Annotated in this window: 206 protein-coding genes, 1 tRNA gene, 14 pseudogenes and 1 riboswitch (1 of these 222 cut by a window edge); of the genes and pseudogenes, 94 read left to right on the top strand and 127 right to left on the bottom strand. The window is 66.3% G+C overall.

Annotated features, from left to right (window positions below):
• The 6 genes in view from ACNQR1_RS08845 to ACNQR1_RS08820 are tightly spaced (at most 46 nt apart) and all read right to left on the bottom strand, a layout consistent with a single transcriptional unit that may run on beyond the window.
• Positions 1-3, bottom strand: the 5' end (the start) of a protein-coding gene (locus ACNQR1_RS08845) for a glycosyltransferase (RefSeq protein ID WP_418045426.1). 1,146 nt of this gene lie to the left of the window's left edge; only the first 3 of its 1,149 coding nucleotides appear in the window; its start codon is at positions 1-3; its stop codon lies beyond the left edge, outside the window.
• A gap of 11 nt (positions 4-14) precedes the next feature.
• Positions 15-593 carry a YdcF family protein gene (locus ACNQR1_RS08840; protein WP_418045425.1) on the bottom strand — a complete coding sequence of 193 codons (579 nt, stop codon included), beginning with the start codon at positions 591-593 and terminating at the stop codon, positions 15-17.
• Positions 583-1,584 carry a CgeB family protein gene (locus tag ACNQR1_RS08835; protein ID WP_418045424.1) on the bottom strand — a complete coding sequence of 334 codons (1,002 nt, stop codon included), beginning with the start codon at positions 1,582-1,584 and terminating at the stop codon, positions 583-585. Before ACNQR1_RS08835 ends, ACNQR1_RS08840 begins: the two co-directional genes overlap by 11 nt.
• On the bottom strand, positions 1,581-2,828 hold the full coding sequence (locus ACNQR1_RS08830; RefSeq protein ID WP_418050316.1) for a lipopolysaccharide biosynthesis protein: 1,248 nt from the start codon (positions 2,826-2,828) through the stop codon (positions 1,581-1,583). Before ACNQR1_RS08830 ends, ACNQR1_RS08835 begins: the two co-directional genes overlap by 4 nt.
• 46 nt (positions 2,829-2,874) lie before the next feature.
• Positions 2,875-4,086, bottom strand: a complete 1,212-nt coding sequence (locus ACNQR1_RS08825) for a glycosyltransferase family 4 protein (RefSeq protein WP_418045423.1) — start codon at positions 4,084-4,086, stop codon at positions 2,875-2,877.
• Positions 4,083-5,153, bottom strand: coding sequence for a glycosyltransferase family 4 protein (locus ACNQR1_RS08820; RefSeq protein WP_418045422.1), 1,071 nt, complete (start codon positions 5,151-5,153; stop codon positions 4,083-4,085). Before ACNQR1_RS08820 ends, ACNQR1_RS08825 begins: the two co-directional genes overlap by 4 nt.
• Positions 5,154-5,981: 828 nt before the next feature.
• Between ACNQR1_RS08820 and ACNQR1_RS08815 the strand changes: the two genes are divergently transcribed.
• Positions 5,982-7,475 (top strand): exopolysaccharide biosynthesis polyprenyl glycosylphosphotransferase, encoded by a 1,494-nt coding sequence (locus ACNQR1_RS08815; RefSeq protein ID WP_418045421.1) that lies wholly within the window; start codon positions 5,982-5,984, stop codon positions 7,473-7,475.
• A gap of 32 nt (positions 7,476-7,507) precedes the next feature.
• Positions 7,508-8,794 (top strand): hypothetical protein, encoded by a 1,287-nt coding sequence (locus ACNQR1_RS08810; protein ID WP_418045420.1) that lies wholly within the window; start codon positions 7,508-7,510, stop codon positions 8,792-8,794.
• On the opposite strand, the gene ACNQR1_RS08805 is transcribed toward ACNQR1_RS08810, so the two are convergent.
• Together ACNQR1_RS08805 and ACNQR1_RS08800 are read right to left on the bottom strand one after the other, a co-directional pair.
• Positions 8,733-9,461 (bottom strand): LLM class flavin-dependent oxidoreductase, encoded by a 729-nt coding sequence (locus ACNQR1_RS08805; RefSeq protein ID WP_418045419.1) that lies wholly within the window; start codon positions 9,459-9,461, stop codon positions 8,733-8,735. The genes ACNQR1_RS08810 and ACNQR1_RS08805 overlap by 62 nt on opposite strands.
• Positions 9,374-10,090: pseudogene (locus ACNQR1_RS08800) on the bottom strand (NtaA/DmoA family FMN-dependent monooxygenase); the annotation flags it as partial. The pseudogene ACNQR1_RS08800 and the gene ACNQR1_RS08805, both read right to left, overlap by 88 nt.
• A 287-nt stretch (positions 10,091-10,377) precedes the next feature.
• Here ACNQR1_RS08800 and ACNQR1_RS08795 point away from each other — a divergent pair.
• Positions 10,378-11,250 (top strand): phthiotriol/phenolphthiotriol dimycocerosates methyltransferase, encoded by an 873-nt coding sequence (locus ACNQR1_RS08795; RefSeq protein ID WP_418045418.1) that lies wholly within the window; start codon positions 10,378-10,380, stop codon positions 11,248-11,250.
• A gap of 101 nt (positions 11,251-11,351) precedes the next feature.
• Here the strand turns inward: ACNQR1_RS08795 and ACNQR1_RS08790 are convergent, their stop codons facing one another.
• A complete protein-coding gene (locus ACNQR1_RS08790; RefSeq protein WP_418045417.1) occupies positions 11,352-11,999 on the bottom strand; it encodes a MerR family transcriptional regulator in 648 nt (215 codons plus the stop codon).
• Positions 12,000-12,362: 363 nt separating this feature from the next.
• On the opposite strand from ACNQR1_RS08790, the gene ACNQR1_RS08785 reads away from it, so the two are divergent.
• Positions 12,363-12,854, top strand: coding sequence for a class I SAM-dependent methyltransferase (locus ACNQR1_RS08785; RefSeq protein WP_418045416.1), 492 nt, complete (start codon positions 12,363-12,365; stop codon positions 12,852-12,854).
• A gap of 97 nt (positions 12,855-12,951) precedes the next feature.
• On the opposite strand, the pseudogene mraY reads toward ACNQR1_RS08785, so the two are convergent.
• The 4 genes and pseudogenes from mraY to ACNQR1_RS08765 all read right to left on the bottom strand — a co-directional run bounded on the left by mraY (position 12,952) and on the right by ACNQR1_RS08765 (position 16,946).
• A pseudogene (gene mraY / locus ACNQR1_RS08780) lies at positions 12,952-14,030 on the bottom strand (phospho-N-acetylmuramoyl-pentapeptide-transferase).
• A gap of 342 nt (positions 14,031-14,372) precedes the next feature.
• Complete coding sequence (locus ACNQR1_RS08775) at positions 14,373-15,776, bottom strand: IS1380 family transposase (protein WP_065204061.1); 1,404 nt, start codon at positions 15,774-15,776, stop codon at positions 14,373-14,375.
• Between the two features lie 116 nt (positions 15,777-15,892).
• A pseudogene (locus ACNQR1_RS08770) lies at positions 15,893-16,069 on the bottom strand (IS1380 family transposase); the annotation flags it as partial.
• Positions 16,070-16,718: 649 nt separating this feature from the next.
• A complete protein-coding gene (locus ACNQR1_RS08765) occupies positions 16,719-16,946 on the bottom strand; it encodes a hypothetical protein (protein WP_099250709.1) in 228 nt (75 codons plus the stop codon).
• Positions 16,947-17,596: 650 nt separating this feature from the next.
• Here ACNQR1_RS08765 and ACNQR1_RS08760 point away from each other — a divergent pair.
• Positions 17,597-17,859: pseudogene (locus tag ACNQR1_RS08760) on the top strand (phosphoribosyltransferase); the annotation flags it as partial.
• A 150-nt stretch (positions 17,860-18,009) separates the two neighbouring features.
• Here ACNQR1_RS08760 and ACNQR1_RS08755 read toward each other — a convergent pair.
• Positions 18,010-18,162, bottom strand: a complete 153-nt coding sequence (locus ACNQR1_RS08755) for a hypothetical protein (protein WP_232530508.1) — start codon at positions 18,160-18,162, stop codon at positions 18,010-18,012.
• Between the two features lie 63 nt (positions 18,163-18,225).
• Here ACNQR1_RS08755 and ACNQR1_RS08750 point away from each other — a divergent pair.
• A pseudogene (locus ACNQR1_RS08750) lies at positions 18,226-18,549 on the top strand (Hsp20/alpha crystallin family protein); the annotation flags it as partial.
• A 194-nt stretch (positions 18,550-18,743) separates the two neighbouring features.
• Positions 18,744-20,055: pseudogene (locus ACNQR1_RS08745) on the top strand (amylo-alpha-1,6-glucosidase); the annotation flags it as partial.
• A gap of 7 nt (positions 20,056-20,062) precedes the next feature.
• On the opposite strand, the gene ACNQR1_RS08740 reads toward ACNQR1_RS08745, so the two are convergent.
• The 7 genes from ACNQR1_RS08740 to ACNQR1_RS08710 form a co-directional block, all read right to left on the bottom strand.
• Positions 20,063-20,317, bottom strand: a complete 255-nt coding sequence (locus ACNQR1_RS08740) for a hypothetical protein (protein ID WP_179299264.1) — start codon at positions 20,315-20,317, stop codon at positions 20,063-20,065.
• A 251-nt stretch (positions 20,318-20,568) separates the two neighbouring features.
• The gene (locus ACNQR1_RS08735) at positions 20,569-21,675 is read right to left on the bottom strand and encodes a 2Fe-2S iron-sulfur cluster-binding protein (RefSeq protein WP_131811454.1); all 1,107 of its coding nucleotides are present in this window, start codon (positions 21,673-21,675) and stop codon (positions 20,569-20,571) included.
• Positions 21,676-21,691: 16 nt separating this feature from the next.
• A complete protein-coding gene (locus ACNQR1_RS08730) occupies positions 21,692-22,024 on the bottom strand; it encodes an MmoB/DmpM family protein (protein ID WP_064914594.1) in 333 nt (110 codons plus the stop codon).
• On the bottom strand, positions 22,021-23,076 hold the full coding sequence (locus tag ACNQR1_RS08725; RefSeq protein ID WP_064914593.1) for an aromatic/alkene monooxygenase hydroxylase subunit beta: 1,056 nt from the start codon (positions 23,074-23,076) through the stop codon (positions 22,021-22,023). The genes ACNQR1_RS08730 and ACNQR1_RS08725 overlap by 4 nt, the downstream gene beginning before the upstream one ends.
• Complete coding sequence (locus ACNQR1_RS08720; RefSeq protein ID WP_064914592.1) at positions 23,073-24,626, bottom strand: aromatic/alkene/methane monooxygenase hydroxylase/oxygenase subunit alpha; 1,554 nt, start codon at positions 24,624-24,626, stop codon at positions 23,073-23,075. The genes ACNQR1_RS08725 and ACNQR1_RS08720 overlap by 4 nt, the downstream gene beginning before the upstream one ends.
• Before the next feature lie 22 nt (positions 24,627-24,648).
• A complete protein-coding gene (locus tag ACNQR1_RS08715) occupies positions 24,649-25,062 on the bottom strand; it encodes a hypothetical protein (RefSeq protein ID WP_180844024.1) in 414 nt (137 codons plus the stop codon).
• Between the two features lie 60 nt (positions 25,063-25,122).
• Positions 25,123-25,317 carry a hypothetical protein gene (locus ACNQR1_RS08710; protein ID WP_409546042.1) on the bottom strand — a complete coding sequence of 65 codons (195 nt, stop codon included), beginning with the start codon at positions 25,315-25,317 and terminating at the stop codon, positions 25,123-25,125.
• A gap of 6 nt (positions 25,318-25,323) precedes the next feature.
• Between ACNQR1_RS08710 and ACNQR1_RS08705 the strand changes: the two genes are divergently transcribed.
• The 3 genes from ACNQR1_RS08705 (at position 25,324) to ACNQR1_RS08695 (ending at position 28,467) form a co-directional block, all read left to right on the top strand.
• Positions 25,324-26,646: a PucR family transcriptional regulator gene (locus ACNQR1_RS08705; RefSeq protein WP_409546043.1), complete on the top strand. Its 1,323-nt coding sequence runs from the start codon at positions 25,324-25,326 to the stop codon at positions 26,644-26,646.
• Positions 26,647-26,727: 81 nt separating this feature from the next.
• Positions 26,728-27,894, top strand: a complete 1,167-nt coding sequence (locus tag ACNQR1_RS08700; RefSeq protein WP_095785406.1) for an acyl-CoA dehydrogenase family protein — start codon at positions 26,728-26,730, stop codon at positions 27,892-27,894.
• 81 nt (positions 27,895-27,975) lie between these two features.
• Positions 27,976-28,467 carry an SRPBCC family protein gene (locus ACNQR1_RS08695; RefSeq protein ID WP_095785405.1) on the top strand — a complete coding sequence of 164 codons (492 nt, stop codon included), beginning with the start codon at positions 27,976-27,978 and terminating at the stop codon, positions 28,465-28,467.
• 143 nt (positions 28,468-28,610) lie between these two features.
• On the opposite strand, the gene ACNQR1_RS08690 is transcribed toward ACNQR1_RS08695, so the two are convergent.
• The 5 genes from ACNQR1_RS08690 to ACNQR1_RS08670 all read right to left on the bottom strand — a co-directional run bounded on the left by ACNQR1_RS08690 (position 28,611) and on the right by ACNQR1_RS08670 (position 35,740).
• Positions 28,611-30,359, bottom strand: a complete 1,749-nt coding sequence (locus tag ACNQR1_RS08690) for an acetyl/propionyl/methylcrotonyl-CoA carboxylase subunit alpha (RefSeq protein WP_371277653.1) — start codon at positions 30,357-30,359, stop codon at positions 28,611-28,613.
• 79 nt (positions 30,360-30,438) lie between these two features.
• The gene (locus ACNQR1_RS08685; protein WP_198419703.1) at positions 30,439-30,948 is read right to left on the bottom strand and encodes a MaoC family dehydratase; all 510 of its coding nucleotides are present in this window, start codon (positions 30,946-30,948) and stop codon (positions 30,439-30,441) included.
• Positions 30,949-31,068: 120 nt separating this feature from the next.
• Positions 31,069-33,024 carry an AMP-binding protein gene (locus ACNQR1_RS08680; protein ID WP_095785402.1) on the bottom strand — a complete coding sequence of 652 codons (1,956 nt, stop codon included), beginning with the start codon at positions 33,022-33,024 and terminating at the stop codon, positions 31,069-31,071.
• 26 nt (positions 33,025-33,050) lie between these two features.
• Entirely contained in the window at positions 33,051-34,604 is a 1,554-nt protein-coding gene (locus ACNQR1_RS08675) for an acyl-CoA carboxylase subunit beta (RefSeq protein ID WP_198419701.1), read from the bottom strand.
• Complete coding sequence (locus ACNQR1_RS08670; protein WP_095785401.1) at positions 34,601-35,740, bottom strand: acyl-CoA dehydrogenase family protein; 1,140 nt, start codon at positions 35,738-35,740, stop codon at positions 34,601-34,603. Before ACNQR1_RS08670 ends, ACNQR1_RS08675 begins: the two co-directional genes overlap by 4 nt.
• A 123-nt stretch (positions 35,741-35,863) precedes the next feature.
• Here ACNQR1_RS08670 and ACNQR1_RS08665 point away from each other — a divergent pair, with 123 nt between their 5' ends.
• Positions 35,864-36,607 (top strand): TetR/AcrR family transcriptional regulator, encoded by a 744-nt coding sequence (locus ACNQR1_RS08665; protein ID WP_095785400.1) that lies wholly within the window; start codon positions 35,864-35,866, stop codon positions 36,605-36,607.
• Positions 36,608-36,643: 36 nt separating this feature from the next.
• Here ACNQR1_RS08665 and ACNQR1_RS08660 read toward each other — a convergent pair whose 3' ends face one another.
• The 5 genes from ACNQR1_RS08660 to ACNQR1_RS08640 form a co-directional block, all read right to left on the bottom strand.
• Complete coding sequence (locus ACNQR1_RS08660) at positions 36,644-37,756, bottom strand: NDMA-dependent alcohol dehydrogenase (RefSeq protein ID WP_095785420.1); 1,113 nt, start codon at positions 37,754-37,756, stop codon at positions 36,644-36,646.
• Between the two features lie 173 nt (positions 37,757-37,929).
• On the bottom strand, positions 37,930-38,682 hold the full coding sequence (locus ACNQR1_RS08655; RefSeq protein WP_095785399.1) for a glucose 1-dehydrogenase: 753 nt from the start codon (positions 38,680-38,682) through the stop codon (positions 37,930-37,932).
• Positions 38,683-38,752: 70 nt separating this feature from the next.
• Complete coding sequence (locus ACNQR1_RS08650) at positions 38,753-40,228, bottom strand: NAD-dependent succinate-semialdehyde dehydrogenase (RefSeq protein WP_232530506.1); 1,476 nt, start codon at positions 40,226-40,228, stop codon at positions 38,753-38,755.
• Between the two features lie 76 nt (positions 40,229-40,304).
• A complete protein-coding gene (locus ACNQR1_RS08645) occupies positions 40,305-41,894 on the bottom strand; it encodes a flavin-containing monooxygenase (RefSeq protein WP_095785398.1) in 1,590 nt (529 codons plus the stop codon).
• A gap of 64 nt (positions 41,895-41,958) precedes the next feature.
• Positions 41,959-42,858, bottom strand: coding sequence for an alpha/beta hydrolase (locus ACNQR1_RS08640; protein ID WP_095785397.1), 900 nt, complete (start codon positions 42,856-42,858; stop codon positions 41,959-41,961).
• A 326-nt stretch (positions 42,859-43,184) separates the two neighbouring features.
• On the opposite strand from ACNQR1_RS08640, the gene ACNQR1_RS08635 reads away from it, so the two are divergent.
• A complete protein-coding gene (locus tag ACNQR1_RS08635) occupies positions 43,185-44,996 on the top strand; it encodes a sigma-54-dependent Fis family transcriptional regulator (protein WP_095785396.1) in 1,812 nt (603 codons plus the stop codon).
• Positions 44,997-45,072: 76 nt separating this feature from the next.
• Here ACNQR1_RS08635 and ACNQR1_RS08630 read toward each other — a convergent pair whose 3' ends face one another.
• Positions 45,073-45,153: a hypothetical protein gene (locus ACNQR1_RS08630; RefSeq protein ID WP_142305035.1), complete on the bottom strand. Its 81-nt coding sequence runs from the start codon at positions 45,151-45,153 to the stop codon at positions 45,073-45,075.
• Between the two features lie 525 nt (positions 45,154-45,678).
• Between ACNQR1_RS08630 and ACNQR1_RS08625 the strand changes: the two genes are divergently transcribed.
• From ACNQR1_RS08625 to ACNQR1_RS08610, 4 genes are all read left to right on the top strand, one after another.
• Positions 45,679-46,593 carry a LysR family transcriptional regulator gene (locus ACNQR1_RS08625; RefSeq protein ID WP_095785394.1) on the top strand — a complete coding sequence of 305 codons (915 nt, stop codon included), beginning with the start codon at positions 45,679-45,681 and terminating at the stop codon, positions 46,591-46,593.
• A 250-nt stretch (positions 46,594-46,843) separates the two neighbouring features.
• Positions 46,844-47,788 (top strand): CoA transferase subunit A, encoded by a 945-nt coding sequence (locus ACNQR1_RS08620; protein ID WP_095785393.1) that lies wholly within the window; start codon positions 46,844-46,846, stop codon positions 47,786-47,788.
• Positions 47,785-48,573, top strand: coding sequence for a CoA-transferase subunit beta (locus ACNQR1_RS08615; protein WP_095785392.1), 789 nt, complete (start codon positions 47,785-47,787; stop codon positions 48,571-48,573). Before ACNQR1_RS08620 ends, ACNQR1_RS08615 begins: the two co-directional genes overlap by 4 nt.
• Before the next feature lie 71 nt (positions 48,574-48,644).
• Entirely contained in the window at positions 48,645-49,856 is a 1,212-nt protein-coding gene (locus ACNQR1_RS08610; RefSeq protein ID WP_095785391.1) for an acetyl-CoA C-acetyltransferase, read from the top strand.
• A gap of 68 nt (positions 49,857-49,924) precedes the next feature.
• Here ACNQR1_RS08610 and ACNQR1_RS08605 read toward each other — a convergent pair whose 3' ends face one another.
• Complete coding sequence (locus tag ACNQR1_RS08605; protein ID WP_095785390.1) at positions 49,925-50,980, bottom strand: LLM class flavin-dependent oxidoreductase; 1,056 nt, start codon at positions 50,978-50,980, stop codon at positions 49,925-49,927.
• Positions 50,981-51,217: 237 nt separating this feature from the next.
• On the opposite strand from ACNQR1_RS08605, the gene ACNQR1_RS08600 reads away from it, so the two are divergent.
• The 3 genes from ACNQR1_RS08600 to ACNQR1_RS08590 all read left to right on the top strand — a co-directional run bounded on the left by ACNQR1_RS08600 (position 51,218) and on the right by ACNQR1_RS08590 (position 55,696).
• Complete coding sequence (locus tag ACNQR1_RS08600) at positions 51,218-52,906, top strand: class I adenylate-forming enzyme family protein (RefSeq protein ID WP_158230625.1); 1,689 nt, start codon at positions 51,218-51,220, stop codon at positions 52,904-52,906.
• Positions 52,907-52,912: 6 nt separating this feature from the next.
• Complete coding sequence (locus ACNQR1_RS08595) at positions 52,913-54,175, top strand: acetyl-CoA hydrolase/transferase family protein (RefSeq protein WP_142383124.1); 1,263 nt, start codon at positions 52,913-52,915, stop codon at positions 54,173-54,175.
• A gap of 375 nt (positions 54,176-54,550) precedes the next feature.
• On the top strand, positions 54,551-55,696 hold the full coding sequence (locus tag ACNQR1_RS08590; RefSeq protein WP_095785387.1) for an acyl-CoA dehydrogenase family protein: 1,146 nt from the start codon (positions 54,551-54,553) through the stop codon (positions 55,694-55,696).
• Positions 55,697-55,733: 37 nt separating this feature from the next.
• Here ACNQR1_RS08590 and ACNQR1_RS08585 read toward each other — a convergent pair whose 3' ends face one another.
• A complete protein-coding gene (locus ACNQR1_RS08585; protein WP_095785386.1) occupies positions 55,734-56,672 on the bottom strand; it encodes an LLM class flavin-dependent oxidoreductase in 939 nt (312 codons plus the stop codon).
• Between the two features lie 791 nt (positions 56,673-57,463).
• On the opposite strand from ACNQR1_RS08585, the gene ACNQR1_RS08580 reads away from it, so the two are divergent.
• From ACNQR1_RS08580 to ACNQR1_RS08565, 4 genes are all read left to right on the top strand, one after another.
• Positions 57,464-58,636 carry an acyl-CoA dehydrogenase family protein gene (locus ACNQR1_RS08580; RefSeq protein ID WP_232530505.1) on the top strand — a complete coding sequence of 391 codons (1,173 nt, stop codon included), beginning with the start codon at positions 57,464-57,466 and terminating at the stop codon, positions 58,634-58,636.
• Complete coding sequence (locus ACNQR1_RS08575) at positions 58,633-59,688, top strand: acyl-CoA dehydrogenase (protein ID WP_095785384.1); 1,056 nt, start codon at positions 58,633-58,635, stop codon at positions 59,686-59,688. The genes ACNQR1_RS08580 and ACNQR1_RS08575 overlap by 4 nt, the downstream gene beginning before the upstream one ends.
• Before the next feature lie 19 nt (positions 59,689-59,707).
• Positions 59,708-60,436 (top strand): enoyl-CoA hydratase-related protein, encoded by a 729-nt coding sequence (locus ACNQR1_RS08570; RefSeq protein WP_095785383.1) that lies wholly within the window; start codon positions 59,708-59,710, stop codon positions 60,434-60,436.
• A gap of 100 nt (positions 60,437-60,536) precedes the next feature.
• The gene (locus tag ACNQR1_RS08565; protein ID WP_099250707.1) at positions 60,537-61,691 is read left to right on the top strand and encodes a thiolase family protein; all 1,155 of its coding nucleotides are present in this window, start codon (positions 60,537-60,539) and stop codon (positions 61,689-61,691) included.
• 55 nt (positions 61,692-61,746) lie between these two features.
• Here the strand turns inward: ACNQR1_RS08565 and ACNQR1_RS08560 are convergent, their stop codons facing one another.
• From ACNQR1_RS08560 to ACNQR1_RS08540, 5 genes are read right to left on the bottom strand one after another with little or no spacing between them, the layout of a single operon-like run.
• A complete protein-coding gene (locus ACNQR1_RS08560; RefSeq protein ID WP_095785381.1) occupies positions 61,747-63,483 on the bottom strand; it encodes an acyclic terpene utilization AtuA family protein in 1,737 nt (578 codons plus the stop codon).
• Positions 63,480-64,274: a TIGR03084 family metal-binding protein gene (locus tag ACNQR1_RS08555; RefSeq protein ID WP_095785380.1), complete on the bottom strand. Its 795-nt coding sequence runs from the start codon at positions 64,272-64,274 to the stop codon at positions 63,480-63,482. Before ACNQR1_RS08555 ends, ACNQR1_RS08560 begins: the two co-directional genes overlap by 4 nt.
• A 2-nt stretch (positions 64,275-64,276) precedes the next feature.
• Positions 64,277-65,041: an enoyl-CoA hydratase/isomerase family protein gene (locus ACNQR1_RS08550; RefSeq protein WP_095785379.1), complete on the bottom strand. Its 765-nt coding sequence runs from the start codon at positions 65,039-65,041 to the stop codon at positions 64,277-64,279.
• Positions 65,038-67,023 (bottom strand): biotin carboxylase N-terminal domain-containing protein, encoded by a 1,986-nt coding sequence (locus tag ACNQR1_RS08545; protein WP_095785378.1) that lies wholly within the window; start codon positions 67,021-67,023, stop codon positions 65,038-65,040. Before ACNQR1_RS08545 ends, ACNQR1_RS08550 begins: the two co-directional genes overlap by 4 nt.
• A gap of 5 nt (positions 67,024-67,028) precedes the next feature.
• Positions 67,029-68,627, bottom strand: a complete 1,599-nt coding sequence (locus ACNQR1_RS08540) for an acyl-CoA carboxylase subunit beta (protein WP_095785377.1) — start codon at positions 68,625-68,627, stop codon at positions 67,029-67,031.
• 58 nt (positions 68,628-68,685) lie between these two features.
• Between ACNQR1_RS08540 and ACNQR1_RS08535 the strand changes: the two genes are divergently transcribed.
• Both ACNQR1_RS08535 and ACNQR1_RS08530 read left to right on the top strand, forming a co-directional pair.
• The gene (locus ACNQR1_RS08535; protein WP_233211444.1) at positions 68,686-69,321 is read left to right on the top strand and encodes a TetR/AcrR family transcriptional regulator; all 636 of its coding nucleotides are present in this window, start codon (positions 68,686-68,688) and stop codon (positions 69,319-69,321) included.
• 65 nt (positions 69,322-69,386) lie between these two features.
• Positions 69,387-71,063 (top strand): AMP-binding protein, encoded by a 1,677-nt coding sequence (locus tag ACNQR1_RS08530; RefSeq protein ID WP_095785376.1) that lies wholly within the window; start codon positions 69,387-69,389, stop codon positions 71,061-71,063.
• A gap of 293 nt (positions 71,064-71,356) precedes the next feature.
• Here ACNQR1_RS08530 and ACNQR1_RS08525 read toward each other — a convergent pair whose 3' ends face one another.
• Together ACNQR1_RS08525 and ACNQR1_RS08520 are read right to left on the bottom strand one after the other, a co-directional pair.
• Entirely contained in the window at positions 71,357-72,121 is a 765-nt protein-coding gene (locus ACNQR1_RS08525) for an SDR family NAD(P)-dependent oxidoreductase (protein ID WP_158230623.1), read from the bottom strand.
• Between the two features lie 94 nt (positions 72,122-72,215).
• Entirely contained in the window at positions 72,216-73,388 is a 1,173-nt protein-coding gene (locus ACNQR1_RS08520) for an acyl-CoA dehydrogenase family protein (protein ID WP_171055141.1), read from the bottom strand.
• Between the two features lie 168 nt (positions 73,389-73,556).
• On the opposite strand from ACNQR1_RS08520, the gene ACNQR1_RS08515 reads away from it, so the two are divergent.
• The 5 genes from ACNQR1_RS08515 (at position 73,557) to fdxA (ending at position 77,981) form a co-directional block, all read left to right on the top strand.
• Positions 73,557-74,348: an enoyl-CoA hydratase/isomerase family protein gene (locus tag ACNQR1_RS08515; RefSeq protein WP_099250704.1), complete on the top strand. Its 792-nt coding sequence runs from the start codon at positions 73,557-73,559 to the stop codon at positions 74,346-74,348.
• 157 nt (positions 74,349-74,505) lie between these two features.
• Entirely contained in the window at positions 74,506-75,315 is an 810-nt protein-coding gene (locus tag ACNQR1_RS08510; RefSeq protein WP_233211443.1) for an enoyl-CoA hydratase-related protein, read from the top strand.
• A 55-nt stretch (positions 75,316-75,370) separates the two neighbouring features.
• On the top strand, positions 75,371-76,534 hold the full coding sequence (locus tag ACNQR1_RS08505; RefSeq protein WP_099250703.1) for an acyl-CoA dehydrogenase family protein: 1,164 nt from the start codon (positions 75,371-75,373) through the stop codon (positions 76,532-76,534).
• Complete coding sequence (locus ACNQR1_RS08500) at positions 76,531-77,547, top strand: acyl-CoA dehydrogenase family protein (protein WP_158230621.1); 1,017 nt, start codon at positions 76,531-76,533, stop codon at positions 77,545-77,547. Before ACNQR1_RS08505 ends, ACNQR1_RS08500 begins: the two co-directional genes overlap by 4 nt.
• Positions 77,548-77,648: 101 nt before the next feature.
• Positions 77,649-77,981 carry a ferredoxin gene (fdxA, locus tag ACNQR1_RS08495; RefSeq protein WP_047040134.1) on the top strand — a complete coding sequence of 111 codons (333 nt, stop codon included), beginning with the start codon at positions 77,649-77,651 and terminating at the stop codon, positions 77,979-77,981.
• A gap of 48 nt (positions 77,982-78,029) precedes the next feature.
• Here the strand turns inward: fdxA and ACNQR1_RS08490 are convergent, their stop codons facing one another.
• The 8 genes from ACNQR1_RS08490 to ACNQR1_RS08455 form a co-directional block, all read right to left on the bottom strand.
• The gene (locus ACNQR1_RS08490) at positions 78,030-78,785 is read right to left on the bottom strand and encodes an SDR family NAD(P)-dependent oxidoreductase (protein WP_047040173.1); all 756 of its coding nucleotides are present in this window, start codon (positions 78,783-78,785) and stop codon (positions 78,030-78,032) included.
• A 94-nt stretch (positions 78,786-78,879) separates the two neighbouring features.
• Positions 78,880-80,055 (bottom strand): CaiB/BaiF CoA transferase family protein, encoded by a 1,176-nt coding sequence (locus tag ACNQR1_RS08485; RefSeq protein WP_047040135.1) that lies wholly within the window; start codon positions 80,053-80,055, stop codon positions 78,880-78,882.
• A complete protein-coding gene (locus tag ACNQR1_RS08480) occupies positions 80,052-81,785 on the bottom strand; it encodes an AMP-binding protein (protein ID WP_158230620.1) in 1,734 nt (577 codons plus the stop codon). The genes ACNQR1_RS08485 and ACNQR1_RS08480 overlap by 4 nt, the downstream gene beginning before the upstream one ends.
• A 104-nt stretch (positions 81,786-81,889) precedes the next feature.
• Positions 81,890-83,221: an FAD-dependent oxidoreductase gene (locus ACNQR1_RS08475; RefSeq protein WP_418045403.1), complete on the bottom strand. Its 1,332-nt coding sequence runs from the start codon at positions 83,219-83,221 to the stop codon at positions 81,890-81,892.
• An 83-nt stretch (positions 83,222-83,304) separates the two neighbouring features.
• The gene (locus ACNQR1_RS08470) at positions 83,305-84,831 is read right to left on the bottom strand and encodes an aldehyde dehydrogenase family protein (RefSeq protein ID WP_080989703.1); all 1,527 of its coding nucleotides are present in this window, start codon (positions 84,829-84,831) and stop codon (positions 83,305-83,307) included.
• A gap of 55 nt (positions 84,832-84,886) precedes the next feature.
• The gene (locus ACNQR1_RS08465; protein ID WP_064895175.1) at positions 84,887-85,099 is read right to left on the bottom strand and encodes a ferredoxin; all 213 of its coding nucleotides are present in this window, start codon (positions 85,097-85,099) and stop codon (positions 84,887-84,889) included.
• A gap of 57 nt (positions 85,100-85,156) precedes the next feature.
• Positions 85,157-85,396 carry a hypothetical protein gene (locus ACNQR1_RS08460; RefSeq protein ID WP_064895177.1) on the bottom strand — a complete coding sequence of 80 codons (240 nt, stop codon included), beginning with the start codon at positions 85,394-85,396 and terminating at the stop codon, positions 85,157-85,159.
• 105 nt (positions 85,397-85,501) lie between these two features.
• On the bottom strand, positions 85,502-86,623 hold the full coding sequence (locus tag ACNQR1_RS08455) for an NDMA-dependent alcohol dehydrogenase (RefSeq protein ID WP_047040138.1): 1,122 nt from the start codon (positions 86,621-86,623) through the stop codon (positions 85,502-85,504).
• A gap of 328 nt (positions 86,624-86,951) precedes the next feature.
• Here ACNQR1_RS08455 and ACNQR1_RS08450 point away from each other — a divergent pair, with 328 nt between their 5' ends.
• From ACNQR1_RS08450 to ACNQR1_RS08440, 3 genes are all read left to right on the top strand, one after another.
• On the top strand, positions 86,952-87,080 hold the full coding sequence (locus tag ACNQR1_RS08450; RefSeq protein WP_418045401.1) for a hypothetical protein: 129 nt from the start codon (positions 86,952-86,954) through the stop codon (positions 87,078-87,080).
• A 230-nt stretch (positions 87,081-87,310) separates the two neighbouring features.
• Complete coding sequence (locus ACNQR1_RS08445; RefSeq protein ID WP_232530502.1) at positions 87,311-87,937, top strand: TetR/AcrR family transcriptional regulator; 627 nt, start codon at positions 87,311-87,313, stop codon at positions 87,935-87,937.
• A gap of 52 nt (positions 87,938-87,989) precedes the next feature.
• Positions 87,990-89,033: an MBL fold metallo-hydrolase gene (locus tag ACNQR1_RS08440; RefSeq protein WP_047040146.1), complete on the top strand. Its 1,044-nt coding sequence runs from the start codon at positions 87,990-87,992 to the stop codon at positions 89,031-89,033.
• Between the two features lie 154 nt (positions 89,034-89,187).
• Here ACNQR1_RS08440 and ACNQR1_RS08435 read toward each other — a convergent pair.
• The 12 genes and pseudogenes from ACNQR1_RS08435 to ACNQR1_RS08380 form a co-directional block, all read right to left on the bottom strand.
• Positions 89,188-89,595: pseudogene (locus ACNQR1_RS08435) on the bottom strand (CAP domain-containing protein); the annotation flags it as partial.
• Positions 89,596-89,674: 79 nt separating this feature from the next.
• Entirely contained in the window at positions 89,675-90,019 is a 345-nt protein-coding gene (locus tag ACNQR1_RS08430) for a DUF732 domain-containing protein (protein ID WP_047040178.1), read from the bottom strand.
• Positions 90,020-90,071: 52 nt separating this feature from the next.
• Complete coding sequence (locus tag ACNQR1_RS08425) at positions 90,072-90,671, bottom strand: hypothetical protein (RefSeq protein WP_232530501.1); 600 nt, start codon at positions 90,669-90,671, stop codon at positions 90,072-90,074.
• A complete protein-coding gene (locus ACNQR1_RS08420; protein ID WP_047040148.1) occupies positions 90,668-91,351 on the bottom strand; it encodes a hypothetical protein in 684 nt (227 codons plus the stop codon). The genes ACNQR1_RS08425 and ACNQR1_RS08420 overlap by 4 nt, the downstream gene beginning before the upstream one ends.
• On the bottom strand, positions 91,318-92,784 hold the full coding sequence (locus ACNQR1_RS08415; protein WP_047040150.1) for an MCE family protein: 1,467 nt from the start codon (positions 92,782-92,784) through the stop codon (positions 91,318-91,320). The genes ACNQR1_RS08420 and ACNQR1_RS08415 overlap by 34 nt, the downstream gene beginning before the upstream one ends.
• Positions 92,785-93,924, bottom strand: a complete 1,140-nt coding sequence (locus ACNQR1_RS08410) for a virulence factor Mce family protein (RefSeq protein WP_047040152.1) — start codon at positions 93,922-93,924, stop codon at positions 92,785-92,787.
• Positions 93,921-95,252, bottom strand: coding sequence for a virulence factor Mce family protein (locus tag ACNQR1_RS08405; protein WP_047040154.1), 1,332 nt, complete (start codon positions 95,250-95,252; stop codon positions 93,921-93,923). Before ACNQR1_RS08405 ends, ACNQR1_RS08410 begins: the two co-directional genes overlap by 4 nt.
• A complete protein-coding gene (locus ACNQR1_RS08400; RefSeq protein WP_047328217.1) occupies positions 95,249-96,559 on the bottom strand; it encodes an MCE family protein in 1,311 nt (436 codons plus the stop codon). Before ACNQR1_RS08400 ends, ACNQR1_RS08405 begins: the two co-directional genes overlap by 4 nt.
• A complete protein-coding gene (locus ACNQR1_RS08395) occupies positions 96,556-97,584 on the bottom strand; it encodes a virulence factor Mce family protein (RefSeq protein WP_047040659.1) in 1,029 nt (342 codons plus the stop codon). Before ACNQR1_RS08395 ends, ACNQR1_RS08400 begins: the two co-directional genes overlap by 4 nt.
• A 33-nt stretch (positions 97,585-97,617) precedes the next feature.
• Complete coding sequence (locus ACNQR1_RS08390; RefSeq protein ID WP_047040657.1) at positions 97,618-99,015, bottom strand: MCE family protein; 1,398 nt, start codon at positions 99,013-99,015, stop codon at positions 97,618-97,620.
• 6 nt (positions 99,016-99,021) lie between these two features.
• Complete coding sequence (locus tag ACNQR1_RS08385) at positions 99,022-99,876, bottom strand: ABC transporter permease (protein WP_082131860.1); 855 nt, start codon at positions 99,874-99,876, stop codon at positions 99,022-99,024.
• A gap of 9 nt (positions 99,877-99,885) precedes the next feature.
• Positions 99,886-100,653, bottom strand: coding sequence for an MlaE family ABC transporter permease (locus ACNQR1_RS08380; RefSeq protein ID WP_176470772.1), 768 nt, complete (start codon positions 100,651-100,653; stop codon positions 99,886-99,888).
• An 808-nt stretch (positions 100,654-101,461) separates the two neighbouring features.
• On the opposite strand from ACNQR1_RS08380, the gene ACNQR1_RS08375 reads away from it, so the two are divergent.
• On the top strand, positions 101,462-102,649 hold the full coding sequence (locus tag ACNQR1_RS08375) for a lipid-transfer protein (protein ID WP_047040653.1): 1,188 nt from the start codon (positions 101,462-101,464) through the stop codon (positions 102,647-102,649).
• A 356-nt stretch (positions 102,650-103,005) separates the two neighbouring features.
• On the opposite strand, the gene ACNQR1_RS08370 is transcribed toward ACNQR1_RS08375, so the two are convergent.
• The 6 genes from ACNQR1_RS08370 to ACNQR1_RS08345 form a co-directional block, all read right to left on the bottom strand.
• A complete protein-coding gene (locus ACNQR1_RS08370; protein ID WP_047040650.1) occupies positions 103,006-103,827 on the bottom strand; it encodes an enoyl-CoA hydratase/isomerase family protein in 822 nt (273 codons plus the stop codon).
• Positions 103,824-104,837 (bottom strand): FAS1-like dehydratase domain-containing protein, encoded by a 1,014-nt coding sequence (locus ACNQR1_RS08365; RefSeq protein WP_052773273.1) that lies wholly within the window; start codon positions 104,835-104,837, stop codon positions 103,824-103,826. The genes ACNQR1_RS08370 and ACNQR1_RS08365 overlap by 4 nt, the downstream gene beginning before the upstream one ends.
• Positions 104,837-105,241: a Zn-ribbon domain-containing OB-fold protein gene (locus tag ACNQR1_RS08360; RefSeq protein ID WP_047040647.1), complete on the bottom strand. Its 405-nt coding sequence runs from the start codon at positions 105,239-105,241 to the stop codon at positions 104,837-104,839. Before ACNQR1_RS08360 ends, ACNQR1_RS08365 begins: the two co-directional genes overlap by 1 nt.
• A complete protein-coding gene (locus ACNQR1_RS08355) occupies positions 105,238-106,515 on the bottom strand; it encodes a thiolase family protein (protein WP_232530500.1) in 1,278 nt (425 codons plus the stop codon). The genes ACNQR1_RS08360 and ACNQR1_RS08355 overlap by 4 nt, the downstream gene beginning before the upstream one ends.
• Before the next feature lie 18 nt (positions 106,516-106,533).
• Positions 106,534-107,688, bottom strand: coding sequence for an acyl-CoA dehydrogenase family protein (locus ACNQR1_RS08350; RefSeq protein ID WP_047040646.1), 1,155 nt, complete (start codon positions 107,686-107,688; stop codon positions 106,534-106,536).
• Positions 107,689-107,945: 257 nt separating this feature from the next.
• Positions 107,946-109,544 carry a long-chain-fatty-acid--CoA ligase gene (locus ACNQR1_RS08345; protein ID WP_047040644.1) on the bottom strand — a complete coding sequence of 533 codons (1,599 nt, stop codon included), beginning with the start codon at positions 109,542-109,544 and terminating at the stop codon, positions 107,946-107,948.
• A gap of 236 nt (positions 109,545-109,780) precedes the next feature.
• On the opposite strand from ACNQR1_RS08345, the gene ACNQR1_RS08340 reads away from it, so the two are divergent.
• The 5 genes from ACNQR1_RS08340 (at position 109,781) to ACNQR1_RS08320 (ending at position 115,658) form a co-directional block, all read left to right on the top strand.
• Positions 109,781-110,662, top strand: coding sequence for an SDR family NAD(P)-dependent oxidoreductase (locus ACNQR1_RS08340; protein WP_047040641.1), 882 nt, complete (start codon positions 109,781-109,783; stop codon positions 110,660-110,662).
• A gap of 669 nt (positions 110,663-111,331) precedes the next feature.
• Positions 111,332-112,519, top strand: a complete 1,188-nt coding sequence (locus ACNQR1_RS08335; protein WP_047040638.1) for an acyl-CoA dehydrogenase family protein — start codon at positions 111,332-111,334, stop codon at positions 112,517-112,519.
• Positions 112,520-112,522: 3 nt separating this feature from the next.
• On the top strand, positions 112,523-113,668 hold the full coding sequence (locus ACNQR1_RS08330; protein ID WP_052773272.1) for an acyl-CoA dehydrogenase family protein: 1,146 nt from the start codon (positions 112,523-112,525) through the stop codon (positions 113,666-113,668).
• Positions 113,669-113,679: 11 nt separating this feature from the next.
• Entirely contained in the window at positions 113,680-114,849 is a 1,170-nt protein-coding gene (locus ACNQR1_RS08325; RefSeq protein ID WP_052773271.1) for an acyl-CoA dehydrogenase family protein, read from the top strand.
• Positions 114,846-115,658, top strand: a complete 813-nt coding sequence (locus tag ACNQR1_RS08320; protein ID WP_047040635.1) for an enoyl-CoA hydratase/isomerase family protein — start codon at positions 114,846-114,848, stop codon at positions 115,656-115,658. The genes ACNQR1_RS08325 and ACNQR1_RS08320 overlap by 4 nt, the downstream gene beginning before the upstream one ends.
• Before the next feature lie 343 nt (positions 115,659-116,001).
• On the opposite strand, the gene ACNQR1_RS08315 is transcribed toward ACNQR1_RS08320, so the two are convergent.
• Positions 116,002-116,457 (bottom strand): YkvA family protein, encoded by a 456-nt coding sequence (locus tag ACNQR1_RS08315; RefSeq protein WP_047040634.1) that lies wholly within the window; start codon positions 116,455-116,457, stop codon positions 116,002-116,004.
• On the bottom strand, positions 116,454-117,050 hold the full coding sequence (locus ACNQR1_RS08310) for a Chromate resistance protein ChrB (RefSeq protein WP_052773270.1): 597 nt from the start codon (positions 117,048-117,050) through the stop codon (positions 116,454-116,456). The genes ACNQR1_RS08315 and ACNQR1_RS08310 overlap by 4 nt, the downstream gene beginning before the upstream one ends.
• 131 nt (positions 117,051-117,181) lie before the next feature.
• Between ACNQR1_RS08310 and ACNQR1_RS08305 the strand changes: the two genes are divergently transcribed.
• Positions 117,182-117,418 (top strand): three-helix bundle dimerization domain-containing protein, encoded by a 237-nt coding sequence (locus ACNQR1_RS08305; RefSeq protein WP_047040632.1) that lies wholly within the window; start codon positions 117,182-117,184, stop codon positions 117,416-117,418.
• 95 nt (positions 117,419-117,513) lie between these two features.
• On the opposite strand, the gene ACNQR1_RS08300 is transcribed toward ACNQR1_RS08305, so the two are convergent.
• Entirely contained in the window at positions 117,514-117,810 is a 297-nt protein-coding gene (locus ACNQR1_RS08300; RefSeq protein WP_131721944.1) for a hypothetical protein, read from the bottom strand.
• 117 nt (positions 117,811-117,927) lie between these two features.
• Entirely contained in the window at positions 117,928-118,098 is a 171-nt protein-coding gene (locus tag ACNQR1_RS08295; protein WP_327083887.1) for an ANTAR domain-containing protein, read from the bottom strand.
• Positions 118,099-118,686: 588 nt separating this feature from the next.
• Here ACNQR1_RS08295 and ACNQR1_RS08290 point away from each other — a divergent pair.
• On the top strand, positions 118,687-118,869 hold the full coding sequence (locus tag ACNQR1_RS08290; RefSeq protein WP_047040625.1) for a hypothetical protein: 183 nt from the start codon (positions 118,687-118,689) through the stop codon (positions 118,867-118,869).
• A gap of 372 nt (positions 118,870-119,241) precedes the next feature.
• Here ACNQR1_RS08290 and ACNQR1_RS08285 read toward each other — a convergent pair.
• A pseudogene (locus ACNQR1_RS08285) lies at positions 119,242-120,361 on the bottom strand (adenylate/guanylate cyclase domain-containing protein).
• 695 nt (positions 120,362-121,056) lie between these two features.
• Between ACNQR1_RS08285 and ACNQR1_RS08280 the strand changes: the two are divergent.
• On the top strand, positions 121,057-121,830 hold the full coding sequence (locus ACNQR1_RS08280; protein ID WP_075909486.1) for a FadR/GntR family transcriptional regulator: 774 nt from the start codon (positions 121,057-121,059) through the stop codon (positions 121,828-121,830).
• A gap of 186 nt (positions 121,831-122,016) precedes the next feature.
• On the opposite strand, the pseudogene ACNQR1_RS08275 reads toward ACNQR1_RS08280, so the two are convergent.
• Positions 122,017-122,295 (bottom strand): annotated as a pseudogene (locus ACNQR1_RS08275) (serine hydrolase domain-containing protein); the annotation flags it as partial.
• Between the two features lie 40 nt (positions 122,296-122,335).
• Positions 122,336-122,759, bottom strand: a pseudogene (locus ACNQR1_RS08270) (transposase); the annotation flags it as partial.
• A 167-nt stretch (positions 122,760-122,926) separates the two neighbouring features.
• On the opposite strand from ACNQR1_RS08270, the gene ACNQR1_RS08265 reads away from it, so the two are divergent.
• The 3 genes from ACNQR1_RS08265 (at position 122,927) to ACNQR1_RS08255 (ending at position 125,344) form a co-directional block, all read left to right on the top strand.
• Positions 122,927-123,136, top strand: coding sequence for a hypothetical protein (locus ACNQR1_RS08265; RefSeq protein WP_418045393.1), 210 nt, complete (start codon positions 122,927-122,929; stop codon positions 123,134-123,136).
• Between the two features lie 126 nt (positions 123,137-123,262).
• Positions 123,263-124,582: an IS256 family transposase gene (locus tag ACNQR1_RS08260; protein ID WP_016894482.1), complete on the top strand. Its 1,320-nt coding sequence runs from the start codon at positions 123,263-123,265 to the stop codon at positions 124,580-124,582.
• A 135-nt stretch (positions 124,583-124,717) separates the two neighbouring features.
• Positions 124,718-125,344: a tyrosine-type recombinase/integrase gene (locus ACNQR1_RS08255; RefSeq protein ID WP_011331207.1), complete on the top strand. Its 627-nt coding sequence runs from the start codon at positions 124,718-124,720 to the stop codon at positions 125,342-125,344.
• Between the two features lie 335 nt (positions 125,345-125,679).
• Here the strand turns inward: ACNQR1_RS08255 and ACNQR1_RS08250 are convergent.
• From ACNQR1_RS08250 to ACNQR1_RS08220, 7 genes and pseudogenes are all read right to left on the bottom strand, one after another.
• Positions 125,680-125,919 (bottom strand): annotated as a pseudogene (locus tag ACNQR1_RS08250) (MaoC/PaaZ C-terminal domain-containing protein); the annotation flags it as partial.
• Positions 125,916-126,674, bottom strand: a complete 759-nt coding sequence (locus ACNQR1_RS08245) for a 3-hydroxyacyl-CoA dehydrogenase (protein ID WP_011331213.1) — start codon at positions 126,672-126,674, stop codon at positions 125,916-125,918. The pseudogene ACNQR1_RS08250 and the gene ACNQR1_RS08245, both read right to left, overlap by 4 nt.
• A gap of 91 nt (positions 126,675-126,765) precedes the next feature.
• Complete coding sequence (locus ACNQR1_RS08240; protein ID WP_011331214.1) at positions 126,766-127,926, bottom strand: acyl-CoA dehydrogenase family protein; 1,161 nt, start codon at positions 127,924-127,926, stop codon at positions 126,766-126,768.
• 8 nt (positions 127,927-127,934) lie between these two features.
• Positions 127,935-128,723, bottom strand: a complete 789-nt coding sequence (locus tag ACNQR1_RS08235; RefSeq protein WP_011331215.1) for an enoyl-CoA hydratase/isomerase family protein — start codon at positions 128,721-128,723, stop codon at positions 127,935-127,937.
• Positions 128,720-130,387: a long-chain-fatty-acid--CoA ligase gene (locus ACNQR1_RS08230; RefSeq protein ID WP_011331216.1), complete on the bottom strand. Its 1,668-nt coding sequence runs from the start codon at positions 130,385-130,387 to the stop codon at positions 128,720-128,722. The genes ACNQR1_RS08235 and ACNQR1_RS08230 overlap by 4 nt, the downstream gene beginning before the upstream one ends.
• A 7-nt stretch (positions 130,388-130,394) precedes the next feature.
• The gene (locus ACNQR1_RS08225) at positions 130,395-131,570 is read right to left on the bottom strand and encodes a thiolase family protein (RefSeq protein WP_011331217.1); all 1,176 of its coding nucleotides are present in this window, start codon (positions 131,568-131,570) and stop codon (positions 130,395-130,397) included.
• A complete protein-coding gene (locus tag ACNQR1_RS08220) occupies positions 131,567-132,433 on the bottom strand; it encodes a CoA transferase (RefSeq protein WP_011331218.1) in 867 nt (288 codons plus the stop codon). The genes ACNQR1_RS08225 and ACNQR1_RS08220 overlap by 4 nt, the downstream gene beginning before the upstream one ends.
• A gap of 101 nt (positions 132,434-132,534) precedes the next feature.
• On the opposite strand from ACNQR1_RS08220, the gene ACNQR1_RS08215 reads away from it, so the two are divergent.
• The gene (locus tag ACNQR1_RS08215; protein ID WP_011331219.1) at positions 132,535-133,122 is read left to right on the top strand and encodes a TetR/AcrR family transcriptional regulator; all 588 of its coding nucleotides are present in this window, start codon (positions 132,535-132,537) and stop codon (positions 133,120-133,122) included.
• Between the two features lie 126 nt (positions 133,123-133,248).
• Here the strand turns inward: ACNQR1_RS08215 and ACNQR1_RS08210 are convergent, their stop codons facing one another.
• The 12 genes and pseudogenes from ACNQR1_RS08210 to ACNQR1_RS08155 all read right to left on the bottom strand — a co-directional run bounded on the left by ACNQR1_RS08210 (position 133,249) and on the right by ACNQR1_RS08155 (position 144,499).
• The gene (locus ACNQR1_RS08210; protein ID WP_011331220.1) at positions 133,249-136,284 is read right to left on the bottom strand and encodes a Tn3 family transposase; all 3,036 of its coding nucleotides are present in this window, start codon (positions 136,282-136,284) and stop codon (positions 133,249-133,251) included.
• 83 nt (positions 136,285-136,367) lie between these two features.
• Positions 136,368-136,566 (bottom strand): annotated as a pseudogene (locus ACNQR1_RS08205) (transposase); the annotation flags it as partial.
• Positions 136,567-136,615: 49 nt separating this feature from the next.
• A complete protein-coding gene (locus ACNQR1_RS08200) occupies positions 136,616-137,065 on the bottom strand; it encodes a hypothetical protein (protein ID WP_226519338.1) in 450 nt (149 codons plus the stop codon).
• The gene (locus tag ACNQR1_RS08195; RefSeq protein ID WP_226519339.1) at positions 136,999-138,219 is read right to left on the bottom strand and encodes a hypothetical protein; all 1,221 of its coding nucleotides are present in this window, start codon (positions 138,217-138,219) and stop codon (positions 136,999-137,001) included. The genes ACNQR1_RS08200 and ACNQR1_RS08195 overlap by 67 nt, the downstream gene beginning before the upstream one ends.
• A 2-nt stretch (positions 138,220-138,221) precedes the next feature.
• Positions 138,222-138,539, bottom strand: a complete 318-nt coding sequence (locus ACNQR1_RS08190; protein ID WP_095785371.1) for a helix-turn-helix domain-containing protein — start codon at positions 138,537-138,539, stop codon at positions 138,222-138,224.
• 2 nt (positions 138,540-138,541) lie between these two features.
• Entirely contained in the window at positions 138,542-139,594 is a 1,053-nt protein-coding gene (locus tag ACNQR1_RS08185) for a tyrosine-type recombinase/integrase (protein WP_095785370.1), read from the bottom strand.
• Positions 139,595-139,749: 155 nt separating this feature from the next.
• Positions 139,750-140,392: pseudogene (locus ACNQR1_RS08180) on the bottom strand (IS256 family transposase); the annotation flags it as partial.
• Between the two features lie 155 nt (positions 140,393-140,547).
• On the bottom strand, positions 140,548-141,591 hold the full coding sequence (locus tag ACNQR1_RS08175) for an IS110 family transposase (protein ID WP_368569564.1): 1,044 nt from the start codon (positions 141,589-141,591) through the stop codon (positions 140,548-140,550).
• A 246-nt stretch (positions 141,592-141,837) separates the two neighbouring features.
• A complete protein-coding gene (locus ACNQR1_RS08170; RefSeq protein WP_233211414.1) occupies positions 141,838-142,824 on the bottom strand; it encodes a hypothetical protein in 987 nt (328 codons plus the stop codon).
• The gene (locus ACNQR1_RS08165) at positions 142,811-143,359 is read right to left on the bottom strand and encodes a DUF6932 family protein (RefSeq protein WP_095785369.1); all 549 of its coding nucleotides are present in this window, start codon (positions 143,357-143,359) and stop codon (positions 142,811-142,813) included. Before ACNQR1_RS08165 ends, ACNQR1_RS08170 begins: the two co-directional genes overlap by 14 nt.
• Before the next feature lie 34 nt (positions 143,360-143,393).
• Complete coding sequence (locus ACNQR1_RS08160; protein WP_095785368.1) at positions 143,394-143,999, bottom strand: hypothetical protein; 606 nt, start codon at positions 143,997-143,999, stop codon at positions 143,394-143,396.
• Positions 144,000-144,142: 143 nt separating this feature from the next.
• Positions 144,143-144,499 (bottom strand): hypothetical protein, encoded by a 357-nt coding sequence (locus tag ACNQR1_RS08155; protein WP_095785367.1) that lies wholly within the window; start codon positions 144,497-144,499, stop codon positions 144,143-144,145.
• Between the two features lie 131 nt (positions 144,500-144,630).
• On the opposite strand from ACNQR1_RS08155, the gene ACNQR1_RS08150 reads away from it, so the two are divergent.
• The 6 genes and pseudogenes from ACNQR1_RS08150 to ACNQR1_RS08125 all read left to right on the top strand — a co-directional run bounded on the left by ACNQR1_RS08150 (position 144,631) and on the right by ACNQR1_RS08125 (position 149,122).
• On the top strand, positions 144,631-145,581 hold the full coding sequence (locus ACNQR1_RS08150) for an integrase (RefSeq protein ID WP_233211415.1): 951 nt from the start codon (positions 144,631-144,633) through the stop codon (positions 145,579-145,581).
• A complete protein-coding gene (locus tag ACNQR1_RS08145) occupies positions 145,578-147,005 on the top strand; it encodes a hypothetical protein (RefSeq protein ID WP_226519342.1) in 1,428 nt (475 codons plus the stop codon). Before ACNQR1_RS08150 ends, ACNQR1_RS08145 begins: the two co-directional genes overlap by 4 nt.
• Positions 147,006-147,211: 206 nt before the next feature.
• A tRNA-Arg gene (locus ACNQR1_RS08140) sits at positions 147,212-147,284 on the top strand.
• A gap of 115 nt (positions 147,285-147,399) precedes the next feature.
• Positions 147,400-147,567, top strand: a pseudogene (locus tag ACNQR1_RS08135) (helix-turn-helix domain-containing protein); the annotation flags it as partial.
• Positions 147,568-147,669: 102 nt separating this feature from the next.
• On the top strand, positions 147,670-148,611 hold the full coding sequence (locus ACNQR1_RS08130) for an oxidoreductase (RefSeq protein ID WP_418045391.1): 942 nt from the start codon (positions 147,670-147,672) through the stop codon (positions 148,609-148,611).
• A complete protein-coding gene (locus ACNQR1_RS08125; RefSeq protein WP_418045389.1) occupies positions 148,598-149,122 on the top strand; it encodes a hypothetical protein in 525 nt (174 codons plus the stop codon). Before ACNQR1_RS08130 ends, ACNQR1_RS08125 begins: the two co-directional genes overlap by 14 nt.
• Positions 149,123-149,141: 19 nt before the next feature.
• Here ACNQR1_RS08125 and ACNQR1_RS08120 read toward each other — a convergent pair whose 3' ends face one another.
• A complete protein-coding gene (locus ACNQR1_RS08120; protein ID WP_418045388.1) occupies positions 149,142-149,579 on the bottom strand; it encodes a rhodanese-like domain-containing protein in 438 nt (145 codons plus the stop codon).
• Positions 149,580-149,684: 105 nt separating this feature from the next.
• Between ACNQR1_RS08120 and ACNQR1_RS08115 the strand changes: the two genes are divergently transcribed.
• Positions 149,685-150,398, top strand: a complete 714-nt coding sequence (locus ACNQR1_RS08115) for a DUF1326 domain-containing protein (RefSeq protein WP_418045386.1) — start codon at positions 149,685-149,687, stop codon at positions 150,396-150,398.
• A gap of 67 nt (positions 150,399-150,465) precedes the next feature.
• Here ACNQR1_RS08115 and ACNQR1_RS08110 read toward each other — a convergent pair whose 3' ends face one another.
• Positions 150,466-151,284 (bottom strand): mycofactocin-coupled SDR family oxidoreductase, encoded by an 819-nt coding sequence (locus tag ACNQR1_RS08110; protein WP_418045384.1) that lies wholly within the window; start codon positions 151,282-151,284, stop codon positions 150,466-150,468.
• Between the two features lie 312 nt (positions 151,285-151,596).
• On the opposite strand from ACNQR1_RS08110, the gene ACNQR1_RS08105 reads away from it, so the two are divergent.
• From ACNQR1_RS08105 to ACNQR1_RS08090, 4 genes are all read left to right on the top strand, one after another.
• The gene (locus tag ACNQR1_RS08105) at positions 151,597-151,833 is read left to right on the top strand and encodes a hypothetical protein (protein ID WP_418045382.1); all 237 of its coding nucleotides are present in this window, start codon (positions 151,597-151,599) and stop codon (positions 151,831-151,833) included.
• Between the two features lie 113 nt (positions 151,834-151,946).
• Complete coding sequence (locus ACNQR1_RS08100) at positions 151,947-153,161, top strand: acetyl-CoA acetyltransferase (RefSeq protein WP_418045380.1); 1,215 nt, start codon at positions 151,947-151,949, stop codon at positions 153,159-153,161.
• 2 nt (positions 153,162-153,163) lie between these two features.
• The gene (locus ACNQR1_RS08095; RefSeq protein ID WP_418045378.1) at positions 153,164-154,615 is read left to right on the top strand and encodes a carotenoid oxygenase family protein; all 1,452 of its coding nucleotides are present in this window, start codon (positions 153,164-153,166) and stop codon (positions 154,613-154,615) included.
• Between the two features lie 34 nt (positions 154,616-154,649).
• On the top strand, positions 154,650-155,519 hold the full coding sequence (locus ACNQR1_RS08090) for a winged helix-turn-helix transcriptional regulator (protein ID WP_418050315.1): 870 nt from the start codon (positions 154,650-154,652) through the stop codon (positions 155,517-155,519).
• Here ACNQR1_RS08090 and ACNQR1_RS08085 read toward each other — a convergent pair.
• Positions 155,485-156,657: a Cmx/CmrA family chloramphenicol efflux MFS transporter gene (locus ACNQR1_RS08085; RefSeq protein WP_418045376.1), complete on the bottom strand. Its 1,173-nt coding sequence runs from the start codon at positions 156,655-156,657 to the stop codon at positions 155,485-155,487. The genes ACNQR1_RS08090 and ACNQR1_RS08085 overlap by 35 nt on opposite strands.
• Before the next feature lie 517 nt (positions 156,658-157,174).
• Here ACNQR1_RS08085 and ACNQR1_RS08080 point away from each other — a divergent pair.
• Positions 157,175-157,621, top strand: a complete 447-nt coding sequence (locus tag ACNQR1_RS08080; protein WP_211155786.1) for an Hsp20/alpha crystallin family protein — start codon at positions 157,175-157,177, stop codon at positions 157,619-157,621.
• Here the strand turns inward: ACNQR1_RS08080 and ACNQR1_RS08075 are convergent.
• Both ACNQR1_RS08075 and ACNQR1_RS08070 read right to left on the bottom strand, forming a co-directional pair.
• A complete protein-coding gene (locus tag ACNQR1_RS08075; RefSeq protein WP_418045374.1) occupies positions 157,618-158,223 on the bottom strand; it encodes a GNAT family N-acetyltransferase in 606 nt (201 codons plus the stop codon). The genes ACNQR1_RS08080 and ACNQR1_RS08075 overlap by 4 nt on opposite strands.
• Positions 158,223-158,660: a hypothetical protein gene (locus tag ACNQR1_RS08070; RefSeq protein ID WP_418045372.1), complete on the bottom strand. Its 438-nt coding sequence runs from the start codon at positions 158,658-158,660 to the stop codon at positions 158,223-158,225. The genes ACNQR1_RS08075 and ACNQR1_RS08070 overlap by 1 nt, the downstream gene beginning before the upstream one ends.
• Before the next feature lie 19 nt (positions 158,661-158,679).
• Here ACNQR1_RS08070 and ACNQR1_RS08065 point away from each other — a divergent pair, with 19 nt between their 5' ends.
• Positions 158,680-159,126: a cupin domain-containing protein gene (locus ACNQR1_RS08065; RefSeq protein ID WP_418045370.1), complete on the top strand. Its 447-nt coding sequence runs from the start codon at positions 158,680-158,682 to the stop codon at positions 159,124-159,126.
• On the opposite strand, the gene ACNQR1_RS08060 is transcribed toward ACNQR1_RS08065, so the two are convergent.
• From ACNQR1_RS08060 to ACNQR1_RS07995, 14 genes are all read right to left on the bottom strand, one after another.
• Positions 159,116-159,844, bottom strand: coding sequence for a 3-keto-5-aminohexanoate cleavage protein (locus tag ACNQR1_RS08060; protein WP_418045368.1), 729 nt, complete (start codon positions 159,842-159,844; stop codon positions 159,116-159,118). The two genes, ACNQR1_RS08065 and ACNQR1_RS08060, sit on opposite strands and share 11 nt — an antisense overlap.
• 40 nt (positions 159,845-159,884) lie before the next feature.
• Positions 159,885-160,658 (bottom strand): VOC family protein, encoded by a 774-nt coding sequence (locus tag ACNQR1_RS08055; protein ID WP_418045366.1) that lies wholly within the window; start codon positions 160,656-160,658, stop codon positions 159,885-159,887.
• 70 nt (positions 160,659-160,728) lie between these two features.
• Positions 160,729-161,289 (bottom strand): hypothetical protein, encoded by a 561-nt coding sequence (locus ACNQR1_RS08050; protein WP_418045364.1) that lies wholly within the window; start codon positions 161,287-161,289, stop codon positions 160,729-160,731.
• A gap of 18 nt (positions 161,290-161,307) precedes the next feature.
• Positions 161,308-162,342 (bottom strand): acyl-CoA dehydrogenase family protein, encoded by a 1,035-nt coding sequence (locus tag ACNQR1_RS08045; protein WP_418045362.1) that lies wholly within the window; start codon positions 162,340-162,342, stop codon positions 161,308-161,310.
• Positions 162,342-163,505, bottom strand: coding sequence for an acyl-CoA dehydrogenase family protein (locus tag ACNQR1_RS08040; RefSeq protein WP_418045360.1), 1,164 nt, complete (start codon positions 163,503-163,505; stop codon positions 162,342-162,344). The genes ACNQR1_RS08045 and ACNQR1_RS08040 overlap by 1 nt, the downstream gene beginning before the upstream one ends.
• Positions 163,502-164,425 (bottom strand): acyl-CoA dehydrogenase family protein, encoded by a 924-nt coding sequence (locus ACNQR1_RS08035; protein WP_418045358.1) that lies wholly within the window; start codon positions 164,423-164,425, stop codon positions 163,502-163,504. Before ACNQR1_RS08035 ends, ACNQR1_RS08040 begins: the two co-directional genes overlap by 4 nt.
• 5 nt (positions 164,426-164,430) lie before the next feature.
• Positions 164,431-165,585 (bottom strand): acyl-CoA dehydrogenase family protein, encoded by a 1,155-nt coding sequence (locus tag ACNQR1_RS08030; RefSeq protein ID WP_418045356.1) that lies wholly within the window; start codon positions 165,583-165,585, stop codon positions 164,431-164,433.
• Between the two features lie 33 nt (positions 165,586-165,618).
• Positions 165,619-166,770 carry a CaiB/BaiF CoA transferase family protein gene (locus ACNQR1_RS08025; RefSeq protein ID WP_418045354.1) on the bottom strand — a complete coding sequence of 384 codons (1,152 nt, stop codon included), beginning with the start codon at positions 166,768-166,770 and terminating at the stop codon, positions 165,619-165,621.
• Positions 166,767-167,687 carry an SDR family NAD(P)-dependent oxidoreductase gene (locus ACNQR1_RS08020; RefSeq protein WP_418045352.1) on the bottom strand — a complete coding sequence of 307 codons (921 nt, stop codon included), beginning with the start codon at positions 167,685-167,687 and terminating at the stop codon, positions 166,767-166,769. Before ACNQR1_RS08020 ends, ACNQR1_RS08025 begins: the two co-directional genes overlap by 4 nt.
• Positions 167,684-168,514, bottom strand: a complete 831-nt coding sequence (locus tag ACNQR1_RS08015; protein WP_418045350.1) for a TauD/TfdA dioxygenase family protein — start codon at positions 168,512-168,514, stop codon at positions 167,684-167,686. Before ACNQR1_RS08015 ends, ACNQR1_RS08020 begins: the two co-directional genes overlap by 4 nt.
• Positions 168,511-170,367: a flavin-containing monooxygenase gene (locus tag ACNQR1_RS08010; RefSeq protein ID WP_418045348.1), complete on the bottom strand. Its 1,857-nt coding sequence runs from the start codon at positions 170,365-170,367 to the stop codon at positions 168,511-168,513. The genes ACNQR1_RS08015 and ACNQR1_RS08010 overlap by 4 nt, the downstream gene beginning before the upstream one ends.
• The gene (locus ACNQR1_RS08005) at positions 170,364-171,536 is read right to left on the bottom strand and encodes an LLM class flavin-dependent oxidoreductase (RefSeq protein ID WP_276128096.1); all 1,173 of its coding nucleotides are present in this window, start codon (positions 171,534-171,536) and stop codon (positions 170,364-170,366) included. The genes ACNQR1_RS08010 and ACNQR1_RS08005 overlap by 4 nt, the downstream gene beginning before the upstream one ends.
• A 65-nt stretch (positions 171,537-171,601) precedes the next feature.
• Positions 171,602-173,017: an aromatic ring-hydroxylating oxygenase subunit alpha gene (locus ACNQR1_RS08000; RefSeq protein WP_418045346.1), complete on the bottom strand. Its 1,416-nt coding sequence runs from the start codon at positions 173,015-173,017 to the stop codon at positions 171,602-171,604.
• Positions 173,017-173,862, bottom strand: a complete 846-nt coding sequence (locus tag ACNQR1_RS07995) for an SDR family NAD(P)-dependent oxidoreductase (protein ID WP_418045344.1) — start codon at positions 173,860-173,862, stop codon at positions 173,017-173,019. Before ACNQR1_RS07995 ends, ACNQR1_RS08000 begins: the two co-directional genes overlap by 1 nt.
• A 153-nt stretch (positions 173,863-174,015) precedes the next feature.
• On the opposite strand from ACNQR1_RS07995, the gene ACNQR1_RS07990 reads away from it, so the two are divergent.
• The 6 genes from ACNQR1_RS07990 to ACNQR1_RS07965 all read left to right on the top strand — a co-directional run bounded on the left by ACNQR1_RS07990 (position 174,016) and on the right by ACNQR1_RS07965 (position 181,769).
• On the top strand, positions 174,016-175,626 hold the full coding sequence (locus ACNQR1_RS07990; RefSeq protein WP_418045342.1) for an SMP-30/gluconolactonase/LRE family protein: 1,611 nt from the start codon (positions 174,016-174,018) through the stop codon (positions 175,624-175,626).
• Between the two features lie 5 nt (positions 175,627-175,631).
• Positions 175,632-176,369: a GntR family transcriptional regulator gene (locus ACNQR1_RS07985; protein WP_418045340.1), complete on the top strand. Its 738-nt coding sequence runs from the start codon at positions 175,632-175,634 to the stop codon at positions 176,367-176,369.
• Positions 176,370-176,387: 18 nt separating this feature from the next.
• A complete protein-coding gene (locus ACNQR1_RS07980) occupies positions 176,388-177,941 on the top strand; it encodes an AMP-binding protein (protein ID WP_418045338.1) in 1,554 nt (517 codons plus the stop codon).
• Between the two features lies 1 nt (position 177,942).
• A complete protein-coding gene (locus tag ACNQR1_RS07975) occupies positions 177,943-178,716 on the top strand; it encodes an SDR family NAD(P)-dependent oxidoreductase (RefSeq protein ID WP_418045335.1) in 774 nt (257 codons plus the stop codon).
• Positions 178,713-180,194: an acyl-CoA synthetase gene (locus ACNQR1_RS07970; protein WP_418045333.1), complete on the top strand. Its 1,482-nt coding sequence runs from the start codon at positions 178,713-178,715 to the stop codon at positions 180,192-180,194. Before ACNQR1_RS07975 ends, ACNQR1_RS07970 begins: the two co-directional genes overlap by 4 nt.
• Positions 180,195-180,353: 159 nt before the next feature.
• Positions 180,354-181,769, top strand: a complete 1,416-nt coding sequence (locus tag ACNQR1_RS07965) for a hypothetical protein (protein ID WP_418045331.1) — start codon at positions 180,354-180,356, stop codon at positions 181,767-181,769.
• 17 nt (positions 181,770-181,786) lie between these two features.
• Here ACNQR1_RS07965 and ACNQR1_RS07960 read toward each other — a convergent pair whose 3' ends face one another.
• Entirely contained in the window at positions 181,787-182,860 is a 1,074-nt protein-coding gene (locus tag ACNQR1_RS07960) for a dihydrodipicolinate reductase (protein WP_418045329.1), read from the bottom strand.
• A gap of 18 nt (positions 182,861-182,878) precedes the next feature.
• Positions 182,879-183,667 carry an SDR family NAD(P)-dependent oxidoreductase gene (locus ACNQR1_RS07955; protein WP_418045327.1) on the bottom strand — a complete coding sequence of 263 codons (789 nt, stop codon included), beginning with the start codon at positions 183,665-183,667 and terminating at the stop codon, positions 182,879-182,881.
• A gap of 59 nt (positions 183,668-183,726) precedes the next feature.
• On the opposite strand from ACNQR1_RS07955, the gene ACNQR1_RS07950 reads away from it, so the two are divergent.
• From ACNQR1_RS07950 to frdD, 18 genes are all read left to right on the top strand, one after another.
• Positions 183,727-184,458 carry a hypothetical protein gene (locus ACNQR1_RS07950; protein ID WP_418045325.1) on the top strand — a complete coding sequence of 244 codons (732 nt, stop codon included), beginning with the start codon at positions 183,727-183,729 and terminating at the stop codon, positions 184,456-184,458.
• A 56-nt stretch (positions 184,459-184,514) separates the two neighbouring features.
• Positions 184,515-185,117 carry a TetR/AcrR family transcriptional regulator gene (locus ACNQR1_RS07945; protein ID WP_418045323.1) on the top strand — a complete coding sequence of 201 codons (603 nt, stop codon included), beginning with the start codon at positions 184,515-184,517 and terminating at the stop codon, positions 185,115-185,117.
• Positions 185,118-185,268: 151 nt separating this feature from the next.
• Positions 185,269-186,798, top strand: coding sequence for a nitric oxide reductase activation protein NorD (locus ACNQR1_RS07940; RefSeq protein WP_418050314.1), 1,530 nt, complete (start codon positions 185,269-185,271; stop codon positions 186,796-186,798).
• Positions 186,795-187,595: a CbbQ/NirQ/NorQ/GpvN family protein gene (locus ACNQR1_RS07935; protein ID WP_418045321.1), complete on the top strand. Its 801-nt coding sequence runs from the start codon at positions 186,795-186,797 to the stop codon at positions 187,593-187,595. Before ACNQR1_RS07940 ends, ACNQR1_RS07935 begins: the two co-directional genes overlap by 4 nt.
• A gap of 15 nt (positions 187,596-187,610) precedes the next feature.
• A complete protein-coding gene (locus ACNQR1_RS07930; protein WP_418045320.1) occupies positions 187,611-187,742 on the top strand; it encodes a hypothetical protein in 132 nt (43 codons plus the stop codon).
• Positions 187,739-188,473: a hypothetical protein gene (locus ACNQR1_RS07925; RefSeq protein WP_418045318.1), complete on the top strand. Its 735-nt coding sequence runs from the start codon at positions 187,739-187,741 to the stop codon at positions 188,471-188,473. The genes ACNQR1_RS07930 and ACNQR1_RS07925 overlap by 4 nt, the downstream gene beginning before the upstream one ends.
• Before the next feature lie 32 nt (positions 188,474-188,505).
• On the top strand, positions 188,506-188,931 hold the full coding sequence (locus ACNQR1_RS07920; protein ID WP_418045316.1) for a hypothetical protein: 426 nt from the start codon (positions 188,506-188,508) through the stop codon (positions 188,929-188,931).
• Between the two features lie 8 nt (positions 188,932-188,939).
• Complete coding sequence (locus ACNQR1_RS07915; RefSeq protein WP_418045314.1) at positions 188,940-190,160, top strand: cytochrome P450; 1,221 nt, start codon at positions 188,940-188,942, stop codon at positions 190,158-190,160.
• Entirely contained in the window at positions 190,157-191,206 is a 1,050-nt protein-coding gene (locus tag ACNQR1_RS07910) for a dihydrodipicolinate reductase (RefSeq protein ID WP_418045312.1), read from the top strand. Before ACNQR1_RS07915 ends, ACNQR1_RS07910 begins: the two co-directional genes overlap by 4 nt.
• Positions 191,199-192,257 carry a dihydrodipicolinate reductase gene (locus ACNQR1_RS07905; protein ID WP_418045310.1) on the top strand — a complete coding sequence of 353 codons (1,059 nt, stop codon included), beginning with the start codon at positions 191,199-191,201 and terminating at the stop codon, positions 192,255-192,257. The genes ACNQR1_RS07910 and ACNQR1_RS07905 overlap by 8 nt, the downstream gene beginning before the upstream one ends.
• On the top strand, positions 192,254-192,667 hold the full coding sequence (locus tag ACNQR1_RS07900; RefSeq protein ID WP_418045308.1) for a hypothetical protein: 414 nt from the start codon (positions 192,254-192,256) through the stop codon (positions 192,665-192,667). Before ACNQR1_RS07905 ends, ACNQR1_RS07900 begins: the two co-directional genes overlap by 4 nt.
• The gene (locus ACNQR1_RS07895) at positions 192,660-193,877 is read left to right on the top strand and encodes a cytochrome P450 (RefSeq protein WP_418045306.1); all 1,218 of its coding nucleotides are present in this window, start codon (positions 192,660-192,662) and stop codon (positions 193,875-193,877) included. Before ACNQR1_RS07900 ends, ACNQR1_RS07895 begins: the two co-directional genes overlap by 8 nt.
• Positions 193,874-194,443, top strand: coding sequence for an isomerase (locus tag ACNQR1_RS07890; RefSeq protein ID WP_418045304.1), 570 nt, complete (start codon positions 193,874-193,876; stop codon positions 194,441-194,443). Before ACNQR1_RS07895 ends, ACNQR1_RS07890 begins: the two co-directional genes overlap by 4 nt.
• Before the next feature lie 98 nt (positions 194,444-194,541).
• Positions 194,542-194,784: a hypothetical protein gene (locus ACNQR1_RS07885; RefSeq protein ID WP_044521792.1), complete on the top strand. Its 243-nt coding sequence runs from the start codon at positions 194,542-194,544 to the stop codon at positions 194,782-194,784.
• 9 nt (positions 194,785-194,793) lie between these two features.
• Complete coding sequence (frdA, locus tag ACNQR1_RS07880) at positions 194,794-196,536, top strand: fumarate reductase (quinol) flavoprotein subunit (protein WP_418045302.1); 1,743 nt, start codon at positions 194,794-194,796, stop codon at positions 196,534-196,536.
• Between the two features lies 1 nt (position 196,537).
• Positions 196,538-197,281, top strand: a complete 744-nt coding sequence (locus tag ACNQR1_RS07875; protein ID WP_418045300.1) for a succinate dehydrogenase/fumarate reductase iron-sulfur subunit — start codon at positions 196,538-196,540, stop codon at positions 197,279-197,281.
• Positions 197,278-197,652, top strand: coding sequence for a fumarate reductase subunit C (locus ACNQR1_RS07870; RefSeq protein WP_418045298.1), 375 nt, complete (start codon positions 197,278-197,280; stop codon positions 197,650-197,652). Before ACNQR1_RS07875 ends, ACNQR1_RS07870 begins: the two co-directional genes overlap by 4 nt.
• Complete coding sequence (frdD, locus tag ACNQR1_RS07865) at positions 197,649-198,008, top strand: fumarate reductase subunit FrdD (protein WP_418045296.1); 360 nt, start codon at positions 197,649-197,651, stop codon at positions 198,006-198,008. Before ACNQR1_RS07870 ends, frdD begins: the two co-directional genes overlap by 4 nt.
• 43 nt (positions 198,009-198,051) lie before the next feature.
• Here the strand turns inward: frdD and ACNQR1_RS07860 are convergent, their stop codons facing one another.
• The 5 genes from ACNQR1_RS07860 to ACNQR1_RS07840 form a co-directional block, all read right to left on the bottom strand.
• Positions 198,052-198,501, bottom strand: coding sequence for an SRPBCC family protein (locus ACNQR1_RS07860; protein ID WP_418045294.1), 450 nt, complete (start codon positions 198,499-198,501; stop codon positions 198,052-198,054).
• A 3-nt stretch (positions 198,502-198,504) separates the two neighbouring features.
• A complete protein-coding gene (locus ACNQR1_RS07855) occupies positions 198,505-198,684 on the bottom strand; it encodes an antitoxin (RefSeq protein ID WP_418045292.1) in 180 nt (59 codons plus the stop codon).
• A gap of 68 nt (positions 198,685-198,752) precedes the next feature.
• On the bottom strand, positions 198,753-201,137 hold the full coding sequence (locus tag ACNQR1_RS07850) for a cation-translocating P-type ATPase (RefSeq protein ID WP_418045290.1): 2,385 nt from the start codon (positions 201,135-201,137) through the stop codon (positions 198,753-198,755).
• Positions 201,138-201,202: 65 nt separating this feature from the next.
• Complete coding sequence (locus ACNQR1_RS07845) at positions 201,203-202,321, bottom strand: MBL fold metallo-hydrolase (RefSeq protein ID WP_418045288.1); 1,119 nt, start codon at positions 202,319-202,321, stop codon at positions 201,203-201,205.
• Position 202,322: 1 nt separating this feature from the next.
• Positions 202,323-203,057 (bottom strand): enoyl-CoA hydratase, encoded by a 735-nt coding sequence (locus tag ACNQR1_RS07840; RefSeq protein ID WP_418045286.1) that lies wholly within the window; start codon positions 203,055-203,057, stop codon positions 202,323-202,325.
• Positions 203,058-203,083: 26 nt separating this feature from the next.
• Here ACNQR1_RS07840 and ACNQR1_RS07835 point away from each other — a divergent pair, with 26 nt between their 5' ends.
• On the top strand, positions 203,084-204,553 hold the full coding sequence (locus ACNQR1_RS07835; protein ID WP_418045284.1) for a carboxyl transferase domain-containing protein: 1,470 nt from the start codon (positions 203,084-203,086) through the stop codon (positions 204,551-204,553).
• A 69-nt stretch (positions 204,554-204,622) separates the two neighbouring features.
• On the opposite strand, the gene ACNQR1_RS07830 is transcribed toward ACNQR1_RS07835, so the two are convergent.
• Both ACNQR1_RS07830 and ACNQR1_RS07825 read right to left on the bottom strand, forming a co-directional pair.
• A complete protein-coding gene (locus tag ACNQR1_RS07830) occupies positions 204,623-206,617 on the bottom strand; it encodes a YhgE/Pip family protein (protein WP_418050313.1) in 1,995 nt (664 codons plus the stop codon).
• Between the two features lie 14 nt (positions 206,618-206,631).
• Positions 206,632-207,372, bottom strand: a complete 741-nt coding sequence (locus ACNQR1_RS07825) for an ATP-binding cassette domain-containing protein (RefSeq protein WP_418045282.1) — start codon at positions 207,370-207,372, stop codon at positions 206,632-206,634.
• Between the two features lie 221 nt (positions 207,373-207,593).
• Positions 207,594-207,766: riboswitch (M-box (ykoK) riboswitch) on the top strand.
• A 280-nt stretch (positions 207,767-208,046) separates the two neighbouring features.
• On the opposite strand from ACNQR1_RS07825, the gene ACNQR1_RS07820 reads away from it, so the two are divergent.
• The 3 genes from ACNQR1_RS07820 to ACNQR1_RS07810 all read left to right on the top strand — a co-directional run bounded on the left by ACNQR1_RS07820 (position 208,047) and on the right by ACNQR1_RS07810 (position 211,899).
• On the top strand, positions 208,047-208,220 hold the full coding sequence (locus ACNQR1_RS07820) for a hypothetical protein (RefSeq protein ID WP_418045280.1): 174 nt from the start codon (positions 208,047-208,049) through the stop codon (positions 208,218-208,220).
• Positions 208,221-208,352: 132 nt separating this feature from the next.
• The gene (gene mgtA / locus ACNQR1_RS07815) at positions 208,353-211,037 is read left to right on the top strand and encodes a magnesium-translocating P-type ATPase (RefSeq protein ID WP_418045278.1); all 2,685 of its coding nucleotides are present in this window, start codon (positions 208,353-208,355) and stop codon (positions 211,035-211,037) included.
• 25 nt (positions 211,038-211,062) lie between these two features.
• A complete protein-coding gene (locus ACNQR1_RS07810; protein WP_418045276.1) occupies positions 211,063-211,899 on the top strand; it encodes a VOC family protein in 837 nt (278 codons plus the stop codon).
• Here the strand turns inward: ACNQR1_RS07810 and ACNQR1_RS07805 are convergent.
• A complete protein-coding gene (locus tag ACNQR1_RS07805; RefSeq protein WP_418045274.1) occupies positions 211,880-212,278 on the bottom strand; it encodes a hypothetical protein in 399 nt (132 codons plus the stop codon). The genes ACNQR1_RS07810 and ACNQR1_RS07805 overlap by 20 nt on opposite strands.
• A 100-nt stretch (positions 212,279-212,378) precedes the next feature.
• Between ACNQR1_RS07805 and ACNQR1_RS07800 the strand changes: the two genes are divergently transcribed.
• Positions 212,379-213,458, top strand: a complete 1,080-nt coding sequence (locus ACNQR1_RS07800; RefSeq protein ID WP_418045272.1) for an asparaginase — start codon at positions 212,379-212,381, stop codon at positions 213,456-213,458.
• Positions 213,459-213,463: 5 nt separating this feature from the next.
• Here the strand turns inward: ACNQR1_RS07800 and ACNQR1_RS07795 are convergent, their stop codons facing one another.
• Together ACNQR1_RS07795 and ACNQR1_RS07790 are read right to left on the bottom strand one after the other, a co-directional pair.
• Positions 213,464-215,113 (bottom strand): AMP-binding protein, encoded by a 1,650-nt coding sequence (locus ACNQR1_RS07795; RefSeq protein ID WP_418045270.1) that lies wholly within the window; start codon positions 215,111-215,113, stop codon positions 213,464-213,466.
• A complete protein-coding gene (locus ACNQR1_RS07790; RefSeq protein WP_418045268.1) occupies positions 215,110-216,807 on the bottom strand; it encodes an AMP-binding protein in 1,698 nt (565 codons plus the stop codon). Before ACNQR1_RS07790 ends, ACNQR1_RS07795 begins: the two co-directional genes overlap by 4 nt.
• A gap of 59 nt (positions 216,808-216,866) precedes the next feature.
• Here ACNQR1_RS07790 and ACNQR1_RS07785 point away from each other — a divergent pair, with 59 nt between their 5' ends.
• From ACNQR1_RS07785 to ACNQR1_RS07770, 4 genes are all read left to right on the top strand, one after another.
• Complete coding sequence (locus ACNQR1_RS07785) at positions 216,867-217,706, top strand: LuxR C-terminal-related transcriptional regulator (RefSeq protein WP_418045266.1); 840 nt, start codon at positions 216,867-216,869, stop codon at positions 217,704-217,706.
• 113 nt (positions 217,707-217,819) lie between these two features.
• Entirely contained in the window at positions 217,820-218,938 is a 1,119-nt protein-coding gene (locus ACNQR1_RS07780; protein WP_418045264.1) for an epoxide hydrolase family protein, read from the top strand.
• A gap of 18 nt (positions 218,939-218,956) precedes the next feature.
• The gene (locus tag ACNQR1_RS07775; protein ID WP_418045262.1) at positions 218,957-220,267 is read left to right on the top strand and encodes a DUF1214 domain-containing protein; all 1,311 of its coding nucleotides are present in this window, start codon (positions 218,957-218,959) and stop codon (positions 220,265-220,267) included.
• Between the two features lie 8 nt (positions 220,268-220,275).
• Entirely contained in the window at positions 220,276-220,683 is a 408-nt protein-coding gene (locus ACNQR1_RS07770) for a FixH family protein (protein ID WP_418045260.1), read from the top strand.
• 6 nt (positions 220,684-220,689) lie between these two features.
• Here the strand turns inward: ACNQR1_RS07770 and ACNQR1_RS07765 are convergent, their stop codons facing one another.
• Genes ACNQR1_RS07765 through ACNQR1_RS07755 form a run of 3 tightly spaced genes read right to left on the bottom strand, consistent with a single transcriptional unit; the run spans position 220,690 to position 226,364 of the window.
• The gene (locus tag ACNQR1_RS07765; RefSeq protein ID WP_418045258.1) at positions 220,690-222,552 is read right to left on the bottom strand and encodes an ABC transporter ATP-binding protein; all 1,863 of its coding nucleotides are present in this window, start codon (positions 222,550-222,552) and stop codon (positions 220,690-220,692) included.
• The gene (locus ACNQR1_RS07760) at positions 222,549-224,447 is read right to left on the bottom strand and encodes an ABC transporter ATP-binding protein (protein WP_418045256.1); all 1,899 of its coding nucleotides are present in this window, start codon (positions 224,445-224,447) and stop codon (positions 222,549-222,551) included. The genes ACNQR1_RS07765 and ACNQR1_RS07760 overlap by 4 nt, the downstream gene beginning before the upstream one ends.
• A 36-nt stretch (positions 224,448-224,483) precedes the next feature.
• Entirely contained in the window at positions 224,484-226,364 is a 1,881-nt protein-coding gene (locus tag ACNQR1_RS07755) for an ABC transporter ATP-binding protein (RefSeq protein ID WP_418045254.1), read from the bottom strand.
• 106 nt (positions 226,365-226,470) lie between these two features.
• Between ACNQR1_RS07755 and prrA the strand changes: the two genes are divergently transcribed.
• On the top strand, positions 226,471-227,181 hold the full coding sequence (gene prrA, locus ACNQR1_RS07750; protein ID WP_067773586.1) for a two-component system response regulator PrrA: 711 nt from the start codon (positions 226,471-226,473) through the stop codon (positions 227,179-227,181).
• Between the two features lie 3 nt (positions 227,182-227,184).
• The gene (locus tag ACNQR1_RS07745; protein ID WP_418045252.1) at positions 227,185-228,525 is read left to right on the top strand and encodes a sensor histidine kinase; all 1,341 of its coding nucleotides are present in this window, start codon (positions 227,185-227,187) and stop codon (positions 228,523-228,525) included.
• The last annotated feature ends 4 nt before the right edge of the window (positions 228,526-228,529 follow it).

The following is a 228,529-nucleotide window of genomic DNA, read 5'->3' as shown; positions in this document are numbered from 1 at the left end:
CATGGGTATTTCTCCTAGCATCCAGGGGTCAGGAGGGCCTTCACATAGCCGCCCGTCTGGCGGATGTACATCCACGACCAATAGGCGAGCCCGGGCTTCGTCGGGCTGGCGACCATGGTGATGTCGCCGTCGAAGCACTTGCCGACGATGTAGCGAGCGCGCGAAACATGGGGGGTATAGGTGACGACGATGACGTGCCGCCAGCCGTATTTGGCTGCGTCGGCGCGGATCTCCTGCGCCTCGCCCTCGGTCGTCCACGGGTCGGGGATGAAGCACTTCACGGTGAAGTCGAAGTGTCCCTGGCAGTACTTGTCCATCTTGCGGTCGTCGGCACCGGTCGACCGCGAGATCAACAGGTACGGGGCGTATCCCTGCTTGGCCAGGTCCAACCCGACGTCGAAACGCTCATATGGGGTGCCGCCCAGAACCACGATGGCATCGGCGTGCCGCAACGGGTCGGTTTGCGGATGCTGGTACACCTTCCAGCCGAGGCCGATCAGGCCCGCGAGCATCGCGCAGACAACCACCATCGCCACCCAGGCCCGTCTTCGCCCGCGCGGCTTGTCAACTCTCACTTCAGGTTCAGAGATCATCGATGATCTCCCTTGCCCGGTCCACGTACCGATGCGCTTCCCCGGTCACCCGCCGGTGCCCGGCCGCGGCGATCCGCTTGGCCTGTTCTGGGTCGCGGGCACAGCGCTGCACGATGTCGCGAAGTTCCTCTTCGCCGGAGAAGAGCAGGCATTCGGCGCCTTCGGTGAGCAGCTCGGCGTGTTCGTCGGTACGTTCGCCCACGAAAAGGCCACCGGTCGCGGGTATCTCGAAAGTTCGGCAGGTGTGGGTATCGCGGTTGTCCGAGTTGAGCAGGACCAGGTTCGCGGTGATCGACGACACGGCGGCGGCGAAGTGATCACCGTAGACGGCACCGCCGACGCTGGCACCGGTGGCCCGCAATTCGGGTTTCCGCCGCCAGCCCGGTCCGCGAACCAGCAGATTCCCACCGTGTTCCTTTCCGAGCCGGGTGATGAGCCCGGCCCGGTCGGGGCGCTGGGCTCCGACGAACCCCACGAGGTATTGCCGCGCACCGCGTTTGGCACACGGCCGGTGCCACGCCGGGTCATAGGCACTGCGGACGAACTTCACCCGGCGCGCGCCGCGGGCCTGCAACTCGGGCACGTTGTGCCTTTTGGTGGTGACGACGAGGTCCCACGCGGCCTCGTGGGCCAGATAGTCGGGCGTGGTGTTGTACGGGTTGCCCACGTCGTCGGGGCTGTAGTGCACGCGCACCGGCGCCGGGACACTGAGCAGCCGCTGCTGGTCCAGATGAATCCCCTTGAAGACGAACAACATGTCGGGCTTGAATTCTTGTGCCGCAGCTTCGATCTGCCGGTGCGCATCGGCAAGTGGCCACGGGGCGCGGTTTCCTGCCGCCTTCGAGTAGACCCAGGAGGGTGAGAGCCGGGCAGGCAGGGTGACCGGTGTGGTGTCGATCACCACCACGTCGTGCCCGGCCTGCCGGAATCCGTCGGCCAGTGAGCGCGCGTTGCTGCCCACCCAGTCATCGCCGATGTAGAGGATCTTCATCGCCCGGCGCTCCCTTCTGTTGTCAGGACGGGCCGCTGCTCCCGGCGGACCAGGTGTCTCATCCGCGCCAGATACCAGCAGGCGACGCCGATTTCGGCGCCGATCGTGCCGCCGATGAGGGCCCACACCGAGTGGGTCCAGGAGGCGGTGAGCAACCCGGCGGCCGAGGCCGCGGTGCCCACGATCGATGCGATGAGGATGCCGTGGGTGTCCTGCCGGACAGGCAGCAATGCGGTGCTGATGTACGAACTGACGGTGCTGGCCGGCAGGATGATGAGCTCGGCCCGCAGTAAGCTCACTGCCGGTGCGAATTCGCCGCCGAAGATGACGTGGACGATCGGTCCGGCACAGACCCAGAGAACGGTCGCGGCGAAGGCGGCCACCGCGACACTGGCCCACAGTCCCCGCACACCGTGCCGCCAGAACTGTTCGTGGCCACTGCGGCGTGCCATGCGCGGCAACAGAACCAGACCGATCATGTCGAGCAGCGACTGCATCGCCCGCACCAGCCGGTCGCCCGCCGAGTAGAGGCCAAGAGAGACGGCATCGAGCAGGCCCGAATACACAGCAGGCGCGCCCTGTCCGTAGCCGGTGGTCAGCACCCGCGACGTCACGATGGGCCAGCTTGTCCGCAGGATCTGGGCCGGTGCCCGTGGCCGGATCACCGGGCCGAAATGCCTCTGGCTGTCCCACCAGGTACCGGCGACGGTCAGGACGGATGAGACCAGCAGACACCACATCGCCGTCGTCGCATGACGGGAATGCGGCAGCAGCGCGATCAGGAGCACCAGATAGACGATCCGGCCGCTGCCCTGGTACAGCGCCGAGGCGACGAACCGCCCCTGCCCGATGAGCAACCAGTCGTCGGAGGTGGACCAGAGGCCGCCGGCGAACAGTCCGAGCAGGATCATGTGGACATGCGGCGGCACCCCGGCCAGCCAGCCGGCGGTATATGCCAGACCGAGCACGGTGAGGGTGGTCAGACGCAGCGCCAGGTAGTCCGCGCGGAGCTGCTGGAGCTGCTGCGGCGCATCGCGCAGCTCCGGCACCCGAGCTGCCAGAAAGGGCGTCATGCCGAGATCGACGAGGATGGAACCGAAGAAGTAGGCCGCCATTCCGACGGCCAGCAGTCCCATTCCCGCTGGGCCCAGCACCCGGGCCAGCAGCGGCACCGTGATCAAGGTCGTCAGGTACTGCCCGTACTTGCCGAACACAACCGCACCGAAATCCCTGGCCAGCCGCATCAGCCGCGGGGCCAGGGGGTACTGCTCGACACGTTCTCGAATGGCTCTACGCACAGTGCCGGTTCCTCGCGGGGTTCCTCGCGGCCAGGATCTCCGAGAGGAAGCTCGCCACGGTTCGCGCGGAATCTGCGACGTCGAACTGCTGGGCGCGCACCTGGCCGGCGTCGGCCAGCCGGGTTCGCAACTGCGGATCGGCGATGAGGCGATCCAGAGCCGCGGTCAGGCCGGTGGTGTCGCCTGCGTCGACGAGGAGGCCGTTGATGTCGGGTTCGACGGTCTCGGCCGGGCCACCGGGGCGGGTCGCGATCACCGCGCACCCCGCATGCAGCCCCTCCACGACCACCTGCCCGAAGGGTTCGGCGATCACCGAGCAGTGCACCAGAATGTCTGCGTCGAGCAGAATCTCGGTCGGGTCGTCGACATGCCCGGTGAAGATCACGGGAAGGTCCAGGTCCCTTGCCAGGCCCGCAACTTCCTCCTGGAACGGTTCCTCGCCGAAGAACGTGCCGCCCACCAGGTATACCTGGCGCGGCCGAATCGTCGTCCGCGCCAACGCCCGGAGGAAGACGTCCTGCCCCTTCCAGGGGGTCACCCGCCCGACGAGGGCGATGACGGTGTCCGGGCCGGGTCGCTGAGGCTGCCGCTGCCCGTCCGCCCGCCGGTCGAAATCGAGACCCGGATAGGCGACTACGGCCCGCCGGCGCCAGGTGAGCAGAGTGCCGGCCGTCGACCGGCTGTTGGCGATGTACCCCGTCGTCACCAGCCAACCCAGCATTCTGACCACGAAAGCCAGTGCCCGGCCGAAGTATTCGGTCGTGACCCGATCATGCACCTGCCAGACCAGCGGAATCCGAGCCCTGACGGCGGCGACGGCCGACATGATCAGGGCCTTCGTGCTGCCGGCCACCAGGATGTCCGCGCCGTGGTCACGCGCCATTGCCCCGAGTGACCAGCCGACGCGCACCAACGCCGCGGCCCCGGTGAGGCGCCGCAGCCACCCGGAGTCCCGGATCGTCACACTGCGGCTGTCAAAGTCGTTGGCCAGCACGAAGGTCGGAATCCCGTGCGCCCGCATCCTGTCGGCCATGGGCCCGTCTTCGGTGAAGATGGCCGACGGCTGAACCGCAGGATCACCGCCCGCCGCCGACACCTGTGATGTCCGCAATGCCGTGAGCAGTCGCAACGTCGCCAACTCCGCGCCGGAGGGGGCGGCGGTGTGTGCGACGAAGATCGCCCGGATCGGCTGTCGTTCGGTCATGCGACCAACTCGGAATACAACGAGAGATGACGCTGCGCCGCAGCGGTCCAGGAGAAGGATTCGGCGTGTGAGCGACAGCTCGACGGGCTGGGCAGGGCGCCGTCCAGCGCCGAGACCAGGCGTGCCGCAAGCGCTTCGGAGTTGTCCTTGGGCACGATCAGGGACGGGTCCAGTCCTTGGACCGCGTCGGGAAGGCCCCCGCAATCGGTGACCACGGCCGGTCGGCCCGCTGCCAAAGATTCGAGGGCTATCAGGCCGAAGCCCTCCAGGGTGATCGTCGGTACGACCGTCAGCTCGGCCAGGGAGTACCACCGGGTCAAGGCCGAATCATCGATGCAGCCGAGGAATTGGACGCTGTGGTCCAGGCCGGCAGCCGCCGCCTGCCGGCGAAGCTCGCTCTCGGCAGTACCGGTTCCCACGATGACGAGACGAGCGTCGGGGTGGGCGGCCACGACGGCGGGCCAGGCCTCGATGAGGCGATGGATTCCCATGCGGTGTTCGAGGCGGCGAACACACAGCACCACTCGCCGGCCGTCGGGCGGGTTCACCGCAGCCGACGGATTGAAGCGGTCGAGATCGACGCCCGGCGGGATGACCTCGATCCGGTCCGCGGGGATCCGGTAGTCGTCGACGAGGACATCGCGAAAGTGGCTCGACAACACGACAAATCGTTGCGCTCCCGCATAGCGGATCCGTTCGACCAGGTATTTGGCGCGGGCGCGCAGCTCGGTGGCGCCGGCGAACCTGCTCTCCGCGGCCCACGGGCCGTGGAAATGCACGACCAGGCGATGGCGGCCACCGCCACCGATCGCAGCCGGGCCGTACAGGCAGAAGTGGCGATCGAGGATGCCGGGCTTTTCCAGGCCCGACCGCTCGGTGAACGCGGCGGCCACGCGTGACCACGTCGAACCACCCGCGGCCCCCCAGGAGCCTCCACCGGCCGGGGGATCACCGAAGGCGGCCGCCGAGAGATCGATGCCGTCTCGGACGCGCAGCGCGCCGAACAGATCGGTGAAATACCGGTTCAGCCCACCCGGCAGGGCGGTGAACCACTCCGATCCGGTCATGTGCACTCTGACGGAAACCATTATCTGTGCCTTTGCTGTGTGGTGACCCGACGACAACCCGGCTCGGGCGCTCGAAGCCGGATTCGGACGCCCCGGCCGATCCGGCGACCCATGAGCGGGCCCGGCGACGCGTGTCCGGCCTGCGCGATCAACGGTGACGCGGTGCCGCGGCCGGCCACGGCGCCGCGAACGAGGGTGCCTCGATTGCTGCGACCCTCCGCCCGGAGTCTTGCCAAACGAATAAGTTTCTCCTGAGAAATGGATTTCATCACCGAGATACAAACGTTATATGCGGCACCGAGATGCGCTGTCCGGAACCTCCCAGGTTGGGGGTTTATGCTGCGCGACCCCCTGCCGTCGACCCGATCAGAAACTCACGTTACCTGAAACATCCGCCCGAGAGTTATCGCCCGAAACGCATCCCAGCTCCGCATTCCCGTCCCACGATTCGATACATACCCGATATCCCTCCAGGTCACGCCAAGACATCGACCACACCGAGGGGACGGGTGCGCAGGTGCCCGAACAAGCCCTTTTACCTGCATATATATCGGCAACACCGGGAGCGGATCGACCCATTGAGCGCGAATGCAGGGTTTGCGTCAGGGCACAGCAGATGGCATAACTTGAAGAAGTACCTTGTCCGGGGTCGTTACTTATTGCGTCGGGGCGAACGCCATTGAACGCAGTGACCCATATCACTCGATTTGGTTTATGGCTGCAGCGCAGAACATGACCAGAAAGCGAATTGAACCGGGATTTTTGCAGGTCATCGAGGTAAATCATCCGTTATGGCTACGGACGTATCGAACGGGGTCGAATACACCGATGGTAGTGAGAACTGTCACGAGCGAAGACACCAGCAAAAGAATTCGGCAGGACGCCGGTCCACGCGTGAGCACGTTGGTATCGCTATACCGTCGATGGACGGTGGCGGCTGACCTTGTCATCATCTCGCTGAGCTCGATCGTCGCGCTGCTGGTGGTGCGGCGATGGTTGCCAGACGTACTGAGCCTGAGTGACCGGCATGTGCTGACCTTGGCCTTGATAGCGTTGGCGTGGTTTGCTGCGCTGTCGGTGCGGAACGTGGCGCCCGAGAACGTGCTCCGCACCCACGTCCATGAACTACAGATGGTCGTGGGCGTGACGGTGCCGTTGTTCGGTGTCGTGGCGGTCGCCTACATCGTCCAGCGCTTCATCCCGCACATGCGTGGAGTGTTGTACTTCGACGGAATGGATCTGCGGCATCTCGCCGTCGCCATCCCGTTGGGAGTTGTCGGCACCATCGGTGCTCGCTACTTGCTGCTGCAACGGGTGAAGGGCGCCTCCGGCGGCAGAACGCCGGTGTTGTTGGCCGGCGGGCACGAAGCCGTGCAGGCCATGGCCACTGCGATCCGGTACTACCGACGCGACAAGTTCGAGATCGTCGGCGCCTGCACCGCGGACGCTCCCGGCCACGCCGGGCAGGAAATAGGAGTCGGCGATCAGAAGGTTCCGGTGGTCGGCGACGAGCGATACATCCTCGAGGCAGCACAGAAGACCGGTGCCCAGCTCGTCGCGGCGTCGTCGACCGACCGCCTCGGACCCGAAGAGTTGTGCAATCTGGCAACCGACCTCGAACGTGCCCATGTCGACCTCGCCGTGGCCACGGAGACGCCCGACGCCGCCGATCCTTCCGCGCGCATGCTGATCCTCGAGATCTTGGCTCCGGGCTATCGCCGTGCTCGCTCGATGTCGAAAAGAGTCTTCGACATCGCCTTCGCCGCGGTGGCCATCGCCGCCACCGCACCCGCGATGGCCGTGATCGCCGCGGCCATCAAGCTGACCAGCCCGGGCCCGGTCTTCTACATCTCCGAGCGGATCGGCTTGAACGGCGGGCCTTTCCGGATGGTCAAGTTCCGCAGCATGCGCACCGGAGCCGACCGCGACACTGCCGAGATGATCGCGTCAACAGAAAGCACTCCGGTCTTTTTCAAGGTGAAGTCGGACCCGCGGGTCACCCCGGTCGGGGCGTTCATTCGCAAGTACAGCCTCGATGAACTACCGCAGTTCTTCAACGTGCTGGGCGGCACCATGAGCGTTGTCGGCCCCAGACCACAGGTGCAGCGCGAGGTCGATGCGTACGACGAGACCATGCGGCGCCGGCTGCTGGTGAAGCCCGGCGTCACCGGTCAATGGCAGGTGAGTGGCCGATCGAACTTGTCGCCCGCCGAGTCGATCAGGCATGACGTGTCCTATGTGAACAACTGCTCGATACGACTTGACGTGAGCATCGTCGCCAAGACAGTGCGCGCGGTGGTGCGCGGCGAGGGCGCCTACTGACCGCGGTCGCCCGGGCGAAACGGGATACACGGGTGAACACTGTGAAAGTCGATGCCACAAAGGGACTGATCTCCCGCTGCGACAGATCTCTGCGGTCGCCGGAGTGGCTGGCCTCGATATCGGGCCGACTCTATGTGATCGCAGCGATGCTCACCGGGCTGGCGGTACTGGGCAAGGCACCACTGATCGGTGAGATCGTCCCCGCCCCGGTCGCCGTCATCTATCTGCTCTGCGCTGCCAGCTGTCTGATACCGCTGTTGTACCGGCGGTTCCTCACGGTGTCGCGGTTCTTGGCGGTACCGATCGTCCTGGGGGTGTGGCTGGCTGCGCTCGTCGTGCAATCACGTCTGCTGAGTCATCTCCACAGCCAGGGTCGCGGCACAGATCAGGGTGACTGCATCACGGTGGGTGCGGGACAGCTCTTTCACGGATCGTGGCCGTACGACCGGGATCTGATGTGGAGCCACAACCCGATGAGCTGCGGTCCGGGATGGTTGGTGGCTCACGCGCCATCACTCGTCTTCGGCTACCCCGCCACCATGGCCGCCCTGTTCACCTGTGCCGTCGTGGTGGTTCATCTCGTCCAAGGTTCCGAGACCGCTGCCAAATTTATTGTCCTGCTGGCGATCACCCCCGGCTTCTGGTTGTCGTTCGCCAACGGCAATGACTTCGTGACGTTCGGGGTGCTCCTTGTCGCGGTGTCAGCCCTCGCCACCACGAATCGACCGGTGCAGCGCTGGGTCGCCACGGCTGGCGCTGTCGTACTGGCCCAGTTTCGCCTTCCGTTCGTTCTACTGCCCGCGGCGATACCGCTCGACGGTCCAGGCGCCGGTCAACGAAGCCGTTACTCGCGCCCGGTTGCCGCGATCGCGTGCCTGGTGAGTCTCGGAATCTATGGCGCCTTTCAGTGGTGGAAGCCCGATTTGATGTTGAGTGACGGCCCGTTTCACGTGCTGGAGAAGTCGGTGAACCTCGTCGGATTTCCCGGGAATCGAATCGCCGTGATCGTGGCCTTCATGATCCTGACCGCCGTCGTCGCGGCGATCTCGCTGCGTTTCCACGAGCGCTACTCCGCCCTCGCCTACGTCACGTTGACGCTCGTTCCCCTGTCCCTGGCCGGGCTGGTATCCACGATCCAGGCCCAGCACGGCGTGATCGATGTCCTCGGGCACTGGGAAGGCGTGTCCTGGTTGACCGCGGTCGCAGCGGTCGCCGCCGGCCTCGTCGCCCACGACAACCCCGACTTGCCTGCCCGCGTCAGCCGAATCGGTACTGCGCCGCGGGGTGTTCGGCGGGCAGACGATCTCCACGACCGGTGAGCCTGTTGCGATAGGTTCCGAGGGGGTAGCCCTGCTTGCAGACACCACGGCTACGCAACTCGGGGATGACGTGTTCGGTGAAATCCGTATACGTTCCGGGGGTGGTCGCAGCGATGAGGTTGAAACCGTCCAAATCTGTTGCATCAACCCAGGACTGGAGTTCGTCGGCAACCGTGGCCGGTGAACCGATGATGACCTCGGCACCCAATCCGATCGACGCGGTGACCGACAGATCGCGGATGGTCCACTCCGAACCGTCCGGTTTCTGCCGGATGAAGAATTCGATCGGGAGCTCGATCTTGCCGCGCAGTTCCTCCACGGGCATGTCCCAGTCGAACTGGGTGAGGTCCAGCGCCATCACGGTGGATACGAAGAACCGGCCACCCTCCTCGTCGGCGTAACGGGTGTATTCCTGGTACTTCTGCTGGGCGAGTTCGTCGGTGGCGGCGGCGATGACGAGTACCGCGGCGAAGCACTTCACACTCCGGGGGTCGCGCCCGAACTCCGCCGCCTTCTGCCGAATATTGGCTATACGTGCATGGCCACGACTTCGCGCGGGAGACTGCCGATGAGGATCGCTTCGGCGTGCTTGGAGGCGAACTCGCGTCCGTGTTCGGAGACGCCCGCCTGGAACAGCACGGGCGTACGTTGCGGTGACGGGGCGCATTGGTGCAGGCATTGGAGCTGGTAATGCGGGCCGTCGTGACTGATGTCGACAATCCGGTCCGTGCGGGTGTGGACGCCAGAGCCGTGGTCGCGGACCACCGCGTCGTCGGCCCAGGACCCCTCCCACAGCCGGTAACACACTTCGGCGTACTCGTCGGCATGGTGATATCGGTCGGCGCTGCCTGCCTCCCCCGCGACGCCCTTGTCCTCGGTGAAGAAGGCTGAACTGGTGACGATGTTCCAGCCGATCCGACCTTTGGTGAGGTGGTCGAGGGTGGACATGCGCCGGGCGAACAGGAATGGATGCTCGTAACCGACGTTGCCGGTCACCACGAAGCCGAGATTGTCGGTTACCGCAGCCATTGCCGAGACGGCCGCAAACGGGTCGCCCGCCGGGACGCCCACACCACTGCGCAGCCCTGCTTCCCTTCCCTCCAGATTTGGCGCTGCCAGCACGTCGGCAAGGAACAGGCTGTCAATGCCGCCTTGCTCAAGGACTTTGGCGAGCTCAACCCAGTAGGAGATGTCAGTACAGTTGGCGGACTGGTCTTCTGGATGTCGCCACAATCCCGGTGCGTAGTTCGCGACGCCGAAGCTGCTGAATGCATTGAACAGAATTTCCCTGGCCATACGACCATCCCCTATGTGTCGTCTCCGCTGCCTCCTCCGCGGGCAGCGCTCGGTACCACATATCGCAATTTAGGTCAGGAGCAAGAGAATTGGGGTTCCCCCTCGTGGCCATCCAGGGGAAGGGGGCACGCAAGCCGCCAATTCTGGGCAGGTCACAGGCGCTATCGAGGGTCGAAAAACGGTAAGCGTCAACGCTGGATTCAGCCTTTTGTAGCAATACTTTACGTTCAACTCGACGCTGACGTAGACCACTTCGCAAGCGATTCCGTGGCTACACTCCCGTCGGTATGGTGACCCTCAAGAACAAATTGAATTTGGGAGCGTCTCGAGACTGGGGAATTCGGAAGCGGATCGAGCAGATCCCCGTGCGCGTTCAGCGGTTCACGTTCCCGTACATGAGCAAGAAGCTCAAAGACGATGATCTGGTGTTCATCAACTACGGATACGAGGAAGATCCGCCCCTGAATCTGCCACTCTCGGAGGCAGACGAAGCAAATCGGTATTTCATCAACCTCTACCACATCACGGCTGCTCAGAGCGATATCGGCGATCAGCGGGTACTGGAAGTGGGTTGCGGCCACGGCGGCGGAGCGTCGTACCTCACGCGCACCTTCAAACCCGCCTCCTACACCGGGCTCGACCTGAATTCTGTCGGGATCGACTACTGCCGAACCAAACATGATGTGCCGGGCTTGGACTTCACGGCGGGTGATGCCGAGGATCTTCCCTTCGCTGACGGGTCATTTGACGTCTTGATAAACGTCGAGTCTGGTTGCCTTTACCCTCGATTCCCGCGCTTTCTCGCTGAGGTGAATCGGGTTCTGCGTCCTGGTGGACATTTCCTCTATGCCGACCATCGGCCTTCTCACCGGATCGCCACCTGGGAAGAAGATTTGGCGAATGCGCCGCTGCAGCTGGTTTCGCAGCGGGTGATCAGCGCCGAGGTCGCCCGGGGCATCGAGATGAACATGGACTGGGCCCGCTACGCCGCCGAGCGCACCGCACCACGATTCCTGCGACAGATCGTCCTCCGTGGCCACACTGAGGTGGCGACGCGACTTCAGCGGGGCACCTCGGAAATCGGAGTTGAGGGTTCGCCAGATCAGCGCACCGGATCCTGGGATCAATTTCGGGTGTACCACTTCACCACAGCCGAATGAGCGGACTTGCCGCTTGAGCCAATGCAGTTGGCCTGCATTGGAATCGCTCTCGTGATCAGGTTATCGCTGTAGCGGAACAGTGTGCAGATCGACGCCGGCTATCAAATGCCCGTCGATTTCAACTGCGACAGAATCGGCTGCGACACGTGTTCTTGCGCAAGCTGACGAAGCGCCGAGAGCATCGCGTCACCCAATGTGGTTGCGATGATCATCGTTTCGGTCATCGAGGACATCGAGCCCTTGGCGGATACGAGGCTCGTGTCGATCGCGGCAATCACTTCGGTCGCGGCCGCGTAGTCGTCAAGGGCGGAGACGACGTCGTCGTGGCCGAGTTCGCGCAGTCTGGCGCAGGTGTCGACCAGGGCACGGTGCGCGGGGCTGCGATCGTCGACCGCCCAACCACGGCGCGCCAGTACTGCATCAACGACGCCGCGCGCAGCATCGTCCGCAGGCCCGTCAGGGCGCCCCTTGCTTCGATTGGCCAGGGCCTGTTGAACCTCGCCCAACGATTTCCAAGCACTCTGGCCGGGGGTGTCCAGGACTGCCAACAGATCTGCGGTGGCGCTCACCGACATGCCGCCGTTGTCGATGAGCGCTCTGATCAAACGCAGCCGGTTGGCGTGATCGGCGCTGTAGTCGACCTGATTCGGATGAGTGTGGGTGCCCGATGGCAACAGCCCTTCGCGCAGGTAGTACTTGATCGTCGCGATGGGCACCCCGGTGCACTGACTGAGTTCAGCGATGCGCATTCGTCCTCCGATCCATGCGACCACCTTGACGATGGATACCACCACTATCCATAATAGCTATGGATAGTGGCACTATCCGCTACGGCTTCATGAGCGTCGACCACGGGGAGGTTGCCAGTGAGCACCGAACAAATATCGGACGGGACCACAGCTTCGTCCGTCACGAACCGGGTACGTAAGCAGGACGCCGCGCAGCTGGTAGCAATGGCCGGATTCGTTGGCGCCGCAGTATCTTTCGCAAGACGTCGCATCGCAGTAGGCCTACTCCTGGCGGGAGCGTCTGTAGCGGCAGGACTGAGCGCGCGCAGTTGGAGTCGGAGGTCGCCGGCTCCGATACCGGCGTGGCGCCGCTGGGAACTGGCAATGCCACGCCCTGCAGGCCCGCTGCGACGAGCACTGCGCCCTCGTGACGGCGACGTGATCCTTGAGATTGGGCCGGGGCTGGGACAACAGGCGGTACAGATCGCTCGGTGGATAGGCCCCAACGGCCGGATGCACGTACTCGACGTGCAGCAAGAGATGCTGAACGCCACATCAGCCCGGGCGAATCGCCGAGACGTCACGATCGTGCCTCGCCGAGCCGACGGTTCGGAGCGGTTGCCGTACAGCGACTCCCATTTCGACGCGGCCTACTTGTCGAGCGTCCTCGGCGAGACTCCCGAACCCGGGGCAATGATGGCGGAGCTGTATCGGGTGCTGTCCCGCAATGGCCGGTTGGTGATCGCCGAGGTCGCAATCGACCCCGATTTCGTGTCGTTTCGCCAGTTGCACAAGCTGGCCGAAGAGGCCGGATTCGGCACGGCCCACCGATACGGGCCACAATTCGCCTACCACGCCGTGTTTGAGAAGCAGTAGCGAGGAATACTCGCGCCGGCCGGCGCTCAGGAAACAGACGGCGTATCGGCCGGACTGCCTTGAGCGCCGTAGCTGATACATCGCGCACGCGCGGCGCTCAGGCTCCGACAGCCGTCAACCATTCGCTGTAGAAGAGCGCGACTCCGAGGCCGCAGGCAATTGCCCCAACCAGCCAAAATCGTATGGTCAGTGCGCTTTCCGGCCAGTCCATCAGCTCGAAGTGGTGGTGTAGCGGAGTCAATCGAAAGACCCGTCGTCCGGTGGTGCGGAACGCTACGACTTGGATGACGACGGAGGTCACCTCGGCCACAAACAGGGCACCGAGGATGACGGCCAGGAGTTCGGTGCGGCTGACCACCGATAAGCCGGCAATGATGCCGCCCAATGCGAGCGAACCCGTGTCGCCCATGATGATCTTGGCGGGTGCGGCATTCCACCATAGGAATCCGATACAGGCGCCGGCGGTGGCAGCGGCGACGAGGGCCAGATCGAGAGGGTCGCGGACGTGGTAGCAACCGTCCTCCTGCGCGAGGGCGCATGCGTTTCGGAACTGCCAGAAGGTGATGAGGACGTAGGCGGCACTCACCATCGCCATGGTCCCCGCGGCGAGCCCGTCGAGTCCGTCGGTGAGGTTGACGGCATTCGACCACGCCGAGACCACGATGATGCAGAACAGGACGAACACCACGGCCGGTAGCGCAAACGAGGCGATTTCACGGACGTAGGACAGTCGGGTGCTTGCCGGTGTGAGACCGTCGGCGTTACGGAACTGCAGCGCGAGCACAGCAAAAAGGACTGCCGCGACCAATTGCCCAGCAGACTTGGCTCTCTTGTTCAGGCCGAGATTGCGTGCGCGCCGCAACTTGATGAAGTCGTCTGTGAAGCCGACCGCGCCAGTGCGGTGGCCAGTCCGAGAACCAGCAGACCAGATGCTGACGGGCCGCCTCCCCCGAGTGCGAGGCCAATGAGGTTGGTGCTCAAATAGCTTGCCCAGATCGCGGTGAGGATGGCCAGACCGCCCATTGTCGGGGTGCCACGTTTGCGTTGGTGGGTCTGTGGGGCGTCGTCGCGGATTTCCTGACCGAACCCCAACCGGGTGAACATTCGGATCAGCACGGGGGTCAAAAGAAGCGCGACCACCACGGCGATGCCCGCGGCGAACAGTATCTGGCTCAACGGCGACGCCGGCCGCTACCGCGTGATCCGGTCGACAACTGCACCCGATGGAAACCCAATCCCCCCACCGGGCCAGTATGGCCGATCCGCCGTTACGCGAGCGCAGGGCCAATCTCCTCGTGGCTTCGGGCCGCCATCAACACCACCGCGCTACAGCCCCCGATGCCGCTGATCGGCGCTTCGCCAACTACGATGAGTCGTCCCTTAGCCTCGATCCACTGATGAATTGGGGTAGGTGTGCCTCGCTGGGCTGTTGAGGGCTGGTCCTGGTCGCGGGCAGGGGGTATCTGCTGGTCTGTCCAGCTGTTCCTGTGCGCTCCGGTCGGGCCTTTCGGCATATGGTCAGGTGGTGGCGATTTCTGGTGGGCTGTAGCCGATGGTGTTGCGCCACAACGTGAGCCAGTGCTCTGTCCAGGGCCAGTGCGCTGGTAGGTGCAGGATAGGTTGGCGTTGCGGACGGGCCAGGCGGGCCGGGATAGTGATTATCTTGCGGCGCAGTGTCGCCCCGCGGGCGACCGCGTGGGCACCTCCGGCCAGGACGCCGACGGCGCGCAGCAGGTTGTGGGCGATCGCGGCGCACAGGATCCAGGCCGAGTTCGCGCCGAACCGCCCCGAGGGCATGTGCGCCAAAGGTCCGTCGATGAGGTCGGCGAACACGGTTTCGATGATGGCGTGGCGGCGATGAGTGATGTCAGCGGCGTCGACGGGTTCGTCGGAATTGGTGAAGAACGGGTGGTACCGCCACACCGGAAACAGCGCATCGAGGAACCGCGCGTCTTTGACCCGGCGCACGACCAACCGGGCGGTCACCGGAGTCTTGGTGGAACCGAAGGCTGTGTAGGTGGTTTCGGCGACTTCGGCATCGGAGATCCAGGCGCCGGTGTCGGGGTCACGCACAGCACCGGGATAGTTCACCGGGGTCCACGCGGTCTCGGGAATTGCGTCAATGGCGGCGGCAACTGCTGCGGTCTTGGTCAGCACCAGCGAGAACCGGACACCTGCTCGGTGGCAGGCGGTGACCACGGTGCTATTGCCGTAGGCCGAATCGCCACGCACCAGGATCTGCCCGGTGACCCCGGCAGCACGGGCGGTAGCGGCCGCTTGAGCGATCATGCGGGCTGCGCCCTTGCCGGAGTTGGCCTTGCCCGCCCGCAACCTCGCCCCGGCGATCACCGGCGCACCGTGGTCGGTGCTGATCGTGGTGATCAACGGTGAGAGGCCTTTGCGCAGGATCTGCCTGCCGGCGATCTTGGTGTGTCCGTAGCTGGCGCCCTGCTTGGCGTGCCCGTAGACCGGGCGTAGTAGTGAGTCGATGTCGATGAACGCCCGTCCGTCGGCGCCGGGCAACAGATCGACACGCCCGCACAGCGCGGCCAGGTGTTCGCGCAGGACAGATTCGAGCTGGCGGGCATGCCCGAAGGTGAACTCCCGCAATAAGGTTCCGATCGTCGACGGGGCGTACACACCACCGAAGAGGGTCTTCATCCCACCCGAGCGCACAACGTCTAGGTCATCAATGCTGTCCGCGCCGGCGCACATCCCGGCGATCAGCGTGGTCAGCTTCGGTGACGGATGGGCCGCGGCCGAACGGATCCGCTCACAGGTGAACCGGATCTTGTCGGCCAATAGCTGCGACAGACCGGTCTGGTCGGCCAGGGTCATCACCGGCACCAGCCCGGCGCACGACACGAGATGTGCATCATCGAAGACCGCCGACGACACGGCGAACCTATGGGACACTTGCACCGGAAGCGCCTTTCTGAACGTGGGCTGATCGAAGTGTGGTAACTCCAATCATCCCAGCTCAAAGGGCACTTTCCTTACATCAACACCCTCCGAACAGGCGATTCATCGGTGGATCGAGGGTTAGCCGCCCCGGACTTGACCCGAGACGACCTGATGTGAATTGTGTTGTCCAACAACCGTGTCAGGCCAGCTTGCTCGGCCAGGGCCATCACCGGGACCAGCCCGGCGCACGACACGAGGTTGTCCTCGTCGAACACCGCGGAGTCGGGACCGAACGTGTGGGACACTCGCACTGGAAGTGCCTTTCTTGTGCTGGTCGGATTGTTGCGTAGAGAACACCAATCTTTCCAGCTCAGAGGGCACTTTCCTCATTCCGACACCCCAACAACCAGCCCATTCATCGGTGGATCAAGGCTTAGGGTTGTAGAACACCTATTTCGATAGGTCCCGAGCCCCCGGGGACCTGACGAAAACGATTAGGTGCCTGGTCTGCGGTGGTGCGCTAGGACGGTTGAGAACGTGGTCCGGTGGATTTGGGAACGCGTCGACGTGCGGGATCATGGGCCACGCCGTTATGGGAACCGATCTGTGATGACCGCCTCCACGATCTGAAACGTGTGGGCTTCAGGCGCTGGTTTTAGAATTGGCTGCTTGTGCGCCCGCCGCCGTGGCCGCCGAGGTCATCGATGTCGTGTTGCCACGCGGTGGCGCGGATGCTGTCAAGCACAAACCGAGTGAAGGCGAACAGGGTGGGCCGCTGCGGCAGCCACGCTCGACCAGATTCCGACTGCGGCGAGCACCGCGTCGGTTTCGGCATTAGAAATCGGTGTCGGGCTTGTCGACCTGATGGACCGTCGTTGTCCACCCAGAGGTCGATTCGGTCGCCAGTCTTGACCGTCGCGCGGTGACTGCGCGCGTGTATTCGCGGCCGCCGACAAACCATCACGCATCCACGGTGATCGTCTTCCTTGTCGACGGTGGCTGGTCCGCGGCGCGGTCGTTGATCACGGTCGCGGTGACGGTATGCCGAGTCTGGGCATGCTCGGTGTAGCAGTCGCTCATGGACTCGTGCACCGCGGTGCCGATGGCAGCGGCGGCCGGGGCGGCCGGAATCGATACCACCACGGCGAGCACCAATATCACTGACTCGACGCGATCACTGGTGCGCACCAACGGATTACGGCCCAAAACCCGCACAATCCGCCATCGCGGTCGGCGCAGAGTGTGTGTGTGTCCATGACGACTCCTTGAGCCAACCTGCTGGATGTTGACCCGTTGATCATCACCGCGGCGGGCTGGTGCCTCTAGGGTCGGACGGCCTATGCACCAATGGCAGTGGTCATCGGTCACCGCTCACTGTTGGACCGGCGACCCTGGGGTCAAAGGACCACAGGCAGGGGCGAAGGGGCTCAGTCCAATGGTGGCCACCGCTACCTACCGTCTTGATCTGTCTTGACACCGCACGTTGCTTCGGGCCGGGGAGGACACGATGAGTGGGCGCCAACAGGCATCGACGCCGGTTGTTGTCGGCGGCTCACGTGCGGCACTTCGGGCGGCCGCATGGGCGCTCGACGAAGCCCTCGGCCGCAAGGCCATCGGGCCGCCGGGGACCCGCCTTGGCCAGAGGTCGCAAGGCCGGTCCGGCGGTGCGATCGATCACGAACGGCAGCCCGAAGAGACTCTCGGCGCCTGGATGCAGCGCTATCCGGATGTTCACGTGTACTTGGTCGCCGCGAGCAGGGTGCCGCCCAGTTTCTGGCCGACAACGATCAGTCCGTTCGGCCACCCCCGGAGTTCTCCCCATAACCCCCACCTTTTATGTCTACGCCACTGTCGGGCAGGGCTACCGCCGGTTCCGCAGAACCTCTGACGACGAGGCGCTCGCGATGCTCGACCGCGCCCGCGACCGTTTTGTGGAATCCGCTGTGAGCACCGCCGCTGACCCGGTGACGGTGGCCGGACACCTGACCATCCCCAACATCCAACGGGCATCGTGGTGTTCGCGCACGGCTGCGGAAGCAGCCGCCACCGCCCGCGCAACCGATATGTCGCCGACGTTTTGAACCGGGCGGGCCGAGCAACGGAAGATCAGCCTACGCCGGGAGCTCGGTGAATAATTCGGACAGCTCGGGCAAGCGCATCGCGCCTTCTTGCTCGATCCGGAATCGGTACGGGGCTTCCTCGATAATCTTGATGCGCTTGGCCTCACTCACACATCCAGCGTCACCAGGCTTCACCAGCCGTCCCGACCCTGTGACATTCGAATCGCGTTCAGGGACACAGTCTTTGGCACCGCGCCGACCTGGGGCAGCGTGGTCGCGTCGACCATCGCGAACGTGACCTCGACGCCGCCGTCCAGATCGTGCAGGTCGATGTCGACCGGCACTTCACCCTCGGTGAGTCGCCGTGCTCGAGGAGGTTATCTACCTCTTGGACCGACAGCCTGCTGCTGATGCGGCTTGAGGATGAGATGGAAGATGGCCGCTACGTGGCGCGCGCTGAAATCCCTGGCATCGATCCAGGCAAAGACGTCGACATCACGGTGCGTGACGGCCGCCCGACAATCAAGGCTGAACGGACCGAAAACGAGGAAGCCAAGGGCCGGTCGGAGTTCCGTTATGGCTCATTCGTCCGCTCGGTGATGTTGCCGGCAGGCGCCAATGAAGAAGACATCAAAGCCACCTACGACAAGGGCATCCTGACGGTCTCGGTGGCCGTACCTGCACTGGCGGCGCCGGCTGACAAGCACGTCACGGTGCAGGCGGCCAGCTGATCCGACCAACCCGCCGTTCCCTGAGCGATGCCTGGGACCGGCCTCGGCGGTGATGCGCCATCGCATCCGGAGTTGTGGGCCTTTGAAATAGTGAATTTCTGTTGCAGCCCAACGTGATTCGATTCGAGCAGAGATTGCGTCGACTAGCTTGGCTGACATCAGCCGGCACTGAACTTGTGCTCGGCGTCCTAGGGGATCCCGCACGCGGATTGTCCGTGATCGCGTCTGGGGACCCCACCGTGATACCGGGAGTGCTGTCGTGGCAGATCGTGCTGCCACCGCATCAGCGCTGGCAGACCTGAGATCGTCGAAACCGCCGGGTCTACCCGCAGACTCGAAGCGTGGCGTGACACCGCAACAGACGTGACAGCCGGTGATCCGGTGCTCGCCCAGGTGTTGCGCCGAACCGAGAGCGATCTGGGGGCGTTGCTGATCCGCGACGAAAACGCCGGCGCCGGGCCGTTCGTCGCGGCCGGGGCGCCCTGGTTTATGACGTTGTTCGGCCGCGACAGCCTGCTGACCGCGTGGATGGCGCTGCCGCTTGATGTTGGCCTGTCGATCGGCACGCTGCAGCGGCTCGCCCGGCTGCAGGGCCGGCCCATCGATCCCATGACCGAGGAGCAACCCGGTCGGATCTTGCACGAGCTGCGCCGCGGTTCGGGCAGCGGTGACTCCCTCGGTGGCGTCGCCTGCTACGGCTCGGTCGACGCCACCCCGCTCTCTGTGATGCTGTTGGCCGAGTCCTGGCGGTGGGGAGCCGACGGGGGTTCGGCGCGGTCGTTGCTTCCCGCGGCCGACGCCGCACTGGCCTGGGCCGACGAGTACGGCGACCGCGACGGCGATTGCTTCATCGAATACCAGAGGGCCACCACCTGCGGTCCGATCCATCAGGGCTGGAAGGACAGCTTCGACGCGATCAACGACGCCGAGGGGCGCTTGGCCGAGCCGACCATCGCGCTGTGCGACGTGCAGGGCTATCTGTGTGCCGCGCTGCTCGGGCGTGCCGAGCTGGCCGAGGCGTTCGGCGATCCGGCGGCGGCCACCCGCCTGCGGGATCGGGCCGACACCCTGCGCGGGAAGTTTTTAAAAGCGTTTTGGCTTCCCGAAAGGGTTGGTACGCCATCGCTTTGGATGGCAGCAAACGTCGCGTCGACGCGCTGTCCAGCAACGTCGCCCACTGCTTGTGGACCGGGATCGCCACCGACGAGCACGCGGCCGACATCGTTGAGCGGGCTATCGCATGAGGAGATGGATTCCGGGGTCGGGTAGAGCACGCTAGCGACGACGATGGGCGCCTACAACCCGACGAGCTACCACGACGGATCGGCGTGGCCGCACGACACCGCCATCGCGGTGGCCGGCCTGATGCGATGCCGCCACGTGCCGGGCGCCGTGGCACTCGCCGAGCGGCTAGCGAACGGTCTGCTCGATGGGGCAGACGCCTTCGATGGGCGATTGCCCGAGTTGTTCTGCGGCTTCCCCCGATCGCGGTTCAGCCGGCCGGTGTTTCACCTTAGAGGTCCTGAGCGCATTTCTGGAACGCGGCGACCTGGCGGGCCTGATCCGGCGCTCGCTCGCGCACTTCGGCCAGCTGTTCATTGGGCGCGACGGCTACGCGACGGTGGCGCCGGAAAAAGCGGCGTCGTCCACTGCCTACAGCGCCTTCCTGGTCCTTGCCCTGGCGCGTTCGGAGCTTCCCGACGAAGTTGAGCGGCTCACACGGCTCGCCGACGGCATCGTCGGGCAGCAGAGACAGGACGGGTCGCACAAGGTCTTCTTCGACGATGCGCCGGACAGTGGCGAGGAACTCTATCCCGCCGAGGCCATGCTCGCTTCTCGAAGCCCACCGCCTGACCGGCGATACGCGCTACCTCGACAGCGCCGAACGCGGCTTCTCGCACTACAAGCGCGACTACTACGACCGCGGGCGCCTCGACCCCCACCTCCTCGTCTTCTTCGCGAACTGGCAGTCACAAGCGGGCCGGCCGGTCCTTCGGCGTACGTGGTCCGTCTCGACGGCTACCTCGGTCTTGCCGGCCCTGGCGTCGACCCGGACCAACTCGTGGCACACTTGGGTGCGACTTTCGCGCGGCCCGAGGGAGGTGTCGGCGGATCGTCTTCCACTGCGGGAAAGAACTTGTCACTGAAGATTGTCTCTTCCGGAGTGCCTTTTGCTTCGAGCAATGCGATGACGGCGTCGCACATCTCGGGCTTGCCGCAGACGTAGGCGTCATATGGGGCGCCGTCACCGATCCGACGCTGGACTCCGGTGGTTACTCGTGAGGGTTCACCGGGCCAGCCACATTCCGGCGAGGGTTTCGACAGTACCGGGCAATACGTCAGGTCGAGCAACCCGCAAAGCTCACCCATGCGGTCCTCGCATGGAAGCTCGGCGCCTACCCGAGCCCCATAGAAGAAAGTGAACTTGCGTTCGTCCCCGCACAGGGCCGCGTGCTCCAGGATTGACAGGATCGGCGAGATGCCGGAGCCGGTTGCCACCAGCAGAACGGGGCGGTCTCCCTCCCGCAGGTAACCGCCACCGAATGGACCCCGAACCCGCAGTCGAGTGCCCACCTTGAGCACGTCGAGCTGGCCCGAGAACGCGCCACCGTCGATTACCTTGATGACGAACTCGAGCTCCTCCATAGCAACGGGGGCGCACGCCAGGGAGTAGGACCGCCACTGACCCACTGCGCCCGGCACCGCGATCTCCATGAACTGGCCCGCATAAAAGGCGACCGGCTGCTCGGTGTGGATCCGCAGCCGACGCAGCGACGGTGTCAATTTGTCGATCCCGCTCACTTGCCCGTCGAACTCCCCCGGCGTGATCAGCGACCGTTGCCGCTGGTCGAATACACGGTCGTCCTGGATCTCTAGGTCGTCGAGAGCAGTAGCGCAGCACAGCAACACCCAGCCCTCATCTCGCTCCGCGTTGGACAGCGAGTACGGCGAGGCGTTGCCGTAGTCCACCTCACCGTCCGTCACCAGGTATTTACAGCTCGAACAATTCCCGTGCCGACATCCGTACTTCAGCGAGACCCCGCTGCGCAGTGCGGCGTCCAGAACCGGCTCACCGGGCTTTATCGAGAACTCTGTGCCACCGGGTTCGACCCGGGCCGAGTACACCGCCACCACCTCGTGGTCAGCTCGCCGCAGCAGGCACGGGGTCGTTGAGTTCCAGCATCTCGGAGGTGACCCGGAAGCTGTTGTCGTCTGTCTCTGCCCGGCCGACGAAAGTGGTCATCACTACCAGCCATTGGCCGATGGTGATGTCCTTGCCGCCCATCTCCTGCGACACGCGGGCCATGTCGACGCGGATCTCACTAGGGTGTTCCAGGTACCAGTAGGGCCCCCGATCGACGATCTTGACATCGGGCTGGTCAACCTGCAGCACGTCGATGGTGGCGTCGGCCTCCTCGCTCTTCATCAGCACCATCGCCACCTTGCTGTCTGCGGATATGGCCGGTGTGCTCATGCGGCTGTCCCCACTTTCAGATCCAGTCCCGCGACCAGCTCCTCCTGGTTCTGCCGGGCGACCGCGAACACCTCGTCGAACCGTGCGACCTGCAGCGGCGGCACGTCGTAGACGTCGGCCATCGCCTTCGCGGCCTCGAGAACCTTGGGCGTCCAGGAATCCAGCCAGGCGCTCATGGTCGCCGCATTCTTCTGACATTCCGGCACCGTCGGGTCGGTGACCATGCGGACGAACTCCTGAGTCCAGGCGAGGTTGCGGCGCCGGTCCCGGTCGGTGGTGCCCACTAGGTGGGGTGTCACCGGGTCGCCGTGGAAGGGGCCGAACCGGCGCACCAGTTGGCTGACCGCCAGCTCGGTGAGGATCGGGTCGAACACCAGGTTTGTCACCACGGCCAGCTCCGCCCAGTCGTTGCCCGCCAGGAGCTCCTCGACCAGCCGACGAGTCGGTTGATACCGCTGGTCCTCCAGCCACACCGCCTTCGCGCCGTCGTCGGCGAAGCCGTCGACGTGGTCTTCAAGCTCGAGCAGATGCAGCACAATGTCCTGTGCGTGCCGCATCCGGTCGAACGCCTCGAAGCAGAAAACATTGCCGAGCGTGTCCGACAGCGCCTCGCGCTGTGCCACGGCGAACGCCCGGAACAACCCGTACTCCGCGTACGCCCAGGCCCGGTAGTGCCGGCCAAGGATCTCCCGGGTCCACACCGGATCAAACTCGTTGAACACCCCGTTGGCCGCCGCGTCTTCTGCCGAACGCGCGATCGCGCGCTCCTGTTCGGCCTGCATGCGTACGTAGGTGCGCTGCCAGTGCGACGCGGGGTCGCGGAACAGGAACCAGTTCGGGTGGACCAGCGCGGTCGATTCCCGGATCCAGGGCGTTCGCCCGTTGACGTCGCGTAGGAGCCAGCCCTGCTGGTCGAACCCGTCCACGTCGGGCTGGGCGCAGCAGGTGACCGCCTCGTACTCGGACAGCCTACGGCGGCGGGACGGGATGTAGGTGAAGTCACGGGTCGGCTTGCCCGCACACTCGACGGCGCCGGGAAACATCGCGGTCATGCGCCCGCCCCGTTCCCGGAAGCGCCGGCAGCGGCGAGTTGCGCAGTGATCGCCGGCATCGGGTCTCTGATCTCCATACCCCAGGCGCGGACGTCGTCGATGGTCCACATGCGTTCGGTGTCCAGCGAGGGCTGCGCGATCAGGGTCGTGCCGTCGGAGCGCAAGAAGCCGTTTTGCACGATGAAGTCCGCCAGCCCCATCCCGTCGTGGTGCTGCCAGAAGTTTCGGCTCTGCGCGTAGCGGATGGGCTCCTGAAAGAACAGCTTCTCGCACATCGGCCCGCAGAACGGCACCGTGCGGCCACCGTATTCACCGAACCGCACCTCGCTGCAGTCCAGCCGCGGGAAGATGCATGGCATCTGACAGACCTGGCACAGTGGCGGCAGCGCCTCAAACGCCGCCATCGGGTTCACACCGTCCTCGGCCTTGGTGATTTGGCGGAAGTTCTCCCAGAAGGGACCGTAGTGCTCATACCAGCCCGGGTATTTGTTCTCGAACCATTCGAAGTCGGACTCCGTTAGCGGATCCCAGCGCCAGAAATGCAGCGGCCAAGACGCGGCGGCCAGCATCGCGGCGGTGTGGTGCTTCCAGCGCATCTGTTCCTTCGCGACGTGGAAGCATTCGGGCACGGTCAGGCCGTAGGGCTCCATCTTGGAGATGTATGAGCCGACCCAGTCCTCCTCGATCCACTCGGTCCACTTCTCCAGGTAGGAGTGCCCGCGGTCCTTCTGGAAGTAGTCGTACACGGCTCCCAGGAAGGGGTCCAGGAAGGAGTGCTGGCGCCAGAACGCGCGGTCGAAGTCGGTTTGCAGGTGCTTGAGATTGTCCTCGTTGGAAACTACCGCGGCCAGCGTCGAGTAGCCGTTGGCCATGTGCCGTGCCTCGTCGGACTGGACACTTAGGAACACACTTGGAGTGACGTTGTCTCCGTTGGCCGCGGCGACCTCGGTGAGCGTGACGAAGATCGGATTGGTGTACGCGGTTTCGGCAACCACCTGCAGATTGAGCGCGCCCTCGATCGGGTCACCAACAAAGAAGGTCTCCAGGGCCGCCCGCCCGGCCACTCCGAACAGGTTATTCGCACGCGCCTTCATCCCGATGTGGAAGCCCTCCGGGTCGGCCGCGTGCTTCGCGAAGTACCGGTTGAGGTACAGCTCCTGGTTGGTGTGCCGGACTTCGTCGATCATCTGCGCCATGTATCCCTGCCGCAGCTCGGCATTCTCCACGGTATCGACCAGCTGGCCGCAGCACTTCATCGCCGCGTACTCACCGAAGTTCACGACCGGCAGCGCGATCTTCAAGATCTCCATCCAGCGCGGCTGTGCCTTGCCTGCAGAGTTGGACCTGGCCAGGGCGTCTTCCATGGCACCGTACTGGCGGTCGTCTTTCTCCTGCTCCATCGAGACGTAATCGCGGATGAGATGGCGGAAGGGATCCTTGGTCTTGCGGGGAATGACGTATTTGGTCGGATAGCGGTCGGGCTTCTCGGCGTACGAATGCTCCCAGTCGAAGTCCTTGACCCGCTCATGCGCCTTGATCAAGTTACGCATCGATACTCTCCTTCATTGCCCCTCATTGGTGAGGATGATCATCCCAATCTTCCTTGGTGATAGGAATCACACTAAGCACGAGACTTCGCGGGCGCATCGGCGGAACGTACAATGATTCCGTCTGGATTGGTGCATCTGCATGAAAACTGAGTCGCAGCCCGGTCATCGCGCGGTTCTCGAGCGGGCGGATCGGCTTGCCTTTCGGGCCGCCGACCTGATCGAGGCCTCCGTCGGGCGTCCGGTCTTGGTTCTGCACAGCGGAGCGATCGAGCAAGCACAGATCGAGCTCGAACTGCAGGAAAGAGATCGCGCGGACGCACTGGGCGGCGGGTCGGTCGAATTCCTGCATCGAGGAGCTGGCCAGGCCGGACTCAGTGCCGCCGCCGTTCGGATCGCTGACCGCGGGACCGGCCCACCGCACGTGTTGGTGGTTCATTCGCAGGCGTCCGACGGCGTACCCGCCGCAGACCCGGACGACTGTTCGCGGGTCGCTTACCTATTGCCGGACTCCGCCACGTTTACCTGCCTGTTCGCGGACTCCCACGCCGCTGGCGCCGGGCTTCCCGCACTGCTGCGGCACACCGTCCTGTGGGCCGACGGGGATGAGGTCAATGTTCGGTCGCCGGAGGGCCGCCTCCTGCTGCTGGACCACCTGCTCGACCAGCTCGACAGCCCCGCCCAGGTACACCATCTCGCGATGTCCCCCGCGATCTCCACCTTGAGCGGCGGCGCCGTCGAGCGTCTGGTCGCCCGCCGGCTGCGCGCGCTTTCCTCGCAGGCAGCTTCAAGCCCCGGCGTCAAGGCTTCTGGGGCTGCGAATTGCGCCGCGGTGTGTGGGGCGCTCGCCACATCCGACGGCCTTCTCGTCGAGATGCTGGCTGCCGCATCGTCACACGCCGCTGACGAAATCCTGTTAGAGGACGCCGATTTCGTTCCGGTCATCTGGCACCCACCTGACCGGCCCCCCTCCTCGCTTTCCGAGTTGATCACCCCTGGCCGGCTGCGGCGACTGGCCGAGCAACTAAAACCGGGCGTACCCGAACTGGTTCGGCTGGGGACGCCTGCAGCCGGATACCGGATCGTCGCGCGGCTCGGCTCCAAGAAACCGCTCGGCTACCTTTCGACGACGGCACGTGGCAGGAACACGGATTCGGCTGTCGAATGGCTCCGACACATTGCTCCGGTGGCCGCCGCCGAAATCGCGCACCGCGCCTCATGGCCGAGACTGAGCTCGGAGACCCGCCGTCAGATGGTGAGCCTGCTGGCAAAGGGCGCCTTCAGTCGGCATTCGGCCAAATTGGCGGTCGAGCACCTCGTGGGGTCACTCGGCGCGCGAGTGGCCGCTCTGGACGAGATCAGAACAGCCGATACGGTGCCGGCAGCGAACGCACCATCCGACGATCATGGCGATTCGCACGGCGCGCTGCGCCGAATGCTCGATTCGTTGGGCCTCCCGCACGGCGAACACATGGGCCTGGTGATCGCGTTGGTCCAAGCCAACGACAGCTCCGTGGACCGGCTGGTGCGCGCGCTGCGGCCACGCGCGGTGGCTGTGGGGCTTGGATCAACTGTGCGCGACCCCATGGAGCTGGCATCCTCGGCGAGGCAGGCGGTCTATACTTGCCAGCTGGCGGTAAGCACCCGCCAACGGTTCCTGGACTTCGCCGCGATCGGCGTACACCGTTTACTGCTCCCCGGCGCCGAAGCGGGCGACCCCGAGTTCGAGGAGCCGATCCGACGACTAGAGCAGGCAGCGACGACGCTGCGCTTCGACGGCCGGCAGACCCTGGCCAGTTACCTGAACACCGGTGGAAACCTCCGCCGGGCGGCCCACGAGCTGGTCGTGCACGCGAATACGCTTCGCTATCGGTTGGACCGGATTGCCGAGGTCATCGATGTCGACCTGACCGACCCCGAACAGCGCTTCCGCCTCCAGCTTGCGATGCGGCTGCGCGCCGGTCGACGCTCACTCGCGGAGTCAGGCCTCTGGGATGACGCATCGCGCGACGAGTCAGGCTAGTCGCACTCCCCGTCAGGTAAGTTGTATAATCATTGCCCTGAACGGGGCCTGCTGGGCCGGCTATCGGCTGTGGAGGTAGAGATGGACTTCGCCCCGAACCCGGACCATGAAGCCCTGCGCAAGGGCGTGCGCCAGGTGACCGCACGATTCGATGACGATTACTGGGCCGCCTGCGACCGGGACCACCGCTTCCCGGACGAGTTCTACCGGTCGCTGGCCGCGGGCGGCTGGCTCGGCATCGCGATTCCTGAAGAGTACGGCGGCGCCGGGCAGGGCATCACCGAAGCGTCGCTGTTACTTCAGGAGATTGCGCAGTCAGGTGCCGCGATGAACGGGTGCAGCGCCATCCACCTGACGATCTTCGGGATGAACCCCGTGGTCAAGCACGGCTCCCCACAGCTGCGCAAGCAGCTGCTGCCCAAGGTTGTCTCCGGTGAGCTGCACGTGTCTTTCGCGGTCACCGAGCCCGACGCGGGCACAGACACCAGTCGGATCACGACCCGGGCTCGTCGCGACGGCGACCACTACGTCGTCAACGGCCGGAAGGTGTGGATCACCAAGGCCCAGCAGGCTGACTACCTGCTGCTCCTCACCCGCACGACGCCCCGCGAGGAGTGCGCCCGCCCGGTCGACGGGATGACACTGTTTCTGGCACCGCTCGACCGGTCGGCCGTGGAGATCCGAGAGATCCCGAAGATGGGCCGCAACGCCGTGAATTCCAACGCGCTGTTCATCGACAACCTGCGCATCCCCGCCGATCACCGAATCGGCGACGAAGGCACGGGGTTTCATTACCTGCTCGACGGACTGAATCCGGAGCGCATCCTGATTGCGCACGAGGCGATCGGAATCGGCCGAGCGTCGATCCGACGCGCTGTGGACTACGCCAACCAGCGGGTGGTGTTCGATCGTCCGATCGGCAAGAACCAGGGCATCGCATTCCCGTTGGCGGAAGCCACCATGCGACTGGATGCAGCCGAGCAGGTGGCCAACAGGGCGGCCTGGTTGTACGACCACGGCCAGCCGTGTGCCCGCGAGGCCAACAGCGCCAAATTCCTGGCCGCCGACGCCGGGTTCTTCGCCGCCGACCACGCCGTCCAGACCCACGGCGGGTTCGGCTTTGCCAGCGAGTACCACGTGGAGCGGTACTTCCGCGAGGCGCGGCTGATGAAGATCGCGCCGGTTTCCCAGGAGATGGTGCTCAACTACATCGCCGAGCACGTACTTGGGCTGCCGAGGTCATATTGAGCGGCTGACTATCGGCAACCCGCTGGGGGCGGAAGACCACCGCATCGGCCACGCGCCGGCTAAGCGAACGGAGTAACGACATTGACTGCAAACACGAGCCCGCCACCGGATTCGGAGGCCGGCGGAACCGAGGCGGTGTTGGATAAATCGCTGCGCTACGCCGTGCCCGCAGCCAAGCTGTACGAGCTGTTGGTGTCCGAAGACGCGGCGTCACACTGGATGGGTGCTGAAGTGACCATCGACCCGACCGTCGACGGCGAGATCCGGGTGAGGATGTCCGGGTGGCCGGAGGTCGTCGGCGAGTTCCTCAAAGTGCTCGAGCCGGAGCGGCTGGTGGTGCGTTGGCAGGCCGCGGATTGGGGGCGGCCGCTAGTCAGCACCATCGATGTCCATGCCGACGGGCCAAACGACAGTAGGCTCTCCGTGCGCGAATCGGGCTTCGGCTCCGATGATGACCTGCTACGGCGGCGGGACTGGCTATGGTCGCACTGGTTGGTTCGGTTGGCGGCATCGGGTGCCCAGCTGGGTTTTGTGGAGGCGATACCCCAAGCCGCGCCCAAGCCGCTGGGTTGACTTAACTGCCGGACCGCCCGCCATCGGTATCGCCAGCCACGATCAGAAACTTGTCGGTAGGTGAAATCAGCGGGATATCTTGTCGGTAGGTGAAATCAGCGGGATATGTTCTGGCCGCGATCGGGTTCGACCCGGCTGGTGTTCTAATAGGAGTCGTCGATCGTGCAGAGCGTGGTCCCGGCCGCGACAGACATGCCGACCGACACTGCAAGAGACATCACGGTTCCTGCACGGTGCGCCAGCACCGGGTTCTCCATCTTCATCGCCTCGACTATTGCGATCAAATCTCCTTTGTTGATGGATTGTCCGTCGGCGACAGCGACGCGGACCAGGGTTCCATTCATCGGCGCGGTGACGCCGTCACCGGCGACCTCTTCGTCGTCGGCGTGCCGAAGCTGCCCCGATTCCCGGCGAATCGCCACAGCCCTGTCCCCCAGAGTTGCCAGACCGGGAACGTGCACCGACATCAGCCGGCGCCCCACGCGGACGTTGAGGTGGTCACCGGCTGATTCGGGCTCGAGCACGATCTGATCGAGGTCTTCCTCGATCCAGCGATTGTGTACCTCGAACGCATAGTCGCCGGCGAACGCCGGATGGTCGAGGATCTGACGGTAAACCGAGACCGGCGTGTGCACTCCCTCGATTCGTGTTTCCGCAAGGGCCCGCCGAGCTCTGCCGACGGCCTGGGTGCGGTCGCGCCCGGTCACGATGAGTTTGGCGAACATCGAGTCGAATCGGCCGTCGACCGTGTCGCCCTCGACAACGCCGGTGTCGACCCGGACCCCCGGTCCGGTTGGCAGCTGAAAACGAGTGAGTGTGCCCGGCGAAGGCAGGAAACCCATCGCCGGGTCCTCGGCGGTGAGGCGGAACTCGATGCTGTGGGCGCGTGCCGGTGGTGCGTCGGTTGCGAGCGCAGCTCCCCCCGCGATGCGGAATTGCTCGGCCACCAGGTCGAGGCCCGTGCTCTCCTCGGTGACCGCGTGCTCGACCTGCAGTCGGGTGTTGACCTCGAGGAAGGACAGCGTGCCGTCCGCGCCGAGCAAATATTCGACGGTGCCGGCGCTTACGTACCCGGCGGCACGACAGATTCGCTGTGACGAGCGACGCAGAGCCTGCTCCTGGTCTGGGGTGAGAAACGGTGCGGGCGCCTCCTCGATGAGCTTCTGGTTGCGGCGCTGCAGGGAGCAGTCCCGCAACCCGACAACGAGCACGGTTCCGTGAGTGTCGGCGAGCACTTGCGCCTCGACGTGGCGGGCGCGGTCGAGAAATCGCTCGGCGAAGCACTCGCCGCGACCACATGACGCGGCTGCCTCGCGGGTGGCCGCAGCGAAGGCCTCGGGGATTTCGGCCTCGTCGCGCACAACCTTGAGTCCGCGGCCGCCGCCCCCGAAGGCCGCCTTGATCACGAGTGGAAATCCGTGGCGCCGAGCAAAGTCCGCGACTTCCGCGGCATCGCGAACGGGTGCTGTGGTCCCCTCGGCCAGCGGGGCACCAACGTCGCGCGCGATCTTGCGGGCGGCGACTTTGTCGCCCAGCCGGCGAATCGTGTTGGGCGGCGGGCCGATCCAGACCAGCCCTGCGTCGAGCACGGCCTGGGCGAAATCGGCATCCTCGGACAGGAAGCCGTACCCAGGGTGCACGCAGTCGGCATCAGCCGCGAGGGCAGCGCTGACCAGCGCGCTGCGATCGAGGTAGGTCGACGCCAAATCGGTGCCGCCCAAGGCGACAGCCTCATCGGCTTCCCGCACATGCAGGGCGTAACGGTCGGGCTCCCCGTAGACGGCGACGCTGCGCAGTCCGGCGTCGCGGGCCGCGCGGATTACCCGCACGGCGATTTCGCCGCGGTTAGCGACGAGAACGCTTCTCAGCGGTGCGGGCGGTTCGTCGGTCAGCACCGGGAGTCTCCTGTTCGACGGGCGATCACGCGAGCGCGACCACATAGAAGGCGGTCGAGCCCGCGTTCGGAGTAGATCAAGTGGTCTTGGTGCTCTTGGTGCGGCCCCCATTCGGCACGCCATCGTCGCGAGGGCCGCGAGGTCGCCGGTGCATGAGGCCGGTCCGCCGGGCCCGGCAGACCAACTCGTCGCGCTGGTTGTAGGCCCGATGCTCGAACACGACGAGACCGGCGTCGGGCCGTGATCGCGAAGGCCGGGCCGCGACGACCTCGGTTTCGACGCGCACGGTGTCGCCGGGGAACACCGGCTTCGGAAAGCTGACGTTGTCAAGCCCGAGCTGGGCGACGATTGTGCCCAGGGTCAGCTCGGGAACCGACAGCCCGACCACCAGCGCGACGGTGAACATGCTGTTGACCAGGGGACGGCCGAACTCGGTCGAGGCTGCGTAGTCCGCGTCCAGGTGCAGTGGCGCGGGGTTCATCGTCATCGTCGTGAACAGCACGTTGTCGGTTTCGGTGACGGTGCGCCGGTTTGCGTGCCGGACCATGGTCCCGACCTCGAGCTCTTCGAACCAGCGGCCGGACACCGCGCGCTCGTCAGTTCCTGTCATCGGTCCTCCTGCCGGGAAAGGGGTCAGCGGAGAATTCGGGCTGCGTGGTCGCCGCCCCTGCTCGGGAGGTCCTGGAGCGCGTGGTGCGCATGGCGCTCACTCCCGGACCGCGTTCGCGACAACGTCCAATGCGGACAGATCCTCAACCGCACTGGTGTCGCCGGTCGGCTTCCCGTGCACGACGAAATCGCGCAGCAACCGGCGCATCGTCTTGCCGGTCCGTGTCTTCGGCATCGATTCGGTGAGGTAAACGCGATCCAGCTGGGCGTAGCCGCCCAATTCATCGACGACGCGGCGCTTGATGTCTTCCCGTACGTCCTCGAGCGCGACGTCGTGGCCGAGCGTCACGAACGCGACCGGCACCGTCCCCTTGGTCTCGTGCGGCACCCCGACCACCGCCGCCTCGACGACGCCGGGGTGCGCGGTGACGACGGCCTCGATCTCCATCGTCGAGATGCGGTGCGCCGCCACATTGATGACATCGTCCGCGCGGCCCAGCACCCACAGGTGCCCGTCGAAATCGACGACCGCCTCGTCGTGAGTCGCGTAGCGGCCGGGGAAATCGGAAAAGTAGGTGGCGAGGTAACGGTTGTGGTCATCCCACACGGTGCGCGCAAGTGTGGGGAACGGGGCGGTCAGCACCAGGTTCCCCTTGACGCCCGGCGGGACCGGCTCGCCGTCGCGATCGACCACCGCGTACTCATGCCCCGGGGCGGGGGTGCCGACCGAACCGGCCTTCAGTGCCTCCACCCCATACACCGGGTAGGTCCAGGTCGAGCCGGTCTCGGTCTGGCCGTAGGCGTTCACCACCGGGATGCCGAAGGTGTTCGTCGTCCACTCGAAGGTGTCCGCGTCGAGCGGCTCGCCCTGCATCGTGATCAGCTTCAGGCTCAGAGGATGTTCGGCGGCCAGGTCGTCGCCGAACTTGCGCAGCATGCGGGCGAAAGTCGGTGCGGCAAGTACCTTGGTGACTCGATGCCGCTGGCAGATCTGGTAAAACCGGGCGGCGGTCGGGGTGTCGGGGGCGCCCTCGTAGCAGGCGATTGTCATGCCGCAGGCCAGCCCGCCGACGACGGCCTGGATCGGAAAGGTCAGCCAACCGACATCGGCGGCCACCCAGTACACGTCATCCGGCTCGTAGCCGACCTGCCAGTGGGCATTCGCCCACGCGCCGAGGAGGAAACCGGCGACGGTGTGCACCAGGCCTTTGGGTTTGGCCTCCGTGCCGCTGGTGAAGATCAGAAACGACGCCTCGTTCGGGTCGAGCGGCACCGGCGGTGTGCCCGCGGCGCCCGCCTCCAGGATTGCGCCGTAGGCGTGCTCGCCCTCCTGGAGCGCGACGCGGTTGCCGGTTCGGTCCACCACGACCGTGGCGCGCACGGAGGGAGCGCGCGTGCGGGCCAAGCGCAGGGTCTCCAGCAGCGGGATGAGCCGGCCGCGCCGGTAGCTCGCGTCGGCCACCACCACCACGGAGGCGCGCGCCGCCTGCAGCCGCGACGCGACCGCGTCTTCGCCGAACCCGGAGAACAGGACGGTGTAGATCGCGCCGATCCGGTTGCAGGCGTGGATGGTGGTGAACGCCTCGATCAGGTTCTGCATGTAAACGCCCACGACGTCACCCTTGCGGACGCCGAGCGCGAGCAGTCCGGCCGCCAGACGTGAGACTTCGTCGGCCAACTCGGCATAGCTCAGTGTGCGGACGTCACCGGGTTCGCCCTCCCAGATCACCGCCGTCCGTTCTGCGGTGGCCTGCTGCTCGGCCCACCGGTCCACACAGTTGTCGGCGACATTGATCCGTCCGCCCTCGAAGTAGCGGAAGTCGGACATATCGCCGGTACGCACGGTGCGCCAGGGTTGTGACCAGCGTTGCTGGCGCGCCACCCACTCCCAGTAGTCGTCGGCGGTCACGAAGGACCGGGCGTGCTCCAACGCGGCCACCCGCCCCGGCACGACCCACGCCGGCGGAAGGGGGCGCAGTGGGTCGGCGATGAGCTGGGTCAGCGGGTCGGACGAAGTGTTGCGCGGGGTGTCCTGAGTTCTGCGTTGCGACATCGTTGTCCTCCGGGGCGGGTAGCTGGCTACACGGGGCTGATCAGGTGATGGCGGCGTCGCGACGACCGGGTCCAACGGTCGGCGTCGACCATCCTGGCGACCAGCTCGGCGCGTAGCGAACCCGGGCCGACGACGGCATCGACGACGAGATCGCTGGCCATCCGGAACAGGTCGACGTCGGCCTGCTGCTCGACGGTACGGGCAGCGATGTACGCGGCGCGCTCATCCTCGTCCGCGATGGCTGCCATCTTGTTGGCGTACACCGCGTTCACCGACGCCTCGGCGGACATGGCTCCAATGGTGGCCGTCGGTAACGCGAGAGTGGCCCGGGGTTCGAAGCCGGGGGCACACATCGCGTAGTAACCGGCAGCGTAGGCCTTGCGCAGCACGACGGTGTACTTCGGCACCTCTGCAGATGACATCGCGGCCACCATCTTGGCGCCGTGCCGGATGATGCCTTGGCGCTCGACCTCGACGCCGACCATGAAGCCGGGAACGTCCTGAAGGAACACCAACGAGATGCCGAACGCATCGCACATCGAGATGAACCGCGCCGCCTTGTCCGCGGAGTCCACGAAGATGGCCCCGCTTCGGACGCTCGGCTGGTTCGCCACGATGCCGACGACACGGCCGTCCAGCCGGGCGAGGCCCACCACGATCTCCCGCGCCCAGCGGGCTTTGATCTCGAAGAATGACCCACCATCGACGATGCCGTCGATCACGTCACGGACGTCGTAGGCGGTGTTGGGGTCGTCGGGAACCACGTCCCCCAGCGGCCGCTCGGGCTCAGCGGCCCCGCGCCGCGCGGGCGGGGCGCGAAAGTCGTCCGGCAGGTACGACAACAGCAGCCGGGCCGCCGCGATGGCCTCCCAGTCGGTGTCGAACACCTCGTCGCCGCACCCGGAGACGGTCGCGTGCATCATCGCCCCACCCATCTCCTGCAGCGTGGTGCGCTCACCGGTGACCTTCTCCGCGACACGCGGACTGGCCAGATACATCGATGCGTTCCCGTTGACCATGCCGACCCAGTCGCAGAAGGCGGGCATGTAGGCGCCGCCGGCGGCCGACGGTCCGTGCAGACAGCAGATCTGCGGCACCCGCCCGGACAGCCGCACCTGCATGTGAAAGATCGCCGACGCGCCGCGGCGGCCCGGGAAAAAACCCATCTGATCGGTCAGCCGCCCGCCCGCGGAATCGACCAGATATACCACCGGAAGCAGGTCTCGATCAGCCCGTTCGAGAATGCGGATCTGCTTTTCGCAGGTCAACGCCCCCCAGGAGCCGGCCTTCACCGTGAAGTCGTGCGCGATCACGGCGACCGGACGGCCCTCCACGCCGCCGACACCGGTGATCACACCATCGGCCGGCAACCCGGCGTCGGCAGCCGACGCCAACAAGCCGTCCTCAACGAACGTCCCCGGATCGAACAGCACCGCGAGACGGTCCCGGACGGGCAGCTTTTCCGGCCAGCGGGTGCAGTCCCCGCCGCGGCGGGCGTGGTCGATGGCGGCCGCGACATCCCGGGTGGTCGGTCGACCATCGGCGGCCACATTCGGCACGGTGGTGGTAGTCGCCGTCACGACGCCATCGCCTTGGCCAGGATCTCGAGCTGCACCTCGTCGGCGCCGCCGCCAATCCGCAAAATCCGGGCGTCGCGGTAGTGCCGCGCGATCGGCGCCTCTTCGACAAAGCCGGCGCCACCGAACAATTGCACGGCCTCGTCGACGATCCGGTTGGCCGCCACCGCGGCGAAGTACTTCGCCCGGGCCACCGATGAACCCGCCTCGGGATGCCCACAATCGAGCCGCACCGCGCCCCGGTACGTCAGCAACCGGGCCGCCTCCAGCTCGATTTCCATCACCGCGATTCGGTGTCGAACCGTCTGCAGGTGCGCCAACGGAGCGCCAAAGACCTCCCGCTCGCGCACGTAGGCCCTGACCAGGTCCAAGCACTCAGCGGCATGCCCGAGGCCCATCCCGGCGAGGGCGATTCGCTCCAGCTGAAATCCCTGCATGATCTGGTGGAAGCCGCGGTTCTCGGCACCGACGACGGCGGAGGCCGGCACGGCGACCTCGTCGAGAATGACCTCACGAGTGTCCGAGGAGTGCCAGCCCATCTTGCGCAGCGGCCGACCCACCGCCAAGCCCGGGGTGTCACGCTCAACCGCGAACAGAGTGATACCCGAATGCCGCGGCCCTCCGGTACGGGCGGCCACGATTATCACGTCGGCCAGGCCCGCGTTGGTGATGAACATCTTCCGCCCGGCGAGCACCCAGCCGTCGTGGGTACGGCGGGCCCGCGTGGTAATGCCCGCGACATCGGACCCGGTCCCCGGCTCGGTGACCGCGATGGCGGCCACCGCTTCACCCGCGGCGAGCGGCGCAAGCCAGCGCTGCCGCTGCTCGTCGGTGCCATCCCGGACCAGGTGAGGGCCCGCCATGTAGGCGCTGACCAGGGCGGTCACGGCGATACCGCCGCTCGCGCGGGTGAGTTCCTCGGCAAGGATCGCGACGGCAAGCGCGTCGCCGCCCGATCCGCCGTACTCCTCGGGCATCATCAGACCCAGCAGGCCGGCGGCACCCAACGGTTTCCACAGTTCGGCGGGGAAGACGCCACCGGATTCGGCGGTGTCGACCAGCGGACGGACCTCCCGGTCGGTGAAGTCGCGACATACCTCGCGAAAAGTCGCGTGATCGTCGTCGAGTTCCCACGGCATCGCATCGCCCCGTAAAATTAGACCGACCGGACGGTCGAGATTTTTCCCGGAGGCGGCTGCCCGTGTCAACCCCTACGAGAGATACCGTGGACACTCCGGGTCGGTCGGCAGACGGGAGCAGATATGGCGCGGAGCGCGCCGTACAAGGCGTCGCTCAGGAAAGCGGACGCTCAGCGGCAGCGGGTGCTCTCCGAGTCGATGGAAATCTTCAGCAGACGTGGCTTCCGCGCCACCTCGATGAACGAAATCGCGGCGGCCGTCGGCCTGTCGAAACCCACGCTGTACCACTACTTCCGAAGCAAGGAAGAACTGCTGGTGCGGCTCTACTTGAACATGCTCGACGAGAGTCTGGAGATGGGCCGAAAGACAGTCGCCGAAGCGGATTCCCCGCTGGCCGCAATCCGCAGTCTCATCGCCTCGCGGGTGGCCTATACCTGCCGCAATCAGGCACTGCTCACGGTGTGCTTCGAGGAGGAGCAGGAATTGCCCGTCGAGCTCCTCACCGAGGTGCTGCAACGTCGACGCACCTTCGAGGAGCTCTTCCTCGCTGCTCTGCGGGAGCACCTCGCACGGCACCCCGGCAAACTCGTGGGGATGACCCCCACGGTCTACGTGAACATGTGCCTCGGAGCGGCGAACTGGTGCTACAAGTGGTTTCGAGCCGACGGAGCGGCCAGCCCCGAGGAACTCGGCGAGCAGATTGCCCGGTCTCTCACCACACCGCTCGACCCCGACGATGACACCGCGCCGCCAGAGCCCACCGACGCAGCTGACGCGCCGTCGGCATCGGTGCCGTACGTTCGCCCCCGAAACACCCGCCGGCCCTACGGCGTCACGACAACGCGATCATCAGACAACGGCGGTTAGCCAGTACCGTTCGCAACGTCTGAACGCGTACCGGGCTCACTGCGCATGGGTGATGACGCCCCGGATGTTGTGGCCGTCCCGCAAGTCCTGGTAGCCCTCATTCACCTGCTCGAGCGTGTACGTCTTCGTGACCAGCTCGTCGAGTTTCAGCTGACCGGCGTCATAGAGCCGCAACAGCTTGACGATGTCGTACTGCGGATTGGCCGAACCGAACAGCGTGCCCTTGATCGTCTTCTCGAACAGCGTCATCACCCCGCCAGAGACATGCACGGTCAACTTCTCCGGGTTGGCCAACCCGGTGATCACCACCGTGCCGCCCCGCCCGACGACGTTGAAGGCCTCGGTCACCACCTGCTCATCGACGGTGCCGACGGTGATGATGGCCTGATCAGCCATCTGCCCCCAGGTCAACTCGGTCACCTTTTCGGCGGCCTCCTCGGCCGTCGCGACAACGTGCGTTGCGCCGAACTTCGCCGCGGTATTGCGCTTGAACTCGACCGGATCCACCGCGACCACATACTTCGCGCCGGCCTGCTTTGCGCCCTGCACCGCGTTGATGCCGATGCCGCCGATGCCATACACCACCGTGGTATCACCGGCACGGACGGCGCCCGCATAATTGGCACTCCCCCACCCGGTCGGCACACCGCAGCCCACCAAAACGGCTGTCTGCAGCGGCAGCCAATCATCGACCTTCACCACCGAATGCTCGGAGATGGTCGCGCGCTCGGCGAAGGTGCCCAGCATGCACATCGCGCCGAAATCGGTGTCGCCCATGTGGAAGCGGAACGACCCGTCGGGCATATTGCCATCGAGAATCGTCGCACCCATGTCGCACAGGTTGGAGCGCCCCGTCGCGCAATAGCGACACCGTCCACAGTTCGGGATGAAGCTACACACCACGTGATCACCCGGCTTGACCTTCGTCACGCCCGCGCCGACCTCCTCGATGATGCCCGCACCTTCGTGGCCGCCGACGATCGGGAACCGAGGCACCAGATCGCCGTCGGTCAGGTGCAGATCGGAGTGGCACAAACCGGCGGCCACATACCTGATCAGCACTTCGCCTGCCCGGGGGCCGTCAAGATCCAACTCGACGATCTCAAAGGGCTTGCCAGCCTCGAACAACACAGCCGCCCTGGTTTTCATTTTCTCCTCCTTCTGCACGTTGCGGTGGGTTCGCCGTCGCACCGGTTCAACTGAACTCAGAACCCTTCCTCGACCGATCGAAACATGCGACCAACCGTCTGGGCAATGGGTCAGCAGCCTGCACCTCAGCATCGCCAGCAGACGCGAAGTATCCGCCCGGGGCCTCCCATTGGCTATTGGGCGGTGTATCCCCCGTCCAGGACGAGCTCTGAACCGGTCATGAACGACGACTCGTCCGATGCGAGAAACAGCGCGCCACTGGCGATTTCCTCGGGTCTTCCCATCCGCCCCAGCGGTGTGGCGGCGATCAGCGCCGGTCGAGACTCGGCCGGGACCTCTTCATCCACCATTCCCGTGTCGATCACGCCGGGATGAAGCGAGTTCACCCGAATGCCCTCGGGTGCGTACTGAATCGCCGCGGTCTTGGTGAGCAGGCGCACCGCACCCTTGGTCGCCTGGTAGGCCGCGGCCGCACCACTGCCGATCAGGCCGTAGATCGAAGAGACATTGACGATCGAGCCCCCGCCGGCCCTGCGCATGGAAGGAATGGCGGACTTCATGCCCAGCCAAACCCCGGTCTGGTTCACGGCGACAATCCGGTTCCACACCTCCAGCGAGGTCTGCTCAACACCGGCCATGTCCAGGATCCCGGCGTTGTTGACCAATACGTTCAGTTCACCGAACACGGCAGTCGCGTGTTGGACCGCGCGGTCCCAATCCGCCTCGTCGGCAACGTCGAGCCGGGTGGCTGACACCGTAGCCCCCGAGTCCAGAAGTTCCTTTTCGAGGGACACCAGCGCGTCGTCACGAACGTCGGTGATGACGACGGAGGCACCTTCGGCGGCAAACAGCCGGGCCTCCGCTGCACCTTGTCCGCGCGCGGCTCCGGTGATGAGCGCAACCTTGCCTTCGAGGCGGTTCGTCATTTCTGCGTCTCTCTTTCCGATAGTGGTTGTCGGCCAGTTGTTGCGGCGCTGGCCGGGCGTGCCGGCGGTTTCAATCCGTGGTGAGGGCGATGTACTTCGTCTCCATGAAGTCTTCGAGCGCGTGGTGACCGCCCTCGCGACCGAGACCCGAGCTCTTGACCCCCCCGAACGGCGCAGCCGGGTCGGCCATCAGGCCACGGTTCACGCCGACCATGCCGACGTCGAGGCGCTCGCTGATGGACACCGCGCGCGAAATGTCTCGAGTGAACAGATAGCCCGCAAGTCCGTACTGCGTATCGTTTGCGAAGGAGACGGCCTCATCGATCGAGTCGACGACGAACAGGGGCGCCACCGGGGCGAAGAGTTCCTGACCGGAAAACTCGGGAGCCTTGTCCCGCATCGCCAGGACTGTCGGCTCGAAGAAGTAGCCGTCGCCGCCCACCGGCTTACCGCCCACAAGCACATCGGCCTGCGCGCCGACGACACTTTGGACTATGCCGGTGATCGCTTGCCGCTGTGTTTCGGAGATCATCGGCCCGACGTCGACCCCCGGCCGGTACCCCGGTCCGACGACCAGATTGCGCACCTCATCGACGAACAACTCGGTGAACTCCGCGGCGATACCCTGCTGCAGGATGATCCTGTTCGCGGCGACACAGGCCTGCCCCGCGTTGCGGAATTTCGCGGCGACGGCTGCTGCGACGGCATGCTCGACGTCGGCGTCGTCGAGGACGATGAACGGGCCGTTTCCTCCGAGTTCGAGTTGAACACTCACGACATTGCGCGCTGCCTGGCGCATCATCAACGAGCCGACGGCGACCGAGCCGGTGAAGCTGACCTTGCGCAGCCGCCGGTCGTGCATAAGTTCCGTAGACAGCTCCCCCGGACGAGAGGTATGGACCAGATTCAACACGCCTGCGGGAATGCCCGCGTCGATGACGGCCTGCATCAGCAGTGCCGAGCTCAGCGGCGTCTGCTCCGCGGGTTTCATGATTGCCGTGCATCCCGCGGCAAGCGCAGCGACGGCCTTGCGACCCGGGACGAGGACGGGAAAATTCCACGGCGATACGAGCAGGCTGGGACCGACGGGTTGCATCGTGGCGATGATCCGGAAATTGCCGCGCGAACCTCGGGCGAAGGAGCCATGCACGTGAGCCGCCTGCTCCGCCAGCCACTTGACGAAATCGAGCGTCAGCGCCATCTCGCCTGCGGCCTCGGATCGTGGCTTCCCCGCCTCAAGCACCATGAGGTCGATAAAGGCCTCCGCGCGTTCCGAGAGCAGCTGGTGGATGCCATGCATGAGGTCGCCGCGCACCCTCGGTGCCACGTCGGCCCACGCGGCCTGCGCGGCGTGGGCGGCGTCGAGGGCAGCTCGCGTGTGAGCGTTTGTCGCGTCTGAGACGGATGCGAATGGTTCCCCCGTCGCGGGGTCGACCACGTCGAAGGTGTCGCCGAGGTCGATCCATTCACCGTCGACGTGTAGTCCGGTCGGGATGGTGTGTTGGCGTGCGGTGCCGGGAAAGTTGACGGTGACCGTGCGAGACACCAGAACGTTCCTTTCGATGGGAGTCAACGAGCTTCGGCGCGGGTGGCCGGATTACGGCCTGCGCGCTGCGGCCCGCTCAGCTGAACTGAAAGCCCTTGTAGCCGGCGTCCTTGCATTCCGAGAGCACGTTGCGGTAGGCACCCAGACCGGCGAGGTAGAAGTAGACCGTGTTCTTCTTGCCGGGAATGTTGGCGCCGAAGATCCACGACTGTGCCTTCGGGAACAGCGTCGCGTCGGCGATCTCGCGGCAGGTGGCGGTCCAGTCCTGCTCGGCGTCGGCAGTCGGCTCCACGGCGGAGTAACCGGTCTGCTCCACGTGCTCGATCAGGTCGGTGGACCACTCCACCTGTGTCTCGATCGACGGCGGCAGGTTGGTGAAGGGGCCGTTGGGCCCGAGCACCATGAACATGTTCGGGAAGTTCGCGACCGCCGCCCCGAGATAGCTGGACGGTCCGTCCTTCCAGTAGTCCGCCATCGTGAGGCCATTGCGGCCTCGCAGGTCGAAGCGCTTGTAATTGCCGTCGACCGCATCGAACCCGGTGGCGAAGATCAGGATGTCGATCTCGTGCTCCACCCCGTCGGCGGTCCTGACGCCGGCAGGCGTGATCTCCGTGATCGGATTCTCCTTGACGTCCACGAGTTCGACGTTGTCACGGTTGAAGGTTGCGTAGTACCCGCCATCGCACAGCGGCCGCTTGGCATAGAGGTCCTTCGGCATCAGCTTGCGGGCCGTCTCGGGGTCCGTGACGATCTCGGCGATCTTGCCCTTGATGAAGTCCTGTGCGGCCTTGTTCGCGACCTCGCTGGTGGCGATGTCGGCGAAGGTCTCGAACATGAACCGGAAGCCGCCGCCCTTTTCCCACGCTCGCTCGAAGATCGCCAGCGCCTCCGACGACGACACGGACTCGTAGGTGGTGGTGCTCTCCTCGAAGCCGAAGGCGACGACCGAGTTGCGCACCTGCTCCCAGATGGCTTCGTAGTTCTCCTTGACGTCTGCGACGTACTCCCGAGAGACCGGCCCGTTGCCCACGGGGACGGTGAACTGGGCCGAGCGCTGGAACACGGTCAGATGGTCGACCTCGGGAGCGATCGCGGTGATGACCTGGACTCCGGTGGATCCGTTCCCGATCACACCGACCCGTTTGCCGGCCAGCTCGAGGTCGGCCGGCCACTGGCCGGTGTGCACGTGGACGCCTTGGAAGGTGTCGATGCCCTTGAGGTCGGGGAGGTTCGTGGCCGACAGCAGCCCCACCGCGGTGACGAGGTACTTCGCGGTGTGCAGTTCGCCGGTGTCGGTCCTGACGTGCCAGAGGTTGTCATTCTCGTGGAAGTGCGCCGCGACGACCCCGGTGTTGAGCTGAATATCGGGCCGCAGGTTCCAGCGGTCGGCCACGTGCTCGAGGTAGCGCAGGATTTGCGGCTGGGTGACGTAGCGGGTGTCGAAGTCCCACTCTTTCAGCAAGTCCTTGTCGCAGGAGTAGCAGTAAACGAACGACTCGGTGTCCGAGAGTGCGCCCGGGTAACGGTTCCAGTACCAGGTACCGCCTATGCCGCCGGCCTTGTCGAACAGTCGCACGTTCAAGCCGTGCTCGTCCCGCAGCTTCTTCAGGGCATACATCCCGCCGAAGCCCGCGCCGATAACGATCGCATCGTGGTGAGTGCTCATATCAGTCGGTCCTCTGTTCTCTTCGTGCCCGAGTTCGTCTGTCCGAGTTCGTCCGCCGGGAGGGTCAGCGGCGGTACCAGCTGCAGATCCGGGCGATTTCCGCGTCGGCCTCCGGGGCGCGCCCGGCGAGGCAGGGAAACACGTGCTGCATGCAGTCGACGACCGAGAGCGTCACCTCGGCGCCCGCCGCCGAGGCCCGGTCGGCGAGCCGGGTTGCGTCATCCAGCAGCGTTTCCGCCGAGCCGGCGCTGATGTACAGCCGCGGGAAACCGGTGTAGTCGGCGTACAGCGGGTTGGCGTGCGGATCATCGGGCTTGCCGGTCTCGCCGAGGAACATCGCCGACATCCCCTCGAGGATCTGCCGACTGACCAGGCCATCGCTGTCCGCGTTGGTGGTCAAGCTTTCGCCGGCGAGCTCCATGTCAAGCCATGGCGAGAGGGCGATCACCGCTCCGGGCAGCGGCGAGCCGTCGTCGCGGAGCTTCAGTACGGTGGCGACGGCCAGGTTGCCGCCGGCGGAGTCGCCGGCGGTGATGATGCTGCCGGGCGCGAAGCCTCGGTCCAGCAGCGCGCGATACACCGCGGTGACGTCCTCGATCTGCGCGGGGAAGGGATGCTCGGGCGCTCGCCGGTAATCGATGACGAACGCTGTCGTCCCGAGCGCTTTGGCGAGGTGTGCGGCGAGCTTGCGGTGGCTGGCCGCGGATCCGACGGCGAAGCCGCCACCGTGGGTGTACAGGACGACCCTCGACGTGTCCGCGCCGAGCGGGAGTGCCCAGATACCCTCGACACCGGCGACGATGTCCGACCGGTACGTCACGGCCTCGGGCTCCTTAGTCGGCTGGTGCCACTCGTCGAACATGCTGCGCAGCATCCCAATGGACATTTGCGGGTCGGCGGCCATGCGGCTGGTCCAGTCCCGGTAGAGCGCCTCGAGAAAGCCGGCTTCGGCGGAGACGGTCACGAGCGTTGCCTTTCGGATCACAGTTGCCCGGGGATTGTGATGTGGACAACTGAGTTACAGTGTGTGAGCGGCGCAATACCAACGACTGTTCCGATTTGAAACAGGGCGGCAGCGGCCACACGTTTCCGGGCTTCCACAGCTGGCCAACCCCCGGCCAAGACGAAAGGCCGCCCGAAATCACCATCCTCAGCGGTAGGCTTGTTCCCGGCGCTCTTGCGGACGCGCCGGCACGGCTCGCTTGAGAACGGGTTGGCGGGGCGAATTCCTCTCGGCGGACCGGGCGCCTGACAGTGGTTGCGTGAGTCCCGTCAGCCCTCGGAGGAACGATGGAGAGGCCTTCCAGTGGCATCGAGCTGGACCGCTTGCGAGCGGCCCGTGAGCGGCTGCGGGATCAAGGCGTGCTGCACCACGTCGACGTGTCGGGCACAGTCCGGGAATCGATCATGCGTAGCTGGCGCCGGTCGGCGAGCCAGGGCGTGCCCACGGGCCGGATTGCCTTTCAGCATCTCGATGCTCATGGACGTTCCGAGCTGCTGTGCCGGTCGGCCGATCCCGTGCTGGATCGCCTGCAGGCCGACCTGGACGGGCTCGGTGTGGCGGTTTTTCTCAGCGACCACAAGGGTCGGATCCTGTCCCGGCGGGCCGCCGGCAACGTGCAGCTAAGGAAGCTCGACGGCTCGTGTGCTGCAGAGGGGTTCGACTTCTCCGAGTGTGCTGTGGGAACCAATGGCATCGGTACGGTCCTCGAGGAGAAGGCCCCGCTGTTCGTCCGCGGAGGTGAGCACTTCAACGACCTGCTGGAGCCGCTGACCTGCGCCGGTGCACCCATCCGCATGGCTCCGGCCGGTCGCGTCCTCGGCTCGATCGCCCTGACCTGCTCGGTTGAAGCCACCAACCCGATGATGCTGACCCTGGCGGTGAACGCCGCCCGGCAAATCGAACAGGTGATGGCCGACCTGGACGGAGGGCGCAACAGGGCCCTTTTCGCCGCGCTCAACCCCAAGTCGGGCGCAGCGGGCCGGGCGCCGATGGTTGTACTGACCCCGGAAGCGGTCGTTTCCAACACCGCGGGTCTTCAGTTCGTCACCCCCGAGCACCACCCATTGCTGTGGGAGGCCGTGACAAACCAGACCTGGGGCAGCGAGCCGCGAACCATCGAACTCGACCTGCCCAGCGGACGCGTGCTCGCCGTGGCGGAGCGGCTCAGCGACCCCACCGGTCATGCCTACCGGCTGGAGTTCAGTCAAGATTCGAAAAGCAGCCGGGCAGCTCGCCGACGTGCACCGGAAACGGGCCGGTTCCTGCATCCTTTGCCGGCGATCGATGAGCGGCTGCAGTACGCACTTCGGGTTTCAAGGACGATCGCGATCGACGGTCGGGCTGGCACCGGGAAGTACCACCTGGCCCGAACAATCGCCGAGACCACCCCGCAGTGCCCCACGCGGGTGGTCGACGTCGCAGCATTCGCCGCCGAGCGCGACACCGGGTGGCTCGCGGATGCGGCCGATGCGCTGTCGAGCGGCGGCCACGTCATCGTGCGCCACCTGGAACTGCTGGACCCTGGGTCGGTCGACAAGGTCACGGCGCTGACGGCGTTGACCACCGCAGCGGGCGGCGGGAAGGGTCGACTGCTGCTCACCGTCGACCTGCGAGCGGCGAGCGATCACGTCGCCGAATTGGTGAAGGGCGCGGCGACCGTTGTCACGCTGCCCAACCTGTGCGACATGAAGGAGCAGATACCCGCAATCGCCGAGGCCATCCTCTCCGGCCTGGAAGGAATCCGGCCCGGCACCACCTTGGCATCCGCCCCCCGACAGGCGCTCATGGCCTACCCGTGGCCGGGCAACATCAAAGAGCTTCGCCAGGCGATGGTCGACGTTGCGGCCACCAGGCCGGGATGGCTTGTCCAACTCGAGAATCTGCCTCTGAGCCTGAGGGACGCGGCGCACAAACGTCAGCTGACCGGCTATGAAAGAGCCGAACGCGACGCAATCCTTGCTGCCGTCCAGGAAGCCAACGGCAATCGCTCCAAGGCGGCGGCACTGCTTGGGATCGGGCGAACCACCCTGTACCGCAAGATCCGTTCCCTCCACATCGACTGCCCCGACACCATGTTCACCACCACGAGCGGTGGCTGACGATGCATCCGACCCGGTCAAGTACGGTGCGACCGGATCTCGGCGAGCCGGGGCGGCCCGCGCCGGAGCCCGGGCGTCACGATTGGAACCCTCGCACGAGCTGGTTGGCGATGATGCGGCGCTGGATCTCGCTGGTGCCTTCGTAGAGGCGAAACAGCCGGGCGTCTCGCTAAACTGCTCGACCGGTACCCCGTGCATGTATCCCATGCCGCCGTGGATCTGGACGGCCCGGTCGGCCAGGTTTAATTCGGTGAGTGCGAAGGACGCGACGATTAGGCCACCGGCCAGACCGGGTCGGTACCTGTTCCGGTGTTCCTGCGTGGCAGTAGTTGACCAGGACCTGTCCGGCGATGCCGTTGTTGGTGCCGCGCATGGACCGAAAGGCCGGGTTGGTCCAGCCCAGCTCCATCTTCTTCGTACATCGAGAGCCCGCGCCCGCCGTACCCTCCGGGATGGCGAATCCGAACAGACCCATAGCCCATAGCGGCGGCCTTCTCCCGGATCCGGTCGGGAATTCGATCCGTATCTCGTGCTCGGCCGCGACGACGTCTTTTCGGACGAACATTCGGACGGCGTCGAGAACTAATGCAATTCCTCGGATTCCACGGTGCGACACCGTCTCTTGCGCGTCCAAAACGCAATCGGGGATGCACTGTTGCCGCTTGTGCAAGAGTTGCGGGCTGTGGAGCTGCACCACCTCGAGGCGTTCCTCGCGGTCGCCGAGGAACTGCACTTCGGCCGGGCGGCCGAACGGCTGCATGTCGCCCAGCCCCCATTGAGCCGCACGATCAAACAGTTGGAGCGCGACCTGGGGGCCCACCTCTTTGAGCGCACGACCCGCAGCGTGCGGCTCACCAGCGCCGGCGAGGCTCTGCTCGATCCGGCGCGGCAGGCACTCGAGAGCTGCCGCGCCGCGCGTCGCGCCGTGCAGTCGGCGGGCCGCGGTGAGACCGGGTGCGTCCGAATGGGCTTCGCCGGCCCGTCGTCGCACCTCTTGGTCGGTCAGCTTGGTCGGCTCGTTCGCGAGCGCCATCCCGGCATCGAGTTGAGCCTGCAGAGCACGACGTATGCCGCCGAGGGGCTGCGTTCGGTGATGGACGGGAGTCTCGATCTCGCGATCGTGCGCTGGTCGGTGGAACCGCCCGCGATCTCGCACCGGATCGTCACCGTGGAGCACTACGTGCTCGTGGTCCCGAAGGGGCATCGGCTCGCCGGGCGAAATCTGGTGAGCATGGCGGAGTGCCGCGACGAGGCATTCGTCGCGCTGCCGGCCGACCCCGGATCCAGCCTGCGCGACGCGTTTACCCGCGCGGCCCACGACGCCGGCTACCCGCCGAACATCGTGCAGACCGCTCCGGACTCGTGGACCGTGATGGCGCTGGTGGCGGCGGGTGTCGGAATCACCTTCACCGTCGACGTCGCGGTCGCCAACGTTATCCAGGACGGCATTTCCGTGGTTCCGCTGCAGGAGGGCCGGACGCCGACGTACTCCAGGCTCGCCTGGCGAAAGGGCGACACGAACCCGGCGTTGCGGGAGGTCTTGCGTGCCTCGGAAGAGGCGCTGCCCACGCCCGACCTGCTAAACCGAGCGCACTGACTGGTTACCGGCTGCGGCGGCCCTGACCAGCGCCACTTAGCTGGCTGTCGCCAGAAACCCCGACGTCGTCGAACGTGAGGGTCGAGGCTGGAATTCTGCGGCGTTTTGCCGTCGGGCGGTATATCTGTTGCGAACGATTGATACCAGTGAGTGCATGAATCGACCAGCCAAGAAGTATTGGAGTTTTGACCTTCCCATCAGGGACGCTGAAAGTCGCTTCGCCTCCACCAGAGTTCTTCAGGGAGCCCGCATGGCCGAAACCAGCAAGGTCACCGACCTCGCGTCGGCGGTCGCGGCGCATGTGGCCGACGGCATGGTGATCGCCATGGAGGGCTTCGGCCACCTGATTCCATTCGCGGCGGCCCATGAGATCATCCGCCAAGGTCGCCGCGAGCTCACGCTCTGCCGGATGACGCCCGATCTGTTGGCCGACCAGTTGATCGCGGCCGGCTGCGCGCGTCGGCTGGTCGCCTCGTTTTTCGCAAGCGGTTCCGCCGGATCCCTGCACGAAGTGCGCCGGCGCATCGAACGGGCCGACCCGAGACCCCTTGAGGTGGAGGAGTACAGCCACTACGGAATGGTCTGCCGCTACCAAGCGGGCGCCGCGCGCCTGCCGTTCTTTCCCTTGCGGTCCTATGCCGGCAGTGACCTGCCGAAGCTCAACGCTCAGATCCGCAAGGTCGGCGATCCCTATGGCGGACCTGACGTCTACGTCGTGCCCCCGCTCCGGCCGGATGTCACGGTCGTGCATGCCCAGCGTGCCGACCGCTGCGGCAATGTTCAGATGTGGGGCATCCTAGGCGCCCAGCAGGAGGCCGCCTACGCCGCGCGCACCGTCATCGTCACCGTCGAGGAGATCGTCGACGCCGAGGTGATCAGGTCGGATCCGAACCGCACTGTCATCCCCGGGCACGCCGTCACCGCGGTCGCCCACTGCCCGGGTGGCGCGCACCCGTCGTATAGCCAGGGCTACTACGACCGCGACAACGCCTTCTACCGCGAGTGGACGCCGATCAGCCGTGACCGCGCGGCAGTCCTCGCGTGGCTCTCCCAGTGGGTCTACGAAGTGCCCGACCGGGAGGCATACCTCGAGCGGCTCGGAGAGGAACGCTGGACGGGCCTCCGCGTCGCCGACCGGCCATCACAGCCTGTCAACTACGGTGGTCGGGCCAGCCCAGTCTTGGAGCACTCATGACGACTCCGCCGCCCTCCGCCGTTGCCCCGTCGAGCACCGAGTTCCTCGCCGCCGTCGCTGCCCGCCAATTGGCCGGGAAAACCCGGGTCTTCGCCGGTGTAGGGCTGCCGACCCTCGCCGTCGACCTGGCGCGGCGCACGATCAACCCCGGCCTCGAGCTCGTGTACGAGTCCGGCGTCTGCGGCGCCCACCCCGAGGCACTGGCCGAGGGCATCGCAGACTCCGTTCTGGTGTCGGGCGCCGAGGCGGTGATCAGCATGCACGCGCTCTTCGGCTACGTGCTGCAGGGCGGCCACATCGACGTGGGCTTCCTCGGCGCCGCGCAGGTAGACCGCTGGGGCAGCCTCAACACCAGCATCATCGGCGACTGGGACAAGCCGAGCGTGCGGCTGCCCGGAGCCGGTGGCGCCACCGAGATCATGCCCAACGCCGGAGAGTGCATCGTCGTGCTGCGCCGACACGACCCCGGTGCACTTCCGCAACGGCTGGACTTCTGCACCTCGCCCAGCCCGGTGCGCGTGCGCGACGAGGATGTGCGGATGGTGCCCCCTGGTCATGGAGTGTCGACCGTCATCACTCCTATGGCGGTCCTTCGCCGGCCAGAGAAGTTCGGCGAGTTGCTCATCAGCGAGGTACATCCGGGGCTCACGGTCCAGGAAGTCAAGGCCGCAACCGGCTGGGACATCCGTGTCGCACCCGACGTCTGTGAGACGGCCCGCCCCACCCAGGAGGATGTCCGCCTGCTACGCGAGGAGATCGACACAGTGCGGCTGTACCTGCGATGACCTCTCCTGAACGCGCTCGCACCGAGGTTCATGTGACCGCGAGGCAACCGACACCCCGAAAGGCGCGAGCGATGCGTGACGTCGTCATCTGCGAGCCCGTTCGCACCCCCATCGGCCGCTACGGCGGCATGTTCAAGGACCTCACCGCCGTCGACCTGGGAGTCACCGCCCTGCGCGGCCTGCTGGACCGCACCGGCATCGACCCGGACCGGATCGGCGACGTGATCCTCGGGCACTGCAACGCCAACAGCGAAGCACCGGCGATAGGCCGGGTGATCGCCCTTGACGCCGGGCTGCCGGTCACCGTCCCGGGACAGCACCTGGACCGGCGGTGCGGGTCGGGCCTGCAGGCCGTGATCAACGCGGTGATGCAGGTGCTGACCGGCGCCCAGAACCTGGTCGTCGCCGGCGGCACGGAGAGTATGAGCAACGCGGCGTTCTACTCCACCGACATCCGATGGGGCGGCGCGCGCACCGGTGTTCGGATGCACGACGGGTTGGTCAGAGCGCGGTCCACAGCCGGCGGCCGGTTCCACCCGGTGCCCGGCGGAATGCTGGAGACCGCCGAGAACCTCCGACGCGAATACCGCATCCCACGCGAGGAGCAAGACCGGCTCGCGGTCAGCTCCCATCAGCGCGCAGTCGCGGCCCAGCAGGCCGGCGTCCTCGCCGAAGAGATTGTCGCGGTCACAGTGTCCGGCCGCAAAGGTGACACCGTCATCGACACCGACGAGCATCCGCGCCCGGGCGCCACGCTCGAAACACTGGCGAAACTCCGGCCGATCCTGGTCTCCTCGGACCCCGAGGCCACCGTGACCGCGGGCAACTCAAGCGGCCAGAACGACGCCGCTGCGATGTGCCTCGTAACCACCGCCGAGCTGGCCGACGAACTCGGCCTTCGTCCACTCGTCCGGATGGTCAGCTGGGCGGTCGCCGGGGTTCCCCCCAAGATCATGGGCATCGGCCCGGTGCCGGCCACCGAGGCGGCTCTCGCCCGCGCCGGACTGACGCTCGCGGACATGGAAGTGATCGAACTCAACGAGGCGTTCGCCGCCCAGGCGCTCGCCGTGATGCGTGAGTGGAAGTTCACCGAGGAGGATCTCACCCGCACCAACGTGCATGGTTCCGGCATCTCGCTCGGCCACCCGGTCGGCGCCACCGGCGTCAGGATGCTCGCCACGCTCTCGCGTGAACTGCACCGCCGGCAGGCACGCTACGGCCTCGAAACGATGTGCATCGGGGGTGGCCAAGGCCTGGCCGCGGTCTTCGAGCGGGTCAACTGACGGCTACCTCACCCTGTGCCAGCCCGCGCAGGCCGGGCGCTGCTGTGAGTCAGGCGTGCAGCGGCTGCTCACTGGGCAAAGCTGTCGATCAACAAGCGAAGGTCGGGCTCACCGCCAAAGGTCGGCGGGTAGAGCAGGGTTCGGTCGTACACCCCCGCCCAGCGTTGCTCGACCTGCCGGCGCACCTGTTCGGGTGTACCGGCGACGGCCATCGCGTCGATCATCGGGTCGCTGACCGCGGCCAGCATGGCGTCCTTCGATCCCTCTTTCCACGCGGCTCGGATCGCCTCCGCTTCGCGCATGAACCCGCCGAGTTCGAGGATCGGGTTGTAGGTCTTGACGGTCGAGTAGAACGCGATCTGCGCCGCGGCGCGGGCGCGGGCGCGCTCTTCGTCGAGGTCCACCGAGCAAATGAGGTATCCCGCGATGGGCACATCCGGCCGCCGGCCGGTGCGCGCGGCACCTTCGGCCAGCATCGGCCGAACCACCTGCTCGACGTAATCACGGGTGTACAAGGGGTGGCCGACCAGACCGTCGGCCACCGCGCCCGCGGCCTGCACCATGCGCCGGTTCACGCCTGCGAGATAGATCGGGATGTCAGTGCGCAGCGGCGCCGACACCGCGGCGGTCGGCTGGACATGCAGGCGGTAGAAGCGCCCGTCGTGGGCGATCGGGCCCTCGTGCAGCCGCCACAGGTTGCGCAACAGGCCGACAAGTTCCTCGATGCGCGCTGCCGGGTGCAGGCCATCAAGTCCGTGCCAGTCCTGCTGCATGCGCGTGGTGCCGGTGCCCAGGCCCAGCAGCAGCCGACCGCGGGAGAGCGCGTCGAGATCGCGCGCCTCAGCGGCGAGCACCAACGGCGTTCGCCCGAACCCGTAGGCGATGCCGCTGCCGAGTTCGATCGTCGATGTCGCGGTGGCCATCGCGGCCAGGGCGATCGTGGCGGATCGATCGTAGAACTCCGCGGCCCACACCGATTCGAAGCCGGCCTTTTCCGCTGCGACGGCCGCGTCGCGCAACTGATCGATGTCGGCGCCGAAACAAACAAGGGAAGGCCTGCCCGTGCTGGAAGCAGAGTCTGAAGAACCCATCGCCCCGCCTTCGTCAGCCGTCGATACCGTCATGCACGCACCCGCCAATCGTCTGATATGCACGCCCGCAGGGTGAGGTGACAGGGATCACAAAGCCTGTACTATACCTCCGTATGCTTATAACAAATCGGCCGGTGGTATGCGGTGACGCTACAGCGCCGGGAACGGGTCTTCTCGACCGAAGAGCAAGTTCGCAATGCCTTCGGTGCCCCCGCCGCGCAGGACATGCGCCGCACCGTGCGGAGCAGCACGAGACACAGGAGTGAGAACGTGGGCGATCGACTGAATGCGCGGCTAGATGCGCTCGCCGCGCGCGAGGACACCTGGGTCACACGCGAGGATCTGCAACGCTATGTCGACGAGGAAGCCTGGACCGAGCAGAGTTTTGTGCACGACCTCGAGCGGCATGCCGCCGAGCGCCCAGAAGCGCTGGCCATCGTCGACGAGGACGGGCGTCGGACCACCTACGGTGAGTATGAGCAACGCACGTGTCGGCTGGCGCGGTCGCTGCTGGAGTTGGGTCTGCGCCCGGGCGACCGGGTGGCCATGCAGCTGCCCAACACCAGCGAGTTTTGCCTGACGTTGTTGGCCTGCGCGCGCGCCGGACTCCTGGCCGTGTTCTGCCACATGGCTTACGACGAGCATGAGCTCGACTATGTGCTCGGTCTCACGGGGGCGCGGGCGCTTGTCGTGCCGGAGCGCCTCAGAAGCCGCGAGTACGTCCCACTGGCTCTGGCGATGCGCGAGCGGATCGACACACTGGAGCACGTGATCGCCGTCGGCGGTGCCAGCGCGGCCGGGACGATCCGCTTCGAGGACCTCGTCAGCGCCGAAGGCCCCGAACATGACCTTGCAGCACTGCGCCCGACGGGGGCCGACCCGTTTTTCGTCATGTTCACCTCCGGCACCACCGGACGGCCCAAGGCCGAGCTGCACACGCACGCCAACAACCTCTTCTGGATCCAGAACTTCGAGGCCGAACAGCGGTTTCCCGCCGACGCGCGGTGGATCATCGTCACCCCGATCGCCCATCTGACGGGCCTGGGAATCGGTGTGCTCTCGGCGCTGCACCGGGGGGCGGCGTTCACCCTGCTGGCGGCGTGGGACGCGGGCCGCTGTGTTGAACTGCTCGAACGGGACCGCCCCAGCTACCTGCTCGGGGCCCCCCCGATGCTGATCGACCTCGCCCGGTTTCCGCAGCTGCGCGAGCGTGATGTGCGCTCGGTGCGCGGGATCTGCTATGCCGGCGCCCCGTGCCCGGCCGACATCCTCAACCGGCTCAACGCCGACCTCGGCGCCGATGTAAATGCGTTCTACGGCTACACCGAGGCGGGCGTGACCCACATGACGCGGCCCGGCGACCCGATCTCGATCACCAGCCGAAGTTTCGGCAAGGCCATCCGCGGCGTGGAGCAGCGGCTGATGGAGCTGGTGGAGGCGGGCGAGGCCGAGCGCGAGGTGCCGTTGCCGGGAGAGGGTGAGCTGTGGGCGCGTGGGCCCAGCTTCATCGTCGGCTACTACGGCCAGCCGGAGACGACGGCCAAGATGTTCACCGTCGACGGCTGGTTCCGGTCGGCCGATGTGGCCCGCTTCGACGCCGACGGCTACGGATATTTCGTGTCACGCCGCGACGACCTCATCAACCGGGGTGGGTACAAGATCGATCCACGGGAGGTCGAGGAGGTGCTTTACGAGCACCCGGGGGTGAGTCAGGCGGCGGTGGTGGCCATGCCCGATGCACGGCTCGGTCAGCGGCCCGCGGCGTTTATCGTCCCGAGCTCACCGGGCGACCACCTCGACCTCGCCGAACTTACCGCGTTCCTGGAGAAGAAGGGGGTTAGCCGGACGAAGTGGCCGGAGGCGGTCGAGATGGTCGAGTCGTTCCCGCTGACCAGCACGGGGAAGTTCATGCGCTACGCGCTGCGATCGCGGGCCGAGCAACTAAGGCCGCAGCGCTGAACCCGCGTGGGCGATCAGGGTAAGCGCGTCCACTGGCCGGTTCCAACGGTGCCCGCGGCCGACATCGACCTGAGCCGCTTCGTGCGGCCGGGCGACACGATTCTGTGGGGCCAGGGTGCCGGAGAGCCGCTGACGCTCACGGCGGCGCTGGCCGAGCAGGCCGAGCGGCTGGGTGGGGTCGTCGGATTCGTAGGCCTGACCTACAACCCGCGTCTGGCGGCCCCGGGGCTTCGATTGCGCTCCTATGGCGCGCTCGGCGCTGCGGCCGACATGCCGCTCGAGGTGATCACTTGTCATATGTCTGCGCTGCCCAAGTTGCTCCGGTCGGGCCGTCTGCGTGCCGACGTCGTGCTGTGTCAGCTGTCCCCGGCGGATGCTGACGGCAACCACAGCCTGGGCGTCACGGTCGACTACCTCGCCTGTGCGCTTGATGTCGCCCGCGTCGTGCTGGGCGAGGTCAACCCGGCCGTACCCCGCACGCGCGGCTCGCCGCCGGTCCCGCACTCGCGTCTGGCCGCCACCGTGACCGCAGACCATTGTCTGATCCAGATTCCAGACCCGGAGCCCGATCCGGTGACCGCGCAAATCGGCGCGCAGGTCGCCGAATTGGTGCCCGACAGCGCCACCGTACAACTGGGGATCGGCGGCCTGGCCTCGGCGGTCGCGACCGCCCTGCGTGGGCACCGGAACCTGCGCGTGCACAGTGGCCTGGTCGGGGACTGGGTCGTGGGTCTCGCCGAGTCGGGTGCGCTCGCTTGGGAGCCGGGCGGGCCAGCCGTGGTTACCGGCACCGCCGTGGGCACCGACCGGCTGTATGAGTTTCTGCGTGACAACCCGGCCGTCGAGGTGCGGCCGGTCGAGCGCGTGCACGACCCGGCGGTCGCGGGCGGGATCGCTCGCTTCGTCGCCGTCAACTCGGCCCTGCAAGTCGACCTTTCCGGCCAGGTCAACGCGGAGGTGATCGGCGGCCGACGGCGCGGCGCGATCGGCGGTCAGGTCGATTTCCTACGCGCCGCGGCGATGTCTGCGGGAGGGGTAGGCGTGGTGGCGCTGCCGTCGACCGCCAACCGCGGATCGGTCTCCCGCATTGTGGACCGCGTGGACGGTCCAGTCACCACCGGGCGCGCGGATGTGCATTGGGTGGTGACCGAGTACGGTGCCGCCGACCTGCGGGGACTCGACACGGTCGCACGCACCGCGGCGATATGCGAGCTGGCTCACCCGGATCATCGATATCGGCTGAGGGCTGCGGTCGCAGGTGCCGGGTGATCGATCGACGGGTTAGATCTCAATGATTACTATCCAAACGGCACTCTTGGGCTCGTGGCAAGCGTACCCAGGGTCGGTTCCCCTGCCCGCCCGGCTTTAGCCCGGAAGGGAGGGATCGTGGCGGCCATCCACGCTTGATCAGTGCGGGACTGTTCGGCGTCTCGGCCTCAGCTACCTGGCAGCGGTTTCGGGAAGTACCGGTCGAGGCCGCGCCTGTTCGCCGCTGGCAGACTGACGGTGGCCACGGTCAGGCGAAGCGCCGCGACGCCGGGCGAACCGGGGTTCACCAGGATCCAACTACAAGGGACAATGTCAGCGCAATTGGCGTGACGGACACTACTTCCGTCGCCCGAGCAACCTATCGGGGAGCCGCACGTGCACTACGCTTTCGACGAAGACCAGGAGGCCTTCCGGCGTGAACTCGCCACTTTCGCTGAGCGGGTGCTCGCTCCGCACTATCAGGCCGATGACCGGGCCGCGCGGATGCGCCCGGAGTTACCTCGCCAGATGGCGGCGATGGGCCTGACCGGCCTGCGCATTCCGGGGCGTTTCGGCGGCCAGGGGGCCGACGCCGTCACGACCGGCATAGCAGCCGAGGAGATCTCGCGGGCCGACATCAACGCCTGTTACATCCTGCTGATCGCCGGTCTCAACGCCGACATCTTGGTCGGCAACGCCGACGAGGAGCAGCTGGCGCGGTGGCTACCTCCGATCGCAGATGGCTCCACCCTGTCGGCGCTGGTGCTCACCGAGCCGGAGCACGGGTCCGACGCGGCCAACCTGTCGCTGCGTGCGCAGCGCGACGGGGCAGGGTGGCGGCTGCTGGGAGAGAAGACTTCGATCTCACTGGGGATGTTGGCCGACACCGGTGTGGTGTTCGCGCGCACGGGAGGGCCCGGGGCCCGTGGAGTCAGCGCGTTCTACGTCGACCTGAACGACGAGCGGATCGCGCGAACCGCGCTCGATGACCACGGCGGCCGAGCCATAGGGCGAGCGTCGCTGCATTTCGATGGGGTGCCAGTGGGTTGCGACGAGCTGATCGGACAACAGGGCGCTGGATTCGTCTCGGTGATGCGAGGCTTCGACTACTCGCGGGCGGTGATCGGCCTGATGTGCGTCGGCATCGCCCAGGCGGCGCTCGACGACGCACTGGAGTATGCGCGAACGCGGCAGGCTTTCGGTGGTCCGATCGGTCGCAACCAGGGCGTGGCGTTCCCGCTGGTCGAGCACGCCACCAGGCTGGCCGGGGCGCGTCACATCTGCTACGAGGCGCTGTGGCGAAAGGACCAGGGCTTGGATCACACGGTGGCCGCGAACATGGCGAAGTGGTTCGCGCCCAAGACCGCGGGTGAGGTCGTGCACCAGGCGCTGCTGACCTTCGGCCACGCTGGATGGGGAACCGACAGTCTGCAGGGACAGCGGCTGCGCGACGTGTTGGCGTTCGAGATCGCCGATGGAACGGCGCAGGTTGCCAAGCTGGTTGTTGCCCGCCATCTACTGGGGCGAGAGTTCGCTCCGTAGGCAGCTGCGAGTTCGGTCTGGGGACGCGGTCGACTCGTCAGACGGACGTCGCAAGCCGCTCCCGAACCGCGGCGAGGCGATCGTACTGTGCCAGCACGTTGGCGGCGGTCGGCATGATCACGAACGACTCGGCGCCGGCGTCGCGGTACTCCGCGAGCGCGTCGGCCACCCGCGCCTCGCTTCCGATGACACACCATTTCTCGATTGCTTCGACGGGCATGCCGTACTGGCCCGCGACGAATCGTTGGAGTTCGGCGCGACCGGTTTCCGCGTCTTCGGTGATGTGCGCGAACATCAACATCACCGTTGTGCACACCGGCCTGCGGAACTCCTCTGCGTGAGCCCGCAGATCTTCGACTGCCGCACGCACACGACGGGGACTCAGCCACACCGCAAACCAGCCTTCGGCGAGCCGGGCCGCGCGCCGCACCGCGTGAGCGGATCGGCCACCGACAACCAGCGGCGGGCGAGACGATGGCACCGGCTCCAGCTTCGGCGAACGCACCGGAAGTAATGGGCCTGGATGGTCCACGGCCTCGCCGCGCATCAGCGCGTCGACGACAACCATCGCCTCGTCGAGCCTGCGGCCACGCTGTGCAACGGGGTACCCGGCGGCCTTGAACTCCGCCGGGTTCTCCCCGCCCACACCGACTCCGACGATCAGGCGGTCCGGCGCGAGCGCGGCGACCGTCCCGAGCTGCTTGGCGGTCCATACCGGATTGCGCATCGGCAGGAGCAACACGCCGGTGCCCAGCACCAGCCGCTGAGTGACAGCAGCGACGGCCGCGAGCGCCCCGCACGGCTCCAATATTGGCGGATGAAAGCTCAGATGATCGCCAACCCACCCTGAGTCAAACCCCAGGTCTTCAGCGAGGCGGGCGGCGGCCAGGAGCGGCGGCGCGCCAAGCCGTAGGGGATCGAAATTGGGCAGCATCACGCCGAACCCAGCTTCCTTCACCGTCACCGGTGAATTCATCGGGCGCCGACCAGACTGAGCGGCATCTCGTTGGCGGGAATCGGTTCCTCACCCGGGAGCCTGTCCTCGGACGAGGAAAGCAATCGCGGCGGGTTCGTCGCCATGTCGGTCCTCCTGCGATCTGGCACGGCACAGCCGTGCAGTGAACGTCTGACCGCCCATCCTGCGGGTCGTGAATTTCTAATCCGTTCGAATGATTATGGCATTTCGGTTCGGCCGTGAGGGTAGACCAGCCAACGGCTCCGACTCATCCGGGGCGAGTCGAGTCACCTTCCGGTCCTGCCGAGAATGCGCCGAATGCCGGCGCGGCGCGATCGGTGGTCAGTGGTCAGGTCGACTTCCTGCACGGCGGGGCCATGTCACCAGGAGGGTGGGCGTGGTGGCACTGCCATCGGCGGCAAACACACGGGTCCGTCTCGCGCATCGTGGACCGCTTGGACGGTCCGGCCAGCACAGCGTGCGCCGACGGTGGTGACCGAGCACGGCGCCGCCGACCTGTTGGGGACTCCACACCATCGGGCATGCGCGAGCTGGCCCACCCGGACCACCGACATCGGCTGGGCACCGCGGTGACGAATCCCCGGTAATCAATCCGGGGCATCAGATCATAATGATTACGATCTATAGGGTAGTCTTGAGACCATGGCCGCCGGACATCGGAGTACCTCCCCTGCTCGCCCAGCTCTAGCCCGGAAGAACGGGATCGTGCCTGCCATTCCGCATGATCAGTGCACGCACAGCCCGCGCGGCGACGGATCGGGACCGAGCCTCGCTTGGCAGGTGGTCGGCTGATGGCGACGTCAACGATGGCCTCGCCGCTGCTAAGGCTGCCGGACGTCGAACTTCCCGCCGAGGCCGAACAATTGCGCGATGAGGTCCGGGCATTCCTCAACGAAGAACTGCGCCGAGGCGCGTTCGAGCCGCAGACCGACGCCTGGCTGGCCGGTTTCGACCCGGCCTTCTCGGCGCGCCTCGGGGATCGCGGTTGGCTTGGGATGACCTGGCCGCGCCGCTACGGCGGTCATGAGCGACCAGCGCTGCATCGGTTCGTCGTGGTGGAGGAGTTGCTCGCCGCCGGAGCGCCGGTAGTGGCGCACTGGGTCAGCGACCGGCAGAGCGGGCCGGCATTGCTGCGCTACGGCACCGAGTCGCAGCGCGAGAAGCTCCTGCCCGCGATGGCGGCAGGCCGGTGCTTCTTCGCCATCGGGATGAGTGAGCCCGATAGCGGTTCGGATCTGGCCTCCATCCGGACTGGCGCGCGACGCGACGGAGACGGTTGGGTGCTCAACGGGACGAAGGTCTGGACCAGCCAGGCCCACCGCTGCCACTACATGATCGCGTTGTGCCGGACGGCCCCGCTGCAGCACGAAGACCGGCACGCGGGCCTGAGCCAGTTCATCGTCGATCTGACCGCGCCGGGAGTGACAATCACACCGATCAGGTTGCTGGACGGCGAGCATCACTTCAATCAGGTCGTCCTCGACGACGTCCGGGTCGGCGACGACATGGTCCTGGGCGAGGTCGGCGCGGGCTGGCGGCAGGTCACCTCCGAACTTGCCTATGAGCGCTCCGGGCCGGAGCGGTTCCTGTCGACGCTGCCGCTGCTGCGCGAACTGGTGCGCGGCGCCGACCCCGACGATGAGCGTCAGGCGACCGAAGTCGGCGCGCTCGTGGCGCAGCTGTGGGCGTTGCGCCGGCTCTCGCTGCAAATAGCCGGATCGCTTGATCGGGGGGAGGCCCCCGATGTCGCCGCCGCCTTGGTGAAGGACGCGGGCACCACGGTGGAAAACGACATCATCGATGTCGTGCGGGCGCTGGCGCAGGTCGAGCCGAGCCGAAACTCACCTCATCCCCTGGAACGGGAGTTAGCCCGGGCGGTACTGCACGCGCCTGGGTTCACCTTGCGCGGAGGCACGAACGAGGTGCTCCGCGGCATCGTGGCGCGCGGGCTGGGGTTGCGGTGAGCGACATCGATCTGGTCGAACGCACCGTAGCGGATCTGCTGGACCGGCACTGCACGCCGGAGCTGATCTCCGCGGCTGAAGGCTCGTGGAGCCCACAGCTTTGGCAGCGGCTCGAGGAAATCGGGCTGACCCGGATCGGCGTCGACGAACGGCTGGGGGGCGCCGGCGGTGGAATTGCCGACGCGGCCACGGTGCTGCGTGTCGCTGCCGGCCACGCCGCGCCCGTCCCGCTGGCGGAGACGCTGTTCCCGGTGGCCGCCGGGTGCACCGTGTCGGGGCTTGCCCTGCCCGATGGGCCGGTGACGGTCGCCTACGGGGCCGGTCTGACCCTCACGCCGGACGGCGCCGGAGCCGTCGTCCGCGGCGTGGCCAACCGGGTGCCGTATGCACGGGTGTCTCAACGCGTGCTGGTGGTGACCGACGATCCGCAGCCCGCGCTGGCGGCGCTTGTCGACCCTGCCGACTGCCGATTGGTGAGCATCGACAATCTGGCCGGTGAGCCGCGCGACGACCTGGCTGCCGATGAAGTCCGGATACCCCGCTCAGCGCTTGCCGAAGTTCCGCCAGGCACCGCGGGCCACCTGCGCCGACTTGGTGCGCTCGCCCGCGCGGTCCAACTCTCCGGTGCCCTGGATGCAGTGCTGGACGCGACGGTGCGCTACGCCGGGGAGCGGGTCCAATTTGGTCGGCCCATCGGGCAGTTTCAGGCCGTGGCCCATCAGATCGCGGAGTTGGCCTGCCTGGCTGCGGGTGCCGGCGCTGCCGCCCAGGCAGCGGTCGCCGCAGTGGCTGCCGATCCGCACAGCGCGACCTTGGCCATAGCCGCGGCCAAAGCGCGTACCAGCGCCGCGGCCGGACCAGCGGCCCGGATTGCCCATCAGGTACACGGGGCGATCGGGTTTACCCAGGAACACCGCCTACATCACCTGACCCGCCGGCTGTGGGCCTGGCGCGAAGAGTGCGGCTCCGCCGAACACTGGGCCCGAGAGCTGGGCCGCGCTGTCATCGCGGGCGGCGGCGACGGGCTGTGGCCGACGATCACCGGCATGTAACCCGCCTGAACGGAGGAACATGGAGATCGAGCTCACCGTCGAAAGCGGCGTGGCCACCCTCACCCTGGCCGCGCCCCAGCGGCGCAACGCGCTGACACCGGAGATGTCCCGGGAACTGGTCGCCGCCGCCGATCGAATCGACGCCGACGACTCCATCGGCGCGCTGGTGATCCGCGGCTCCGGCGGATCGTTCTGCGCGGGAGCGCACACCACGACGCTCGGCGACGCTGGATCAGACCCCGCCGAAGAGAGCACCTATGCCAGCCTGTCCGCCATCTATGCCGCGTTCACCCGGATCGGGTCGATCCGGGCGGTGACGATTGCCGCCGTGCGCGGCCCGGCCGTCGGCGCGGGCCTGAACCTCGCGTTGGCCACCGACCTGCGGATCGTCGCTCGCACCGCGCGGCTGATGTCGGGCTTCCAGCGCATCGGTCTGCACCCGGGCGGGGGACACTTCGTGCTGCTCTCCCGCCTCGCCGGCCGCGAAGCGGCCGCCGCGATGGCGCTGTGTGGCGCGGAGATCGATGGAGACCGCGCGGCGCAATTGGGCCTTGCGTGGGAATCGGTTGCCGACGAGGCCGTCGAGGAACAGGCGTTCGAACTTGCCCGCGAAGCGGCGAAAGACCCTTCGCTTGCCCGCGCCATGGCGCGCACCTTCCGGCTGGAGACAGGGCCGCCGGCACTGGGCTGGGACGTGGCTGTACAGACCGAGCGCGCCCCGCAAATGTGGTCAATGCGCCGACGGTAGACGTAAAGCGAGCACGAAACCGGAGTTGGATCCATCACGTCAGAGGTGATCATCACAATGCTTATTAGAGATTATTCGGTAATGGGTATGGGAGGTTGGCATGCCTGAGGCGGTGATCGTCGAAGCGATACGGACGCCCATCGGCAAGCGGGGCGGTGCGCTGGCAGATGTGCACCCAGTAGATCTGTCCGCACGGGTGCTGGAGGCGCTGGTCGAGCGCACCGGGGTGGACCCTGCCCTGATCGACGACGTCATCTGGGGTTGCGTGAACCAGGTCGGTGACCAGTCGGCGAACGTGGGCCGTTCCGCGGCGCTGGCCGCCGGCTGGCCCGACACCGTGCCCGGCACCACCGTCAACCGGGCCTGCGGCTCCAGCCAGCAGGCGCTGGATTTCGCGGCCGCCATGGTGATGTCGGGCCAGTACGATCTCGTCGTCGCCGGCGGCGTGGAGTGCATGAGCAGGGTTCCGTTAGGCGCCGGTCGCGACGTCGGGCTGCCCTACGGGCCACGGCTGCTACGCCGCTACGAGACGGCCCTCGAGGGAGGGACCTTCCATCAGGGCCGTGGAGCCGAGATGATCGCGGCGAAATGGGGCTTTTCTCGGCGCACACTCGACGAATTTGCCTGCGCGAGCCACGCCAAGACCGCGGCGGCTATCGACGCCGGCGCCTTCGACGGCCAGCTCGTCGCGGTCCCGGAAGCCCCCGGCCTGGCGGCCGACGAAGGGGTGCGCCGCGGCAGCACCGTCGAGAAGCTGGCGAAACTGACACCGTCCTTCCTCGAAAACGGGGTCATCCATGCCGGTAACGCCTCCCAGATCTCGGACGGGGCCGCCGCCGTGCTGGTCAGCTCGCCGGAGCGGGCCAAAGAACTCGGCCTGTCCCCCGTCGTCCGCTACCATGCCGGCGCGGTGGCGGGAAATGATCCGGTCGTGATGCTGACGGGACCGATCCCGGCGACGGCGAAGGTGCTCCGCCGTGGCGGGTTGTCCATCGGTGATATCGGGGCGTTTGAGGTGAATGAGGCGTTCGCGGCGGTGCCGCTGGCCTGGCTGGCGGAGACGGGTGCCGATCCGGCGCGGGTGAATCCGCTGGGCGGCGCGATCGCGGTCGGGCATCCCCTGGGCGCGTCGGGGGCGATCCTGATGACCCGGCTCGTGCACCACCTGCGTGATCAGGGCATTCGTTTTGGGCTGCAAACCATGTGTGAAGGCGGCGGCATGGCCAACGCGACCATTGTCGAGCTCATCGACTGATCAACCGCGCGCGGATGGGGCGTCGGTCTCGGCCGGCGGGTGGTCTGTGGTCGGGTTAGCTGTCGAGCAGCGCCTCGGGGATGTCGACTATGCGGCTTCGTAGGTACTCCCCCAGCCCCTTGGCCTGCGGGTCGGGCCTGGTGCAGGAGGCCACCCCGTCGCCGAGCAGGCCGTGCACAACGATGTTGATCGCGCGCAGGTTGGGCAGGTCGAACCGGTCGATCTTCAGGTCGGCGACCTCGGGGCCGAGCAGCTCGCGTATCCGCTGCACGGTGAGGTACTCGCGCAGCCACGCGTACCCGTTGTCGTGGCGTGCCCAAAGCCCGATGTTGGCGTCGCCGCCCTTGTCACCCGAGCGGGCGCCGCAGACCCGGCCGAGCGGGGCGCGCCGGGTCGGCCCGGCCGGCTGGCACGCCGGCGGGGCAGCAACGGGGTCCACCACGAGCGCGGCGGCTGCGGGTGGATCGGGCACTACACGGCGCTCGCCGTCGGGCAGCACCACGACATGCTCGACCATCGCGCGGGGCACCGCCGCGGGCCGGTAGACCCCGTAGGCCGACTCCGAGGTGGGCGGGCTGGTGGTGTGGAAACCTGCGTAGCCGGCCAGCGCCAGTTCCATCACCGCGTTGGAGAAGCGGCGGCCCACCTTCGCGGGGTCGTGGTCTTTGACGGTGACCCGCAGGTGAGCGGTGGCCTGCTCATTGGTCGGCGCGTCGGCGGTGTCGAAGCGCAGCAGCCGCACGTCGACCTCGGCAAAGCGGTCGCGTCCACCCAGTACGTCGAACAGCATCGCTTCCGCGCGGGCGGCCTTGTCCTCGATGTCCAGCCCGGTGAGCACCATCGTCATGGTGTTGCGGAACCCGCCGGCGTCGTTGAGCGCAACTTTGAGGGTGGGCGGTGGGGGGCTGCCCCGGGTGCCGCGGATCGCGACCCGGTCCGGGCCGGCCTGGGTGAGGGTGATGGTGTCGAAGTGCGTGATGACGTCGGGCCCGAGGTAGGCGGGCGGGCCGATCTCGTAGAGCAGCTGCGCGGTGACCGTGCCGACCGACACGAGGCCGCCGGTACCCGGGTGTTTGGTGATCACCGACGACCCGTCCGCGGCGACCTCGGCGATTGGAAAACCCGGATAGCGTGAGTCGGGCAGGTCCTCGGCGAACGCGTAGTTGCCACCGGTCGCCTGCGGCCCGCACTCGATGACGTGCCCGGCGACGACCGCGCCGGCCAGCGCATCCCAGTCGTCGCTTCGCCAGCCATGCCACCACGCCGCCGGCCCGAGGACCAGCGACGCGTCGGTGACCCGGCCGGTCACCACCACATCGACACCCGCGTCGAGGGCGGCCGCGATACCCCACCCCCCGAGGTAGGCGTTGGCCGAGACGGGCTCCCCGCCCACCGGCGGGGTGATGGCCGTCAGTTTGCCGCGCAGGTCGTCACCTTGCACGTGGGCCACCCGCGCGTCGAGCCCGAGCTCAGCCGCCACGTCGCGGACAGCGCCGGCAAGGCCCGCCGGGTTCAGCCCGCCGGCATTGGCCACGATCCTGATGCCGCGATCCAGGCAGGTGCCGAGCACCTGCTCGATCTGGGTGAGAAACGTCTTCGCGTACCCGGCGCCCGGATCCTTCCGCTGCGCCTTGGCGAGAATGAGCATGGTCAGCTCGGCCAGATAGTCCCCGGTCAGCACGTCGATGGGGCCGCCCTCGACCATGTCGCGCGCGGCAGCGATGCGGTCGCCGTAGAACCCGGAACAGTTGGCGATCCGCACCACCGAGGCACGATCGGTTGTCGCCGTCATCGGAACTGTCCCCTCTTCCGGCCCGCTCCCGCGGGTCCGGCGAACGCCTGGGCGATGGCCATCCACTCCCCCGCCGCACACCCGCTGATCACCAACGCGGTGTCGTCGCGGTGCCGCCGCTGGGTCACCACCAGACAGAAGTCCAGCGCAGGCCCGCTCACCCGATCCACGGCGTCCTGGGGGCCCCAACTCCACATCGCGCCACTTGGTGCGGTGAGCTCGACCCGCACCGGCAAATCCGGCGCCTGACGCCCGTTGGCCGTATAGCTGAACGCCCGCGCGCGCACGCCCAGGTGGGCGACGTGGCGCAGCCGGTGGGTGGGTTCGCGGCCGATGCCGAGCGCATCGGCGATGTCCTGGCCGTGCGCCCAGGTCTCCATCAGCCGAGCGGTCAGAGACGACGCGGCGCTCATCGGTGGGCCGAACCACGGCACTCGTGTGGACGGGTCGAGCGAGCTGTACACGGCCAGCAGGCGGCTTCGCGCCTGGTCCAGCCAGGCCAGCAGCTCCTCGCCGGACATCTCGTGATAGCGCGTGGCGATCGAATCCGGGTTGACCCCGCCGTCGGCGTTCAGCCGGGCCAACTCGGCGAGGAAGCCGTCTGCGTCGGTCGCCGCTTGCACGGCGACGTCATCGAAGTAGGCCAGGTGCGATACCTGGTCGCCGATACACCACCCTTCCGCTGGCGTAGACCGGCGCCAATCGGCGTCGCTCAGCGGCAGTAGCAGGTCGCGCAGGTCGGCGGTCTCGGCGGCCAGGTCATCGGCCAGCGCATTCATCGATACCGCCACGCTCAGCGTCCCTTCCACACCGGTGCCCGCTTCTCCCGAAACGCCCGCGGCCCCTCCTGCGCGTCTTCGGAGTGATACACCGGCGCCCAGATCTGCTCGGCGCGCGCGTAGGCCTCATCGAGCCGGTGGTGCGCCGACAAATAGGCCGTGCGCTTTGCGGCCAGCACCGACAGCGGCGCGTTGGCGGCGATCCGCTCCGCGAGCTCCTGGGCGCGCTCGCGCAGCCGGGCTGCCGGCACCACCTCGTTGACCAGCCCCACCTCGTGTGCCCGGTGCGCGCTGAGCGAATCCCCGGTGAGCAGGACCTGCAGGGCGATCCTCGGCGGCACCAACCATGACAGCGGGGCGGCCCAGGGCGCTCCCCTGCCGACCTTGACCTCGGTGATCGCGAACGTCGCGTGCTCGGCGGCCAGCACCAGGTCGCACTGCTGGGCGAGCAGGAACCCACCGGCGAACGCGACCCCGTTGACAGCGGCGATGGTCGGCTTGGCGACATCGATGTTGCGGCCGAACTGCGGGGCGAAATCCGGCGGCGGCACGGTCAGGCCGCCCTGGGCCATCTCCTTGAGGTCCCCGCCCGCGCAGAACGCCTTGTCCCCCGCCCCGGTCAGGACCAGAACCTGGGCGTTCGCGTCGTCGTTGAACCGACGGATCCCATCCCACAGGCCCTCGCGCACGGCGGCGTTGAGCGCGTTGCGCGCCTCGGGCCGGTTGATGGTCAACCAGGCCACGCCGTCGACGACCTGGTAGGTCACCGGATCGCTCACTGCTGCCCTCCGTCACTGGCCGCGCTGCTGTCCTCGACAATGGCGAGTGTCTGGCCGGCGTCGACCTGATCACCGGCCGCCACACAGACGTCGACGACGGTCCCGTCGGCGGGCGCGGTGACGGTGTGCTCCATCTTCATCGCCTCCAACACGATCAACCCCTGCCCGGTGGCGACATCCGCGCCGGGGGTAGCCAGTACCCGCACAACCGTTCCCGGCATCGGGGCCACCAGCGAGCCGGCGTGCCGCGCCGACGACGGATCGGGGAACCGCGGCACCTCGACCAGAACCGTCGAACCCAAAGCGCTATCCACATACGACACACCGCAAGCGCGATGCACACTGATCGAGCGACGCACGCCATCGATCTCCAGGACGACCCGCTGCGGCGCCGCCGCCTGCACCCGTACCCCAGACAGCGGCTCACCGTCCACCTCGATCAGCACCCGATCACCGACTTGGCGGTGGGCGACCCCGATAGCACGCTCACCGCAACGGTAGCTGGCGCGTTGGGACGTCCTCACAATGTTGCGCCACGCCGCAGGAAGGGTCCGCAACACCGGGCTCGACAACCTGTCTAGCACCTGGGCGGCCAGCGCCGCCGCGGCCGCATGCACGGCCAGCGCGCCAGGCACGCGCGCCGCCAGCACCGACGGGTCATGGCGAGTGAGATAGCCCGTGTCGGTGCTGCCAGCCAGGAACTCCTCCTCGCGCAGGATCCCGACGAGCAGGTCGCGGTTGGTGGTCACGCCGTGCAGCTGAGCGCGCGCCAGCGTCCGCGCCAGCCTTCGTGCGGCGTCGGCCCGGGTGGGTCCGTGCGCGATCACCTTGGCCAGCATCGGGTCGTAATGCGGGCTGACCACCGAGCCGTCGGCCACGCCTGTGTCCACCCGCACGCCCGGGTCATCCGGTACGGCGAAGCGGTGCAGCACGCCGGTGGCGGGCAGGAAGCCGGCGCAGACGTCCTCGGCATACAGCCGCGCCTCGATCGCATGCCCGCGAATGCGGGCATCGAACGCCTCCGGTGGCAGCGGCTCGCCGTCGGCGATCCGCAGCTGCAATTCCACCAGGTCCAGGCCGGTGATCAGCTCGGTGACCGGATGTTCCACCTGCAGCCGGGTATTGACCTCCAGGAAGGCGAACCCGCCCGCCCACAACACGAACTCGACGGTGCCCGCGCCGACATAACCGATTGCCTTGGCCGCGGCCACCGCGGCCGCACCGAGTTCGGCGCGCAGTGTGTCGTCGACGGCCGGCGACGGGGACTCCTCGACGATCTTCTGGTGGCGGCGCTGAATCGAGCAGTCGCGCTCGAACAGATGCACCACCGCCCCGTGTGTGTCGGCAAGGATCTGCACTTCCACGTGCCGCGGATTCACGACGTAGCGCTCGAGGAACACCGTCGCATCGCCGAAGGCCGAGGCCGCTTCCCGGCGGGCAGCCGCCACCGCGTCGGCCAGCGCGTCGGCGGATTCCACGATCCGCATGCCGCGCCCGCCACCGCCGAACGCCGCCTTCACCAGCAGCGGGTAGCCCACCCGCTGACCCTCGGCGGCCAGATCGGAGTCCTCGTCCAGGGTTGCGCCGGGCAGCACGGGCACGCCGGCCTTCTCCATGAGCGCTTTCGCCTCGACCTTTGAGCCCATCGCGGCGATGACCGCCGGCGGTGGCCCCACGAACGTCAGCCCGGCCTCGGCGCAGGCGGCCGCGAACCCGGCGTTCTCCGAGAGGAACCCATAGCCCGGATGCACCGCATCGGCCCCCGTCAACCGGGCCGCATCGATGATCGCCTCGGCGTTGAGGTAGGTATCCGACGGCGCGGCGCCCGCCAGCCGCACAGCCTCATCGGCCAGGCCGACAAACGGCGCGTCGGCGTCAGGGTCGGAATAGACCGCGACGGTCCCCAGACCCATGGCGTGCGCGGTGCGCATCACCCGGGCGGCGATCTCGCCGCGATTGGCCACCAACAGTTTCTGGATCATCTGCCTCACATCCGAAAGACGCCGAAGCCGCGGCGGCCGGCCACGGTGTTGGAGTGCACCGCCGACAGCGACATGCCCAGCACGGTGCGGGTGTCGCGCGGATCGATGATCCCGTCGTCATACAGCCGGGCGGTGACAAAGAAACTGTGCGACTCCGTGTCGATCTGGGCCTCGATCGCCGCTGTGCGCTCGCGGTTGGCCTCCTCGTCGAACGGCCGCCCCATCGACGCCGCCGACTCCCGCCCGACGATCGACATCACCCCGGCCAACTGCGCCGCGCCCATCACCGCCAGCTTCGCCCCGGGCCAGGCGAACAGCAGCCGCGGATCATACGCGCGCCCGGACATGCCGTAGTTGCCGGCACCGAACGAACTGGCCATGGTGATCGTCAGGTGCGGCACCGTGCTGTTGGTCACCGCGTTGATCATCTTGGCGCCGTCCTTGATGATGCCGCCCTGCTCGTAGCTCGCACCGACCATGTAGCCCGTGGTGTTCTGCAGAAACACCAACGGCGTATCGGTCTGGTTGGCCAGCAGGATGAACTCGCTGGCCTTCTTGGCCTCCTCGGAGAACAACACGCCTCGATGGTTGGCCAGGATCCCCACCGGATAGCCGTGCACCTGCGCCCACCCGGTGACCAGCGATGTCCCGTACAGCGGCTTGTACTCGTCGAACTCCGAGCCATCCACCACCCGCGCCAGCGCCTCACGCGGGTCGAACGGCACCTTCACATCGGCCGAGACGATCCCGAGAATCTCCTCCGGGTCATACAGCGGCGCCGCCGCGCACCCCACAGGAGCGGGGCCGAGTTTGCGCCAGTTGATCCGCGACATGATCTGGCGGCCAATCCGTATCGCATCGCGCTCGTCCGCGGCGAAATAGTCCGACAACCCCGACACCCGACTATGCATCTCGGCACCGCCCAGCGCCTCATCGTCGGCCACCTCACCTGTCGCCATTTTGACCAACGGCGGACCACCCAGAAAAACCTTGGCCTGCCGGTCCACCAGGACCGCGTAGTCACACATCCCCGGCACATACGCCCCGCCCGCCGTCGAATTCCCGAACACCAAGGCGACCGTGGGGATCGCCAGCGCCGACAACTCCGTAAGCTCGTGAAAGATACGGCCGGCCGGCACAAACAGGTCGGCCTGCTGGGGCAGGTCCGCCCCGCCGGACTCCACCAGGTTGATCACCGGCAGCCGGTTCACCCGCGCGATCTCCAGCGCGCGCAGCGTCTTTCGCAGCGAATACGGGTTCATCGCCCCACCCCGCACCGTCGGGTCGTGCGCAATCACCATGCACTCCACGCCCGACACCACCCCGATGCCCGTCACCACGCTGGCGCCGACGGTGAACCCGGTCCCCCAGGCAGCCAACGTCGACAACTCCAAAAACGGGCTGGCCGGGTCCAGCAACAACTCGATACGCTCCCGGACCAGAAGCCGCCCCCGCTCACGATGCCGCCGCCGATACCGCTCACCACCCCCGGCGACCGCAAGTGCAACCTGCTCGTCGAGCTGTGCAAGCAGCGCCAACTGCGCCTCCCGGTTGGCCTGATAAGCCTCGCTCGACGTATCGAGCTGCGATGTCAGCACCGGCACAGTGTTCCCTCGAGAAGCACGGTATGTGATTCACTGTTCACGTAGGAGACTGTACGACATGCACGGCGAGGAGGGCCAGATGGGGGACGGTGCGACGCACGCACGGCAGCGCGACCCGCAACGAAAGGAGCGGATCCTGACCGCTTCGGCCGAACTGGTCGCCGAGCGCGGGTACCACGGCGTGGCCCTCGTCGACATCGGAGCCCGGGCGGGCATCGTGGGCTCGGGGATCTATCGCCACTTCCCCAGCAAGGACGCGATCCTGGTAGCACTTCTCGACAGGGTGATGCGACGGCTCAGTCACGGTGCCGGGGCGATCATTTCGACAGCGCCGAGCGATGCCGAAGCCCTGTCGGCGCTGGTCGACGACCATGTCCGGATAGCCGTCGAAGACCGCGCGGTGCTGGCCGTCTACCACCGCGAGGGGCACAACGTTGCGCCGGAACAGCAGCGAAGACTGCGCCGAGACCAACGACACTACGTGGAGGAGTGGGTCCACGTGCTCGGCCACCTGCGTCCCGACCTGGCCGACGCCGAGTTGCGGGTCGCGGTGCATGCCGCCATCGGCGCCATCCAGTCGACCCTGTTCTTCCGCAGCGGACTACCGCCAGTTCGGCTCGCCGAGCTGCTCAGGACGGCCGCGCACGGCTGTCTCGGGGTGGCGCCAGCACCAGACATTGTGAACCAGGAGTAACTAGAGCATTGATCGCGCGGCATCGGCGTGACATTCTGAACGTGACTCGCGCACAAGGAGCTGCAATGGACCCGGATGTGACCACCCTGCGAGGCAGGCGAGCAACGCGCCGCTGGGAACGGACATCGGTAGGTGATGTGCTCGAACGGCTCACCTGGAGCTATCCCGACCAGATCGCGATCGCCGGATGGCCCGGTGCCTATGGGGACCGGCGGTTTGCCCGGCTGACCTATCGTGAGGCAGACCAAACCGCAAACCAATTCGCGCACGCGCTCGCCAGCGCGGGGCTCCAACCTGGCGCGCGGGTGCTGCTGTTCTGCGAGAACTCCGTCGAAGCCTGTCTCGCCAAGATCGGCATCGCGAAGGCGGGAATGGTGGCCGTCCCCCTCAACCCCAACCTGGCTCCCGATGTGGTTGAACACCTCATCGGACAAACCGAACCGGCCTTCGCGGTGGTGGACGCCGAGCTATGGCCCCGCGCCGAACGCGGATTCAGCGCGGCCGGCCTGCGCCCAGGTGTGACGATCACCATCGGCGGCGCCCCTGTGGTTGGCTCGCCAAGTTTCGCCGAGCTGATCGACAGCAAACCCGACACCGAGCCCGACGTGGAGATCCACGGCGACGACATCTGGGAGCTGTTGTTCACCTCCGGCACCACATCGATGCCCAAAGGCGCAATGATGTCCCACCACTGCACCTACCTGGCGGCGATGAACTTCGCACTCTCGCTGACTCGCGGTCTCACCGTGGAATCCGACCTGCGCCTTGCCACGTTCCTGCCGGTCACCTATCACGTCGGCGACCAGATCTTCATGTTCTCGGCGTTTCTCAGCGGAGGCCGCCTGCTCATCGGCCGAAAGCCTGTACCCGAGGTGGTAGCCAAGGCTGTCGACGCCCGGCGGATCACGGCGCTGTGGGCCGGCTCACCGCAGTTCGTTGCGTCCCTAGCCGACGAGTTCGAGGCCCACCCGGAGTTCGACCCAACCAGCCTGCGCGTGCTGGTGTACGGGTGGGGAGCACTGGCCCCGGAGCTGCTCGACCGGCTGGTGCAGCGCTGCGGCCCAGAACTGGTGGCGATGGGCATCTTCGGTCAGACCGAGGCGATCGCATGTCACCGGTTCTGGCCCGCAAAATGGCCCGAGGCGCACCGCGCCACCGCGCCGCAGGCCAACTACGTCGGTGTGCCCAGCCCGCTGCTGGCCTCCGACGTCGTCGACGAATCTGGCCAACCTGTGCGCGGGCAGCCCGGTGAGGCGGTCTACCGATCGCCCATCATGACCGCCGGCTACTACCGCAACCCAGCCGCCACCCGCGAGGCATTCCGCGGCGGTTGGTTTCACTCCGGCGACAGCGCATCGATTGACCGCGACGGGCTGCGGATCATGGTCGATCGCTACAAAGACATCGTCAAGACCGGTGGAGAGAACGTCTCGAGCATGCGCGTAGAGGCTGTGCTGCACACCCACCCCGACGTAGCGCGTGCGGCGGTCATCGGACTGCCCCACCCCCACTGGGGTGAAGCCGTCACAGCAATCGTCACGTCCCACGCCGGGCGCGCGCCCACCGAGTCGGACATTGTCGCCTTCTGCCGCCAGCGGCTCGCCGGTTTCGAGACCCCTAAGCGCGTCGTGTTCGCCGAAAAGCTACCCGAGACCGTCGGCGGCAAAATACTCAAATACCAGCTCCGCGAGCAGTTCGCTGCGCTCTACCAAGCTACCAAGCCGGTTAGCGCCAGCCGCTGATTCTGCGGTCTACAACCGCTGCCAAGCGAGCAGTAGAAGTGCCGGCCCGACCGCCGACGGTCGCCGTCTGACCACGGCAGCGGGGTAGCATCCGCGACGGTCATGCTCGTATGCCTCGTTTATGTGTGCCTCGGTTCGCTGTAGGTCCGGCCAGGCGGACCACCGCGGTTCTGTTCCGCTGCTTCGCGCCCGGTGAAGTTACGGGACGGCATGCGGTGATTCCCCTACCTGACCACTTCGCTGACATGACAAAAAACGCAATCCTATACGCGGAGGGCTGTAGAGGGTGACGATCAGTCCACCATGCTGTAGCCACCGCTGACGCTGAGGATCTGACCGGTGATCCACGAGCTGAGATCCGAGCAGAAGAACAGGATCGCGTTGGCCTGGTCGATAGGTTCGCCGAGTCGGCCCAGCGGGTAGGCCTTGACCAAAGTCTCCTCACCACCCCACTTTTCGATCAGTGCGCTGGCGCCTGGGGTCTTCGTGGTGCCCGGCGACACCGCGTTGCATCGGATGCCGTAGCGGCCGGCTTCTTTGGCGAATGCCTTCGTAAAGCCGACGACCCCACCTTTAGCGGCGCTGTAGGAAACGAGGAATGGTTCGCCGATCCGGCCGGCGTCTGAGATCAGATTCACCACCGTTCCCGATTTCTGCTCACGCATGTGGTCGTAGGCCGCCTTGGTCATCACCATCGTGCCGATCAGGGTGACGCCGACGTCGAGTTGGTACTGCTCGTAGGTGAGGTTCTTGAAGAGATCCACACTCCAGGCCGCGGCGTTGTTGACGAGGATATCCAGACCACCGAACTGCTCTACCGTGGCGCTCACCGCATCGCGCGCGCGCTGGGGGTCGCGCACATCCACCGTGACGGCGATCGCAGTGCCGCCCGCCTGTTCGACGATCGCAGCCGTTTCCTTGGCGGCAGCCTCGTTGACATCCGCCGCCGCAACTTTCGCGCCGGCGCGCGCGAGAAGAGTTGCTACCTCGCGCCCGATTCCGCTGCCCGCGCCGGTGACGATCGCGGAGCGCCCGGTCAAGTCGATCTCGACTGCCATGATTGTTCCCTTCATCCCTGTTCGATGTGCCTCTTGATGTGACCATCCCGCGCCCGGAAAAGCGCGAACGTTGCTGTGCCGCAGTACTCTCGGATCAGTCGGCAAGTCCGAGTTGGGCGGCGATGATGTTCTTCTGAATCTGCGACGTGCCGCCGAAAATTGTCATGACCAGAGCGTCCCTGACATAGGACTGCATCTCGCTTTCCATGCTGTACCCCATACCGCCCATGAACTGCATACCTTGCAGTGCTACGTCCTTTGCGGTCTCCGTCGCCTGCAGCTTCGTGATGGAAGCCTCACCCGGCGCTGGGTCTCCGGCTGCGAGTAACGCGGCGGTGTGCTCCACCAGCAACCGGGTGGACAGCAACTTCGTCGCGCTCTCGGCAAGGCCGTGTTGGAGTGCTTGGAAGCGACCGATAGGTTGGCCGAACTGGCGCCGCTCCTTTACATAACGGAGCGTGTCGTCGAACGCGCGCTGCCCGATGCCGAGGGCCTCGGCCGCGATGATGAGCCGCTCGCTGTTGAGGCCGCGTACCAGCACCCGCCACCCTTGGTCGATTCCTCCGACGATCTCGTCATCGCCGGCATCGACATCCTCATAGCGAGTGATGTTGGTGTCGATATGGCCGAGCATGTCGAGCCGTTCGAAGCTGATGCCGTGCCGGTCCATCGGCAGCAGAAACAGGCTCAGCCCTTGATGCTTGGGCGCTTCGGTGTTGGTGCGGGTCACCACGAGTACCCAGCGGGCATGGTTGGCGTTGCTCGTGAAGGTCTTTTCACCGCTGAGCGTCCACCGCGAGCCCTCCTTGCGGGCACGCGTCTTGACCGCAGCTGCGTCAGAGCCGGTGTCGGGCTCGGTGATCGCGATGGACAGGATGTCGCCGGCAGCGACGCCGGGCAAGACGGCACGTTTCTGCTCTTCTGACCCGTACTTGATCAGCGCCTGCAGTGTGATCACCGTGGTCAGGTACCCGCCGACCGGGACGCGATGGTAGGCCAGGCGCTCGGTCAGCAGCGCGACCTCTGACAGTGTTCCCCCGACCCCGCCGTACTCCTCGGGGATCGTCAGTCCGAGCCAGCCGGTGCTGGCGAGCTTGCCGTACAGCTCGTCATTGTGGGCGACGGTCCCGCCCTTGGTCAGCTCGCGGAGCTTGTGCGGTGGGCATTCGCGCTGGCAGAAGCCATCGACGGCTTCGACAAATGCCGACTGCTCCGGTGTCGGCTTTCCGCGGAACGTGAGCATTCGGAACTCCCTTGTTTCGGTCATGACGACCACCCGGCGACTACACGCCCCCTGGTGTGGTGCAGCTGGCATGCGTGCAGTCCTGCGCCTCCCGGTTCAGTAGGCGGCGCGGATAGCCACATTGCCTTATAATCAGTACTACGATAAGGTCTGGCGTGCAAGGGTGCAAGCGTCAGCGCTACTGGAGGTTCGATGGTTATCGCCGTAGGCGACACGAAGTTCGTCCGCGTCGAGGTGGATAGAGGTGTCGCGCTGTTGACGGTGGACCGCCCGCCGGCTAACGCGCTGGATCTGCAGGTGGTACACGAAATCAGCAGGGCAGCCTCGGAGACAGCGTTGCAGCCTGAGGTCGGCGCCATCGTCGTTACCGGACACGGAAAACAGTTTGTCGCCGGCGCCGACATCAAGGTGATGCGCGACATCGATCTTGCCGGATTTGCGTATTTCGTCAACGCGATTCAACGGGCCCTCAACGATCTGGAAGCACTGCCGTTGCCGGTGATCGCAGCGATCAACGGTAACGCCATGGGCGGTGGCCTCGAACTCGCCCTCGCGTGCGACCTGCGGTTCGCAGGCGAACACGTGCGGCTCGGCGTTCCCGAGGTTCGTCTGGGCCTGCTTCCCGGCGCCGGAGGAACGCAGCGGCTGTGCGAGACGATCGGCAAGGGCCGCGCCCTGGAACTGCTCTACACCGGCCGGCAGGTGAGCGCTGCCGAAGCGCATGCGCTCGGCCTGGTCAACCGAGTCGTGGAGGGCGACCGAGTCGTTGGCGAAGCCGTCGAGTTCGCTCGACAACTCGCGTCGGGCGCGCGCCAGGCCATGCGCCGCATCAAATCGTGTGTGCTCGCACGACTGGACGGGGGGCGTTGCGCGGGCTTTCGGGCCGAGTCCGCTGGGGTTGTCGACCTCTTCGCCGGGGAAGAGGCCCGGGTGGGCTTCGACGCCTTCATCAATAAGCGGCCACCCGACTTCGGCTATGGCTAGGCGACAGTCGCGTTTGCTGCGGGGCGTGCCGAGAACGTGCAACGTCTCGGTGTGACGGCAGGGCCGCTGTCCCCCGCGTGGCAACCCAAGTCCTCTGCATATCGGTAACCGAGGCCAAGTCCGAGGCCCGGAAACGTTGGGAAGGAGCAGTTGTTCAATGAGCAGTTCAATGGTGGAGTTCTCCGACATCCGCTACGAAGTCAAGGATGCCGTCGCCCGGATAACGATCAATCGTCCCGACAAATTGAATGCATTCACGCCGCACACCCTCAGGGAGTTGACATCGGCCGTGCGACGTGCCGGCGAGGACGGCGACGTCGGGGTGATCGTGCTGACCGGTGCCGGCGAACGGGCATTCTGCGCGGGTGGTGACGTCAGCGTGGAGGACGAGAGCACGTTCAACGCCGGCGATGACTCCTTCGACGAGTTGGTCAAGCAGCTCTACCGCGCGTTTCGTGAATGTCTCAAGCCGGTGATCGCCCGGGTGGACGGCTACGCGATCGGCGGGGGACACCACATGGCCTACGCCTGCGATTTCACCATCGCGTCTGATCGCTCGGTGCTCGGACAGAACGGTCCGCGCGTCGCCAGTCCAGCCGAGGGGTGGCTGGTGAGCTACCTGTGGACGGTGGTCGGTATGAAGCGGGCCAAGGAGATGTGGATGTTGTGCCGGCGCTACTCGGCCAAGCAGGCGCTGGACTGGGGGCTCATCAACGCGTGTGTGCCGCCGGAGGATCTCGATGCCGAAGTCGCGCGTTGGTGTGACGAGTTGCTGGCGCTTAGCCCGACCGTGCTGAAACTGGTCAAAAAGTCCTTTGACGACGCGGTCGCGCCCATGCGGGAAGCACAGGACCGGTTCAGCATTCTCAACCAGGTGAACCCCGGCTTCTTCGTGTCCGGAGAGCAATCCGAAGGCGCCGATGCCTTCATGAACAAACGCAAGCCCGACTTCTCCCCTTGGCGTTGACGATGCGCTCAACTCGCAACGGCGGTGTGGGCGAGAATCCGGGGGGACGTTGACGATGGAATTGTCGTACTCCGATTCAGAGCTGGCGTTCCGCGATGAAGTACGCGCCTGGCTGACGACCAACGCGCCCACTCACCCCTTACCGCCGCCCTACACGGCCGAGGGTGTGGCCGCACATCGGGAATGGGAGAAAGCGCTGTACACCGCGGGCTACTCGGCGCTGCATTGGCCGCGAGAGTACCGCGGCGGAGGTGCCGACTTCATGCGCCAGATGCTGTTCGACGAGGAGTACCACCGAGCCGCAGCTCCGCAGCGGTTGAACCGTCTCGCCCTCGGACTAGCGGGCCCCACCATCATCGAATTCGGCACCACCGAGCAGAAGCAGCGCTGGCTGCCGGGGATGCTCAGCTGCGACGAGTTATGGTGCCAGGGATTCTCCGAACCGGGCGCGGGCAGCGACCTGTCCGCCGTGCGAACTCGGGCGGTCCTTGACGGAGACGATTTCGTCATCAATGGCCAGAAGATCTGGACATCACTGTCCGCGTTCGCCGAATGGATGTTCGCCCTGGTCCGCACGGACCCCGGCCAGACTCGGCATCGGGGCCTGACATACATCGTGCTGCCGATGGACACTGCTGGCATCGAGTTGCGGCCGATCCGCCAGTTGCACGGCGAGCCGGGTTTCTCCGAGGTGTTTTTCACCGACGTGCGCGTTCCCGCGAAGAACGTCATCGGTGCGGTCGGTGACGGGTGGCGCGTTGCCATGGCGACGCTGGGCTACGAGCGCGGCACCGGCTTGGGCAACCACGTGCGTCTGTCCAACGACGTGCGGCAATTGGTCGACCTCGCCACACGTATGGGCATCGCCGACGATCCCGCCCTCCGGGACGAGATCGCCTCGCGCTTCGCCGAGGCCGAGCTTTTCCGCCGGTACATGCAGCACATCGCCAGCCAACTCGCCGCGGGCACCGGCGTCGGTTCCAGGTCCAGCCTCGTCAAGTTGTATTGGTCGGAGCTCGACAGCAGAATCCAGGAAACCGCTCTGCAGATCCTGGGTCCCTTCGCAGAACTGGCGGATTCATCCGGCTGTGCCGCTGGAGCCGGGTTTCATCGCCGATACTGGCACGCTCGGGCGTCGCGAATCTTCGCCGGCACCAACGAGATACAACGCAACATCATCGGCGAGCGCCTGCTCGGACTTCCACGGGAGCCGCGGTGAACATCGACCTCACGCCCGACCAGAAAGAGCTGGCAGCCGCGGCACGGGAATTCTTGCGTGCCGAGTACCCTGCGTCGCGGGTTCGTTCGGCCTGGGATGCCGACTGCGCCGTCGATCGCGCGGCGTGGGCTCGACTGGCCGAGATTGGGTTCCTCGGTGTCGTAGTGCCAGAACGGTTCGGCGGCCTGGGGCGCTCTGATGTGGAGCTCGCATTGCTGCTCGAGGAAGCCGGCCGGGTCGCGCTTCCCGACCCGCTGCTGGAGACCGCGGTGGCGGCGCTGACGATCGCAGACATGGGCAGCGACCGCCAGATCGAGCGGTGGTTGCCCGCCATCGCAGCCGGCGAACTAATCGCCACCATTCAGCCGCCGGGTGCACCGTTCGCTGTCATCGACAGCTCGTTCGACCTCATCGTGGTGGCGAGCGAGGACTGTCTGCATGTCGTACCCGTGAGCAACTGCGACATCGAGTCCCACGAAGTCGAGGACGGCGCCCGCCGCCTGGCGACTATCCGCGCCGAAGCCACCTCCGATACCTTGTTGCCCGGCAGCACCGGACGGGCGGACCTTTTAGCCGTACGCGCCGCCGTGGCCGCCGCTGCCACGCTCGTGGGCATCGGGGCGTACTTAGTAGAAACCACGGTCGATTATGTGCGGCAGCGGGAGCAGTTCGGCAGACCGGTCGGATCGTTTCAGGCCGTCAAGCATCAACTCTCCAATGCCTATCTCGCGGTCGAATTCGCCCGGCCGGCGACGTGGGTCGCCGCGCACTTGGTCGCCATTGGTTCGGATGAAGCGCCGACGGCCGCGGCGGTTGCCAAGAGTTGCGCGTCGGAAGCGGAAAAGACCGCCAACGACAGCGCTTTGCAATGCCACGGTGGGATCGGTTTCACCTGGGAGCATGACCTGCACCTGTGGCTCAAACGGGGGAAGGCCATGGAACAGGCGTACGGGACCCCGCGCCAACACCGTGCCCGGATAGCCGAGACCATCTTCGGCTCCTCGGCCGTGTGAAGCGCACGGCCCCGTTCTGGCAGGTACCAGCCTACGGTCATCCGCCACGTCCAGCGTGACGTCGCAACGGGGTTACATAAAGAGTAGAGAAAGGTGAATCCGTGACTTATGTGATTACCGAGGCATGTGTCGACGTTCTCGACAAGACGTGCATCAAAGAATGCCCGGTCGACTGCATATACGAAGGCGAACGGATGATGTACATCCACCCCGCCGAGTGCATCGATTGCGGGGCGTGCGAACCGGTCTGCCCCGTGGAGGCGATCCACTACGAGACCGACCTCCCCGACGGTGTACGGCACTATCAGCAGATCAATGCCGACTTCTTCTCCGAAATCGGCTCTCCCGGTGGCGCCCGCCGCGTCGGGAAGCTCAGCGCCGATCCCCCTATCGTCAAGAACCTGGAGCTAAGGAGCGGCACCGGGGGGCGGTAGCGTTCCCGGCGCTGCGGCCGTCGGTCAGAGCTACGCCATGGTTCAGAGCTACGCCATGGTAAGGCCGCCGCTCACCGACAGCGTCTGTCCGGTGATGAACCCCGCGTCGTCGGAAGCGAGGAACGCGACCGCGGCGGCGACCTCCTCCGGCCGGCCCAGACGCTTCATCGGCACCGCCCGGGTCATCGCACCGATCACCTTGTCTGCATCGGCTTGGCCGCGGACGATCTCTTGTAGCAAAGGGGTGTCGGTCGGGCCGGGGCACACGGTGTTGGCGGTTACCCCCGCGCGGGCGACCTCGCGAGCGATCGTCTTCGTGAATGCGATCACAGCGCCCTTGGCCCCCGAGTACACCGACTCCAGCGACGAACCGACACGACCGGCGTCCGAGCCGATGTTGACAATCCGCCCCCACCCCGCCTCGATCATCGCCGGAAGCACGTCGTGCGTGGTCCGAAGCACGCCCTTGTAGTTGATCTCGATGACGCGCTGCCAGAACTCCTCGTCGGTATCGACAAAGGGCTTGAGCTCGTCCCACCCAGCGTTGTTGACCAGGATGGAGATCGATCCCAGCTTCTGGCGAACCTCGTTGAGGCCCTCCTTCACCGACGCCGGGTCGGTGACATCCACGGCGACGGGCACGGCGGTGCCGCCGGCTGCGGTGATCGTCGCCGCGGTCTCCTTAGCCTCGTGGTCGCGCAGATCGACCACCGCGACGTGGCGGCCTTGCCGGCCTAGCGCTAACGCGATCTCGCGTCCGATTCCTCTAGCGGCGCCGGTGACGACGGCGACACGTGCCTGCATGCTCATTCTCCGATCGTTTCTCCGTTACGACGTCCAGAGTCCATATACTTTACAATGACGATGATCATCCCGATTTGGATCGTCCTCGCCGATTTCACTCCGTGACCGCGCCGGTCGCCCGCAGCGTTTCGATCTCGTCCGGGGAAAGGCCGATCTCGTCGAGAATTTCGCGAGTGTGCTGCCCGGGCCGGGTAACGACCGATCCCGCGGTTGGCTTCCACGCGCTCATGCGCGGCAGCGGGCCAACCACACCCGGCGCGTCCAGCAACCCTCTGCGCTGCGCTGCGTCGAACGCGTCGGGCAGCGACCTCACGGGAGCCACCGCGGTGTCGACCTCTTCCAGCCGGGCCAGCCATTCCGCGAGCGAGGCAGCGGAGAAGGTCTTCTCGAATGCGGCCCGCAGCTCGCCCCATCGAGACTGGTCGGCATAAGCCGAGATCAGGTCGGGGCGGCCGAGTGCTGTGCAGAGGTTCGCGAAGAACTTCGGCTCCAGAGCAGCCACCGACAGCCATTGCCCGTCGGCCGTGCGATAGCAGTCATAGAAGGGGACCGCCCCCGACAGCAGGCCCCGGCCCCACGACGGATCCGGCGCCGACGCCAGCGTCCACGACTGGACCACCTGCAGCAGGCCGAGCAGCCCCTCATACATCGACACGTCGATGTGAGTTCCCCGGCCGCTGGCCTGGCGGCCCAGGAGGCCGGCCAGGATGCCGAACGCGGCCAGCAAACCTCCTGCGGCGAAGTCGGCCACCACGTTGACGGGTATGCCCGGACGCTGGCCATCGCGTGTCGTCGCCGACAGCAGGCCCGACTCGGCGATGTAGTTGAGATCGTGACCGGCGCGCATCGCCAGCTCCCCGGATTGCCCATAGCCGGTCAGCGAGCAATAGACGATCGCCGGGTTCCGCGCGGCGACCGTGTCGTAGCCCAATCCGAGCCGCTCGCAGGTTCCCGGCCGGAATCCCTCGACGAAGACGTCACTGCGCTGCGCCAGTTGCAGGGCGATCTCCAGGGCTTGCGGTTGCTTGAGGTCCAGCACGAGTGATCGTCGGGAGCGATACAGCGGATTGATGCCCTGTCGGCGCGCGCGCTCACCACCGTAACCGGGTAGCGCGCCAAGACCGCTGCCGCTTCGCGCGGCGGCCGGGGCTTCCACCGTGATCACCTCCGCGCCGAGGTCGCCGAGCAGCATGGTGGCAAACGGCCCTGGGGCCAGCGCGGACAGGTCGAGGATGCGTACCCCGGACAGCGGGCCGGTCGGATCGCTCATGCCGTTCCCTCAGCTGCGCGTTCTGCGGTTGACGGTGCGGTGTCAGCCGGCGTACCTGGCGCCGGCGGCCGATGGCGAGCTGAGGTCCCGTCTTCGTTACGCGCGTGACCTGCCAGGTCCTTGATGGCGATGTCTCGAAGGAGCGCTTTGTCGACCTTTCCGCCGGCATTGGTCGGCAGCTCATCGAGCACGATGAATCTTTCGGGCAGCTTGGCCTTGGCGAGCTGGCGGTCGAGCAGAAACGAGCACAGATCGTCGAGCCGGGGGTGAGAGCCTAAAGCGGGCACCACTGCGGCGCAGGCCCGCTCGCCCAGCCGCTCATCGGGGATTCCCACGATCGCTACGCCAGCCACGTCAGGGTGCTCGAGCAGCAGCTCCTCGACTTCCCGCGGGAAGATGTTGGTGCCTCCCCGCAAGATCATGTCCTTGATGCGCCCCACGATGCGTAGGTATCCGCGGTCATCGAACTCACCGACGTCACCGGAGTGGAAGAAACCCTGATCATCCCAAGCCTGCCGGTCGTAGTCGGGCTCGTTGAGATAGCCGTATGACTTGTTGGGCCCACGCCAGCACAGTTCACCAGCGTCGCCCGGCGGCACGGGGTTGCCGTCCGCGCCGAGCAACACCACCTCGACACCGGGGCAGACCGAGCCGACGGTCGTGTGGCGTAGCTCGTCTGGATCGTCGATCGACGTGATGGCGGGCACTCCCCCATCGGTGGCGCCGTAAATGGTTTGCACGCGGCAGCCCATCCGTGATTCGAGGTCGCGCGCGGTGGACTGTGGCAGCGGGGCGCCCGCGTTGTTGAATCGGGTGAAGTGGGACAGGTCATACTGCTCGAGCGGGAACTCCAGCATCATGATCATCTGGGTGGGCACGGCGGTCGCGTAGGTGCACTGCTCCCGGATGATCAGGTCCAGTGCGGCCTGCGGCTTCCAGGTTTCCAGCAGCGCGGTCGTCGCACCCACCAACAGTGGTGCCAGCACGGGAAAGACGTAGCCGGTCGAGCCCGTGCTGGCCGGTGCGATGGCGGCGGCGACGTCGTCGGCACCGAGGTGGAGGCGGCGGCCCATATGGTGGACGAGCAGGGCGACCAGGTCATTCGAACTCCACACCGACGCCTTGGGGATACCGGTCGTTCCCGACGAGGACATCACGTGTGCGGGCGCATCGGCGCTCGGCCGATGCTCGTCGAGCTCGCCGGCGGTCAGAGGCGCCGAGTTGGCTGCCAGCGATTCCAGCGAACCGCTTCGGGCGGTCAACACGTGTTTGAGGTCGGGCAGCCCGTCACGCAGCGTTTCCGCCAGGCCGACGTAGTCGAAGCCGCCGTTATCGTTGAGGACGATCAGCATCGAAGCCCGTACCGTGCCCAGCAGAGACCGCAGCTCGGCGCCGCGCCAGCCGGTGCTCACCGGCAGGAACAGCGCGCCGATCCTGTTGCACGCCAGGTGCAGTGCCGGCAGCAAAACGCAGCCGGGCAGGTGGATGGCGACCGGGTCGCCGGGCTCGACACCGTGATCGAGCAGGACCCGCGCAAGGCGCAGCGACAGGTCCCTGAGTTGGGCGTATGTCAGCTTTTCGCGGGAATCGATGACCGCAGTCTTTTCGGGATGCCGTTGTGCGTGGTCGTCGACGACGTCCGCGATCGTCTGGTCGCCCCACACGCCGATCTCACGGAAGCGGCCCGGGGCCGAGGCGGGCTGCATCCAAGGAATGTGGCGGTCGATCATATCGTGGCTCCTTCGCAGAGACTGTGTTGTGGACCTGAGTTGGGATGTCGACTGTGCGTGCCGGTGTCGGCGGGCTCCCGGGCGCACCACTCGATACGTGCGGGTCATCCTGGTGTTCGCCCGGCCGGGCTCGGGGTGCCGGCCGCGGCGTCCGTCGGGGCGTCGTGTGCCAGGGGGTGGGCGTGATCGAGCATGGCGGCCAGATCCGGGGTTTTGACCCGGGGGCTTCCTCGGCGCCGACCTGCTTGGATTTCGTGGGAGTCCAGCCGTAGCCATCCCGCCCAGTCCACGACGTTGACTGCGCGGTGCTCGAGCAGTTCGATGACCGTCCGGCGGTGGTCGTGTCTCGGCGGTGCGAGGCCGGGCAGGTCGGCCAGCAGGTTCTTGACGGTCTCGGCGGCGTCGGCTCGATTGGTGCCGATCACGCCACTGGGGCCGCGCTTGGCCCAACCGGTCACGTACTCGCCCGGCAGGAAATGGCCCTGTCCGTCCACTAGGCGGCCCCCTTGGTTGCGGATGGTTTGCGTACCGCTGTCGTAGGGCAAGTCGGCTACCGGACGCACCTGGTAGCCGACGGAATGCAGCACCAGGTTCACGTCGAGCACCTCGTACTGGCCTGAACCGCGCGCCTGGCCGTCGTCGGTCAGTTCGTTGCGTTCGACAACCAGGGCATTGACGTGGTCGTCGCCGAGGATAGCGACAGGGCTCCGGAGGAATCTCAGGTGCAGTCTCCTCGGTTTGCCCTGCAGCGGCCGATCCGCCCACTGCCGCAGCGTTGAGACCATGCGTTCGAGCTGGGGCCTTCCCAACAGCTCGGCTCGCTCGCTTTCGCTCAACGCCAATTCGGTCGGATCGATGATGAGATCGGCGTTGGACAGCTCGCCGAGTTCGCGAAGTTCGACCGGTGTGAATTTCATCTGCGCGGGGCCGCGTCGGCACAGCAGATAGATGTCGGTGATGGCGCTGGAGCCAAGTGCGGTGACGACCCGGTCGGGCACGTCGGTGGCGGCGATCTCCTCGGCGCTGCGCGCGAGCACTCGCGCGACATCGAGGGCGACGTTGCCGGCCCCCACCACGGCCACGCCCCGACCGTGCAGTGGGAAGTTGCGGTCGGCGGCGTCGGGATGTCCGGAATACCAGCCGACGAATTCTTTGGCCGCAAAGCTGCCCGGCAGGCGGCTACCGGGTACGTCCAGCACTCGGGCGTCTTCCGCGCCAAAAGCGTAGATGACGGCGTCGTAAAATCCTCGCAACTCGTGTCGGCTGATATCACGGCCGACAGAGACGTTCCCCAGAAAACGGACCGTGGCTGAATGGGCGGTGAAGGGTGCGCCCAGAACGCGGGCGACCGACTTGATCTTCTGGTTATCCGGCGCGACTCCGTACCGGACGAGCCCGAACGGCGAGGGCAGCCGTTCGAACACGTCTATCTTCACCGGGTGACCCGACTCCACAAGTTCGGGTCACCGCGTACAGGCCGGCCGGCCCCGCACCCACCACAGCGATGCGTCCCCCGCTCCTATTCCTCAGCGGGCAGGATTAGGGACCAGAAGCGCGACTGGCGATCATTCGTCAGGCTCATGTAGATGTGTTTGGCTTCGGTGAAATCGAGGAATCCGTCGTCTCCGAGTTCGCGGCCGATGCCGCTTTGCCGGTATCCGCCGAACGGTGCGTCGGGGCGCAACTGGTGGTGGTCATTGATCCAGACCGTGCCGGCGCGTAACCGGCGGCTGATTTCGTAGGCGTTGACCATGTTGGTGGACCACACCGTCGCTGCCAAGCCGTATATCGTGTCGTTGGCCAGGCGCACCGCGTCGTCGACGGAGTCGTACCCGATGACCGACAGCACGGGGCCGAAAAGCTCCTGACGGGCGATCGGCATGTCGTTGTTGACGTTGTGGATCACTGTCGGCTGGAAGAAGTAGCCGTCGCCGATGTCGGCACGACGACCACCACACGCCACTGTGGCGCCGGCGGCCGCGGCGTCATTGACGACGCGCTCCAGCTCGGCGGCTTTCTCGGCCGAGATCACCGGGCCGAGGTCGGTCTGCGGGTTGCGCGTGTCTCCGAGTCTGATCGTGGCGGCCCGCCGCACCAGCCGGTCGATGAGTTCCTCTTCGCGCCCGCGTGGCACGAAGACCCGGCTGCCCGCTTCACAGCACTGCCCGGCGTAGAAGTTGACGCCGAACAGCACGCCGTCGACGACGAGATCGAAGTCAGCGTCGGGCAGGATGACTGACGGCGACTTTCCGCCGAGCTCTAGGGTGACGTTCTTCAACGTTTGCGCAGCCCCGGCGGCGACGCTCCGCCCGACCCCGGTGCTGCCGGTGAACGTGACATGGTCCACCAGAGCGCTTTCGACGAGGTATTGGCCCACTTCGACGTCCCCGGTGACGACGTTGAATTGCCCGGGGGGAAGATCTGTGCGCGACAATGCTTCAGCCAGTAGCATCGCCGACAGCGGCGTGCGTGGGTTGGGCTTGAGCACGACGCTGTTGCCCATCAGCAGTGCGGGAATGACTTTCCACACGGCCAACAAGAGCGGGAAGTTGAACGGGGTGATGGCCGCGACGACGCCCTCGGGTTCCCGTACGACGTGACTGACGCTAAACGGCGGCGAATGGAACCCCAATGGCTGCTCCAGACGCACGCTTGGGGCCATATCGAGGAAGTACTGGCTGTGGGCCAAGGCGAATCCGACGTGCAGAGCGCTCGCCGTCTTGATCGGAGATCCGCATTCGGCGATTTCCGCTTCCAGGAGGGCGTCCTGGTTTTCGACCAGGTAGTCGATGGCTGGCTGCAGCGCTCGGACCCTGCTTCGCACGTCCAGGCCGGCCCAGGGGCCCTCGTCGAAGGCCGTGCGGGCACACGCGACCGCCGCCTCGACGTCGGCGATCCCTCCGTCGGCGACATCGCCGACGACGGTCGCGGTGGCCGGGTCGATGACCTGCCTGCGTTTGCCACTGACGGAGGGACGCCATGTCCCGCCGATGTATTGCTCGAAGCGCCATCGCACATCGGATTTCAGCGGTGCCGTCATTGTCATCTTGGGTCTCGCTTTGCTGGTTGTAAGACGGTTTTGGTCAGCTGGTGACGAGCTGTCAATCGTGGTAGCGAACTGTGATCGCGTGTTCGGGGCACGCCTGCGCGCCTTCCTCTGCTTCGTTGACCAACTCTGGCGGAACGGGATTGACGATCACGACGGACTTTCCTTCGTCGTCCAGGCCATAAACCGCAGGTGCCAGTGAGTGGCAGCGGGCATGGCCCATGCACCGGTTGAGATCGACGGTGACCTCTGCGGATTTGCTGGTCACGGGACTCGTCACGACCTGGCCTCGAAGATCACCGGCAAAGACTTCACACCCCAGGTGTCACCGGTGTGCCACACCGGTGGCTTGTCGGGATCCAGCCGGTATTCGGGTGTGGCCGCCGTGTTCGACGGAGTGCCCGACCGGGCATGCTTCACGCATCCGGTCGTAGATCGCCAGTCGGTGGCGTTGAACCTCCCGGTCGTGCATGCTCAGATGCTCGATGAACTTGTCGGCCGCTTCGGCGTTGAGCCGCGTGGGTCGTTCGTCATCGATATCGGTGTTGCGCTGTTGTGTCGTCATTGTTGAATTCGCTCCAATCTTCACGAACGGCTATCGGTTTTGCGTCGCGGCCGTGGCCGAGACAACTTTGCACTGCAGGGCGGAATCAGCTCTCCACTTGGGCTGCTAGTCGTCCGACAGAATGACCAACCCGCGGATGTTGCGACCCGCGAGCATGGCCTCGTACCCCTCGTTGATTTGATCAAGCGAGTAGGTGTTGGTCACCAGCTCATCGAGTTTCAATTTGCCGGATTGATAGAGGTCGATCAGCTGGGGAATGTCGGAGAACGGGTTGCTGCTGCCATACACGGTGCCCAGGATCTGGCGTTCGAACATCACAACGTCGAAGGGAGCGATGGGTAGGTGGTCGGCGCCGGCGGGCGGCACGGCGACCAGGACGGCCCGCCCGCCTTTCCCCAGCGCCTGCAGCGCTTGTGCGAGGATCGCCTGGGTCAGAACGCCGGGCGTGGCGATGGACACGTCGGCCCCCCTGTTCCAGGTGGCCTCCAACACCGCGTCGACCGGGTCGACGGCGGTCGGATCGACGACGTGTGTCGCGCCGAACACTTCGTAGGCGAGTTTGCGCTTGGCCTCGTCCGGTTCGACGGCCACGACGACGCGGGCGCCCGACGTAGCGGCCCCCTGGATCGCGTTCATGCCGATTCCCCCGGCGCCCCAGACGACCACGGATTCACCGGGCCGCACCTTGGCCTTGTTGACTGCCGCCCCGTAGCCGGTGGGCACGCCGCACCCGATCAGGGCTGCGGTGCGCAGCGGAACGCTCCGATCGATCTTGACGACGGAAACATCAGGCACCACGGTGTGCTCGGCAAACGTTCCCAGCAAGCACATCTGGCCAGCGCCTTGCGCTCCCACGTGGAATCGGTAGGTCCCGTCGAGCTGCGGACCGGCCAGGATGTTGGCACCCAGGTCGCAAAGGTTGGAGTGTCCGACCGCACACGAGCGGCAGTGCCCACACGCGGGGATGAACGACAACACCACATGATCGCCCGGTTCGACCGCCGTGACCTCGGCGCCGACCTCTTCGATGACCCCGGCCCCTTCGTGGCCGCCGATCACCGGATACGGCATCGGAAGATCGCCTGTCACCAGGTGGTAGTCGCTGTGGCAGAGGCCGGTCGCCGCCAGGCGCACCCGCACCTCGTGCGGGCCCGGCGGGTCGAGATCCACCTCCTGCACCTTGAACTGCTCGTTCTGCCCATGGAGCACGGCTGCCCGAGTCTTCACGAAACTCCCTTCGTCGACCTAATCACATCGATCTTGATCCGCGCGTCGACGCCGGCTGCCCAGACTGTTGTGTCGATCGAAGGGCCCCGTCGCCGTTGTCGGTGTTGACACAAGTCATCGTTGATGTGACTCATGTCATTAAGCACTATGATCATAGGTCATACCCACACCGCTGGCAAGGAAAACGATTCCTGGATTCTGTCGCACCGCCGATCATCGGCAAGCAGTCTTGCCAGTTCACTGGCCACGGACCAGGAGTTTTGTACGCCGGACGGGAAGAAGAGAACGGGAAGAGGTACCTCAATAACGTGATGACAATTAGCCTCCGATGCGGTTCCCCACATCGATGTACGGCTCTGACGCGCAGCCAGACCGGTCAGCACGCTCCGAGGTCGGCGTGACGCACACCGTCGCCCCCGGCGGCGAGGCCCGCGGACCGGCCCCGCCCACCGCCTAGCGTCGCCGACCGCGGTGCAGGTGTCGCTTCCCGCTGGCCCGGTCGACCAACACCTCGTCGGCCAATCATCGTCAGCAACCGCTTCGCCTCGTCCGCGCCAATTCGCTACCCGGCCCTGCAGCGTGTTAACCGCTGTTAGCATTGCTGTTGGCCGCGGTGGGACCACGCGAGTTCAGGGCACAAGCAGGCGACGCCGGCCCATGTGGTTTCACCCAAGAGGAAGGGGCACGGTGAGCGGAGCGATCGTTACTCAACGGACTCGGGGAAGCGAACGTCGTGAGCGGATTCTGGCCGCGGCCGCCGAGCTCATCGCCGAGCGGGGATATCACGCCGTGTCGATGACGGATCTCGGTGTGGCGGCTGGAATCGTGGGACCGGGAATCTACCGGCATTTCGACAGCAAGGCCGCCGTGCTCGCGTCGCTGTTCGAGCGGGTGATCGACGCGCTGCTGGAGCGGGCCTCGACCATCGTGGACCAGGCTCGTGATGAGCGTGAGGCGTTGACTGGGCTGGTCGCCGACCATGTCTCGCTGGTGATCAACGATCGGGAGCTGGCGATTGTCTATTACCGCGAGTTGCATAACTTGTCCGATGAGCAGCGGCGCCGCCTGCGACGTAAGCAGCGACTGTATCTCGAGGAATGGGTGCACGTGGTCGCGGAGTTGCGGCCGGAGCTTGATGAGGCCGACGTCCGCGCGGTCGTACATGGTGCGATCGGCGCGATCCAGTCGATCCTTCACTACCGCGACACCGGCCTGCCCCCCGAGCGGGTCGCTGCCCGTCTGGCCGCCATGGGTTACGCGGTGCTCGGCATAGCAGCCAGCGACGACCTGCCCAGGATTGTGAACGATGACTAACATTTGTGCGTGTGACGGTGTGCGTCGGGACCGCGACAGGAGGAACACAGCCATGGCCGAGGCGCCGGGGGCCGTTCAGCGGCAGGCCTGGGTCGACGGCGTGTTGCCGCCGGTCGAGCAGGTGCGACCGGGATTGTGGTCGATCCCGGTGCCAATCCCGGACAATCCGTTGCGATACGTGCTGGTGTATGCGTTCGAGCTGCCTGACGGGGTCGCCATCGTCGACGCCGGCTGGGACACCGAGGAAGCGTGGACGGCCCTCGTCGAGGGACTGTCCAAGGCCGGATGCGACATCACCGACGTCTCTGCGGTGCTGATCACGCACGTCCACCCCGACCACTACGGATTGGCTGGGCGGGTGCGCGAGCATTCCGGAGCATGGGTCGGGGTGCACCCGGCCGATGCCGCGGTGTTGCCCACCCGCTACGGCGAGGTAGAACCTCTCGTGGCGAGTATGCGGGACCTCTTGGTGGACTGCGGGGTGCCCGAGGTCGAGTTGGACGAACTGAGCTCGGCGTCGCTTGGAATCCGGCAGTTCGTCCGGCAGGCCGAACCGGACCGGTTCATCGACGATGGCGATCGTCTCCCGTTGCCGGGCTGGAACCTGCGCGCGATCTGGACGCCCGGCCATTCGCCCGGGCATCTCTGCTTCGCCGAGCCCGACCGCAGGCTGATGCTGACCGGCGATTGTGTGTTGCCGCGGATCACCCCGAACATCTCCGTGCATCCCCAGCAAGCCGCCAATCCCCTCGCCGACTTCCTCGCCTCGCTGGCCAAACTGCGTGGATATCAACCCGACGAGGTGCTTCCCGCCCACGAATACCGCTTCGACGCGTTCACAACCAGGCTGGACGAACTTTTCGCCCATCACCGCACGCGCCTTGGTGAGATCGAACGCGCGGTGGCCGACTGCCCTGGGGCAACCTGCTGGCAGATCACCACCCGCCTGGGGTGGTCGCGGCCCTGGGCTCAGGTACCCAACTTCATGCGCCGGGCCGCCAACGGTGAAACACTGGCCCATCTGGCGCTCTTGGCGGCAGAGCACCGCGTAGAACCGATGCGTGACACCGTCACCACATGGTGGCCGAAGCAGTGACCCGCGATCCTGTATCCGACGGCCTCGACATTGCGCCTTCAGGCACCGCCCATGTCCGTGGCTGTGCCGTCAGCTCCGACAACACCACAGGCGTGAGGCCGACGGCCGATGTACCGTGTCGCTTCGATGTGCGGGATCTGGCCCGCTCTGGCTACCCGTAGTCGGCGACCACGACGGTGCGGTCGAAACTGTTCTCCGACCACACGCCGATGTGAGTGTGGGCGCAATCGGACATGATGGCGAGATATGCCGCGTTGTCATACCACCGGCTAATCAACTCCACACCGCTGATCGCTAGGGCCGGATTGATCGCCACCGTTTCGGCCACCCGACCCTGGAAACCGGCTGCGTCGGCGCGGTCTTGCGGCGTCGAACCGTCAGACCCGATATCACCGTTGAGGTCGCGATTGTTCAGCACATCCCGGGCGTGCCATTCGGCGGCACGTTGCAGTTGCGGGATGATCGTGACGTCGTTGGTGCAGCCTGCCTGGTGCTGAATGGTGTACACGTTGGCGACCACCGCGTCGTTGAGTCGTTTGTTGTCGCCGTGTGCGATCGGCATGCCAACCACAGCACCGACGGCGACGACCACCACGGCCGGCACGGTCAACAGCAAATGCCGCATGTTCATCTCCTCGACGTCAGCCGTCATCTCTAGGCGGCGGCCAGTCGTGTGCAGCCGAGTTCCTCAGGCGCCAGATCAACGCCGGGCAGAGTTCGTTGACCGACTGGGTGATCAGATAGGAGGCCTGATAGTCGTCGGCGGTGTGGAAATCAGCCTGCAGATCGCCGATAAGCTGCCCGTAGCCTTCGCCGCCGGACAGCTTGTCGCAAATGCCGTAACCGTAGCCTAAGGCCGCGTCGGCGTTCGGAAAGCCGTAGCCGGGCCGCACGGTCACGTTGACCAGATAGGCCACCGGGTCGGCATGAGCGTGAGGTGCCTGCGCAGTTGCCACACCGAGCCCTGCCGCCCAGCACATCGCCATGCATACGGTCTGAATGTTGCGCGGCGCTGTGAATCGAACCCCGATCATGTTGTCAAATCGGCTCGAATTGGGAAATGAGCCATCGGCCATCGTGTTTGTCCAGCGTCACTCGCACGCATGAGGTGGTGCTGGTGGGTGCGTCCGTGCCGACGATGACGGTCTGGTTGACAAAAACAAGGACGACCGCGTGGTTCGCGGTGGCCGACACCGACGCCGCGGCCGGAACGTTGGCGACCGCGGAGATCTGTTTTTGCTTCGCCCCGGGGATCACCACGTCATGTGTTAGCGAGGCATAGGAATCCTTGAATTGTCCTGTCAGTCGGTTTTGGGCGGCGGTCAGATCCTTCTCGGCGGTGTCGGGCTTGTAGGACAGCATCGTGATTGTTCCGTCGGTGGCGGCCCGCACGGACTCGACGCTGGCAAGCTGGGCCTCACGCAGGGAACCGACCTGCCATTTCAGCCCGCCGGCGGCCGCGGCCAGCAGCAGCGCGAGGCCGGGCAGCATCCCGTAGGCGAGCACACGTGACCAGCGGATGCTTCGTTTCATCGTAGCCGGCGTGTGCTCGCAGTCGTCCTCGGTCGCGGTGGGTGTTTCCTGGGCCGAGTCGGTGTCGGTGGGATCGCCGGTACGACGCGATTTCGGCCACCTCACGGCACGAACTCCACGTTAGACACCTTGGGCTGATCGCCGACTTGCTGCACGAAGATGCGCATCCGCCAGGCCCGTGGCCGTTGGTCGGGCACAGCGGCATTCGTCGTCTTGACGGTCACGGCGACGAGCACCTGGGCGGTGCCCGCGGTCTTCGACTCCAGCGCGGCCTCGGTGACCGTGCCGATGGTGGTCGATTTGGTCTGTTTGACCACGGCGATGAACGGCTGTGATCGCTTCGTGAAGTCGTCGTAGAACTGCCCGGTTGCCCCGTCGATGATGCGGCGCACATCGGCGTCGGCGTTCTGCCAATCGATCGTCGTCAGGTTCAGCGCCGCCTGCCTGCCCACCTGCACATACGCATTTCGCTCGGTCTGCGCCTCGTGCAGGTGGTGGAGACGAAATCCCAGCCATCCCGCCAGCGTCGCCAGCGCGATGACGACGGCCACCCCTACCAGCATCGCGGCCCGCAGCGGCGAGCGGGTCGTCCTCGGCTCGCCCGGGGGTGCGGTGTGTGTGTCCTTGCCGTCGGGTCCGCTGCTGGCGTCTTCGGCGGTGCCGGCATCGCCGCCATGCGTCGGTTCAGCACCGATCGGCGCGGACGCGGCGCGTTCATCCGGCATGAGCGTCGAGGTGCGGCCGGCGGTTCTCAGCTGCCCGGTGGTGTCAGCATCGTCTGCCACGTCTTCTCCTTCGGGCCGGTCTGCGCGAGGTCGGATTGGGTGTATTGCTGGCCATCGGGTCCGATGTAGGTGCCCGTGGCGGGGTCGTACTGGGCGGCCGCTACCGGTGGTGGGGGTGGGCTCACGGCAGCGGGAGGCGGCGCTCCGGTCGGCGGTGATCCGGGAGCTCCCTGGGGGATGTCCTGCCCGGACAGGGTGGCGTTGGGGTCGCCCTTCCAGTTGAAGCCGTCGTTGAGCGGCACATACTGCTCGTCGCTTTCGCACATTCGCACCGTGGGTGCGCGTTTGCCGGGGACGGTCTCGCAGGGGATGTTGCGCGCTCCGCGGACGTTGAACGGTGAATCTTGGGGCACCCGGCAGTACACGTCGCCGGCGGGACGCTCCGGGCTGTCCTCGAAGGACGGTGGACGCCGTTGCTGGGTGGGTAGGAATCCGGTGGTGCAGGCCGGTGGGAGGTTGATGTTGAGGTTGAAGCTGATCCACTCGCCACGGTAGTCCTGCTTGGTGTTGGCGTTGGCGACGACACTTCCGCCGCGGATCGCTGCGGCTTGCGGCAGCAGCACGAGGAGTTGTTCGAGGTCGTTTCGGTAGGTGAGGGCGACCTGGCCGACGCTGACCAGGTTGGCCAGCAGGATCGGCAAGGTCGGCTGGAACCGCTCGAAGAGTTGTCGCACCTCGCCGGCGGCGGGGCCGCCGTGGTCGATGATTCCGGCCACCGCGTTGTCATGGGTTTGCAGTTCGGCGGTGACCGTGGCCAGGTTGGCCGCCCATGCCTGGATCGCATCGGAGGTATCGGTCTGCGAGTCGAGCACCGGCTGGGACTGGTCGATCAGCGACGTCAGTGAGTCGAGGTTGGCGCGGGCGTCGATCGACAGCCGGGTGGAGGCCCTGACCAGCCGGGCCAGTTCTGGGCCCAGCCCGCCGACGGCGGTGTATGCCTCGTCTACGGCGGTGTTGAGGTTATCCCGCGGTATCGCCCGCAAGCCGGTGTTGACGGCGGTGAGCAGCTTGTTGATGTCAGGTGGCACGGAGGCGTCCCGCAGCGGGATGACGTCGCCGTTCTTTAGCGGCGGTGCGGTGTCACTGCGGGGCAGCAGGTCGACATATTGTTCACCGATCGCCGACTGGCTGTGTACCTCAGCTTTGACGTCGGAGGGGATGTCGATGCCGGATTTGAGCGACAGCACCGCGGCCACACCGGTGTCGGTGAGGTGCACCGACTGCACCCGCCCCACTTCGGTGCCGCGGTAGGTGACGTTGCCGGTCGCATACAGCCCGCCGGTCTGCGGCAATTCCATCGTCACCGTGTACCGGCCGACACCGAAGAGCTTGGCCGGCAGCTTCATGACGTGCAGCGTCATCAACGAGATCACGACGACGGCAAGCACCGTCAAGATGGCCAGCTGAACCTTCACGCGTTTGTGCAAATACATTTAGCGTCCCTGGTCCCAGCGGTACGGAATGATCAGCGGGTTGGATTGGGTGTAGGGGCTCGGGAGTTGCCCGATGGTGCGGCCCCATTGCAGCTCCAGCTCGGTGAGGTTGCCCTCCCAGCGCGTACCGGTGAAGAGCGCAGAGTCGATGCGGCTGAGCGTGAGGTCAACGATCAGGCTGAGGTTGCCGTAGTCGCCGCGCATCCACTTCTCGACGGTTTCGTTGGGGAACGGATAGGTCGTGTAGAGGCTGAGCGCACGTGTCAGGCTGGGGCCGGCGTTGGCCAGCGCTTCCAACACCGGCCCGATGTCCTTGAGTTCCTTGACCAGATTTTCTTTGGTCTGGTTGACCGTGTCGACGGTCAGTGCGCTGAACTTGCCGAGCTGATCGGCGGCCTCGATGAGGTTGTCCCGCTCGCTGTTGAGCTCGGCCAGCGCATCGGGGATTTTGCGCAGCGCGGTGTCGAGAACGGGTTTGTTGTCGGCGAACTTGCCGACCAGGGTGTTGAGGCTGTCCGTGGCCGCGATGATGTCACCGGTCTGGTCATTGGTGAGGGTGGCGAATTTGTCGAGTTGCTCGATCATGCTGCGCAGGTCGTGTTCACGCCCCCGGAACGCGGTGGAAAACGCCCGGGTGATGTCCTGGACTTGGCCCAGTCCGCCGCCGTTGAGCAGCATGGAGATCGCGGCCAGGGTCTGTTCGGTGGTCGGGTAGGCTCCCCCGCGCGCCAACGGGATCAGCGATCCGTCACGCAGTTTGCCGTCCGGTGGCGCGTCCGCTGGCGGGGCGAGCTCGACGTGCAGCGAACCCAGCAGGCTGGTTTGGCCGAGCTTGGCGGTCGCGTTGGCGGGCAGGTCGACGTCGCCGTTGAGCCGCATGCTCACCAGGGCATGCCAGCCTTGACGCTCGATTCTCGTCACGGTGCCGACGGTCACGTCACCGACCTGCACGCGGGAGTTCGGTTGGATATTGCTGACCTCGGGCATCTGCGCCTGCACGACGAAGGAACCCGGCCCGGCGCCCTCGGTGCCGGGCAGTGCAAGCGAGTTCAGCCCGCGCCAGCCGCAGCCGGGCAGCCCGGCCAGCGTGAGGATGATGAGCAGTTTCACCGCGACGCGGGAGGATTGTCGCGCTGTCATGAGCCGCCTCCGGGGGGGACCATGAGGCCGGGGAGGCCATCGGATGGGTTGGTGGTGACCGGCGTGGGCGGCGCGGCGGCATCCGGCGCAGCAGCCTCGGCGGCCAGCGGCGCAGGCTCGGGCGGGTGGGGCGCGGCCGCCTCGACGGGGGGCGGCACGTAGTCGGGTCGCATCCAGTCCTCGCTGTAGGTGACCTCGTTGGGCCGTGCCGATGCCCCGACGATGAGGTTTTCGCCCAGTGGCGGGAAGTTGTACTGGCGGTTCTTCACGATCGGTGCGAGGTACTGCACGCACAGTTTCGCCGCCTGTTCGGCGCCGAGACGGGAGGCCGCTTGGATCGCGCCGCACAGGAAACTGATCGGGTCGGCGAAGTTGTTGACCGCGATGGCGCCGGTCATCGTACCGCCGGCCGGTTCGTAGATGAAGATGAAGTTCTGCAGCGTCGAGGGCAGGATGTGCAGGGTTTGTTTGATGTCGTCGAGGCTGTCGACCATCGCCGTGGTGACCGAGGCCAACTTGTCCGAGGTGGTGCCCAGCGCATCGCGATTCTCCGCAACGAAACTCTGCACATCGGCGACCACGTCGTTGAGCATCCCGGCCGCCCGACCGACCTTGTCCGGATCGTCGGCCAACAACCCTGTGACGGCGGCCAGGTTCTCATTGAGCTGTCCGAGCAGGCCACTGCTGTCGTGCAACGCCGACACCAGCGTCGCCAGGTTTTTCAGGGTGGAGAAGATGTCGTCGCTGTGGTCGCCGAGGGCCGACAACGCCTGCGACAGTTTGACGACGGTGTCGCGGATGTTCGCACCTTGGCCGCGCAGGTTGGCGGCCGCGGTGTTGATGAACGCGCCCAGCGTGCTGACGCCTCCGGGCTGGGTGGGCCGCAGCAGTTCGGTCAGCCGCTCAACCTGCGCCCGGAAGTCGTCCCACTCGACCGGGACCGCGGTGCGGTCCTGCGGGATCACCGCGCCGTCGCGCATCACGGGTCCGCCGGTGTAGGCGGGGGTCAGCTGGATGGCGCGCCCGGTCACCAGTTGAGGCGACAGGATGACCGCCTTGGCGTCGGCGGGAACCGAATATTTGCGGTCGATCCAGAAGGTGACCTTGACCCGCTGCGGCTGCGGTTCGATCGTGGCGACGCGCCCGACGGGCACACCCAGGATCCGCACATCGTCGCCGGCGAACAGGCCGTTGCTGTTCTGGAAGAAGGCGACCACCGTGGTCTTGGCCGCCGCGCCGGTGCGGCCGAGGGCGACGAATAGCCCGCTGACGAGCACCGCCACGAGGACGGTCGCGGCGGCTGCGCGGATGAGACGCGCCCTGGTCATGGCTGTCCTCCGGGTTGTGCGGGCACCTCACCCGGTGCTGGCACGTAGACCGGGGAGGGTGTCGGCTCGGGTGTGTTTTGCACGCCGGGCGGCGGCGGTGCGGGCGGTCCGGGCGGGGGTCCACCTGGCGGCGGGGCCGGCGGGGGCTCCCGGTACGGATAGCGCGGATCACCCGGCTTGCCCGTGATCGCGTCGGGCAGCGTCAATCTGGGTTCGCCGCCCTGCCCGGTCCGCGGGTAGGGCACCGGCAGCGCCGGGGTTGCGGGCTGGCCGGTGGGGGGGTCGATACGCTCGGAGGGCAGCACGGTGGCCGGGTCGAGCCCGAGATCGGAGAACGCAGCGTCGACGAAGGGCTGCACGAACTGGCCCGGGAGCAGGTTCGCCAGGTATGCCTTGAAGAACGGCCCCGATGAGACGGCTTCGCCCAGCGAAAGCGCGTAGGCGTTGAGCCGCTTGATCGCATCCTGGATGCGCTCTTTGCGGTTATCCACGATGGCCAGCACCCCGTTGAGCTTCTCCAGCGCCGGCCGCAGTTGCTGCCGGTTCTCGGCGATGAACCCCTTCAGTTGCTGGGCGACCGCCGAGATGTTGTTCCAGATCTGATCGATTGCGCTGCTTTGGGTTCGGAGCTCAACCAACAGGGCATTGGTGCTCTTGACCAGGGTGACGATCTGATCGGTGCGCTGGGCCAGTACCGTTGTGGCTTTTCTGGCGTTGGCGAGCAGGTTGCGCAGTTGCGCGTCGCGTTCGTTGAGTGTCTGGGAGAACCGGGCAACCCCTTGCACCGCGTTCCTCAGCTCTGGTGCGGTGCCGGAAAAAGTCTGCGCCAGGGTGGCCAGCGAGTCCGACAGCTGGTCGGTGTTCAGCCCGCTGATCGTGGTGGCCAGGTCGCCGAGGGCGTCGGGCAGCTGGTAGGGCGACACCGTCCGCTCGATCGGGATGGTGGTGGTGAGCTCGCCGTCCCCGCGGGATATGACGTCGAGCACCTTGCTGCCCAGCAGGCTCTTGGTCTTTATCGCCGCCTCGGTGCGATCGCCCAGAAAGATCTTCCTGTCGACGCTGAACGTGACGAGCACGCGTGCCCCGTCGAGTTCCATGCTGGACACTTTTCCCGCGGGAAAACCGGAGACATCGACCGAGGCACCGGTGTGCAGCCCGCCGGCGTCGGCGAAATAGGCCGAATACTCGTTGGCCTGGTTCAGGAAGGGGAGTTTCTGGAAGTTGAGCGCGGCAAGGACGATGGCCGCGACGGCTGCGACGCCGATGGCCCCGATCAGCGGGGTATTGCGTTCGGAGAAGGATTTCATTTCGGCGCACACCGCCCCGTGCTTTGTCCGGCCACCTTGACATACACCGGCTGCCCGCCCTTTCCGTTGAGCTTCAGGATCAAGTCGCACAGGTAGAAGCTGAAGAAGTCGCCGTAAATCCCTTGCCGCGCCAGCGCCTTGTACTTGTCTGGCAGCGTATTTAGGAGGTTGTCGAAGTAGTCGTGATCGGCGACCACGATCCCAGCGGCGCGGTCGGTCTCGTGCACAACTTTCTGGAACGGCTCCCTGACCTGCGTGAGCAGATCGGCCACCGAACCGGCGGCCGCGTTGGTGTGGGCCACTGCGTTAGCGATGTCCTTCTTGCGGCCGGCCAGCCCGTCGATCAGGCCCGACAGCGAGGTGACCGCCTTGTCGAGCTGGTCTGACTGGTCACCCAGTGACCCCAGCACCACGTTGAGGTTGGTGATGACCTGCCCGAACAGCTGATCGCGGTCCGCCAGTGTGTTGGTCAATACCGCGGCCTGGTTCAGAAATGATCCGATCGCGGAGCCTTCGCCCTGAAACGCTTGGATCAGCTGGCCGGTGAGGGCGTTGACCTGATCTGGGTCCAGCGCGCGAAACAGCGGCCGGAAGCCGCCGATCACCGCATCGAGGTCCAGCGCGGGTTCGGTGCGGGCCAGCGGAATCATGTCACCGGGCTGCAATGTCTTGACCCCCCCGGCGCCTTCCTCAAGTGCTAGGTAGCGGTCGCCGAACAGGTTGTCGTACCTGATCACCGCGCGGCTTCCCTCGGTCAGGACGACCGAGTTCTCGGCGGAGAATTCGACTCGTACGGTGGAGTCCCGGTTCACCGAGATGCTGCGCACCTTGCCGACCTCCACCCCGGCGATGCGGACGAGGCTGCCCTTTCTCATATTGGACACGTTGCTGAACTGGGCGAAGTAGGTCTTGCCCACGTCGAACCGGAATTCCGCGAAGACCGCCAGCAGGGCGAACGTGCCGAGGGCACAAACCGACAGGAAGACGGCCAGGCGCCAAATGGTGCCCTTCAGCTGTTTGCTCACACTCTCTCCTGTTCCCTGTCGTTCACGGTCGGGTCACCCGGGCGGCGGCACGGGAGCCGGTATGGCCGCGGTCGGGGCCGTGCCTGGTGTCGGTGGTGGCGGCGGCGGGGGTGGCACCCCGGGCCACAGGGGTGTTCCGCCCGGTCCGTACAGCGGCGCCCCGTAGGGCGGCGCCCCCGGGTAGGGAACCGGGCCGGGCGCCGGCCCGGGCAGGCAGGGCCGGATGCTCGGGGGTTCCGGGACGGCGCGGGTGACCGGGAAGAAGTCGACCCAGCAGGGGTGTCCGATGCCGGGGTTGGGCCGCCAGTCCAGGCCTGTCCCCCAGCCGACGTTGGTGATCAACTGTCGCACCGGCCAGTTCTTGGTCGGGTCGGGCATCGAGCCGCATCCCGGCTTTCCGCCGGGGCCGCCCTTGGCGGCGACGATGGGCAGATTGTCCGGATAGAGAAACGGGTCGTTACCGAACATGAGCGCCGCATCGAACTGGGCCGACCGCCCGTCGGCACCCGCCCACGCCGTGTAGCCGCCGTTGTTGAGGTACCACGTCGCGCCCTGCAGCGCACAGGCGTAACTGGGACTGTACTGCAGCAGCAGGTCCGTCGTCGGCTGGAGAACCTCCACCGACCGGACGAGATTGTCTTTGCTCGCACCGAGCAGGTTGATCCCGGCGGTGGACATGCCGGTGACGTTGAGCAGCAACGCGTCCAGCGCTTCTGCGTGATCCACGATGGTCGTGCTGGTGGTGCTGGCCGCATTCAGAACCGCCACGATGTCCTCTGCGGCACTGCTGTAGGTGTCGTTGAAGCTCTTGAACGAGCGCCAGTCTTGGCGGAGGGTGTCGCTGCGGGCGTTGAGCGCCAGCAACACCTGGTTGAGGTCGGTGGTGGCCTCACCGATGCGTTCGCCTTGTCCGCGCACGGCCTCTGCCACCGCGGTCAGCACGGCGTTCAACTTGGCCGGGTCGATAACCCCGATCAAATCGACGATGTTCTCGAACACGGTGTTGATCTCCGTGGCGACGTTGATCGAGCGCAGCACCGCGCCGGCGGCAAGCCGCTGGACACTCGGGTGCTCCGGCGGGATCAGCTCGACGAACTTGGCGCCGAACGCCGTGGTGGCGTTGATCTGCGCCTCGACGTTGGCGGGGATGTACCGGATTTGATCCGGCTCAATCTCCAACGTGAGGCTCACGGAGTTCTTGCCAGCGGTGATCTGGGCGACGCGGCCGACCTGAACACCGCGCATCTTCACTTTCGCGCCGGTCTCCATCACCACACCCGCGCGATCAGACGTCAGCGTCACCGGCACAAAGGACCTGAAGGTGCCGGCAAAGGTGCTCGAAGTCACGAAGACAAACGCGGCGATCGCCACAAACAGAATCAGCGTCCACCACGCGGAGTGGAACCGGTTCTCACCCGGCCTGGGATTCATCCCCGGTCACCCCGCCAGGTTGAAATTGCCGGACTGGCCGTAGATAGCCAGCGAGACGAATACGATTTCCACCGCCGCGACCACCATGGAGGTGCGCACCGCACGCCCCACGGCCTCCCCGACACCGGCGGGACCGCCGGTTGCGGTGTACCCGTAGTAGGTGTGCACCAGAAGGATCACCACCGTCATCGCGACCGCTTGAAAGAACGACCAGATCAGGTCGGTGGGATTGAGGAATGTGTTGAAGTAGTGGTCGTACACGCCCGAGCCCTGCCCATAAATCGCCGTGGTGCCGGTGCGCGCGGCGAGAAACGCCATCATCACCGCCACGCAGTACAGCGGAATCACCACGATGACACCGGCCAATACCCGGGTGGAGGCCAGATAGGCGACGGTGCGAACACCGAGCACCTCGAGCGCGTCGATCTCCTCGTTGATGCGCATCGCTCCGATCTGAGCGGTGGCGCCGGCGCCAATGGTGGCCGAAAGCGCCACCGCGGTGGTGCCCGGCACGATGAGCCGGACGTTGAAGAAGGCCGAGGCAAACCCCGTCAACGCCTCCACCCCGACGGACGCAAACTGGTTGTAGCCCTGCACCGCGACCAACGCGCCAGTGGTCATCGTCAAGAAGCCAACGATCGCGACCGTGCCCCCCACCACGGCCAATGCCCCAGAGCCCAAACCCATCTGGGCGATGAGCCGCAGCAGTTCGGTCCTGCAGTGGACAACGGCGTCCGGGATGGAACTCAGGGTCGTGACGTAGAACCGTGTCTGTGCGCCGATGCTGTTCCACCCGGCGATCAGCGACTCGAGGGCGCGCCGAAGCCCCGGGTGCAAACTCGAGACGACACTGCTGCTCATGGATCGCCCTTACTGCACCGTGAACTGGATGCCGACGGCAGTGACGATGACGTTGATGGCGAACAGCACCATAAAGGTGAACACCACGGTTTCGTTCACCGCATTGCCCACACCGGCCGGGCCGCCGCCCACCGAAATGCCCTTGTAGCACGCGATAAGCCCGGCCGCCAGCCCGAACAGCATCGCCTTGGTCAACGAGACGACAACATCGGCGGCGCCGGTGAGCACCGTTAGCCCCGCGACGAACGCACCCGGTGAGACGTGCTGGATGCTGACGACGAAGAAAAACGCCCCAGTCAGGCCCACCAAGATCACCGTGGAGGCCAGGGCCAACGACACCGTGGTGGCGGCGAGCACCCGAGGAACCACCAGCGCTTGGATCGGGTTGATGCCCATCACCCGCAGCGCGTCGACCTCCTCGCGAATCGTCCGCGCACCCAGATCCGCACACATCGCGGTGGCGCCCGCGCCGGACACCACCAGAACCGTCACGATCGGGCCGATCTGGTTCACTGTCCCGATCGCGGCGCCGGTGCCGGAGAAATCCGCCGCTCCGAACTCGGTCAGCAGAATGCTGAAGATGAACACCAACAGCACCGAGTACGGCAGCGTCAACATCAGTGCCGGCAGCATCGACACCCGCGCCACAAACCAGGTTTGACTCAGGTACTCACGCCACGCGAACGGCGGGCGGAACATCTGCACAAACGTGTCTAGCGACATCGCAAAGAAGTCGCCGACACCGCGCATCGGGGTCAATAGAACGCGCGACGCCATCACGACGGGTTCCCGCTGACCACGCCCTCCGACCGCCGCTGACGGCCGGCTGGGCCGCTGAGCGTTGCGTGAATGACCAGTAGCTCAGGTGTGCGCGTCACAGCCAGCACCGTCATCAGACCACCTCCGTTCTTTCGCACGTCCCCGGCACACCGATTTCTGGTAAGCATTGGCGATACTATAGAGGACGTTGTGATTGCCGTCACCCCCCTTTGCATCGTTGCCAGAGATTGCCCGCCCATGCTGTGTTGCATGAGATACCGCTGGCCAGCCTTTCGGCTTGCGCGCACCTGCCCGCCACCGGCGCCTTCCACCGGTTCGGTCCCGGCGAACTAGACCGGAGCCGAGTTGCGCAGCCCGCGCCAACCGGACTCAGGAGAAGCAACAGCGTGTCCGTGGTGCAGAGACGGATTAGGAGGAGGGCAGCACATACGACGTGACGACATCCGCAATTCCGCTCGGTGGGCGAGCCGAAAACCATGAAGCCGCCGATACCACTGCATCGCCTATGGGTCGCTTCTAGGTGGCGCGCCTGAGCGGCGAGCGCCGCGGTCTTCCCAGGAAACTGGCGGCCAGGGATCCTGTTGAGTTTGCTGCGAGTAAGCTGCGGGAGAATGGGGGCCGAGCTATACATATGGATCATCATGAGGATAGAATGGGGAGGGCGGCCTGGCTGCGATCCTGTCGCAACGCCACTTCCCGGTCCGTACGGTTGGTGTACGCGTGCGAGCCGGCGAGACCGGACAGTCGCCACCGGATAGTGAAAGGTTAGTAACATCATCGGGTCGATTTGCGACTGGAGGAGCGGATGACAGGGCGGAGCTTTGTGGTCGGGGTGGGAATGGTGCCGTTCGCCACCCCGAGCAACAGTGATCCCTACGACGTGATGGCAGAAGGCGCTGTCAAAGCCGCGCTGGCCGATGCCGGTGTGGATCTCGCCGACGTGCAGCAGGCCTATGCCGGTTATGTCTACGGCGATTCGACGTGTGGACAGAATGCGCTGTATCGAGTCGGGATGACGGGCGTGCCGGTGGTCAACGTGAACAACAACTGCGCCACGGGCTCCTCGGCGTTGTGGCTAGCTCGCCAGGCGGTGGCCGGTGGTGCTGCAGACTGCGTCCTCGCGTTCGGGTTCGAGCAGATGCAACGTGGCGCGCTGAAGTCGCACTGGGATGATCGGCCGACACCCTTCGCGCGGTTCGCCGAGGCCGCCAGCGGAGCGCAAGACTGCCCCGACGGGGTACCCATGCCGGCACTGTGGTTCGGCGGCGCGGGCGCCCAGTACGCCGACCGGTTCGGAATCCGTCCGGAGACCTTCGCCAAGATCGCGGTGAAGGCGCGCCGACACGCGGCCAATAACCCCTACGCGGTGTTCCGTGATCCCCTGACAGTGGAAGAGGTGCTGGCCTCCCCGCATATCTATGGCCCATTGACCCGGTTGCAGTGTTGCCCGCCCACCTGCGGAGCGGCGGCCGCGGTGCTGTGCAGCGAGGAGTTCGCCCGCCGCCGCGGCCTCGACACCACGGTCGCTATCGCCGCGCAGGCGTTGACCACCGACACCGACACCAGCTTCGCCGACGCCGACATGGCCAAGCTGGTGGGCTATGACATGGCGCAGTCGGCGGCACGGCAGGTCTACGAACAAGCCGGGGTCGACCCCATCGACATCCGGGTCGTCGAATTGCACGACTGCTTCACCACCAATGAACTGCTGACCTATGAGGCGCTCGGGCTCACCCCAGAGGGCACCGCGGAAAGATTCATCACCGACGACGACAACACCTACGGCGGCCAGGTCGTGACCAACCCCTCCGGCGGGCTGCTCTCCAAAGGGCATCCTCTGGGGGCAACGGGCCTCGCCCAGTGTGCCGAGCTGGTGTGGCAGCTCCGAGGCCAGGCCGCAGAGCGGCAGGTGGAGGACGTCAACCTCGCGCTGCAACACAACATCGGTCTCGGCGGGGCCGCGGTCGTCACGCTCTACGAGAAAACACGTTGACATGCCCCGGTAGTGAGGCGGTATTACGAAAGAAGCGTTGCCCGAGATGACCATGACGATCGACGCCGGCAGGCTCCGCTTTCTGCGCCAAAGTTACCGGACAGGCCGATCCCGTCTACTTCGACCACGGCGCCGCCCGCGCCCTCCGACTGAGGGTTCAGCCGCCTTTTCTGGTGGCAATCAATCTCGAACAGCCGGTTAGTGATCATCGCAGGCGACATGCCCCATATCAGCATGCGTTGACCTGGGACCGCATTGAAGTCACACATCGATTGCTGTTCGCGCACCGTTCAGGGACCGCAGTTCATGCCCGAGCGCAGCAGACATTTCGCTACCGTTTTTTTCAGCGCTCGGCCCTAGCCCTCGTCACGTTCGTGGTTAGCTGCGGAAGGAAACCGCGGAGGGCGGCGATCTTTGATGGCGGACGCGCCCTCAATCACATCTACGTCGAAGAAATTCAGCATCTCAAGCGCCAGTGAAGCCTCGAAAATCGGACCCGCGTTTCGCACCCAGTGGTTCAACGCCCGTTTGGTCCACCTAACGGCGTGCTGCGGGCCACCAGCCAGCTTTTGAGCCACTTCAAGGGCGGTGGGCAGGACTTCCTCGGGCGGACGGCACAGGCTGACCAAGCCGATTCGCTCGGCCTCTTTCCCGTCAATGAAATCTGCGGTCAGCAAATAATACTTGGCCTTGGCAAGGCCACACAGAATGGGCCAGACGATTGCGGCATGGTCGCCGGCGCCAACCCCGAGTCGTAGATGGCCGTCAGTCAGCTGCGCGTCCTCGGCTATCACCGAAACGTCAGCCATCAAAGCTACCGCCAGTCCCGCACCGACGGCCACCCCATTGATCGCCGAGATGATTGGTTTGTCGCAATTCGCGATGTTGTAGACGATGTCGCGTGCCTCGGCCATTGTCTCGACGATCTGCGAGAAGTCGTTTGCCTGATCGAGCACCATGTCGAGGTCACCCCCCGCGCAAAAAGCCTTGCCAGCGCCCGTGACAACGGCGACCCGAGTTTGCGAGTCAGTGCCGACGTCGAGCCACACCTTGCCCAACTCCCAGTGCAACCGCTTGTTGGCGGCATTGAGCCGGTCGGGCCGATTGATGGTGACTTGCAGAACGCCCTCGCTGGGGCGGTCGAACGTGAGGTGCTGGTACTGGTCATAGCTGCTCATCGAGTCTCTCCTTGATCAGACAGTAGGCGCCGCGCACGGAGACCGTCGAGGTTGAAAGTGAGTAGGGACCGCGCGGAAAGTCCGTGTTCGGTGTGACAGTCGACGGCGACGGTGGCTGTCCGCGCGGTGTCGCGTTGGTTCACTGCCAGCACCCGCCCGTCGGTCCGCAGCGTATCGCCAGCGCACACCGGGGCCATCATCTGCAACTGCCGACGAGCAAGCCATGCCTGCGGGCCGGCCCACGCCTTGCCGATCCGGTCCACCAACCCGTGGAAGAACATCGTGTTCAGGTAGACATCGCGGGCACCCTGCTCTTTGGCGTAGGCCTGGTCGTGGTGACCACGGAAGAAGTCGCGGGTGGCGGCCGCGTTTAGTACGCACCGCGTGACGGTGACCGGCATCGTCACCTCAGGCAACACCTCGACGGGCTCAGCGCGGGGTTGTTCGGCCGGGCCCGGTCGTCGTTGAGGGGTTCCGCCCGCCCCAACAACGTAGCGGAACAGCACGTTGTCGTTGGTCGCCACCAGGGTGCCATTCTGGTTGCGGCATTCACTGCGCGTGGTCACGAAGTGCCCGACACCCAGTGCGGTTCGTTTCTCTGCCGAGATCGATTCCACCCGCTCGGTGGAGATGAGCCGGTCCCCGACCCGCATCGGGGCGAAAAACCGGCTGTCTGTCGAGACGTTGATCAGCGTGGTACCCGGCAGCGGCACCTCCAGCGCGAGCACCGGCGCGTGTTCGGGCTTGCGCCGCGGGTTCCACGGCAGCGGGAACGCCCACACCATGAGCATGCCCGGCGGCGAGATCCGAGCCCCGTATCTCGTCGTCGCGGCCTCAGTATCCCAGTAATTCTCGTCAGCATCCTCTATCAGGGCACAGAAGTAGGCGATTTGGGCTTCGTTGACCGCGAACGGCGACCGACTGGTTACTTCGCGGCCCACCCAGACGGCCGCTTCTTCGGCCGGCCCGGTGACCACGTAGCTGAGCGCGTCGGCGTAATTAACGCCCATCAGCGTGCGGACCCGATCGGGCGGAACTGCGGAATCGCGAGTTCGCCCCGCGGTTCGAACGTGACCTCGACCGGTGTGCCGACCTCAACGTCCTCCGGCGAACAGTCGACCACGTTGGCCATCATTCGCGGGCCTTCCGACAATTCGATGACGGCCAGCACGTAGGGCACCGCGAAGGCCGGCGACGGGGGCTGGTAGACCACGGTGTAGGTGAGCACCGTCCCTCGCCCCGAGGGTTGTTCCCACGTCAGATCGGTTCCCCAGCAATACGGACACCATCGGCGAGGATGGTGGTGAAACCGGCCGCAGGCGCGGCATCGTGGCAGCACGAACCGGCCCGCGGCCGCTTCCTGCCAGTAGACCGCCGTGCTCGCGGTCAGCGCGGGAACCGGTGGGGTTGTCATGGTGTCCTTCCCAGCAGGACCGTCGAGTGGTCGGCCATCACGCCGCCGTAGGTGTGAACCAGCGCGATCTCGGCGTCCACTTGGCGGCCTTCGGCTTGGCCCATCACTTGACGTGCCCCCTCGACGAGCATCGACATGCCCGAAGCGTCGCCGGTGTGCCCGAACGACAGCAACCCACCGTAGGTGTTGATCGGCAGATCGCCGCCCGGGGCGCCGCGACCGTCCAGGAAGAAGTGGCCTCCTTTGCCCGGCTCGACCAGGCCGGTCTCCTCCACCAGCAAGATCGGGTTGATGGTGAACGCGTCGTAGAGTTCGGCGAGGTCCACATCGGACGGAGACACGCCCGCCATGTCGAATGCGGCGCGCGCCGAAACGCCGGCGCCCATCGTGGCGAAGTCGCTTGCGTGGCTGATGTTGCCGTGGTCGTGGAACTCCCCAAAGCCGAGCAGATATGCGGGCTGTTCGGTGAGTTCGCGAGCCCGCTCACCGCTCGTGACCAGGAACGCCGCGCCTCCCTCGCAGGGCACCGAGCAGTCCAGCAGGTTGAACGGCCACGCGATCGGGCGTGAATCCAGCACCATCTCGATGGTGAGCGGGCCGGCGTCACGCATCAGGGCGTCGGGGTGTCGCAGCGCCCAGTCGCGGCTGCAAACCGCAACCGCCGCCAGGGCGTCCCGCGATGTACCACGTTCGGCCATGTGCCGGGTGGCCGCCAGCGCGTAAAGCGCCGGAATGAAGCTGCCATAGGGATACTCGAAGTCGGGGTGGCTGATCATGCGTGCCATGGCGTCTGCGCCGCCCGCGCCCACCTTGGGAAACTTGCCCGCCCCGACGCACAGCACCGAGTCCGCAAGGCCCGCGCCGATCGCCAGCGCTGCACGCGAGAGCATGATCGTGTAGGTCGCGCCGCCCGCGTTGATCGTCTCGCAGAACCGTGGACGAATCCCCAGGGCGTCGTTGAGCCGCTCATGGACGAAGATATCAGCGCCATGCCCCGCGGCCATGCCCGCCGGGCACACCAGCAGACCATCGACGTCGTCGGGCCCAACCTGAGCGCCTTCCAAGAACCGGCGCAGCACCAATTCCGGCATGCCCGCCCCGTCCTCGTCGGGATATCGCCCTGGGCGCAGTTCCTCGACCGCCGCGATGGCGGGACGGCCGGCAAGGGCACGCGAACTCATGACAACCTCGCAATCGTTCAGATACCAATACGTCGCCAGCCCGTACAAGAACCCGTCGAACGTCATCAAAGCGGCCGTCGCCGATGCGCTCACCAGGAATCGCCCCCGACGTCAGTAGGACTTGGGTAGGCCCAGGCTGTGCTGGGCGACGAAATTGAGGATCATCTCCCGGCTGATCGGCGCGGTGCGCATCAGCCGCGCCGGCCCCCACAGCGTTGCCAACCCGTATTCGGTGGCCATCCCATTGCCCCCGTGTGTCTGGATCGCCTGATCCAACGCCAGGATCCCCGCCTCCGCCGCGGCGTACTTCGCCATGTTGGCGGCCTCTCCCGCACCAGAATTCCCGGCGTCATGCAACTCGGCCGCCCGCTGGGTCATCAGCCGCGCCAGTTCGACCTGAATCTTGGCATGCGCCAGCGGATGCGCCACGCCCTGATGCGCGCCGATCGGGGTATTCCAGACCTGGCGTTCCCTGGCGTAAGCGCACGCCTTGTCCAGCGCGTAGCGGCCGATCCCGGTGCTCAACGCCGCGCCCATGATCCGCTCCGGGTTCAGCCCCATAAACACCTGTCGCAGCCCCTCGTCCTGCTCCCCGACCAGGTTTTCGGCGGGCACCCGCACGTCGTCGAAAAACAGCGTGAATTGCTTCTCGGGGGTGACTGCCTGCACCGGGATGAGTGTCTTCTGGAGCCCGGCAGCGTCGGTGGGCACCACCACCAGCGACAGCTGCCCCCGACCCCGCTCGTCGGTGCCGGTCCGGGTCACCACCAGGACCGCCTGGGCCTCATCGACCCCGGAAATGTAGTACTTGGTGCCGCGCAGCACCCACTCGTCGCCGTCACGCGTCGCGGTCGTGGCGATGTTGTGCGAATTAGAACCCGCATCCGGTTCGGTGATCGCAAACGCCATGATCATGTCACCACTGGCGATCCCGGGCAGCCACCGCTGCTTTTGTTCCTCGCTGCCAAACGCCTGAATTATCGTGCCGCAGATCGCCGGTGATACCACCGTCATCAACAGCGGACAACCCGCCGCGGCCAACTCCTCACCCACCGCGTGCAGCTCGTAGATACCCCCACCCCCACCGCCGTACTCCTCGGCAATGTTCACTCCCAAAAACCCCTGCTTGCCGATCTCCCGCCACAGCTCTGTGGACTTCTCCCCCGCCAACGACTTGCTCAGGTAGTACTCATGGCCATACGAACGCGCAATCGCCGCCACCGCCGCCCGCAAATCCCGTCGCTCGTCACTTTCGCAAAGCTCCATCCCAACACACCTTTCCTGTCAACTGAGCATTACCGGCGGTCCAACGACCCGGTGAACGACGTTGCAGCCGCAACCCGTCGGCGTCGACTGCACAGTCTGCCGACCGACCGACCGACCGATCGGCCCGGCGATGCGGCGCGGAGCATTCAGCCCACGATCACACGTTATCGGCCATTAACATCCGGGCGCAAGCCACCATATGGGAGCGTCCGCCGCCAGCGTTGTCTCCGACGCGTCCCAAGGCAAGCGATTGACGGTTAGGTCTGGAAATATCCTTGGTGCTGGTCGCGTAGCACATTCTTTTGCACTTTGCCCGTCGCGGTGCGGGGCATCTTGTCGGTGAAGATCACCGCCTTCGGGACCTTGAACCCCGACAACCGGCGGCGCGCCGCAGCCAGCACGTCATCCTCGGTGAGCTCGGCACCCGGTTTGGGGGTGACGATCGCCACGATCGCCTCGGTCCATCGCTGGTGCGGCAATCCGACCACGACCACCTCCTGGATTCGGGGCTCCCCGTCGTAGAGCGCCTTTTCGACCTCGATGGAGGCCACGTTCTCACCGCCGGTCTTGATCACGTCCTTCTTGCGGTCGGCGAACCACAGCAGTCCGTCGGCATCGAAGCGTCCGATGTCGCCGGAATGAAACCAACCGTGCGCGAACGCCTCGGCGGTGGCCTCTGGGTTGCGCAGGTAACCCTCCATTGCGTGCGGGCCGCGATAGACGATCTCGCCAGCCTCACCAGGAGGGAGCAGATTGCCGGCGTCGTCCATGATCCCCACCTGAACATTGGGAACCGGCAGGCCGACGGAGCCCGCATGCGAGAGCTGATACTCAGGCGGAAAGACGGTCGTCAGCGGGTTCATCTCGGTCTGGCCAAAACCGAGCGCGAACTGACAGCCGAATACCTCCATGGCGATGCGTAGGTCGGTGTCGGGCATCGGCGCCATCGCATACAACGCCAGACGCAGGCTCGACAAGTCACGCTTGGCGATGTCGGGGTGGTCCATCATCGCCCGGTACATCATCGGCAGCCCGAAGATCTGGGTAACCCGTTCCGCCTCGATGGTCGCCATCAGCGCGCCAGGGTCGAACGCACGCATCAACACCGCGGTGCCGCCGACGTACATCAGCCCCGTGGTGAACCCGTTGAGCTGGGCGGTATGAAACAGCGGCATCATCACCGCTGACCGGTCCTGCTCGCTGAACCGCAACACCAGGGGGGCCGTGAGTGACTCGATGTAGACCGCGAGATGACTGCTCACCACCCCCTTTGGCGCCGACGTCGTTCCGCTGGTGTAGAGGTAGCTGATCGCGTCGCGGTCATCGACGAAGCATTCCGGTTCGGCGTCGGAGGCGTCGCCGACGAACTCGCTCATCGCCCGCCACCAATGCGAACCGGCGGATTCCCATTGTGTGCCGGTGCCAGGTGCGACGATCACATCGGTCACCTTGCGTTGTTCGAGGCGGTCTAACGCCGCCCCGACGAGTTCGGCCAGTTGGCTCTCCACAACCACCCCTTTGGTGTGGGAATGCTCAAGCACGTAGGCCGTCTCAGACGCGCCCCAAGCGAGGTTGATCGGGACACACACCACTCCGGTCTTGGCGCACGCGTAATAGGTGAGAAGGAACTCGATGCTGTTGCCGCAGGCCAGAGCGAGCGCGTCACCCCGCTGGTAGCCCGCGGTCGCCAGCGCGTTGGCCAGCCGATTCACCGCGGCGTTCAACGCACGATAGGTGAGCCGGCGCTCGCCGTCGACCACGGCTTCGTGCTCGGGGCGCCGCCACGCGGTGCGGGTGAGCATGTCCCCGACGTTGACGCGTGTCACAAGATTCTTCTGCAGATCCACCGCGGTCATCGGCGCTCTCCTTCCGCCATGGAAAGCAGCTAACGGGCGGTGCAGTCCCGATGAACTGGCGTCCGGCAGCTTGCGTGCAATCCGTGTACATAGTGTAATGATTATCCATAGTTATTTCGTTGAGTCTTGCGAATCCGGCCCGCGACGTAGCAATCGCTGGGTAGTGGCTGGGGGTCGAGTGGGCCGCGAAGCGGAACGCACCTCAAGACACGGATCAAGGGCGAAGGGCGGGGCTCATGCCAGGAGTAGACGGACGGGTGGCGATCGTCACTGGGGCGGGCCGCGGCCTCGGTCGCAGCCATGCTCTACGCCTGGCGGCGGGGGGCGCGCTGGTCGTCGCGAATGACCTTGGGGTGAGAAAAGAGGGGGGTGGCGCGAACGCTGCGGCGGCGCAGGACGTCGTGGCGGAGATCCGGGCCGCCGGCGGTGTCGCCGTGCCCGATGACCACGACATCGCTTCCGAGACCGGCGCGAAGGAGGCGGTCAAATCCGCGCTCGAGGCCTTCGGCCGGCTAGACATCGTAGTCAACAACGCGGGCATCCTGCGAGACGCGACGTTTCACAAGATGACTGTGCAGCAGTGGGAGGCCGTCCGCCAGGTGCACCTGGATGGAACCGCGTTTGTGACCCGCGCGGCTTGGCCCCATTTGCGCGAGCAACGCTACGGCAGGGTCGTCGTAACCTCTTCCGGCGCCGGCCTGTTCGGCAACTTCGGACAAGCCAACTACGCGGCCGCAAAGCTTGGTGTGGTCGGACTGATGCATACACTCGCACTGGAGGGTGCCCGCCATGGCATTCGGGTCAATGCCGTCGCCCCGGTCGCGCTGACCCGGATGACCGTCGGCCTGCTCGACGATGCCAGCGACCTCGACCCAGCCTGGGTATCGGCCGCCGTCGGTTGGTTATGCGCCGAGGAATGCGATCTGACGGCCGAGATCGTGCGGGTTCACGGTCGCCATTTCAGCCGCGTACGGATCGTCGAATCGCGCGGCGTGGACTTCCCGTCCCCACCGTCCGATGATCACCTCGCAGCCAGATGGGCGGAGATCGCCGACCTGTCTGGCGCACAGGAGGGTCAGGCGGCGGTCGCCACCGCACGCCATGCGGGCTCGGGATGAGTCGGCCAACGGCAATTGATACGCCGACACCGATTGTCAGCTGACAGGTTGTCAGCTGGCAGGTGAAACCCTGCGCGGCTGTCGCTTGATCGGCCTCGCCGTGTGAGGCAGTCGCTGCCCGGACGACGGTGACGGAGTTATCGCCGCAGCGCAAGGATTTCGGCGCGAACGATGCTTGTTCCAGGGCGAACAGACACCGGCATCGCCGAATCCGGTGCGGTTCACAGCCCTACTGCAGATCCGGTTCGACTGTCTTGCCGCCGACCGGGCTGGATGCCATTCGGCGATCGTGTCGTAGTCAGTTCACGACAGCAACTGACCCGGGACCAGCGGCCAGCTCGCGGGCGATGGCAACACCAGCAGTCAACAGGTGCTGCTTATGGCCGAAACCTTGGCACCGCCCGATCTCGCCCCTCAGCGCCGGCTGGGTCAACGCGGTCACGCAGACAGCTCGGTCGACCGCGTCGGCGACTCCGCGTCACGTTGGGTAGAGCCGCGCCAGCCGTAGCGTTCGCGGGCTCCGCGGCACGGGCGCTACTTCAAAATGTTGTGTTTATCTGATAATAGTTATACTTTATGATGGTCGATGGCGGTTCGTAGCTGGGAAATCGCGCTCATCTGGCGCCCCAACGCTGACGCCGCGGCTCCCGCGAACGAAAGGACGTGCCAATGACCACCCCGGCGCTCGACCAGCTCACCGACGCGCAACAGGAACTCGTCGAACGCGCCCACCTCATCGCCGGCACTGAGCTTCGCCCGCACGCCGCTGAGTGGGACCGCCGCCAGGAATTCCCGGAGCGCTCCTACCAGATCCTGCGCGAGAACGGCTTCACCGGGCTCACCGTGCCGACCGAGTACGGCGGTCGCGGCCTCGGGGTGTTCGAGGCCTGTCTAGTCCTCGAGGAGCTGGCGGTGGGCTGCATGGCCAGCGCGCTGACCATCCAGATGCAGCTCAACGGACCCCCGCGGGTGATCGCCCGGATGGGTAGCGAACAGCAGCGCCAGCAGTACCTGCCCGAGGTGGTCGACGGCACTCGGCGGTTCGCCGTCGCGATGACCGAGCCGCAGGCCGGATCGGACGGCACCGCGCTGGCCACGACACTAGCCCCCGATGGCGACGACTTTCGGCTCACCGGCGCCAAGTGCCACATCACCGGCGCGCTGCAGGCGCACACCTTTCTGGTGTTCTGTCGCGCGCCCGAGACCAACGGTCCCGACGGGATAGGCGCGGTGCTGGTGGACGCCGACGTCGAAGGCCTGGCGCCGATCGAAACCGAGGAGAAGATGGGCGGTCGCGGCGTGGCCGAGGGGGTGCTGCGGTTCACCGACGCCCCCGTGCGCCGCGATCAGGTGATCCTCGAACCGCGTCCCGGTTCCAAAGAGGGCGCCTCGTTTTTGATTCGCCAGTTCAATCCCGAGCGGTGCGGCAACGCCGCGATGTCGATCGGGGTCGCGCGCGCCGCCCTGGAGGACGCCGTCGAATACGCCAAGGAGCGTGAGCAGTTCGGCCGCCCGATCCTGGAGTTCCAGGGCATCCAGTGGAAGATCGCCGACATGGCAACCGAGCTGGATGCCGCGCGGTTGCTGCTATGGCGCGCCGCGCGCACCGATGTCGCCGGTTTCCCGGGTATCCGCGAGACCGCGATGGCCAAGCTGTACGCCAACGAGGCCGCGGTGCGGGTGTGCAACGAGGCGATCCAGCTGCTGGGGCACAAGGGATATCTCACCCGCTACCCGATGGAACGGTACTTCCGCGACGTGCGCGGAATGGGCATCGGCGGGGGCACCACCGAGATCCTGCGCAACATGATCGCCGCAGAGGTCACCGGCGTGCGCACCAGCCAGCGGCGGTGCTGAGTCGTGAATTTGGGGCTGAGCGCAAGCGCCGAGCACTACCGAGCCGGGCTCAAAGACTGGGTTGAAGCGAACCTGCCGCCACGGTGGCGTGACATCCCGGTCGGAACGGGCGACGACGAGTCCTACGTCGCGATGCGCCGGGAGTGGGGCCGGCGCCTGTTCGAGGCGGGATGGCTTGCCCCACATTGGCCCACGGAGTACGGCGGCCAAGGACTAGGGGTAGACGCACAGCTCGCGTTCGTCGAAACGCTGGTCGAAACCGGCGCGCCGGAGCCGATGAACACCAACGGCATGGGCATCTTCGCCCCCGCGCTGATGCGATTCGGCACCGACGAGCAGCGAAGACGGTATCTGCGCCCGATGCTGTGCCACGACGACATCTGGTGTCAGGGGTTCTCCGAACCCCAGGCCGGCAGCGACCTGGCGGCGGTGTCCACCCGGGCGGTTGCCAAGGCAGACCACTTGCTCGTATCAGGCCAGAAGGTGTGGACATCCTACGCACTGTTCGCGCAGCGGTGCTACCTACTGGTCAAGGTTGCCGACTCGCCCGGCCCGACGTTGGTCGTGGTGCACATGGACCGCCCCGGCATCACCGTCAGGCCGCTGCGCAATCTAACGGGCACCAGCGAGTTCTGCGAGGTGTTCTTCGATGACGTGGTCGTCGATGCGGCCGACGTGGTCGGCGGGATCGGCGACGGGTGGCCGGTCGCCACCTACGCCTTGGCTCGGGAACGCTCCAGCGCCTTGGCCCAGCGGTCACTGCAACTGTCGCGTGAACTGACGCGGATGCTGAGCGCGCTGGACGATGTCCATCGCGACGCGTGCGCCGAGAACGCCCTGGTCGACGCGTTCGTGCGCACCCGCGTGGTGGACAGCACAGTACGCCGGGTATTCGCGCTCGATGCTGATGCAGCCGAGCCAGGGATGCTCGCACCGATCGCGAAGGTTCTGTGGAGCGAAAGCCACCAGAAGCAACTGGCCACCCTGCTGGAGGCGGCCGGACCAGAAGTGGCTGCGGCCGGTGCCGGGTGGTCGGAATGGACCCGCTCGTTGTTGTTTGCCCGCGCCGAAACGATCTATGGCGGCACAAGCGAGATCCAGCGCAACCTGATCGCGAAGGCGCTCGGCCTGCCGAGCGACCGCCGGTGAAAGAGGGTGGAATGGACTACCGGATCGATGACGAACTGGCAATGCTGCGGGCCGCGCTGCGGGAGTTTCTCGAGGCGCGGATGCCCGACTTGATCCGGGAGCCCGCCCGGGACAACCGGGCAACGGCGTGGCGGGAGCTGGTGTCGGCCGGATGGTTGGAGCACTTCGGCGCGGCAACCGGAGAAACCGGGGCGCCGGCGGACTGGGTCGGCGGCGTGCACGTGGCCGAAGCGTTCGGCGCGGTCCCCGTGCCCGGACCGGTGGACGTGGTTGCCGGCTACCTGATGCCGCTGGCGAAGGCCGCCGGCATGAGCGGGCTGCTCGAACGACTGCACACCGGCAGCGTCATCACCGCGGCGCCCCCGGTTCCGGACATATCCGGGCGCGACGGGGTGCCGCAGTGGCGGCACCGGCGTCTGTGCGCCGTGCGTGAAGCGAACCGGATTCGGGTCAGCGGAGTGCTGGCGCGGGTTCCCGCCGCCGGCGACGCTCAGGCGGTGGTGGTGCCGGTCGACCTGGACGGCGTACCAGGGCTCGCGCTCGTGGGCTGTGACCAGGCGGGAGTCGAAGTCGGCGTGTCAGCCGGCGTGGACTTGCGTCGGCCCGTCGCAGATGTCCGCCTGCGCCGGACCCGCCTGGAGGCCGAAGCGCTGTACACCGACCCTGGCCTGTCGGCGCTTGAGGAGCGCTGCGCGACGCTGTACAGCCTGTTTCTCGATGCGGAGGCGGTCGGTGGCGGCGCCGAGGTGATCGCGCGCAGTGTGGACTACTGCACTACGAGAACGCAGTTCGGGCGGCCGATCGGGGCGTTCCAGGCGATCCGGCATCGGCTCGCCGACGCCGCCAGCGGCGTGGAGGGAGCCCGTTCACTCGTCTACCAGGCGGCCTGGAACGTCGCCGCGGGCGCGCCCGGCGCGATGTGCGACGTTCGGGCCAGCCGCCTGTGGGCCTCGGCGGCCTACCTCGCGGCCGCCGAGGCCGCCATCCAGTGTCATGGGGGTATGGGGTTCACCTGGGATCAGCGGCTGCACCTCTGGTATCGCGCCGCGGTTGCCGGTCGGGGCGCCGATACTGTGGTCGGGGCACGTTCAGCGCTCGCCGCACTGCTACGCGGCGACGAACGTCTTGTGCCATCCGCACCACACGGCAGGCTGGCCGCGGCGGGGAGGACGAGCAAGTGAGTGAACCCGAGGTGCTGTTCGACCGGCCGCGACCCGGTGTCGCGGTTCTCACCCTCAACCGGCCGGGTGCGCGCAACTCCCTCGGTTGGCAAACCTGGCACCAGCTGGGTGAGGCAATCGATGAGGTGGCCGCCGACGACAACTGTCGCGCGGTGGTACTCACCGGCGCCGGCGGGACATTCTCCGCCGGCGGCGACGTCAAGACCTCCCCGGCCCGCGGAGCGGGGCTCGGCGCGCCCGCGGCGCGGTTGCTGGTCGGACAGCGCGTGCTCGACACGCTGCTCAAGTTGCCCAAACCAGTGCTTGCCGCTGTCGAGGGGCCCGCGGTGGGTGCTGGCTGGAGCCTCGCATTAGCCTGCGACCTGGTTGTAGCGGCCCGCGACGCCGTGTTCGCGGCCCCGTTCGTGGCGCGCGGCCTAGTGCCCGACTGCGGAGCCGCCTGGTTCTTAACCCGTGCGCTGGGCCGGCACCGGGCCGCGGCGCTGCTGTTGAGCGGCGAACGGCTCACCGCGCCGCAGGCCGCGGGCGCGGGTCTGGTCAGTCAACTCGCCGAGCCTGGCGCAGCGCTGACCGTCGCCACCGACCTCGCCGCAACCCTCGCCCGCGGCCCTGCAGAGGCACTGCGCTTGACCAAAGGCATGATCCGCGGCGCGCTCGATGTACCGCTGGAAAGATTCCTCGAACTCGAATGGCTGTCGGCCACCCTCGATCTGACCGGGCCCGACGCTGCCGAAGGCCGCGCAGCCTTTGTCGAGAAGCGCGATCCTGATTTCTCCAAGATCCGCCGATCCGCCGATGAAGCTAGCTGAGCGGTGACCCTGAGCCGCTAAGGCCAGCAGGCCGTTGTCGCGGGCAGTGCTCAACTACGTCAGCCGCGCGGCCGGGCTGCCAGAGTCCCACTGACGACGTTGCCGACGCTACGATATCTCCGCGCTCGCGGCCGTCAGCTGTAGAAGCACGTTCCGTGCTTGGACAACGTCACTCGCAGCACGGCGACCGAGACGGCGCTCTAGCGGCCTCTACCCCGGCGCCAACCTTCGTGATGAAGGGCAAGAGTCTTATCTGTAACGGTTGAGGGGTGTGTAGGACTGTTCCCCACGTGGTTCTCAGCGCGGTTTGACGTCGTAGGTGACAGTGTTATCTGTAACGGTGTCACCCACGTTGGGGTGGTACGTCTCTGTGTTGTCGGCTGGAGGGCTTGGCCAGCCCGGTGAGTCGGGTCAGTGCGGTGAATCCGTCGTCGGTTCCGGGCCAGTGTGCGCGAACGGTGTCGAGGCCGGCGCGGCGGACGACGCTGCGCAGGACGGCGGCGACGATGATGGCGTCGTCGGCGTATCCGAGCACCGGGATGAAGTCGGGGATCAGGTCGATCGGGATCGCGAGGTAGGCCAGCAGCAACCCGAGGCGGACGCGGATCCCGCGCGGCAGGGTGCTGTCGCCGGCGAGGCGACGCACCAGCCGCAGCACGTCGGGCAGGATGCGCACCGCCTCGCGCAGTAGCCCTCCCCGCGGCCGGAGAATTGCCAGTGCGACCAGCAATGCCAGCCAGGCGAATAGGAGTGCGCCGCCAACGCCGATGAGGAGATCCCACCCGAATGAGCCCGTCACGATTCGTGCGCCACGTGCAGCCGCTGCGAGGTGCGCGCATCGGTTTGCGCGGATGTTTCGGCCTGCAGGGCAGCGTCCTCAAACGCTGCCAGCTCAGCAGCCGCGGCGTCGACGGCTGCGCGGGCAGCGTGCCCACCGGGGGCCGTGAAGTAGTCACGGGCGGCGATCTTGGCCAGCCAGCTGCGGAACCGGTCCAGGTCGGCTTCGGACTCCTCGACCTCGGCGTAGGTGAGCCGTCCGCGAGCGCGTTCATCGGCCAGCTCCTGGCGCAGCGCCGGGAGCCGCTCCAGGACTTCGGCGTACTCGCCGTCGCGGGCGGCGTTAAGCTCGTCGATCACGGCCTGTTCGTCGGCGGGATCGACGAAGCTCATCGGTAGGACGCGGGCGGTGCCGCCGTGGTGATGGATCCGATCGGCCAGCCGCCGCACTTCGCGGACCACATGTGCGTGGGCGGGCAGCAGACACACCGATTGCTGCAGATATAAGGCACCGAGCGAGCGCAGTTTGCGCCACACCTGCACCCGCAGCGTGCCCGCCGCGCCAGCAGTCGACACGCTGATCACCAGCCAATCGAGTTCGTCGCCCCTAGCCACAATGAGATGTTACACCCGTAACATCATGCTGATACAGCAGCTACGCGGGCTGAGGTATCTGGTGGCCAGCAGCTGCACCCAACCTCGCTGCGGCAGCCGTGAGATTGATCCCGTTGACGCGGTCAGCGTGTATGCCCCAAGCTGTCGACGTGGCCCAGATCAGCGAAACGCTGTTGATCGACCAGGTCGTGGCGCGGCTCACCGCCAGCTACGCCGACCTGCCGCCGGACCATGTGGCCGGCGCCGTGCGCAGCGCGCACGCCCGGTTCGAGCAGAGCCCGATACGGGAGTTCGTGCCGCTGCTCGTCGAGCGGCATGCCCGCGCCGAGTTGTCCCGCAGCGCCGGTCTGCTTACCTGGTCGTCCTAGGCGTCAGCGCAGGCCCGCCCCGCTTTGCACCGCTCAGCGGCACCAGATCGAGATCGCGACCACCCAAACCGATCAGCTCCGTGGTTGGGTAGCGGTCAGAGGTGTGCCGGCCCGGGCCCTGCCGCAGCGGGGAATCGCTCCTCGATCGCATCAAGCAGGCGTTGCAGCGCGTACTGTTCCTGCTCGCGATGCCGGATCTCCCGTCTGATGCGGTGGACCTGGTTCATCTCGCCGCGCAGTTGATACTTGGCCAGCGCGGCCTCGTGGGCCGCCATCCGGTCAATGAGCAGCTCACGCTGGCGCGAAAGCTCACCCCGGTAGTAGTCGGCCTGGCGAACATCCGCGGCTCGCGCGGCTGCGATGTCGTGGTCTGAGACGGTGGACGTGCTCATCTGGCACACCGTAACCGAGCACCAGACCATGCGCGCGGGCAACAACGAGCCAAAAAGCTCCACCGCCACCCGTTGCACCGCGGGCCAGGAACTGCGGCGTTCAGCTCGTCGACGCGTTCACCAACGCCAACCGCGCCGGCATGACATCGCCCCACAGACGCAGCGCCACCGCGCGATGCTCCCGATTCCCACCCCGGATTCTCGGACCGCACAGGCGATCTCGTCGAACGCGTCCCGCTCAGAACACCCACGCCATCCGATCAAAACGCCGATCGCTACATCGATCACTCGGCGTGACGACGGGTCCGCACCCCGGCCCAACTGGCTCACCTCGTCCACCCTTTCCGCGCCGGAATCATCTCGATCAACCCTGTGTACCCCCGGGCTATGAACAACAGCCACCTCGCAGAAGAACAAACTCGCGACGCCGAACCCGGCGATCGCGGTGCTCAGTCATCTCTTCCTCCGACGCCCCCGGGAGGTCCAGGCAGGTACGACGCCGACCACTTATGCCAACCGTTGGCCTGGTCGACGCCATCACCGATTCTGATCCGACAGACGAACTCGCCTGCTTCGTGGGCGATCACATTGATCTGCTCCCGGAGGTAATTTAGAACCTCGCTTGCTGTCCGATCCGAAGGGACGAACAGGTGGACCGTTTTCCACATTTCCTCCACCAGGCTCCCTTCGCCCCCTCCACCGCACCGATCGCCGCGGTCGGCCCAGCGCAACGCCCGTCGTCACAGTGCACACCATGCACGCTGACTGCACCCGCAACCGTGAAAAGGCGACCTGATCATCGGTGACATAGACGACGGCCGGGCCAGCGTCCAATGCCCACGTTGCGGCGCCCCAAGTCGCCGACCCTGTGAAACGGTGCGCCCGGGCGCCAGTCTCGTCGGCTACCACCGCGAGCGCGGCTACCGCCACGATGAGCTCCTCGACCTGGGCTACATCAAGTACACGCTCGTCAACGAATCCACCCAGCACCCACTTTTCCTGTGGCGCCGCCGGACACAACGCCCGATCATCCGCGACGGCTACCGCCAGTCCGACTAAGGCCGGGCACTACGGCTCAACTAGTTCGAGAAGTCGTCGGCAACATGTGTCGCACGTGTCGCTGAAAGAGCAGACGTTCTACACATGTAATCTACGTTGCTACCAGCAAGAACACGCCAATTGTTCATCTCATTACAGATAAGCGGTCGCGGTGAGGCGGTCAACAATCGCGGCTAGCACGGTTTTCGATGTCCCCTCGCGCGACACCATCTAATCATGCCGAATCAACCAGCGGCGTTGGTGAATGCTACAGCCAGATCGGCGTGCCACGGCACCGACACCTCGTCGCTATCCGGAGCCTGGACCGTTTGTCTTCCCGAACCAGGAGTCTGCGACCGCAACGCAAGGCCATACGCAAGTCGGTGAAGGCGATTACTCAGCCTGCCGGGCGCGCTGGACCCTGAAGAGCTTTACTTTGCCGCTCACGCCTTTGAGCCGGCGTGCGCCCATCGACGACCAGGTGAAGTCCGCAGCGTTGCCGACGGCCTCGCGCGTGGAGTCGGCGACCGCCACCGTCCCCGGCCGCGCCGCTGCCGTTACTCGACTGGCCACGTTGACAGGACTGCCGAACCAGTCGCCCCCGCGTGTGATCGCCAGTCCGGAAGCCACGCCGATCCGCAAGCGCGGCAAGCCATTTGCTGCCGCGTCGTCAGCCAAGTCGAGGATTGCCCGCAGCAATGGCGCCGGATCGAAGCACATGAGCATCACGGCGTCACCCACCGACTTCACCAGCCGCACCGGGGTGACCGCTACGTGCTGGGCCGATTCGGCGAGCCGACTGGCAACGCGTTCAAGCTCCAGAGGTGGCAGCACCTCCCCCAATTTGGTGAAGCCGGCAACATCAGCGAACGCCACCGTTACCTGGTGGGCCCCGGGTAATCTTCCGGCAGCCCGCTCAGCGGCGCTCACGGCCTCAACCTGGAACGAAGTGCGAAGTTGCATAAACAATAGGTCTTCGATCAGCGGTCCGAGGTGAGGCGCGGATCGACGCGCCAGCTGCTCGACCGCCTGCGCCAGCTCGATTTCACTTGTCCCCGGCCGCAGGAGGGTGTTGAGGGCCGCATCGCGCATCGTCGCGGCGGCACCCCAGTCCCGCGATCAGCATGCGCATCACGGCAACCGTTTCGTCCGGCTCGACGCCCATGTCGAGGAAGAATTTCGCGTGCGCGATCGCTTTTCCGTCGGCGCGCAGCAGTACGGCTGCGTCGGGGTCGTCGATCCTCGGCCTTCCGACCGCGCCGTAGAGGCGCTGCAGGAGGTCCAATTCGATCCCTGTGGATTCGCTGATCTCACGCGCGGACACATAGGTCCCGTCGTCGCCGAAGATCGTGTTCGCGGGCAGCAGTAGAGGCGTAGCGAGCGATCTACGTATCTCGTCGAGGGGGTAGCCTTTTCCGATCAGCCATGTGACGAGGTCGGCACGCTCTTCGCGGGCTTGGCCCTCAAGGCCGTCGAGCATACCAAACTCCTCGATGTCGTGGTTAGCTGCCATACCGCAAACGTACTGCTCGATGCATCGCCTACCGCATCGATTCGCAGCGCCACAAGTCGACGGGTGCGTTCGGACAACTTCGCGAAACTTCGCGCTCGGTCCATGCGGAACCGGGCTTCCGAATCAGTGAGGTATTTGCACGCCAAATATCGCCACGGCCCCACGAGCAACTTGGGCATAGCCCGATATCCAACGGTGACTCGCAAGAATTCCCGGGCGTCGGCCACGACCGGCCACCCCGTCTGGCGCTTGGGATGATCTCCACACTTTTCGGGCGTCGCGATCACATCGCCTCCACGGCCGACCCGGGTTGCCGCTACACGGGATCCTGAACCGTGACTCGGTCCCGTTGCTTGTCGACATCGCTAACAGGTGCAGAGGTTGACCGCGGGCCCGCCATGCCAAGATCCCGCCGAGCGGGATACCCATTGACCTGCTATAGAGTTGGCTTACGTCCCTCGTCCGCCGGTGACTGACCATAGCCGATCGCGCGAATGACCACAGAACCGACAACGCCGGGCTATCCGTGACGCCGCCCCACACTCCCTTGAGTTGACCACGAGACTACGCGAGGCAATGACTTGCGAGTCACGTCAGCGAATTCTCGTGCAATTCAGTATGATTTATATCAGAGGGCTGCAGGCTGGAGCTGAAGCTCCGCCCCACGTCACGCCAAGCAGGGCATAGGAGCGGGAGTGGACAGCGATATCGACCAGGCGGCAAACACATCTGAGATACCGCATGCAGCGCGCCGCTATACAAGAGTACCCAAGGCGTCAGATATTCTGGCCGACCGGCTCCGCGCAAAAATCCTCGGCCGCGCGATGCGGCCCGGCGACCAACTGGCTTCGGAAGCGGAGTTGATCTCCGGAGAGGGCTTTAGCAGAGGCACCGTGCGAGAGGCGCTGCGCCTGCTCGAATCCGATGGTTTGATCGAAATCCGCCGAGGCCCACGCGGTGGCATTCGGGTAACTCGTCCCGACCTGCGGCAGATCAGCAGATCCGTTGCGCTCCTACTGACCCTCGCTGAAACCTCAACCAGAAAGTTCTACGAGTTCCGCAAACTCCTCGAACCCGCTATTGCCGCTATGGCAGCCCGGTCGGCCACCGACGAGCAGCGCGGCTGGCTACTCGCGATCGCTGACGCCACATCTCGAAACGGCTCATGGGAACCATCGGTGGAGTTCCACGAGGCTCTCGCGGTTTGCAGCAACAACGAGGTCTTGCGGCTCGTCATATCGATGTTCGAGCAAGAGTTGTCGTGGCACGTCCCAGGTGAGTCGCTCACCGAGCTAGACATGGAGGATACCCGCCGGGCGCACCAGAGCATCGCGCGTGCGGTGGCTGCCGGCGACGCCGACCGCGCGTCGAGCGCAATGCAACGTCACCTGAACCAGTTCGAGCGAATGCTCGACACAAACGGCCGCCTCGACGAGCCGCTGCTCCCCCGAGAGCGTTGGCTCCAGTGACGCCGACCCCCTCGCTCGTCACCGTTTTCACAACGCGCTTACGGGGCATCAGGCAGCGAAGCCATCCACCGATGCATGCCCAACACGCAGCCCGCGTCGCGTCCCTGGCTTGGCAGGGTTGATGCAGACAACAATGATCTTTATTGACTGGGCTCGTCATCGAGGAGATGGACGGCTTGGGCGGTGTAGGTTAGACAGCCCGGCGCGGTGGCGCATCATGTCGCGAATTGTGATGGCTGACTTGCCGTTCGCGCCGAACTCGGGCCAGTATTCGGCGACCGGCACGTCGTAGGAAGCAATCCCCGGTCGACAAGCCGACGGATGACCGTGGAAGCCAATCCCTCTGTCGCTGAAAACGCCATCGCGCCGGTGTTGGCCGCCGACGGTACGCTGCCATGACGATCGGCCCCACCCGATCCACACATCAACAACCGGTCTGCCATCGAGGTATACCGGCAGCGCGCCCGAGACTGTCAAGTTAACGGTGTAACTCGTTGTTGTAGTGTTACTTTCGTTCTGGGGTTAAACGTCCGGGGAAGGCGATCTCGAACGCGTTGAGGGGTGCCTTCCAGCGGTTGATCCAGCGTTGTCGGCCTTTGCCGGTCGGGTCGAGGCTCATGATCGCCAGGTAGACGCACTTCAGGGCGGGCCTGCTCGGTCGGGAAGTGCCCTCGGGCGTTGACGGCCCTGCGGATGCGCGAGTTCAGGCTTTCGATGCTGTTGGTCGTGCAGATCACGCCGCGGATTTCCTTGTCGAAGGCCAGGAATGGCACGAACTCGGCCCACGCGTTGTCCCACAGCTTGACGATCGCCGGGTAGCGCTGGCCCCAGGTCTCGCTGAACGCGACGAATGCATCCAACGCCGCCGACTCGCTTGCCGCGGTGTAGACCAATTTGAGATCCTTGGCGATCGCCGCCCAGTCCTTCTTGGGGGTCGGGGAGCAGATTCTCGAAATCCGGCGCTAAGGATTTACGGCAGATAGTAGCGTACTATCTGCCGTAACTCGTGAGTCGTCCTGCCGCGATGGTCGTTCCGGAGATGGGCGACTCCGGAAACTATCTGCCGTAGTGCTGAAGGGCGGTCGGGGTGGGATCGGTGAGCTCGCTACCGGCGCGGGCCGCCGGGATCCGGCTGGCGGACGCGACGCGGACCTTTCTGGGCACGATCGCGGCGGTGAACACCCGCCGCGCCTACGCCTCGGCGTTGGATCGGATGGTGCGCGACTTCGGCGCGGACGGCGATGTCGGGTTGTTGAACCCGGATCGGGTGTCGGGGTGGTTCGACTACGTGTGGGGCGAGCAATGATCAGAACCTGTGGATGAGCCTTGGTAGGGCGGCGTGAATGTGGGCGCGCCTTCCCGGGGATGATCACAAGTCCAGTTCGTTTCTGATCAAGACCGGCGTTGGCGCGCTGGTTGGGAAGGCACGCCCGTGCTCACCGTAGTTCACGATGTCGCGCAGGCCAACGACACCCGCAGCGGTGCCGGTCGGTCGTTGTTGGATGAGATTGTCCGCGACGGTGCCCGGCAGATGCTGGCCGCCGCTTTGCAGGCCGAGGTCGCCGCCTATGTCGACCAGTTCGTCGATCAGGTCGACGAGAATGGGCACCGGCTGGTGGTCCGCAACGGCCACCACAACGTCCGGGAGGTGCTCACCGGCGCTGGGGCGATCGAGGTGAAGGCGCCGCGGGTCAACGACAAACGGGTCGATCCGGAAACCGGTGAGCGGCAACGATTCTCGTCGAAGATACTGCCGGCGTGGGCGCGTAAGTCCCCGCAGATGGCCGAGGTGCTGCCGTTGCTGTACCTGCATGGCCTGTCCAGCAGCGACTTCGGTCCGGCGTTGGAGCAGTTCCTCGGCTCGGGGGCGGGGCTCTCGGCTCCGGCGATCACCCGACTGACCGCGCAGTGGCAGGACGAGGCCGCCGCGTTCGGCCGCCGGGACCTGTCGGGCACCGATTATGTGTACCTGTGGGTGGACGGCATCCATCTCAAGGTCCGCCTGGAGCAGGACAAACTGTGCCTGCTGGTGATGCTGGGGGTGCGCGCCGACGGCCGCAAGGAACTGGTCGCGCTGACCGACGGGTACCGCGAATCAGCGGACTCGTGGGCGGATCTGCTGCGGGACTGCCGGCGCCGTGGCATGCGCGCCCCGGTGCTCGCGGTCGGGGACGGTGCTCTGGGGTTCTGGAAAGCGGTCCGTGAGGTGTTCCCCGATACCCGTGAGCAGCGGTGCTGGTTTCACAAGCAGGCCAATGTCCTTGCCGCACTACCGAAGTCGGCGCATCCGGGGGCGATCGCGGCGATGCGGGAAATCGCGGGCGCCGAGGACATCGACCACGCGCAGGTCGCGGTCAAAGCCTTCGAACTGGACTACGGCGCCAAGTTCCCCAAGGCCGTGGCCAAGATCGTTGACGACCTCGATGTGCTGCTGGAGTTCTACCACTATCCCGCCGAGCACTGGGTACATCTGCGCACCACCAATCCGATCGAGTCGACCTTCGCCACGGTCCGGTTGCGCACCAAGGTCACCAAGGGGCCGGGTTCCCGCGCGGCGGGTATCGCCATGGCCTACAAGCTCATTGACGCCGCACAAGCCCGCTGGCGGGCGGTGAACGCCCCGCACCTGGTCGCCCTGGTCCGGGCCGGAGCGGTGTTCCACAAAGGCAAACTGCTCGAACGACCCGTCGACATCACCCCACCCGAACCGGCCGACAACCCGGCCACCCCGACCGGAACGGAGGTCGCCTGAAAAACACCAATCCACAGGTATTGACAATTACTCGTGTGGGGCGACAAGGCCCCCAAGACCTACAACCTCCGGCTGACCGCGGTGTCGGCGGCGTGCGCCTACTGACGCGATCAACAGTGGCTGACCGGCGATCCGGTGTCGCGCCTGCGGGCGCGGCCGAGTGCGCCGGACAACAGCAAGGCGATGACCGCCGCCGAGGTTGCGGAGCTGCTGGGCATGGACGCGGCCCTGCGCGAGCGGGTGTTCTGGTCGATGCTGTATGAGTCCGCCGCGCGGGCGGAGGAGATCCTGAATCTCGACATCGAGGACCTGGACACCGTGAACCGATGCGCCACGGTCACCCGCAAGGGCGGCGCCCGCGAGGTGATCTATTGGCAGACCGGCACCGCACGGCCGCTGCCCCGGCTGATCGCCGGACGGAAGTCCGGGCCGCTGTTCCTGACCGACCGCAAAGCCAAGCCGTCGGTCGCCAAGACCGACACCGACAACTCGACCGGCCGCGCCCGACTTTCCTACCGCCGCGCCGCGACGCTCCTCGAGGAGCACACCGAAGGGATGCGACGCGGACCGTTCACGCTGCACCAGCTGCGGCACTCGCGACTGACCCACGCCGCAGAGAAGGGCGCTTCCACGCCGATGCTGATGGCGTTGAGCGGACACACCTCGGTGCGCAGCCTGGTCAAATACGCGAAGGTCTCCGCCGAGGCGCTGGGGCGCTGGCAGGCCGAGACCGATCCCGCTGCGCGGCGGCGCTCCCGCTGAATCTCTCAGTAGCTGACGGTGACGAGTTCCGGCGCGTGTCTGCGTATCTTGTTCAGCACCTTGACTGTTCGGCCCGAGCGCATCTGCTCGAGGGGGGCCGAAAGAGACCAATCAAGTGCGGCACCGTCGATGGGTGTGGTCTTCCGCGTCCGGGAACTCATAGCCGCTGCCGGGCGTGCGTGGTCGTGGTGTTTGTCGGATCCGGCGGGGGCACGGCCGAGAGTAGGGCCGTGAGGTCGCGCGAGACCTCGCCGGGGTTGGAACAGCCGTGGGAGATGAGCGCGCGGGAGCGCGGCTTCGGTCAGGCCGTATCGGATATGGACGGCGTCGTGGTGTTGCAGGATCGCCAACGTGTGGATTCCACTGGCGATCAGGCCACCGAACTGGCCGTCCTGCGCCGCCGCCCGGTCGATGTGAAACCACTGGGGATCCCAGTGGGTGGCGAAGTCGACGAGTTCGGCCTCGGTCACCGTGTGTGAGCCCAAGTCGAAACGCTGGCCGATGCCCAGGTCCTCGGCGTATACAAGGCGTGTGTGCTCATGGTGCGATCCCACCTGCACGCCGACGGGTTTCACCGCGGCGCCATGCGGATCGCGCCGTCGAGGCGGATGGTTTCGCCGTTGAGCATCGGGTTGGTCACGATCGCCTCGACCAGCTGCGCGTACTCGGCGGGGTCGCCGAGCCGGTTCGGGTGCGGCACCTGCTGTCCCAGCGAAATCTGAGCCGCCTCGGGCAGCGTGCCCAGCAGCGGGGTCTTGAACAGGCCGGGCGCGATGGTGTTCACCCGGATCAGCAGCGACGCCAGGTCGCGGGCGATCGGCAGGGTGGCGCCGACGATCCCGCCCTTCGATGCCGAGTACGCGGCCTGTCCGATCTGCCCGTCGAAGGCCGCGACCGAGGCGGTGTTGACGATCACGCCGCGCTCGCCGTCGACGGGCTCGTTCTGCGACATCGCGTGCGCGGCGAGGCGGATGACGTTGAAGGTTCCGGTCAGGTTGACCTTGACGATCTTCTCGAATTCGGCCAGCGGGAACGGTCCGTTCTTACCGACGGTCTTGACGGCGTTGCCGATGCCGGCGCAGTTCACGGTGATTCGCAGTGAGGACTCCGCGTTGGCGCGCTCGACCGCCTCGGTGACCGCGGCCTCGTCGGTGACATCCGCCGGAGCGAATTCCACGGTGTCGCCGAGAGCAGCCAGCGCATCCGTGTTCGCGGTGGGCAGGTCGACGGCGATTACCCGGGCGCCCGACTTGGCGAGGGCGGTGACGGTGGCCAGTCCGAGGCCCGAGGCTCCGCCGGTGACGAGTGCGTTGGTTCCGGTGATATGCATGAATACTCCTGACGAAATAGGTTGAGAACATCGGGTTTTTGACAAAGTGAGGTGTGACTGACGCAGTGGTGTCACTGCGCGAAGGTCAACCTCATAAGGCGCGGCCGATGAGTTCCTTCATGATCTCGTTGGTGCCGCCGTAGATCTTCTGCACGCGGGAAGCGGCGTACATCTGCGCGATCGGGTACTCCATCATGTAGCCGTAGCCACCGAAGACCTGCAGGCAGCGGTCGACGATCTCGCACTGCTTGTCGCTGCCCCACAGCTTGGCCATCGACGCGGTCGCCGCGTCGAGGGTGCCGTCGAGGTGACGCTGGATGCAGTGGTCCATCAGGGTCTTGCCGGCCAGCACGTCGGTCTTGCACTCGGCGAGTACGAACTTCGTGTTCTGGAAGTTCAGGATCGGCTTGCCGAAGGCGTGACGTTCCTTGGCGTACCTGATGCTCTCCGCCACCGCGGCCTCGGCCACCGCGACACCGCCGACACCGAGGATCAGCCGCTCACGCTGCAGCTGACCCATCAGCTGGTAGAAGCCCTGCCCCTCGACGCCGCCGAGCAGATTCGCTGCCGGCACCCGCATGTCGGTGAACGACAACTCGCGGGTGTCCTGGCCGTGCTGGCCGATCTTGTCCAGCACCCGCCCACGCTCGAACCCCGGAAGATTCTCCGTCTCCGCGACGAGCAGCGAGATACCCTTGGAACCTTGGCTCGGGTCCGTTTTGGCGACGATGACGAGCAGGTCGCAGTGCGACGCGTTCGAGATGAACGTCTTCGAGCCGTTGATCACGTAGTGGCCGCCGTCGCGAACCGCGGTGGTCCGTACGGCCTGCAGGTCCGAGCCGGTGCCGGGTTCGGTCATCGCAATGGCGAGGACGCTCTCACCGCTCGCACATTTCGATAGCCAGCGCTTCTTCTGGTCCTCGGTGGCATAGGCGGCGATGTAGTGCGCGACGATCGTCGAGTGCACGGCGAAGCCGAACGCGGTGTCGTGGGCGTAGGCGATCTCCTGCTGCACGATCGCCTCGTGGCCGAAGTTGCCGCCCCCGCCGCCGTATTCTTCGGCGATGTCGAGGCACAGCAGTCCCGCGGCGCCGGCCTTGGTCCAGAACTCGCGGTCGACCTGGTGCTGCGCGGCCCAACGGTCCTGGTTCGGGGTGGCTTCCTTGCGGAAGAACTCGGCGGCGTGCTTACGCAGCAGCGCCTGATCGTCGGTCTCCCACGGGGAGCGGTAATCGGGGAACAGCTCGCTCATGATCGGTCCTACTTTCCGGTGAATTCGGGGGCGCGCTTGGCGAGGAACGCGGCCTGGCCCTCGCGGCTGTCGGCGGAATGGATGGCAACGTGAAAGTTGCGCTTCTCGTGCTCGAGTCCTTGCGCCAGAGAGGTTTCCAGGGCCTGGAGGGCGGCATCCTTGGCCAGCGCCACCGCGAGCGGTGAGTTGGCGGCGATCCGCTGCGCCATGGCGACCGCCGCTTCGAGGGCGGTGCCGTCCGGGACGGTCTCGGCGACGATGCCGGCCGCGCACGCCCGCTGTGCGGACAGGAAGTCGCCGGTGAGCAGTAGGGCCATCGCCTTGGACTTGCCGACGGCCTGAATCAGGCGCTGGGTTCCGCCGCCGCCCGGGATCACGCCGAGCTTCACCTCCGGGACACCGAACTTGGCGGATTCGCCGGCGATGACGATGTCGCAGGCAAGCGCCAACTCGCAGCCGCCGCCGAGTGCGAGGCCCTCGACCGCAGCGAGGACCGGCTTCGGGAATCGGCCCAGGTCGGCCCAGATGGTGCCGCCCAGCGCGGCTCGATCGCCGAGCAGCGACTGGTCGCGAATGGCGTCGAAATTGGTGATGTCGGCTCCGGCGCAGAAGATCCCGCCGGCGCCGGTGAGCACGATGGCACGGATCTCGTCGTCGTGCCGAGCCGCGACGAGCTCGGTGTTCAAGGCGGTGAGCACCGCCTCGTTCAGACTGTTGCGAGCCTTGGGCCGGTTGATCTCCAGGATCAGGAGGTGGCTGTCGCGGGCCGTGCGTAGCGGGGCGTTGTCGGGGTTCATCGGACGTCCTCGTAGACGTTGGTGTGCGCGGCGCGCATGGCCTTCTTGTCGAGCTTGCCGACGCTGGTGCGGGGCAGCTGGTCCAGATACAGGACGGTCTCGGGCAATTGCCATTTGGCGAATGCATCGGCGAGCAATTCGTGGATCTCCGACAGTGGAAGTTCCTGCCCGTCGGTCGTCACGACGAGTGCTACTGGACGCTCCTGCCACTTCGGGTGCGGGACGCCGATGACGGCCGCCTCGGCGATCTTCGGATGGGCAACGAGTGCGTTCTCCATGTCGATGGAGGAAATCCATTCGCCACCCGACTTGACCACGTCCTTGATCCGGTCGGTGATCTTCAAGTAACCATTCGGGTCGATGGTCCCGACATCGCCGCTACGCCAATACCCGTCGAGGAACTTGTCGGCGTCGTCGTCGAGCTTGTGATAGCGCTCGATGATCCACGGTCCGCGCAGCAGCACTTCACCCTGACTCGTGCCGTCGTGCGGGAGATCGTTGCCTTCCGCGTCGACGATCCGGATGTCGATGCCGTTGACCGGCAAACCCTGCTTACGCTTGAGATCCCACTTCTCCTCGTCCGAGATCACACCGCGCAGCGAGGGCTTCAGTCCCCGGTTCACCGCGACCAGAGGGGTGGTCTCGGTGGCGCCGTAGGCGTGGATGACGTCGGCTCCAGTGATGTCGTGGAAGTCGCGCATCAGCGACAGCGGCGGCTCGGTGGCACCGGACAGCAGCCGCGCGCGGGAGAAGTCCGGTGCGACCGCAAGCGTCTTGATGTAGTTCATCATGGGCTGGAAGATCGCCGGCGCACCGTTTGCGACGGTGACTTGCTCCGCGATCATCGCGTCCACGAGGACGGATGTGTCCTCGGCGATGTAGCGACCGGGCAGCACGATTTTTGCGGCACTGTAGGCGGCCGCCTGGGGTAGGCCCCAGCCCTGGCCGTGGAACATCGGCGTGATGAGCATGACGGCATCGTCGCTGCTCATCCCGAGTCCGGCGACCTCGGCGAGGGTGTGCAGGTAGATGCCGCGATGCGAGTAGTAGATGCCCTTGGGCCTGCCGGTGGTGCCGGTGGTGTAACACGCGCTGTAGGAGGAGGTTTCGTCGATGACCGGCCAGTCGATCTCCGGGCCGGCGTCCGCGAGCAGGTCCTCCCAGTGCACCGCGTGCGGGAGCGTGGTGGTGATGTCGGCCAGCGGCTTATCGGTCATCACCACCCACGTCTTCACGTTCGGCGTATGCGGTGCCAGCGCCTCGGCAACCGGAAGCAGCGACTCGTCGATGAGGACCACCGATGCATCACTGTGTCCGGTGACGTAAGCGAGATCCTCTGGCGCCAAACGCAGGTTCATCTGCAACATCACGGCAGCGAGGCCGGGAATCGCCCAGTACAGCTCGTAGTGCCGCTTGCTGTTCCAGTCGAGGATCCCGACCACATCGCCCGGCCCGACGCCGATCGAGCGAAGTGCATTGGCACTTCGTTGGATTCGCGCGTAGGCATCGGCGTAGGTGTACCGGTCCCAGCCGCCGTCCGCGGTGCGGTACACGATCTCCTGCTCGGGATAGGTGCGCGCGGCGTGCCGGATGATGGTGGTGGTGTTGAGTTGATAGTGGTCGCCGTGGGTGGAGGGCAGGCCCCTCACGATCTCGTGGCTCATGACGTCCTCAGATGCGTTCGATGATGGTGGCGTTCGCGGTGCCGGTGGCCTCGCAGACGGTCTGCAAGCCGAACCTCTTGCCGGAGCGTTCGAGTTCGCAGAGCAGGTCGGTGAGCATCCGGGCTCCGGTCGAGCCCAGCGGGTGGCCGAGGGCGACGGAGCCGCCGTTGACGTTCAGCTTGTCGTCCGGGACGCCGAATTCCCGTTGGAAGATCAGCGGCACACCGGCGAAGGCCTCGTTGACCTCGAACAGGTCGATCTCCTCGACGGCCAACCCGCTTCGGCCGAGCGCCTTGTGGGCGGCGTCGAGGATCGCGGTGAACTGGATGATCGGGTCGGCGGCGGCGACCGACAGCGCGCGGAACCGGGCGCGTGGGATGAGGCCGTTGCGCTCGGCGTACTCGCGGTCGGCGATCAGCAGCGCGGCCGCGCCGTCGCTGATCTGCGAGGAGTTGGCCGCCGTGGTCCGCCCGTCGGCGCCGAACACGGCTTTCAGGCTCGCCATCTTGGCGGGGTCGATGTGCTCGCGGATGCCCTCGTCCGAGTCGATGACCGGACCGGTCGGGTCGTCGGGGTCGGCGGTGATCGGCACCATCTGGTCGCGGAACTTCCCGGCCCGCGTCGCGGCGTGCGCCCGCTCGTGGCTGCGAGCGCTGAACGCGTCCAACGCCGCTCGGCTCAGGTCGAACCTCTCGTTCATCAGCTCCGACGACGGGCCCTGCGCCATCAGCCCACCGTCGTAGCGGTCGAGTTCGCGCGGGCTGTACTGCGGGCCGAGCGGCGCGCCGGGCAGGAACGCCGGAGGCATCGGCACCCGTGACATCGACTCGACGCCGCAGGCGATCACCAGGTCGTGGGAACCCGCCATCACCGCCTGGGCGGCGAAGCTGACCGCCTGCTGCCCTGAACCGCACTGGCGGTCGATCGTCACCGCGGGGACCGACTCGGGCAGCCCGGCGGCGAGCACCGCGTGGCGGCCGAGATTGCCCGACTGGACATCGTGCTGGATGACGCAGCCGGTGATGACGTCCTCGATCGCGGCGGGGTCGACGCCGGCGCGGGCCACAAGCTCCCGCAGCGTCTGCCCGAGCAGGTCCACCGGATGCCATGCGCTGAGGATCCCTCCGCGACGGCCGACCGGGGTCCGGACCGCGCCGACGATAACGGCCTCGCGAACACTCATGACAAAGCTCCTTGTGCTGAATTACGGGGTGCCGAATCGCGGATTCCGATCAGGGGAATGTCGAGGCGCTTCGCGACCTCCTCCCATTCGCGCGTCGGCTTGGAAAGAAACGTCTGCTCGAGCTCCTCCTGGGTGCCCTCGACACCGAGACCGGCGCGGGCGCGCTCCCAGAAGTGCGGCTCGAGCGCGGCCAGCGCGACGTGGCCGTCGGAGCTGGAGTAGATCCGGTAACCGGGATGCGCCCCGCCGAGCGGCGCGCCCGCTCCCATCAGACCGTGCCGAACTGCGGCGCCGGCGTCGGCGGCCGCCTGTTCGAGGACGACCCGCTCGCGGTGTCCCACGCCGGACTCCGCGGCCACGCGCAGGGCGAGCAGGGCCGCGGACACGGCGCGCTCGGCGCCGAGCAGGTCGGCCACCGGGACGGTCGGCATCGTCGGCGGCTGGAGAGTGCCGTGCAGGGCCTGGTACGTCAGGTCATGGCCGGGCTGCTCCGCCGCGATCCCGTCGTGCCCGACGATCTCGATATGCGACAGGTGCGGATTCGCCGCGGTCAACTCGTCCAGGCCGAGCTTGACCAGCGCCGAGGGGCGCATGGCGGTGAGCATCAGGTCGGCACGCGACAGCTCGCGCGCCGCCACCGCCCGATCAGCGGGGTCCTTGAGGTCGAGGGTCACGACCCGCTGGCCCACAGTGAGCTCGTCGTACCACGTCGGCGCCACGGCCCGCAGCGGGTCGCCGGCCGGCGGTTCGATCTTGGTGACGGTGGCGCCCAGCGCCCGTAGCCGCGCGGCGGCGAGCGGGCCCGGCAGATTGATCGCGAGCGACACCACCTGCACGCCCTGCAGCGAACTCGACTGCGACATCATCAACCCCTTTTTGACTATACTGATGTATAGCCATTAATGCGCATGTACTGTCTAATGTCAAGGGTGTATGCTTTTTTCCCTGATAGGAGGCAATTTCTGTGACCGACCCCCGCGCCAGTGACGAGGACCTCACCGCGAAGGCCCGCATTCGCAACGCCGCGCTCGACCTCTACGCCGAGCGCGGCGAGGATCGCGTCTCGATGCGCGCCGTCGCCGCCGCCGCCGGGGTCGCCGTGGGATTGGTGCAGCACCACTTCAAGACCAAGGACGGGCTACGCGTCGCCGTCGAGCAACTGGTCGTCGACTATTACGCTCTGGCGATCGCCTCTGTGCCGGACGAGGGCGCCCCAGCGCAGGTCGCCGCCGCTCGAGACGAGGCGGTGCGGCACATGCTCGCGACGCATCCGACGGTGGTGAACTACATCCGGCGCGCTGTGCTCGATCCGCAGGGAAAGAGCGAGTTACTCGAGCGGCTGACCGACCTGAGTCGCAGAGAGATCTCCAAACTCCGCTATTCGGGCAAGACCTCGACACGGCGATCCGAGTCCTCACAGGTCATCGGGCTGATGGTTCGTCAGCTGGGGCAGCTGCTCATGCAGCCGATGATCGATGACATGTGTGACTTCCTCGACCGGACGGGCGTGCCGCACAGCGACAAACTGACGCTCTCCGTGACCGTAATCTAGCGGTAGTTTGTTGGGTCAGGTCGGAGGTAGAGGTGCAGGCCGTGGCCTGTTTCGCGGCTCAGGAGAGACTTCCGCCGACATGCGTCGTCAGGTCCTGAGCGGTCATCCGCCACCCTTCGACTCGCGCTACTCGTCGTCGTCGGCGTCCGGGTCGCGCAGCGGTCGGTGAACTCCGCTGGGGTCGGGCAGGTGGAAGCTGTAGTGCCCGTCGATGCCGATGTGGGCGCGCACGAACGCCGACAATCGCTCGACATCGGTGTCGAGCACCGGGTATCCGCCGGCTCGCAGCGCGGCGAGGGCGCGGTTCTCGTAGACGGTGTTCCACACGACGACGCAATTGAGCACCAATCCCAGCGCCGAGAGCTGGTCTTCCATGCCCTCGTAGTAGGCGCGGGTCATCTCGCCCTTGCGGCCGTGATAGATCGTGCGCGCCAGGTCGTGACGACCCTCGACGAGATTGGACTGGGCCTTGCCCTCGCGCCGGTAAGGTTCGTCGTCGGCCAGGCGCAGGATGTGCAGGGTCTTGAAGATCCGCCCGAAATGGGCGATGGCCTGGCCCAACGCGGTCGGCTGCCCGTCGCGGGAGATCATCCTGGTGACCTCGTGCGCCGACACCTCACCGGAGTGGATCGACACCGCGATCCGGCACATGTCCTCCCAGTGCGCGGCGATCTTGGCGGTGTCGATCACCCCGCGCGCCGCCTTGTCCAGCGGCCCGTAGTCGGCTCGGGCGTCGATGCGCCACAACCGCTGATCGGGCAGGTTCGCCAGCTGCGGCCGGTACTGGCGGCCGATCAGATGCAGCAGTCCGAACACGATGTCGGAATACGACCCGGTGTCGGTGATGATGACCTCCGGAATCCGCCCGCCGTGCTGGGACACGATCACGTCGATGGTGTGCAGCGAATCGCGAGGTGTTCCGCGCAGCACCTTGCCTGCCAGCCCGGCGGACTGGTCGTTGAGCATGTTCAACCAGGTGATGCCCAGTTTCCGGCCGAAGTACTTCGGGTTCGGGCGGGCGTTATGGGTGCGCACGGGCACCACGAACCGCATCCCGTCCACCGAGGCGACCAGCCCGCCGCCCCACGCTTGGGCCAGGGGGATGTCGGCCTGGGCGTCGACCAGCACGGCGTTGGCCGCCTCGATGGTCTCGGCCCGCACGTAGCACTGGTCGACGTGCAGCAGCCGATCCCTGGTCAGGGCGTCGACACCAGGCGTTGTCACCGGTTTGAACCCGACGTTCATCGCATAGGAACAGAGCACGGCCGCCACCGACAAGCCGAGGTCGGCGACGCGGGCCTCGTTGCCCGAGGTGTGGGTGAACGCCTCGGTGAAACCGGGATGCCAGCTCATCACCTCCGTGACCAGTTCCGGCAGGTCCACACGCGGGATCATCGCCTCCACCCGGCGGCGCAGGTCGACCAGCGACGCGGGCTCGGCCTTGGCGTCCAGCGCGGCGACGTGCAGTTTGCCGTCGGCGTCGATGCTGGCTGGGGTGTCCTCGCCCAGCCGTGCGGCCAACTCCCGATAAGCGGTCTCCAACGCCGTCGCGTGATCGGTCAGCAGCTGCGTCGGCGCGGCGGGCAGGCCCAGCGCGTTCATGCCGGCGTCACGCGCAGCCTCCCAGGCTTCGCCTGCCAGCAGGTGCGCCCGCGGGTCGCGCCACCGCGACGAACGCACCGCGAAGATGCTGCGGTGCTTGAGGTGTCGGTGGAACTGTTCCAACACGCAGATCGTGTAGGAGTTCCGGTCGACGGTGCCCTCCGGTCGGCCCGGCGTGTAGATCAAGCGCTTCCACGCGCCGACGATCAAGTCGTGGTCGACCTTGCGGGCGTCCAGCAGGTTTGCCGGGATCTTGCCCGACGACCTGGATGTCAGCAGCTCGGCGAGGGTCTTCATTGCCGCCAGGACGGCGGCGCCGTCACTGGTCGCGCCGAACTCGATCGTGTCCATCAGCATCGACAGGAACGGGCGGACCGTGGCGAACTTGCCGGCCAACTCGATCAACCGCTGCCCATCCAGCTCCGCGTCGTCGGCGGGCACCAGCTCGTCGACCGCCTGGACCGCGTGCCGCAACTCGGCCCGGGTGACGGTCTTCTCGATCATGTCCAACACCACGCCCAGCCCGACGTCCTGGTTGACCTCGACCATCTCCAGCAGCACCTTCACCGCTGCCGCGAGCTTGCCTGCGTTGCGTGACACCCTCGGATAGCGACGCAGCTTCTCCTCGCGAGACTCCCGCTCGGCCTTGGACAGAAGCTTCGTCGTCATCAACATGTCGAAGGTCTCCAACACGTCGTCGACCGCCCGCGCGCTCAACACAACGACCGTCGCGGCCAGCACCGCCAAGCGCTGCTCACGCGTGGGCAGCCGCCGCAGCGCGGCGGCCTTGCTCGCCAACCCGTAGGTCGCCAACCCCGTCAACCGACGCGGCGGGATCGCCCTCACGTCGATGCTGTCCACCCCGACCGCTTGCAGGTCGACAACCCTGCGCAGCGCCGCGAGCATCCCCTTCGACGACGCCTTGAACACGCCCTTGCGCAGCCGCTCCAGCTCGCTGACCTTCTGCCCGCCCTCCGCAGGAACCTCCAGCAGCCGCAACAAGGCAGACGCGGACTCCGAGGTCAGCTGCTCGCCGAGCTGGCGCCACAACCGGGCGTCCGCCGCGTTGCGGCCGTCGCCGATCAGCCGCTCCAACGTGGTGATCCCCGGCAGCAGCGCCTGACGCTTCCGCAGCCATGTCACTGCGTCGCCGAAGATCGCCTTCGGTCCGTCGCCGGTCATCCACGCCTGGTCGACGATCCACGACGTGAGCTCCGACTCCATCTCGCCGAACGGCTTGAGTCCGTACACCTGCTGGATTTCCCAGGCGTGTTCGAGCTTGGTCTTCTCCCGATCGGTGTACCGCTTCACCATCGACGGATCGGAGATCTCCAACTGCTCGGCCAGATACTCGATCAACGCGGGCGGGACATCCAGCGGATCAGCCAGGAACATTCCCAGGTGACGCACCGTCACCACCTGCACCGCGAACCCCAGACGGTTGTAGTCGCGCCGCCGCGCAGCGATCAGCCGCCGGTCCTCGTCATCCAAGTAGCAGTAACGCTCCAGCTCCTGCCGAGACAACGCACCGAACCGGCCATAGCCGCCCTCATCAGTCACGACGACATGAAATCACCTACAGCGCAAGGTCGCTCGGCGATTGCCCCTTAGCGCCGGATTTCGTCAATCTGCTCCCCGACCCCCTTCTTCGACGCGTAGCGAAAGCTGTTGCGCAACAGGTGCACCGTGCAGGCCTGCACAATAGTGGCCGGCCACACCTCACCCACCACGTCGGGTAGGCCCTTGAGCCCGTCGCAGACCAGGAAGAACACGTCGGTGTGTCACGGACACGGTGATGCCCCGGTCGCGCAGGTCGGTCAACACCGCGAACCAAATCTTCGCCAAAGCGCACGGGTTCGCGCGAACCTGTGCGAGGTGGCGCCTGAATTTGTCACGGGTTCGGCAGCCGGGCGGTGTCGACGTGGTCGGCGAGGTAGGCGATGACGCCCTCGTTGGTCATGCCGTAGATGTCGGCGACAAGTTTGGGGTCGACGGTGCCGACGAGGTCGACCAGGCGAGTGGAGCGCAGGATGCGCGGTTGGATGCCGACGGCGCGCAGGGTGTTCTTGACGTAGCTGTCGGAGGCCGCTGCACGGGTGGCCTTGGTCTGCATCGTGATCAGCACGTGGGAGTTGTTGCTGCCCAGTTTCTTACGATGGTCAAGGCAGCGTTGCAGTGCGGTCCAGGTCCACGGGTCCAGCGGTGTCGGTTGTGGGCGCCGCCCGAGCCGGATGCGGCGTGACTCGTGGTCGATGTCGTCGTCGGTGAGGTGCTTCAGTTCCTGGGTGGTGGTGCCGTGCAGCAGGGCGGCCAGTCCGACGAGCGCCTCGTGCGGGTGCACGTCGGGGTCGGTGCTCCATCGCCGGAACAGCTCGCGCTGGCGGTCGGCGGGCAGGGTTGGGCCGTGGAATGCCACGGTGCTTTCACTGCTGCGGTGGGGTCGATAAGGATGAGCCGGCGTCGCCGGGCGTAGCGACAGAACTGGCGTAGCCCGGCCAGGTAGGAGGCGCGTCGGCCGGGATGAGCGTGCAGGAACGCCTCGATATCGCCGACATCGACAGTGGCCCAGTCGGTTTTGCGGCGGCGGGCGGTCAGGAACTGCGTGAAGTCACGCATCGCGGTGAGCCGGGCCTCGAGCGTGGCATGCCCGCGGGGGTGGGTGCCGGCGCGGCGGGCACGGTCACGACTCCTGACGAGGTGCTCGGCGAATCCGGCCACCGCGTCGCGCAGCGGTTCGGGCACCGCGGCGATGCGGGACCGGCGTCGGGCGGCGGCGCGGCGTTCGTCGCGATCGGGCGGCAGCGCCAGCTTGTTCGCGGTGAGGAAGTCTTCCAGAGCCCGCGCCAGCGGCACGTCGGCGGCGACGACCTCCAGCAGCGCCTGCGCGTGCGCTGGATGATCGTCGACCAGGTGCTTGCCGAGTCGGGTGAGCATGGCGCAGGCCCGGCTGGGATGGTGGCGGCCGACCAGGTAGGCGGCGAAGTCGCCGAGCCAGTCGGGTGGATCATCCAGTGTTGCAGCGAGATTGGCGGCACAGACCGTGATCCGGTGCGGCGAGCGCGCCCAGCAGGACCGGCACCGCCCGGCACCGGCGAGCCGGGTGACCTGCCCGCAGTCGACGCAGGCCGCGTCCGGATTCGGGGGCCGGCCCGGGCGTGAACACGGCCCGCACCAACCAGTCGCCGATCGCAGGATCCTGCGTTGCCCGCACCGCGGGCACTCGACCCGGTTGGCGTCCAAACGTTGTCGTCGGACACATTCCTTGCAGAGGTCGCGGTCGACGAACAGCACCGGCGCACCGCAGAGCCGGCAGGTGCGGGAGCAGCGCACGCAGCGGCCGGCGTCGGCCTGCAGGACCCGGTCGATACCGCACCGCGGGCAGCGATGCTTGACCGGCGCGTGTGTGCGCGCCCAGTGGCACCGTGCGCACAGGTCGCGGTCGGGTTTGCCGACCGCTCGCCCGCACCGCCGACAGTCCCGGATCCGTCGGGTCATCCTCAGATCGGCGGCATCGACCGGCCCCGCCGCGACCCGTGCGCGTCGTTGACCGCGACCGTCGCCTGCTTCAGCGAAATCGGTTGTGCGACAGGGGCGGTATCGACGTCGAACAGGTCATCGGGCGTGCATTCCAGGGCGGTGCACAACGCGATCAGGGTGGACAGCTTGATCTGGCTGGGCTGTTTGGTGAACAACGCCGACACCGACGCCGAGGACAGCTCCAATCCGGCCTTCGCCGCGAGCAGCCGTTGCAGCTGCGCGCCGGTCCACACCTCCCGCTGGGCGGCCGCCATCCGCAGTTTCCACCTGATCTGCATGCTCACTCCCCTCCGGTCAACTCACTCAGCGTCGCCGAGATCGCACGCTGGTAGGCGTCTTCGATGAACGTTTCCGACGGACGCACGTACCGCATGGTCGAAGCGACCGTCCAATGACCTAAAAGCTGTTGGATGGCAACAAGATCCACGCCCCGCTCATAGTTGTGAGTCGCGCAGGCCCGGCGCATCCCATGCGGGCTGAACCACTCGGATTCAGGCCGTCCTTCCACGCCCATCAAATGCCGCAACCGGTTGCGGATCGTGGCCGCAGCCATCCGGCCGCCGGACTCATCACACAGCAGCACCGGACTATCTGGGAACCGGCCGCGCACGTCGGCGAGATACCAGCGCACCACCAGATCCAGCCCGTCCAGCATCGGCACCCAGCGCGGTCGGGGCCCGGATCCCTTGGCGCCCTTGCCGAACCGCACGTGCAGCTTGCCAAACGGGCCGCGCCCCAAGTGCATATCGGAGCCGTCGAGCATCACGACCTCTTCCGACCTCAACCCGGCGTGATACAACGTGCGGAACAGCGCGTAGTCCCGCGCGGCCGGCGCGTACTTGCGGGCGGTCGCGATCCGACCCTTGAGGAACTCGAAGAACGCAGCCACCCGCTCCGGCGTCGGCGGCACCTGCGCGGTCGGCGAGTCATCGCTGACGTGGCGAGCGGCGTTGAACTCGTCGAGCGGACACGCCAGCCGCACCCCGAACGCCGCCTCGATCTCGGCCGCCTTGCGGACCTCAAGGAACCGGTGAAAGCCCTTGAACACCTGCAGGTAGTTCCGCCGCGTCGATACCGCGCGACCCAAGCTGGCCAGCTCGCCCACCACCCGGTCGACGTCCTCGGCGCTCACCTCCCATGCCGGTCGTCCCAGCGCCGCCAGCATCCGCTCCAGCACCCCGACGTCGTTGGCGATCGTCGATTCGGCGAACCCCCGCGCGGTCCACGACGCCACGAACGCCTCCACGCATTCGGCCTGGAACCGCCGCGGATCCCGGGTCTCAACGACCGGCGCGACCTCGCCCGTGATCACCCGCAGCCGCCGGTCGCCCACCGCACACCTTCCTCGCACCGGAAGTTTCTAGGCGGCACCTTAACTCGCTGGCCTACACCTTGGAGATCAGCGACACGCGAATAGACCGGAAACCCTCAGGCAGCAGCACGAATCCGGGGAAACGAACATGTGCTCGTTCCATATGATTCCCCGGCGCCGTCGCCGGCCCACAACCCCAGCACATCCTTGTGCCCGGCCAGATCCACCCCTATCGCGGCATAGAACGGCCGATTGGCCACCTGCCCGTCGCGGACCTTCACACTCAAGGCATCGATGAAGACCGCGGCATAGATCGGCTCCAACGGGCGTGACACCCAATCGGCCATGTCGGCGATGATCTTGTCGGTGATCCGACTGATCGTGTCCGGAGATCTTGGCCTCATAGAGCTCGTCGAAGTGAGCAGCGATTTCCCCGGTGGTTAATCCCTTGGCATACAACGACAACACAATCTCATCGACACGAGTCAACCGCCGCTGATGCTTGCGCACGATCTGCGGATCGAAGCTGCCGGCGCGATCACGGGGCACCTGGATTTCGATTTCACCCACGGTATCGGTGAGCACGGTTTTCGTGCGGGTGCCGTTGCGGGAGTTGCCCCCGTTGCGTCCGACCGGATCGTGCTTGTCATAGCCCAGGTGATCAGAGAGCTCTTCTTCGAGCGCGGTCTCCACCACGGTCTTGGTCAACGCCTTGAGCACCCCATCGGCGGTGTCGGCGAACGAGACCCCGCGGGCCTGGGCAGCGCGCACCAGTTCCCGGGCGGTCGCCAACTCCTCCGGTGTCGGAGAGCTGGCCATCAACACATCATCGTTGGTATCGGCTGCTGCTGTCACAGCCCAATGGTTTCGGTCATCATGGACCCTTCCCGCCAAGCTCACGCCCGGCGTGTCGGACCACTTACACCGAAATTCTGAAAGTCCCGCGCCCCGAGGTTCTGTCACTAGCTCCTCTGTCAAGCGGCAGCGGTTTTGGCCGCCGTAGCGAGGTCGGCTTGTAGCGCCGCGTAGACGACGTCGGAGAGTCGCCGTTTGAGGACACGCAGTGCTTCCATCCCGCTGTCTCCGCTGGCTTTACGCCGAGTCATCATCTGTTTGGCCGGTTCGTGCCAGTGCGCCTGGGTGAGCGCGATCCGGTGCAGGGCTGCGTTGAGTTGACGATTCCCGGTGCGGCTCAGCCGGTGGCGGGCCTTGTTGGAGGACCAGACCGGCATCGGTGCGGTGCCGTTATGACGGGCGTAGGCGTCCTTGGACCGGAACCGATCGACCCCGGCGGTCTCACCGAGAATCTTGGCTGCGGTGATAGCTCCGCAGCCGGGGATCGCGATCAACGACGGCGCCATATCGGTCACCAGTGTGGTGATCTCTGTGGTGAGCTCGTTAATCTGCTGGGTCAGTGTGCGGCACCGTTCGAGCAAATCACGCGCGAGCCGGGCGACGGTTCCCCTGAGCGGTTCCAGGTGAGTCCAAACCTGGTCCAGAGTGCTGAGCCGGTCCAGCGATCGGGCCTTGGGTTCCCAAGATGGGTCGAGCTCGTGCAGAAACCAGCGCAGCCTGTTGACTACTCGGGTTCGTTCTGCGACAAGGGATTCACGATGGTCTCCCAGCAGTCGCACGTCACGGTCGGGCCCATCCAACCGGGCCACGGGAAGATCGGGTTCGCGCTGCGCGGCACGGGCGACGGCGAGCGCATCGATGGGATCGGATTTGCCGTAGGTGCGGGCCGAGTCGCGGACGTGGGCCATCAACTTCGGTGGCACCCGCACGATTGCGTGACCCGCGGCAAGCAGATCCCGTTCCAGCCGCCGCGACAGGTGTCGGCAGTCTTCGATCGCCCACACCAGGCCGTTGCCTCTGGCCAACTGCTCGGCCCAGCTCAGCAGTCCCAGATGATCTTTCGTGGTCGTGGTGATCGTCTTCGATGCCAGCTGGCGGCCGTTAGAATCGACCGCGACGATGGTGTGGGTGCGCTTGTGCGCATCGACTCCCAGAGTGATCATTGAACCGTCTCCTTCTCCATGAGGGGATCAGGGATCGGTCGGTGGGCACATCCCAGTCAGGGGCGATGCCACGCTCCTCTCAAGCCACGCCGGCCGGTCCTTGGCATCCGGCGGGTCGCACTACAGACAATGGCCACCAACGGCAAGTAACAGGTGGAGCGAACCCGCCGGACCACCTCAGTCAAACACTGGGTTAACGGTGTAACGGGTTGCCGTAGTGTTACTTTCGACCTTGGGGTTAGTAGTTCAGTGTTGGTCGTCGAGGCTGCGTACGGCTTGGGCGGTGTAGGTGGTTTTGACGGCGCCGCCGGGGGTGGTTTCGACTTTCATGAGCGCCTCGATGCGAACGCGGTCGCCGACGGCCAGGCCATGTGCTTCGTCCTTGCCGATGCGGCCAAGTTTGACCGTAACGGTGTCCCCGTCGTCTTGCTGGATGAGCCAGGAGGAGACGGCGCTGACGGTGAGGTATTCGCCGATGATGTGCACGGGTTGTTCGTCGAGGTTGGCGTTTTCGACGGTGGCGGCGATGTAGGCGGCGGCCGTTGAGGATACGGTGACGCGGCGGGTGGCGTGGGATGGTTGCTGCCAGTCGATTTCGATGTCGAATCCGGCGCGGTCCAGTGTTTTGGACAGGTCGCGTAGGGCCGAGGCGGTACGCGGCCCCATCTCGGCGAGCTGTTGGACGAACCGCGATTGCGCGGGGCTGGGCCCGATGTCGTTGCCGGCGCTGAACACATCGATGGCCGCACCGATTGCGGTGTCGAGCAACTGATCGTCGGTTTCCAGTTCGGCGAACATGCCGACTTTGCCGCCGGCGTGGCCGGTTTCGGTGATCGGTGAGGTCGCCGGGGTGACGGTCAGGATGATCGATCCGGGCCCGGGTGATGCTCTGAGCAGGAGGTCGGTGCGGCGGCGTACATCGGCGTTGGGTTGGCGTCCTAGCGCCTTGTCGCCCTGTTGGGCAGCCCCGACCGCGGTGGCCAGGCGTTGAAATCCGGCCATCACGCGGGCGACCTCGGAGACCCGTGCCGAGGCCCCGGTTACGCCGTCGCCGCTGAGGCGGATGTTGCCACGCGAAGGCAGTGTTCGCCCGAGGCTATCGTCGGCTATTAGGGCCTCGACGCTGATGCGGGATAAGTCATCGGGAGTACTCCAGGCTGGCGTGTCGTCGTCGGTCATCGCCGCCAGGATCGCCGTTTCCATCCGGTCGATGTCATCCTCACTGGTAGTCATCGACGATCACCTCCACATATCCGCAGCGCGGCAGCGCGTCCTCGCGTGCGGCTGGTGAACCCATTGGGCCAGAACGCATTCGCTGCAGGTAATCATCGACCCGGCCTCGTCGCTCCAAGTATTGGGGCAGGTAGCGGTCCTCGATCTCGTTGTCGGGTTGGCAGTGCCAGGCGACGACAGAAGTATCCACCCGTACTCCGACAACGCGACGCAGCGTACCGCGCTGCGCGAACGCCCGCAGGATGTTGGCGCTGGCCGGGTCGAGGTGGGCTTTGGACAACTCCAGGTCCTCGGCCCAATACACACACGACACGACCTCGGGTTCGGGCACCTCGGAGAGGAACCGTCCGTAGAGCCAGCAGGCGTTGACGTGCACGTGGCGACCCAGCAGGCTCGTCGCCGACTCCCAGTCCCGCCATAGGTGCTGCCGGTGCTCGCCGCGTCCGTTGACGAATCGCTGGTAGACCTCGGCCCGGCTCGCCCGGTAGCGACCGGGCGGCAGTAGCCCGCCGGATGGGTCCAACTCCGGAATCACACCATTGCCCCTCCTGCCGCACGGTCTGTTAGCTCTACCCGGCCGCGCGGGCGGGGTGATCGGTGGTGAATCCCGTGAAATCCGACACCGATTCGTGATCGGCTGGGTCCTCGGCGCTGGCCGCGGCGAACAACGCGTCGATCACCTCGTCGATACCGGCCACCGCCTCCCGCGCCGCCTCGACCAGCCGCCCGGCGGAGGCGTGCTCACCACCGGCGGTCAACGCGGTATGGAGGCGCTCCCGCGCGGCCAGCAGCCGGCCAAAGTCGAGCCCCGCGGCGGGTGTCGGTTTGTCGTCGGCGGCGAACGCGCGGATGAGCTCGTCGAGCGCCTTGCGCTGCCGGGTGCTCATCCGCTGCGCTTCCGCCGGAGGCTGATACACCACAGCAGCCGGGGCGCTCACCCCCGCTGCCGCGAACGCGACGTTCTCCGACACGTCGGCCAGGTAGGCGATCGCCCGGATCGATGCATCCGACGGGCGGGTGGCGTAGGTGCCCTGCCGAAGTCGGTTCAGCGTGGCGTGCGAGATATCGTGGCCGGCGCGCTGCGCCAGCTCCGCCAGGCGGCGTCCGGACGCCCCGTCGTGCCGTGTGGCGGCGATCTCGATCAGGTCGATCAGCGACTTGCTGGTCTTTGCCATGGCTTCACACCCACTCCCTCGCTACGCTGGCGCGCGCGTGCGCGCGAGACCCATTGTTGCGACGCGTGGAACACGAGTCAAGCGCAACACGCGGTCTCGGTTACGCCCCACTCGAATAGCAGCTCTGTAATCTGCCTCATGTGTCAGACGGCATTGCGATTGTGAGCGGTTGGCTTCCCGACGGAGCGCCGGTGGGTGACGGCGTCTGCATGCTCGGGCCACAGCCGCTGGCCCAAGGCGTGTTCCAGGCGAGCCAGCGAGCCGATGTCGCACAGCACTGTGCCGGCCAGGATGCGCCCGATAGTGGTGTGCGCAACCCCGCTGGTTACGGCGAGGGCCCGCTGACCGGTAGCGGTCTCGGCCATCGCCGCCCCCAGCGCACGAGCCAGGTGTTGAGCGGCGGACGCCGACGGCGGGGCATCAGCTTTGATGTCGGCATTGGGCCAGACACCACTGGCCACGTAGGCCACCGGCGGTTTGTCGCCGTTGCTGCGCGCCACAGGCCCACCTTATCCCGCAACCCCGCCGCATTCGGGCAAACTGTCGTACCCCTCTGCTCAAATGGTGCATACATGCACCACTGTGGATGGGGGCGGCATGGTCAACGTTTCACCAACGGCGCGGACCCGTGGTGAGCATCGGGGAGCAGTTGCTGTTGCCGCTGGGTTGGGGGCCGGCCATGGCTGACGGCAGCTTGAGCGCCGCGGTGGCGGCCGTGACCGGCGCGTGGATCGCCGACGGAGTGCTGGCAACACAGACCCTCGACAAGTTCGGCTTGCTCGCCCGCCGGTTCGCCCGCTTCGCCGCCGCGCACGACGTCACCACGCTGGCCGGCGTCGATCAAGTGTTGGTCGCGAAATTTGTTGCCGCCAAAGGCCGCACCCGACACGGGACCGTGTCGGAGGCGGCGGTGGCGACCATGCACAACCGTCGCGCCGCGCTGCGCGCGTTCTACCGCACCGCCCGCCGGCTGCGGCTCACGCTCGATGACCCGACCACCGACATCGACATTCCGGGCCGCGCGTCGTCGGCTCAGCGACCCCTCAGCGATGACGAAGCCGCGCTCGTGCGGCTGTTCTCCGAACGCGCCACCCCAACCAGACACGCCGCCACCGCCGCACTGCTGCTCGCCGGCGCGCACACCGGCGAGCTAGGCCACATCAGCGCAGCTGACCTCGATCACCACGCCGCGACGGTGTGGGCGCACGGTTCGAGCAAGCATCGCCCTCGGACCCTGCCCCTGGACACCTGGTCGGTGCGGGTGCTGGGCGAACGCGCGACCCGCCTCGCCGATCCACTTCCTGTCGGTGGCCTCCCACCGGTGTTGTGCACCGGCGCCCACGGCAGCAACGCTCACAAACAAGCCCGCGTGTGCCTGACCGTGCGCGACATCCTCACTCGCGCCGGCCTATCCGACGACAGCGGGGTACGACCCGCATCGCTGACCGCCTACGCCGCGCGCCGCGAGTTCGACCGCACCGGCCGCATCGAGGACGCCGCCCGTCTCATCGGCTCGCCCTCGCTGGACACCACAGCGTCGCTGATCGGCTACGCCTGGCACGACGACGGCGACTCGCCATGAACCGAACGACGAACTCCAGCAAGCTAACCCAAGCCTACGGCGCGCAGCGGATCCAGCAACGCGACCTTCACAGGCGCAACTGCCCCGATGAACTCACCCTGCTTGAGATCGACACCCTCGAAGCCGTCGCCTCCCACGAGGTGATTTACCACCTGGCTGCGATCCTGCCCGTCCACGAGCCCGGAACTCCGGGCCGGCGCCCGCACTACCCGCCGTGGGTGCACGTGCTGCACAAAGCTCTGACCGGGGTTCTCGGCTCGCACAGCAAGGCCGCCCGCGCGATGGCCCACCCCGCCTACTGGCGCTCGATCCGCCATCACGCCGCCGCACACCACGCGCCAAAAGCGCAGCGCAAACCACCACAGCGCTGGCACCACAACTACGCCCAACAGCTGCTCGACGACCACGCAAACGAGTTGCTTAACGCGTTTCGGCCGCTCGCCCGCCGGCTGTCCACCGAACTGGGCTGCCTGGCCCAAACCGCCCCTGTCTCGCACACCAACCCCGCCCGTGGGCAATACGTCGTTGGCGATGGCACTGTGGTGGCCGCACCCGTCCGTAAGGCCACCGCCGACCGGTGGGCCGAAGACGGCGGACGCCGCGTCCACGCCGGCATCGAGGTGCAAAACGGCGAAAGCGACAGCGAATTCCGCTACGGCATCAAGTTCGCCATGCTTGCCACCCGCCCCAACGCCATCCGTAACAATCGAGTCATCCTCGACGTCGACGCCGTCCCAGCGGGCAAAGGCTACGGCGGTGAAGCCCGCATCGCCACCGACATGATCGACCGCGTCGTCGCCGACCCCGACGTCCGCTGTGACGGCCTCTGCTACGACGGCGCCTTCCGCGGCAAACACATCGACCACGCCATGAAACACGGCCTGACCGTGCTCTCACCCATCCACGACGGCACCCGAAAGCCCACCACCCTGGCCCGCCTCGACTGTGCCTGCGGCGAGGTTCACGACCTATGGACTCAAGACGGGCGCATCTGCGAACGCCAGATCCTCGACACCGGCGACACGCATCTGCAACCATGCCCAACCGCCAAGATCTACTCGCGCCGCAACGCCGACGGAAATCACCGGTGGTACATCGAGTTCGCGACTCCCACGTGCGGCACCGTGCAGCGAGAGCGCATTGACACCACCGACGACGACCGCAAGCGTGGCTACAATCGGGCAGAGCACCTGCGCCAGCACGTCAAAACCGAGGACGGCGACAGCGTCTACGACCGCTGCTACGGGTGGCGCGAAGACTCCGAAAGTCTCAACAACACTCTCGACCGCACCCTCTACGGCGGGCGCATGATCGCCTACTCGGCTGTTCGCCAACTGACCGTCATGCTCGGATTCGCCCTGGGCCGCAACGCAATAGCGGCCTACCTGCACCGACGACGACACCCAGACGAGCGAGCAGCCTAACGCCGGCCACCACGACGAGCGACCCCAAGCTGCCCACGGACGCCCACGCGTCGCGTGGCCTTTGTCATGCCCGATACACTCACACCCGCCGGACTCGACAACACGACGCCCACCGTCACGACGCCGACCACGGCACCAGGATGTCCAAGAAGCCGCTGAAATCGCGCCCCGCCAGGGTTTTAGTCAGGTATTCAAGGACGTCCCGAGCCCCCGTAGCTCAGGGGATAGAGCACGGCTCTCCTAAAGCCGGTGTCGCAGGTTCGAATCCTGCCGGGGGCACTCTTTCTAGGTATGACGTCGGGTGATGCTTGACGTTTTGTCTCCGGTTGATGGGTGACAGTGTTTCGGCTGATGCCTTACACACCTACTTCGGTTGATCCTTGACACTCCCTGGATGAGGGAGTTGAGCGTGGTCGAGCAGAGGTATCAGGCCGTGCTGGCGGTGATCAGTGACGGTTTGTCGATAACGCAGGTGGCCGGCAAGGTCGGGGTGTCGCGGCAGACGCTGCATGCCTGGTTAGCCCGCTATGAGGCTGAGGGCTTGGACGGGTTGGCGGATCGGCCGGCGTGCTTCTTTGACCTCGGGTGATCCTTCGCGAGTTCCCGATCTTGTCGGCATGCCCCAGTAGCGTCAGTGGCAGATCGACGTTCAGGGGGATGACAGGTGAACCGCACGGTGCAGTACTGGCGGCTTTTGCAGCCGGACGGCGCTCCCCTGCCCGGTGAATTTCCGGCCGAGCAGGTGGTTCGGCGGCTCAGCCGGGCCGAGGCCGACGGTCTCAACCGCTACCGCCGCTGCCCCGACGGGATGCTGCTGATCGCGCACGGTACCCGCGACCACCGGATGATGATTCTCGACAAGGTGCGGCGGGAGAACCTGCCCAGCATCGGCAGCGCCGCCGGCGCTCGCCGCGCCATCGGGCTGACCCCCGACGAAGGTCTGCTGGAACCGACATATTGCCTGTTCGGTGAGCGCAATATCGTGGCCATGCTGACAAGTGGTGACGGCCCGCGAGCCCGGCGGCTGGTCGACTATTTCGAGCACAAGCTCGACATCGAGGTCGGCATCGAGCCGGTGCTCACCCAGAACCTCGACCAGGCGCTCGACGAGATGAGCGTGTCCAGGGTCGATGTCGCGATCCCGGCCAATCGCATCAACCGCGAACTTGTGGGTGGTGACTGGGTCCAGGCGCTCGACGGTGCCCGCGCGCTGGCCCAGGACGGCGTTGTCCGCATCGGGATCTCGGTGGGCCGCCGCGGCACCGGGTCGCAGAAAGACGCGATCCGCCGCCGGATTCGGGAACTCATCGACAGCCTGCGGGGCTCCGGCGCGCTGTCGGAGTTCGAGAGCGCGCGCGTCGTCGGCTCCATCAGCGGCACCCCACAGTCGGTCGACCTGCTCGAGGACCGATTCGTGGAGCGGACCGAGGTTGATGCCGACCGGTTGAACGATCCGGAACGCTCCACCGCGTATGCGCGAGAGCTGTTGCGACAGTCTTTGACTCGCAATCGCGAGTACCTCCTGTCTGCCGTGCCCGAGGTCCCCGGCGAACCCGCGCCGTACGCCGACACCCTGATCGAAGTACCCGCAGATGAACGCGAATAAGCGCCCGGTCGTAAAGTTCAGCCTGCGGGAAAGGCTGCAGCACAACTGGGTTCGCCATCAGTGGGCCGACTGGCTGCTCGCCCTTGTCGTGGTCGGCGGATGGCTGACACTGGGCCGAACCGGTTGGCTGCCGTGGGCCCTGACAGAAGTCCCGCACGAGACCCGCCGCACCGCCTACCAGATCCTGGCGACGGTGGCAGCCACCATGGGCGGTTTCACCCTGACCAGCGTCTCGATCCTGGTGAACCTGCTACGGGCACCGATGACAACGGTGGACAAGCTCTTGCCGGCCAACGACAAACGCCGGGTGGGCACCGCGTTCGTCTCGGCGCTGCCCACCCTGTTCGTCGTGTTCGTGGCGGCGATCGTCGGCCTGATGACCGACGCCAATCTCGACACCGGTTACTGGTGGATACAGGCGACGATCATCGGGGCGGCCGTCGCTGCCGTCGCGTCGCTCGCACGGGTGCTATGGATTCTGCGGCGCCTGCTCACCCTGTCCACGGACTGACAGTTCGACCGCCGGACCCTCAGTTTCCGACGAGGGAACGACCACTGGCCTGCCAGGCCTTCATTCCGCCCTTGAGTTCCACCACATCGGTATAGCCCAGCGATTTCAGCGTCTCGGCGGCCGTCGCGCTCATGGGGCCGGTTCGGCAGTAGATCGCGATCGGCGCCCCGCGATCGGTGGGCAGCTGATCAGCCTGCTCGGTGATCCGATCGAACGGAATCGACAGGTCCGTACCGGCGATGTCGCCTTCGAAAGGCACGTGGACGTTGATCGTCGTGCGGTCGGATTCGCCTACGGCAGTGGCGAATTCGTCAGGTCCAACCAGTCGATGCTGAACAACGCTCGGCGCCGAGGCTCCCATGGAGGTGGCCGGCGGCGCCTCGGCCGGTGAGCCACACGATGTCAACGACACCGAAGACGCGACCGCGATTGCACCGATGCACATCCTTGTGAGCATGCCGAAATCATACCCCTAGGGGGTACTTGCGCTCCACTCTTCGGCGGTGCTACCTTCGCCGTGTCAGATACCCCCCAGGGGTATAAAACGAAAGGAGCGGGATCGATGACCACTGCATCTACGCAGGTCGATTGGCATTTGCGCGGAGAATGGTTCGACGTGTGCAGCTGCAAGTTGCCTTGCCCGTGCAGCTTCGCCCAGGAGCCCACGCACGGCGATTGCCTGTTCACCTTGGTGTGGCACGTCCGCGAAGGGCATTACGGTGACACCGATTTGACGGGCCTCAGCGTCATCGCCCTCGGCGAGTTCGCCGGCAACATGTGGATCGGCGATCCGAACGCGACGATGAAGTTGATGTTCTACATCGACGAAAAGGGCGACGCCGCCCAGCGTGATGCGCTCGAACGGATCTTCACCGGCAAGGAAGGCGGTTGGCCGGCCGAGTTCGGCAGCCTGATCGAGGAGATGCGCGGCATCGAATACGCCCCGATCAGTTTCGAGGCCGCCGACGATCTTGCCTACTGGCGCGCCGAGATTCCCGGCAAGGTCGATCTGTTGGTGGAGGCCCTGACCGGCCCGACGGCCGACCCGAACCGCCGGGTGACCACCACCAACGCGCCGGGCGCAGAGGTCGGTCCCGGCCAGGTTGCGACCTGGGGTGTGGTCAAGGAAGACCACGCCGTGGGCTTCGACTGGTCACACGAGCACACCGGCGGCTCGAGCAAGCACTTCCCGTTCGACTGGCGTCCCGAGTCCGAGGACACCGGTTCCGTTCAGGCGAAGACGGAAGCGCAGGCCTCCTGCAGCTGCGGCTGCTGAGTCGCGCGCCGGCGCCGGGCGGGAAGCAGCGGCTCCCACCCGGCGCCGGATCACGGCGTATCGCGCTCTAGTTCAACCCGTTGGACAGGATCATCGACTCGCCGGTCTGCAACCGCCCTCGATCCGACACCAGGTACAGCACCGCCTCGGCGACATCTTGCGGCTCAAGCAGACCCGGCCGCGGCCGCCCCTGGGCGAATATCTCCTCGACATCGTCAGGCCCCGGATTCTCCAGATCCGGCCGGATCACCTTGTAGGTCGCCGGGTTGTGGATCATCGGCGTGTTCACCCCCGACGGCAACACCGCGTTGATCGTGATGCCGTACTCGGCCACTTCGTATGCCACCGACTTCACCAGTGCCACCACACCCGCTTTGGCCGCCGCATAGTGACCGGAGTTGGTGGCGCCCGTGCCCGCCACGATCGACGAGGTGGCCACGATGCGCCCGCTCCGACGCTCGATCAGATGAGGCAGCACAGCCCGGAACGTGTTGAACACCCCGGTGAGGTTGACGTCGATCATGGTCTGCCACCGCTGTTCGGACATGGTGACGATCGGCTCGCTGCTGGCGATCCCGGCATTGGCAAGCACCACGTCGATGCCCCCGAACTGCGCGACCGCGGTGCCCACCACAGCCTGCATGGACGCCAGGTCGCGGACGTCGGCGGTCACCGCCAGGCAGCGCCGGCCCAGCGCGGACACCTCCTGCACGGTCTGTTCCAGATCGGCCGGTGTGGGCAGCGGATAGTCGACGGTTTCCACGGGCGCCACGATGTCGCAGACCACGATGTCGGCGCCTTCGCGCGCCAGAGTCGCGGCGTGCGCGCGTCCCTGCCCACGAGCCCCGCCGGTCACCAGAGCCGTCCTGCCGTCCAGCGCTCCCATGCCACATCCCCTCTGTTTGTTCAGTCCTTGATGCAAACCTACGGCGATGGCAAAACTCGTCGACAGATGCGACCGCACCACGCGACCCACGAGTCACGCGCCCAGCCTGGCAACACTCCGAGAAGTCGCCGGGAACCCCCATTTTCGTTGGCAAATAAATGCAATGCGCTGACCGGGAAGAGCTCCGCGAGAGCAAATCCGCAGCACCGTGCGGCTACAGGCAGTTCTCAGGAACATCGTGAGATGCACTAATGTTATCTACAGACGGGGGTCTTGAGCTCGTACACAGCTAACAACCCGGAGGCAAGAAAGATGCGTTCGAAACTGAAGAAGGTCGCGGCAATCGGGCTGGGCACGCTGGCGGTGCCGGTCGGCGTGGCGATCGCAGGAGCAGCCCCCGCTTCGGCGGGTCCCGAGATCTGCGCGACCGGTCCGTACGGCTACGTCAGCGCCTGCGTCGAGGGCCCCGGCTGGGGCCGGTGGTACGACAACGGCCCGCGGTGGCACGGTCGCGGCCACGGCCACGGTCACGGCGGCTGGGACGACTGATTCGGCTTTAACCACGGGTAACGCCGTGGCGGGAATCCAATCTCGGATTTCTGCCACGGCGTTCTTCGTTTCGGGTCTCGAGTCACTCTCTTAGTTGTAGTAGCGTCGCGGTCATGGAAGGCGTCTGGATTCTCGGCGGGTACCAGAGCGATTTCGCCCGCAACCTCACCCGCGAAGAGGCCGACTTCGCCGGGCTCACCCGCGAGGTCGTCGACCACACGCTGAACAGCGCCAAGGTCGAGGCCACCGACGTCGGCGTCGTCCACGTCGCAAACGCCTTCGGTGCGCTGTTCGCCGGTCAGACCCACCTGGGTGCCATGCCGGCCACGGTGCACCCCGACCTGTGGGGCACCCCGGCCTCCCGCCATGAGGCCGCATGCGCGTCGGGCAGCATCGCGATCCTGGCGGCCATCGCCGACCTGCGCTCGGGCGCTTACGACAGCGCCCTGGTCATCGGGGTCGAGCTGGAGAAGACGGTGCCCGGCGACACCGCCGCTGCCTACCTCGGCGCCGCCGCCTGGACCGGCCACGAAGCCGAGGGCGCCAAGTTTGTCTGGCCCTCGACGTTCTCCGAGGTGGCCGACGCCTATGACCAGCGCCACGGGCTGGACGCCGAACATCTGCGCGCCATCGCCGCGCTGAACTTCCGCAACGCCCGGGCCAACCCGAACGCCCAGACCCGCGACTGGACGGTGCCCGATCCGATCGGAGACGACGACGCGAGCAATCCGGTGGTGGAAGGTCGGCTGCGCCGCTTCGACTGCAGCCAGATGACCGACGGCGGAGCTGGGCTGGTACTGGTCAGCGACACCTATCTGCGCGCGCACCCACACGCCCGGCCGATCGCCCGCATCGACGGCTGGGGCCATCGCACGGTCGGACTCGGCCTGCGGCAGAAGCTCGACCACAGCACCGCAGATCCGTATCTGCTGCCACACGTACGCGCGGCCGTGCTGGATGCCTTTGGCCGCGCCGAAGTGACGCTCGACGATCTCGACGGGTTCGAGGTCCACGACTGCTTCACCCCCAGCGAATACCTGGCCATCGACCACATCGGCCTGACCGGGCCCGGAGACTCCTGGAAGGCGATCGAGAACGGCGAGATCGAGATCGGCGGGCGGCTGCCGATCAACCCCAGCGGCGGACTGATCGGGGGCGGGCATCCGGTCGGCGCATCCGGGGTGCGGATGCTGCTCGACGCCGCCAGACAGGTCAGCGCCACAGCCGGTCCCTACCAGGTCGAGAACGCAAAGACCTTCGGCACCTTGAACTTTGGCGGAAGTACCGCAACCACCGTCAGCTTCGTCGTATCGACGGGCAAGGAGTAGACATGCACACCGAGATCGTGACCAAGTTCCTGTCCACCCTGCCCGAAGATGACACCCATCCCTACCGCACCGGGGCGTGGCGGCCGCAGACCACCGAGTTCGACGCCGACGACCTGATGGTCGTCGACGGCGAGATCCCTGCCGATCTCGACGGGGTCTACCTGCGCAACACCGAGAACCCACTGCATCCGGCGTTTCAGACCTACCATCCGTTCGATGGCGACGGGATGCTGCACATCGTCGGGTTCCGCGACGGAAAAGCGTTCTACCGCAACAGGTTCATCCGCACCGACGGCTTCCTGGCCGAAAATGAGGCGGGCGGCCCGCTGTGGCCCGGTATCGCCGAGCCCGTCGAACTGGCCCAGCGCGACCACGGCTGGGGTGCCCGCACCCTGATGAAGGACGCCTCCAGCACGGACGTCACGGTGCACCGCGGGGTCGCTCTCACCAGCTTCTACCAGTGCGGCGATCTGTACCGCATCGACCCGTACACGGGCGAGAACCTGGGCAAAGAGGACTGGGGTGGGGCCTTCCCCGCCGAGTGGGGCGTGTCAGCACATCCCAAGGCCGATGACGCCACCGGTGAACTGCTGTTCTTCAACTACGGCAAGCAGGCGCCCTACATGCACTACGGCGTCGTGGACGCCGACAACCGCCTGGTCCACTACGTCGACGTCGAACTGCCCGGGCCCCGACTGCCCCACGACATGGCATTCACCGAGAACTACGTCGTTCTCAACGACTTCCCGTTGTTCTGGGACGCCGAGTTCCTCAAGAACAACGTGCATCTACCGAAGCTGCACCGCGACATGCCATCCCGTTTCGCAGTCCTCCCCCGCCGCGGAACATCGGGCGACGTCAAGTGGTTCGAAGCCGACACCACCTACGTGCTGCACTTCACCAACGCCTACGAGGACGGCGACGAAATTGTGCTCGACGGATTCTTCCAGGGCAACGCGGCACCAGCCCTGGCGCTCGACAAGATGCAGACCAGGCTGCACCGCTGGCGGTTCAACCTCGTCACCGGCCAGACCCGCGAAGAGCAATTGTCCGACAGCATCACCGAATTCGGCATGATCAACCCCGGCTACGCAGGACGCGACTACCGCTATGCCTATGCCGCCACGGGAAAACCGGGCTGGTTCCTGTTCGACGGCATGGTCCGCCACGACCTGCAGACCGGATCTGAACAACGATATGCCTTCGAGGACGGGGTATACGGCAGCGAGACCGCCATGGCGCCACGGGTGGGCAGCCGCGGTGAGGACGACGGCTACCTGGTTACCATCACCACCGACATGAACGACGACGCGTCCTACTGCCTGGTTTTCGAGGCCGCCCGGGTCTCCGACGGGCCGGTGTGCAAACTTGCTCTGCCGGAACGGGTTTCCAGCGGAACCCACTCCACCTGGGCACCGGGCGACGAACTGCGCCGATGGCTGGTGCGTGACTGACGCACCGGCCGGGCGTACCAACGCCGTCGGACAGATGCTGGCCCTGGTCGGCGACGAGTGGACGCTGCTGGTGATGCAACAGGCCCTGCTGGGTGCCGCCCGCTACGGCCAGTTCAAAACCCGGCTGCCGATCTCCAACTCTGTGCTGACCCGCCGCCTGGGCTCCCTGACCGAAGACGGTCTGCTGCGTCGCGACCGCTATCAGGAGCGGCCACCCCGCGACGAGTACCTCGTCACCCCGCGCGGCCGGGCGCTGTGGCCGGTGCTGGTGTCGATCTGGGAGTGGGAACGTCACTGGGTGCCCGAACACCGTGAGGCACTGCCCAGGATGCGGCATCTGGGCTGCGGCGCAGATTTCAGCCCGGTTCTGACGTGCGGCGGATGCGATCAGCCGACCACGGCAGGCGATGTGACCGCCGAGTGGGGACCGACCGGGGGTTGGGAGCGATCGCTGCCCGCGGTGACGACCCGACGACGGTCCGTCGATGACCGGCGCGACTCCCCCTCGGGCCTGTTCCCCCAGACCATGAGCGTGCTCGGTAACCGCTGGGCGTTCGCGATCATGGTGGCTGCCTTCACCGGCACGTCGAGGTTCTCCGACTTCCAACGGGTGCTGGCCGCACCACCGGCATCGCTCGCCGACCGCTTGCAGACGTTCCGGGTCAACGGCATTCTCACGACCGCCGACGAGGACCCCCAGTACCGGCTGACACCGAAGGGCGCCGCATTCCTGCCCGTGCTGGTGACGGCGCTGGCCTGGGCGCAGCGCTCGTTCTCCACTCCCGAAGGCCCCGCGGTGATCCTCACGCACACCGGCTGCGGGCACGGTTTTTCCCCGGCGCTGAGGTGCGATCACTGCGGGGACCGGCTCACCGGTGCTGCGGTGTCCGTCGTCGAATTGTGATGGCAGGCACCGCGACCAGGGCGAGCCCGGTGAGCACGACAGCGACCCACACCGGCCCGAGATTTCCCGCCGGGCCAGCGAGTGAGGCGGCGGCCAGCACCGGGCCACAGGTGGCGCCGATGTTCAGCGCCGCCGTCGCGTACGAGCCGCCCATCGTCGGAGCCCCGGACGCCGCGTAGAGCGCCCGGGCAATGAGGGTGCTCCCCACCGCAAAAGCCGAGGTCCCCTGCACCACCACCAGAATCAGCAACGCTGCAGTATGAGACGCCAAGGCGGCCAACATAATCCATCCGAAGAGCAACAGTGGCCCGCCCACCCCGATGACGAGGCGGGGACGGTGATCGGACAACCGGCCGGCCACCGTCACCCCGGCGAACGATCCGAACCCGAAAAGCACCAGCGCCAGCGGCACCCACAGCTGCGGCAGACCGGCGATGTCGGTGACGATGGGCGCCAGAAAAGTGAACGCGGCGAACGTGCCCGCGTTGACCATTGCGGCGAGCAGCAGCGTCAATGTCAGCTTCGGCGATTTGAGTTGGGCGAGCTCATCGCGTAGCCGTGGATCGTCAGCCGCGGGGCCCGAATTGCCTGCAGCGCGAACGGAAATCCCGTGCAGGATGCCGACCGCGGCGGGCAGGCACAGCAGTGCGATCGCCCAGAACGCGGACCGCCATCCCAACAGCGCACCGAGCATTGCGCCACCCGGGACGCCCGCGATCGTGGCGGCTGTCGTGCCGCCGAGCAGTACCGACAGCGCGCGGCCCTTCTGGTCCGCCGCCACCAGAGCGCCGGCCGTGCTGAGCGCCACCGCCAGGAATCCGGCGTTGGCCAGTGCGGCGATGACCCGGGTACCGAGGAGGACCGTGAAGTTCGGTGTCAGCGCACCAACGACATGGCAGAGCGCAAAGACGACCACACAGCCGAGCAGACTGGTCCGGGCCGGCCATCGCCGGGCGAGCACGGCCATCGCCGGCGCACCGATGACCATTCCCACGGCAAAGGCAGAAGTCAGGAGGCCGGCAGCGCCGACCGTGACCCCGAGACCGACGGCGATATCCGGAACAAGCCCGGCGAGCATGAATTCCGAGGTGCCCATGGCGAAAACCGCCAGGGCAAGAAGGTAGAGAGCAAAAGGCATCGAGGACTCCGAGGTGAGAGAACGAACAGGAGGCGTCTCGTCACCGCGGCCAGCATCCCCAGCGGGAACTGAAAAGTCAGTGATTCAGGGGGCTGACGGCGTGACCGAAAACCCCCATCTTGTGCGCTTCAGGGCTCGGCATGCCGCCCACCCTACTAAAGACCCCAGGTACTCGCGCAACCGAAATCTGCCTGGCGCAATCCACCAGGCAACAGGTTGCTGCCCGGCCCTCCACGGCCCTTTTCACTCGGCGGCGGACGCTCGCGGCGACATCGTCGGCATCGCCGTCGAACAAGGCGGCCAGCCGCGTGGGCCTACGGCAGCTCCGCCACCCACCGTCCCACGCAGCTGCTCTGCGGCCGTCCTCAGAGTAGGTCTGTGACATGCAGTAATAACACGAAAATTCGCCGAAAATCTTCTGGCACTCCCTTGGGTCGAGTGCTAATATCGGCGGTGCACAGTGATTGGCTGCCCGCCAGGGTGGCGGGCTCTGAGATGATCCGGGAGGTGAATTACTGTGCTTCGTTTTGATCCGTTCAGCGACCTTGATGTTTTGACCAGAAGTTTGCTGTCAGGCGATTCTGGGTCAACTCGCACCCCGAGGTTCATGCCGATGGACCTCTGCAAGATCGGTGACCACTACGTTCTGACGGCCGATCTTCCGGGCGTCGATCCGGGCTCGGTGGACCTCAACGTCGACAACGGCACGCTGACCATCTCGGCGCATCGAACCGCGCGTTCAGAAGAATCCGTCCAATGGCTGGCCAACGAGCGGTTCTTCGGCAGTTACCGACGCCAGTTGTCGCTCGGCGAGGGGATCGACACGTCGGCGATCTCCGCCACGTACGAGAACGGTGTCCTCACCGTCACCATCCCCCTGGCCGAACGTGCCCGGCCTCGCAAGATCGAGGTAGCGCACGGTGCCGACCGCAAGTCGATCGAGACCACAGTCGACGCCGATTAACCGGTCCCGCCACGGCGGTCCAGCCTGAACTTCAGGCTGGACCGCGCCGCGGGCCATTCGATGTCCAGGATCGAATACACGACGGTGTCACGACGGGAGCCGTCGGGCGCAAACTGGTGGCTGCGCAACACTCCGTCGAGCTTGGCGCCGAGCCGCTCAATGGCCGCACGGCTGGCGAAGTTGAAGAAGTGCGTCCGGAATTCCACTGCCACACAATTTAATTCGTCGAAGGCGTGACCGAGCATCAACAGCTTGGTCTCGGCGTTGATGCCGGTGCGCCGCGCCGCGGCGGTGTACCAGGTGTGCCCGATCTCCAGCCGTCGGTTCGGGCCATCGACATGCAGGTAGCTCGATGAACCCACCAGTTCGCCATCGAGATTGCGCACCACGAACGTCACGCCGTGATCGGCAGCGCGGAGGTCGAACATGCGCTGCACCCACTCTTCTGCGCTGCCGGGCTGCGGCGTCATCGTGTACCAGAGTGACCCGAGTTCGCCGTCTGCGGCGGCAGCGTCGATCTCGGGGATGTGCGCGGTCGCAAGCGGCTCCAGCGTCACCCAGCGTTGCCCGGTCAACTCCACCGGCGTCACGAATTCACCCATCAGCTTCTCCCCAACGTCGACAGGAGCGACCACACCGAACACAACCCGGCCAACACGGCCATCGCGCCCCCGACATAGAGCCCGTAACCCGCTGCCACCGGCCCCTTCACGTTGAGCGTGTAGTACCACACCGTCACCGCCACCAATGCCAGCGAAATCACCAGTCCCGCAGCCGAAGCCCATCGCTGCGACAGGCCTCGCCCGGCCATCGCCCCGGCCACGATCAGGCCGGCCCCCAGCAATACGATCAGCTGCCCGGCGCCGAAGCCATGGGGCAGCACGATGCTGCCCACCGCTCCACCGATCGCATTGGCCCGGCCTCCACCGTTGGCGCTGGTGGTGAGCCACGGCAGCCAGGCCACCACCACCAGAACCGCAGCACACAGGGCTGCCAGCCACCCCGGGGCGACGCGCCAACCTGGACGAACTCGAACCATAGCGACGAGACTATCGGGTGTGACCGAATTACCTGACTGGGCCAGAGAGCTCGATCTCGCTCCGCACCCCGAGGGGGGCTGGTACCGGGAGACCTGGCGCAGCGAACTGACGATCAGCCAGGCCTCGCTGCCGACGGGCTACTCGGGCCCGCGCAGCGGCGGCACCGCGATCCTGTTCCTGCTGATGCCCGGCCAACAGTCAGCCTGGCACACCGTGCGCAGCGCCGAGCTGTGGTTCCACCACCGGGGCAGCCCGCTGGTCCTGGAGATCGGCGAGGAAAAGGACAGCGCGACAAGCCTTCTGCTGGGCCCCGACATCGCTGCCGGCCAGCATCCGCAACTGCTCGTGCCGCCGGGCCACTGGCAACGCGCCAAGCCCCGTGATGACGAGCCCGCGCTGGTCAGTTGTGTGGTCGTGCCGGGATTCGATTTCGCCGACTTCGCACTCGGTGCAACTACCGACTGAGCAGGTCCACCGCTGCGGCCACCAGCGCCTCGTTGTCCGGCGCGGTGCTGCCGTCCGGCAGCAGCAGGGTGTCCTCCAGCCCGATCCGGGCCTGCACACCGCGGGCCCCGGCGTGTTGCAGTAACGGCCAACAGCTTTCGTCCAAGCCGTGCAACAGCACCGGCACCGACGACTGCGCCGCACCCACCACGGCGAGCAGGGCATCGGCCGTGTCGACATCTCCGTCGGCAGGCAACTCGATCATCACCCGCATGCAGTGCTCGGCAAGTTCGGAGGACGCCCACGCCGCGGCGGCTTCGGCGTGGAACAACCCGGCCTCGACCCCGACGCCCTTCTTCAAGAGCAATCGGGCCAACTCCTCGGCACCGGGCTCGTGCCAGTTCACCGACGCGAAATCCGGGAGCTCCGCCCAGGCCTCGACGGCCTCCAACCGGCCCAGCGGATCGGGAAGCGCCCAATAGCCCGTCGTCACGCCCAGCGGCAGACCGGGCACAGCGTGACGCACCGCCGCGACCGCCGCCTCAACCGCCGTCGCGGACAGCGAATCCACTCCCTCGGAGTCCTTGGGATGCAGATGCACTGCCTGCGCCCCGGCTTGATGCACCGCGACGGCCGCCTCGGCAAGTTGCTCGGGTGTGACGGGCAGAGCAGGGTGCTCTTCCGGGGTGCGCGCGCCGTTCACGCACGCCTTGAGATAGATCGGGTGGTTGCCGGGCATGCCTACATGCTTACCCGGGCGCACCCCGGTTCACACGCGATCAGCCCTGCAAGGAGGACAGATTGAACCCAGCCCCGGTCGGATCGGCCACCGCGGCCAGCCGACCGTAGGGAGTGTCCTCGGCCGCGCGCACCACCGAGCCCCCGTTGGCGAGGACCAGCTCGATCGTCTTGTCCACGTCGTCGGCACCGAAGAAGGTGGTCCACGCCGAGGGTGCGCCCTCCGGGATGAACGCCGATCCGTCCATCACGCCGAGCAGTTCCTCCCCGTCGAACGCCGCAGTGCTGTAACGGAACTCATCGGTGTCCGAGACGGTCTGGGTGGTCCAGCCGAAGACCGTGCGGTAGAAGTCGAGCGCTTTGGCGTAGTCACTGGTGGTCAGCTGGTGATACACCGGCGCGCCGGCCTCGTTGAACACCGCGAAGCCGTCGTGCCCGCCCGGCTGCCAGATCCCGAAGAACCCGTTGGCGGTATCGGTCATCATCGCCATCCGGCCCTTGGCCGGGATGTCCATCACGCCGCCGCAGTTGCTCCCGCCGGCCGCGACGACCGCAGCCACCGTGGCATCGGCATCGGCGGTGTGCAGGTAAGTCGTCCAGGCGTCCGGCGCGTTCCACTGCGGGTCATTGCTCATCAGGCCTGCCACCACATTGCCGTCGACGGATGCGGTGACGTAGCCGCCGTACTCGGGGCCGCCGGTCTCGTACGTCCATCCGAACACCGCACCGTAGAACTGCTGGGCACGCTCAACGTCGGACGTGGTCAGGTCGATCCAGTTGGGGGCGCCCAGCGGCGCGCTCTGACGGGTAACCACGATGGTGTCTCCTTCACGGTGAGTGGTCGGTCATGCATACCGACCATCGCCGTGCGGAAAACTCATCGCGTCAGCAACTGATCGTCTGATCCGGCCGCCCGCCGTCGTCCAGCGTGATCGTGGTCGTACCGCCACGCAACAGCTCGACCCGCACCGTCCGCGGCGCCGTCCACTCAACTGATTTGAGCCCGTCACGGTCGCCGTTGACGCAGCCGAGACTGTTTTCCCGCGACAGCAGACCATTGTTGGTGTAGACGTGCACCGAGGTTATCGGGTCGATCGTGATCCCGCCGCCGCTGAACACCACCATTTCCATGTCACCGTTCGGTGATGGGAGCCGTTGGCTCTCGTGCCCGCGTACACCGCTGCCAAGCAACATCGCAAACCATGCGATGCCGCCCCACACCACCCCGACCACAACGATCAGCACCACGCCCAGCCATTTGACCGCCGGCTGACGAATCCCCAGCCCCCAGGCGATGGCCAGCGCCACGCAACCTGCGACGCCGAAGATCACCGGGTGGAGCAGAAACGGACGCAACCGGTAGTAGTCGAACAGCAGAAACCCGGAAGCGACCAGACCGCAGAAGAATATGCCGACAATCGCAGCTGATCCCGCCACCACCCGCACGCGGTTACTGTACGCAGCTCATCGATAGCTTTGCGCGATCCTGGCGCGGTGCTCGCCGGGCGAGCCGAACAGCGAGCGGTTGAGCGCAGCCCGCTTGAGGTACACGTGCACGCCGCTCTCCCAGGTGTAGCCGATACCGCCGTGCAACTGCATCGCCTTGCCGGCCACCTCGACGGCTGCCTCGGTGGCGTACGCCTTGGCCATGGACACCGCGCGGGGCTCGGGTGCCGCGATGGCAGTGCCGACGAGCTGTCGGGCGATCGAGATCGTCACCAGCATGTCGGCACACGCGTGCTTGACGGCCTGGAACGAGCCGATCGGACGGCCGAACTGTTGGCGGACCCCGGTGTAGGACACCGTGGTGTCGAGCATGGCCTGCGCGACGCCCAGGCTGTCGCAAGCCACCGCGAGCGCGGCACGGTCGGCGAGGGCACGCAACCCGGCCTCGGCGTCGCCGTCGAACCGCCACACCGCGTCCTCGTCGACCTCCACACCCTCGGCCGTCACGGTGGCCAGCCTGTGGGTTTCGTCGAGCACCGGTTGCTCGGTGACAGTGAGACCAGGTGCCTCGACGGCCACGTCCACCAGAACCGGGACACCGTCGGCGTCACGTGCGGGCAGCAGCAACCGCTGAGCTCCGGCCGCATCGGACACAAAGGAGGCCCGGCCGTGGACGCGCCAGCCCAGCCTGGTGGTGGCCAGATCGAATGGCGCCGGCTCGGCTGTCCCTGGCAGGACCAGCACGGCGCGGGTGTCCCCCGCCACCACCGCCTGCAACACCGCGTCACGGCACTCGTTGGGCTGCACCGCATTCAGGGCTCCGATGGCCAGCACGGCACCGCCCAGGTAGCCGGTCGTCGCGGCAGCCCGGCCCAGCTCCTCACAGATCACCGCCACTTCGGCGAACGTCGCACCGGCGCCGCCGGCCTCCTCCGACGCGTCCAGTCCGACCCAGCCTGCCGAGACCAGCAGTGGCCAGTCGATGGTGTCCTTGGCCAGCAGATCAGCTGCCACGGAACGTAGTTCGTCATGAAGCTCGGAAAACTCGCTCATCACACCGCACTCGGTTCTCGGGGCAGGCCCAGACCGCGCTCACCGATGATGGTGCGCTGAATCTCGCTGGCTCCGCCGGGGATGGTCCATTCCCACGATCCGATGAAATCGAGCATCCACGCGCCCGACTCCCAGCCGCTGGACGCCGGTTTGGCGAGTACGGTGTGGGCGTTCAGGCCGCCGATCTCGGCACCGAATCCGGTCATCCGCTGCAACAACTCGCTGTAGTACAGCTTGACGATCGAGGCATCTGCCGGGCCGGCCTGCCCCGCCTCGGTGCGTTCGACCAGATCCCGGCACATCCCGCGCAGGCCGGTCAGCTCGATCTCGAACTGCGCCAACCGGTCTGCCACCACGGGATCGTCGACCGGCGCGGCTTCGAGCAGCCACTTGAACCCCGCATTGCCCAGCCGCTCGGACAACTCCAGCATGGTCATGCCACGCTCGGCCCCGAGCGTGGCCTGCGCCACCTGCCAGCCCTTGTTCACCGGACCGATCAAATTCGCGGCGGGCACTGCGACGTCGTTGAGGAAGATCTCGCAGAAGTGTGAATCACCCACAGCATTGCGGATCGGCCGCACATCGATACCGGGTGTGGTCATGTCCATCAGGAAGTAGGAGATGCCGTGCCGCTTGGGTGCTTCCGGATCGGTGCGGGCCAGCAGCAGACACCAGTCGGCGTGCAGAGCACCACTGGCCCACAGCTTCTGACCGTTGACGATGAAGTTCTCGCCGTCGGCACGGGCCGTGGTGCGCAGGGCCGCCAGATCGCTTCCGGCCTCCGGTTCGGAGAATCCCTGTACCCAGATCTCGCCGTCGAGAATGGCGGGCAGGTGCCGACGCCGCTGCTCCTCGGTGCCCGCGGCGAGCAGTGTGGACGCGGCGTGATGGATGCCGACGAAGGCCAGCACCAGGCGGGGCGCGTCGTGGGCGGCCAGTTCCTGATAGAGCACGATCTGCTCGGGTACCGACATGCCGCCACCCCATTCGGCGGGCCAATGCGGGACGGCGAAGCCGGCGGTGTGCAGCTCGGCGAACCAGGATTTCTGGAACGCGGCGAACTCGTCGTCACCGACGCCGGTCTGGTTGGCGCGCCAGTCTTTCGGGACGTGTGCCGCACACCAGTCGCGTACGGTGGCCCGGAATTCGTCGAGGTCGGTCATGACGAGAACAACCCGGTGAGCCCGCGCTGGCCGAGCCGGGCGGTCAGGGTGTCTCGGGTTTTAGATACCCCGAAGGGCAAGCGGCGCAACGGCTGACTGTAACGCGACAGCCAGGACAGCGTGGTTTCATCGCAGAAGCCGACGGCCCCGTGCAGCTGATGGCACACCCGGAACACAACCTCGGCCGCCTCGATCGCGGCCAGGCGCAATGCCAGCGCGTCGTTGATCGCCTCGTCTGCCGGGTTGGTGACGAGGCTCCACAACGCGTACTTGGCGAGGATGTCGACGCCGCTGCGCTCCACCTCGGCATCGGTCAGCTGGAACTGCACGCCCTGGAACGACGACAGCGGCTGGCCGAACTGCTTGCGCAGGCTGACGTGTGCGACAGTCAGATCGATGGCCCGGTCCAGCATGCCGAGCAGCGTCCACGCCGGCAGTGTCAGGGCGAGCGCCACGTCATTCAGACCGGCGGTGTCCGCAGCGGCCAGCTCCAGTGCGGTGGCGAACGACGGCCCCGAGGCTCCGGTCGCGGTCACCGTGCTGCGTACCCCGTCCAATGTGACAGCGCCCCAACGGTTGTCCAACCCCTTCAGTGCGGCCTCCGGCGCGTCGGCATCGACGACGACCAAACCGTCGACGTCCAGATCCGCCGGGCGTGACAGTCGCTCGGCCACCGGATACGGCAGGGCCCAATACCCGGCACTGCGGCACACCGCAGCCGCGGCCTCCAATGAGTCCGCATCACCGCGAGGTTCGAGTTCGAAGACACCGAGGCCATCGAGCACAGGCATGACCAGCCCGGCGCGGGTGTCCGGCTTGGCGTCGGCCTGGGCCAGCAGCTGATCGCCGCCGGCCGCTTCGAACGCCTTCAGGGCCTCGCGGCCATACTCTTTCGCGTCGTCGCTGAGATCCAGAATCATCCGCGTCACGCCTTTCCGGCCAGCATGGTCCGGGACAGCAGGATGCGCTGCATCTCGATGCTGCCCGACGACACCGTGGATGCCTGCGAGTACCGCCAATGGTCCTCGACCTCGGCGCGGAAGTACTCGGCTTCCGGGCTTCCACCTCGGGGCACCGCGGCGGCGATCTCCATGAGCACCTCGGCACTCTCCTGGTCCAGCCTCGTCACCGCGATCCGATATGCCGCGGAGTCACCGGGATTCACCCTCCCGGTGGCCTGCATCGATACCACCCGGTAGGCCATCAGCCGGGCCCGGCGGCAGTGCGTGAGCATCCGCGTCCAGCGGCCCCGGAGTTCGGCGGGCAACTGCTCCCACTTGTCTCCGAGCACCTCGGGCGCGGCCTGTAGCAACCGCTCGCAGCGCGCGTAGCGGGCGATACCGACGCGTTCGAAGGACACCACGTCCTGCACGATCGACCAGCCCTGATCCACGGTGCCGAGCACATCGGCCTCGGTGACCTTGAGATCGTCGAAGAAGACCTCGTTGAGATGGTGTGGACCCATCATGGTGCGGATCGGGCGCACCTGGATTCCAGGCGAATCCATCGGCACCAAGAAGATCGTCATGCCCTGTTGTTTCTTCTCGCCCTTGGACGTGCGGGCGAGCAGGAAGCACCACTGCGCCATCGTGGCGTAGGAGGTCCAGATCTTCTGACCGTTGACCCGCCAGCCGTCGTCCTCCCGCCGGGCGAACGTACGCAACGAGGCCAGGTCCGAACCCGCCTCAGGCTCGGAAAAGCCCTGGCACCAGATCACTTCACCGTTGGCGATCGGCGGCAGGTGCTTGCGCTGCTGCTCTTCGGTGCCGTGCCGCATGATGATCGGGCCCACCCAGTTGACACCCATGTACTGGGCACCGCGCGGTTCATGGTGCGCCCACATCTCCTCGCGCACCACCGTCTGCTCCCACACCGAGGCGTCGCCGCCGCCGAACTCCTTCGGCCACGACATGCACAGCAGGTGCTGTTGCGCCAGCGTGCGGCAGAACTGCTGGGCCACCGCAAGATCGGCGGGGTCATCGGTGAACGCGCCGAGAAAATCGGCGGGCACCTGGTCGGCGATCAGCGCCCGCAGCTCACCCCGCAGCGTGCCGGCCGCCTCGCCAAAATCGAAATCCACTCCTGGCCTTTCTGTTCCTGCTCTGGTCCGCCGTTACCCGGCGATGTCCCGTGGGTCGAGCTCGGCGAGCACCGCGGCGGTATCGGCACCCAGTTCCGGTGCGTACCCGGCCACGTGACCCGGAGTCCGGGAGAACCAGGTGGGCACGCCCGGCATCCGCACCCGGCCGTGCGGGGTGTCGACGGTCTCGAACAGCCCGACGGCGTTGAGGTGCTCGTTCTCGAACAGCGCGTCGGGAGTGAGCATGGGGGCAGCGGGAATCTCCAACTCCGCGAACAGATCCAGCCACTCCGCGGTGGTGCGCTCCTTGAGAGTCTGCGCCACCAGCCCGTACACCGTGTCGATCTGCCGGGCGCGCTGTTCGAGTGTCGCGAACTGTTCGGTGTTCCACGCGGGCTGCACCCGGTCGATGAAGGCGTTCCAGTGCTTGTCGTTGTAGACGAGCGCCGCGATGTGACCGTCCTTGGTCTCGTACGGCTTGCGGTTGGGAGTGACCGCCCTCGGATACACCGCGGGTCCCAGCGGGGGGTCGAACATGGCGCCGTTGGCATGTTCGACCAGCATGAAGGAGGCCATGGTCTCGAACATGCTGACCTCGACCTCCTGGCCCTCGCCGGTGCGCTCCCGGTGGAACAAGGCCATCGTCGTGGCGTACAGCGCGGTCAGTCCGGCCACCTTGTCGGCCATGATGGTGCCCACGTAGGAGGCCTCGCCGGTCAATTGCTGTTGTACCGCGGGCAATCCGCACTCGGCCTGGATGGTGTCGTCGTAGGCCGGCCGGTCGGCGTCCGGGCCGCGCCGGCCATACCCGTAGCAATTGGTGTAGACGATGCCCGGGTTGATCGCGGCCACGTCGTCGTAGCCGAAGCCGAGCTTGGTGATGGCCTTGGCCCGCATCGAGTGGATGAACACGTCGGCGTCGGCGATCAGAGCGCGCAGGTCGGCCTTGCCCTGTTCCGACCGCAGATCCAGCACCACACTGCGCTTGCCGCGGTTGACGTTGACGAAGACGCCGCTCATCCCGGGAGCCGGGCCCACCGAGATGTAACGGGTGTTGTCGCCGGCCGGTGTCTCGACCTTGATGACGTCGGCGCCCATGTCGGCCATGATCTGCGTGCAGTACGGCCCCATCACCATGGCGGTGAGGTCGATGACCCGAACGCCCTGCAGTGGACCGGATGTCATGAGCTGACCCCTTCTGCTGATCGTCCGAAGCTGTAACGGATGTGATCGGCATGACCGTCGGGAACCACCGGGAAGATCACCGGCTCACTTACGTCGCGGATGCGGTCCATCTGCTCGCCGACCTCCTCCACGGTCCACGAGGGCTGGTACACCCCCGGTGATTCGGCGACGACGGCACGGGCGATCCGCCCGGCGATCGCCACGAAGAACTCGCCTGTGACCGAGCAGGATTCGTGCGACAACCAGCCGACGGCAGGGGCCACCAGGTCCGCGCCCATCGGCGGGTACGCCGAGGTGTCCAGGCCCTCGGCCATCCGAGTCACCGCACCCGGAACGATCGCGTTGCACACCACACCGTCGGCGGCGCCTTCCAGCGCCACCACGTTGCACAGACCGAGGATCCCGGCCTTGGCCGCCGCGTAGTTGGCCACCTCATGGTTGCCGTACAGTCCGCCGATCGACGAGGTCAGCACGACGCGGCCGTACCCGGCTTCGCACATCAGTGGAAACGCCGCACGCACAACGTGAAATGCGCCGCGCAGGTGGACGTCGAGCACGGCCTCAAAGTCGTCGTAGCTCATCTCCTTGAGTGAGCCGCGGCGCACGGTGCCCGCGTTGTGGATCAGGATGTCCACGCGACCGAAGCGTTCGACGGCCGCGTCGATGATGGCCCGGCCACCTTCGGGGCTCGCCACCGAATCCGTGACGGCGACGGCTTGCCCACCGGCCGAGACGATCTCGTCGACGACGTCCTGCGCCGGCCCCGAGTCGGTGCCATCCCCGGTCAGACTGCCACCGGGATCATTGACGACGACCTTTGCGCCCCTCGACGCGAGTAACAGGGCGTATTCGCGGCCCAGTCCCCGTCCGGCGCCGGTGATGACGGCGACGCGATCGTCGAATCTGAGTGTGCTCAAGCGAAGGGCTCCTCGCCCTCGAGTTTGGTGCGCTGCAACAGCCGTCCCGACGTCGGGTCATACGGTGTGGCCCGGTGCATGGTTCCGGTGTTGTCCCAGATCACCAGGTCACCGACGGTCCACTTGTGCCGGTAGGTGAAGTCCGGCTGGGTGGCCCAATCCCGAAGCCGCACCAGCAGTTCGGCGCTCTTGCGGAAGTCGATGTCGGTGATGTGCCGTGCGGTGGCACCCAGCACCAGCGACTTGCGGCCGGACTGATGCGTCCACACCAACGGCAGTTCCCGGTCACCGATCGCCATCATCCGGCGCAGCGCCTTCGCGCTGGGTTCCGGGTCGTAGTAGAACAGCGTGTTCCACGCCGAGTGCATCACCCGCAGACCCTCGATCTCGGCCTTGTCCTCATCGGACAGGTCGTCGTAGGCGGCATAGGTGTTGCAGAACTCGGTATCGCCTTCCTCCGGGTTGCCCAGCGCGACGCTCTGCAGCAACGAGGCCAGGATCGGCACCTCGTTCATCGTTCCGTCGATGTGCCAGTACAGCGAGCCCTTGAGATAGTCGGCCTGCTTGTTCACCTCGGTATCGAGAGAGACTTTGTACAGCTTCTCGCCCTGGTGCTCGGGAGCGAACGTGCCCAGGGTTTCGGTGAACGCGATCTGCTCGTCGTCGGTGAACCCGATCTGCGGGAACACCAGTACCCCACGCTGCTCGAGCAGTTCCCGGATCCGCCCGGCGTGCTCCCCCGACAGCAACGCGGCCTTATCGGCCCGGATCTCGGTTCCGATGCGCGGCTTGATATCCCGGGTCTGAAGAGCGGTCGTAGTCGTCATGAGGTGAGCTCTAATCCGTCGAGATCGCCCTTGGCCCGCCAGTCGGCGATCAGCTCGTCGAAGGCGTAGAACCCCGGCGAGTAGAAATCACCGAGGAAAGCGCCGTTGCGTTCGGCGCCACCGCGGCCCTCGTTGTTGTAGTAACCCGGCGTGCACGACAATTCGAACGCCGAGTTGTCGATCGACAGGTCACGGACCGTCGAGACCCAGGCGTCCTGGCCCTCCTGGCTCGGCTCGACCGTGGTGGCGCCCCGGTTCTGCGCCTCGGCGATGATGTAGGCGATGTGCTTGGCCTGCTGTTCGAACATCGCCGTGGTGTTGGCCGACACGCCGCCCTGGATGAAGCCCATGAAGAACTGGTTGGGGAAGCCACGGCTGGTCATCCCGTGCAGGGTCTTGTAGTCGTTCTGCCAGTAGTCGAACAGCTCCAGCCCGTCGCGGCCCTCGATCTTGTCGATCGCGAACCGGCGGCTGATCTCAGTGGAGATCTCGAAGCCGCTAGCGAAAACCACGCAGTCGACCTCGTATTCGACGCCGTCGGCGATAATCCCTTTCTCGGTCAACCGCTCGACACCCTTGGATGCCGAGACGTCCACGAGCGTCACGTTGGGACGGTTGAACGTGGCCAGATAGTGCTCACTGGACGTCGGTCGCTTGCACATGAAGCGGTAGTACGGCTTGAGCGCCTCGGCGGTATCGGGATCCTCGACGATCTCGGCGACCAGACGACGCAGCCGCTCCATGATCTTGAAGTCTTCTTCTTCCCGGAACGCCATGATCTGCTCGATGGTGACCGAGGCCGGGTCCTCGCTCGCCGCAATCCGGGCGGTCAGGTTGCGCCCGAGCTCGGTCCAGAAGTCGCAGACCAGGTCCGGTTCACCGAACACCACACCGACGAACGGTGACCAGTTGTGGAAGTTGCGCTTGCGCTCCTCCTGCCACCCCGGCTGCAGCGACGCGGCCCAGACCGGATCGGTGGGCGGGTTGGTCCGGGCGTCCACCGAGGACGGCGTGCGCTGGAAGACGAAGAGTTCCTTGGCGTCACGGCCGAGGTGAGGTACCAGCTGGATACCGGTTGCGCCGGTGCCGACAAGGGCGACGCGTTTGTCGGCCAGCTTGTGCAGGCCACCGTCGGCGTCGCCGCCCGTGTAGTCGTAATCCCAGCGCGCCGAGTGGAACACGTGCCCGCCCGCGGCCTTGTATTCCTTGATACCGGGGATGCCCGGCAGCTTCGGCACGTTGTAGGAGCCCTGCGCCATGACGACGAATCGGGCTCGGATGTCGTCGCCCCGGTCGGTGCTGATCCGCCACCTCTGCGTCTCGTCCTCCCAACGCAGTTCGCGCACCTGGGTGGAGAACAACGCGCCGTCGTAGAGGCCGAAATGCTTACCGATGTTGCGGCAGTGCTGGAAGATCTCGGCGCCGTCGGCGAACTTCTTGCTCGGCATGAAGTCGAGTTCTTCGAGCAGCGGGATGTAGCAGTAGGCGTCGTTGTCGCACTGGATTCCCGGGAACCGGTTCCAGTACCACACCCCGCCGAAGTCACCCGCCATCTCGATGACCCGGATGCCCTCGACACCGGCCTTCTTCAAGTACGCTCCGGCCAGCAGGCCGGCGAAACCACCGCCGAGGATGACGACGTCGGCGTCCTCGGCGATCGGGTCGCGCTCGGTCACTGTGGTGTAAGGGTCGACCTCGGAGAACTCGGCGAAATCACCGTCCAGTTCCAGGTACTGGTCGCCACCCTCGGGTCGCAGGCGCTTGGCCCGCTCGGCGGCGTACTTCTCCCGGATCGCGTCGACGTCGAAATCGGTTGGGGTTTCGGTGGGCCCGCACGTGTTCGGTTGGGTCATGCGTTGGCCTTCTCCGGGAGCGCGGCCGCGTGCAGGGGGGCGGGCATGTCATGGACCGCGGGCAGCACCTCGGCGGCGAACAGCTTGGTGGACTCCATCGCCTTCTCGTACGGCATGGTGCCGAACTGCGGGACGATGGTGACCTCGCAGAACGAGCACGCCTCCTGGGCGGCCTTGAGCTTCTCGAACACCGTCTCGGGAGTGCCGATCAGCAGGTTGGAGGCGTGGTATCCGGGCGGGCCGCCCTTCTTCTGATTGCCGACCTCCGAGGCCAGCACGGCCGTCGCGCTGGCCTCGCGGGCGGCATAGGCCTCGTAGCCCTTCACGCCTTTGAAATTGGATGCGTCGGCAAAGCCGTAGTGCACGTTGACATCCCGGTTGGCGGTCCAGATCCATTCCTCGGTCTGAGCCACCTCGTCCTCGGAGCCCACGCAGTACATGAACATCACGTTCTTGGGCTGACAGGGCCCCAGGCCCTCCTCGGCACGGAAGGTGTTGACCTTGCGGACCTCCTCACCGGCATCGGTGATCGGCTTGTTGCCCACGAACAGCGGCACCATGCCGCGCCGGGACAGGATCTCCAGCGACTCGGCGGTCGAGGACGAGCTGTAGATGCGGTCGAACAGGTCGGTGCTGATCGGCTCGGGCCGCAACGACATCTCCGGGAACGAGAAGATCTTGCCCTCATAGGAGAACCGCTCACCGGAGAAGGCCAGCTTGAGAATGTCCAGCGTCTCGTTGAAGCGGTCGCGGCTCTCCTCCCGCGGCACGCCGACCGCGGCGAACTCACCCTTGGACACCCCGCGGCCCAGGCCGATCGTGGTGTAGCGCCCGTTGGAGACGATGTCGAGGTAGGCGATCTGGGTGGCGAGCCGGATCGGGTTCCACCACGGCACCACCGCCACGAACGTACCCAGGCTGACCCGCTCGGTGCGTCCGGCGAAGTAGGTCAGGGCCTGAATCGGGTTGGGCGTCATGCCATATGGCGTGCCGTGGTGCTCGGGGAACCAGATCCCGTCGAAGCCGAGCGGCTCGGCGAGGTCGCCGAGGGCCAGCGCGGCCTGCACGCACTGGTAGTCCGGGGTGGCCGGCGGGGTGCTGAAGTCACCGGCGAGCACGCGCTCCCAGTCGTGGGAGTTCTGCGCTCCCGTACCCAGATTGACCTTCATGTTGTCTCCTTGTTGGGCGATTTGTGCACGTCCAGCGGCGTTGGGCGCCGGTGGATGTGCACAAATCACTGGATGTCGGTGGGCGCTCCGGTGCCCATGTACTTGGAAAGTTGGTAATGCAGGTTGACCGTGCTGCGTTCGCGGTAGGGATTCGGCAGAGTTCCGGGGAAGCCTGCCGATTTCATCCCCTGTTGCACCGCCGCCATGTTCGAGAAATCCTGCGGCAGCACCGACAACCAGTTCGGTGAATCCTTCGGGGTGTAGGCCCATTCGGTCTCCGGCTCTTCGCCTTTCGGGTACAGCTCGAAGACAGCGACCTCGAAGATGCACTTGTCCGGGTTGTAACTCGGATCGGGCCGTGCGGCATAGCACAGCGCGCTGGTCAGGCCCTGCCCCACTTGGAAGTTCGGGAAGATCTGCCAGGCCGTGCCGCTCTGCCCGAGGATGTCGGGCGGGATGGTCGGCCAGGTCACGCCACGCGCCTCGTCATCGCGGCGCGCCGAGGCCAGCCAGTGCTGCAGCACCTCGTCGGCGGGCGTGCCCTCGGGCAGCTCGTCTACGAGCCGCTTGGCTGCGTTCACCAAGGTCTTCGTCGTCGTCGCGTTGGTCTCTTCCATGGTGTAGACCTGCATCTCGGCAGTGGAGATGCGTGGATCACCGATTCCCAGACGGATCTTGGACTTGGTCTCGTCCAGGCCCTTCGGCGCGTCGTAGCCGATGTTGCTGTGCTTGCCCTGCGCCTTGGCCCAGCCCTTGAACTCGCCGAACTTGTTGAACTCCGGGTGCGTGGTGAACACGTGGTAGGTCTCGTTGAAGGCCTCCATCGCGACCTTCCAGTTGCAGTCGAAGTACAACCATTTGCGCCACTTGTAGCGCATGTTCTCCAGACCGAACGGGTCGAGGATCTTGGCCGCCGGCATCAGGTAGTCGGCCAGCGATTCGCAGTCCGGATCCATGTTGATGAACAGCCACCCGCCCCAGGTGTCCACCTGCACTGGAGCGAGATGGGTATTGCGCGGGGTGAGTTTGCCCTGCCAGTCGTCCTGTTCCCGGATGTGCGTGCAGGTTCCGTCGAGACCGTAGGTCCAGCCGTGGAATCCGCAGACGAAGGACTTCCGCGCCCGGCCGGTCGCGTTCTTGGCGCCCTCAGGGTTGTCGATGAGCTTGCGTCCGCGGTGCATGCAGACGTTGTGGTGGGCAGTGAACTCATTTGGGCCCGTGCGCACGACGATGATGGAGTCATCGAGGATGTCGTAGGTCAGGTAGCTTCCGATCTCGGGAATCTCCTCGACCCGGCCGACCTGCTGCCAGACCTTGCGCCACAGTCGATCTCGTTCGGCGCGAGCGTAACTCTCGGAGATGTAGGCCTCGACCGGGATGGTGGTCGGCTGCGACAAGTCCTCGGCGATCTCTCCGCTCGCGCCATCCGGTTCGGCGTCGACCTCCAACGTGGCGTCGAGATGGGATTCGGTATGCGCCATCAGATCCTCCTGATCGCTTCGCGGAAGTCGTTGTCCTTGAGGAACAACGAGGTGTTGTCGGCACCGAGATGGGTCCAGCGCAGGTTGAGCCCGCCGTCAACCAGGATGGTCTGGCCGGTGATATAGCTCGACAGATCCGAGAGCAGGAACAGGATGGCCCCGGCCTGCTCTTCGGGAGTACCGCGGCGGCCCATCGCGATCGCCCGCTGGTCCCGCTCGGGGTCGGCATCGACATAGGTTGCCGAGGCGGCGGTTTCGGTCACACCCGGGGCGACAGCATTGACCCGGATGCCTTCGGCGGCCAGCTCTGCGGCCATGGTCCGGGTGGCCGCCACGATCGCGGCCTTCGCGGTGCCGTAGGCGACGTGATATGGCGCGGTGTTCATCCCGCTGATCGAGGACACCGACACGATCGAGCCCCGGGTCCCCTGGCTGCGGATCTCAGCTGCCACAGCCTGGCTCATGAAGAACATGGTCTCCAGGTTCGCGGCGAACAGCTCGCGCCAGTCGGCCCGCGAGACCCGGGTGGCCGGCATCCAGGTGGACGGCGCCGCACCACCGGCGACATTCACCAGCCCGTACAGCGTCCCTTCGGCGGCCCGGGCCGCGTCGAGCACCGTCGCGATGCCCTCATCGGTGGAGGCGTCGGCGGCGACCGTCACCACGTTCAGTCCCTTGTCCGCCAACGGTGCGACGTGGGTGTCGAGGTTGTCCTGCGACCGGCTCACCGCCACCACCGTGGCGCCGGCCTCGGCTGCCATCCGCGTGACGGTGGTGCCGATGCCGCCGCCACCGGCGCCCGACACCACCACAACCCGGCCGTCCAAGCTCAGGGAACTGTCCATCCGCACCCCAATCGGCTTAATTGTCCGGACAACAAATGACGATCTTCATATTGGAGAACACTATTCCCCAGCACTTATTCAACCGTCAAGGGTCGATCCGAGGTTTTCGGCGGCTATTGTCTGGACTACGGCGAGTTGCTAACGTCCGAGGTCATGAGCGCCCTATCGGCAAATCCCGGCATCGCCAACGCGAGGTACACCGCAAACCCGTCCGTCGCCGAGAACTGGACGCTTCAGCAGGTCACGGGCCCCAGCAGGCTGTTCGGCGCGAACGGCCTGCGCACCGGACCCGATGGCCGGATCTACGTCGCCCAGGTCACCGGCAGCCAGATCAGCGCACTCGACGTGGAAACCGGACAGCTCGAAACCATCAGCGCCAAGGGCGGCGACATCATCGCCCCCGACGACGTCGCGTTCGACCCGAGCGGCAACCTGTATGCCACCGAGGTGATGGACGGCCGGGTCAGCGTGCGCGCCGCGGACGGCACCACCCGCGTCCTGCGCGATGACATCCCCTCCGCGAACGGCATCACCTTCCATCAGGGACGGCTGTTCGTCGGAGAATGCCGCGAGGGTGGCCGGCTCATGGAGTTCGACCTGGCCGGCGGCGCTCCGCGCATCCTGCTGGAGAACGTGCCCTCGCCCAACGCCATGGAGGTGGGCCCCGACGGGATGCTGTATTTCCCGGTGATGGGCGCGAACGAGATCTGGCGCATCGACCCCAACGGCGGTGAGCCCCAGGTGGTGGCCGGCGGGCTCGGGGTACCGGACTCGGTCAAGTTCGACGCCGACGGCTATATCGTCTCCACGCAGGTGGCCAGCGGCCAGGTACTGCGCATCGACCCGCGCAACGGCGAGCAGACGCTGCTGGCCCAGCTCAACCCCGGCTTGGACAACTGCACCTTCGTCGACGGCCGCCTGTTCGTCTCGAATTTCACCGGTGAGATCACCGAGATCTCGTCGGGCGGCACCCGGGCGCTGCTGACGGGTGGGCTCAATTGGCCGCTGGATCTGACCGTCGGCGTCGACGGCGACCTTTACGTCGCCGACGGCACCTACTTCTACCGGGTCGGCCCCGGCGGTGACCTGCAGACCGTCGCGATGCTGTTCTCCCCCGGCTATCCCGGCTTCCTGCGTGGGCTGACCGCCTCGGGCCCGGGAGAATTCATCGTCACCACTGCCGCCGACACGGTCGCACGCTTCCGCCCCGGGGCAGCCGACGAGGAGGTGAGCCAGGTTCTTGCCAGTGGCATCGACCAGCCCTACGGCGTGGCGCAGGCCCCCGACGGTTCGGTGGTGGTCGTCGAACAGGGTGCGGGGCGGCTACTTTCGGTGCGCGACGGATCGGTCAGTGTCCTGGCCTCCGGCCTCGACACCCCGGTCGGGGTGGTGATCGGACCCGACGGCGCACCGCTGGTGTCGGTGGCCGGTGCCGTTCTCCGGGTGAGCGACGGGAGCGCCGAGCGAGTGGTCGACGGATTGCACACGCCGCACGGCATTCTCGTGCGCGACGGCGTTCTCTACATCGTCGACTCGGGCAGCAAGGAGCTCATCGGCCACGACCTGAGCGATGCGGGCCGCACCACGATCGCCACCGGGCTGCCCGTCGGCCCGCCGCCCGGTGTGACCCCCAAACCGCTCAAGGGCATGCCGCCGTTCTCCGGCCCGCAGGGCCCGTTCGCCGGGATCACCGCGGGAACCGATGGGACGCTCTACATCTCGGGCGATGGCGACGGCAGCGTCCTGGCGCTGCGCAGAGGCTGACACCGATGACTGTTACGCCGGCCGACCACCGTTACCTGCAGGTCGCACGCACCCTGCGCAAGGAGATCGTCGACGGGGTTTACCCGGTGGGCTCCCAGTTGCCCACCGAACACGAACTGTGCGAGCGCTTCGAGGTCAGCCGCTACACCGTGCGGGAGGCGCTGCGGCGGCTGCGCGACGACAACCTCGTCACCTCACGTCCGCGGGCCGGCACCACGGTGGCCCAGCGAGCCGCGACCAATACCTATGCGCAGGACGTGGTCTCGATCAACGACCTGCTGGCCTTCGCGACCGGCGCCCAGTTCACGATCGAGTCCAATGCCATGGTCACGATCGACGGCGAGTTGGCCGAACGCACCGGACTCCCGCTCGGTGAGCAATGGCTGGCGGTCCGCGGCTACCGGCAGGCCGACGGCGACCCGGCCCCGGTGTGCCGCACCGAGTACTACGTCAACCGCAGCTTCGCCGCGGTGGGGCGGCTGCTGCAACGGCACTCCGGGCCGATCTTCCCACTGATCGAGGATCTGTTCGGAGTCAGCATCGTCGAAGTGCACCAGGAGATCTCAGCGATCGTCACATCGCCCGAGCTCGCCGCGGGGCTCAAGGTCACCGCAGGCACCGCGGCGCTGCAGATGCAACGGACCTACACCACCTCCGACGGCGAGATCGCTCAGGTCACCGTCAACACTCACCCGTCCGACCGGTTCCGCCACTCCATGACGATGCGCCGGGTCAAGGGCTGAGGCGCGGTGCGAAATCTGGTGCGACGGGACCAGGCGCGTGCGGCCGACGCCTACGCCCGAGGCCTGTGGGTGTCCACCACCCTGGCCGACGCCCTGACCGACGCGGCGCGTGACACCCCTGACCGGGCATTGGTGGTCGACGGTGAGATCACCCTGACAGCCCGCGAATTGCACGATCGGGCCCGGGCACTGGCGTTGCAGCTCACCGACTGGATGCCGGTGGGCAGCGTGGTGTCCTTCATGCTGCCCAACTGGCACGAGGCCGCGATCATCTACCTCGGCGCCACGCTGGCAGGGATGGTGGTCAACCCGATCCTGCCCTCGCTGCGCGACCGGGAGCTGTGCTTCATCCTCGACGACGCGCACAGCCGCGCGATCTTCATCCCCTCCCGGTTCGGCAACCACGACTATGCCGCGATGCTCACCCGGGTGTGCAGTCAGATGGTCACGCCACCGGAAGTGGTGGTGCTGCGCGGCGATCCGGGCCCGCACCGCGCATTCGACGCGGTGCCGCCCGCGCCCGACCGAGACCTGCCCACCCTCGATCCGGACGACGTCCGCATGATCATGTACACCTCCGGCACCACCGGGCGCCCCAAAGGAGTGCTGCACAGCCACAACTCGATCAACGCGCTGATCCTGCAGTTGCGCGAGCATTGGATGATCGATCCCGGCGACACCTTCCTGGTGCCCTCCCCCATCGCCCATATCGGCGGCTCCATCTACGCCTTCGAATGCCCCTTGCTGGTGGGCAGCACCGCGGTGTTGATGGAGCGCTGGAACGCCGAGGACGGCGTGGCTCTGATGACCGACCGCAAGTGCACCCACATGGCCGGGGCCACACCGTTTCTAGAGCAGCTGCTGGGTGCCGCCGAACGATCCGGTACCGGGCTACCCGATCTCAAGGTGTTCATCTGCGGTGGAGCATCGGTGCCACCGTCGCTCATCCGCCGGGCGTCGGACTACTTCGACCGGGCCGTGGTCAGCCGGGTCTACGGCTCCACCGAGCTGCCGGTGACCACCGTCGGCTCACTGACCCCCGGTAGCGTCGAGCACGCCGCCGAGACCGACGGTCGTCCCGGGATCGCCGAGATCCGGCTGGTCTCCGGGGAGATCCGGGCCCGGGGTCCCCAGATGCTGCTCGGCTATCTGCACTCCGAGGACGAGATCGAATCCTTTGACGAGGACGGCTTTTTCCGCACCGGCGACCTGGGCCGATGGGTGGACGGGGACTACCTGCAGGTGACCGGGCGGGCCAAGGACCTCATCATCCGCAACGGCGAGAACATCTCCCCCAAGGAAGTCGAGGACCTCCTGGTCGGTCAACTCGGCATCATCGAGGCGGCCGTGGTCGGCCTGCCCGACGACCGCACCGGGGAACGTGCCTGCGCGGTACTGGTGACCGCCGACGGCCGGCGCCCCGGCGTGGCCGACCTGGGCCGGGTCCTTGCCGACCATGGGCTGGCTCGATTCAAGACGCCTGAACGGGTCGAGATCTGGGATGCCCTGCCGAAGAACGATGCGGGCAAAGTGTTGAAACATCACATCCGAGCACGGTTGAAGGGCGAATAGAATGCAGGTCGCGATCGTCACCGGAGCCAGCAGCGGCATCGGATTCGGCTGTGCCACCACGCTTGCCGAGGCGGGCATGGCGGTGCTCGGAACCGGGCGCGACGAGGACCGGCTCGCCGAGCTCGAACGGGCAGTGGGCGACCCGGACCGGATCGCGACCCTGGCTGTCGACCTGACCGCCGATGACGCACCACAGCGCATCGTCGAGGCGGCACTGTCCCGCTGGGGCCGGATCGACTTCCTGATCAACAACGCCGGCATCGGCAGCCCCAAGCCCCTGCACGAGACCGACGACGAAACCCTGGACCGCTTCCTGGGGATCATGCTGCGGGCACCGTTCCGGCTGGCGCGAGATGTACTGCCGCACATGGAGCCTGGCTCGGCCATCATCAATGTCACCTCGACATTCGCCGTGGTCGGCGGACTGCGTGGCGGCGCCTACTCGGCGGCCAAGGGCGGGCTGACCGCGCTGACCACCCACATCGCCTGCCAGTACGGCGCGCAGGGCATCCGGTGCAACGCGGTCGCCCCCGGCGTCACCGTCACCCCCATGGTCGAGCAACGTCTCAACGATCCGGGCTTCCGCAAGATGCAGACCGAGATGACCCCGCACACCCGACTGGGCCGGATCGAGGACATCGCCGCCACCGTGGCCTTCCTGTGCTCCGACGGTGGCAGCTTCATCAACGGGCAGACCATCGTGGTCGACGGTGGCTGGAGCTCGACGAAGTACCTGTCGGAGTTCGGACTTCAGTCGGAATGGATTGCTCGATGAACGTTTTCGCGGTGCTCGATCAAGCCGCAGCCCGGTTCGGCGACCGGGGCGCGGTCTTCCTGGGTGAACGTCAACTGCTCACCTGGACGGAGTTACGCGACCGGGTGCTGCGGCTCGCCACCTCACTGAAGGCACTCGGCGATCGCGGCACCCGCGTCGCCGTCGCTAGCGAGAACCGACCCGAGATCGTCGAGCTGATGTTCGCCATCTGGGCGGCCGAGTGCGTGTTCGTGCCGGTCAACTACAAGCTGCATCCCCGCGAGATGGCCGACATCCTGACCGATTCCGGTGCGGCCCAGGTGTTCGCGTCGGCCAAGATCGCCGACGGCCTGGCCACGGCCACCGACGTGCCCGTCGAGACCATCGGCAGTCAGGACTACGCGGGCCGGTTCGACGCCGAGCCCGCTGCCCCACCGAGCACCGATCCCGGCTCGTTGGCCTGGCTGTTCTACACCAGCGGCACCACCGGAAAATCCAAGGGCGCCATGCTGTCCCACCGCAACCTGATGGCGATGACGGTGGCGCATCTTGCCGATTTCGACGACCCGGACCAGAACTGCAGCCTGATCCACGGCGCCCCGATGTCACACGGCTCAGGTCTGTACATCCCGCCCTACGTGCTGCGCGGCGCCCGTCAGGTGGTGCCCCAATCCGCCGCGTTCGAACCCGACGAATTCCTGGACCTGTGCGGCCACCACCCCGGCAGCAGCGCGTTTCTGGCTCCGACCATGGTGCAACGCCTGATCCAGACGGGCAGGCCCCGCCCCGAGAACCTGAAGACCGTGGTCTACGGCGGCGGACCGATGTACGTCGACAGCCTCAAGAAGGCTCTGGCCGCCTACGGTGCGATCTTCGTGCAGCTCTACGGACAGGGCGAAGCGCCGATGACGATCACCGGGTTGCGTCGCGTGGACCACGTCGGAGCGGACGACGCGACGCTGGGCTCGGTCGGATATCCGCGTTCGGGCGTCGAGGTGGCCGTGCTGAACGACGACGGAACGCACGCCGCCGTCGACGAGATCGGCGAGATCGTCTGCCGCGGCGACGTCGTCATGTCGGGCTACTGGAACAACCCGACCGCCACCGCCGCCACGCTCAAGGACGGCTGGCTGCACACCGGGGACATGGGTTCCTTCGATGCGCGCGGCTACCTCACCCTGCGCGACCGCTCCAAGGACGTGGTGATCAGCGGGGGCAGCAACATCTATCCCCGCGAGGTGGAGGAAGCGCTGCTGGAACACCCCGATGTGGTGGAGGCCGGCGTGGTCGGCGCCCCCGATGCGGATTGGGGCGAGGTGGTGGTCGCCTTTGTGGTGGGCTCCGGAACAGGCAAAGTCGACGCCGCCACCCTGGATGCCCACCTGCTGGAACGCATCGCCCGGTTCAAACGGCCCAAGCGCTACGAGTTCATCGATGCCCTGCCGAAGAACAGCTACGGCAAGGTGCTCAAACGCGAACTGCGGGAGCGGCTGGCCTAGCTCGGCCTAGTGCTTTTGGTGCACCCGAAAGACAAACGCGTCGTCGGTTAGCACAACTGGCTGCCGATAGGTGTCCGCAACGCTAAATTCTTGCCAGCAGCGCTTCGTCCCCGACGTACTGCGCCTCAACCACACTGCTCGGTAAGCGAGGACCGCGTAATGCTCTTGCGTAAGAAGGCTGCCACACTTGCCGACCGCGTCATTGAAGCTGCCAACCATGGTGTCCCGCTGACGCTGACGGACCATCGGCCGACATACGCTCATAGCGGCAACACCATTGCCGCATCCGTCGTTCATGACGCAGTTACCGGAGAAAAGAAGAGTCTGCACAGGCGCGGACTGCAACTGGCCGGCTTCTACATCGATGGCGACGTCGATCTGTCGTTCTTGAGCTGGCAAGGACAGTTGTCACTCGTGAACTGCTATATCAACGGCAGCGTGATCCTTGACTATGCGAGGCCGGTCGGGGAGATCCGGCTGGACGGCAGTATGGTTCGCCGGGTGAGCGCGCGGTCGGCAACGATCGACGGAAACTTCTTCTTGCGAGATGGATTTCACGCCGACGAAGGCATTTACGCTATCGGCCTCACCGTCAAGAATTCAATCAGTATGCGCCACGCGAGGATTGTGGCTCCGCGAGAACCAGCGACTCGGATGGCAGTTGAGATCTTCCGGGGCAGATTCGGCGACGTCTTCCTTCATCACGCGACGTTCGAAGGCGGTATCTACGCCGCCGGGATCACAGTCGAGCGAAACATCCGACTTCAAGCCAGTAGGTTGACCTCCAGAACTGAGATGGGCTGGCCACACAACGGCGCTGAGTTCAAAGGTGCTGTCACACTCGCCGGAAGCGAGGTTAAAGGTTCTATCTATCTGTCAACCGCGTCCACTCGCAACCAGTTGATCGCCAACGACGCCATCAGTCTCAGCGCAACCAACTGCAACCAGGTATTTCTCGATGCCGAGTTACTCACGGCGTGCGCCTTCCACATCGATGGCTTCCGATACTCTCGGCTTCGCGGAATCGAAGGCGCACAACTTCTTCAGTGGCTGAACAGCCACAAGACGGTCCAACGCAATGCCTACACACAGCTCGCCGAACATTGCCGAAACGTTGGCGATCTGTCGTGCCAGCGAAAGGTGTTGCTCTCCCTCGAAAGGAAGATCACCCAGAACCTTCCGCGGTGGTCGCCTACCAGGCTGATGAGGTCGCTGCACGACGGCCTCATCGGTTACGGTTACCTGGCATCCAAAGCGATTCCATGGCTCTTGATGACAGTTGCCCTGGCCAGCGTCGTAATCCATAGCGGTAGGCAATTCGTCTATTACCGGCCCAGGAATGCGGGCGGAACACTGTCGCAAACCAGACCCAACTGGCATGACAGTTTCGCGATCACCATCGACAACTTTCTGCCCTTCGCCTCGCTGGGGGTGAAAGAATCCTGGGTTGTCATCTTGGACACGCTGCAGCAATGGCCGTGGTTCTTGGTGTTCCTGCTGCTGAAGTTCGCCGCATGGGCTCTGGCGGCGCTCGCGTTGGTGTCCTTCACGTCAGCTGTACGAAAAGTGTCCTAACCCGTCATCGCGAGCAATCACCACATCAACCCACGGATCAGCGCGGTCGGCGGGATATCCTCGGCGGCAATCAATCCCGCCGGAGCGTCGCACACCCAATCGATCGCGTTCACCACGCGAGCCGCCGTGGACACACATCCGGCGTCGGTCACGTCGAGCGTCGGATGGGACAGCTCAGTGCTCATCTCGATGCGGGGCTCGCCCTCCACGATCACCTTGTGCACGCCGGACTGACCGTCGGGCGGATACTCCCAATCCGGCGCCGCCGCCGGGGTGAGCCGGGTGGTGTGCTCGACGGTGATGACCGGAACGCCGCCGCGTATGCCTTCGGCGGCAAATCGCGTGCCGGCCAGCTGCCCGGGCTCGACGGTCATCATGGTGCACTCGATGCGCTCTGTTGCGTACCACGGCTCGAACCGCTGGACGACGTCATCGAGTTCCACCCCGAGACGGTCGGCGAGATTCCGTACCAGGCCGCCGAACATCGACGTGATCACTCCCGGTTGGAATGCCATCGGCAGCTCGTCGTCCGGGATGGTGCCGAAACCCATGGCGGTGCCGGTGTATTCGTAGTCGTCGTAGTTGCCGTAGTCGAAGATCTCCTTGACGGTCACCGACTCGGCGCGCGTGACCAGGCTCAGCGCGGCGTACACCGCGGTGTCCCCCGAATATCCGGGGTCGATGCCGTTGACATACAGCGACGAGTTCCCCGCCGAACATGCCTCCTCAAGCGGCACCCGCAACCAGTCGTCGGCCTGGCGCGGTGTCACCAGCCACACCATGGAGGTTCCGACGACGTTGATCCCGGCCGCCAGGAACCGCGACATCTGCTCGATTGCCTCCATCGGCCGCGTCTCACCCAAGGCCGTGTAGACCACGCAATCGGGCCCGAGGGCGATGAGCGCGTCGATGTCGTCGGTCGCGACGACACCCGTCGGCTCGCCGTGGCCACACAACTCGGCGGCGTCGCGTCCGATCTTGTCCGGGCCGGAGGCGTGGACACCGACCAGCTTCAGGTCCGGTCTCCCGATGATCGCCGCCAGCGAATGCCTACCGACATTGCCGGTGGAGAATTGGACCACTCTGCGCATCGTCAAACCTGTTCCTGCTCAGTAGTCGGGGATCGGCAACGGCGAGTTGTTCGAGTCGATACCGCCGTCGACGTGGAAGATGGCGTTCGTTGCGTAGCAGTCGCGCGTGGACAGATACACGCACAACCTTCCGAGGTCCTCCACATCGCCGAGGCGATGCAACGGCGTCGCCTCCTTCATCTTCTCCATCGACCCGGGTAACAAGTCAAGGCTTCCTTGTAAACCATCGGTCGCGAACGACCCCAGCGCGATGGCGTTCACCCGGATCTTGGGCGCCAACTCCTGCGCCATCGCGCGGGTGAGCGCCTCAAGGCCACCCTTGGCCGTGCAGTAGGCGGTCAACGCTCGGATGCCGAACCGGGCAGACCCCGAAGAAATGTTGACGATCGAGCCGTGTCCGGCCGCGATCATGTGCGGTGCGACGAGTTGACTCATGATGAAGGCCGACGTGACACACCAATCGAAGGTGTGCCTGAAGTCCTCGTCGGTGATGTCGAGGAATCGCGCATACGTGGATCCGCCGACGTTGTTGATCAGGATGTCGACGCGGCCGAACCTCTCCATGGCGGTGCCCACCACCCGTTCACCGTCGGGTCGGCTCATCGCGTCGGCGACCACCGCCACACCCTTGCCGCCTGCGGCCTCGATGCCTTCGATGGTCCCGACGATGTCGGATTCCGTTCTCGCCGTGCCGACTACGGTGGCACCGGCCTCCGCCAGCACTCGCGCGATGCCTTGCCCGACGCCCTTTCCGGCGCCGGTGACGATCGCGACCTGACCTTCCAGGCCGAACTGCTCCATTGCCATGCGATTCCCCCTCCGGCAGCCGATTGACTACCTCAGTTGGTTGACTATAGTCAGTCGACATGACCTTGCCAACGTTCAATCTGAGGCGTGGAGGCAGTAGGGACGAGGTGGCGCGCCCCTCCACCGGCGGACTCGACGAACACCTCGAAGCCTCGCTGCGTGCACAGCGCCAGGCCGACAAGTGGCTCATCTCCGGCAGCCTGCTCATCGGCACCGCGGCCCTCGGCATCTTCGGCCTGCCACTCTTCCTCCGGGGTGTCTGGCTGCTTCGCAAGGCTCAGCGCGACGGGTTGTCCGTCCGGCCGATGCTGGTCACGCTGATCGGCTATCTGGTCATCATCGACGCCGCGATCAACACCGTCGGCTGGGCACTCGATGTCGCCGCCAACCACACGATCCTCGCCCGAATCCTGTTGAACGGCTGGGGTGCAATGTTCGACGCCGGCTACTTCTGGCACTACAACGAGCTGTGGATCGGGGGCGCCGCCGGACCCGGCGAAAAGGCGATGGAAGTCGGCATGATCCTCACCGTCTTCACCATGCGGATCGCCGCGGGTATCGGCTTCCTGCAGATGAAGCGGTGGGGCCACCAGTGGATGATCATCACCTGCTGGATGGGGATCGTCATCTGGTGTCTCTACGTGTTCAACATGACGATGTTCGCCGATGTCCGCTTCGCCGGCGTCGTGCTGCCGGTCGTCGGGTGGTGGCTCTACGACATCTTCTACATCACCCCGTTCCTCGCGATCCCATACCTGCATTCGGTGAACCGCGAGATCTTCTCCGACTAGTCCAATGACTTCACTCATTGACTGTAATCAGTAACTGAGTTAGAAATGAGCGGACCATGACGCCACAGATCAAGCAGTCGGCGCGCGAGTTGCGCCGACTGCAGACGCGGGAACGGATACTCGGCGCGGCCATCGCCGAGTTCCAGGCGGCGGGCATGGCCGGCGCGGATGTCGGCGCGATCGTCAGTGCCGCGGGCGTCGCTCACGGGACCTTTTTCTTCCACTTCCCCAGCAAGGAGCACGTCCTGCTGGAACTGGAGTGTCGCGAAGAGACACGCATGGCAGCCGAATTCGCCAACTTTCTGCAGAACGCGCATGATCTCGCAACGGCGCTGACCGAGCTCGTCCGCCTGGTGTGCAGCCTGGAACAGCGATTCGGACCGCTGTTGTTCAAAGAACTTCTTGCGCTGCACTTCTCGCCGACGCGTCCCACCAAGGACGAATGGAGCGACCATCCGATGATCGTTCTGCTCGTCCGTGAGATCGAGCGTGCCCGCGGCGACGGCGAAGTGCATCCCGAGGTCGACGCCTTCTACAGCGCCGCGTTCTTCCTCCTGGGGATCTACGGCGTCCTGACCACCACCGCCAACAGCGAGCACCGTGACGCGATGCTGGCCAACTTGGTCATCACCGCACGACGAGGACTGGAGATCCGATGAATCACCCCTTCTGCGAGGAGAACTGACGTGGCCGGCTGGATCTGGGAGATACTCCGCTACGTGGCCGCCTGGGGCGGTACCGGCTTGATCATCTGGTTCTGGTACTGGATGTTCTCCAACATCGGCACCTTCTGAAGGCGTGACGCAGCAGATGCCCGAACTCGACGAAGCCCATGCCATGGCGACCGAGCGCAGTTGCGCCGTCACCGCCGTGGCGCTGAGCGACCAGCGCCGCACCGGGGCCCGCCTGGTCAGCGGGCAGCACCGCGGCTTCGGTCTGAGTTCCCTGCTCGACGTCGTGCACGTGCCCTATCCCCCGCATCGTGACTGGACGCGGCGAACGCTGACATGCGGTGTGGCACTGCAGTGTTCGCCGTCCAAAGAGCGCATCCTCGACTACCGGGTCAACGAGCTCTCCTCCCGCGAACTGGCCGCGCTCACCCTCGTCGAGGCCGGTGTCGCGCTGGGCTGGGTCGCCGAGAACTGGCCCGGATTGCTGGCCGACCTGCGCGCAGCGCTGCCGCACCTGGAGCCGGTGAGCGCGGACATGGACGCCAAGGAGATGCTGAACCGGGCCATCGCCCTTGCGCGTACCTCACAGCAGTTCTCCATCGACCCACTGCTCGGCAGCCTGCCCCGGGCATACACCCTGCCGCAGAGTCTGTCCGACAAGCTGCGCCGCACGTTCGGGCGGCTGCCGTGGACTACGAACCAGAAGCGCTCGCCAGCACCACATTCCGTCCCCGCCGGCGGGGACGGAGGGGTCCGCAACTCGAACCTTCCCCCACCCAGCCGGCCTCACGACAACGACCTCGACATCACCCCCGACCACCGGCCGGGAATTCCCTACCCGGAGTGGAACGCGTGGACGAAGAGCTTCATGCCGGACCACGTCGCGGTTCTCGAACAGGCACGCGCCGGCCGCGACCGGCAGCCCGGCACAGTCGCCGTGGATGTCCGGAAGTGGTTCGAGGAAAACACCCATCGGGCGATGAAGAGCCGGCTCGAAGACGGCTCCGACCTCGACGTCGACCAGTACGTCAACCATTTCATCGACCTGACGACCGGTGAGGCGGTCGAACCGCGCCTCTTCCGTGAGCTGTTGCCCGCCAGCCGCGACGTGACAACCGCGCTGCTCCTCGACGGCAGCTCCTCGCTGGGTGTGCACGGGGGCAAGATCTTCAAACTCGAGCTCGCCTGCGCCGACGCCCTCTCCCGCGCGATGACGTCGGCCCGGGAACGCCACGGCATCTTCACGTTCACCGGCAACACCCGCCATCGCGTGGAAGTCAGCTGCCTCAAGGACTTCGCGGACCGCCGTTTCGTCCCGCCCGGCAGCCTGGGCCTGTCCACCGGCGGCTACACCAGACTCGGTGCGCCGCTGCGACATATGACCAGCCGACTGCTCGCACAGCCTTCGGAGCGGAGGTTGGTCATCGTCATCGGTGACGGCCTGATCTCGGACGAGGGCTACGAGGGCCGCTACGCGTGGGCTGATGCCGCACACGCCGTGGAGGAAGCCAACGACGCCGGCGTCTCGATGTACTACGTCGGTGTCGGACCCGTCCGCGTCGATCCCCTTCCGGAAGTGTTCGGCCCCAAACGGTCCCAACGCATCCGCCGAATCGAAGAACTACCCCGCGTCCTCGCCCATGTCCACCGGGAGCTGGTATCCGCATGACCGACACGTATTACGCCAACGCCAACGAGGTTCAGCTGTTCGAGCAGGCCTGCCGCCAGCGCCTGCCGGTCATGCTCACCGGCCCGACAGGATGCGGCAAGACCCGCCTCGTCGAGCACATGGGACTGCTGCTCAGCCGTCCGGTCGTCACCATCAGCTGCCACGACGACCTGACCAGCTCGGACCTCGTCGGCCGGTTCATGGTCACCGGCGGTGACGTGGTCTGGACCGACGGGCCCCTTACGCGGGCCGTCAAGACCGGGGCGATCTGCTACCTCGACGAGGTCGTCGAAGCGCGTCACGATTCGTTGGCCGTTCTGCACTCGCTCACCGACCACAGGCGCACGCTCTACCTGGACCGTGCGGGTGAAGTAGTCCATGCGCCAGACACTTTCATGCTGGTCTGCTCCTACAACCCCGCCTACCGCAGCTCACTCAAGGAACTCAAACCATCGTTCCGACAGCGTTTCGTCACGCTGCCGATGCGGTACCTGCCGGCCGAACGCGAGGCAGAGGTGATCGTTGCCGAGGCCGGCGTCGGACTGCCCACCGCACAGCGACTGGTCCGGTGCGCCACCGCGATCCGTACCGCGGACGAAGCGTTCCACTTCGAACCGCCCTCGACTCGGGTACTCGTCACGGCGGCACACCTGATCGCCGCCGGTGCAACGGAACTCGAATCCGCAGAGGCCTGTGTTCTCGCCCCGCTCTCCAGCGACGGCGCCATCACCGAAGGGCTGCGGGAGGTCGCGTCCGCGTGCCTCTCCGCAGCCGATGCCGGCAGCTCAAGCGTCTAGGAAGGAATCGCCGCCATGGTGGATCAGAAGGAACGCAACCGCAAGAAAGCCCTCATCGTCCTGCAGGTCGTCATCTACGGATACCTGCTGGCGATGTTTCTCATCCAGCTGTACATGTCGTTCACCCGAGGCTGGTGGGACCTGTGAACATCCCCCTGTTGAACCGGAAGCCGGGCGCCACCGTCACCGCATCCGTCCCGGCGGAGGGTTCGCTCAATCTCGAGGAACATCACGAACAGTCCCGGCTGGCACAACGGCGGGCCGACAAATGGATGATCGTCGGTGCGGCACTGATGGGTATGTGGGCACCCGGGCTCATCGGCTTTCCCATCTTCATGCGCGGTGTCTGGCTACAGCGCCAGGCCCTGCGCGCGGGATATTCGGTCCGGCCGATGATCGTCACGCTCATCGGGTATCTCGTGCTGATCGACGGCATGCTCAACAGCCTCGGCTGGGCCCTCGACCTGGTCGCCAACCACACGCTGATCAACCGCGTGTTGATGGTGGGCTGGGGCGCGATGTTCGACGCCGGATACTTCTGGCACTACAACGAGCTGTGGATCGGGGGCGCCGCCGGACCGGGCGAGAAGTCCATGGTGTTCGGCATGATCCTCACCGTCTTCGCGATGCGGTGCGCCGCGGCCATCGGCTTCCTGCAGATGAAGCGCTGGGGCCACCAATGGATGATCATCACCTGCTGGATGGGCGTGCTCATCTGGTGTCTGTACGTGTTCAACATGACGATGTTCGCCGATGTTCGTTACGCAGGCGTCGTGTTCCCGGTCATCGGGTGGTGGCTCTACGACATCTTCTACATCACCCCCTTCCTCGCCATCCCGTACCTGCACACGGTGAACCGCGAAATCTTCTCCGACTGAACGTAATTCATGCAGCACTTAGGAGAGACACTGTGACGACCACACCTGAAACCACCGAAGACCAGCAATCGGAAGACCTCCCTCCCGGCACCACGCCCTACTACGCGCGCATGCACAAGTGGATCAAGCGCGCGGTCCTGGTGTGCCTGGTCGCCCTTGTCGTCGAGGGCGCCTTCACCCTGCCGTTCATGGCGGTCTACTACGGCTACCCCACCTTGAGCCTGACCCAGATCTGCAGTGAACTGCTCAAGGTCCGCTATTCCGACGACACCCTCGAATGCAAGGTCCCCTACCCGGCATTCGGGCCGCCTGAGGGAGCCGAGGGCAAGGACACCGCGCAAGACGAGTGGGGCATCCAGCCGGTACCCAAGTACCACCGGATCGGTTTCCGCGAACTGGTCCGGATCCATGACGAGCGCGAGGCGCGCCAAGCCGCCGAACAGCAGCCGAGCCCGTAGGAGCCCCCGTGCCGGAGTCACTCGAACGCCATGCCGAGAACTGGGATCTACGCCACCAGGATTTCAACGACAACGACTTCCTGTACGACGTCTACGAGGTGATGCGACGGCAATCGCCGTTCGCGCGCACCGACAAGCCATTTCTCAGCGCGACGCCGGCGGGCGCGTGGGTGGCGGTGCGCTACGCGGAGTGCGTCAAGATCCTGCAGGACTGGGAGCACTTCTCCAGCAACCCGACGCCCGAGGGCGCCGAGCAGCTCGCCGGAGACCTGGTGATCACCCTAGACCCGCCGCGGCAGCAGAAGTTCCGCAAGGTCCTGAACCCGTACTTCTCCCCAGCGCGGATGAAGGCGCTGCGACCCGAGATCGGCGCCGAGACCGACCGGCTCATCGACGAACTCATCGAGAATGGCTCCGGTGACCTGGCCCAGATCGCCTGGCGCCAGCCCGGAATCGTGTTCTTCAAGTATCTGCTCGGCATGCCGATCGAAGACGTGCCGCTGTGCGTCGAACTGACCGACACGGCGCTCAACGGCACCACCGAGCAGGACCGGATGGGCGCCTGGGGCGGGCTGTATCAGCACCTGCACGACGCCGTGACCGCACGTATGGACCAGCCACCTCGTGACGACATGATCGACGTCCTGCTGTCCGCGGAGATCGACGGAGAGAAGCTGTCTTTCGGCGACGTTGTGTCCAACGCCATGCTCCTGGTCCAGGCCGGTCTCGAGACCACAGCCAGCGCAATGTCTTTCGCCTATCACTACCTTGCCACCAACCCGGCCGAGCGCGATCGCCTGATCGGCGATCCAGAACTCCTCACCCGTGCGGTCGAGGAGTTCATCCGGTTCGCCGGGTCGATCCACGGCATCCCCCGCACCGTGGCCAAAGAGGTGGAACTGAACGGATGCACCTTCTCGCCGGGCGAGTCGGTCATCGTCAACTATGCCGCCGCCAATCGCGACGAGCAGGAGTTTCCCGACGCGGACCGGTGCATCCTCGACCGCCGGGAGAACCGGCACCTCGGTTTCGGCGCCGGCGTGCACCGCTGTCTCGGCTCCAATCTGGCTCGTCTGGAATTCCAGGTGGGCCTGGAGCGGGTGCTGTCCCGGATGCCCGATTTCACCCTCGCAGGAGATGAAGTCGCACGATTTCATGGCAACTCCGTCACCCGCGGATTCCGCTCGGTACCAGTCACTTTCACGCCCGGCACCCGGACTGTCACATGACCTACCGGGTCGTGCAGTGGACGACGGGCAACGTGGGTCGCAAGTCAGTCCACGCCATCGTCGCGAACACCGATCTCGAGCTCGTCGGGTGCTACGCCTGGGCATCCGACAAGGTGGGCAAGGACGTCGGAGAACTCTGCGGCATTGAACCGCTGGGTGTGGCAGCCACCGACGACGTCGACGCGCTCCTGGCCCTGCAGCCGGACTGCGTCGTCTACAACCCGATGTTCGCCGACGTCGATGAACTGGTCCGCATCCTCGGTGCCGGCATCAACGTCGTCACCACCTCCGAGCTCATCAACGGCCACAATCTGGGCGACGCCCGCGATCGTGTCATCGACGCCTGTAACCGAGGCGGCTCAACCATATTCGGCAGCGGCATCAACCCGGGCTTCATCCAGTTGTTCGCCGTCGTCACCGCGGGCATCTCCGATCGCGTCGACCGGATCTCCATCCTGGAGTCGTTCGACACCACGATCTACAACTCGCCGGCCACCGAGATCCCGATGGGCTTCGGCTATCCCATCGACCACCCCGACCTGCAGGCAGTCACCGAGAAGGGATCAGGCATCTTCCGCGAAGCGGTCCAGCTCGTCGCGGGCGCGCTCGGCGTCGAGCTGGACGACATCCGGTGCGATGCCAACTACGCCCAGACCACCGAAGACCTGGATCTGCCGGGCGACTGGACCATCTCCGCCGGCTGCGTCGCCGGTATCGACGTCCGGTGGGTGGGCACGGCCGGTGAGCGCGACGTGATCGAGATCCGTGGCGTCTGGACGAAGGGCCAGTCGCTGGATCCGGCCTGGTCGACCGCGTTCGGTTACACCGTCACCGTGGAGGGCCGGCCGACCATCAAGAGCACCTTGAGCTTTGAACCTCCCCCGGACTTCGTAGCCGAAACCATCGAGGACTTCATCATGCTCGGGCTGACGATCACCGCCATGCCCGCAATCACCGCGATCCCCGCGGTGGTGGTCGCGCCCCCGGGCATCGCCACCTACAACGACCTGCCCCTACTACTGCCCCGAGGTGTGCTCAATGTCTGACAAGACCTACCGGATCATCCAGTGGATGACCGGCGACGTCGGCCGGGCCGGCGTGCGGCACTTCGCCGCGAGCCCGGTGTTCGACCTCGTCGGTGTCCTGGTGCACAGCGAGGACAAGGTGGGCAAGGACGCCGGTGTGATCGCGGGTATCGCACCGATCGGTGTGACCGCCACCGACGACGTCGACGCCATCGTCGCGCTCGATGCCGACTGCGTGTTCTACACGCCGATCATCATGGACGTAGACACCGTGTGCCGGCTGCTACGGTCCGGCAAGAACGTGGTGACCACGAGCGGGTTCTTCCATCCCGCACCGGATTTCCGCGAGCCCGCCGAGCAGATCCGAGCCGCCTGCGCCGACGGCGGGACCTCGTTCCACGGCGGTGGTATCCATCCCGGTTACGCCGGGGACATCCTGCCGCTCACCCTGGCCCGGGTGATGAGCCGGATCGACACCATCCATGTGTACGAGGTCGTCGACGTCCTGAAAGACGCCCCGATGGACCACATCGACTGGATGGGGTTCGGCAAGGACAAGGACAAATTCCTCACCGAGCCAACAATTCTGGGTCTCGGCCTGCCGTTCTTCGCCCAATCGATGCACATGATCGCCGACGGCCTCGGCGTGACCATCGACGAGGTGACCGCCGCCGAAGTCGAAGTAGCGACTGCTGCCGAGGACATCCCCCACGACGAGGGCGCTATCCCGAAGGGCACCGTCGCCGCGCAGCGCCACGAATGGACCGCGTGGGTCGGCGGGCAGCCGCTGATCGTCTTCCACGCGATCTATGTGACGGCCGGCCCCGACAAACTCGAACCGGCATGGGATTGGGGCGAGACCCGGTACGAGATCGTGATCGAGGGCGACCCGCCCACCGAGCTGATCCTCAAAGGTGTCCGGCAGCCCGACGGCTCCATGGCCCATCCCGGCTACGACTGGACGGCCATGGGAGCGATCAACGCGATCCCCGATATCTGCGATGCGCCGCCCGGCTGGCACAACCACCTCGACCTCGGGCTCGTCCGGCCTCGCGGACTCGTCCGTCGATGACCTCCCGGCCCGCACTGCACCATGTCGTGTTCGCGGTTGCCGCGGAGCGGACAGCCGACATGGTGCAGATGTTCACCGATCTCGGGTTCACTTTCAACGCAGCCGAACTCACCGACCTCGGCGTCCATGTGCACCTGGACTGGGACCGCGGCGTCGAGCTGATCAGCCCACTGCCCGGTTCGACGGCGTCGGTTGCGGCCTCTGTCGACGACTTCCTCGACCGCCACGGCGATGGCGTCTACACAGTGGTTGTCCGCGTGCCGGACGCCGCGGCGGCCGAAGCCGTGACACAGCGGTACGGGTCGGTGACCCGCTTCCGTCAGGGATTCTCCGGTGAAGGCTCCTACCTCGACGAGATCGACTTGTCCGCGCTGGGACTGCCCCTGACATTCCTGTCCACCAATGTGTAAGCCCAGTGTTTTCGACGCGGGTCTGCCGGCCCTGGACTACTCCGTCACCGACACCCCGCAGCACATCTACCCGCAGTTCCGGGCGGCCCAGGAGATCGCGCCGATCGCGCTCGGCCCGATCGGGCCCGAAGTACTGTCCTACGATATGGCCCGCGCCGTACTGCGCGATTCCCGCTTCGGGATCCCCCAGGGCATTCACCTGTCCGCCCACGGCATCACCTCAGGACCGTTGTGGGACAGGGTGACCCGCAGCATCCTGAACATGGAAGGGGAGGAACACCGCCGGTTGCGCAGCCTGGTCGCCCGGGCGTTCACGCCTCGTGCCACCGCACGCATGCACGATGCGATCCACAGCGTCGTCAACGAACTGCTCGACGATATTCAAGACGCCGGCCGGTGCGAGTTCGTGGCGGACGTCGCGCGGCCGTATCCGATTCCGATCATCTGCGCCCTTTTCGGCGCACCGCGCGAGGACTGGCAGCAGTTCTCCCGCTGGGCCGAGGACATCTTTAAAATCGTCAGCTTCGATTGCGACCTCGCGCAGGAGGAGCCGGTCGTACTGAAGGCGTGGGACGAGTTCGACGATTACATCGACGCCATGATCGCCGCCCGGCGCCGGCACCTGACCGACGATCTGCTGTCCGACCTGATCCGCATCGAAGACGGCGGCGACCGGCTGGACGCCGCCGAACTGCGAATGCTGGCGTTCTCCATCCTGATCGCCGGAACCGACACCACCCGTAGCCAACTGGCAGCCTCGATGCAGGTGCTCTGCGACCACCCCGACCAGTGGGCTCTGTTGCGGGAGCAGCCCGAGCTGGCCATGCGCACCGTAGAGGAAACCATGCGGCATTCGCCGTCGATGTGCAGCACCGTGCGCAGCGTCGCCGAGGACGCCGAGATCGGCGAGTACAGTTTTCCCGCAGGGACATTCATCATCGTCAACACCTACGCGGCCAACCGGGATCAGACCGTCTACGACGACCCGACCCGCTTCGACGTCACCCGCGACGACCCGCCGCCGATCCTGACCTTCGGTGGCGGCGTGCACTACTGCCTGGGCGCCAACCTGGCGCGACTCGAGCTCGCCGAGGCACTCACGATCCTGTCTCGACGGCTTCCGAACCCGCGGGTGGCCGGACCGGTGCCCTGGAAACCGCTGCTCGGCCTGAGCGGCCCGACCAGCCTGCCATTGGAGTTCGACCGATGACGTACAAGATCGACCCGGACGTGCTGCACACCGTGGCCAAGCAGGTCGTCGGCCTGCCACTGGAAGCCGGCGAGCTCCTCTCACACACAATCGAGCTACTCGCCGACGCGTATCCCGACCTGATCCACACCGGGCCGGGCCGGTGGGTGGGCAGCAAGGCCGGAGGAATCCTCGGCAAGGTCAGGTTCCTGTACTTCAGCCCCCGTGAGTACGTCGTACTTTTCGGGTCTCCCACCGGGACACAGGGCTTTTCAGGTCGTTACAAGCACGTCGACATCCACAAATTCCTGCTCGCGGGTCAGATCGACTCCTACGACCTCGAATCCGACGACACCGTGCCTTTGCCGACGCTGCGCCCCGGCGACCGCACCTGCCTGGAACGCGGGCATGCCCGCGGCCTGACCATCCACCCCGGATCGTGGCACCTCGAATACGGCCGCGGCGCCGTGGTGACCACTTTGCCCTTCGCGATGGTCGACACGCTGCTGTTGTCCCTGGAACTCGAATCAGTGCGGCGTTCGACGGCCGAGTTCAGCAAGCTGGTCAGCCGGCGATTTCGCCGCTGACATGGACGCACGGCCGGCACAGCGATAGACGGGCGGGCCTGTTCAGGCCTACGCTGATGTGATCTGGATCACTTAGCCGGACCCGAGGAGGCGGACTGATGACCGCCACAACGACGCATTTCCCCAGCCAGAAGGCGCCCTGCGGGCGCACCACCCAGGGCGACCACCATATCGAGGATGACGACGACGGCCTGAGCTTCGACGACTTCACGTTCGCCTGCGGCTGCCGCGAGACTCGCCACACCTACCACGACGGCTGCGTGAGCATCCGCACCATCAGGCACGACGGCAAGGTCCTCCGAGACGAGCGCTGCCGCGAACATGAGGCCTTCGAAGTCTGAGATCAGCCGATGACGGCCTCACACGACATCGTGGTGATCGGCGGGGGCGGCGCCGGTCTGCGCGCCGCGATCGCCATCGCCGAAACCGACCCGCGCCTATCCGTGGCCATCGTGTCGAAGGTGTATCCGATGCGCAGCCACACCGTATCGGCCGAAGGCGGCGCGGCCGCTGTAGCCGGGGCCGACGACAGCATCGACGAACACGCCTACGACACGATCTCCGGCGGGGATTGGCTGTGCGATCAGGACGCCGTCGAGGCATTCGTCGCCGAAGCACCCCGTGAGCTCATGCAACTCGAGCACTGGGGCTGTCCGTGGAGCCGTACACCGGACGGGCACATCGCTGTTCGCGCCTTCGGCGGAATGAAGAAGCTGCGCACCTGGTTCGCCGCCGACAAGACCGGATTCCACCTGCTGCACACCTTGTTCCAGCGCGTGCTGTCCTACCCGGGGATCGCCCGTTACGACGAATGGTTCGCCACCAAACTGCTCGTCGACGACGGCGTGGTGCGCGGCCTGGTTGCGATCGAGCTGGCCACCGGACGGATCGAGACCATCCTGGCCGACGCGGTGATCATGTGCACCGGCGGATGCGGCCGGGTGTTCCCGTTCACCACCAACGCCAACATCAAGACCGGCGACGGCATGGCGTTGGCGTTTCGGGCCGGAGCACCGCTGAAGGACATGGAATTCGTGCAGTACCACCCAACCGGGTTGCCGTTCACCGGGATCCTGATCACCGAGGCCGCCCGCGCCGAGGGGGGATGGCTGCTCAACAAGGACGGATACCGGTACCTGCAGGACTACGACCTGGGCACACCCACGCCCGAACCCAAACTGCGCAGCATGGAACTCGGCCCCAGAGATCGGCTTTCACAGGCGTTCGTCCATGAGCTGGACAACGGCCGCACCGACGAAACCCACTATGGTCCTGTGGTTTACCTGGACCTGAGGCACCTGGGCGCCAAGCTCATCGACGCCAAGCTGCCGTTCGTCCGGGAACTGTGTCGCGACTATCAGCACATCGACCCGGTCTCGGAGCTGGTGCCGGTACGACCCGTCGTGCACTACATGATGGGCGGCGTTCACACCGACATCAACGGTGCAACAACACTTCCCGGGCTCTACGCCGCCGGCGAGACCGCGTGCGTCAGCATCAACGGAGCCAATCGGCTGGGTTCGAACTCACTGCCCGAGCTGCTGGTGTTCGGCGCCAGGGTCGGATGCGCGGCGGCCGAGTACGTGTCCGCGGCCGGTACGGCTCCCGCCTCGGTGCAGACACAGGCCCGCACCGAGGAGCAGCGGCTGGAACACGACCTCGGCCGGCGCGCCGAAAGCGACGGCGAACGCATCGCCGACATCCGCACCGACATGCAGAGCGTGCTGGAGACGGCCGCAGGCATCTACCGCGACGGCCCCACCCTGGCCAAGGCGGCCGCGCAGGTGAGCGAACTGCAGGAGCGCTTCGTCGATGCCGGCATCGACGATCACAGCCACACCTTCAACACGGAACTGCCGGCATTTCTGGAGCTGTCGGGAATGCTCGACATCGCCCAGACGATCATCGAATCGGCCTCGCACCGCACCGAATCCCGCGGCGCGCACCAGCGGACCGATTTCCCCAACCGCGACGACGAGCACTTCCTCGCCCACACCATGGCCTATCGAGAGCCCGACGGCTCAGCACGGATCGACTACCTGCCGGTCACCATCACCCGCTGGCCGCCGGGCGAACGCGTCTACGGGAGATGACATGGCTGACCGAATTGTCATGGAAGTGGCCCGGTATCGGCCTGAAACCGACAGCGAGCCGGTGCTCCAGGCCTACGACGTTCCGCTCACCCGGGAGTGGGCGGTACTGGACGGACTGAACTACATCAAAGACCGGCTCGACGGCACGTTGAGCTTCCGGTGGTCCTGCCGGATGGGGATCTGCGGCAGTTGCGGGATGACGATCAACGGTGACCCGAAGCTGGCGTGCGCCACCTTTCTCGTCGACTATCTGCCCGAGCCGGTACGGGTGGAGCCCATGCGCAACTTCCCGGTGATCCGCGATCTCGTCGTCGACATCAGCGACTTCATGACCAAGCTCCCCCGGGTCAAGCCGTGGATCATCCGCGACGACGACGCACCGGCCGAGGATGTCGAATACCGCCAAACCCCAGCAGAACTCGACGAGTTCAAGAAGTTCAGCATGTGCATCAACTGCATGCTGTGCTACTCGGCATGTCCGGTCTACGCGCTGGACCCGGATTTCCTGGGACCCGCGGCGATCGCATTGGCCCAGCGGTACAACCTCGATTCCCGCGACGAAGGCGAGGACGACCGGCGCGATGTGCTGTCCGCCGCCGACGGCGCGTGGGCGTGCACGTACGTCGGTGAATGCTCGGTGGCCTGCCCCAAGGGCGTCGATCCCGCCGGCGCGATCCAGCGCTACAAGCTCACGGCCGCAACGCATTCGGCGAAGAGCCTGCTGCTCCCGAGGGCCGCCCGATGACGACCTACCGGCAGCCCGTGCCGCTCTTGTGGTGGACCAGACGGCGTTCCTACCTGCGGTACATGCTGCGTGAGGCCAGTTGTAAGGCCGTGGCCTGGTCGGTGGTGTACCTGGGATTGCTGGTCTGGGCGCTCGGCAGCGGGCGCCACGAGTGGTTCCAGAACTTCAGCAGACATCCGCTGGTGATCGCGCTGAACCTGCTGGTGCTGGCATTCCTGTTGTTGCACACCGTGACCTGGTTCAGCCTGGCGCCGCGCGCGATGGTCGTGCACCTGCGGGGCAGGCAGGTGCCCGCGGGCGCGGTGCTTGCCGGGCATTACGCCGCATGGCTTGTCGTCTCGGCGGTGATCGCATGGGTGGTGCTGACATGAACGCCCCGGCCCGCCGGACGCCGGAACCGTTCTTCTGGCTGTTGTTCTCGGCCGGCGGCATGGTGACCGCGCTGACGCTGCCGGTGCTGATGCTGCTGTTCGGCGTGGTGTTCCCGCTCGGCCTGCTCGACTGGCCCGATCAGGCCCACCTGTCGGCAGTGGTGGGCAATCCCCTGACCAGGGTCGTGCTGGCCGGCATCTTTGTGCTGGGGTTGTTCCACTGGGCCCACCGGTTCCGCTTCATGCTCGAGCATGGCCTGAAACTCGGCCGCTTCGATCGGGCGATCGCAATCTGCAGCTACGGCGCGGCCGCTTTGGGCTCGATCGTGGCGATCTTGGTGTTGCTCACCCTGTAGTGCGAGCAGTCTCCCGCCTACGGGAGACTGCTCGCGACAGACACTACGAAGTCGCGTACAGCGCCTTGAACTTGTTGAGCGACTGCTGGATATCGCCCTTGAGCGCGGCCGCCACCACCATGCCGATCGGCCCGAACAGGGCCGGACCACCGAGGTGCACGTCGAAGGACACTTTCGCGCCCTCACCGCCGTCCACCGAGGCCGGGGTGATCTTTCCGATCAGCTTGACCTTCACCCCGCCACGGCCGTCGCCGTTGAGGGTCAGGGACTGCGGCGGCTTGTAGCTCACCAGCGTCCACTTCACCCGGTTCAACATGCCTTTGACCTCGACAATCGAGTCGATGACCGTGCCCTTTTCCAGGGTTTCGGGCAACTTCGAGCGCCAGGCCCGGTGGATGCTGAGCCACTCGTCGTAACGGGACAGATCTGAGGCGTACTCCCACGCCTTCTCCGGCGGCAACGGAACATCGACGGAGACAGACAATTTAGCCATAAGTTACTGCTGCGGTTCTTCCTTGTTGATGGCGTTCTTCGCCGCTTCCTGCGCCTTGTCGACATGCTGGCTGTACTTGCCCTGCGTCTTCTCGTCGACGATGTCGCCGGCCTTTTCGATGGCCTGCTCGACCTTGTCAGCGTTCTGCGACAAAAGGTCCTTGGCCTTGTCCAGGAATCCCATCAGCCCACCCTATCTCTCGATACCTTCTCGGTGTTCAACCGAACCTCGCACATTGTGCTCGCTGCCAGCTATCTCCACAACCGGCGTTTCTCCCCCAGCACCGCACCCTGCACCCACCACAACACCTCGATCAACCCGGCTCCGACCAGGCCAATGCCGAGCGCGATCCCGGTGACCTTGAGATTCGACGGATCCAGCATGAACAGACGCTGAGCCAGCGGCAAACAGAAAATCAGCACATACGCCAGGCCCGAGCCCGCGACCAGGGCCACGCGCCACCACTCATACGGCCGTGCCACCACCGAAAGCACCCACAACGAGGACACCAGCAACGTGATCAGCGCCGCGGTCGAGGCCTGGGTCTGCTCCACCGCGCTGGCCTCCCGGCCCTGATAGGCCACCAGGTAGGAGACGAACGTTGCGGTGCCGACCACCAGTCCAGACGGGAGCGCCGCCGTCATCACCCGGCGCACGAAACCCGAGTGGGCGCGCTCGTTGTTCGGGGCCAGCGACAGGATGAAGGCCGGGATGCCGATGGTGAACCAGGCCGCGATGGTGACGTGGATCGGCTGGAACGGGAACAACAGCGGATCGGTACCGAACCATTCAGCAGACAGTCCGGCGAACCCCACCAGGATCGCCAGCAGCACCGAGTAGACGGTCTTGGTGAGAAACAGGTTCGAAACCCGCTCGATGTTGCCGATCACCCGGCGGCCCTCGCCGACCACATAGGGCAGAGTGGCGAACTTGTTGTCCAACAACACGATCTGCGCCACCGCACGCGACGCCGAGCTACCCGAGCCCATCGCGACGCCGATATCGGCGTCCTTGAGTGCCAGCACGTCGTTGACGCCGTCCCCCGTCATGGCCACCGTGTGCCCGCGCGACTGCAGGGCGTGCACCATGGCCCGCTTCTGATCCGGGCGCACGCGGCCGAACGTGGTGTACTCCTCCAGCGCGTCGGCCAACTGCTCCGGTTCGTGGGGCAACTGCCGGGCATCGAGCGTCTCGCCGTGCAGGCCGAGCTTTCCTGCCACCGCACCCACCGAAACGGCGTTGTCTCCGGAGATCACCTTCACCGAAACATGCTGGGAAGCAAAGTAGTCGAGGGTGTCGCCGGCGTCCGGCCGGATCCGCTGCTCGAGCACCACCAACGCGACGGGCGTGACGGTGCCTGGAGCCTGCGGCGCGTCGACCGCCAGATCCGAAGACCCCACCAGCAGCACCCGCAGTCCCTGGGCGCCGATCTCCTCGGCCTGCTCGGCCACCGGCGAGCCCGAGTCCAGCAATACGTCCGGGGCACCGATCACCCAGTTGCCGTGCTCGCCGTAGGACGCACCACTCCACTTGGTGGCCGACTTGAACGGAGCCGTCGCGGTGGCCGTCCAACCCGGCGACGTCGCGAAGGCTTCGGCGATGGCCACCATGCTTGCGTTGGGACGCGCGTCATCTGCGGCCAGCTGCGCCAATACCTGAGCGACATCGTCTTGCCGGTCCGCGTGGCAGTGCTTCAAATCACTGACACGCATGCCGTTTTCGGTGAGCGTGCCGGTCTTGTCCGCACACACCACATCGACGCGGGCCAGGCCTTCGATCGCGGGAAGCTCGTTGACCAGGCACTGGCGCCGGCCCAGCCGCACCACGCCGACCGCGAACGCGATCGACGTCATCAGCACCAGACCTTCTGGGACCATCGGCACCAGCGCACCTACCATGCGCAGCACCGCGTCCTGCCAGTCGGCGTGGGTGGTGAACAGCTGGGTGTAGATGGTGAGCAGGCCGGCAGGCACCAGCAGGTAGGTGATGAACTGCAGGATCTTGTTGATGCCGTTGCGCAGTTCGGATTTCACCAGGGTGAACTTGGACGCCTCCTCGGCCAGCTTCGCGGCGTAGGCCTCATGCCCCACCTTGGTCGCCCGGTACGCACCGGAGCCCGCCACCACGAAACTGCCCGACATCACCGCCTCGCCAACCTCTTTGACGATCGGATCGGCCTCACCGGTCAGCAATGACTCGTCGACCTCAAGGTTGGATTCCTCGATGACCTCGCCGTCCACCACGATCTGATCGCCGGGCCCGAGTTCGATGATGTCGTCGAGCACCACCTCACTGGGCAGCACTGCGCGACTACCGGATTCCCTACGGACCGTGGGCTTGGCCTGCCCGACGATGGCCAGCTTGTCCAGGGTCTGTTTGGCCCGGACCTCCTGAATGATGCCGATCGCGCTGTTGGCGATGATCAACAGGCCGAACGCGCCGTTGATGACCGACCCGGTCGACATCACGATCAGGAACAGCACACCCAGAATCGCGTTGATCCGGGTGAACACGTTGCCGCGGATGATGTCCGAGATGCTGCGCGCAGCACGCGTCGGGACATCGTTGCTCTTGCCCTCGGCGACCCGCTGGGCCACCTCGGCTTCGGTGAGACCAGTGACATTGATCGTCGTCATGCGCGCAGAGTCCTCGTCCCGTCTCAGTCGTGGTGCTCAGACGTCAGTTTGCCATCCGTGGGCGGTTAAAACTCCCACCACGGATCGAGTGCCGCAGACTCGGCGTCCACCCGTTGCCCGGGCCGCGGCACGGCGATCTGCACCCCGGCCGGGTCGGCCGCCGTCAGCAACCGTCGCACCGGATCGGCCCACGGGTGGGGGGCCAGCCGGAACGTCGCCCAGTGGACCGGCACCAGCAGCCCGGAATCGGTGACGTCCAGGTGGGCGCGCACCGCTTCCTCCGGATTCATGTGGATGTCGGGCCAGCTCGGGTGGTAGGCCCCGACCGGCAACAGGGTCAGATCGAAAGGACCGTATTCCGAACCGATTTCGGAGAAGCTCTTGGTGTAGCCGGTATCCCCGCCGAAGAACGCCCGGTGCTGCGGACCGATGAAGGCCCACGAGGCCCACAGCGTGGTGTTGCGCTGGAACAGCCGGCCGGAGAAGTGCCGGGCCGGCGTGCACACCAGGGTCAGCTCGCCGATCCGGTGGCTCTCGTTCCAGTCCAGCTCGATGATGCGGTCTTCCGGTATCCGCCACTTGCGCAGGTGCGCGCCGATCCCCAACGGCACCACGAACGGTGCCCGCTGGGTGCGGGCCAGACCCAGCACGGTCTCGATGTCCAGGTGGTCGTAGTGATCGTGGCTGATCACCACGGCATCGACAGCAGGCAGTGCCTCCAGCGGCACCGGCGGTTCGTGCAGCCGCTGTGGTCCCACCACGCGCGACGGCGAACAGCGACGGCTCCACACTGGATCGGTCAGCACCCGGTACCCGTCGATCTCGACCAGCGCGGTGGAGTGCCCGTACCAGGACACCGCACATGGGGATACGGACTCCCCGGCTTCATTTTCAGCGGGATCGGCCAGCGGGATCGGCCCCGGCGGCCGGCTGGCCGAACGCGAGCTGAACATCTCGCTGATCAGCATGCGCCACTCTTCCCGGCTCATGGTGACGCCGGGAGAGGCCGGCTCGATGTTGACGAACACCCCGTCGGCGTACTGCAGGGACCGCTGCGCCACCGGGCGGATGTCGCGGGGCAGGGCCCCGACCGAGGCATAGGTCCCGCTCAGCGCGCGCAACAACCACCCGCCGGCCAGCAGTGACACCGACCTGGCACCCAACCGCAGCGCAGCGCCGAGCATGTCAGGCCCCGTTGAAGTTCGGGGGCCGCTTCTCGATCCGGGCCACCTGGGCTTCGATGACGTCCTGGCTGGCCCACGCCTTGTCGAACAGCTCCTTGTGGGCGGGCCACGACTCCTCGTAGGCGCCGTCGTCGTTGAGCACCCGCTTGGCGTGCTGCAGCGCCAGCGGGGCGAAGCCGGCGAGCTCGGCGGCCCACTTCTGCGCGTCGGCCAACGTCCCGATGCGGTTGGCCATGCCGGTCTGCAGCGCGGTCTCCGCGGTGAGCCGCTCGGCGCCGAGCAGCATGCCCCGCGCCCGGCCGTAGCCGACCAGCGAGGTCAGCCTGCGGATGCTCCAGTTGTCCAAGGCCAGGCCGTACTTCGCGACGGGGAACTGGAAGTAGGCGTTGGGGGCGACAACACGCAGGTCGCAGATCATCGAGAGGATCACACCCGCGCCGATCGCCGGGCCGTTGATCGCGCCGATGACCGGCACCGGAACCTTGTCGATCGCCAGGTTCAGCGCCAACGCCTTGTCGGGAAGCTTCTCGGCCATGCCTGCCGCATCGGTGAGGTCAGCTCCGGAGCTGAACACCGGGCCGGCGCCGGTCAGCACGATGGCCCGCACGTCCTCGGACGCGGCGCTCTCCACCGCCTCGCGCAGGCTGTCGACAAGCTCGCAGTTCAGCGCGTTGCGCCGCTCCTCGCGTTGCAGTTCCAGGGTCAGGACATTGCCGTCTCTGGTCACACCAATCATGTGGCCAGCCTATATACGCTCAAGCCGTGAGTCGGATCGGCGCCCGCGCGCTTCGTGATGCAGTGCTCGACGAGGGCTCGTTCCAGAGCTGGGACACCCCACCTCTTGAGATCGCCCGTTCTGAGGATTACCAGCGAGAACTGGCCGAAGCGTCGGCAAAGACCGGGCTCGACGAATCCGTGCTGACCGGCGAAGGAACCATCTTCGGCCGCCGCGTGGCCGTGGTGGCCTGCGAGTTCGACTTCCTGGCCGGGTCCATCGGGGTGGCCGCCGCCGAACGGATCACCGCCGCCGTGACGAGAGCCACAGCAGAGCGGCTGCCGCTGCTGGCCTCCCCGAGCTCGGGCGGAACCCGCATGCAGGAAGGCACTGTCGCATTCCTGCAGATGGTCAAGATCGCCGCAGCCGTCGAACTGCACAAGCAGGCCCACCTGCCCTACCTGGTGTATCTGCGCCACCCCACCACCGGCGGCGTCTTCGCCTCCTGGGGTTCGCTGGGGCACGTCACCGCCGCCGAGCCCGGCGCCCTGATCGGCTTCCTCGGTCCGCGGGTGTACGAGCACCTGTACGGCGAGCCTTTCCCCGCCGGTGTGCAGACCGCCGAGAACCTCCACGCCCACGGCGTCATCGACGGGGTGGTGCCGCTCGCGCTGCTGCGCGACACCCTGGACCGCACGCTGCGGGTGGTTTTGGACACTCCTGTCCCACCCCCCGCCGCCGAGGCGCCGGAACCACTGCCCGACGTGCCTGCCTGGGAATCGGTGCAGGCCTCGCGGCGGCCCGACCGTCCCGGCGTCGGATACCTGTTGCGGCGCGGCGCCACGGACCGGGTGCTGCTCTCCGGGACCGAACGCGGCGAGGCCGCGACGATGCTGCTGGCGCTGGCCCGCTTCGGCGGGCAGCCCGCGGTGGTGGTCGGTCAGCGCCGCAGTGAGGGTGGACTGGTCGGGCCCGGCGCCCTGCGTGAGGCCCGGCGGGGCATGGCGTTGGCGGCCGGACTGCAGCTGCCGCTGGTGCTGGTGATCGACACCCCGGGCCCGGCCCTGTCCATCGAGGCCGAGCAGGGTGGGCTGGCCGGTGAGATCGCCCGCTGCCTGGCCGAACTGGTCACGCTGGACACCCCGACGGTGTCGGTGCTGATGGGTCAGGGCAGCGGCGGGCCTGCGCTGGCGATGGTGCCCGCCGACCGGGTACTGGCCGCCGCCAACGGCTGGCTGGCCCCTCTGCCACCCGAGGGCGCCAGTGCGATCGTCTACCGTGACACCGCACATGCCGCCGAACTGGCTGCCGCGCAAGGGGTTCGATCTGTGGATCTGGTCCGGGCCGGTATCGCCGACGCGATCGTGCCTGAACATCCCGATGCCGCCGACGAGCCACGGGCATTCACCGCGAGACTGTCGGCGGCCATCGCCGGCGAGCTTTTCGCGCTGCGCGCCGTGCCCGCCGAGCAGCGATTGCAGACCCGGCTGGAGCGTTACCGGCGCATCGGGCTCTGAACCCCGCCGAGACTCACATGAGGGACAAAAATCGGCGCCGGATTTGTCCCTGGTGTGAGTCTCGATGACTCACACTTCGATCGGCGGGTGCAACCTGTCCATGGTGTACTGCCGGTCTCTTCGCGCGGCCCACGAACTGGCGGCCAGCGACACCACCAGCACACCGAGCAGCACCGCGATCGCGATCCACAGCCGGGAATCGATCCCGCCCACGATCAGCTGACGAAGACCGTTGACCGCGTAGGTCATCGGATCGACCGGGTGCAGTATCTGGAACGGTTTGGCGGTGGTCTCCACCGGATAGATGCCGCCGGCCGAGACCAGTTGCAGCATCAGGAAGGCCAGCGTCACCACCCGGCCCACCGACACCCCGAACAGGGCGTTGAACGCCTGGATCAAGGCCAGGAAGGTGCCCGCCACCAACAGCAGGAACGCCACGGTCGACAGCGGGTATCTCGCCTGCAGGCCCACCCCGAAATGCACCACCGCATACATCACCACGACCTGGCAGAACACGATCAGCAGGGCAGGCCAGTAGGAGGCCAGCACCACCCGCAGCGCCCCCAGACCGTTGACCACCGGACGGGACTGCAAGGGCTTCAACAACATCCAGATGATGAGCGCGCCGATGAACAGGGCCAGCGGCAGGAAGAACGGCGCGAAACCGGTACCGAACGTGGCGGCCGGATTGTGCGTCTGGATGTCCAGTGCCACGGGTGCGGCCAGGGTCCGCGCCACGTCGGTGCGCTGCTGCGGGGTCCACGACGGGACCTGGGTAGAGCCCTCCTTGAGCGCTGTGGCCAATTGCTGATTGCCGGCCTGAAGCTTTGCCGTGCCGGCCGCCAGTTCTCCTGCCCCGCTGGATAGTTGGCGCCCACCGTTGGCCAGTTGCACCAGACCGGTGTTGAGCCGCTGGGCGCCGCTGTTGAGTTGGTGCGCCCCGTCGCGCAATTTGACGACGTCGGAGCGCAACCCGCCGGTGACCGCTTTGGTGATGAAGACCCGCAGCTTGCTGTTCGGGTCGCCCAGCTCGTTCTCCAACTGGGTGGCGTTGTCACGCAACCGGATCAGGCCCTCGTCGGTGGTGGGATCGAGCCCGCGAGCCTGCAGTAGCCGTTGTGCACCGGCCAGGAACTCCCCGGTGTCACGGACCGCGGGATCCGGGTTGTTGCGCAGGAACCCGACTGCCTGGTCGACGATGGCCGCAGCCTGGGCCTGATCGATGTTCAGCGCCGCGATCCGATCGGTGGTCGAGCGCACCGCACCCGACAGCCGCTGTGCGGCCATGCCGACCTCGTTGGGGTCCAGGCCGAGTCCGCTGACCCGGTCCAGCACCGTGAGCAGCGGATCGGTCGCGGTGTCGACCGCAGTCGACAGCTGCCTGGTGCCCGCGGCCAGCTGCGCGGACCCGTCGCGCGCGGTGACCAGGCCCGCCGTCAGGGCGTCGGCGCCGGTGGACAACCGGTGCGCGCCGTCATTGGCCGCCGCGCTGCCGGTGGCCAGCTGCTGCGCGCCGTCGGCCGCCTTCACCAGTCCTGTTCCGGCATCGGTCAGCCCGGTCAGCACGGTGCCGAGCGTACGTTCGCCGATCTTGGCGTTGATCTGGTTGATCACCTCACGGGCGGCATTCTGGCCGATGATCGAGCCCAGGTAGTTGTTCGCGTCGTTGAACGTGAAGCGCACGCTGGCCTGGTGTGGCGAGCCGCCCGAGGGTGACGTGATGCTGGTGCTGAAGTCCTGCGGCAGCGTGATCGAGAAGTAGTACTTTCCGTCGGCCACACCGTCGGCCGCCTCCTGCGCCGAAACCCGGTGCAGCTGAAGCTGACCCGAATCCACCAACGCATCGGAGACCTCGTCCCCGGCCTTGATCTGTTGTCCCTCCGCGACGGCGCCCTGATCTTCGTTCACCAGCGCCACCGGAACCTTGTTCACCTCACCGAACGGGTTCCAGAACGCCCACAGGTACATCGCGCCGTACAACAGCGGCAGCAGGATGACCGTCACGAGCGCGATCCGCGGCATCGTGCCGCGCGAGAATCGTTTGAGGTCGGTGCCCAACGACATTCCGGCTAGCACGGCTACTCGCCACCTTTCTGCGAACCGGCCAGGTCGGCCAGCGTGGTGTTGGGCACTGCCACCTGGGCACGGACCGCCGAGACCAGATGGCCGGGCACGCCGTTGACCGTCGCGGTGATCACGGTCTGCCTCTCCCCCAGCGCGAACAGCCGTCCCAGCAGGATGTCGCGATTGCGGTCGTCGGTGAGGTGGTCGAGGTTGCCGACCACCAGCAGCGGCGGGGTGGCGGTGTTGGCCAGCGCGATCCGCAGCAGGATCTGGTCGAGCTCGGTGAGCCCGTCGAAGTACGCCGTCAGCGATGGCAACGGCAGATCACCGAACACCGGCGCGCACATGGCGGCCAGTGCGTCTTCGTCGGCCCGGCCCACCAGGGTGTACCACGGCGCGTCCCACCGGCGCTGCTCGGTCACCAGGTCGCGCACCGTCACCGACTCGGACACCGTGTCGAGTTCATCGATCCCGGCCAGAGCCGCGCGCCGGAAGATGTCGGTGGCCCGGGTGCGCCCGAATACGGTCAGCTGACCGCGCGCTGTCTTCATCCGCCCAGCCAGCGTCATCAGTAATGCGGTGCGCCCGGTGCCTGCCGGCGCGACCAGTACCGTAACGCCACCTTCGTCGATGTCGAGATCGACAGGCCCGTACACCGGGCCCCAGGGACCGTGCATGGCGATTGCGCGTGCAGTGATTGCCGGTGGCTTTTGCTCGTCCTCGCCGGCAACAGGCTCGGGACTTTGCTCAGGCATAGGCACATCACAACACATCCGGCGGGTGCGCACAGGCAACCGCAAAGCCCGCTGCCCTGCCGATTCTGGGGCGAATCCCGCGGAAACGCCGGGAGACTTCCGGTGACGGCCGTCACGCCCGAGGCTCGATGTGCCATTGCCGCACTGACACAACCGATTTGGCGAAGACATCTCGCAGCGAAACGTGTTGACAATTGCCTCGTGTAAGGTCTCTAATGAAAACCGCGCTTCGTTAGGTGAGGCTCCTACACGAACACAGGCCACTGATCCGACGACGTCGAGAGACGCCCAGGGTTAGGACAGGTCTTCCCGGCCTAAGGGATGACCCGAAGTGGCTTCCCACCTGCGGTGGGACACGTCGTGTAGTGCCAAAGCTCTGATGAGGAAGTGCTCGCGCCAGTCGGCGCGTTCGGCCATGTGCCCAACTTCCTCTTCAGCGTTGCATCTGACGATTGCGTCAGACCAGCGGCGCGCCGCGCGCCCGACAGCGAGGAGGTGACGACGACATGACGTCGAGTGACAGTCCGTATCCCAGTCCGATTCGAAAACGTCTGTCCATAAACATCTTTCCGCTGTCGATGCCCGCGTAGATCCGCCACCCCGAAACACCCGCGGTGGCCGGCCGCCGCATGAGTATCGACGCGGAGAGCTCCGATTGAACTGGAGATGATCCGATGCAGCGCAACACCTTTCTTCGTCATGCCCAAAGCGTGGTGAAGGGCCCCATCGCGTGGATCCACACGCGTGCGTCGCTGACTCCGCAGGAGCGGCACAACCTGAGGATGAACAGCACCCCGGTCGCGGTCCTGACCGCGTCCCTGGGCGGCGGCTCGCACACCGCTCGGTGAGCGGGCAGCCCAAATCAATTCGATCCGAACACCTTTCATTCCGCGCACCACTTCAAGTCCACCGAATCGACCCTCCTCCAGGCGATTCGGTGTGACTTGTGGTGCGCGCTCACCACCGACGGGAACAACCAGATGGATACCGCTGTCGACCAAACCGCCCTGGCGCCCACCACGCACGACGGCCGCACCCTGTCCCTGCGCGCAGCCGCTGAAGCACACAACGACCTGACCGTCACGCTGGCGAATGTGAGAGGCCACCTCGACGGCCTGACCGTCGAGGATGCCGCCGAACGCCTGGCCGGCGACGGCCCCAACGAGGTCGCCCACGACAAGACGCCACCCGCGTTCCTCCAGCTCCTGGAGGCCTTCAAGAACCCGTTCATCGCGGTACTCGTGGTGCTGGCCGCCATCAGCTCGGTGACCGACATCTACCTCCCGATCCGGGACGGACAGGACGCGGACTACACCGGCGTCTCGATCATCGTGACCATGGTCGCGCTCAGCGCCCTGCTGCGGTTCTGGCAGGAATACCGCTCGGGAAAGGCCGCCGAAACGCTCAAGGCGATGGTCCGGACCACCGCGACCGTCCGACGCCGAGCCAGCCCGGATGCCACCCCGGAACTCATGGAGATCCCGATGGCGCAGATCGTCACCGGTGACATCGTGCAACTGACGGCCGGCGACCTGGTCCCTGCCGACCTGCGCCTGATCGATTCTCGCGATCTGTTCGTCAGCCAGGCAGCACTGACCGGTGAGGCCCTGCCGGTGGAGAAGTACGACACCGCGGTCGCCGACGACGAGTCCGACCCGCTCGACCTGCCCGGCATCTGCTTCATGGGCACCAACGTGGTCAGTGGCACGGCCACGGCAGTCGTCGTATCGACCGGCGTACACACCTATTTCGGGTCGCTGGCCAAGGCGGTCGTGGGCTCCCGCGCGGAGACGGCCTTCGACCGGGGCGTCAACAGCGTGAGCTGGCTGCTGATCCGCTTCATGTCGGTGATGGTGCCGATCGTGTTGCTGATCAACGGTTTCACCAAAGGCGACTGGCCCTCGGCGTTCCTGTTCGCGCTCGCCGTCGCGGTAGGGCTCACCCCGGAAATGCTGCCGATGATCGTCTCGTCCAATCTCGCCAAGGGTGCCGTCGCATTGTCCCGTCGCAAGGTCGTGGTCAAGCGCCTCAACGCGATCCAGAACTTCGGCGCGATGGATGTGCTGTGCACCGACAAGACCGGCACGCTCACCCAGGACCGGATCATCCTCGAGCATCACGCGGACATCAGGGGCGATCGGGACGACAACGTGCTCACCCTGGCCTGGCTCAACAGCTTTCACCAGAGCGGCGTCAAGAATCTGATGGACCGTGCCGTCCTGCACTTCGCCGAAGACACACCCGAAGCGCTGGTCGCCGCGTCGGCATACCGCAAGGTCGACGAACTTCCGTTCGACTTCGAGCGACGCCGGCTGTCGGTTGTCGTGGCCGACGTCGACCGGAATCACCTGATGGTCTGCAAGGGGGCGGTCGAGGAGATGCTCGCCGTGTCGACCCAGGTGTGGGACGGCGCAGCGTGCCGGCCGCTCACCGCAGCCGACCGCGAGGCACTCGCCGAGACCGCGCGCGACTACAACCGCGACGGGTTCCGGGTGCTGCTGGTGGCCACCCGAGAGATCCCGCGCATCGAGCGCACGCACCGGTACCGCATCGAGGATGAGAAGGACCTCGTCGTTCGCGGCTTTCTCACCTTCCTCGATCCGCCGAAAGACACGGCCGCGCCTGCCATCACGGCGCTGGCCGAGCACGGCGTCACCGTGAAAGTTCTCACCGGTGACAACGAGATCGTCAGCGCCAAGATCTGCCACGAGGTGGGACTCGATCCCGGGCAGCCCATCCTCGGCTCCCAGATCGACACCCTCGACGACGACGCACTGCGACGAGTCGTCGACGACACAACCGTTTTCGCGAAACTGACGCCGCTACAGAAGTCCCGGGTGCTGCGGGCCCTTCAGGCCAACGGGCACACGGTCGGTTTCCTGGGCGACGGCATCAACGACGCACCCGCGCTGCGCGATGCGGATGTGGGCATCTCGGTCGACACCGGCACCGACATCGCCAAGGAATCGGCGGACATCATCCTGCTCGAGAAGAGCCTGATGGTGCTCGAAGAGGGTGTGGTCAAGGGCCGCGAGACCTTCGGCAACATCATCAAATACCTGAACATGACCGCCAGCTCGAACTTCGGCAATGTGTTCTCGGTGCTGGTGGCCAGCGCCTTCATCCCCTTCCTGCCGATGCTCGCGATCCACCTGCTGATCCAGAACCTGCTGTACGACATCTCCCAGCTGGCGTTGCCGTGGGACCGCATGGACAAGGAGTTTCTGCTCAAGCCGCGCAAGTGGGATGCCAGGAACATCGGCCGGTTCATGATCTGGATGGGACCGACGTCGTCGATCTTCGACATCACCACCTTCGCCGTGATGTGGTACGTCTTCGCGGCCAACTCGCCCGAGATGCAATCGCTGTTCCAGTCGGGCTGGTTCATCGAAAGCCTGCTCTCGCAGACCCTCGTCGTACACATGCTGCGCACCCGGAAGATCCCGTTCATCCAGAGCACCGCCACGTTGCCGGTGCTGCTGACGACCGGGGCGGTCTGCGTGCTCGGCATCCTGATCCCGTTCTCACCACTGGGGGCTGCCGTCGGATTGCAGCCCCTGCCGTGGGCGTACTTCGGATGGCTCGTCGCGACGTTGGTGGCCTACTGCGTGGTCGCACAGACCATGAAGACCATCTACATCCGCAAGTTCGGTCAGTGGTTCTGAGCACCTGAGATGCGACGATGGGCAGATGACCGAGGCAAGGACCTACCCACCCGGTGTCCCCTGCTGGGTGGACACCGACCAGCAGGATGTGGCTGCCGCCCAGGACTTTTACGGCCGGCTGTTCGGCTGGACGTTCGAGAACGTGCTGCCGGAGGAGGCCGAGGAGACCTACCTGATCGCCACCCTGGACGGTCACGATGTGGCGGCGATCGCGTCTGCACACACCGGGGACGAGATCACCTGGAACACCTATGTCGCGGTTGCCGATGCGGATACGACGGCCGAGGCGGTGACGGCCGCGGGCGGGACGGTGACGAGCGGGCCTGTCGACGCCGGACCCGGTGGGCGGCAGGCCGGCTGCGTCGATCCCCGTGGTGCGCACTTCAAGCTGTGGCAACCCCGCCGGCGCCTCGGTGCCCAGCTGGTCAATGTTCCCGGCGCCTGGAATTTCAGCAATCTGCAGACCACCGACCCGCAGGCCGCGGCGGCCTTCTACGCGCCATTGTTCAACTGGGAGTTCGACGTCGACGGCGCCGCGGCGATGATCCGCCGTCCGGGATATGGCGACCATCTGGCCGCAGGCGTCGACCCCGGGATCAAGGAACGTCACGCCACCGCGGGCACCCCGCCCGGATTCTCCGACGCGATCGCCTGGACGGGGCAGTTGTCCGACGAGGCACAGCCCGAGCACTGGCAGGTGGTATTCGCTGTGGCAAACCGCGATGATTCGGTCGCGCTGGCCGAAAAGCTCGGCGCCGCCGTGGTTTCCAGCGCCGACACCGAGTGGACGAACACCGCTGTGATCAAGGACCCGCAAGGCGCGCCGCTGGTCCTGAGCCAGTTCATCCCACCGACGGGCTGATCACCGAGCGGCGCCGGGTGCAGTAGGTCAACACAGCCGCGGCGATGACCACCTCGAGCAGAGCCAGCAGCGTCGCCGTCGTCATCATCGCCGAGGTCTGAGCGGGAGCCGTCACGCCATGGTGATGAACGGGCATCGGGGTGTGCAGGGCGATCATCGCCAGGCTCATCAAACCGATGGTGCACCAGACTGCCGGGGTGCCACTGCGCCACAGGTGAGCGGCGCAGTACAGACAACCCACGATCATCGCCGCCAGCACCGCAGCGGCCACCGGATTGACGGTCGCACCGAGCATCACCACGTGCAGCCCCGCCGAACTCACGGCCAGCAGGGCACACGTCCGACGCCCGAGAACACTGCAGGCGTGCGCGGCCGACATAGCTCCATCGTCGCAGCAATGGCAAGCCTGCGCTGCCCTAAACCGGTATGAGCAGCCAAAAGTCCGGTGCATACTCGTCTATCGCCGTAGCGTCTGCCCCATGACCCACTTCAAAGCCCGGCTGACCCGGTCGCCACTGGTGATGGGCACACTCCTTCTCGCCGTCGCGCTGATGGCCGCATGTTCGACCAACACGAACTCGACCGACGCGACGACAAACCCGGACAACGCCAAGGGCGAACCGGCGGCGGGCCGGGTCGTGGTGATCACCACCGGCGGAACCATCGCGACGAGCACCGACGCCAACGGCGTGCGCCGCCCGACCGTCAGCGGCGCCGATCTGGCGGCCGGCCTCGACGTCCAGGTCATGGATGTCATGAAGAAGGACAGTTCACAGCTCACCCCGGCAGACTGGGATGTGATCGGGGCGGCAGCCAAGAAAGCGCTGGCCGACGGCGCTTCCGGCGTGGTCATCACCCACGGCACCGACACCATGGAAGACACCGCAATGTGGCTGGACGTCACCTACAACGGGCCGGCCCCGATAGTGCTGACCGGGGCGCAGCGCAGCTCCGACGCCCCGGATGCTGACGGGCCGACCAACCTGAGGGACGCGCTGACCGTGGCGTCCAGCCCCGCCGCCCGCGACCAGGGCGTGATGATCATGTTCGCCGGCGACGTCTTTCAGGCGCTGGGGACCCACAAGGTGAACACGCAGGATCTCCACGCATTCGGCGGCACCCCGCCGATCGGGTCCGTGGCCGAGAACACCTTCACGCTGGACCACCCCGCGCAGCGGCCGTTCCTCGGTGAGGTGCCTGCGGTCAGTGCACCACGGGTCAACGTGGTCGCGGCCTACCCCGGCGACGGCCCAGGCCCCATCGACGCAGCCGTGGCCGCGGGAGCCCGCGGAATCGTCCTGGAGGCACTGGGATCCGGCAACGCCGGTGACGGTGTGGTGGACGCGGTACGCCGGCACGCGCCAGCCGGCGTGGCCTTCGGGATCTCCAGCCGCGTCCCGACCGGGGAGGTCATCGCCGAATACGGTCCCGGTGACGACATGGTGAAGGCCGGTGCGGTGATGGTCCCCCACCTGCGGCCGAGCCAGGCGCGGGTGCTGATGATGGCGGCGCTGGCCACCGGGCAGCCGCCGCGCGACGTGATCAGCCGCTGGGGCTGAACCACTCAGGACTGCTCGGGGCCCAGGCCGAGCAGTTTGACGCTCTCGTCCCGCATGTCGACCTTCCGGATCTTTCCGGTCACCGTCATCGGGAACTCGTCCACGACAACCACATAGCGCGGAATCTTGTAGTGAGCCAACTTGCCTGAGGCGAAGGCCCGCAACGCCTCGGCGTCCAGCGGCGCGCGGCCCGGTTTCATCCGGACCCAGGCGCAGACCTCCTCGCCGTACTTCGCGTCAGGCACGCCGATCACCTGGGCGTCGTCGATGTCGGGATGGGTGTAGAGGAACTCCTCGATCTCACGGGGATAGACGTTCTCCCCGCCGCGGATCACCATGTCCTTGATCCGGCCGACCACCGTGCAGTAGCCGTCCTCGCGCATCACCGCCAGGTCCCCGGTGTGCATCCAGCCGTCGGAGTCGATGGCCTCGGCGGTTTTCGCTTCGTCATATCCGCTCCTCGCGTGCGCGGCCTCATCCCAGTAGCCGAGCATGACCGAGTAACCGCGGGTGCAGAATTCACCGGGCTGCCCGCGCTCGACCGTCTCACCGGTATCCGGGTCGACGATCTTGACCTCGATGTGCGGATGGGCCCGCCCGATCGTCGCGGTACGCCGCTCCAGATCGTCGTCGACCAGCGTTTGACACGACACCGGCGACGTCTCGGTCATGCCGTAACAGATGGCCACCTCGGCCATGTGCATGTCGGCCACCACGCGCTTCATCACCTCGACCGGGCAGACCGAGCCCGCCATGATCCCGGTTCGCAGCGAGGACAGGTCGAAGTGGGCGAAGTCGGGATGCCCCAACATGGCGATGAACATCGTCGGCACCCCGTACAGCGCGGTGCACCCCTCGGATTCGACCGCGGCCAGCGTGATGCCGGGATCGAATCCCGGTGCGGGGATGACTATCGTCGCACCGTTGGTCAGTGCACCGAGATTGCCCATCACCATGCCGAAGCAGTGGTAGAACGGCACCGGGATACACACCCGGTCGCCGGGGCCGAAGTTGATCAGGCCGCCGACGAAGAACCCGTTGTTCAGGATGTTGCGGTGGCTGAGTGTCGCCCCCTTCGGGAATCCTGTTGTCCCCGATGTGTATTGGATGTTGATCGGGTCGGTGTTGGACAACTCGCCCATCCGCGCCCGCCATTGATCCTCGTCGGCCTGCTCGATGTGCAACCGGTCCCAGTCCAGGGTTCCGAGGAAGATGATGTCCGTGAGTGCCGGACACTCCGCCTGCACCTCGGCGACCATCGTCACGTAGTCCGACGACTTGAACGCTGTGGCCGACACCAGGGTCCGGATGCCGGATTGCTTGAGTACGTAGGCGAGTTCGTGGGTGCGGTACGCCGGGTTGATGTTGACCAGGATCGCGCCGATCTTGGCCGTCGCGAGCTGAAGCATCACCCACTCGGCACAGTTGGGCGCCCAGATCCCGACGCGATCACCCTTCTGCACGCCCAGGGCCATGAGACCACGTGCCACGGTGTCGACTTCGTCGTTCAGCGTGGCAAAAGTCCAGCGCCGTCCGGTGGCCACCTCGACCAGCGCGTCGGTGTCCGGCCCGGCCGCCACCATGCGCTCGAAGTTCGCCCCGATGGTCTCTTCGAGCACGGGTACATCGGTAGGGCCGGCGTCGTAGGACTTCATCCCAGTAAATCCTCGTATCGGTATTCAGTGGAAATAGGTTGGCCCGCTTCATGAGCCGCGTCCTCACGCCTGCGCAACTCGACGCGGCGGATCTTTCCCGAGATGGTCTTGGGGAGGTCGAAGAACTCCACCCGGCGCACCTTGAGGTAGGGGGCGAGATGGTCGCGGGCATAAGCCATGACCTCTTTCGCCGTGTCCGCGTTGGCTTCCCAGCCTTCTGCCAGCGCGACATACGCCTTGGGTACCGACAGGCGGGTGTCGTCGGGTTGCGGCACCACGGCGGCCTCGACCACAGCCGGATGCTCGATCAGCACACTTTCCAACTCGAACGGAGAGACCTTGTAATCGCTGGACTTGAACACGTCGTCGGTGCGGCCGATGTAGGTGATGTAGCCGTCCTCGTCACGGGCGGCGACATCGCCGGTGTGATAGTGACCACCCGCCATCACGGCCTCATTGCGTTGCGGGTCACCGAGATAGCCGGTCATCAGGTTGCGCGGATGCGCCGCCAGGTCCAGGCAGATCTCCCCCTCGTCGGCAGGCGTCCCGGTGATCGGATCCACCAGCACCACCGGAACCCCGGGCATCGGCCGGCCCATCGATCCCGGTTTCACCGGCTGGCCGGGGGTGTTGCCGACCAGCAGCGAGGTCCCGGTCTGGCCGAACCCGTCGCGAATCGTCAGCCCCCAGGCTTTTTCGACCTGGGCGATCACATCGGGGTTCAGCGGCTCACCCGCACCCAGGATCTCCCGCAACCCCTCCGGCCTCGCTCCCAGGTCGGCCTGGATCAACATGCGCCACACCGTCGGCGGGGCGCAGAACGTGTTGACGTTCGCCCGCCGCAACTGGCCCATCAGCGCCGCCGCATCGAAGCGCGCGTAGTTGTAGACGAAGATCGTCGCCTCGGCGATCCACGGGGCGAAGAAACAGCTCCAGGCGTGTTTGGCCCAGCCGGGCGAGCTGATCGCCAGGTGCACGTCGCCGGGCTTGACGCCGATCCAGGCCATCGTGGTCAGATGGCCGACCGGATAGCTCACCTGGGAATGCTCGACCAGCTTGGGTTTGCTCGTGGTGCCGGACGTGAAGTAGATGAGCATCGGCTCGTCGACCGTCGTGCAGGCCTCGAACCGCCGCGGTTCCTCGGCGTATGCGTCGGCGTAGCGGTGCCAGCCGTCGGGAGCCCGTCCGACCGCGATGCGCACGTAGTCACCCGGCACCTCGGCGAACTTGACCGCATCGGAGGTGTTGACGACGACGAAGCGTGCGCCGCCGCGGGCGATGCGATCGGACAGGTCCGCCGGCCCCAGCGCCCCGGTGGTCGGCATGATGACCGCGCCCAGCTTGGCGATGGCCAGCATGGCCTCCCACAACTCGACCTGATTGCCGAGCATCAACAGGACCCGGTCGCCCTTGCTCACGCCGAGCCCCTGCAGCCAGGCCGCGACGCGGTCGGACCGCTGCGCCATCTCGGCAAAGGTCACCTGCTGTTCGGAGCCGTCCTCCTCGACGATCCACAGCGCTGTCCGGTCATTGCCCCTGGCGATGGCGTCGAACCAGTCGACCGCCCAGTTGAAGGTGCCGCTGATCTGCGGCCACGCGAACTCCTCGACCGCGCGGGCGTAGTCCGCGATGGTGGCGACCAGCTGGTCACGGGCACCGCGGTAGCGGTCCGTGTTGCTCGCGACGACATTCATGACAGTTATGCTCTACGTCACACTTGCCCGCCCGCTACCCCCGAAAGTGTGTACGCACGATGCGCCCCTGGTTGCTGCGGCCTCGCGACGCCGACGCGGTACGCGCCGAGCTGCGCCGCATGGCCACCGATACCGGGCTTCCGCTGGCCTTCGGCGGGCAGGTGCACGACGACACCCTGCTGCTGAGCGAGTTCTTCGGCACCCGCACCGGTGCCATGCGCGGGCTGGCGGTGCTGCCCCGCGCCGGGCTGGGCGGAGCCAGCGTCGCCTCCCGCCGTCCCATCTCGGTGCCCGATTACCGGCGCGCCTCGACCATCACCCACGACTACGACGAGCCGGTGCTGAGCGAGGGGATCCGCTCGATCCTGGCCGTGCCGGTGGTCGTCGACGGCAGAGCGCGCGCCGTGCTCTACGGAGCGCACCGCACCAGCGCACCGATCGGTGACCGCACCGCGGCTGCAATGGTGGCCTCGGCGCAGCGGTTGAGCGACGAGCTGCGGGTCCGCGACGAGGTGGACCGGCGCCTGCGGATGCGCGAGACCGCGCTGACCACTTTCACCGACCAACCGGCCGACACCGAACAGATCCGTGAAGTGCACGCCGACTTGCGCCGGCTGGCGGCCGATACGCCCGACCTGGCCGGGCCGTTGCGCGAGCTCGCGGACCGCCTGGCCGTCGCCCTGCGTGGCGACCCACCGGCCAGCGCCCCGCTGACTGCGCGGGAGGTCGACGTGCTGGCGCAGGTCGCCCTGGGCTGCACCAATGCCGAAGCCGCTCAGCGGCTTTCACTCAAGCCGGAGACCGTGAAGAGTTATCTGCGCAGCGCGGCGGCCAAACTCGGGGCCCGCAACCGGCACGAGGCGGTCTCCAAGGCCCGGCGGCTCCGCCAGATTCCCTGACCACTGGCGCATCGCCCGAAACAGTTGTGCTGAAGATTGCGGTCACCAGGTGGCCGCGATCTTCAGCGCAATACCAGCCCAGCGCGCCACCTCGCGCTGGGAGGATGGCCTACATGACCCCGAGCGACCAGTCGATCAACCCATTCCGCATCGCGATTCCCGACGCCGATCTCGACGACCTCAAGCAGCGACTGAACCGGACGCGATGGCCCGAGGCGGAGTGCGTGCAGGACTGGACCCAGGGCATCCCGCTGGACTACACCAAGGATCTGGCGGCCTACTGGGCCAACGAGTACGACTGGCGCGCCCGCGAGGCCGCACTGAACCGGTTCGACCACTTCACCACCGAAATCGACGGCCTCGACATCCATTTCATCCACCAGCGGTCCGGACGTGAAGATGCCTTCCCACTGCTGATCACCCACGGCTGGCCCGGATCGATCGTCGAGTTCCACAAGGTCATCGAGCCGCTGACCGAGGCCGGATTCGACGTGGTGTGTCCTTCGCTGCCGGGCTACGGGTTCTCCGGCAAGCCGAGGACGGCGGGCTGGGGAATCGAGAAGATCGCGCAGGCCTGGGAGGAGTTGATGACCCGCCTGGGTTACGAGCGCTACGGCGCGCAGGGCGGGGACTGGGGTGCGGCGGTGACGACACAGATCGGCCGCAACGTGGGTTCGTGCGTGGGCATCCACGTGAACATGCCGATCGCGCAGCCGCCGGCCGACGGTATCGGTGAGATGACCGAGGACCTGCAGAAGGCCCTGGCCCGGATCGACTACTACCGCAAGTGGGATTCGGGTTACATGAAGCAGCAGTCCACCCGGCCGCAGACCGTCGGATACGGCCTGGTGGACTCCCCCGCCGGTCAGCTCGCGTGGATCGTGGAGAAGTTCTGGTCATGGATGGACTGCGACGGAAATCCCGAGAACGTGGTGTCCAAAGACGAGATGCTCGACAACGTCATGCTCTACTGGCTCACCGCATCGGCGGCATCGTCGGCCCGGCTCTACTGGGAGAGCCACGACACGTGGGGCGGCGGCGAATACGTCAGCCTGCCCACGGGGATCGCATCGTTCCCGCTGGAGATCCTGCGCGCCCCGCGAAGCTGGTGCGAGACCGGCTACAACGTCACGCACTTCACCACGATGCCGCGCGGCGGGCATTTCGCGGCGTTCGAGCAGCCGGAGTTGTTCGTCGAGGATGTGAAGACCTTCTTCGACACGGTGCGGTGACGTACTAGCGTCTTGGACATGGACCCATTGGTGCGTTCCCGTGCTGTGCAGGCCGTGATCTGGGGTATGCCCGCCGTCAACTTCGAGCTGTTGCGGCAGGCCGCCGCCGGAGCCGGGGCGGGCGACAACCAGATGGTGTTCTGGTCGAAGCTGCTGGACTGGAAGAACCAGACGCTGACCCCCAACCCGGACACGCTGTACTTCTTCCCGTTCTACAACACCCAGGACGGCCCGGTGGTGCTGGAAATCCCGGCCGCAGAAGGCGGTTCGATCACCGGATCGGTGGACAACGGCTGGCAGGAAGCCCTCGAAGACGTCGGGCCGGCGGGAGTCGACAAGGGCGAGGGCGGCAGGTACCTGATCCTGCCGCCCGGGTTCGACGGCGAGGTTCCCGACGGGTACATCCCGCTGGCGTCGGCGACGTATACCGGGTTCGGCGCGCTGCGGTCCAACATCGCATCGAGCGACGACGCCGATGTCGCCGCGGCAGCCGAATACGGCACGCGCGTCAAGGTCTACCCGCTGTCCCGTCCGGAGGAACCGACGGTCTTCGCCGACGCCTCGGGTGCGTTGTACGACAGCACGATTCCGTACGACATCCGCTTCTTCGAACTGCTCGATCAGTTCGTCCAACGTGAGCCGTGGCTGCAGCGCGACCGGGTGATGATCTCGGTGCTCGCCTCGATCGGCATCGAACAGGGCAAGCTGTTCGAACCGAACGCCGAGTTGAAGTCAGCGCTCGAAGCCGCGGCCGCCGAGGCGCACGACTGGCTCGACACCAACTATCCGCGGTTCTTCACCCCGCCGTATTTCGAGGGCACCCACTGGGCCGTGCCTGCCTCGCCAGAGGTGGTGCAGGGCATGCAGAGCGGATTCGCCGACCCGGCCAGCTATCCCGTCGACGATCGCGGCCTGTTGTACTCGTTCATCTACTTCAGCGCCAAACATCTTGGGCAAGGGCAGTTCTATGTGATGACGATCGCCGACTGCGACGGTGCGGCCTTCGATGGCGCCGCCACTTACCGGCTGCGCGTGCCCGCCGACCCGCCCGTCTCGCTGTACTGGTCGGCGACCGTGTATGACCGCGCCACCCACGCGCTGATCCGGGACCTGCCGTACGCGAGCCGGTCCTCGCACCGTCCCGACCTGGAGACGAATCCCGACGGCTCCGTCGACGTCTACTTCGGCCCGTCGGCTCCAGATGGAAAGCAGTCCAACTGGATCCCGACAAACCCGGCCGGCCAGTTCGAGGTGTTGTTCCGGCTGTACGGACCGAAACAGCCACTGTTCGACAAAACCTGGGCTCTCCCGGATATCGAAAAGCTGTAGCAGGGACCATGAACCGCCTGCGCTGGCTGGGCGCCGCCGTCCTCGTCGTCGCGGTGGGCGCCGGCATGCTCTGGCTGTTGTGGCCGCAACAACGGCCCCCGATCGTCGCCGAAGCCACCGCGGGGCCCTACCTGGTGCGGCTGAAGGACGATCCGCCGAAGGTCGGGGTCAGCTCGCTGGTCGTCGAAATCCTCGGCAGCGCAGGCGAAACCCCGACCCCGGATTCGGTGCGCTTCGAACCACGCATGCCGCAGATGGGATTGGCCTCACCCGCCGTCGAGGCCGTGCCCGAAGGCCAGGACGACTATCGTGGCGACATAGACCTGTCCACGCCGGGGCAGTGGGACATCACCGTGCGCATCGGCTCGGGCCCGCAGAGCTATGACGCCGTCCTGCACGTCACCGCCAAGCGATAGGCACACTCAGGCCAGCGAATCCACCCAGGCCCGGTGCAACGCGGCGTAGGCACCGTCGGCCCGGCCGATGAGATCGGCCGGTGCGCCGTCCTCGATGATGCGGCCGTGTTCGAGCACCAGCACGCGGTCGGCGATCTGCACCGTGGAGAGCCGGTGCGCAATCACCAGCGCCGTACGGTCGGCCAGCACGGTCTCCAACGCACGCTGCACCATTCGCTCGCTCGGGATGTCCAGTGAGGACGTCGCCTCGTCCAGGATCAACACCGCCGGATCGGCCAGGAATGCGCGGGCGAACGCCACCAGCTGACGCTGTCCTGCCGAGAGCCGGCCACCGCGCTTGGCCACATCGGTGTCATACCCGTCGGGCAACGCCTCGATGAAGCGGTCCGCGCCGACCGCTGCGGCAGCCTCGCGGATCTGCGCGTCGGTGGCGTCAGGCCGCCCGAACCGGATGTTGTCGGCGACGGTGCCGGAGAACATGAAGTTCTCCTGGGTGACCATCACGACGTGGCGGCGCAGTTCGGACTGTGCCAGCTCGCACAGATCCACGCCGTCCAGCGTCACCGACCCGGCCGTGGGGTCGTAGAACCGGGCGATCAGCTTGGCGATGGTGGTCTTGCCCGCACCGGTGGTGCCCACCAGCGCCACGGTCTGACCGGCCGGCACCGTGAGCTCAAGTCCGGGCAACACCGGGCGGCCGGTGGTGTACTCGAACCGTACGTCGTGAAACGCGATGTCGCCCTTGGGGTCCGGCAACGGGACCGGAACCTCCGGATCGGCGATGGCGGGCTGCTGCGCCAGCACCCCAGCCAGCTTCTCCAGCGCCGAGGACGCCGACTGGAAGGTGTTGAAGAACTGCGAGATCTCCTGCATCGGCTCGAAGAACATCCGCAGGTACAGCAGGAACGCGGCCAGCGTGCCGATGGTCATCTCACCGTGCAGCACCCGGTAACCGCCGTAGAGCAGCACCACACCAGTGGTGAGGTTGCCGACCAACTTCACCCCGGGCATGAAGATGGCCAGCAGCTTGAACGTCTTCTCGTTGATCGCCCGGTACTCGTCGGCGACGTCGTCGAAGATCTCCTGGTTGCGCGGCTCGCGCCGGTAGGCCTGCACGGCCTTGATGCCGGTCATGGTCTCGACGAACTGCACGATCACCAGTGCCGCGCTCTCGCGCACCAGCCGGTAGGTCTTGCCCGACTCGTTGCGGAACCACCAGACCAGGGCAACCAGGATCGGGAACGCCGCCAGGCACATCAGGCCCAGCCGCCAGTCGAGAGCCACCAGCAGGACCGCTGTGCCGAACAACGTCAGCACCGCGGTGATCAGGCTGTCGAAGCCGGTTTCCAGCATGTCCTGGATGGCCTCGACGTCATTGGTGGACCGGCTGACCACCCGGCCCGACGTATACCGGTCGTGGAAAGCCACATCGAGCCGGCCGAAATGGCGGAACACCCGCCGGCGCAACTCCAGCAGAACCCGCTGCCCGACCCGGCCGGAGCGCCGCAGGAAGAACATGCGGCTGATCGCCTGCACGATCACGACCACGCACAGCGTGCCGACGATCAGCATCAGCTCGCGGGCCGGGCCGCCCTCGAGAATCGGCGGGATGCCGCGGTCGATGCCTCGCTGCACCAGGATCGGAACCGATAGCCGGGCAGCATTTTCCACCACGACCACCAGCGCCAGCACGGCGACCGTCCACCGGTAGGGGCGCAGCAGCGACCCGAGCAGCGCGCGGGCCTCACGGCGCCGGGGCAGGCTCTCGTCGATCGGGAGGGTGGAAGTACTGGCGGCGCGGGCGGTGTCTTCCTGCTCGTCCGGATTGTCCTCGTCGGTGACTCGGCCCCGCCACTGTGTGGTGGTCATCGGCGCTGCACCTCCGCTCCGAAACGTGGCGGCTCGCCCACCTCATCGATGACCGTGCGTTCATCGTGCCCGCGCTGGAGCCGGCCCAACTCCTCCTCGTCCTCCCAATCGCAACTGCGCTCGCAGGCGTCGTCGAGCTGGTCGTCGGCAGCCAGCAGGTAACGGTATTGCGGTACCTGCGTCAGCAATTCGGTGTGCGTACCAATATGGGTGATAGTGCCGTCCTGCAATAGCGCGACCTTGTCGGCCAACAGGACCGTCGACGCGCGATGCGCCACGATGATGCCGGTCACCCCGCGCAGGACCCGACCGAGGGCCTCCGTCACCACGGCCTCGGTATGCACGTCCAGGGCTGACAACGTGTCGTCGAGCACCAGGATCTTGGGCGCCGCCAGGATCGCGCGGGCCAGCGAAAGACGTTGGCGCTGCCCACCGGACAGGCTCATACCCTGCTCGCCGATCCGGGTGTCCAGACCGAATGGCAGGTCATAGACGAACTGCGCGGCCGCAATCTCGATCGCCTGCTCCATCTGTGCATCGGTGGCGTCCGCCCGGCCAAGCCGCAGATTCTCGGCCACCGACATCGAGAACAGCGTCGGATCCTCGAATGCCGTGGCCACCGCCTGCCGCAACGCAGGCAGGCTCAGCTCGCGGATATCGCGGCCGTCGATCAGGATCTGGCCTTCGGTGACGTCATAGAGCCGCGAGAACAGCGCGGCGAGAACCGATTTACCCGATCCGGTCGCACCGACCAGCGCCAGCGTCTGCCCCGGCTCCACCACCACGTTGACGTGGCGCAGGGCCCATTCGTCCTCGCCGTCGGGAAACCGGAAGCCGACATCGCGCAGCTCCAGCCGGCCGCCGCGGGGCGGCTGGGCCACCGGGCCGTCGACGATTTCGATCGGCGCATCGAAGATCTCGGCGATGCGGTTGGCCGCGGTGAACGACTCCTGCGTCATCGACAGCAGAAAACCCAGCGAGGCGATCGGCCACACCAGCGACAGCATCATCGTGATGAACGCGACCAGGGTGCCCATTGTGACGTGGCCGTGACCCGCCGCGTACGCACCGAACCCCAGCACCACGATCAGCGTGAGGTTGGGGATGACCTCAAGCAGAGTCCAGAACTTCGCCGACACACTCACCCTGGCGAACTGGGTCTCGTACAGCTGCGTGGCCTGCTCGTCGAACCGGTCGAAGACGTAGTCCTCCCGGCCGAAGGCCTTGACCACCCGCAGCCCGAGCGCAGCTTCCTCGACATGGGTTGCGACGTGCCCGGTCTGGTCCTGCGCCAGCCGCGACAACCGGGTGTACTCCCGCTCGAAATGCAGCACGGTCAGCGTGATCGGCACGATGGACACCAGCACCACCACACCCAGCGGCCAGTACATGGCCAGCAGGATCGATGTCACCACGACGATCTGCAGGGTGTTGAGGATCAGGAACACCAGTCCGAAGGACAGGAACCGGCGGATCGTGGACAGATCGTTCATCACCCGCGACAACAGCTGGCCGGACTGCCAGCGGCTGTGGAAGCTCATCGGCAGGATCTGCAGCCGCGCATACAGATCCTTGCGGATGTCGGCCTCGACCCCCATGGTGGCGCGGGCGACCATCCAGCGCCGGATGAACCACAGCACGGCCTCGGAGATCCCGACCGCCACCGCAGCCGAGCCCAGGACCCACAGCCCGTGCTGATCCTGGTGCCGCACCGGACCGTCGATCACGGCCTTGGTCATCAGCGGAATCGCCACCGTCGCGGCCAGGCTGACCACCGCGACCACGATCATGACGATCCAGCGGGCCCGGTACGGCAACAGATATGGCAACAGCCGCCGCAGATCTGAACTGGTCCGGATCCGCTCGGGAGGTGGGGCGATCGCGGGTTGACTCACTGGATCAATCTTCCCATCAGGGGCAAACGATTAACCTCACGCCGCCGGGACCTCCTCGGAGAACTGTGTGTCGTACAGCTCGGCGTACCGGCCACCGCGGGCGAGCAATTCGCGGTGGGTGCCGCGCTCGACGATGCGCCCGCCCTCGACGACCAGGATGAGATCGGCGGCGCGAACCGTGGACAGCCGGTGGGCGATGACGATCGAGGTGCGCCCGCCCAGCGCCTCGGCGAGGGCCTGCTGAACGGCGGCCTCCGAGGCCGAGTCCAGCGACGCCGTCGCCTCATCGAGCACCACCACCCGTGATCGTCCCAACAGCAGGCGCGCGATGGTCAACCGCTGCCGCTGTCCTCCCGACAGACGGTATCCCCGCTCACCGACAACCGTGTCCAAGCCGTCGGGCATGGCCGCGACCACGTCGTCGAGCCGCGCCCGGCGCAGTGCATCCCACAGCTCTTCCTCGGCGGCATCCGGTGACGCCAGCAGCAGGTTCGACCGGATCGACTCGTGGAACAGGTGCCCGTCCTGGGTCACCATGCCCACGGTGTCCTTGAGAGACGCGAACGTCACGTCGCGCACGTCGGCACCGTTGAGCGTGATCGAACCGGAGTCGACGTCGTAGAGCCGGGCCAGCAGCGACGCGATGGTCGACTTGCCCGCCCCCGACGACCCGACCAGCGCCACCATCTGCCCGGGCCGGGCCGTGAACGAAATGCCGTGCAGCACCTCTTCCCCGCCGCGGTCGTCCAGCGTCGCCACTTCTTCCAGCGAGGCCAGCGACACCTTGTCCGCCGAGGGGTAGGAGAACCGGACGTGGTCGAATTCGACCTCGACGGGACCATCCGGCACCGGCACGGCAGCGGGCTCCTCGGCGATCAGCGGCACCAGGTCCAGCACCTCGAAAACCCGCTCGAACGACACCAGGGCGCTGGCGATCTCGACCCGCGCGTTGGCCAGCGCGGTCAGTGGCGCGTACAGCCGGGTCAGCAGCAGCGCCAGCGACACCACCGCCCCGGCCTGCAACTGCCCGCCGATGGCCAGCACGCCGCCCAGCCCGTAGACCAATGCCAGGGCCAGCGCCGACATCAGCGTCAGCGAGTTCATGAACGTCGACTGCAGCATCGCCGTGCGTACCCCGATGTCACGCACCCGGTCGGCACGCATCGCGAACTCGTCGGACTCCCGCTGTGGGCTGCCGAACAGCTTGACCAGCGTGGCCCCCGGGGCCGAGAACCGTTCGGTCATCTGGGTGTTCATCGTGGCGTTGTGGGTGGCAGCCTCGCGGGACAGCCCGGCCATCCGGGTGCCGATGCGGCGGGCGGGCAACACGAACAACGGCAGCAGGGCCAGCGACAGCAGGGTGATCTGCCACGAGATGCTGAGCATCACCACCAGCGTCAGGGTCAGGGTCACCAGGTTGGCGACGATGCCCGAGAGGGTGTCGGAGAACGCCCGTTGCGCCCCGATCACGTCGTTGCCCAGGCGGCTCACCAACGCGCCGGTGCGGGTACGGGTGAAGAACGCCACCGGCATGCGTTGCACGTGGTCGAAAACCGCGGTGCGCAGGTCCAGGATCAGACCTTCACCGATGTTCGACGACAACCACCTGGTCACCAGGGCCACGGCGGCTTCGGCGACGGCGATCGCAGCGATGGTGCAGGCCAGCAGCACCACCGTCGACGCCGGACCGCCCTGCGTGATCGCGTCCACGACCCGGCCGGCGAGCACGGGTGTCGTCACCGTCAGCAGCGCAGTGACCACGCTGATCGCGACGAATCCGGCCAGCCTGCGATGGTGGCGCGCCGAAAACCGCCAGATCCGCGACAGCAACCGCCGGTCGGCCAGTGCGCGCAGGTCACCGTCACGCGCATGCGTCTGCCGGTACAGCGACTGCCTGGCCACTGTTTCCATACTCATGAGCATCACCGTAAAACCTGAACAATAATTGAGGTCAATAACATCCCAGGGGACTTCCCTGGGTGCCTACGCGATACACCGTTGTTCATCGGGCAAGATGGCGGTTATGGATAGCGCTGCCGGTGGCATGGCCTCGCCCCGGGTCCTCGTCGTGGACGACGACCCTGACGTGCTCGCGTCGCTGGAACGCGGGCTGCGGCTGTCCGGGTTCACCGTCTCGACGGCCGTGGACGGGGCCGAAGCGCTGCGCAGCGCCACCGAGACCCGTCCGGACGCGATCGTGCTCGACATCAACATGCCCGTGCTCGACGGCGTCAGCGTGGTGACCGCGCTGCGCGCGATGGACAACGACGTGCCGGTCTGCGTGCTCTCGGCACGCAGCAGCGTCGACGACCGCGTGGCCGGCCTGGAAGCCGGCGCCGACGACTACCTGGTCAAACCGTTCGTGCTGCAGGAGCTGGTGGCGCGGGTCAAGGCCCTGCTGCGCCGGCGCGGCGCCTCGGCCACCTTCTCATCCGAGACCATCCAGGTGGGTCCGCTCGAGGTCGACATCCCCGGCCGGCGCGCCCGGGTCAACGGGGTCGACGTGGACCTGACCAAACGCGAGTTCGACCTGCTGGCCGTGCTGGCCGAGCACAAGACCGCCGTGCTGTCGCGGGCACAGTTGCTGGAACTGGTCTGGGGCTACGACTTCGCCGCCGACACCAACGTGGTCGACGTGTTCATCGGGTACCTGCGCCGCAAACTCGAAGCCGGCGGCGCACCGCGGCTACTGCACACCGTCCGCGGGGTCGGCTTCGTCCTCAGAACGCAATAGGCCATGAGGCCGCTGACCCGGATCTTCCGCCGCACCCCCTCGCTGCGGACCCGGGTCGCGTTCGCCACCGCCATCGGCGCGGCGATCGTCGTCGTCATCGTCGGAACCATCGTCTGGGTCGGTATCACCAACGACCGCAAGGAACGGCTGGACCGCCGCCTCGACGAGGCGGCCGGGTTCGCCATCCCGTTCCTGCCGCGCGGGCTCGGCGAGATCCCCCGCTCCCCGAGCGATCAGGACGCCGTCATCACCGTGCGCCAGGCCGGAAACGTCTCGTCGAACTCGAACGTCATCCTGCCCGAGCTGCCCGACGGATACGCCGACACCTACATCGACGGTGAGCGCTGGCGGGTACGCACCGTGCAGATCCCCGCCCCCGGGCCCATGTGGGTGGCCGTCGGCGCGACCTATGACGCCACCATCGCCGACACCAACAACCTGCATCGGCGGGTGCTCATCATCTGTGTGTTCGCCGTCGGGGCGGCGACCGTGCTGGGCTGGGTGCTGGCCGCGTTCGCGGTCCGCCCGCTCAAACGGCTGGCCGAGCAGACCCGGCAGATCGAGGCCGGCGACGAGGCCCCCGACGTCGAGGTACGCGGCGCCAGCGAGGCCGTCGAGATCGCCGACGCCGTCAACGGCATGCTGCAACGCATCTGGAAAGAGCAGGACCGCACCAAGGCCGCGCTGACCTCGGCCCGCGACTTCGCCTCGGTGTCCGCCCACGAGTTACGCACCCCGCTCACCGCGATGCGCACCAACCTGGAAGTCCTGTCCACCCTCGACATGCCCGACGAGCAACGCAAGGAAGTGGTCAGCGATGTCATCCGCACCCAGTCGCGGATCGAGGCCACCCTCGGCGCCCTGGAGCGCCTCGCCCAAGGCGAACTGACGACCACCGACGACCACGTCACCGTCGACATCACCGAACTGCTCGACCGCGCGGCCCACGACGCCATGCGCGTCTACCCCGACCTCGAGGTCTCCCTGGCGCCGTCGCCGACCGTGATCATCATCGGGCTGCCGACCGGGCTGCGGCTGGCCGTGGACAACGCGATCGCCAACGCCGTGAAACACGGCGGCGCCACCCGGGTGCAGCTGTCGGCGGTGAGTTCACGAGAAGGCGTGGAGATCGCGGTCGACGACGACGGGGTCGGTGTGCCCGAGGAAGAACGCGAGATGGTGTTCGACCGCTTCTCCCGTGGGTCGACGGCGTCGCGGTCAGGCTCCGGCCTGGGACTTGCCCTCGTGGCCCAGCAGGCCGAGTTGCACGGCGGCACAGCGACGCTGGAATCGAGCCCGCTGGGCGGGGCCCGGCTGCTGTTACGACTGCCCGGCCCGCACTGACGCC

The sequence above is a fragment of the Mycobacterium sp. 48b genome (assembly GCF_048282725.1).
Lineage (GTDB): Bacteria > Actinomycetota > Actinomycetes > Mycobacteriales > Mycobacteriaceae > Mycobacterium.
This window is presented reverse-complemented; position numbering and strand designations above follow the sequence as displayed.

What these genes read in the sequence shown, in the direction of transcription:
- ACNQR1_RS08785 (WP_418045416.1), top strand. Translation starts at nt 12,363, where the DNA reads ATGCCACGCCCTGCAGGCCCGCTGCGACGAGCACTGCGCCCTCGTGAC.
- ACNQR1_RS07805 (WP_418045274.1), bottom strand. Translation starts at nt 212,278, where the DNA reads ATGTCGGCCGCGCACGCCTGCAGTGTTCTCGGGCGTCGGACGTGTGCC.
- ACNQR1_RS08725 (WP_064914593.1), bottom strand. Translation starts at nt 23,076, where the DNA reads ATGACCGCGATGTTTCCCGGCGCCGTCGAGTGTGCGGGCAAGCCGACC.
- ACNQR1_RS07845 (WP_418045288.1), bottom strand. Translation starts at nt 202,321, where the DNA reads ATGCTCGGCGCTGCGCTGCGGTTGGGTGCCAGGTCGGTGTCACTGCTG.
- ACNQR1_RS08410 (WP_047040152.1), bottom strand. Translation starts at nt 93,924, where the DNA reads ATGACAGCGCGACAATCCTCCCGCGTCGCGGTGAAACTGCTCATCATC.
- ACNQR1_RS08440 (WP_047040146.1), top strand. Translation starts at nt 87,990, where the DNA reads ATGGCCGAGGCGCCGGGGGCCGTTCAGCGGCAGGCCTGGGTCGACGGC.
- ACNQR1_RS07765 (WP_418045258.1), bottom strand. Translation starts at nt 222,552, where the DNA reads ATGACCACCACACAGTGGCGGGGCCGAGTCACCGACGAGGACAATCCG.
- ACNQR1_RS08450 (WP_418045401.1), top strand. Translation starts at nt 86,952, where the DNA reads ATGCGGTTCCCCACATCGATGTACGGCTCTGACGCGCAGCCAGACCGG.
- ACNQR1_RS07785 (WP_418045266.1), top strand. Translation starts at nt 216,867, where the DNA reads ATGCGCCCCTGGTTGCTGCGGCCTCGCGACGCCGACGCGGTACGCGCC.
- ACNQR1_RS08460 (WP_064895177.1), bottom strand. Translation starts at nt 85,396, where the DNA reads ATGACGACACAACAGCGCAACACCGATATCGATGACGAACGACCCACG.
- ACNQR1_RS08325 (WP_052773271.1), top strand. Translation starts at nt 113,680, where the DNA reads ATGGACTACCGGATCGATGACGAACTGGCAATGCTGCGGGCCGCGCTG.
- ACNQR1_RS07900 (WP_418045308.1), top strand. Translation starts at nt 192,254, where the DNA reads ATGACCTCCCGGCCCGCACTGCACCATGTCGTGTTCGCGGTTGCCGCG.
- ACNQR1_RS08405 (WP_047040154.1), bottom strand. Translation starts at nt 95,252, where the DNA reads ATGACCAGGGCGCGTCTCATCCGCGCAGCCGCCGCGACCGTCCTCGTG.
- ACNQR1_RS08510 (WP_233211443.1), top strand. Translation starts at nt 74,506, where the DNA reads ATGAGCAGTTCAATGGTGGAGTTCTCCGACATCCGCTACGAAGTCAAG.
- ACNQR1_RS08385 (WP_082131860.1), bottom strand. Translation starts at nt 99,876, where the DNA reads ATGAGCAGCAGTGTCGTCTCGAGTTTGCACCCGGGGCTTCGGCGCGCC.
- ACNQR1_RS08730 (WP_064914594.1), bottom strand. Translation starts at nt 22,024, where the DNA reads ATGAGCACACCGGCCATATCCGCAGACAGCAAGGTGGCGATGGTGCTG.
- ACNQR1_RS08535 (WP_233211444.1), top strand. Translation starts at nt 68,686, where the DNA reads ATGCACGGCGAGGAGGGCCAGATGGGGGACGGTGCGACGCACGCACGG.
- ACNQR1_RS08400 (WP_047328217.1), bottom strand. Translation starts at nt 96,559, where the DNA reads ATGAAATCCTTCTCCGAACGCAATACCCCGCTGATCGGGGCCATCGGC.
- ACNQR1_RS07995 (WP_418045344.1), bottom strand. Translation starts at nt 173,862, where the DNA reads ATGGACAGTTCCCTGAGCTTGGACGGCCGGGTTGTGGTGGTGTCGGGC.
- ACNQR1_RS07950 (WP_418045325.1), top strand. Translation starts at nt 183,727, where the DNA reads ATGACCTTGCCAACGTTCAATCTGAGGCGTGGAGGCAGTAGGGACGAG.
- ACNQR1_RS07930 (WP_418045320.1), top strand. Translation starts at nt 187,611, where the DNA reads ATGGTGGATCAGAAGGAACGCAACCGCAAGAAAGCCCTCATCGTCCTG.
- ACNQR1_RS07965 (WP_418045331.1), top strand. Translation starts at nt 180,354, where the DNA reads ATGCTCTTGCGTAAGAAGGCTGCCACACTTGCCGACCGCGTCATTGAA.
- ACNQR1_RS07775 (WP_418045262.1), top strand. Translation starts at nt 218,957, where the DNA reads ATGGACCCATTGGTGCGTTCCCGTGCTGTGCAGGCCGTGATCTGGGGT.
- ACNQR1_RS08095 (WP_418045378.1), top strand. Translation starts at nt 153,164, where the DNA reads ATGCACACCGAGATCGTGACCAAGTTCCTGTCCACCCTGCCCGAAGAT.
- ACNQR1_RS08585 (WP_095785386.1), bottom strand. Translation starts at nt 56,672, where the DNA reads ATGAATTCACCGGTGACGGTGAAGGAAGCTGGGTTCGGCGTGATGCTG.
- ACNQR1_RS08670 (WP_095785401.1), bottom strand. Translation starts at nt 35,740, where the DNA reads ATGCCGTGGGAACTCGACGACGATCACGCGACTTTTCGCGAGGTATGT.
- ACNQR1_RS08360 (WP_047040647.1), bottom strand. Translation starts at nt 105,241, where the DNA reads ATGACAACCCCACCGGTTCCCGCGCTGACCGCGAGCACGGCGGTCTAC.
- ACNQR1_RS08520 (WP_171055141.1), bottom strand. Translation starts at nt 73,388, where the DNA reads ATGACCGAAACAAGGGAGTTCCGAATGCTCACGTTCCGCGGAAAGCCG.
- ACNQR1_RS07885 (WP_044521792.1), top strand. Translation starts at nt 194,542, where the DNA reads ATGACCGCCACAACGACGCATTTCCCCAGCCAGAAGGCGCCCTGCGGG.
- ACNQR1_RS08680 (WP_095785402.1), bottom strand. Translation starts at nt 33,024, where the DNA reads ATGTCGCAACGCAGAACTCAGGACACCCCGCGCAACACTTCGTCCGAC.
- ACNQR1_RS07945 (WP_418045323.1), top strand. Translation starts at nt 184,515, where the DNA reads ATGACGCCACAGATCAAGCAGTCGGCGCGCGAGTTGCGCCGACTGCAG.
- ACNQR1_RS08220 (WP_011331218.1), bottom strand. Translation starts at nt 132,433, where the DNA reads ATGTCGCAGTCGAGTTCGCTGCAGGGCGTGCAGGTGGTGTCGCTCGCG.
- ACNQR1_RS08345 (WP_047040644.1), bottom strand. Translation starts at nt 109,544, where the DNA reads ATGACCGCGGTGGATCTGCAGAAGAATCTTGTGACACGCGTCAACGTC.
- ACNQR1_RS08035 (WP_418045358.1), bottom strand. Translation starts at nt 164,425, where the DNA reads ATGATTCTGGATCTCAGCGACGACGCGAAAGAGTATGGCCGCGAGGCC.
- ACNQR1_RS08790 (WP_418045417.1), bottom strand. Translation starts at nt 11,999, where the DNA reads ATGCGCATCGCTGAACTCAGTCAGTGCACCGGGGTGCCCATCGCGACG.
- ACNQR1_RS08010 (WP_418045348.1), bottom strand. Translation starts at nt 170,367, where the DNA reads ATGACCCAACCGAACACGTGCGGGCCCACCGAAACCCCAACCGATTTC.
- ACNQR1_RS08635 (WP_095785396.1), top strand. Translation starts at nt 43,185, where the DNA reads ATGGAGAGGCCTTCCAGTGGCATCGAGCTGGACCGCTTGCGAGCGGCC.
- ACNQR1_RS08415 (WP_047040150.1), bottom strand. Translation starts at nt 92,784, where the DNA reads ATGTATTTGCACAAACGCGTGAAGGTTCAGCTGGCCATCTTGACGGTG.
- ACNQR1_RS08040 (WP_418045360.1), bottom strand. Translation starts at nt 163,505, where the DNA reads ATGACCGACCTCGACGAATTCCGGGCCACCGTACGCGACTGGTGTGCG.
- ACNQR1_RS08655 (WP_095785399.1), bottom strand. Translation starts at nt 38,682, where the DNA reads ATGACGAACCGCCTCGAAGGCAAGGTTGCGCTCATCACCGGAGCCGCG.
- ACNQR1_RS08335 (WP_047040638.1), top strand. Translation starts at nt 111,332, where the DNA reads ATGACCACCCCGGCGCTCGACCAGCTCACCGACGCGCAACAGGAACTC.
- ACNQR1_RS08195 (WP_226519339.1), bottom strand. Translation starts at nt 138,219, where the DNA reads ATGACCCGACGGATCCGGGACTGTCGGCGGTGCGGGCGAGCGGTCGGC.
- ACNQR1_RS08645 (WP_095785398.1), bottom strand. Translation starts at nt 41,894, where the DNA reads ATGAGCACTCACCACGATGCGATCGTTATCGGCGCGGGCTTCGGCGGG.
- ACNQR1_RS08100 (WP_418045380.1), top strand. Translation starts at nt 151,947, where the DNA reads ATGGAAGGCGTCTGGATTCTCGGCGGGTACCAGAGCGATTTCGCCCGC.
- ACNQR1_RS08120 (WP_418045388.1), bottom strand. Translation starts at nt 149,579, where the DNA reads ATGCTCACAAGGATGTGCATCGGTGCAATCGCGGTCGCGTCTTCGGTG.
- ACNQR1_RS08795 (WP_418045418.1), top strand. Translation starts at nt 10,378, where the DNA reads ATGGTGACCCTCAAGAACAAATTGAATTTGGGAGCGTCTCGAGACTGG.
- ACNQR1_RS07870 (WP_418045298.1), top strand. Translation starts at nt 197,278, where the DNA reads ATGACGACCTACCGGCAGCCCGTGCCGCTCTTGTGGTGGACCAGACGG.
- ACNQR1_RS08525 (WP_158230623.1), bottom strand. Translation starts at nt 72,121, where the DNA reads ATGGCAGTCGAGATCGACTTGACCGGGCGCTCCGCGATCGTCACCGGC.
- ACNQR1_RS08005 (WP_276128096.1), bottom strand. Translation starts at nt 171,536, where the DNA reads ATGAAGGTCAATCTGGGTACGGGAGCGCAGAACTCCCACGACTGGGAG.
- ACNQR1_RS08025 (WP_418045354.1), bottom strand. Translation starts at nt 166,770, where the DNA reads ATGACATCCGGTCCACTGCAGGGCGTTCGGGTCATCGACCTCACCGCC.
- ACNQR1_RS07970 (WP_418045333.1), top strand. Translation starts at nt 178,713, where the DNA reads ATGAACGTTTTCGCGGTGCTCGATCAAGCCGCAGCCCGGTTCGGCGAC.
- ACNQR1_RS08075 (WP_418045374.1), bottom strand. Translation starts at nt 158,223, where the DNA reads ATGGGTGAATTCGTGACGCCGGTGGAGTTGACCGGGCAACGCTGGGTG.
- ACNQR1_RS07825 (WP_418045282.1), bottom strand. Translation starts at nt 207,372, where the DNA reads ATGCCTGAGCAAAGTCCCGAGCCTGTTGCCGGCGAGGACGAGCAAAAG.
- ACNQR1_RS08370 (WP_047040650.1), bottom strand. Translation starts at nt 103,827, where the DNA reads ATGAGCAGCTATGACCAGTACCAGCACCTCACGTTCGACCGCCCCAGC.
- ACNQR1_RS07890 (WP_418045304.1), top strand. Translation starts at nt 193,874, where the DNA reads ATGACGTACAAGATCGACCCGGACGTGCTGCACACCGTGGCCAAGCAG.
- ACNQR1_RS08610 (WP_095785391.1), top strand. Translation starts at nt 48,645, where the DNA reads ATGCGTGACGTCGTCATCTGCGAGCCCGTTCGCACCCCCATCGGCCGC.
- ACNQR1_RS08710 (WP_409546042.1), bottom strand. Translation starts at nt 25,317, where the DNA reads ATGGTGTACCTGGGCGGGGCTGTCGAGCTGGTCGAGCAGGTGGTCCAG.
- ACNQR1_RS08070 (WP_418045372.1), bottom strand. Translation starts at nt 158,660, where the DNA reads ATGGTTCGAGTTCGTCCAGGTTGGCGCGTCGCCCCGGGGTGGCTGGCA.
- ACNQR1_RS07770 (WP_418045260.1), top strand. Translation starts at nt 220,276, where the DNA reads ATGAACCGCCTGCGCTGGCTGGGCGCCGCCGTCCTCGTCGTCGCGGTG.
- ACNQR1_RS08060 (WP_418045368.1), bottom strand. Translation starts at nt 159,844, where the DNA reads ATGCCCGGCAACCACCCGATCTATCTCAAGGCGTGCGTGAACGGCGCG.
- ACNQR1_RS08830 (WP_418050316.1), bottom strand. Translation starts at nt 2,828, where the DNA reads ATGCGGCTGGCCAGGGATTTCGGTGCGGTTGTGTTCGGCAAGTACGGG.
- ACNQR1_RS07800 (WP_418045272.1), top strand. Translation starts at nt 212,379, where the DNA reads ATGACCCACTTCAAAGCCCGGCTGACCCGGTCGCCACTGGTGATGGGC.
- ACNQR1_RS08305 (WP_047040632.1), top strand. Translation starts at nt 117,182, where the DNA reads ATGCCCCAAGCTGTCGACGTGGCCCAGATCAGCGAAACGCTGTTGATC.
- ACNQR1_RS08505 (WP_099250703.1), top strand. Translation starts at nt 75,371, where the DNA reads ATGGAATTGTCGTACTCCGATTCAGAGCTGGCGTTCCGCGATGAAGTA.
- ACNQR1_RS07810 (WP_418045276.1), top strand. Translation starts at nt 211,063, where the DNA reads ATGACCGAGGCAAGGACCTACCCACCCGGTGTCCCCTGCTGGGTGGAC.
- ACNQR1_RS08840 (WP_418045425.1), bottom strand. Translation starts at nt 593, where the DNA reads ATGATCTCTGAACCTGAAGTGAGAGTTGACAAGCCGCGCGGGCGAAGA.
- prrA (WP_067773586.1), top strand. Translation starts at nt 226,471, where the DNA reads ATGGATAGCGCTGCCGGTGGCATGGCCTCGCCCCGGGTCCTCGTCGTG.
- ACNQR1_RS08715 (WP_180844024.1), bottom strand. Translation starts at nt 25,062, where the DNA reads ATGAACCACCAACACGTGCGGTGGGCCGGTCCCGCGGTCAGCGATCCG.
- ACNQR1_RS07755 (WP_418045254.1), bottom strand. Translation starts at nt 226,364, where the DNA reads ATGAGTATGGAAACAGTGGCCAGGCAGTCGCTGTACCGGCAGACGCAT.
- ACNQR1_RS07985 (WP_418045340.1), top strand. Translation starts at nt 175,632, where the DNA reads ATGACTGTTACGCCGGCCGACCACCGTTACCTGCAGGTCGCACGCACC.
- ACNQR1_RS08700 (WP_095785406.1), top strand. Translation starts at nt 26,728, where the DNA reads ATGGACTTCGCCCCGAACCCGGACCATGAAGCCCTGCGCAAGGGCGTG.
- ACNQR1_RS08615 (WP_095785392.1), top strand. Translation starts at nt 47,785, where the DNA reads ATGACGACTCCGCCGCCCTCCGCCGTTGCCCCGTCGAGCACCGAGTTC.
- ACNQR1_RS08620 (WP_095785393.1), top strand. Translation starts at nt 46,844, where the DNA reads ATGGCCGAAACCAGCAAGGTCACCGACCTCGCGTCGGCGGTCGCGGCG.
- ACNQR1_RS08660 (WP_095785420.1), bottom strand. Translation starts at nt 37,756, where the DNA reads ATGAAAACCAGGGCGGCTGTGTTGTTCGAGGCTGGCAAGCCCTTTGAG.
- ACNQR1_RS08805 (WP_418045419.1), bottom strand. Translation starts at nt 9,461, where the DNA reads ATGCGCCCCGTCACCGCAACGTACGCCCGTGCTGTTCCAGGCGGGCGT.
- ACNQR1_RS07955 (WP_418045327.1), bottom strand. Translation starts at nt 183,667, where the DNA reads ATGGCAATGGAGCAGTTCGGCCTGGAAGGTCAGGTCGCGATCGTCACC.
- ACNQR1_RS08225 (WP_011331217.1), bottom strand. Translation starts at nt 131,570, where the DNA reads ATGAGTGTTCGCGAGGCCGTTATCGTCGGCGCGGTCCGGACCCCGGTC.
- ACNQR1_RS08580 (WP_232530505.1), top strand. Translation starts at nt 57,464, where the DNA reads ATGGCGACGTCAACGATGGCCTCGCCGCTGCTAAGGCTGCCGGACGTC.
- ACNQR1_RS08235 (WP_011331215.1), bottom strand. Translation starts at nt 128,723, where the DNA reads ATGAACCCCGACAACGCCCCGCTACGCACGGCCCGCGACAGCCACCTC.
- ACNQR1_RS08090 (WP_418050315.1), top strand. Translation starts at nt 154,650, where the DNA reads ATGCTGGCCCTGGTCGGCGACGAGTGGACGCTGCTGGTGATGCAACAG.
- ACNQR1_RS07910 (WP_418045312.1), top strand. Translation starts at nt 190,157, where the DNA reads ATGACCTACCGGGTCGTGCAGTGGACGACGGGCAACGTGGGTCGCAAG.
- ACNQR1_RS08170 (WP_233211414.1), bottom strand. Translation starts at nt 142,824, where the DNA reads ATGACTACCAGTGAGGATGACATCGACCGGATGGAAACGGCGATCCTG.
- ACNQR1_RS08105 (WP_418045382.1), top strand. Translation starts at nt 151,597, where the DNA reads ATGCGTTCGAAACTGAAGAAGGTCGCGGCAATCGGGCTGGGCACGCTG.
- ACNQR1_RS07850 (WP_418045290.1), bottom strand. Translation starts at nt 201,137, where the DNA reads ATGACGACGATCAATGTCACTGGTCTCACCGAAGCCGAGGTGGCCCAG.
- ACNQR1_RS08705 (WP_409546043.1), top strand. Translation starts at nt 25,324, where the DNA reads ATGTCCCCCGCGATCTCCACCTTGAGCGGCGGCGCCGTCGAGCGTCTG.
- ACNQR1_RS08125 (WP_418045389.1), top strand. Translation starts at nt 148,598, where the DNA reads ATGAACGCGAATAAGCGCCCGGTCGTAAAGTTCAGCCTGCGGGAAAGG.
- ACNQR1_RS08570 (WP_095785383.1), top strand. Translation starts at nt 59,708, where the DNA reads ATGGAGATCGAGCTCACCGTCGAAAGCGGCGTGGCCACCCTCACCCTG.
- frdA (WP_418045302.1), top strand. Translation starts at nt 194,794, where the DNA reads ATGACGGCCTCACACGACATCGTGGTGATCGGCGGGGGCGGCGCCGGT.
- ACNQR1_RS08300 (WP_131721944.1), bottom strand. Translation starts at nt 117,810, where the DNA reads ATGAGCACGTCCACCGTCTCAGACCACGACATCGCAGCCGCGCGAGCC.
- ACNQR1_RS07875 (WP_418045300.1), top strand. Translation starts at nt 196,538, where the DNA reads ATGGCTGACCGAATTGTCATGGAAGTGGCCCGGTATCGGCCTGAAACC.
- ACNQR1_RS08835 (WP_418045424.1), bottom strand. Translation starts at nt 1,584, where the DNA reads ATGAAGATCCTCTACATCGGCGATGACTGGGTGGGCAGCAACGCGCGC.
- ACNQR1_RS07795 (WP_418045270.1), bottom strand. Translation starts at nt 215,113, where the DNA reads ATGAAGTCCTACGACGCCGGCCCTACCGATGTACCCGTGCTCGAAGAG.
- ACNQR1_RS08115 (WP_418045386.1), top strand. Translation starts at nt 149,685, where the DNA reads ATGACCACTGCATCTACGCAGGTCGATTGGCATTTGCGCGGAGAATGG.
- ACNQR1_RS07855 (WP_418045292.1), bottom strand. Translation starts at nt 198,684, where the DNA reads ATGGGATTCCTGGACAAGGCCAAGGACCTTTTGTCGCAGAACGCTGAC.
- ACNQR1_RS08085 (WP_418045376.1), bottom strand. Translation starts at nt 156,657, where the DNA reads ATGCCTTTTGCTCTCTACCTTCTTGCCCTGGCGGTTTTCGCCATGGGC.
- ACNQR1_RS08380 (WP_176470772.1), bottom strand. Translation starts at nt 100,653, where the DNA reads ATGGCGTCGCGCGTTCTATTGACCCCGATGCGCGGTGTCGGCGACTTC.
- ACNQR1_RS07780 (WP_418045264.1), top strand. Translation starts at nt 217,820, where the DNA reads ATGACCCCGAGCGACCAGTCGATCAACCCATTCCGCATCGCGATTCCC.
- ACNQR1_RS08145 (WP_226519342.1), top strand. Translation starts at nt 145,578, where the DNA reads ATGAACCGAACGACGAACTCCAGCAAGCTAACCCAAGCCTACGGCGCG.
- ACNQR1_RS07960 (WP_418045329.1), bottom strand. Translation starts at nt 182,860, where the DNA reads ATGCGCAGAGTGGTCCAATTCTCCACCGGCAATGTCGGTAGGCATTCG.
- ACNQR1_RS07860 (WP_418045294.1), bottom strand. Translation starts at nt 198,501, where the DNA reads ATGGCTAAATTGTCTGTCTCCGTCGATGTTCCGTTGCCGCCGGAGAAG.
- ACNQR1_RS08825 (WP_418045423.1), bottom strand. Translation starts at nt 4,086, where the DNA reads ATGACCGAACGACAGCCGATCCGGGCGATCTTCGTCGCACACACCGCC.
- ACNQR1_RS08470 (WP_080989703.1), bottom strand. Translation starts at nt 84,831, where the DNA reads ATGACAATGACGGCACCGCTGAAATCCGATGTGCGATGGCGCTTCGAG.
- ACNQR1_RS08480 (WP_158230620.1), bottom strand. Translation starts at nt 81,785, where the DNA reads ATGATCGACCGCCACATTCCTTGGATGCAGCCCGCCTCGGCCCCGGGC.
- ACNQR1_RS08245 (WP_011331213.1), bottom strand. Translation starts at nt 126,674, where the DNA reads ATGCATATCACCGGAACCAACGCACTCGTCACCGGCGGAGCCTCGGGC.
- ACNQR1_RS07820 (WP_418045280.1), top strand. Translation starts at nt 208,047, where the DNA reads ATGCAGCGCAACACCTTTCTTCGTCATGCCCAAAGCGTGGTGAAGGGC.
- ACNQR1_RS08485 (WP_047040135.1), bottom strand. Translation starts at nt 80,055, where the DNA reads ATGAGCGATCCGACCGGCCCGCTGTCCGGGGTACGCATCCTCGACCTG.
- ACNQR1_RS08490 (WP_047040173.1), bottom strand. Translation starts at nt 78,785, where the DNA reads ATGCAGGCACGTGTCGCCGTCGTCACCGGCGCCGCTAGAGGAATCGGA.
- ACNQR1_RS08175 (WP_368569564.1), bottom strand. Translation starts at nt 141,591, where the DNA reads ATGATCACTCTGGGAGTCGATGCGCACAAGCGCACCCACACCATCGTC.
- ACNQR1_RS08515 (WP_099250704.1), top strand. Translation starts at nt 73,557, where the DNA reads ATGGTTATCGCCGTAGGCGACACGAAGTTCGTCCGCGTCGAGGTGGAT.
- ACNQR1_RS08665 (WP_095785400.1), top strand. Translation starts at nt 35,864, where the DNA reads ATGGCGCGGAGCGCGCCGTACAAGGCGTCGCTCAGGAAAGCGGACGCT.
- ACNQR1_RS08190 (WP_095785371.1), bottom strand. Translation starts at nt 138,539, where the DNA reads ATGCAGATCAGGTGGAAACTGCGGATGGCGGCCGCCCAGCGGGAGGTG.
- ACNQR1_RS07830 (WP_418050313.1), bottom strand. Translation starts at nt 206,617, where the DNA reads ATGTCGTTGGGCACCGACCTCAAACGATTCTCGCGCGGCACGATGCCG.
- ACNQR1_RS07940 (WP_418050314.1), top strand. Translation starts at nt 185,269, where the DNA reads ATGCCCGAACTCGACGAAGCCCATGCCATGGCGACCGAGCGCAGTTGC.
- ACNQR1_RS08240 (WP_011331214.1), bottom strand. Translation starts at nt 127,926, where the DNA reads ATGAGCGAGCTGTTCCCCGATTACCGCTCCCCGTGGGAGACCGACGAT.
- ACNQR1_RS08390 (WP_047040657.1), bottom strand. Translation starts at nt 99,015, where the DNA reads ATGAATCCCAGGCCGGGTGAGAACCGGTTCCACTCCGCGTGGTGGACG.
- ACNQR1_RS08375 (WP_047040653.1), top strand. Translation starts at nt 101,462, where the DNA reads ATGACAGGGCGGAGCTTTGTGGTCGGGGTGGGAATGGTGCCGTTCGCC.
- mgtA (WP_418045278.1), top strand. Translation starts at nt 208,353, where the DNA reads ATGGATACCGCTGTCGACCAAACCGCCCTGGCGCCCACCACGCACGAC.
- ACNQR1_RS08340 (WP_047040641.1), top strand. Translation starts at nt 109,781, where the DNA reads ATGCCAGGAGTAGACGGACGGGTGGCGATCGTCACTGGGGCGGGCCGC.
- ACNQR1_RS08530 (WP_095785376.1), top strand. Translation starts at nt 69,387, where the DNA reads ATGGACCCGGATGTGACCACCCTGCGAGGCAGGCGAGCAACGCGCCGC.
- ACNQR1_RS08230 (WP_011331216.1), bottom strand. Translation starts at nt 130,387, where the DNA reads ATGAGCCACGAGATCGTGAGGGGCCTGCCCTCCACCCACGGCGACCAC.
- ACNQR1_RS08045 (WP_418045362.1), bottom strand. Translation starts at nt 162,342, where the DNA reads ATGAGCGAGTTTTCCGAGCTTCATGACGAACTACGTTCCGTGGCAGCT.
- ACNQR1_RS07935 (WP_418045321.1), top strand. Translation starts at nt 186,795, where the DNA reads ATGACCGACACGTATTACGCCAACGCCAACGAGGTTCAGCTGTTCGAG.
- ACNQR1_RS07790 (WP_418045268.1), bottom strand. Translation starts at nt 216,807, where the DNA reads ATGAATGTCGTCGCGAGCAACACGGACCGCTACCGCGGTGCCCGTGAC.
- ACNQR1_RS07990 (WP_418045342.1), top strand. Translation starts at nt 174,016, where the DNA reads ATGAGCGCCCTATCGGCAAATCCCGGCATCGCCAACGCGAGGTACACC.
- ACNQR1_RS08430 (WP_047040178.1), bottom strand. Translation starts at nt 90,019, where the DNA reads ATGGCGATGTGCTGGGCGGCAGGGCTCGGTGTGGCAACTGCGCAGGCA.
- ACNQR1_RS08000 (WP_418045346.1), bottom strand. Translation starts at nt 173,017, where the DNA reads ATGGCGCATACCGAATCCCATCTCGACGCCACGTTGGAGGTCGACGCC.
- ACNQR1_RS08160 (WP_095785368.1), bottom strand. Translation starts at nt 143,999, where the DNA reads ATGGCAAAGACCAGCAAGTCGCTGATCGACCTGATCGAGATCGCCGCC.
- ACNQR1_RS08365 (WP_052773273.1), bottom strand. Translation starts at nt 104,837, where the DNA reads ATGGGCGTTAATTACGCCGACGCGCTCAGCTACGTGGTCACCGGGCCG.
- ACNQR1_RS08350 (WP_047040646.1), bottom strand. Translation starts at nt 107,688, where the DNA reads ATGGAGCTTTGCGAAAGTGACGAGCGACGGGATTTGCGGGCGGCGGTG.
- ACNQR1_RS08110 (WP_418045384.1), bottom strand. Translation starts at nt 151,284, where the DNA reads ATGGGAGCGCTGGACGGCAGGACGGCTCTGGTGACCGGCGGGGCTCGT.
- ACNQR1_RS07975 (WP_418045335.1), top strand. Translation starts at nt 177,943, where the DNA reads ATGCAGGTCGCGATCGTCACCGGAGCCAGCAGCGGCATCGGATTCGGC.
- ACNQR1_RS07895 (WP_418045306.1), top strand. Translation starts at nt 192,660, where the DNA reads ATGTGTAAGCCCAGTGTTTTCGACGCGGGTCTGCCGGCCCTGGACTAC.
- ACNQR1_RS08015 (WP_418045350.1), bottom strand. Translation starts at nt 168,514, where the DNA reads ATGACGACTACGACCGCTCTTCAGACCCGGGATATCAAGCCGCGCATC.
- ACNQR1_RS08565 (WP_099250707.1), top strand. Translation starts at nt 60,537, where the DNA reads ATGCCTGAGGCGGTGATCGTCGAAGCGATACGGACGCCCATCGGCAAG.
- ACNQR1_RS08545 (WP_095785378.1), bottom strand. Translation starts at nt 67,023, where the DNA reads ATGATCCAGAAACTGTTGGTGGCCAATCGCGGCGAGATCGCCGCCCGG.
- ACNQR1_RS08605 (WP_095785390.1), bottom strand. Translation starts at nt 50,980, where the DNA reads ATGACGGTATCGACGGCTGACGAAGGCGGGGCGATGGGTTCTTCAGAC.
- ACNQR1_RS07840 (WP_418045286.1), bottom strand. Translation starts at nt 203,057, where the DNA reads ATGATTGGTGTGACCAGAGACGGCAATGTCCTGACCCTGGAACTGCAA.
- ACNQR1_RS08815 (WP_418045421.1), top strand. Translation starts at nt 5,982, where the DNA reads ATGGTAGTGAGAACTGTCACGAGCGAAGACACCAGCAAAAGAATTCGG.
- frdD (WP_418045296.1), top strand. Translation starts at nt 197,649, where the DNA reads ATGAACGCCCCGGCCCGCCGGACGCCGGAACCGTTCTTCTGGCTGTTG.
- ACNQR1_RS07745 (WP_418045252.1), top strand. Translation starts at nt 227,185, where the DNA reads ATGAGGCCGCTGACCCGGATCTTCCGCCGCACCCCCTCGCTGCGGACC.
- ACNQR1_RS08560 (WP_095785381.1), bottom strand. Translation starts at nt 63,483, where the DNA reads ATGACGGCGACAACCGATCGTGCCTCGGTGGTGCGGATCGCCAACTGT.
- ACNQR1_RS08720 (WP_064914592.1), bottom strand. Translation starts at nt 24,626, where the DNA reads ATGCGTAACTTGATCAAGGCGCATGAGCGGGTCAAGGACTTCGACTGG.
- ACNQR1_RS08820 (WP_418045422.1), bottom strand. Translation starts at nt 5,153, where the DNA reads ATGACCGGATCGGAGTGGTTCACCGCCCTGCCGGGTGGGCTGAACCGG.
- ACNQR1_RS07905 (WP_418045310.1), top strand. Translation starts at nt 191,199, where the DNA reads ATGTCTGACAAGACCTACCGGATCATCCAGTGGATGACCGGCGACGTC.